This is a genomic window from Pseudomonas sp. PVC-3-1 (assembly GCF_057444315.1).
In genome coordinates, this window is sequence record NZ_CM172023.1 from 899,302 (window position 1) to 1,127,113 (window position 227,812).

Genomic DNA, 227,812 nt, shown 5'->3' on the forward strand with positions numbered 1-227,812 from the left:
CGCTTCTACCAGAGCCGCCGGCGCGATGCATTGCAGGAACTCACCGGCGGCAAGCTCGACCTGCTGATCGACATCGACCAACCGCTTTCCCGGCAAGCGGGCATCCGCAAGATTCCGCTACTCGGCGATCACTTCGTGTTTGCCCACGGCGCTGCTCTCGCGCAGCCGCCGCGCACCCTGGAGGAGTACCTGAAGGTGCCGCAGATCCAGGTATCCCAGCGCCGCGACGGCCTGGGGCCAGTGGACCTTGAGCTGGGCCTGCGCGGGCAGCGCCGACACATCGCGCTGACCCTGCAGAGCGCGCTGGCGGCGCGTCTGATCGCCGATCAGCGCCCCTACGGCCTGACCCTGCCCAGCCGCGTCGCGACGCAGCTGGGCCTATGCCAGAGCCCGCTGCCCATCGAGCAGCCGATCGCCATCGAGCTGTGCCTGTACGTGGAGAATCGCTACCGCTTCGAGCAGGCCATGGAGCGGGCGATTCGCCAGGTGCAGGTCGCGTTCGCCGGCCTGCCGAAACCGTCGCAACGGTCGGGTGCGCAGCGCTAGCCAATAACATCTGCCGTTTCCGTTCCGGCACGCGCAAACCCTGGATAATGTCCCATGGGTTTGCAGCCTTTGAGCAGGGAATTCCATGAGACGACCGCCCACCGCCAGCCTTTGCCCGGAACTCGATGCAATCCTGCGCGCGGAGCTGCGCGCTGGAAACCAGTTGGGCGAGGGGCCTGTGCTTACCGACTGGCCACAGCCCGGCTCGATCTACGCCGCCCTGCGCGACAGCCTGAAAACCCGCAAGCCCGGCACCACCGGCCCGGTGCGCCATTCGATCTGCCGCGATCCGCACTATGGCTGGAATGACGAGTGCTACTGCGAGCTGCATGGCGATCTGTTGGTCGCCAGTAGCACCCAACATCCCCAGGGAGCGTAGGAGCGGACTCCGTCCGCGATGGCCTGGTGCCGCGTGGTTCGCGAGCAAGCTCGCTCCTACAAGGAGCGCGCGGGGGCCTGGAGGAGCGAGGAGCACGCAAAAGCCCTGGACGTGGGAGCAGGCTGCGCTCGCGATGGCCCTGTGCCGCGCGGTTCGCGAGCAAGCTCGCTCCTACAAAGAGCGCGCGGGGGCCTGGAGGAGCGAGAAGCACGCAAATAAAGCACTGGGCGGAGGAGCAGACTGCATTCGCGGTGGCCCTATGCCGTGTGGTTCGCGAGCAAGCTCGCTCCTACAAGGAGCGTGCGGGGACCTGCAGGAGCGAGGAGCACGCTAAAGCCCTGGACGTGGGAGCAGGCTGCGCTCGCGATGGCCTGGTGCCGCGCGGTTCGCGAGCACGCTCGCTCCTACAAGGAGCGCGCGGGGGCCTGTAGGAGCGAGCTTGCTCGCGAAGCATCCCCGCTCCTGAATCGCCATCGCGCACTGCTAGGCTTTCGCCCCACGTGGCAGCCGCCGATCGGCCGCGTAGATCGCTTCCACCATCGCCTGGGCCGCCGGTGAAAGTCCGTAGCCGGCGCGGCTGACGATGCCGTAGTGCAGGCGTAATTCAGGACGATCCTGCGGGACGTCGGTGATCTGCAACAGAGCGATTTCGCCGCGCTGCACCGGGTCGTGCAAAGCCTCCACCGCGGCCAGGCCGACGGCGTCGGAGCGCGCGACGATGTGCAGGATGGCGGCGAACTGCGCGCACTCCACGTTCATGTGGAAATCCCGCTCGCCGATCACCTCGGCCAGCACCTTGCGCAGCGGCGGCGGGATGCGTGTGCCGACGCGCGGGTAGTCGAGCAGCTCGCCCAGTTTCAGCGTCGGGCGCAGGGCCAGTGGGTGACCGACACGGCAGAAGAAGCGGCCCGGGCGCAGGTCCATCCAACGCACCTGATAGTCCGGATTGCCGGCGAACTCGCGGGCGTCGCCGACGAAGAATTCCACCTGCTCTTCCTTGAGCAGTTGGGCCATCTGCAGCCAGTCTCCCATGAGGAAACCGACGTTTATGGCCGGGTGCGCGCGGATGAAATCCGCCATCGCCTCGGGCACCAGCAACTGGGCGGGGTAGGGGCCGCAGCCGAAGCGCAGCTCGCCGGCATTCAGGCCGTTGTACTGCTCCAGTTCATTGCGCAGCGAGCGCGTTCCGGCGAGCAGGCGGCGGGCGTGCTGAAGCACCAGTTGGCCCTGGCCGGTGAGGCGGAATTCACGGCTCTGGCGATCCACCAGCTCGCAGTCCAGGTCGCGCTCCAGAGTCTGGATGCTGCGGCTCAGCGCCGACTGGCTGAGGCCAATGGCGTCGGCGGCGCGCTGGAAGTTCTGGAAATCGGCGAGGGCGGCCAGGTGGCGGAGCTGTCTCAATTCCATCATGCATCCTGCGCATCAAAGTGTTGAGTCGAATGAATTTGATGGATAGCAGAGGGAGCTGATGTAGTAAACCGGTCGCCGCTCCGGTCCATCGCCATGTCCGTCCTGCTGTTCGCTTCCAGTGCCTTTGCCAGCACCATCCTGCTGCACGCCACCCGCCTTGGGCTGAGTGCCGGCGAGTTGCGGGCGCGCGCCGGGATCGCCGAGGCGTTGCTGGCGGACCACCGCGCCCGCGTTCCAGTCGAGCAGATGGAATCGCTCTGGCGCGAATGCGAGCGCGCCAGCGGCAACCCGCAGTTCGGTTGCGAGCTCGTCAACGGCATGGCCACTCACTGCCTGCAAGGGCTGAACATCCTGCTGGACTCGGCGCCCACCCTGGGCGCCAGCCTCGCGGCCTTCTGCGAGCACGTGCCGTCGGTGACCAATTGCGTGGAGGTAAGCCTGACGCAAGACGGCGATGCCACCCGGCTAACGCTCACGCCGGTGAGCCAGCAGCTGCATCACTTCGGGCTCGATGCGGCGGAGCTGACGCTGATCCGCAACATCGCCCGCCGCGTGGGCCGCTTGCCGCGCGCTACCTTCATCGAAGCCGGCATTGGCCCGCGTCAGCGTTGCGGCGAAGTGCTGACGCAATGGGGCGTGCCGTGGCGCACGAGCCATGCCCCGCACCTGGCGCTACCCACCGCGCTGCTGGATACGCCACTGGCCGGCGCCAACGAGTTCCTCTATCAGAGCCTGCGGCGCCAATGGTGCGGTACGCGGGAAGCCGGCGAGGGCGATGGCCTGAACCTGGCGCGCATCTGGCTGCGCTCCTCCGACCAGCCCATCGAACGCATTGCCGAGCGCATCGGCTATCGGCAGAGCGGCAACTTCATCCGCGCCTTCCGCAAGCGCTTCGGCATCACTCCCAAGCAGTTCCGCCTGGGGCATTCCTGAGGCGGCGAGGCGGCACCGGCGCAGCGCAGGATGATCGGTTTTTGTCTTTCCCGGCTTGCGGCCCAACGGCCCGCGCCCGGCAAGGTGGGCCCGCGGTACTACCCATCCGGAGCCCATAATGACAAGAATCCATCCGGCCCCTGCCCCCATTCCGCTTCTGGGGCGGTGCCAACACTGCAAACCTCTCCTGCTTGTCCTCGCGGTGGGCAGCGCCATCCCGGCGCAGGCCACCACCTTCGAGCTGAACGACGACTGGAGCCTGTCGACCAAGACCACCCTGAGCCTGGGCGCCAGCTGGTCCGCGCAGGACCCGGACCGGCACCTGATGACCCACGCCAACGCGGTGCAGGCGCAGCACATCGAGAACGCCGACGGCAGCAGCGTGAGCGCCGACGACAACCGCCTGAACTTCAAGAAGGGCGACCCCATCTCGCAGATGTTCAAGGGCCTCACCGACTTCAGTCTCGACGGCCAGGGGCAGGGCGCCTTCGTCCGCGTCAAGTACTGGTACGACCACGCCTACGAAACCGGCGACGGCCGCTTCAAGGACTTCGACGACAGCGGCTGGCCGACCCTGGCGCGCTACCACGGCTTCGATACCCTCGATGCCTACGTGTGGAAGGACTTCGACGTCGACGAGCATCCGCTCAACCTCAAGCTCGGCAAGCAGGTGATGTCCTGGGGCGAGGCGATCCTGATCCAGAACGGCATCAACGTGATCAACCCGCTGGACTACAGCGCCTTCAACAAACCCGGGGTGGACATCAAGGAAGGCCAGCTGCCGGTGGAGATGCTCTCCTTCAACCTCGGGCTGACCGACAAGGTCAACCTGGAAGGCTTCTACCAGTACAACTGGCGCCCCAGCGTGCTCGACGGCTGCGGCACCTTCTTCGCCACCAGCGATGTCATCCAGCCCGGCTGTGGCCCGCTGTACCTGAGCCAGGTGCAGACCGACGCGCAGATGCAGGCCAGCGGTCTGTACGCCTCCCACGGCGACGACCAGGATCCGTCCGACCAGGGCCAGTGGGGCGTCGCCCTGCGCACCCTGATCAGCTCGCTGAACGATGCCGAGGCGGCCTTCTACTACGTCAACTACCACGCGCGCCTGCCGTACCTGCAGCTCACCGCGCGGGACGCCAGCAAGCCCGGCAACTTCCCCATCGGCCGCGTGCAGGGCCCGGTATATGCCGCCGCCTTTCCGGAGAACATCCACCTCTACGGCCTGAGCATCAACGGTGCACTGCCAGGCTGGGGTACCTCGCTGGCGGCGGAGCTGAGCTACCGACCGAACATGCCTGTGGCCTACAACGGCCCCGACATGAACGTCGCGATGATCACCGGGCCATCCGGCAGTTCGGCCATCGAGGGGATTCCGGCCAGCGCCACCACCACCGGCCAGACCCTGGACGGCTGGGAGCGCAAGCCGGTGTGGCAGATGACCGCTTCCGCCACCCAGATCATCGACAACGTACTGGGCGCCACCCGCCTGACGCTGCTCGGCGAGGCCGGCGTGGTGCACGTGGGTGATGTCGGCGATGAGCCCCTGGGGCGCAACGCAGCCTTTGGCCGCAGCGCGCCGCTCAACGGCACGACGTGCAACACCGTCGCCAGCGGCGTGACCAACCGCTACTGCACCGACGATGGATTCACCACGCCCTGGTCCTGGGGCTACCGCCTGCGCGCCGGCCTGGAATACAGCGACGTGCTGCCAGGGGTGAACATGCTGCCCAGCCTGAACTTCCGCCACGACGTCGAAGGCTACTCCTACGATCCGGGCGGGCCGTTCCAGGAAGGGCAGATGGCCGCCGGCCTGTCGCTGGCCTTCAACTACCTCAACGATTACAGCCTGGAGTTCGGTTACAACACCTTCTTCGGCACCAACAAATACAGCACGCTCGACGACCGCGACTTCTACAGCGTCAGCGCCAAGGTCGACTTCTGAGGAACCTGCCGATGCAACTCATGCCAATCACTGCCCTGGCGCTCGCCATGGGCCTGGCCTTCAACGCCCACGCCAACACGGCCGCCGACCTGGGCGGCAAGCTGACCCCGACCGGTGCGGAAAAAGCCGGCAACGCCGACGGCAGCATCCCCGCCTGGGACGGCGGCCTGAAACCCGACGCCGGGCAGGTCGACGCCAAGGGTGGCTACGCCGATCCCTACGCCAGCGAGAAGCCCCTGTTCACCATCACTCCGGCCAACGCCGGGCAGTACAGCCAGTGGCTCAGCCCCGGCGAGCAGGCGATGTTCAAGCGCTATCCGGCGACTTACAGGATCAACGTCTACCCCAGCCATCGCAGCGCCCGGCTACCCGACGAGATCAACGCCGAAACCCGCCGTAACGCCGAGCAGAGCAAGCTCGCCGACGGCGGCAACGGTGTACTGAACTACCACCGCGGCGTGCCCTTCCCGCTGCCCAGGGAAGGCGTCGAAGCGCTGTGGAATCACATCACCCGCTACCGCGGCGGCAGCCTCTCGCGCACTTTCAGCTCGGCCAACGTGAAGGAGAACGGCGTCTTCGCCCTGGTCCGCTCGCAGACCGAGATGAACTACGCCGAAACCATCGACGACCTGCCGCAGGACGCCAACCTGCTCTACCTGTTCAAGACCCGCGTGCTGGAACCGGCACGGCTATCCGGCGAGGCGGTGCTGTCCCACGAGCCCATGGACCAGATGGCCGAACCGCGCGCCGCCTGGCAGTACATCCCCGGCCAGCGCCGCGTACGCCGTGCCCCGCTGATCGCCTATGACAACAGCGCGCGCTACAGCGACGGCATGATCACCGCCGACAGCCTCGACGGCTTCAACGGCGCGCCGGACCGCTACGACTGGAAGCTGACGGGCAAGCAGGAACTGTTCGTACCGTACAACAGCTTCCGCCTGTACGACCGCTCGGTGAAATACGCCGATATCCTCAAGACCGGCCACCTCAACCCGGACCTGGCGCGCTTCGAGAAGCACCGCGTGTGGGTTGTCGAAGCCACCCTCAAGGCCGGCGCGCGCCACGTCTACAGCAAGCGCCGCTACTACCTCGACGAGGACAGCTGGAGCATCGTCCTCGGCGAGTTCTACGACAGCCGCGGCGAGCTGTGGCGCAACTACCAGTCCCACGCCATGCCGTACTACGACAAGCAGTTCACCTACGAAGCCCTGGCCGCGGCCTACGACCTCATCAGCGGGCGCTACTTCGTCAACGGCCTGATGAACGAGGAAAACAGCGACCTGAAAACCGGCCAGCACGCGAAGATGAGTGACTACACGCCATCGGAGCTGCGGCGCTGGGCGAAGTAGGGCTTCCGCTCCCTTGTCCCGGCTGGGCGTAGCCGGGGCGGTTGCGCCCTCTCCGGAAATCCGGAGAGGGCGTTTTTGTTTTGTGGAAGAGGACTGAGGTGCGGGCAAGCCTGAGCGCAAGAGCCCCCTTGTAGGAGCGAGCCTGCTCGCGAACCACCCAACATCAGAGCCACCGGCAAATCTGTTCGCGAGCAAGCTCGCTCCTACAAAGAGCTGGTCCGTCCTATCGACAAGCAAAAATCAACACCGTATTCTGCACAGCGAAACATCATTCCGTTAAAACAAGTCTAAACGGAGCACAGCATGTCAGAAGCGGTACTGCTCGAACGCCGGGGCGAGATAGCCCTGGTGACGGTCGACAACCCACCGGTGAATGCCCTCGGACAAGCCGTCCGTGCTGGCCTGCTCGCCGCCTTCCAACAGGCGGAGGCCGATCCGCAGGTGCGCGCGGTGGTGCTGGTCTGTGCCGGGCGCACCTTCATGGCCGGCGCCGATATCCGCGAGTTCGGCAAGCCGCCGCAGGCGCCTTCGCTGCCGGAAGTGGTCGAGATCATCGAAGGTTCGACCAAACCCAGCGTTGCCGTGATCCATGGCACCGCGCTGGGTGGCGGGCTGGAAGTCGCGCTGTCCTGCCATTACCGCATCGCCCACCGCGACGCCCAGGTCGGCCTGCCGGAAGTGAAGCTCGGTCTGCTTCCTGGCGCGGGCGGCACCCAGCGTCTGCCGCGCCTGGCCGGCATCGAGAAGGCTTTGGACATGATCGTCAGCGGCGCGCCGATCCGCGCGCCGCAAGCCTTGGAAAACGCCATCCTCGATGAACTGTTCGACGGCGACCTCATCGAAGCCGGCCTCGCCTTCGCCCAGCGCCTGCTGGCAGATGGCAAGGGCCCGCGCCGCACCGGCGAGCGCAATGAACGCGTGCAGCAAGCCGGCGTGGCCGCGCTGATCGCCCACAAGCGCGGCGAGGTGCACAAGCGCCTGCCCGGCCAGTTCGCGCCGCAGCGCTGCATCGACGCCGTGGAAGCCGCCAGCCAATTGCCGCTGCGCGAAGGCCTGGTGCGCGAGCGTGCGCTGTTCCAGCAATGCATGGAGTCGCCGCAACGCGCCGCGCAGATCCACGCCTTCTTCGCCGAGCGCGAGGCAGCCAAGGTCGAAGGCCTGGCGGCCGGCATCCAGCCGCGCGAGGTGCGCAACGCCGCCGTGATTGGTGGCGGCACCATGGGCGTCGGCATCGTCCTGTGCTTCGCCAACGCGGGCATTCCGGTCAAGCTGCTGGAGGTGAACGACGAAGCCCTGCAACGCGGCCTTGACCGCGCCCGCAGCACCTACGCCGCCAGCGTGGCGCGTGGCAGCCTGGGCGCCGAGGAGATGGAGCGGCGCATGGGCCTGATCAGCGGCGTGCTCGATTACGCTGCGCTGGGCGATGCGGACGTGGTGGTCGAAGCGGTGTTCGAAAGCCTGGACGTGAAGCGCCAGGTCTTCGAGCAGCTGGACGTCGCCTGCAAACCCGGCGCGATTCTCGCCAGCAACACATCCTCGCTGGACCTCGACGAAATCGCCGCCTTCACCCAACGCCCGCAGGACGTGGTCGGCCTGCACTTCTTCAGCCCGGCCAACGTCATGCGCCTGCTCGAAGTGGTGCGCGGCAAGGCCACCTCGGACACCGTGCTGGCCAGCGCGATGCAACTGGGCAAGCGCCTGAAGAAGGTCGCGGTAGTGGTCGGCGTGTGCGATGGCTTCGTCGGCAACCGCATGATCTTCCAGTACGGCCGCCAGGCCGAGTTCCTGCTGGAGGAGGGCGCCACACCCGCGCAGGTGGACCGCGCGCTGCGCGCCTTCGGCATGGCCATGGGGCCGCTGGCGGTGCGCGACCTGTCCGGCCTGGACATCAGCCACGCGATCCGCTCGCGCCAGCGGCCGAACCTGAAGCCCGGCCAGACGCTGCCGACCGTGCTCGACCACCTGATCGCCGCCGGCATGCTCGGGCAGAAGAGCGGCACCGGCTTCTACCAGTACGGCGAGGGTGGCCGCGCCCCGCAGGACAACCCGGCGTTGCCGGCCATGCTGGAGCAGGCCGCGGCCGACCGTGGCATCACCCGTGGGCCGGTGAGCGACGAGGAAATCGTCGAGCGCTGCATCTACGCGCTGATCAACGAGGCGGCGAACATCCTCGACGAAGGCATCGCCCAGCGCGCCAGCGACGTCGACGTGATCTTCCTCAACGGCTACGGCTTCCCCGCCTGGCGTGGCGGCCCGCTGTTCCATGCCGACAGCGTCGGCCTTGCCCGCGTGCTCGAACGAATCCGCGAATTCCACCAGCGCCTCGGCGCCTGGTGGCAACCCGCACCACTGCTCGAACGCCTGGTGGCCGAAGGCCGCTGCTTCGCCGATCTGTAGAGGACCTGCCATGGACATCCATTTCACCCCCGACGAACTGGCGTTCCGCGATGAAGTACGCCACTTCCTCGACAGCAAACTGCCCCAGGACATCGCCACCAAGGTGCGCCTGGGCAAACACCTGAACAAGGGCGACCACCAGCGCTGGCAGCGTGTGCTCGCCGAACAGGGCTGGTACGCCACGCACTGGCCCGAGGAGTTTGGCGGCACCGGCTGGAACGCCGTGCAGAAGCACATCTTCGAAGAGGAATGCGCCGCCTTCGGCGCGCCGCGCACCATCCCCTTCGGCGTCAACATGGTCGCCCCGGTGATCATCAGGTTCGGCACGCCCGAGCAGCAGGCGCACTACCTGCCGCGCATCCTCGACGGCACCGACTGGTGGTGCCAGGGCTACTCCGAGCCAGGTGCCGGCTCCGACCTCGCTTCGCTGAAGACCCGCGCGGTGCGCGACGGCGATCACTACGTGGTGAACGGCCAGAAGACCTGGACCACCCTCGGCCAGCACGCCGACTGGATCTTCTGCCTGGTGCGCACCGACCCCGAGGCGCAGCAGCAGCGCGGCATCAGCTTCCTGCTGATCGACATGCAGACGCCGGGCATCACCGTGCGCCCGATCATCACCCTGGACGGCGAGCACGAGGTCAATGAGGTGTTCTTCGACAACGTGCGCGTACCGGTGGAAAACCTGGTGGGCCGCGAGAACGAAGGCTGGACCTGCGCCAAGTACCTGCTCACCTACGAGCGCACCGGCCTGGCCGGCATCGGCGCGTCCAAGGCGGTGCTCGCGCACCTCAAGCGCGTGGCCGGCCGAGAGCTGTGCGAGGGCAAGCCGATGCTCGAAGACCCGCTGTTCCGCGCCCAGGTAGCGGAAGTGGAAATGCAACTGATGGCCATCGAGATGAGCACGCTGCGCATCCTCGCCGCCGCCCGCGAAGGCGGTGTGCCGGGCGCGGAAAGCTCGATCCTGAAGGTGAAGGGCACGGAAATCCGCCAGGCGATCAGCCACCTGCTGCGCAAGGTGCTCGGCCCCTACGCGCTGCCCTTCATCGAAGACGAATTCGAGCTGGGCGCCGAACCGCTGCACGCGGACTACTCGGCGGCGCCAGCCAGCCAGTACTTCAACCTGCGCAAGCTGTCGATCTTTGGCGGCTCCAATGAAATCCAGAAGAACATCGTCTCCAAGATGATTCTCGAGCTGTGAGGGGCTGACCATGGACTTCAAACTGAGCGAAGAGCAGCAGATGCTGCAGGACACCGCGGCGCGCCTGGTGCGCGACGCCTACCCGTTCGACAAGCGCGAAGGCTTCAGCCGCTCCGAGCTGGGCTACAGCGCTGACTTCTGGCGCCAGCTCGGCGAGCTGGGGCTGACTTCGGTGGCGCTACCCGAGGCATACGGCGGCTTCGGCAGTGGTGTCGAGAGCATGCTGGTGCTTACCGAGCTGGGCCGTGGGCTTTGCCTGGAGCCGTACCTGCAATCGGTGGTGCACGCCGGCGGGCTGATCGCCCAGTTGGGCAGCGATGCGCAGAAGGCCCATTGGCTGCCGCGCATCGCCAGCGGCGAAGCGCAGCTCGCGGTCGCGTTCGAAGAACCGCAAAGCCATTACCACCTGCACGACGTGCAGACCCGCGCGGAGCAGGCCGGCGATAGCTGGAAACTGAGCGGCCGCAAGGCGGTGGTTATCGGCGGGCAGAGCGCCACGGCGATACTCGTTTCGGCTCGAGTAGCAGGCACCGCGCGGGACGAGGCGGGCATCGGCCTGTTCCTCATCGATCCACAGCAAGGCGGCGTCAGCCGCCGCGAGTACCCGACGGTGGACGGCCAGCGCGCCTGTGAGCTGTTCCTCGATGGCGCTGTTGGCGAAGCCCTCGGCGTGCCGGGCGAGGCGCTACCGGCACTGCGTTACCAGCAGGGCCGCGCCCTTGCCGCGCAGTGCGCCGAAGCCCTCGGCAGCCTGCAGGAAGCCTGCGCGCTGACCCTGGACTATTTGAAGACGCGCAAGCAGTTCGGCATCCCCATCGGCAAGTTCCAGGTGCTGCAGCACCGCATGGTGGACATGCGCAGCGAGCTGGAACAGGCCACCAGCATGGCGATCCTCGCCGCCTGCGTCGCCGACCAGCCCGACAGCGCCGAGCGCAGCCGCACCCTGGCCGCCGCCAAGTTCATCGTCACCCGTGCGGCACGCTATGTGGCGGAACAGGCGATCCAGCTGCACGGCGGCATCGGCATGACCTGGGAATACGTACTCGCTCACCACGCCAAGCGCCTGGTGATGCTCAGCCACCAGTTAGGTGACGACGACCATCACCTGAAGGTGTACGCGGGGTTGATGGAAGTGGCGTAACGCATACACCTGCCCTTGTAGGAGCGAGCTTGCTCGCGACCCGCCCAGCATTGGCGCTGCCGGCGAGCCTGTTCGCGAGCAAGCTCGCTCCTACAGAAAACACCTCAGCTCAGGCTTTGGTTCTAAAGACTTCCAGAGAAATGTCTGTGCACTCCGAAGCGCCCCTTTCAGGAGGCCTCGTTGAAGCGGAGTTTCAGGGGTTGAGCGACATGGATGTCGCGAGAGCGCTGTCGGGCCAGGGATGGCCCGTCAGCGCGTGCCCCTGAAATTCCGACTCAACGAGGGTATTTTTCGCCCCAAGCGAAAAACCGGATGGAGGGGCAAGACCTTTGCCCACTTTGGGTCTCTCCAAAGTGGGCGCCCGAGGGGGCGAAAAAAAAACTATCAGCGCAAGCCGAGGCGACGCAGAACACCCAAACGAAAAGCATCGCGGAGAAGCTCCGCTCCTACGAAAGCTCGGAAAAAATCAGGCCCCGAGGCTCTCGATATCCCGCGCCAATATCTCCAGCTCATGGGCCAGCGACCCGCGCAGGGTTTCCTCGCTGAGCTGGAACGACGGCGCCCCGCAGGTCAGCGCCATCAGGCCACCATCGGCCAGGCGCAGCGGCACGCCAGCGGCGCGCACGTTACGGTCCCAGTCGCCCAGCGACAGGCAGAAACCGTGCTCGTAATACTCCTCGAAGGAAGCATCCAGCGAGGCACGCATCACGGACCAGTCGCCCTCATGCCGCTCCTGCAGCGCCGACAGCAGGTGCTCGCGCTCCTGCTGCGGGGTCGCGGCGAGGTAGGCGCGGCCGGCGGCGGTGGTTGCCAATGGCAGGCGCACACCGGCGTCCATGCGCAGCGAAGTGGCTTCCGGCGGACGGCAGTTTTCCACGTAGATCATCGACAGCCAGTCCCGGCAGGTCAGGCCGACCGTGGTGTTGGTGCGGCGAGCGAAGGCATCCATGTACGGCTTGGCCAGCTGGCGGACGCGCAGGTTGGAGACGTAGGCGTAACCCAGCGCCAGCACGCCGGAATCCAGCTGGTACTTCTCGTGCTGCTGCGAGTAGCAGAGGTAGCCGAGCTGGGTCAGGGTGTAGGTCATGCGCGACACCGTTGCCTTGGGCAGGCCGGTGATCCGCGAGATTTCCTGGTTGCCGAGCACCACCGAGCCGTGGGTGAAGGCGCGCAGCACATCCAGGCCGCGGGCGAGGGCCTCGACGTACTTGCGGTCCTTGGGGTTGCTGCTGTCTTCGACTTCGTCGCTCATGGGGCCTCGGCGGGATCATTTCTGCGGCGCCACGCGCGGCGCGGGCGAACGATAGCAGATAGCCCCCTCGCCTCGCAGCGGTCCGCGTGCGCTCATTGCACGCAGCTAGCCTATCGCATACCATCGATTTCGACACACTGTTTCGCTGTGCAGAACAACAATTCGAAGCCAGAGCCGATCCAGGCTCGGAAAAGCAACGGAGAAGTCGATGTCCGCTCAACCGACCGGTCACGTAGCCCGCGAGATCGCCCGTCACGGCTACCAGAACCTCCACGACCTGCTGCGCGATGCCTGTCGCGAGTTTCCCGAACGCCTCGCCTTCTCCTGCGGCGACAGTCATCTCACCTTCGCCGAACTCGAGCGCCAAGCCGACGCCTTCGCCCGCTACCTGCGCCACCACGCCGGCCTGAAACCAGGCGAGCGCCTGGCGCTGATGTTGCCCAACTCCCTGCAGTACCCCATCGCCACCTTCGGCGCACTGAAGGCCGGCGTGGTACTGGTGAACACCAACCCGCAGTACACCGCGAGCGAGTTGCGCCACCAGTTGGCCGACTCCGGCGCCATTGCCGTGCTCCTGCTCGACCGCCTGCTGCCGCTGCTGCGTGGCGTGCAGGCGCACAGCGAGGTGCGGCAGGTGCTGCTGACCTCGATCGACGACATCGAACGTCCGCAGTTCGACAGTGACGAAGCCGACTGCACGCGCTTCCAGCAGGCCCTGCGCCTGGGCGCCGACGCGCCACCTGTGGACACCGAGCCGGGGTTGGATCGCCTCGCGCTGCTGCAATACACCGGCGGCACCACGGGCGTTTCCAAGGGCGCGATGCTCAGCCACCGCAGCCTGATCGCCAACGTCGTGCAGACCCTGGAACTGTTCCTGCGCCCCGGCCTGCTGGAGCCGGCCAGCGACGTGCGCATCGCGCCGCTACCGCTCTACCACATCATGGCGTTCTCGACGAACCTGCTGAGCTCGGTGGGCATGGGCCTGCACACGGTATTCATCCGCGATGGGCGCAATCTCGACGAGATCATCGGCGCCATGCGCCGCTATCCCTTCACCCTGATGAGCGGGATCAACACCCTGTTCGTCGGCCTGATGAACCACCCGGATTTCCCCGCCATCGACTTCAGCCACCTGAAGTGGGTGACCTCCGGCGGTGCGCCGCTGAACCGCGAAGTGGGCCGGCGCTGGGAAGCGGCGACCGGTGCGCCGGTGCGCGAAGGCTTCGGCCTGACCGAGGCTTCCCCGGTGGTCTCCACCGGTACCTTGCTCAGCCCGTATCGTGAGGGCTACGTCGGCCAGGCGCTGGTGGACACCGAGCTGCGCACCGTGGACGAGGAGGGCAACGACACCGGCCCCGACCAGCCCGGCGAATTGTGGCTGCGCGGCCCACAGGTCATGCAGGGTTACTGGCAGCGCCCGGAGGAGAGCGCCCAGGTATTGACCGAGGACGGCTGGCTGAAGACCGGCGACATCGCCGAACTGGACGCCGACGGCATGCTCAAGATCGTCGACCGCAAGAAGGACATGATCCTGGTCTCGGGTTTCAACGTGTTCCCCAACGAAGTGGAGGACGCAGTGATGCGCCACCCGGGCGTGCGCGAGTGCGTGGCCATCGGCGTGCCCGACGAGCGCAAGGGCGAGTCGGTGAAGCTGTTCGTCAGCCTCAAGGACGATTCCCTGGCGCCAGCGCAGATCATCGCCCACTGCCGGGAGCACCTCACCGGCTACAAGGTGCCGAGCTTCGTCGAGGTGCTCGACGAGCTGCCCAAGACCAGTGTCGGCAAACTGCTGCGCCGTCAGCTGCGCGATCTGGAGCTGGCGAAAAGGGCCACCGTGTGAGCACAACGTCTATGGTTGATGCAGGTGCGCACGACGAGAGCCGCAGCATGACCGAGTCCTTCCACCGTATCGGCGTCATCGGCGCCGGGGCCATGGGCCGCGGCATCGCCCAGCTGTTCGCCAGTGCCGGCCTGCCGGTGCGGTTGTACGACAGCAACCCGCAGACCGTGGAGCAGGCCCTGGCCTTCAACCGCGAACTGCTGGAGCGTTCGGTGGCCAAGGGCAAGCTCAGCCCTGACGCACTCGGCGCGACGATGCAACGCCTGCTGCCGACCCACAGCCTCGACGAACTGGCCGACTGCGACCTGCTGGTCGAGGCCATCATCGAGGACCTGGGCGCCAAGCAGGCGCTGCTCGCCGAGCTGGAAAAACGCGTGGCGCCGGATGCCGTGCTGGCGAGCAACACCTCATCGCTCTCGGTCACCCGTATCGCCGCGCGCTGCCAGCGCCCGGAACGGGTCGCCGGCTTCCATTTCTTCAACCCGGTGACGCTGATGCGCATCGTCGAGGTGGTGCGCGGCCAGCGCACCAGCGAGTCGGTCGTGCGCCGCCTGAGCCGACTGGCGGAGCAGGCCGGGCATTACCCGGCGGTGTCGCCGGACAGCCCTGGCTTCATCGTCAACCACGCCGGCCGCGCCTTCAGCACCGAAGCGCTGCGCATCCTCGGCGAAGGCATTGCCAGCCCGGCGCAGATCGACCGCATCCTGCGTGACGGCGTGGGCTTTCGCATGGGGCCCTTCGAGCTGCTCGACCTGACCGGCCTGGACGTTTCCCACGCGGTGATGGAGTCGCTCTACCAACAGTTCTACCAGGACCCACGCTACACTCCGTCGCCCCTGGCCGCGCAACGTGTCGCCGGCGGCCTGCTGGGGCGCAAGAGCGGCGAGGGCTTCTACCGCTACCGCGACGGCCAGCCGGTGCGTGAGCCGCAAGAGCAGTACGAAACCGTGCTGCTCAATCGCCCCTATTGGCTCGACAGCCAGGACCCGGAGCTGCGCCACCGCGTGGCGGCAATACTCACCCTGGGCGGCGTGGTGCTGGAGACCGGCGAGGCGCCGTCGTCGCGCGCCATCTGCCTGGTCACTCCGCTGGGCGTGGATGCCAGCACGCGCATCGACGCCCTCGGCCTGCCGCCGGAACGCAGCCTGGCGCTGGAGACCTTCACCGAACTGGACCGCCGCCGCGTGCTGATGCGCCAGCCGGCGCTCGACCCGGCGCTGGAGGCGCAGGCGCGCCAGGCGCTGGGCAGCGACGGCGTGCCGGTGGAAGTGATCAACGACTCGCCCGGCTTTATCAGCCAGCGGGTGGTCGCCGGCATCGTCAACCTGGGCTGCGAGATCGCCCTGCGCGGCATCGCTACGCCAGTGACGCTGGACCGCGCGGTGCAACTGGCACTGGGCTATCCCCTGGGCCCGCTGGCCTTCGGCGAGCACTACGGCGCGGCGCGCATCCTCACCATCCTCCAGGGCCTGCAGGCCTGCTACGGCGAGGCACGCTACCGGCCCAGTCCCTGGCTGCGGCGACGGGTGCAGCTGGATTTGCCGCTGCATAGCCCGGATCGCGCGGAGTAGTGCGCCAGCGGCGATGATCGTTTTCTGTCCGCTGGCGCTAACTGTGAGCGCAGCGCCGTGGAGCACTCTGGCCGGCGACATGCCAACAAGAACAACGAGGAAGACCTCATGCGCCACTGGCTGCCCGCACTCGCCCTGCTTCCCCTGTTCGCCGGCCACGCCTGGGCCGCCGGGCCGACGCCGCAACAGGCCCGCGACCTGGCCGAGCAGGCCTACCTGTTCGCCTTCGCCACCGCCGAGCACGGCAAGACCCTGCAAGCCATCGCCGCCAAGCTGCCGGTGAACTACCTGTACAACAAGACCACGCTGCTCGGCCCGGAAGACCGCACCGTGGTCTCGCCGAACAACGACACGCTCTACTCCTATGCGCTGCTCGATCTGCGCGAACATCCGGTGCTGCTCAGCGTGCCGGCGGTTCCGCAGCGCTACTACAGCTTCCAGCTGATCGACATGCGTACCAACAACCTCGACTACATCGGCACCCGCGCCACCGGGCGCGACGCGGGCAGTTTCCTGATCGCCGGTCCCGACTGGGACGGCAAGACACCCGAGGACTTCAACGGCAAGGTGATCCGTTCGCCCAGCCGCATCGTCTTCCTGCTCGGCCGCACTGCGGTCGATGGAGAAGCCGACCTCGACGCCGCCAAGGCCGTGATGGACGGCTACAAGCTGCGCAGCACCAAGCCCACGCTGCTGCCGCACAAGATCGACGTGCCGCAGTACCTGCCGACCAAGGAAGGCCCAGCGGAAAACGTCTTCATCGACTTCAACGGCCTCTCCGCCTGGCATGCCTGGAGCCCGGAAGAACAGGAGCGCTTGAAGCAGTTCGCGCAGATCGGCGTGGGCACCGGCAATCCCTTCGACGCCACACAGTTGCCGGCGGACATCGCCCAGGCGGTGGAGCAGGGCGCCGAGGCCGGGCGCGAAAAAATCGTCGCCGCCACCGAGCGCTTCGCCGCGCCGGTCAATGGCTGGCAGAACTCGCCGACCAACATCGGCCACTACGGCAACGACGACCTGACGCGCGCGGCGGTCGCCTGGAAGTACATCTATGCCAACGACCCCGCCGAAGCGATGTACCCGCTCACCCGTGTCGACGCCGCCGGACAGGCGCTCGACGGCAGTCGTGCCTATCGTCTGCACTTCGCTGCGGGCCAGTTGCCGCCGGTGGATGCCTTCTGGTCCGTCACGCTCTACGACGGCAAGACCCAGATGCTCGCGGCGAACCCGCTCAACCGCTACGCCATCAATAGCGCCAGCGACCTGAAGAAAGACGCCGATGGCGGCCTGACCCTGACCATCCAGCATGCCCGGCCGGCCAGCACCGACAACTGGCTGCCGGCACCGCCGGGGCCGTTCAACCTGATCCTGCGCATGTACCTGCCGCAGGCAAAGGCGCTCAAGGGCGAATACCAGCCGCCGGCCGTCCAGCCCATCGCCAGCAACGCGATCACCAGCAAGGAGTAGCCATGAACCCGATCCTGACCCGCCGCCGTCTCATCGGCGCCAGCGGTGCGCTCGGCTTCGGCCTGACGCTTCCCGACTGGCTGCTCGCGGCCTCTTCCCAGACGAGTGATCCGGCCATGCCCGAGACATCCACTGACCAGGAAACCGTCCGCCAGGCGTGGCTCTATGCCTACCCGATGCTGATGCACTACCAGACGATGCAGAAGCAGGCGCTCGATGTGAAATCGCCGGAGTATGTCGGCGGCTTCGGCGTGTTCCGCCACTACAGCGAACTGTTCACGCCGAAGAACCGCGACATCGTCACGCCCAACAACGACACGCCCTACTCCTGGGCCTGGCTCGACCTGCGCGCCGAGCCCTGGGTGCTCAGCGTGCCTGCTGTGCCCGAGGACCGTTACTACGTGCACCAACTGGTGGACCAATACACGTTCAACTTCGGCTACGTCGGCGTGCTCAGCACCGGCCGCGAGGCCGGCGACTTCCTGATTGCCGGGCCGGACTGGCAAGGCAGTACACCCGCGGGCATCCGCCAGGTGCTACGCAGCGAAACGCAGATCGCCATGATCCTGGGCCGCACCGGCCTGCGCGATGCCAACGACCTGCCCGCCGTGCGCGAGTTGCAACAGCAGTACCGTCTGCGCCCGCTGCACGAGTTCGCCGGCCGTCCGGCGCCGGTCGGCGCGCCAGCGGTGAATTGGCTGCCCTGGGAATATCCCCGAGACCTCGGCCCGGCCTTCATCGCGCACCTGAACCAGATCCTCGCCTTCTGCCCGGTGGACCCGAGCGAAATCGAGCTGCGCGAGCGTTTTGCCCGGCTCGGCATCGGCGCGGGGCTGCGGTTCGACCCGGCCGCACTGTCGCCCGAACAGCGCCAGGCGCTGGGCGCCGGCATCCAGCAGGGCGTAGCGGAACTGAAGGCGAAAGGCGCCACGCTACGCTCATCCGCCGGCCTGTTCGGAACCCGCGCGGCGATGCACAACAACTACCTGGCCCGCGCCGCGGCGGCGGCCAGCGGCATCTACGGCAACAGTGTGGAGGAGGCGATCTATTTCGGCACGCGCAGCGACAGCAGCCAGCAACCGCTGGTGGGCGGCCAGCGCTATCGCCTGCGCTTCGCACCGGGCGCGTTGCCGCCGGCGAAGGAGTTCTGGTCGATCACGCTCTACGATCTGCCGGACCGCCAGTTGGTGGACAACCCGATCCAGCGCTACTGCCTGAGCAGCCGCGACCACCTCGTGCGCGACGCAGACGGCGGAGTAACGCTGTACATCCAGGCGGATTCACCCGGCAAGGCGCAGGAAGCCAACTGGCTGCCGTCGACGCAGCGGGGGCCGTTCAACGTCATCCTGCGTATCTACGGGCCAGAGCAGGAAGTGGTGGGCGGGGTGTGGAAGATGCCGGGAGTGGAGCGGGCGTAAGGCGCGCCGCCGCCGTCAGGTATCGGTTCGCGAGCAAGCTCGCTCCTACACGTCATGGCCTTGCGCGAACCGGTTCCCCGAAAACATTACTGGAAGCTGACGAACTCCCCGGCTTTCAGCTTCTCCAACGCCGCCTTGCGCTCCGCTGGCGGCAACGCCCCAAGCTTTTCCACTCGCGCGAAGAACGCCGGCCAGTTCCCGCCCACCTGCCTGAACAACGCCGCAAAGGCAGGCACCCACTGGTCGTAGAGGCCAAAGGGCAACAGCTTGGCGTTGTTCATCGGCCCGTTGACCCAGGCGTCGAACGGCGCCTTGCCGCCCCAGTCATGATCGCGCATCTGCGCGTAGTCGCGGCGCAAGCGCTCGAACTCGGCGGCCTTGCCGGCACGCTTTTGCGCGTCGCTGCGCGGGCTGGCATACAGCGCCTGCAAGCGCTCGCGGGTATCGAGCACCAGTTGGGTGAAGCGCTTGCGTTGCTCGGCCAGCAGCGGCGATTCATCCGGCAGGTTGCGCGCAGCGCGCCAGCGGCGGCCGCCTTCTTCCTCGACGAAGGAGGCGTAGGACTCGTTGAAGGCGGTGTCACCGGGCAAATAGAACTTCTGGTGCGCCAGCTCGTGGAAGATCGTCTCGGCCAGGCGCTGGTCGCCCCAGCGCAGCATGCTGCTGAGGATCGGGTCGTCGAACCAGCCAAGGGTCGAATAGGCCTCCACGCCGCCAATATAGACATCCAGCCCCTGCTCCTTCAGGCGCTTCGCCTCGGCCTGCGCGCCCTTGTCACCGTAGTAGCCGCGATAAGCCACGCAGCCGGCGATGGGGAAGCAGTGGGTCAGCGGCTGCAGCGACAGCTCGGGCGTAGCGAACACGTTCCACACCACGTTGGGCCGATGGATGTCGGCGTAGAGGCGGTAGCTCTGGTTGTCCGGCAGACCCAGCTCGGCGCTGGCAAAGGCGCGCGCCTCCTGGGACAGTTCCAGGCGCTGGCGCAGCGCAGGGTCGCGGGTCGGGTCGGCGACCACTTCAGCCACCGGCTCGCGGGCGGCAAGCAGGCGCAACTGGCCGTCCGCCAACTGGCCGTAATAACCCACGGTGGAACAACCGCTCAGCGCCCAGATGGCCAGGCAGGGAACCCAGCGGCACAGGCGGCGGTCGAGTGTCGGGATAAGAAGGCGGAAGGGCATGCGCGGAACATAGCACAGCGCCTGGTCCGCTCGCTGCCGCCCCCCTTGACCCAGGAGCCACCCCCGATGCGCGCCCTTCTCATACCTGCCGGCCTGCTCGCCCTGAGCGGCTGTTCGATGCTGATGCCCCAGCCGGACCCGAACCGCGCCTGGGTCGATCTGGATACCAATAGCCAGAGCGACCTGGCGGCCATGGAAGTGGACAACAAGGAATGGTCCAGCACCCGCTACTTCGAGGTCGACCCGGGCTCCCACGAACTGCGCGTGCGCTTCCAGTTCCAGGTAGAACCTGTGGATATCGGCCCGGTGGACGAGGCGCTGTGGCGCGACTGCGAAATGACGGTGCAATACAAGGAATTCAGCGCCGGCCAGCGCTACCGCCTGGAGACCGGCAGCATCGGCTTCCGCCCCTGGGCCAAGCTCTACGACGCCCAGGGCGGCGAGATCGCTCGCGGTCGCGAACGGGGCTGCGCCAAGGCCTGAGCGGGGTATGCTGTGGGATGAGCCCATCCCACGGTGAACCAACATGCCTCCGCGCTACCTGCCTGGCCCGCTTTCCCTGAGCCTCGCCCTGCTCGCCGGCTGCGCCAGCCCGCTGCCCGCCCACGACCCGCAGATGGCCTGGGTCGACCTCTACACCACGCCGGGCAAGACCCTGATGGCCGAGCGCCTGGACGGCAAGTCGGTGACCGACGGCCGCTTCTACCAGGTGACGCCGGGGCGCCACGACCTGGTGGTGCGCTTCCAGTACGAAGTCTCCAGCGGCGGCGGCATGGGCCAGATGACCGACCCCTCGGAGCTGACCTGCCGGGTCAAGGTAACCTACGACGACTTCGCCGCCGGCCAGCGCTACCGCCTGGAGCTGCGCCCGCAATTACGCAGCGCCCTGGCACTGCTGACGGACGCCAACGGCACTCTGGTGGCGAAGACGGATTTCCAGGGCGCGGTGCGCTGTGGGCCGTTCTAGCTGGAACGCATCGGCGGCAATTGCACGGTCGTAGGAGCGGACTCCGTCCGCGATGATGTCCGCACGCGCCGGATGTCGATCGCGGACGGAGTCCGCTCCTACAAGATCAACGGCCCCTCTCCCAAACCCTCTCCCGCAAGCGGGAGAGGGGACTGTTCAGTGCAGGTTGAAGCCTCGGCGTCAGCCGGTACTTCCGGCGCACGGGGTCCACGCCGGATCCAGCTGAAGCACAAGCTGCGGGGATTGAGCATTCGTAGGAGCGGACTCCGTCCGCGATGATGTCTGCACGCGCCGGATGTCGATCGCGGACGGAGTCCGCTCCTACAAGATCAATGCCCCCTCTCCCTGACCCTCTCCCGCAAGCGGGAGAGGGGACTGTTCAGTGCAGGTTGAAGCCTCGGCGTCAGCCGGTACGTCCGGCGCACGGAGTCCATGCCGGATCGGCTGAAGCACAAGCTGCGGGGATTGAGCATTCGTAGGAGCGGACTCCGTCCGCGATGATGCCCGCACACGCCGGATGTCGATCGCGGACGGAGTCCGCTCCTACGCAGTAATCAAGCCCGGCGCGGGGAGGGAAACTCAGCTGTCGTTCTTCTGGTAGATGATTCGCCGCTTGCCGTTGTCGCAGGTGCCGACCACCATGTTCGGGTCCTTCACCTCGGCCTTGTCCACGATTTCCAGGGTGTAGGAGGTCACCCCGGCGGCCTGGATCTTGGTTTCGATCTCGGCCTTGAGCTCTTCGCACGGCTTCACCGCCGCCCAGCTCGCGCCGCTCGCCAGCAGCAGCGCCACGCCGGTCGCCACGGCCCACTTCTTCGTCGTCATCACATTCCCTCGTCAAAGCCCCACGGTGGGGCACCCTATCCTAACGGTGGACCTCCATCGCCGGACAGAGTGCCGCGCGGGCTCATTCGAGGCTGGCGTCGAGGGTGATGCGTGCGTTGAGCACCCGCGAGACCGGGCAGCCAGCCTTGGCCTTGTCGGCGATGGCCTGGAAGGTCTGCGCGTCGGTGCCCGGCACCTTGGCCTTCAACGTCAGGTGCACGGCGGTGATGGCGAAGCCGTCGGTGAGTTTCTCAAGGCTGACTTCAGCCTGGGTGTCGATGCTGTCAGCAGTAAGGCCAGCCTCGCCAAGCATCATCGACAGAGCCATGGAGAAGCAGCCCGCGTGGGCCGCGCCGATCAGTTCTTCCGGGTTGGTGCCCGGCGCGCCTTCGAAACGGGTGTTGAAGCCGTAGGGTTGCGACTTGAGCGCGCCGCTTTCGGTGGAGATCGTGCCCTTGCCGTCCTTCAGGCCACCCTGCCAGTGGGCCGATGCCGATTTCTTCATGTCGCGTCCTCCGCGTGGATTGCAGTCAGGACGTTCGAGGCGGCGACGCGCGCAGGGTTCAGCTTTTCGCACTGTCCTTTGTAGGAGCGAGCTTGCTCGCGAACCTGCACGGCACGGTGCCATCCCGTTCGCGAGCAAGCTCGCTCCTACACAACGTCGGTGCATGAAAAAGGCCGGGCCCCTCGCGGAGCCCGGCCTCGATTCACGTCCAGGGGCTTACTTGGAATAAACGATTTCCTTGGTGCCGCCTTCGCAGGTGCCGACGACTTGCTTGCCGCCCGCGCTGCCTTTGTCGACGACCTCCAGGTTGAATGAGGCGACGCCCTTGGCCTTGATCTTCGCCTCGATTTCCGACTTCAGCTCTTCGCACGGCTTGCCGGCGGCAAAGACGTTGCCAGCCAGGGCGAAGACCCCCACAGCGATCATGAACTTCTTCATCGGTAACGCTCCCTCGTCCTACACAGAAAAGGCCCGAACGGGCCGGAAAACCGGGCTACCCCGGTACGCACATCCACGCGCCCGGCCAGCATGGCCCAGACGCGTGACAAAAAAGCCGCGTGACATCAAATGTTCGAGCGCTTCGATCTAGCTATTGGCGATGCGGAAACCGACCTTGATGGTCACCTGGTAGTGCCCCACCGCGCCGTTCTCGATGTGCCCGCGGGTATCCACCACCTCGAACCACTCCAGGAAATCGATGCTCTTCGCCGCTTCCGCCAGGGCGTTGTTGATCGCGTCCTCGATACTGGTGCGCGAGGAGCCGACCAGCTCGATCTTCTTGTAGGTGTGGTGATTGGACATGACGGCTCTCCTCATTCGCGGGGCCGCGCAGGCAGATTGCCAGCGCCTCAATGGACAGTAGTAGAGGGGTGGACCCAGGGCAAACGCACGGGTTCAGACTTTAGGCCGGACCGTTGAACTCGACCTGCAGCCACTGCGCCAGGCGCTCGGCGCGCGGATCGGCGCGGCGCTCGGGGACCCACAGTGCCAGCCGTGCGGTGGTTTCGACGAAACCCCAGGGCGCGGCAAGGCGGCCGGCGGCGAGGTCGTCGGCCACCAGCTGCTGCGGGGCGATGGCCACGCCGAGTCCGGCCACGGCGGCTTCCAGCAGGTAATAGAGGTGCTCGAAGCCCTGGCCCAACTTCAGCCGCGATGAGTCAAGCGCGTGGCGCGCCGCCCACTCCGGCCACGCCTGCGGGCGCGAGACGGTGTGCAGCAGGGGTTCGCCCAGCAGCGCTTCGGCCGGAGCCGCGCGCAACTGCTCGAAGCGCGGCGAGCGCGGACTGAGCACCGGGCCGATGCTTTCCACCGCCAGCTCAAGCACCCGCATGTCCGCCGGCCACGGCGGTGCGGCGAAACACAAGGTGGCGTCGAGGCCGCCACGACGCGGATCGAGGTCGCCGTCACTGGCGGAAAGCTGCAGGCGCAGGTCCGGAAGGTCGCGATTCAGGCGATCAAGACGCGGAATGAACCAGCGCGCCAGCAGGCTGCCCGGGCAGCCGAGGACAAAGGGCGCATCGCCCCCGGCCTGGCGCCGCAGCTCGGCGCAGACACTGCGCAGGCGCTCGAAGGAATCACTGGACACCTCGCTCAGGCGAACCCCGGCATCGGTGAGTTTTACGCCGCGCCCTTCCTTGACGAACAGCGCAACGCCCAGCTCTTCCTCCAACAGGCGGACCTGCCGGCTGATCGCCCCGTGGGTGACACTCAGCTCATCTGCCGCTGCGCTCACGCCGCGCAGGCGGGCAGCGGCTTCGAAGGCGCGCAGGGCATTGAGGGGCGGAAGGTCGCGGCTCATGGCATTCAACCTGTGAGTTTTTCTGACATGTCATGGCGATCTTATCGCTTTTCCCCGTCATCACACAGCCGTATCCTGAGCAACATTCGTAGGAGCCGCGCCGCCATGGCCCGCTCCTGCATGACCAGAGCCCCTCTCCCTAACCCTCTCCCGCAAGCGGGAGAGGGGATTGTTCGGTGCAGGTTGAAACCTCGGTATCAGCCGGCACATACGGCTCCCTCTCCCTTCGGAGCGGGGCGCGTAGCCAGGACTGGGGAGAGGGGGAGCCCAGGCACACTGTCTCGGAAAGAGACACGATCCAGGAGTGATCCCATGTCCACACTGCGCACCGGTCCAGACGCCAAGGGCCTGTTCGGCAGCTTCGGCGGCCAGTACGTCGCCGAGACCCTGATGCCGCTGATCCACGACCTGGCCCGCGAGTACGAGAAGGCCAAGGACGATCCGGAATTCCTCAAGGAACTCGCCTACTTCCAGCGCGACTACGTCGGCCGCCCGAGCCCGCTGTACTTCGCCGAGCGCCTGACCGAGCACTGCGGCGGCGCGAAGATCTACCTCAAGCGCGAAGAGCTGAACCACACCGGCGCGCACAAGATCAACAACTGCATCGGCCAGATCCTCCTGGCCAAGCGCATGGGCAAGCAACGCATCATCGCCGAGACCGGCGCCGGCATGCATGGCGTGGCTACCGCCACCGTGGCCGCGCGATTCGGCCTGCAGTGCGTGATCTACATGGGCACCACCGACATCGATCGCCAGCAGGCCAACGTGTTCCGCATGAAGCTGCTGGGCGCCGAGGTGATCCCGGTTACCGCCGGCACCGGCACCCTCAAGGACGCGATGAACGAAGCCCTGCGCGACTGGGTGACCAACGTCGACAGCACCTTCTACCTGATCGGCACCGTGGCCGGCCCGCACCCGTACCCGGCAATGGTCCGCGACTTCCAGGCGGTGATCGGCAAGGAAACCCGCGAGCAACTGGCCGAGAAGGAAGGGCGTCTGCCCGATTCGCTGGTCGCCTGCATCGGCGGCGGCTCCAACGCCATGGGCCTGTTCCACCCGTTCCTCGACGACACCAGCGTCAAGATCATCGGCGTCGAAGCTGCCGGCCACGGCATCGAGACCGGCAAGCACGCGGCCAGCCTGAACGGCGGCGTGCCGGGCGTGCTGCACGGCAACCGTACCTTCCTGCTGCAGGATGAAGACGGCCAGATCATCGACGCGCACTCCATCTCCGCTGGCCTGGACTACCCCGGCATCGGTCCGGAACACGCGTGGCTGCATGACATCGGCCGCGTCGAGTACACCTCGATCACCGACCACGAAGCCCTCGACGCCTTCCACCAGTGCTGCCGCCTGGAGGGCATCATCCCCGCGCTGGAGTCCTCCCACGCGCTGGCCGAGGTCTTCAAGCGCGCGCCGAACCTGCCCAAGGACCACATCATGGTGGTGAACCTGTCCGGTCGTGGCGACAAGGACATGCAGACCGTCATGCACCACATGCAACAGGAGCCGCAAGCATGAGCCGCCTGCAGACCCGCTTCGCCGAACTCAAGGAACAGAACCGCGCCGCCCTGGTGACTTTCATCACCGCTGGCGATCCGGGCTACTCGACCTCGCTGGACATCCTCAAGGGCCTGCCCGAAGCTGGCGCCGACGTGATCGAGCTGGGCATGCCCTTCACCGATCCGATGGCCGACGGCCCGGCGATCCAGCTGGCCAACATCCGCGCCCTGGGCAACGGCCAGAACCTGGCCAAGACGCTGAAGATGGTCCGCGAATTCCGCGCCGGCAACACCACTACTCCGCTGGTGCTGATGGGTTACTTCAACCCGATCCACTACTACGGTGTGGACAAGTTCATCGCCGACGCGAAAGAAGCCGGCGTCGACGGCCTGATCGTCGTGGACCTGCCGCCGGAGCACAACGAAGACCTCTGCCACCCGGCCCAGGCCGCGGGCATCGACTTCATCCGCCTGACCACTCCGACCACCGACGACAAGCGCCTGCCCACCGTGCTCGAGGGCAGCTCCGGCTTCGTCTATTACGTCTCGGTGGCCGGCGTGACCGGCGCGGGCGCCGCCACCCTGGAGCACGTCGAGGAAGCCGTGGCACGCCTGCGTCGCCACACCGACCTGCCGGTGTCCATCGGCTTCGGCATCCGCACCGCCGAACACGCCGCAAGCATCGCCCGCCTGGCCGATGGCGTGGTGGTGGGCTCGGCGCTGATCGACAAGATCGCCGAAGCCACCAGCTCCGCCGATGCGGTGCAGGGCGTGCTTGGCCTGTGCCGCCAACTGGCCGAAGGCGTGCGTAACGCTCGCTGATAGCGGCGACGCCGGATCGCTTTTCTGTAGGAGCGAGCTTGCTCGCGAACCGGCCCAGCATCGGAGCTACCGGCAATAACTGTTCGCGAGCACGCTCGCTCCTACAGGAAGCATGAAAAAGCCCGGCAGATGCCGGGCTTTTTTCGTTTCTGGCGAGGCTTATTCCACGCTCTCTTCCTGCGGCTCCTCTTCGCCACCGGCAGCCGCGCCGCCCAGGCCGAGACCCTGCGCCGAGCCCATGGCGAAGGCCATGAATTCCGGCACGCTCATGTCCTTGCCGTTGAACTTCACCTGGTCGTTGGCGTAGGCCAGCGAGCTGCTCAGCGCATTGCCGTCCAGAACGGCCCACTGCGAGTTCAGCGCCATGCCGCTGAACAGGTCGGTCATGGCATCGGACTGCTGCTTGAGCGCCACTGGATCGACGCTGCCGGCAGCCTCGCCACCCAGCGAGCCCTGCAGGGCAACGATGTCACCGATCACCGCCTTGTCCACCTTCAGGTCGGCCTTGAGCGCGGCCAGGATGCTGCGAGCCATCTCGTCAGGCGTTGCTGCGGCGGCATTGGGCTTGCGCAGGTCGACCGACAGCGAAGCCTTGGCCACGCCGTGGCTGGTCTGCAGGGACAGCTCGTCCAGCGACAGCACCGGCGAGCCTTCCAGCAGCGCCAGGCCGAGGCGTTTGAGTTCCTCTTCCTGCGCCGGGGTCAGCTCGGTGCTTTCCAGGCTGTCCAGCGCCATCTTGTTGTAGGACTCCTTGAAGGTCTTGAGCACGCCTTCGTCGAGGTTGCGCAGGCTCAGGTCCAGCTTCACGCCGCCGATTTCCTGGCCCTGCACCACGACCTTGCCGACGCGGTAGGAGACGCTCTGGTCCAGGCCCTTGCCGCCCTGCTTGAGGGTTTCCTCGACCACGGCGTCGCGCAGCTCAACTTCAGGAGCGCCCGGCGACTTGATGTTCAGGCTCTTGATAGTGGCGGAGCTGGGGCCCAGGGCGAAGCCGTTGGCGTTTTCCTTCTTGTCGCCTTGCATGCCCAGGTCACGCAGTTGTACGCGCGCCGGTTGGCCGGTGTTCTCGTCGGTGAAGTCCAGGTCCACTTCGGCGAGGTTGCCGACAGCGCTCACGTCCTTCTTGTCGCCGGACACGTTGAACGTGATCTTGGCCGGGGACAGGCGCAGCTTGTCGCTGTCCTTGGCGAATTCCAGGGCGGCGGTCTCGACGGCCCCTTCCTGTTTCTGGTCGTAGTGGATGGTCAGCTCGCCGAACAGCGGCGCCTTGCCGCCGGAGGCGGTGAACAAGGGGGCGGTGAGTTCGTTCTGCTCCAGGGCGAAATGGCTTTGCGCCATGACCGGCGCCAGCTTGCCGGCCGCCAGGCGCGAGGCCGGGAAGGGGCCGTGCTCGAGGCGATCCGTGAAGACCAGGGTCTGCGGCTGCTCGCCATCCTTTCCAGTGAAGGTCAGGTTGTAGCGCGCGGAGCTGGAGAACAGGCCGCGCTGGATGTCCACGAGCGTCAGGTAGGCGCCCAGGCCGGGGGCTTCCTGCTTGAACAGTTCGTTGGCTTCGGTGATGCCGCGGTTCACTTCCTGCTCGACGCGGGTACCGGTGTACCAGGCGCCGGCAATGGCGGCGCCCGCGATGACAACGGGAATGGCGATGGCCAGGGCGGTCTTCTTCATGCTGAGTCCTTTCAAGTGCGGCCGTACGGGGGACATCCTGTCGACCGTGATTTTGGGGGTGGCGGCGGGATGCTAGCAGGCGCACTGCCATCACTCCAGCGTCGTCAGCGACCGACTTCACAGCGCCAGCATTGACCCGCCGGGCATGGCTGGCAGGATAGAGCGCTCCCCCTGTCCGAGAAGCCTCTGCCATGGCCCTGCTGCACAGCCTCCATCATGTCGCCCTGATCTGCTCGGACTACCCGCGCTCCAAACACTTCTATACCCAGGTGCTGGGCCTGAAGGTGGTCGCCGAGACCTACCGTACCGCCCGCGACTCCTGGAAGCTCGACCTGGAACTGGGCGATGCGCGGCTGGAGCTGTTCTCTTTCCCCGGCGCGCCAGCGCGGCCTTCCTACCCGGAGGCGCAGGGGCTGCGCCACCTCGCGTTCGCCGTGGATGACCTGGCAAGCGCCGTGACCCACCTGGAAAGCCACGGCGTTGCCTGCGAGCCGATCCGCGAGGACGAGCTGACCGGCAAACGCTTCACCTTCTTCGCCGATCCGGATGATTTGCCGCTGGAGCTTTACGAGCGTTGATGCCCACCGACTAGCCAGCGCCCTGTAGGAGCGAGCTTGCTCGCGAACCCGCCCAGCATCGGAGCTGCCGGCAAAATCGTTCGCGAGCAAGCTCGCTCCTACCAATTCAGGCCGGCACCGCCTCGCTGCCCAAAGCCCCTCGCAGGCTCGCCAGGTCGCGCAGCGGCGGCGCGCCGAACAGGCGGCTGTACTCGCGGCTGAACTGCGACGGGCTCTCGTAGCCGACGCGATGCCCGGCCACCGCCACCTCCAGCCCTTCCGACAGCATCAGGCGACGGGCTTCCTGCAGGCGCAGTTGCTTCTGGTATTGCAGCGGGCTCAGCGCGGTCACTTCCTTGAAGCGATGGTGCAGGGTGGACACGCTGAGGTTCACCTCGCGGGCCAGATCCTCGATACGCAGCGACTTGTCGTAGTTGCGGTTGAGCCACTCGATGGCACGGGTAACGCGGTGGGTCTGGCTGTCGGTCATCGCCAGGTCGTGCAACAGGTGTCCCTGCGGGCCGCGCAGCAGGCGGTAGAGGATTTCGCGGACGAACAACGGCGCCAGCATCTCGATGTCGCGCGGGGTGTCCAGCAGGCGCATCAATCGCAGCAGGGCGTCGAGTACGGTGCAATCCAGGCGCTGCAGGTAGATGCCACGGCTGGCCGGGCGCGGCGCAGTGCCGGCCAGGCCGGCCTCGGCGATCAGCCGGGTCAGCTCGCCGGGGTCGATGTCCAGGCGGATGGACAGGTAGGGCTTGTCCGGCGAGGCCTCGATCACCTGGCCGGAGACCGGCAGCGTCACCGACACCACCAGCAGGTTGAGTTCGTCGTAGCGATAGACCTCGCTACCCAGGCGCACTTCCTTGCAACCCTGGGCGATCACGCACAGGGCCGGACGGTACAGCGTCGGCATGCGGCCTTCGTTGGGGCAGTCACCGCGGGCGACCAGCAGGGAATCAATGGCAGTTTCGAAGAGACCTTCACCCTGGCAGTGGCGCTGGATGATGTCGGCCAGCTCCTGGCGGCCGGCGGCGATGGGATCAAAGGCGGGAACGGACTGGGACATGCACAGGACCTCCAGTGGCGGCGCACGCAGCTTACGCCCACGGCGCATGCGCGCGTGTGACAGTAAGGCAGCCGCTGGAGGATCAGGCAAGCAATCGGCAGGAATGGACAAGTCATCCCGCCATCGGGTCGCGCACCGTGGCGGTGCAGAGGCCGGAAACACCCGGTTTCAGACGGCGGCGAATGTCACGCAGGATCAGGCAAGAAGACGGCAGCATCCGGATAACGCCCGGCCCTGGCGTGGCCGTAATCTTCCTGTCAGTCGTCCGAGGAGCCACCTCGGACCTCTTCCTGTAGCGCGGAGGACAGGACATGCACTGGCAAACACCCATCGAACACGAACTGCAGATTCATCCCCGGCTGGGGCACGAAGCGGAACTGGGGGCCTTGATCGACAACCTCATCGACGGCGCCCGCCGTGCGCCGGGATGCCTGCGTTGCCAACTGGTGGCCCGGGACAGCGACCAGCCATGGCTGCTGCAGGGCAGCTGGAAAGACGAGGAGGCGCTGCTGGACTACTTCGCCACGCCCTCCTTGCAGCTACTCGGCGAAGTGCTCTTGTGCCACTGCCGAAGCCTCAGCGGCGGCATAGTGGAAACCCTCGATCAGGCCACCGGAAAGGTGGCCTGAGTCTTTTCAGGTAGAGCGCTTTCAGACACTCAATATTCCAGGCTCCAGCCCAGCGTGAAGGTACGGCCTCGACCCTGGTAGTCGTAGAGATAGGCCGGCCCGTAGGTCGGCGAATAGAACAGCGCGGCACGCTGGCCCCAGACGGTGCTGTACTGCTTGTCCAGCAGGTTCTGGATACCGGCGCTGAAGGTACCGAAGCCGGTCTTCTGCTCGCCCATCAGGTCAAACGTGGTGTAGCCGTCGATCTCATGGTCCGCATCGTCCTTCAGGTTGAACGCGTGCTGGGCCTGCAGGCGCGCACTGCGCTCGCCATCACCCCAGCCGACGAAGGTGGTGGACTTGGACAGCGACGCGTAGCGCGCATCGCGCTTGATCCAGTCGCCATCGGCATCTTCTTCTTCCGAGCGCACCAGGTGCAGCGTGGTGCCGCCCTGCCAGCCGTTGTCGAAGTAGCGGGTGACCGCGCCCTCGAAGCCGAAATCGCGGCTCTTCTGGTCTTCCACGTCGATGGTCAGGGTCGCCATGTCGGTGGTGATGATCTTGTCCGACCAGATGTAATACACCGCCGCCTGCGCCTGCCACTGCATGTCGCTGTAGCGCCAGCCGGTCTCGACCTGGCGGCTCTTGATGCCGGCCAGCGGGTTGTCGTCCACCGACAGCCCTGCCTTGCCGTAGTACTTGGCCGGGTCGGGCAGGTCGAAGCCTTCGCTGTAGTTGGTCCACAGCTGATGGCCGTTCTTGAAGTCGTAGATCGCCCCGAGGTTGAACAGGTTGACCTGGTAGTCGTTGCTGCCGCCGGGCACGCCTTTGAAGTCGTCCACCTCGACGTCCATCTTCTGGTGGCGTGCGCCACCGGAAATGGTCAGGTTGTCGGTGGCCTTCCAGTCCAGCTGGCCGTAGAAGGACAGGCCATCGACGATGTAGCTCGGGTAGCGCGGCGCGCTGCTGGCGGTTTCCAGGTCCAGGCCGCCACTCTCGGAGGACAGGCGCTGGTCGAAGACCTTCTGCTCGGCGTTGAAGCGCTCGTGGTCGAAGTCCACGCCATAGGTGAGCTTGAATGCATCCCACTGCTTGCTGAACAGGCCCTTCAGGCCGCTGACCTCGAAGTTCTGCTGCGAGCCGGCGAAGTACACGCCCTTGGAGCCGGTCGGCTTGCCGGTGTTGTAGTAGGGGAAGGGGTAGAAGTTGTCGTCTTCCTTGCGGTAGTACGCCTGCAGGTAGAAGTCCTGCTCCAGCAGGTTGCTGTGGTGGTAGTTGGCATTGAGCAGCACACGACGCGAGCGCGGCTCGAGATCGGTGTCCAGGCCGCTGCGGATTTCCGCATCTTCCAGGTTCGACGGGGCCTGGTACTTCAGGTTGGGAAAGTAGATGCCGGTACTGCCGTCGTTGCCCGAGTCGTAATACTGCGCCAGCAGGTCGAGGCTCTGCTCGTCGGTGAACTGCGCGGTGAGGTTGCCCATGACGTCGACGGTGCGGTTGTACTGCAGGTCGGTCTGGGTGTTGTCGATGAAGATCTGGTTGCCGCCGCCGTCGTAGAAGGCTTCGTTCTTCTCTGCCGAGACGCCCAGGCGGCCCACGACACGGTCGTTGCCGCCGCTGATGGACTGCGCGGCGCGGGTCGACAGGTCATCGCTGTTATTGAAGCCGCTGGTGGCGCCCAGCTGCGTCTCGAAGCGCGCATCACCGGCCGCGCCCTTCTTGGTGATGATGTTGATGATGCCGCCGGTGGCGCCGCCACCGTAGATGGCGCTGGCGCCGGAGAGCACTTCGATGCGCTCGACGTTGAACGGCGAGATGCTGTCGAACTGGCGCGACAGGCCACGCGAGCTGTTCTGGCTGACACCGTCGATCATCACCAGCACGTTGCGCCCGCGCATGTTCTGGCCGTAGTTGGTGCGGCCCTCGGGCGCCAGATCAAGACCGGGAACCAGCTTTCCCACGGCCTCCTTCAGGCTCACGCCGGTGTCCAATTGCTCGCGCAGCTGAGTCTGATCGACTACCCAGACGGTACCGGGAATCGAGCTGATGTCGGTGGGCGTGCGCGCCGCCACGCTGATCTGCATTGGTGCCAGGCTCAGGGCGGCGGAATCGTCCTTCTCGCGCTTGAGCAGCACGGTGCGCTCGTCGGTGAAGCGCCAGCTCACGCCACTGCCGGAGAGCAGCTGATTGAGCGCCTCTTCGGTGGTGTAGGTGCCGTCCAGCCCTTCGCTCTGCAGGCCCTGGATGTCCTCGGAGTTGAATAGCAGGTGCAGCCCGGCCTGGTCGGCGAACTGGGTCAACGCGCTGTCCAGGCTGCGCGGGGCGATATGCAGCTCGACGGCGGCAGCGTTCGCGGCGTGGACGACGGGCGCGGCGGCGCCGAGCATGGAAGCGAGCAGAATCGCGCGGTGCAGCGGGGACGGACGGTAATGCATGCGGGTGAAATCCGTTCTTGTGTGGACAGGGTCGCGTATTGAGAATTTTTCGCGTTCCTGCCTACGACGAAACGGTCATGCAAACCTTGCAGTGCTGAATGGAAAATATTTTCATTTTCTTGGCACAGAACGAGACTTCACCTGTAGGAGCGAGCTTGCTCGCGAACAGATTTCCCGGCGGGTCTTCGGTCGGGCGGTTCGCGAGCAAGCTCGCTCCTACGAAAAGCGCGACGTCAGGTTTTTGGGGCGGGGCGGATCAGCACCAGCCAGGGCATATGGGTGACCTTCACCGGCTGCAAACGCTCCAGAGTCTTGAGCAAGGCATCCGGGTCCTTGAGGTCGAACACGCCGCTGACCTTGTGCTGGCGCAGCGCGCTGTCGGTCAGCACGATGCGGCCGGGCACGTAGCGCTCCAGTTCATCGAGCACTTCGCCCAGCGGGCGCTGGTTGAAGATCAGCTTGCCGCGCTGCCAGGCACTGGCGCTGGACAGGTCCAGGGGCTGCACTGGCTCCGGCACGGCGGCCTCGCGGTAACTCAGTCGCTCGCCGGCGGACAGCCGCACCGGCGCGCTTCCGGCACTGTTCACCTGCACCACGCCTTCGGTTACATCCACGCGCACCTGTGGCCCACGGCTGTCCACATCGAAGCGCGTGCCCACGGCGCGCACTTCGCCGCCCTTGGCTTCGACTATGAAGGGCCGCGACGCGTCCTTCGCCACTTCGAACAAGGCTTCGCCGCTGTGCAAACGCAGGCGCCGCTGCTGCGGGCTGAAGTCCACGGACAACGCGCTGCCGCTGTTCAGCCACACGCGGCTGCCGTCGGCCAGCTCCAGCATCCGCCGCTCGCCGGTGCGCGTCGCGTAATCGGAGTACAGCCCGGCCAGCGGTTCGGGCAGCGCGATGGTGACGGCGAGCGCCGCGACACAGGCCGTCGCGGCCAGCGCCAGCCAGCGACGCGGACGCCGGGCGCGACGGCGGTACTCCTCGGCAGTGCGGGTTTCCGGCAGCGCGCCCCACAACATCTCGGCCTCACGGGCGGCGCGCTCGTGTTCCGGGCTCTGCCCGCGCCAGCGCAGGAACTCCATGCGTTCGGCGGCCCCGGCGCTTCCCGACTGCAGGTGCACCAGGCGCTCGATGGCTTCATCGCCCAGCAGGTTCTGTTCGACGCCGCTCATGGCGCGTCCCCCTGGCGCTGCGCCCAGTCACGGCAATGGCGCATGGCCTGGACGATGTACTTGCCCACCATGCTCTCCGACACTCCCAGACGCTGGGCGATCTGCGCATGGGTGAGGCCGTCGAGGCGGTTCATCAGCAGCGCTTCGCGGGCCTTCGACGGCAACTGGTCGAGCGCGGCGTCCAGATGTTCCAGCGCCTCATGGGCGAGCAGACGATGCTCCAGCCCGGAGGCGGGGTCGCTCAGGTCGCTGGCGGCGGCTTCATCGACATGCAACTCGGCCAGCCGGCCCTCGCGGCGAAGATTGTCGATGGCGATATTGCCGGCGACGCGGAACAGGTAGGCACGCGGGTCCTGCACCTCGGCTTCGGCAGGATGGTCGGCCAGACGCAGCCAGGTGTCCTGGGCGACGTCGGCAGCGCGCTGGTTGTCTCCCAGCCTGCGGGCGAGGAAGCGCATCAGGTCCGCGTAATGCGCCTGGAAGCTCTGCAGCAGGGAGGAGGAAGCGAAGCGCCGCATGATGGCCGAAATACCCCGAAAAACCGGCCAACGTCTGTCAGACCGATGCGAAGGGACGGCAGCATACACCGAATCGAGAATTATTATCGAATGCAAAAGCGTGTCAGCTCGTGAACTGCGAAAGGTCCAGCGGGCGCACTTCGCCCATCCACATGGCGTAGTCGCGGTGGTCGCGCAGATCGTTGCCGGTGTTGGGGTGGACGAAGATCACCAGGCCATCGCGGTTCAGCGCCAGCCACGGCACCAGGGTGGCGAAGGTGGCGTTGTCGAAGGCCAGTTGGCAACTCCAGTCCGGGTGCGGGCCGACCGGTCGTTCGTGGACACGGCCCATCCTTGCGCCGAAGCGGCGTGCCGCCTCTTCGCACAGCGCACGGGCGCGCTCGATATTGCCAGCGTCGAAATAGACGTGGGCGTGGAAGTCCTGAATCTCGGTCATCGGTCCTGCTCCAGTTCAGCCTGCAGCCAATCGACGAAACGCTGCACCAGGCGCATGCGCCGTTTGCGTTCGGGCAGCACGGCGTAATAGCCGAAACGCGATTGCAACGCTCCGGCAATGGGCCGGCACAGTAACCCCTGCTCCAGCAATTCGTCGACCAGGTGCCGCCAACCGATGGCCACACCCTGCCCGGCGATGGCCGCCTGGATCAGCAGGGTGTAGTTGTCGAAACGCAGCCCGGCCGGGCCCGGCGCCGAGTCGATGCCCAGCTGGCGATAGACGCCGGCCCAGTCGAACCAGCGGCTGGAGGCTTCGGGCTTCAGGTGCAACGTCGGCAACGTCGTAAGCGCCTGGGGCGACAGTGGCAGCTCGCGGCCTTCCAGCAGCCGCGGACTGCACACCGGGAAGACTTCCTCGCTGAACAGGCGCAACGCCTCGCCATGCTTGAAGCGCCCATCACCGAAGGCGATGGCGACGTCGATATCGCTACGCAAGGAGATCGGACTACGGTCGCTGCTGATCAGCCCGACATCCAGCTCCGGATGGGCCTGCCGGAAGCGCGGCAGGCGCGGCATCAGCCAGTAGGCGGCAAAGGCGAAGTCGGTGGCGACCTGCAGCACCTCGTGGGGATGCTTGGCGGTGATGGCGGCGATACCGGCGTCGATGCTCTCCAACCCGGCCTGAACGTGCTGCTGTAGCACCTGTCCGCTTTCGGTGAGGGCGATGCCGCGGTGGATACGGTCGAACAGACGCACGGCGAGGAGTTTCTCCAGGCGCTTGATCTGCTGGCTGACCGCCGGCTGGGTGGTGCCCAGCTCGCCGGCGGCGGCGGTGAAGCTGAGCAGCCGGGCGGCGGACTCGAACACGCGCAGCAGTTCCAGCGGCACGCTCATGGCTTTCTTTCACATAAGCAGGCGTTATCCGAAGCATGCCGCACCATGCGCTTTACCCTCTATCCATCAACCAACAGACTCATACCGCACAGAATCCCATAACAGCGCCAACAGGATAAGCCCAACGCCATGAAGCGCCAGCGCCCGAACATCCTCTTCATCATGGCCGACCAGATGGCCGCGCCGCTCCTGCCCTTCTACGACACCCAGTCGCCGATCAAGCTGCCCAACCTCTCGCGCCTCGCCGGTGAAGGCGTGGTGTTCGACTCGGCCTACTGCAACAGCCCGCTCTGCGCGCCCTCGCGCTTCACTCTGGTAAGCGGCCAGTTACCGACCAGGATCGGCGCCTGGGACAACGCCGCGGAGTTTGCCGCCGACATTCCCACCTATGCGCACTACCTGCGGCGCCTGGGCTACCGCACCGCGCTCTCGGGCAAGATGCACTTCTGCGGCCCGGACCAGTTGCACGGCTACGAGGAACGCCTGACCAGCGACATCTACCCCGCCGACTACGGCTGGGCGGTGAACTGGGACGAGCCGGACGTGCGCCCGAGCTGGTACCACAATATGTCCTCGGTGCTGCAGGCCGGCCCGTGCGTGCGCACCAACCAGCTCGATTTCGACGAGGAAGTGGTGTTCAAGGCGCGCCAGTACCTCTACGACCATGTGCGTGAACACCCCGAGCAGCCGTTCTGCCTCACCGTGTCCATGACCCACCCGCACGACCCCTACACCATCGGGCGCGAATACTGGGACCTGTACCGCGACGAGGACGTCCCGCTGCCCTCGGTGCAGATCGCCCAGGGTAAGCAGGACCCGCATTCCCAGCGGCTACTGAAGGTGATCGACCTGTGGGGCCAGGAAATGCCCGAAGAGAAAGTCCGCGCCGCGCGCCGCGCCTACTTCGGCGCCTGCAGCTATGTCGACGCGCAGATCGGCGCGCTGCTGCGCACCCTGGAAGATTGCGGCCTGAGTGAAGACACGCTGATCGTGTTCTCCGGCGACCACGGCGACATGCTCGGCGAGCGCGGCCTCTGGTACAAGATGCACTGGTTCGAGATGGCCGCCCGCGTACCGCTGCTGGTGCACGCGCCCAAGCGTTTCGCCCCGCATCGGGTCAGCCAGTCGGTATCCACCGTGGACCTGCTGCCAACCCTCGTCGAGCTGGCCGGCGGGCAGCTCGAACCTGGCATCGATCTCGACGGCCGCTCGCTGCTGCCACACCTGCAAGGCGCAGGCGGCCATGACGAGGTGATCGGCGAATACACCGCCGAAGGCACCGTCAGCCCGCTGATGATGATCCGTCGCGGTGACTTCAAGTTCATCTACTCGGAACAGGACCCATGCCTGCTGTTCGACGTGAAGAACGACCCGCGCGAACTGGAAAACCTCATGGACTCGCCCGCCCACGCCACCCTGGTACGCGACCTGCTGGGTGAGGCACGCGCCCGCTGGGATATCTCCGCCATCACGCAACGGGTGCTGGCGAGCCAGCGTCGCCGCCGGCTGGTGGCCGACGCGCTGACCCACGGCACGCTGAAAAGCTGGGACCACCAGCCCATGGTCGACGCCAGCCAGCAGTACATGCGCAACCACATCGACCTCGACGATCTGGAGCGCCGCGCCCGCTATCCGCAACCGAAATAACAACCACAACAAGCCGAAGGGGAAGGGAGCATGACCAAGCTATTCACCGTACGACACGCATCGACGTTGTTGCTGGCCGGCGCACTCGCGCTGGGCGGTCCGCTGGCCTGGGCCGAAGATGAAGCCTGCAGTACGGTGAAGCTGGCCGATCCGGGCTGGACCGACATCGCCGTCACCAACGGCATCGCCGCCTTCCTGCTCGAAGGCCTGGGCTACCAGGTGAAGATCGACACTCTGTCGGTGCCCATCACCTACGGCGGTTTGCGCGACGGCCAGGTGGACGCCTTCCTCGGCAACTGGATGCCGGCGCAGCAGGGTTTCCATGACCAGTTCATCGCCAGCAAGCAGGTCACCCAACTGGCAAAAAACCTCGAAGGCACCGAGTTCACCCTGGCCGTGCCGACCTACGTGTGGAATGCCGGAGTAAAAACCTTCGCCGACCTGGACCAGCACGCCGACCAGTTCAACAAGAAAATCTACGGCATCGGCTCCGGCGCACCGGCCAACCAGTCGATCCAGAAGATGATCAGCGGCGACGAATTCGGCCTGGGCGACTGGAAGCTGGTGGAATCCAGCGAACAGGCGATGCTCGCCGAGGTGGGCCGCGCGGTGAAGCGCGAGCGCTGGGTGGTATTCCTCGGCTGGACGCCGCACCCGATGAACGTGAAGGTCGACATGAAGTACCTCACCGGCGGCGAGAAGTACTTCGGCAGCACCGGCAACGTGTTCACCGTCACCCGCAACGGCTACACCGAGCAGTGCCCGAACAGCGGGAAGCTGCTGGCCAACCTGTCCTTCGACCTGAAGATGGAGAACGCCATAATGGCCGAGGTGCTGGAAAAAAACGTGAAGAACGCCGACGCGGTGAAGGCCTGGATCAAGGCCAACCCGCAGAGCCTCGACACCTGGCTGCAAGGCGTGAAGACCCGCGATGGCGGCGACGCCCTGGCGGCCGTGAAGGGCAAGCTGTAGGCCGTCGATGGAGCGCCTGATCCGCCTGCTGCCCTTCCTCGCCTGGCTGCCCCGGGTCAGCGGGCGCGATGTGCGTCGTGACCTGGGCGTGGGCCTATCCGGCGCGGTGCTCGCCCTGCCGCAGTCCATGGCCTACGCGCTGATCGCCGGACTTCCGGCGGAGTACGGGCTCTACGCGGCGATGCTGCCGGTGCTGATCGCCTGCCTGTGGGGTTCGTCGAAGCATATGGTTGGCGGGCCCACTGCGGCGATCTCGGTGGTGCTGTTCACCGCCATCGCACCACTGGCCGCGCCGGGCAGCACGCAGTTCATCCAGTATGCGCTGCTGCTGACCTTCCTCGCCGGGCTGTTCCAGTGGCTGCTGGGCCTGTTGCGCTTCGGCGTGCTGGTGAATTTCGTCTCGCACTCGGTGCTGCTCGGTTTCACCTGCGGCGCTGCGCTGGTAATCGTGATCGGCCAGTTGCCTTACCTGCTCGGCATCAGTGCTGCGGGGCAGGGCACGGCGCTGACCAGCGCCGCCGCACTCTGGTGGAAGCTGCCGCAGTTCCATGGGCCTTCGCTGCTGGTGGGATGGGTCAGCCTGGCGCTGAGCCTCGTGGTGAAGTGCCTGTGGCGACGCGGGCCGGCATTGCTGGTCGGCCTGTTCGGCGCCAGCGCGCTGGTCTGGGCGATGCCGACGACCTTTGCCGAGGTCGCCAGGGTGACCGCCTTCCGTAGCGCACTGCCGCCGCTCAGCCCGTTGTCGTTCGATCTGTCCGCCATCGCCCAGTTGCTCCCTGCCGCCGTCGCCTGCGGCATGCTCGGGCTGGTCACCAGCCTGTCGATTGCCCGCGCGCTGGCCGCGCGCTCGCACCAGGCGCTGGATGCCAATCAGGAAGCGCGTGCGCAAGGGTTGTCCAACCTGATCGGACCGTGGCTGTCCGGCACGCTGTCCGCCGGCTCCTTCACCCGTTCCGGGCTGAACCAGGAAGCGGGCGCGCGCACGCCGCTGGCCGGGGTCTTCTCCGCACTGTGGGTTGCGCTGCTGGCCGTGGCCGGCGCCGGCCTGATCACGCACATCCCGCTGCCAGCCATGGCCGCCGGCATCCTGCTGATCTGCTGGAACCTGATTGATCGGCCTGCCCTGCGCGCACTGTGGAAAGGCAGCCGCGCGGAATCCCTGGTGATGCTGCTGACCCTCGCCGCGACCTTGCTGCTGCCGCTGCAGAACGCCGTCTACGCCGGCGTGCTGGCCTCGCTGTTCTTCTACCTCAAACGCACCTCGCAGCCACGCGTACAGCAGTGGGAGAGGGGGGACGAAGAGGTGCTGCGCATCGAAGGCTCGATCTTCTTCGGCGCCTGCGATTACCTGCAGAAACGGATGCAGCACAGCCGCAGCGAACGCCTGGTGCTGGATGCCCACCACGTGAACTTCATCGACTTTGCCGGCGCGCAGATGCTGCAGCAGGAAGCCCGCCGCCTCGCGAGCGAAGGCCGCAGCCTGGTCCTGCGCAACGCCCGGCCACGGGTGCGCGCGGAGCTGGAAAAGCAGATGGGGAAGGGTGGGGTGTTGCAGGTCGAGGAATAGAGCCGGGCTTCATCTGTAGGAGCGAGCTTGCTCGCGAACAAATTCTCCGGCGACTCAGATGCTGGGGCGTGGTTCGCGAGCAAGCTCGCTCCTACATAAGCCCCACCGCACCATCAATCGTGTCAGCGGATTTACGCGATCAACCCTTCAGCTGACGGCGCAACTCATCGAGGACCGGCGCCGAATTCGGCCGTACGCCGCGCCACAGCAGGAAGGCTTCCGCCGCCTGCTCCACCAGCATTCCCAGCCCGTCGATGCAGCGCGCCGCGCCGTGTTCGGCGGCCCAGCGGTTGAAGGCAGTCACGTCCTTGCCGTACATCATGTCGTAGCAGACGGTGTGGCCCGGCTTGATCAGCGCCGGGTCGATGGGCGGCAGCTCGCCGGCCAGGGAAGCCGAGGTGCCGTTGACGATCAGGTCGAAGGGCTCGTCCTTCAAGTCGAAACCGCCGCCGCGCACGCCGCCCAGATCCTTGAACTCTTCCGCGAGTTGCTCGGCCTTTTCCGCCGTACGGTTGGCAATCACGATGCAAGCCGGCTGCTCGGCGAGGAAGGGTTCGAGAATGCCGCGCACGGCGCCGCCGGCCCCCAGCACGAGAATGCGCGCACCATGCAGGGCGACGCCGTGGTTCACCGTCAGGTCGCGGGTCAGCCCGGCGCCATCGGTGTTGTCGCCCAGCAGTCCACCGCCTTCGAGCTTCTTCAACGTATTCACCGCGCCGGCCCGCCGCGCACGCTCGCTCAGCTCGGTGGCCAGGCGGTAGGCGTCTTCCTTGAACGGCACGGTGACGTTGCCGCCCAGGCCCTGTTCGAAGAACTCACGGGCGTTCCCGGCGAAGTCGTCCAGCGGCGCCAGCCGCGCGTCATAGCTCAGCGCCTGGCCGGTCTGCTCGGCGAACAGGCGGTGGATCTGCGGCGATTTGCTGTGGCCGATGGGGTTGCCGAAGACGCAGTAGCGGTCCATGGGAAGTCCTGGGGCGTGACAATCGAAAGGCCGAGAGAGTGCCGGTTTTTCCACTTCGGTGCCAGACGGTGTTCGCGAGCAAGCTCGCTCCTATAAGAGCAGCTTCGGGGCTACTTGTAGGAGCGAGCTTGCTCGCGAACCGCCCGAAAAGCGAAGGTCAGGCCTGGCCCAACCAGTCGCGATCGGTGAGGAAGTACTCGGTCAGGCGCGCTTCCTCGCTGCCCGGCTCCGGCTTCCAGTCGTACCCCCAGCGCACCTGCGGCGGCAGCGACATGAGGATCGACTCGGTGCGCCCGCCCGACTGCAGGCCGAACAGGGTGCCACGGTCATAGACCAGGTTGAACTCGACGTAGCGGCCGCGGCGGAAGGCCTGGAACTCGCGCTGCTGCTCGGTATAGGGGGTGTCCTTGCGCTTGCGCACGATGGGCAGGTAGGCGTCGATGTAGGCATCGCCGATGGCGCGCAGGAAGGCGAAGCTGGTGTCGAAGTCCCACTGGTTCAGGTCGTCGAAGAACAGGCCGCCCACACCGCGCGGTTCGTTGCGGTGCTTGATGTGGAAGTAGCGGTCACACCATTCCTTGTAGCGCGGGTAGACATCCTCGCCGAAGGGCGCGCAGGCGTCGCGGGCGACCTGGTGCCAGAGCACGCAGTCTTCTTCATGGGCGTAGTAGGGCGTCAGGTCGAAGCCACCGCCGAACCACCACACAGCCTCTTCACCTTCCTTCTCGGCGATGAAGAAGCGCACGTTGGCGTGGGAAGTCGGCACGTGCGGGTTGGTGGGGTGGATCACCAGCGACACGCCCAGCGCCTGGAAGCCGCGCCCGGCCAGTTCCGGGCGGTGCGCGCTGGCACTCGGCGGCAAACCGGCACCGAAAACGTGGGAGAAGTTCACGCCGCCCTTCTCGATCAGCGCGCCGTCGCCGATCACCCGCGTCCGACCACCGCCGCCTGCCGGCCGCTGCCAGGCATCCTCGATGAAGCGGGCGCTGCCGTCCTCGGCTTCGAGTGCGGCGCAGATGCGGTCTTGCAGGTCGAGCAGGTAGGCCTTCACGGCCTCGATGCGATCGGTCACGAGAATCACCTTGGAGCGGGAAAGCCACGCGTGGCGCGGGCCGGAGCGAAATTTGGGGGCGAAAACGGGCGCAAGCATACCATCGCCGCGGGCAAAGCTGGTCTTGACGCCCGTCATGCGGGCGGCTTGGATGAAAGTCTTTTCCCCGGCGAGGCAGCGCCTCGCGCCATCAGGAGAGCGACATGGCCAAGCGTGTTCAATTCGCCAAGACCGGCGGCCCGGAAGTCCTCGAAATCGTCGACTACACCCCGGCCGAACCCGGCCCGAATGAGGTGCGGGTTCGCAACCGGGCCATCGGCCTCAACTTCATCGACACCTACTACCGCAGCGGCCTGTATCCCGCGCCGAGCATGCCGTCCGGAGTCGGCACCGAGGGTGCCGGCGAGGTGGAGGCGGTGGGCAGCGCGGTAACCAGCGTGAAAGTCGGCGACCGCGTCGGCTACGCCACCGGCCCGCTCGGCGCGTATTGCGAGCAGCACACGCTGCCGGCCGCCAGCGTGGTGAAGCTGCCCGATGCGATCACCTTCGAGCAGGCCGCCGCCGTCATGCTCAAGGGCCTGACCGTGCAGTACCTGCTGCGCCAGACCTACAACGTGCAGCCGGGCCAGACCATCCTCTGGCACGCGGCCGCCGGTGGGGTCGGGCTGATCGCCTGCCAGTGGGCGAAGGCCATCGGCGCGCACCTGATCGGCACCGTGAGTTCAGCCGCCAAAGCCGAGCTGGCTAAAGCCCACGGCGCCTGGGCAACCATCGACTACAGCCACGAGAACGTGGTGGAGCGCGTACTGGCGCTGACCGACGGCAAGAAGTGCCCGGTGGTCTACGACTCGGTGGGCAAGGACACCTGGCTGACCTCGCTGGACTGCACCGCGCAGCGCGGTCTGGTGGTGAGCTTCGGCAATGCCTCCGGCCCGGTGGACGGGGTGAACCTGGGCATCCTCTCGCAGAAGGGCTCGCTCTACGTCACCCGCCCGACGCTGTTCGGTTACGCCAGCACGCCGGAACGCCTGCAGGCCATGGCCGACGACCTGTTCGGCATGATCACCAGCGGCAAGGTGAAGGTGGAGATCAACCAGCGCTTCGCCCTGGCCGACGCTGCCAAGGCGCAGACCGAGCTGGCAGCGCGGCGCACCACCGGCTCGACGATTCTGCTGCCCTGATCACGGCAAAAGAGCGTTCGCGAGCAAGCTCGCTCCCACAGGGAGCTTCCGCTCTTGTAGGAGCGAGCTTGCTCGCGAACCCAATGACGCCCTGTTATCCGCCTTACGACGGGCGAACGGTCTCTCCGGTCCGCAGGTCGCGAATCAGGCTCGGGTTACGGCGCCCGCCCAGGACACCGCCGAGCACGCCATCCAGCTCGCCACGGAAGTACTGCTCGACGCGCAGGCGGCTACGCGCGGCCGGGCGGCCGGCGGGGTTGGCGGACGTGGAAATCAGCGGGCCGGTAAAACGGCACAGCTCACGCACCAGCGGATGATCGGTGACGCGCAGGGCGACGGTATCGTGCTCGCCGGTCACCCACTCGGGCAGGCGACCCTGGTGCGGCACCAGCCAGGTGTTCGGACCGGGCCAACTGGCGGCAAGCTTGTCCTTCCAGGCTTCGGGCAGGTCGTCGAGAAGGAAGTCGAACTGGCGGATGTCGCCAGCCACCACGATCATGCCCTTCTCCACCGGGCGCGCCTTGATCGCCAGCAGGCGGTACACGGCATCGGCGCTCCATGGGTCGCAGCCCAGGCCCCAGACGGCTTCGGTCGGGTAAGCGATCACACCGCCATCGCGCACGACCTGGGCCATGCGCTGGGTACGCCAGTTACTGTACATCGGGAATTCCTCGGATCTGCGATGCGCCGCAGTTTACGTGCTCAAGGGGCGCGATGCACCCAGACGCCGGCCTCGCAGGCCACCCGCCCGTCCAGCTCCAGTTCGGTCAACTCCACCAGCACCTGCGGCAGCTCCAGGCCGCTGCGCAACGCCAGCTGCTCGCTGCTCTGCGGGGCCGCGCGGAGCAGGTCGACCAGGGGGTGGGGCGGCATCTCAGGCGCGAGTGCCACCACCGGCGCACACTGCGTCCATCCCCGCAGACCTTCGAGGATATGCTCGACCGTCTCCACCAGCGTTGCGCCCTGGCGGATCAGCTCGTGGCAACCGCGCGCGCCGGGGTGATGGATCGAACCGGGAATCGCATAGACCTCGCGGCCCTGTTCGGCAGCCAGGCGCGCCGTGATCAGCGACCCACTGGACGGGCTGGCCTCCACCACCAGGGTGCCCAGGGCCAGGCCACTGATGATCCGGTTGCGCCGGGGGAAGTTCGACGCCTGCGGCGCACAGTTCAGCGGCAGCTCGGAAATCACCGCGCCGCCGCTCTCGACGATGCGTTGCGCCAGCCCGAGGTGACGACGCGGGTAGAGATGTTCCAGGCCCGTGCCCAGCACGGCGACGGTGCCCCCGCCGCTCTCCAGCGCTCCCTCATGGGCCGCGCCGTCGATGCCCAGGGCCAGCCCACTGGTGATTACGAAGCCGCCGCCAGCCAGGCTGCGGGCGAATGCCCGCGCGGTGTCCAGCCCTGGCTTGCTGGCCCGGCGACTGCCGACCATCGCCAACTGCGGTCGCTCCAGCAGGCTCGGCTCGCCGGCCAGGAACAGCATCGGTGGAGCATCACTGAGCTCCGCCAGCAGCGCGGGATAACCCGGCGCGTCCCACATGACCAGATGATGCTCGGGCGCCTCCAGCCAGCGCAGTGCCTCGGCAGCCTGTTCACGAATGCCGGCATCGCGGCGCGGCTGCGCACAGGCAGCCGGCAGACCCAGGGAGCGCCACGCCGCAGCCGGCGCGCTCAAGGCGGCGGATGCCGAACCGAAGGCTTCGAGCAGACGGCGAAAGCGGCGAGGGCCCAACTCGGGCAGCGCGTGCAGGCGCAGCCGCGCTTCGAGCTCGGCCGGGGAGAGGGTCGGGTCAACGGACATGGCGCAATCCTTGGCGTGGGGAAGACTGCCGGACTATGCCGCGCCGCGCAGCGCCCCCGCTGTCGGACCCTTCCGGATCGCGCCCACAAAAAACCCCGCCGAAGCGGGGTTTTCTTCAAGTCACTCGCGCATCAGGGATTCAGGACGCGGTCGTTGACTTCCAGCGAGCGGGTAGCGGTCAGCACCAGGCCGTAGCTCAGGCGGTTGTAGGTGCGGAAGATCATCACCAGGCCCGAGCGTTCGTCCGGGATCTTCACCATTTCTTCGGTGACGCGGTCACGCACGGTTTCACCCAGCTTGTAGATCGCCAGCACGTTGCCTTCGGCCAGGCCGTCGCGGGTACCCTTGTCGATGGTCACCACGTCGTACTTGCCGATCTGCGTCACGCCGCGCGGTACGTCGATGATGGTGCCCTTGATCGGGGTGCTCGGTTCGCTGGGCATGAAGGTCGAGGTGATCGCGCGCTCCTCGGTGGGGAACAGACGGTCGCCCGGACGGACTTCCTGGGTCGAGCGGGTCACGTTCAGGGTGGCGACATCGCCTTCCTTCGCCGTGACGTTGGCGCCACCGATATCCATGGCGTCGATGCCCAGGAGCTCGTTGGTTTCCGGATCGGTGTAGACTTTGGCCTGGCGGAAAATGCCGTAGCTGCCTTCTTCGGACAGCGAGTTGCCACGGGCATAGGCGCGATCACCGGCGCCACTGATCACACTCTCCTGATCACCAGCGACCACGTAAGGGGCGTTGGAGAACTCGGCATCGCTATCGACGATGCGGTTGGAAAGCAGGAAGGCATTGATCTTGTCCAGCGGGATGGTCGGGATCGCCTCGGCGATCGGGGTGCTGCGCACCCGCGGCGACAGCTTGATGGTCCCGCGCGACTCGCCGCGGTTGAGCATCAGGCGCGGCTGGCCATCGATGTACGTAAGACTCAGCACGTCACCCGGGTAGATCAGGTGCGGGTTTTGAATCTGCGGATTCACCTGCCAGATTTCCGGCCACTTCCACGGCTTGCTGAGGAACTTGCCGGAGATGTCCCAGAGGGTGTCGCCCTTCACTACGGTATAGCGATCCGGATGGCCTTCCTTGAGCTGCACGGCAGCCTGCGCCACCCCGCCTGCGGCGAGCAGCAGCAGGGCGAGTAGTGTTTTCCTCATGCGGTGAATCCCTTTATTATGTGTACACATGAAACGCCTGGAAGCCGCCCCTACCGCGCTTTCCAGCCGTTTTTCGATGCTGCTCAGCATATTAGCAGCCGATTTTGACTTTATTCCACAAGTGCATCACAAACGTATATGGCCATTCTGAACATTCTCGAATTCCCCGATCCGCGCCTGCGGACCATCGCCAAGCCGGTCACGGTCTTCGATGACGCCCTGCGCACACTGATCGACGACATGTTCGAGACCATGTACGAGGCGCCGGGCATCGGTCTTGCGGCGACGCAGATCAACGTGCACAAGCGCGTCGTGGTGATGGACCTGTCCGAGGACAAGTCCGAACCCCGGGTCTACATCAACCCGGAGTTCGAATACCTCACCGAGGAAATGGACCAGTACCAGGAAGGCTGCCTGTCCGTGCCTGGCTTCTACGAAAATGTAGACCGTCCGCAGAAAGTGCGGATCAAGGCCCAGGACCGCGATGGCAACCCGTTCGAGGAAGTCGCCGAGGGTCTGCTCGCCGTGTGCATCCAGCACGAGTGCGATCACTTGAACGGCAAGCTGTTCGTCGACTACCTGTCCAACCTCAAGCGCGACCGCATCCGCAAGAAGCTGGAAAAGCAGCACCGTCAACAGGCGTGACCCATCCCCAGAGGCTTGCCCCGGCAAGCCCCCGCTCAGCTCTTTCATAGAGAGCTTTTTTGTGAGTTCGATATGAGCAAGAGACTGCGCATCGTCTTCGCCGGCACGCCGGAATTCGCCGCCGAGCACCTCAAGGCCCTGCTGGATACGCCGCACGAAATTGTCGCCGTCTACACCCAGCCGGACCGCCCGGCCGGCCGCGGCCAGAAGCTGATGCCCAGCCCGGTCAAGCAGCTCGCCGTAGAGAATGGCTTGCCAGTGCTGCAACCGCCGACCCTGCGCGATCCCGGCGCCCAGGCCGAACTGGCCGCGCTCAAGCCGGACCTGATGGTGGTGGTGGCCTATGGGCTGATCCTGCCGCAAGTGGTGCTGGATATCCCGCGGCTGGGCTGCATCAACAGCCACGCCTCGCTGCTGCCGCGCTGGCGCGGCGCCGCGCCGATCCAGCGCGCGGTGGAAGCGGGCGATGCCGAAAGCGGTGTCACCGTGATGCAGATGGAAGCCGGCCTGGACACCGGGCCGATGCTGCTCAAGGTCAGCACGCCGATTTCCGCCGAGGACACTGGCGGCAGCCTGCATGACCGTCTGGCCGAGCTCGGCCCGAAAGCCGTGGTCGAGGCCATTGCCGGTCTCGCCGCCGGCACGCTCGAGGGCGAAGTGCAGGACGATGCCCTGGCCACCTACGCGCACAAGTTGAACAAGGAAGAGGCACGCATCGACTGGTCGCGCCCGGCCGACGAACTGGAGCGCCGCATCCGCGCCTTCACGCCCTGGCCGGTCTGCCACACCACTCTCGGCGAGGCAGCCCTGAAGGTTCTCGGTGCCAAGCCGGCACAAGGCAAGGGCGAGCCCGGCAGGATCCTCGACGCCCGCCGTGACGGCCTGCTGGTTGCTTGCGGTGAAGGCGCACTGCTGCTGACCCGCCTGCAACTGCCCGGCGGCAAGCCACTGGCCTTCGCCGACCTGTTCAATAGCCGCCGCGAGCAATTTGCCGCCGGACAGGTGCTGGGCCAATGAGCACCAATCCCCGTCTGGCGGCCGCTCGCGCCCTCGCCGCCGTGCTCGCCGGCCGCGCTTCGCTGGGCAGCTCGCTGCCGACCCAGCTGGAGAACGTCGAGCCGCGCGACCGCGGCCTGGTGCAGGAGCTGGCCTTCGGCGCCGCGCGCTGGCAGCCGCGCCTGTCCACCCTCGCCGCACGCCTGCTGCAGAAGCCGTTCAAGGCCGGTGACCGCGATGTCGAGGCCCTGCTGCTGGTCGGCCTGTACCAGCTGCTCTACACCCGCATTCCTCCCCACGCGGCCATCGGCGAGACCGTCGGCTGCGCGGACAAGCTGAAGAAGCCCTGGGCCAAGGGTCTGCTCAACGCCGTGCTGCGCCGCGCCCAGCGCGAGAGCGAAACCTTGCTCGCCGAGGTCGACAAGGACCCGGCAGCACGCCTGGCACATCCGCGCTGGCTGCAGAAAGCCCTGAAGAAGTCCTGGCCGGAACAGTTCGAAGCGATCTGTGCCGCCAACAACGCCCATCCGCCGATGACCCTGCGGGTGAACCGCCGTCACGGCAGCCGCGATGCCTATCTGGAGGAGCTGAACCGCGTCGGCTTCGAATCGACCGCCTGCGAATTCAGCCGCGACGGCATCAATCTCGTGCAGCCGTGCGACGTGCGCGAGCTGCCCGGCTTCGCCGAAGGCCGCGTCAGCGTGCAGGACGAGGCCGCGCAACTGGCCGCCGACCTGCTGGAACTGGCACCGAACCAGCGCGTACTGGACGCCTGCTGCGCCCCCGGCGGCAAGACCTGCCACCTGATGGAAGCCGAACCTGCACTGGCCGGCGTGGTCGCCGTGGACCTGGAGGAAAGCCGCCTGGTGCGCGTTCGCGAGAACCTCGCGCGCCTGCAGCTCGACGCCCAGTTGTTCGCCGCCGACGCCCGCGACACGGCCAAATGGTGGGACGGCAAGCCATTCCAGCGCATCCTGCTGGATGCCCCGTGCTCCGCCACTGGGGTGATCCGCCGCCATCCGGACATCAAGCTGACCCGCACCGCCGAAGACATCGAGGCGCTGGCGCAGCTGCAGGGCGAACTGCTCGACGCACTGTGGGCGACCCTCGAAGTCGGCGGCGTGATGGTCTACGCGACCTGTTCGGTCATGCCGCAGGAAAACAGCGAGCAGATCGCCGCGTTCCTCGGTCGCACCCCCGGCGCCCGCGAGCTGGACCTGCCCGGCCCCTGGGGCATCAAGCAGCCGCACGGTCGCCAGTTGTTCCCCCAGGAGAAGGGGCACGACGGCTTCTACTATGCCAAGCTGATCAAGATTTCGGCCAAGTAACAGGCGCCGACTCCCAACGGATCGAAACGGAAAGCACCCCGCTCCATGAAGATCATCATCCTCGGTGCCGGCCAGGTCGGCGGCACTCTGGCCGAGCATCTGGCCAGCGAAGCCAACGACATCACCGTGGTCGACACCGACGGCGAACGCCTGCGCGACCTCAACGACCGCCTGGACATCCGAACCGTTCACGGCAAGGCCTCGTTCCCCACTGTGTTGCGCCAGGCCGGCGCCGACGACGCCGACATGCTGGTGGCGGTGACCAACAGCGACGAGGTGAACATGGTGGCCTGCCAGGTCGCCTACACCCTGTTCAACACTCCGACGCGCATCGCCCGCGTGCGCGAGGCGGCGTACCTGACCCGTGCCGGTCTGTTCGACAACGAAGCCATTCCGGTCGACGTGCTGATCAGCCCCGAGCAGGTGGTGACCAACTACATCAAGCGCCTGGTGGAGTATCCCGGTGCCCTGCAGGTGATCGACTTCGCCGAGGGCAAGGCGCAGCTGGTGGGCATCCGTGCCTACTACGGCGGCCCGCTGGTGGGCCAGGAGCTGCGCCAGCTGCGCGAGCACATGCCCAACGCCGATACCCGCGTGGCGGCCATCTACCGCCGCAACCGGCCGATCATCCCTCAGGGCGACACGGTGATCGAAGCGGACGACGAGGTGTTCTTCATCGCCGCCAAGGCCCACATCCGCGCGGTGATGGGCGAGATGCGCCGGCTGGAGGACAGCTACAAACGCATCATCATCGCCGGCGGCGGCAACATCGGCGAGCGCCTGGCTGAGGCCATCGAGAACCGCTACCAGGTGAAGATCATCGAGATGAACCCGGCACGCTGCCGGCACCTCTCGGACAACCTCGACAGCGCCATCGTACTGCAAGGCAGCGCCTCCGACCGCGACCTGCTGCTGGAGGAGAACATCGGCGAAACCGACCTGTTCCTGGCCCTGACCAACGACGACGAGGCCAACATCATGTCCTCGCTGCTCGCCAAACGCCTGGGCGCGCGCAAGGTGATGACGCTGATCAACAACCCCGCCTACGTCGACCTGGTGCAGGGCGGCGAGATCGACATCGCCATCAGCCCGCAGCTGGCGACCATCGGTACGCTGCTGACCCACGTCCGGCGTGGCGACATCGAGAGCGTTCACTCCCTGCGCCGCGGCGCCGCCGAGGCCATCGAGGTGGTCGCCCATGGCGACGCCAAGTCGAGCAAGGTGATCGGCCGCAAGATCAACGAAGTCCAGCTGCCGCCGGGCACCACCATCGGCGCGGTGATCCGCGACGACGACGTGCTGATCGCCCACGGCGAGACGCAGATCGAGTCCGGCGACCACGTGATCCTCTTCGTGGTCGACAAGAAACGCATCCGTGACGTCGAGCGACTGTTCCAGGCGGGTCTGACCTTCTTCTGATTGACCTCAGGGCCGCCGCTTGGCGGCCCTGATAGCTGATTCCGAGGCAGATTCAGACAGGTCCTACTGCGCCAACCAGCCGCCCCTGGCACCCTGCGCGACCTGTTCCAGCCGGCCTTCCTTCGGTCATGCGCTACTCCTCCATCGGTCGAATCCTCGGCGTGCTGCTGATGCTGTTCAGCGCCACGCACCTGCCACCCCTGCTCGTGGACCTTCATTACGCCGAGCGCTCCTGGCAGCCCTTCGCGCTGTCGTTCCTGGTCACGCTGCTGACCGGCTTCGCCATCTGGTGGCCGTGCCGCCAGCACAAGCAGGATCTGCGCATCCGCGACGGCTACCTGGTGACGGCGCTGTTCTGGATCGTGCTGGGCTCTTTCGGCGCGCTGCCCTTTGCCCTGTCGGACGCGCCGCACATGGGCGTGGTCGATTCGCTGTTCGAGTCCTTCTCCGGCCTCAGCACTACTGGCGCCACCGTGCTTACCGGGCTCGATGCGCTGCCCCACGCGATCCTCTACTACCGTCAGCAACTGCAGTGGCTGGGCGGCATGGGCATCGTGGTGCTGGCAGTGGCGGTGATGCCGATGCTGGGCATCGGCGGCATGCAGCTGTATCGCGCAGAAATGCCCGGCCCGCTGAAGGATCACAAGCTCTCGCCGCGGATTGCCGATACCGCCAAGACGCTCTGGTTCCTCTACTGCGGCCTGACCGCCGCCTGCGCGCTGGCGCACTGGGCGGCGGGGATGAATGCCTTCGACGCCATCGGCCACAGCTTCTCCACCATCGCCATCGGCGGCTTTTCCACCCACGACGCCAGCATCGGCTACTTCGACAGCCCGTTGATCGAGCTGATCTGCATGACCTTCCTGGTGATTTCCGGGATCAACTTCAGCCTGCACTTCCTTGCCTGGCGCCAGCGCAAGATCAGCCACTACCTGAAGGACCCGGAATGCCGGGCATACCTGGGCATTCTGCTGATGCTGTTCCTGATCACCGCGACCACGCTGATCCTCAAGCACCACTATGAGTCACCATTGCAAGCCATCCGCTACGCGGCGTTCATGGTGATCTCGGTGGCGACCACCACCGGCTTCGGCCTCGCCGACTTCAGCACCTGGCCAACCCTGCTGCCTTACCTGCTGCTCTACAGCACCTTCATCGGCGCCTGCGCCGGCTCCACCGGCGGCGGCATGAAGGTGATGCGCATGCTGCTGGTGTACCGCCAGGGCATGCGCGAATTCCTGCGGCTGTTGCACCCCAATGGAGTATTCCTGGTGAAGCTCGGACGGCGCACCGTCTCCGACCGCGTGGTGGAATCGGTATGGGCGTTCTTCTCGATCTACCTGCTGACCTTCGTGACCCTGATGCTGGTGCTGCTGGCGCTGGGGGTGGACCAGCTCACCGCCTTCTCCACGCTCGCCTCCTGCCTGAACAACCTGGGCCCGGCACTGGGCGATGCTGCCGCGCACTACGGCAACCTGCCGGCCAGCGCCAAGCTGGTGCTGAGCCTGGCGATGGTGCTCGGGCGGCTGGAAGTGTTCTCCCTGCTGATCCTGCTGACGCCCGCCTTCTGGCGCACTTGAAGCGGCCGTCTTGAGGCAGAATGGCGGCCTGCTGATGGAGGCTCGCCATGATCGATTCGCTGGAAAAGATGCTCGCCAAGGGCGTGGACAACTCGCTGCTGCGCTTCGGCCTGGGCAACGGCTATCTCGATGCCGGGGAGGCTGCCAAAGCCGCCGAACACCTGCGCCGCTGCGTGGAACAGGATCCCAAGTACTCCGCCGCCTGGAAGCTGCTGGGCAAGGCACTGCAGGCCGAAGGTGACCTCGAAGGCGCCCGCACCGCCTGGACCGACGGCCTGGCCGCCGCGCAGGCCCACGGCGACAAGCAGGCGGAGAAGGAAATGACGGTGTTCCTGCGCAAGCTGGACAAGACCAAGGGCGCCTAAGCGCCCTTGGTCATCTTGAGACAGAAGCCACCGGATGGGTAGGAGCGGACTCCGTCCGCGATGTGCCACCGGCCAGTTCGGAGCGGTCGGGAAACGATCGCGGACAGAGTCCGCTCCTACGCCAACCGTTACAGAATCTGCGCGGCCACCGCATCAACCGCATCCTTGGCGATGCCGACGATCTCGTCCGCCTCGGCGCGGGTCAGCACCAGCGGCGGGGCGAAGCCGAGAATGTCGCCATGGGGCATGGCGCGGGCGATCATGCCGCGCTCCAGGCAGGCCGCCGAGACCTTCGGGCCGACTTTCAGCGCCGGGTCGAACGGCGTGCGCGCCTCGCGATCGGCCATGAACTCCAGCGCCGCCAGCATGCCGTCGCCACGCACTTCGCCCACCAGCGAATGGCCCTCGAAAGTCTGGCGCAGCTGCTGGTTGAGGTAGCCGCCGACCTCCGCCGCATTGGCGGTGATGTTCTCCCGTTCGAGGATGTTCAGGTTGGCCAGCGCCGCTGCCGCGCAGATCGGGTGGCCGGAGTAGGTCCAGCCATGGCCCATGGCGCCTTCGCGGGTCGACGCGCTGTCGATCACGTCCCACACCTTTTCGCCGACGATCACCGCCGAGAGCGGCGCGTAGGCGCTGGTCAGGCCCTTGGCCGTGGTGATCAGATCCGGACGCATGCCATAGCGCTGGCAGCCCATCTTGTCGCCGACGCGGCCGAAGGCGCAGACCACTTCGTCGGCGATCAGCAGCACGTCGTACTTCGCCAGCACCGCCTGGATCGCCTCCCAGTAGCCCTTGGGCGGAACGATGATGCCTCCGGTGCCCATCACCGGCTCGCCGATGAAGGCGGCCACGCTGTCCGGACCTTCGGCGAGGATCAGGTTTTCCAGTTCTTGTGCGCAGTGGCGCACGAAGGTCGCCTCGTCCATGCCGGCCGGCGCCTTGTAGAAGTGTGGGCAGAGGGTGTGCTTCACACCTTCCACCGGCAGGTCGAAGTGCTGGTGGAAGCTCGCCAGCCCCGTGAGGCTGCCGGTGACGATCCCCGAGCCGTGGTAGCCGCGCTGGCGGGAGATGATCTTTTTCTTCTGCGGCCGGCCCAGCACGTTGTTGTAGTAGCGCACCAGCTTGACCTGGGTTTCATTGGCGTCGGAGCCGGAGAGGCCGTAGTAGACCTTCTTCATGCCGGCCGGCGCCCAGTCACGGATGATCCGCGCGGACAGCTCGACGATCGCCTCGGAAGAGTGCCCCACATAGGTGTGGTAGTAGGCCAGCTGCGTGGCCTGTGCATGGATCGCGTCGGCGACTTCGGTGCGGCCGTAGCCGATGTTCACGCAATACAGGCCGGCGAAGGCATCGAGCAGTTCGCGGCCCTGATGGTCGCGGATGCGCACCCCTGAAGCACCGGTGATGATCCGCCCCGGCAGCGCGCCGCTGGCGTGATCGTGGGCGTGGGTCGAAGGGTGCATGAAGTGCGCGCGGTCGTCTTCGAAAAGCTTGGCGTAGTCGGTCATGGCAGTGTTCTCCCGGTCAGATGGCGCCGTGGTGCAGGGCGAAGTATTTGGTTTCGACGAAGGGCTCGAAGCCTTCGCTGCCGCCTTCACGGCCCAGGCCAGAGGCCTTCATGCCGCCGAAGGGAATGGGGTGGCCGGTGAACTTGGCGCCGTTGACCGCCACCATGGCGAACTCCAGGCGCCGCATCAGCGGCCAGATGTGATCCAGGCGTTGCCCACAAAGGTAGGCGGCCAGGCCGTACTCGGTGTCGTTGGCCTGCCGGACGGCTTCGTCCAGATCGTCATACGCGCTGACGCCGGCAATCGGCGCGAAGTTTTCCTCGCGCCAGATGCGCATCTGCGGGGTGACGTCGGCCAGCACGGTCGGCTGATGGAACCAGCCGCCCAGCGCATGGGGTTCGCCGCCGGCGAGCAGCCGGGCGCCCTGGTCGATGGCGTCCTGTACACGCTCGCAGGTGATATCGAAGGCGCCCTGGTGCATCAGCGGGCCGATCTGGCTGCGCGAGTCGCTGGCCGGGCCGACGCGCAGTTCACGCACGGCGCGGGCAAAGCGCTGCAGGAAAGGTTCATAGAGTTCGCGGGCGACCAGGATGCGGTTGGCCGCGCAGCAGTCCTGCCCGGAGGTCTGGAACTTGGCGTCGATGGCGAACTTCACCGCCTGTTCCAGATCGGCGTCGGGCAGCACGATGAAGGGCGCGTTGCCGCCCAGCTCGAGGGCGACTTTTTTTACGTCCTGAGCAGCCGCTTGCAGAACGAGCTTCCCCACGCGGGTCGAGCCGGTGAAGCTCACGGCGCGCACGCGGCTATCGCCCACCAGGGTTTCCATGGCCATCTGCGGCTCGCCCAGTACCACGTTGAACACGCCGGCGGGGAAGCCGGCTTCTTCGGCCAGTTGCGCGAGGGCGAAGGCGGAGTAGGGCGTTTCGTGGGCCGGCTTGACCACCACGCTGCAGCCGGCAGCAAGGGCGGCGGCGGCCTTGCGGGTGATCATTGCCGAGGGGAAGTTCCACGGCGTGAGCAGCGCGGCGACACCCACCGGCTCGACCACCGTGCCCAGGTGCGCGTTGGGGATGTGGCTGGGGATGTTGCGGCCGTTCAGGCGGCGCGCTTCCTCGGCGAACCAGGGGATGAAGCTGGCAGCGTAGTCGATCTCGCCAAGGGCTTCGGCCAGCGGTTTGCCCTGCTCCAGGCTGAGAATCTGCGCCAGGTCATCGCGGTGCTGGCGGATCAGCTCGGCCCAGCGGCGCAGCAGCGCGCCACGGTCATCCAGGCTGCGTGCACGCCAGGCGGGAAAGGCGGCGGCGGCGGCATCGACAGCGCCGACGATCTGCTCGCGATCGAGCAGGGGCACATGGCCGATGGCTTCGCGGGTGGCGGGGTTGTCGACGGCGATACTGGCGCCGCTGGCGCTGTGCAGCCAATGGCCGTTCACGTAGCAGAGCGACTTGAACAGCAGGGGATGGACGTAAGACATGGCGGCGGCTCCTTGGCGGATGGCATGGGAACCATCCTAGGGGCCGCGGGCGCGCGGCTTTTTCCTAAGCGGGGGATGGCGGCGGCAAATCTTTTTGCAGTTCTGCCGCCGCTGTTGGGCTTTTTCGGGTGGGCTCAGATGGCCGCGGGTTGGCGCCGCAGATTGCGGGTAATGGCGCTGAGCAGCATGCCGTAGAGCGGCACGAAGAGCATCAGCATGACCGCCAGCTTCACGCCGTAGTCGACCCAGGCGATCTCCACCCAGTGCTCAGCCATGAAGGGGTTGTCGCTGTGCCAGAAGGCGATGGAGAAGAAGGTGAAGGTGTCCAGCAGGTTGCCGAACAGGGTCGAAACCACCGGGGCGATCCACCACTGGCGCATGCGGCGCAGGCGGTCGAAGACCTGGATGTCGAGAATCTGGCCGAACACATAGGCCAGGAAGCTGGCCAGGGATATCCGTGCGACGAACGTGTTGAATTCGCCCAGGGAAGCGAGGCCTCTGAAGGCACCTTCCTGGAAAATCACCGAGATCACGTAGGAAGCCAGCAGTGCCGGGATCATCACCCGTGCGATGACCAGCCGCGCCGGGCGCTTGCCGAGCAGGCGGACGGTGAGGTCGGTAGCCAGGAAGATGAACGGGAAGCTGAACGCGCCCCAGGTGGTGTGCCAGCCAAACAGGGTCATGGGCAGCTGCACCAGGTAGTTGCTGGCGATGATGATCAGGATGTGGAACGCGACCAGGCCGGCGAGTGCGCCGCGCCGAGCCGCCGGAAGGGATGCCGACATGCTTGGGCCTTTTTCGTCGATGGGGTGAGGGAACCCATGCCCGGCACCATGCCGAGCGGCGCGCATTGTATACGATCCGGACCCGGAAGTCAGGTTTTATTGCGCAATTTTTGTGCAGCTGCGAGGGCATGCGGATTCGTAGGAGCGGACTTCGTCCGCGATCGATTTCCCACCACTCCGAGCAACCCGGTTGCACATCGCGGACAGAGTCCGCTCCTACGCAGAGCCTGACTCCAGCGCCTCGGCGGGAATTGCCGCATCCAGCGTCTTGATCACCTTGGTGACGATGTAGGTGAAATACCGCTCGATCCCTACATCCTCCAGCAGCAACTGGTCGATGAAGCGCTGGTAGTGGTCGATGTCGCGCGCCTGGATCATCGCGATGTAGTCCACTCCGCCGCCGGTGGCGTAGCAGAAACCGACCTCCGGCGACTGCTGCAGGCGCTGCTCGAAGCGTTTCATGTCCTGCGCGGTGTGCCGCGCCAGGGTGATTTCCACCAGCACCTGCTGCTGTTTGAACAGCGCCGACCAATCGATCTGCGCGCGGTAGCCCTTGATCAGCCCGGCTTCCTCCAGCTTGCGCACGCGCTCCCAGGCCGGGCTGACCGAGAGGTTGATCGCCTCGGCCAGGCTCGACTTGGTGATGCGCCCATCGCCGGCGAGGATGCGCAGGATTTTCAGGTCGTAGCGGTCGAGCTTGATCATGACGGGCTCCCGTTCAGTTCAGTACCTCGGCGACCACGGCGAGGGTATCGCCGCTCTGCACCAGGCCGGGGAAATGCCGCGCAGCGAGGATGCCGCTGCGCTTGGCGCGGTATTCCACCGGAGCTGCGCCGGTGCGCAGCATGTCGTGCACCCGCGCCAGCACCTCGCCACGCTCAACCCTGTCACCCAGGTCGCGGCACATTTCCAGCAGACCGCCATGTTCGCTGGCGACGAAGCAGTCACCATCGGGCATGTCGAGCATCACCGACTTCGCCGGCTCGATTTCACCGCGCAGGATGCCGGCCTGCACCAGCAGGTTGCGCACGCCACGCCGGGCAATGGCCACGGTGCGCGCCGTGCTGCTGCCTCCGCCGCCCAGTTCGGTGGTGACGAACAGCTTGCCCTGCTCCTCGGCGGCGCTGTCGTACATGCCCACCGCGTCCAGCTCCAGCATGCGCATGGCGTAGGGCGCGGCGAAGGCGCGCATCAGCGCCTCGCTGGCTTCCTGCTGGGCCTTGTCCGGCAGCAGGTGGCAGGCGGCGAAGGGCAGGAAGTCGAGGGTGCGTCCGCCGGAATGGATATCCAGCACCACGTCCGCCAGCGGCAACAGGGTGCGCTGAAAGTAGTCGGCAATCTTCTGCGTCACCGTGCCATCGGGGCGGCCGGGGAAGCTGCGGTTGAGGTTGCCGGCATCGATGGGCGACGTGCGTTTGCCGGCGTGGAACGCCGGGGTGTTCATGAACGGCACGATGATCACCCGGCCGCGCACGTCCTCGGCGCGCAGCTCCTGGGCCAGGCGGCTGAGCGCCACCGGGCCTTCGTACTCGTCGCCATGGTTGCCGCCAGTGAGCAGCGCGGTGGGGCCGTCGCCGTTCCTCACCACGCAGATCGGGATCATCACCGCGCCCCAGGCCGAGTCGTCCCGCGAGTAGGGCAGCTTGAGGTGCCCGTGCTGCACGCCGTCGCGTTGGAAATCGACGCTGGCGCTGATCGGGTTTTCACGCAGATGTCTGTCGGAGGCCTGTGTCATCGCCTCACTCCTTCACGAAGAGCTGGCGCGGGTAGTCGCAGAAAGTCTCTACGCCGCGCTCGGTGATAAGGATGCTTTCGGTGATCTCCAGGCCCCAGTCGTCCATCCACAGTCCGGGCATGAAGTGGAAGGTCATTCCCGGCTGCAGCACGCTGTTGTCGCTAGGGCGCAGGCTCATGGTGCGTTCGCCCCAATCCGGCGGGTAGCTGATGCCGATGGGGTAGCCGCAGCGGCTGTCCTTGTGGATGCCGAACTTCTCCAGCACCCCGAAGAAGGCACGGGCGATATCGCCAGTGGTATTGCCCGGCTTCGCCGCGTCGAGGCCGGCAGCGATGCCTTCGACCACGGCTTTCTCCGCGTCGAGGAAATGCTGTGGCGGCTTGCCGAGAAAGACGGTGCGCGACAGCGGACAGTGGTAGCGCTTGTAGCAGCCGGCGATCTCGAAGAAGGTGCCGGCGCCGCGCTCGAAGGGCGTGTCGTCCCAGGTCAGGTGCGGCGCGCTGGCGTCGGCGCCGGTGGGCAGCAGCGGGACGATCGCCGGGTAGTCGCCGCCGAGGCCGTCGGCACCGAGGATGCCGGTGCTGTAGATCTCGGCGACCAGCTCGTTCTTGCGCATGCCCGGTTCGATGCGCTCGACGATGTGCGCGTGCATCTTCTCGACGATGCGCGCGGCGACGCGCATGTATTCGATCTCGCGCGGCGATTTGACCGCGCGCTGCCAGTTCACCAGCGCGGTGGCGTCGATGAATTTGGCGTTCGGCAGGTTCGCCTGCAGCGAACGGAAGGCGGCGGCGCTGAAGTAGTAATTGTCCATTTCCACGCCGATGGTCTTGCTTGCCCAGCCGCGCGCGGCGATGACCTCGCGGGACAGGTAGTCCATCGGGTGGCGCTCGGTGGACTGCACATAATGGTCCGGGTAGCCGACGATATTGTCCGCCTGCATGAACACGGTGCGCCGCGCGCCATTGGCGTCCTGGCCACGGCCGAACCAGACCGGCTCGCCGTCCAGCGCCAGCAGCACGCACTGGTGCACGTAGAAGGACCAGCCGTCGTAGCCGGTCAGCCAGGCCATGTTCGACGGATCGGTAACCAGCAGCAGTTCGATGCCGCGCTGGTGCATGCTGGCGCGGACCTTGGCGATCCGCTGGGCGTATTCCTCCCGGCTGAAGGGGAGGTTGACGACGATTTCGGACATGTGGAAATCCTCTTTCGGTTTTTGTTTTTTGTAGGAGCGAGGGGGACGCCTAGTTCTTGCTCGCGAACCCGCCCAGCGCAGGCGCTGCCGGAAATCTGTTCGCGAGCAAGCTCGCTCCTACAGGTGTTTCCCGGCTCTTCCCGCGAAGCGGGACGAATTTTTCAGCTGCTGAAGCGGAACCCCTTGCCCATCCGCTGCGCCCGCTGGAAGGCCAGGCCGGCGATGGCGGTGTCCTGCGCGCCGGTGCCGGTGAGATCGCAGAGGGTGATGTCCTCGGCGCGCTCGCGGCCCTGGCGCAGCCCGGCGATGACCTGGCCCAGTTCGGCGAAATCGGCATCGAGGCTGACGTTGCCGGCCGCCACCGCGTGGTGCAGTTCGCCCAGCACCAGGGTCTGGCTGAGGCGGTCGGCGACGTAGTGGTCGACGGCGGCCAGCGCTTGGGCGGCGATCTCGTTCTTGTGCTCGGCGTCCGAGCCCATGGCGGTGATATGCAGGCCGGGGCGCAGGTGTTTTTTCTGGATCAGCGGTTCGCGGCTGGGCGTGGTGGTGATGACGATGTCGGCGCCTTCCAGCGCTTCATCGACGCTGGCGCAAGGCGTGACCGCAATGCCCAGGCTGCCGCTCAGCTCTTGCGCGCATTGCCGCGCCTTGGCGATGTCCCGCGCCCAGACGCTGGCGCCTTCGACGGGGCGCACCAGGCACAGCGCCTTGAGTTGCAAACGCGCCTGTTCGCCGGCGCCGATCAACGCGACCTGGCGCGAATCCTCGCGGGCCAGCCACTTGGCGGCCACCGCACCAGCGCAGGCGGTGCGCACGGCGGTGAGGTAACCGTTGTCCAGCAGCAGCGCATCGAGCAGTCCGGTTTTCGAGGAGAGCAGCATCATCATGCCGTTGAGGCTGGGCAGGCCGAGCTTGGGGTTGTCGAAGAAGCCGGGGCTGACCTTGATGGCGAAGCGCGGCAGGCCGGGCAGGTAGGCGGTCTTCACGTCCACCTCACCGTTGTGCTCAGGCACGTCCAGGCGAAGGATCGGCGGCATCGCCACCGGCGCGGTGGCCAGCAGGCGGAAGGCCTGTTCGACGGCGTCGAGGCTCTCCCGGTCTATCGCCACGCAGGCGCGCAGGTCAGCTTCGCTGAGCAGGGTGACATCAGCCATGGGCGATTTCCTCAAGGACTTGTTGGTGTTGTTCGATGGCGATGTTGCGGCCGCTGACCACCACGACTACCGGGCCGACGGGAGCGATCAGGCCGTCCAGCAGCGCGGCGATGCCAACGGCGCCGGCGCCCTCCACCACCTGCCGTTCCTCGCGGTAGGCATGGCGGATGCCGGCGGCGATGGAGTGCTCGTCGAGCAGATGCAGTTGGTCGCAGTAGTCGCGGGCCAGGGCGAAGGTGTAGCGGTTATCCAGGCCGATGCCGCCGCCGAGGGAATCGGCCAGGGTCGGCAGTTCTTCCACTTCCACCGGGCGGCCGGCAGCGAGGCTGGCGGCCATGGCGGCGCCGCGCTGCATGCTGATGCCGTGCAGGCGGATGCTCGGGTCGACGTGCTTGAGTGCCAGCGCCACGCCGCTGAACAGGCCGCCGCCGGAGAGCGGGACCAGGACCTGGCGGACGTCCGGCAGCTGTTCGAGGATTTCCAGGCCGAGGGTGCCCTGGCCGGCGATGATCTGCGGGTGATCGAAGGGCGGTAGCAGCGCGGCACCCTGCTCGCGCGCAATGCGTTCAGCTTCCGCCTGGGCGTCGTCCTGGCTGTGGCCGACGATGCGCACTTCGGCGCCCAGTTCGCGGATCGCCTGGACCTTGTTCGCCGGCACCCGTTGCGACAGGCAGATGGTGGCGTGCACGCCGAGCATGCGCGCGGCATGGGCCAGTGCTCGACCATGGTTGCCGGTGGAAGCGGCGACGACGCCTTTGGCTTTTTGCTCATCGCTGAGTTGGGCGATCGCATTGCTGGCGCCGCGCAGCTTGAAACTGCCGGTGATCTGCTGCGATTCGAGCTTCAGGTACACCGGCGCGCCGAGCAGGCGCGACAGGCTGGGCGAATGCTCCAGCGGCGTCTGTCGTACCAGGCCCTGGATGCGCTGGCGTGCGCGGTACAGCTCGACGAAAGGAATCGGCTCCATCTCGGCCTCCGGGGAATGCAGTGGGGCCGAGTGTAGGGGTGGGAAATTGTCGCGATGAATGTACTAGGACGATGTAGTCGTCAGCGGTGATTTCCGCATGTCGGGGCGCAAGAGCCGAGAGCTTTCGTAGGGCGGGGAAAGGGTTGAGGTCCGCGCGGAATGTTTCAGGTAGGAGCGAGCTTGCTCGCGAACCCGCCCAACGTCAGAGCCGACCGGGAGTCCGCTTCGCGAGCAAGCTCGCTCCTACAAAAAAGCCACCTGTTCAGCGTTAGAAATCGTGGATCTTCGGGTACTGCCCGAACAGCTCGCGCATGTCCTCCAGCGCCGAGCCCAGGCGCTCGTCGCTGCATTCCGCGCCCATGCACAGACGCACCGCGCGAGGCCTGGGCGTGCCGCGCACCATGAAGGGATCGGGCGGTGTCACGGCGATATGCCGATGGCGCAGCTCGCGCACCAGGCTGTCGAGCTCCCAGTGTTCCGGAATGCCAATCCACGCGCTCAATGAATGCGGATCACAGCCACGCAGGTACTCGCCCAGATGCTCGCGCACCAACCCCTGGCGCTTCTCCAGCACCTGGCGCTGCAGGCCGATCAGCACCTGGGCGTTGCCGTTGCGAATCCACCGCGAGGCAACTTCCGCCAGCAGCGGCGTGGCCATCCAGCTGTTCACCCGCAGGATGCTCTCGGTGCGCAGCGCTAGCCGGCGCGGCATCGCCAGGTAACCAATGCGCAAGCCGGTCAGCACGCTCTTGGTGAAGCTGGTGCAGTAGAACGACAGGTCCGGCAGGTAGTGGCTCAGCGGCGGCGGGCGGCGCTCGCCGAGCAGCGGGCCGTAGACGTCGTCTTCGATCACGTGCACGCCGTAGCGCTGGGCGATGGCGGCGATCTCGCGGCGGCGCGCGTCGGGCATCAGGCAGGAGGTCGGGTTGTTCAGGTTGGGCGTACAGACCAGCGCGGTGATGCGCTCGTTCGCGCAGAGGTCTTCGAAGTGCTCGGGGTCGATGCCCTGCTTGTCGATCTCCACGCCCTTGAGGGTAAAGCCGAGCACCTGGGAATTGCCGATCACGCCGTGGTCGGTGAGCTGTTCGCAGAGCACCACGTCGTCCGGCCCGGCCAGCGAGGCAAGGGCGAGGAAGATGCCGTGGGCCGCGCCGTTGGTGATCAACACGTCATCGCGCTCGCGCTGCAGGCCGAGCTGCGCCAGCCACTGCACACCGGCGTCACGGTGCGTGTCGAAGCCGGCGACCGGGCGACAGGCACGCATCCACGGCTGGTCGGTTTCCTGCGCCAGCGCGCGGCAGGTGTCCTGCCACAGGCGGTCATGCTCGCGGGTGCGGACGATGCTGGCGATGGAAAAATCCACCAGTGCGCGTTCGGGGTGATCGACCATGTAGTGGGCCATGCCCTCGGTCATCCGCCGTGAGACGAAACTGCCGCGCCCCACCTCGCAACGCACCAGGCCCTGGCGCTCCAGCTCCTTGTAGGCGTTGGTCACGGTCTGCACGCTGATGCCCAGGCCATCGGCGACGTGGCGCTGCGGCGGCAGGCGCTGGCCGTCGCTCAGGCGGCCCTGCTCGATGTCGCCGGCAATGGCCTGCACCAATGTCTTGTACTTGGATTCGCCGACCCTCAGGTCGGCCAGCGCACGACGCCAGGCTTCCATCTTCAGACTCCGTCTGGTCAGGGGTGCAGAGTGACCGACCAGCACACCGGCGGCAATTGTCCTAGTGCAATGTTGATAAAGAAGTGGCTTGCGTATGCTCGGGCACAAGACATCGAGTGCTACACCGGGCCGCATTGTCAGGCCCGCGCAGAAAAAACCGCCGGATGCGTTCGTCGCGACGGTGGCTTTTTCCCGCCGCGGGGCTGTCGATCGGTAAGAGCCGCAAGGCGCCCGGCCTTAGTCTGGCGTCGAGCTGATCGCCCGTCCCGGCGAGAGCGCCGAGAGAACTTCGGAAGGCCCCCCAGGGCCCGACCTACAAGAACAACAGTCGTACGACATTGCTACCTGCCATCCAGCGCCGCGCGCCAACCGCGTTCGGCAAGAGAAGATCAGGAGATCCGAAGATGAGTACCGCCCCTGTTTTCCTGCGCCGCCTGAGCCTCGCCTGTACCCTCATCGCCTGCGCCGTCGCCAGCGCCGGCAGCTATGCCGAAACCACCCTGGAACGCATCAAGAGTAGCGGCACCGTGCGCATCGGCTACGCCAACGAAGCGCCGTTCGCCTTTACCGAAACCTCCGGCAAGGTCACCGGTGAATCCCCGGAAATCGCCACGCAGATCTTCACCAAGATGGGCGTGAAAAAGATCGAGCCGGTGCTCACCGAATGGGGCGCGCTGATCCCCGGTCTGCGCGCCGGGCGCTTCGATGTGATTGCCGCCGGCATGTACATCACCCCGCCGCGTTGCCAGCAGGTGATCTTTACCGACCCGCACTACCAGATTCCCGACAGCTTGCTGGTGAAGAAGGGCAACCCGAAGAACCTGCACAGCTACGCCGACGTGAAGAACAACCCGGAGGTGAAGCTGGCGATCATGTCCGGCACCGCCGAGATGGGCTACGCCCGCGCCGAAGGTGTGGCGGAAGAGCAGATCGTCCAGGTGCCCGACACCACCGCGCAGCTGCAGGCCGTACGCGCCGGCCGCGCCGACGCCAGCGTCGGCACCGCGCTGACCATGAAGGGCCTGGCCGCCAAGGGCGGTGACTCGGTGGAAGCCATCGCCGACTTCAAGGATGACCCTTCGCATATCGGCTACGGCGCCCTGGCCTTCCGCCCGGAAGACAAAGACCTGCGCGACGCGGTGAACCAGCAGCTCAAGGGCTGGCTGGGCGGCGCCGAGCACCTGGCAACGGTGAAACCGTTCGGCTTCGACAAGTCCAACGTCACCGACAAGACCGCCGCCGAGCTCTGCAAACAGTGACCGGCACGGGCGCGCGCCTGCCCTAGGCCGCGCTCGGTGGGCCGCTCCGTGGAATCTGTCGTTACGGGATGCGCATCATGGGTGAATTGCTTCCACTGCTGCTGGAGGGCGCATGGGTCACTGTCCAGGTGACTGTCTTCGGCTCCCTGCTGGCGGTCGCCGCCGCCATTCTCGCCGCGCTTGGCCGGCTCGCACCGTGGCCGGCGGTGCGCTGGCTGGCGATCGGCTACATCGAGCTGTTCCGCGGCACTTCGCTGCTGGTGCAGCTGTTCTGGTTGTACTTCGTACTGCCGCTGCCGCCGTTCAACCTGGAGATGAGCGCCTACAGCGTGGCGATCATCGGCCTGGGCCTGCACATCGGCGCCTACGGCGCGGAAGTGATGCGCGGCGCCATCGGATCGGTACCCAAGGGGCAATACGAGGCGGCGCTGGCGCTGAACATGACGCCGCTGACGCGCTTCCGCCGGATCATCCTGCCGCAGGCGCTGCTCTGCGCGATTCCACCGGGCACCAACCTGCTGATCGAGTTGCTGAAGAACACCTCGCTGGTGTCGCTGATCACCCTGTCGGACCTGACCTTCCGCGCGCGCCAGTTGGACCAGGCGACCTTCGAGACCATGAAAATCTTCGCCCTCACCCTGGTGCTGTATTTCGTCATGGCCCAGGTCATCGTCTTCCTCATGCGGCGCCTGGAGCGCTGGCTGGGGCACGGCCGCATCCACGGAGGCCTGTGATGAAACTCTTCGACTGGGATTTCGCCTGGCAGATTCTGCCGCAACTGCTGCACGCCTCGCTGCGCACCATTGCCATCACCCTGGTGGGCTTCGCCCTGGCGGTGGTGTTCGGCCTGCTCTTCGCCATCGCCCGGCGCAGCCGGCACGCGTGGCTGTCATGGCCGGCGGCCTGGCTGATCGAATTCATCCGCAGCACGCCGCTGCTGATCCAGGTGTATTTCCTGTTCTACGTGCTGCCGCTCTACGGGCTGAGCATGACCGCGCTGGTGGCCGGCACCCTGGGCATCGCCCTGCACTATGCCTGCTACACCGCCGAGGTCTACCGCGCCGGCCTGGAGGCGGTGCCGCGCGGGCAGTGGGAGGCGGTTACCGCACTGAACTTCTCGCCCTTCAAGGCCTACCGCGAGGTGATCCTGCCCCAGGCCATCCGCCCGGTGCTGCCAGCACTGGGCAACTACCTGATCGCCATGTTCAAGGACACCCCGGTGCTCTCGGCGATCACGGTGGTGGAAATCATGCAGCAGGCGAAGAACATCGGCTCCGACAGCTTCCGCTACCTGGAACCGATCACCCTGGTCGGGGTGTTCTTCCTGCTCATCTCCATCAGCCTGGCCAGCGTCGTGCGCCAGGTGGAAAAACGCACGGCGCTGCCATGACTGATTCTTCCGGAGGAAAACCGATGACTGTTCACTCCCTGCAAGCTGCTGGGCCGATGTCCCCTCGCGTGGCCACCCAGGATGCGCCCGCCGCGCGCGCCGAGACCGCCCAACCCATGGTCAGCTTCCGCAACGTGTGCAAGAGCTACGGCAGTTTCAGCGTGCTCAAGGACCTCAATCTGGAAGTGGGCGCCAACGAGAAGGTCGCCATCATCGGCCCCAGCGGCTCGGGCAAGTCCACCCTGCTCCGCGCGCTGATGACCCTGGAGACCATCGACAGCGGCCTGATCGAAGTCGATGGCGAACCGCTGACCCACCTCAAGCGCAACGATTCGCTGGTGCGCGCGCCGGAAAGCCACGTGCGCAAGGTGCGCAGCAAGATCGGCATGGTGTTCCAGTGCTTCAACCTGTTCCCGCACATGAGCGCGCTGCGCAATGTGATGGAGGCGCCGGTGCAGGTGCTCGGCATGCGCCGCAATGAAGCCCGCGAACGCGCGGTGGAACTGCTGGAAATGGTCGGCCTGGGCAACAAGCTCGACCACTATCCCTCACAGCTCTCCGGCGGCCAGCAGCAACGCGTGGCCATCGCCCGCGCACTGGCGATGCGGCCCAAGGTGATGCTGTTCGACGAGGTGACCTCGGCGCTCGACCCGGAGCTGTGCGGCGAGGTGCTCAACGTGGTGCGCAAGCTCGGCGCCGAGCACAACCTGACCATGCTCATGGTCACCCACCAGATGGGCTTCGCCCGCGAATTCGCCGATCGGGTGTGCTTCTTCCACCAGGGCAATATCCTCGAACAGGGCAGCCCGCAACAGTTCTTCGGCAACCCGAAGCATGAACGGACAAGGGCTTTCCTGAGTGCGGTGAACGAGGCGAATTGATGGATTCGGAGGCTTTTCCTCACCTGTAGGAGCGAGCTTGCTCGCGAACCCGGCCCCCGCAGCGGGATGTGTTCGCGAGCAAGCTCGCTCCTACAGAATGCAGTTCGCAGTGCAGCAAAGCTCAGGCGTTACCGACGAAGCGGAATCCCGCGCCCTCGGCGTCGGTGCGCATCACTTCCATCTCCAGGATCGGTGCATCGAAGGGCATGTCCTGCACCTGGCCGGTAACCCGAGTGCCGGCAGGCAATGCGGCGAGCACTTCGTGACGAACGTAGACGCCGCCGTCGGAGAGATCACGGGTATGGCCGAACACGTCGCCGAAGTCGGGATGGCTGATCCTGATCCGGCACTTCATCGGGGTACGCGGGTATTGCCGTTGGTTCGACATGAATGGCATCCGTCCTGAATGTCAGCGCACTAATGGGCCTCAAACCCATCGGTCAGGTCAAGCCAGCAGTTGCGCGAGCAGCCAGAGATTGGCGGCGCTGATGACGCAGAACAAGGTCCAGGCCAGTACGCGGGTGAACAGGCTGTTGACGAACTCGCCCATCAGCGCGCGATCGCTGGTAAAGCGGATCAGCGGCCAGAGCGCGAAGGGCAGTTGCAGGCTGAGCACCACCTGGCTGAGCACCAGCAGCTTGCCGATTGCCTTGTCACCCAGCATCACCACGCCGATCAGCGCCGGGATCAACGCCAGCGCGCGGGTGATCAGCCGGCGCTGCCAGCAGGGAATCTTCATCTGCAGGAAGCCTTCCATGATCACCTGCCCGGCGATGGTACCGGTGAAGGTCGAACTCTGCCCGGAGGCGAGCAGCGCAACACCAAACAGGATCGCCGCCAGGCCAGTGCCCACCAGCGGTTCGAGCAGGCGGTAGGCGTCCTGGATTTCGGTGACGCCGGTATGGCCGGTCTCGTGGAAGGCCGCGGCGGCGAGGATCAGGATAGCGGCGTTGATCAGCAGCGCGAGGCTCAGCGAGACCACGGTGTCGATGCGCGTCAGGCGGATCGCAGCGGCCTTGCCGTTGCTGCCGCTGACCTGCCGTGTCTGCACGATGGAAGAGTGCAGGTAGAGGTTGTGCGGCATCACCGTGGCGCCGAGGATGCCGATCGCCAGGTACAGCGGCTCGCGCTGGGTGACCGCGTCCCAGCTGGGCAGGAAGCCGGCGGCGACGTCGGGCCAGTAGGGTTTGATGAGGATCAGCTCGACCAGGTAGCAGCCGCTGATGGTGATGATCAGGCCGAGCATGATCGCTTCCAGGTGGCGGAAGCGCTGGCCCTTCAGGCCAAGCACGATGAGCGTGTCGAAGGCGGTGAGGATCACGCCGGTGACCAGGTCGACGCCCAGCAACAGGTGGAAGGCGAGGGCGCAGCCGAGCACTTCGGCGAGGTCCGTGGCGACGATCGAGAGTTCTGCCAGCAGCCATTGCAGGCGCGCACCGCCCAGCCTGTAGCGGCTGCGCGAAAGCTGCGCCAGGTCCTGCCCGGTGACGATGCCCAGGCGCATTGCCAGGCACTGCAGGACCATGCCCGCGAGGCTGGAGAGCAACACCACGAACAGCAACTGGTAGCCGAAGCCCGAGCCGGCTTCGATGGCGGTGGCCCAGTTGCCCGGGTCCATGTAGCCGATGGAGACCAGCAGGCCGGGGCCGGCGAACTGCAGGATGCGCTTCCACAAGGGCGCGCTGGCCGCGACCTGGATGCTGCCTTTGACTTCCGAGGGACAGAACGGCGCGGTGGCGGTGGTCGGCAGGCCGAGCATGGGAGTTATTCCTGGCTTATGAGCAGACGACGCTGATGTATGGAAACAAAGCTGTTTCGGGAGCCGCCGGCATAAGCGCTGCCTCGGCCGGTTCGCGAGCAAGCTCGCTCCTACGAAGAGCACGTCGGCGCGGGCCTGCAGGAGCGGGCTTGCTCGCGAACCGCATCAGGCCGGCAACACCGTCACGGATGGATTCAGTACCAGCGAGCCTCGCCTTCCGGCCGCTTCTTGAAGCGCTTCATGGTCCACATGTACTGGCTGGGATAGGCACGCACGTACTTGGCCAGCTCGCGGCTGAGTGCGGCGACCGACACTTCCATGTCCTTGTCGTACATGTCCGCCGGCGCGGCTTCCAGGATCACCTTGTAGCCGCTGCCATCGGGCAGGCGCACGGCATGGAAGAACACGCCACGGGCCTTGCCGCGTGACAACAGCGAGGGTACGAACTTGCTGGTCAGCGCGGTGGTGCCCAGGTACGGTACGAACAGGCCCGCGCCCAGGTCCGGCTCCGGGTCGCAGGGAATGCCGACGCAACCGCCATTCTTCACTTCCTTGATCACGCTCTTGATGCCTTCGGGCGTCGACGGCGCGACACGGTTGCCCAGCTGCACGCGCTGCTTCTTCAACAGATCGTCCACCGCCTTGAGCTTCGGCGGGCGGTAGAAAATGATCGGCTTGGCGTAGGAGCAGTAGAAGTGGTTGAGCACTTCCCAGTTGCCCAGGTGGCTGGTGATGCCGACCAGGCCGTCGCCGGAGGCCAGCGCTTCTTCCAGCACCTCCATGCCTTCGACTTCACGGATGTACTGCAGCGACTTCTGCGGTGACCACATCCAGGCGCAGGCGCTTTCGGTCAGCGTGCGGCCGATGTCCATCAGGCTCTGGCCGACGAGTTTCTCCAGCTCGGCTGCGGACAGCTCGGGAAAGCAATGCGACAGGTTGATCCGCACGATCTCGCGGGAGCGGTTGGGCAGCTTCCACATCAGCCAGCCAATGCCCGCGCCCAATGCGCCCACCGCGCGCCACGGCAGCATGGCGAACAACCGCAGGAAGCCCACCACCAGTGCGCCCTTGAATTTCTCCACGGAAAACTCCTTCAAGCAGATGGCGGCCATTGTAGCCGCTCGCGCCGGCATTTCGGGCGCCATCGAGGCTCCACACAATCTCCACCCAGCGAGCACATTGCGCCCACGGCGCGCGCGCAACCTGCGGCCATTCGATCCACAGGCCCGGAGGCCCGCGATGCGTACCCCAACCTTCCTTGCACGGCTGTGCTGCCTGCTGCTGGCAACAAGCGCCAGCCTGGCGGCGCTGGCTGCCGACGACCGTCCTGCCAGCGATAGCAGCGCCAGTCCCTACTTCTTCGTCGAGAACGCCGATGCATCCGTCGACGCCTTGCCGCTCAAGGCGACTCGCGTAGATGCCCGCGTGCTGGGCAATATCGCCGAAGTCACGGTGACCCAGGAATACCGCAACCAGGGCAAGACACCGCTGGAGGCGCGTTACGTCTTCCCCGCCTCGACCCGCGCCGCCGTCCATGGAATGAGCGTGCGCCTGGGCGAGCGGGTGATCCAGGCGCAGATCCGCGAGAAGCAGAAGGCCCAGGCCGAGTACCAGCAGGCCAGGAGCGCAGGCAAGACCGCCGCGTTGCTGGAGCAGGAGCGCGAGAACGTGTTCCAGATGAACGTCGCCAACATCCTGCCCGGCGACGTGGTGCAGGTGGAGTTGCGCTACAGCGAACTGCTGGTGCCCACCGACGGGCGCTACCAATTCGTCTTCCCCAGCGTGGTCGGCCCGCGCTACAACGGCAAAGGCACTTCCGGTACCGGCAACCAGCCCTGGATTTCGACGCCCTACCTGCAACAGGGCCAAGCCTCAGACACGCAATTCGCCCTGCAAGTGGAGTTACTGGCGCCGGTGCAGATCGGCGAGATCGCGTCGCCCTCGCACCCTGTCGACATCCAGCGCCACGGCCAGCGCGCCAGCATCCATCTCGCGACCGACGAGACCGCCGGCAACAACCGCGACTTCATCCTCGACTACCGTCTGGGCGGCGACCAGGTGCAAAGCGGCCTGCTGCTGTCGCGCGGCGCACAGGAGAACTTCTTCCTCGCCATGGTCGCGCCGCCGCGCGCGCCGGATGCCAGGCTCATCGTGCCGCGCGACTATGTGTTCATCGTCGACGTGTCCGGCTCCATGAATGGCTTCCCACTGGACACCACCAAGGCATTGCTGCGCGACCTGATCGGCCGCCTGCGCCCAAGCGACACCTTCAACCTGCTGCTGTTCTCCGGCGACAACCGCAAGCTCGCCGACACTTCCCTGGCGGCCACGCCGGCCAACATCCGCCGCGCCACCGACATGCTCGACGGCGAGCAGGGCGCAGGCGGTACCGAGCTGATGCCAGCCCTGCGCGACGCGCTGGCGATGCCCACCGACCCGGAGCGTTCGCGCAGTTTCGTGGTGATCACCGACGGCTTCGTCACCGTGGAAAGCAGCGCCTACCAACTGGTGCGCGAGAACCTGAACAAGGCCAACCTGTTTGCCTTCGGCATCGGCACCTCGGTGAACCGCAGCCTTATCGAAGGCCTGGCGCGGGCAGGGCAGGGCGAGCCCTTCATCGTCACTGACAGGACATCGGCCGGCCAGCAGGCCGAGCGCCTGCGGCGCATGATCGACAGCCCGCTGCTGCAAGGTATTCACGCGAGCTTCGAAGGGCTGGAGGTCTACGATGTCGAGCCCCGGCAACTGCCCGACCTCTTCGCCAACCGTCCGCTGGTGCTGTTCGGCAAATGGAAAGGCGAGCCACGCGGCGAACTGCGCCTCGACGCCCACGCTGCCGATGGCCCATTCCAGGTACGGCTGCCGATCAGCGCCGACAACTTCACTGACAATGGCGGTGCGCTCGCCCACCTGTGGGCACGCCAACGCCTCGCCTCCCTGATGGACCAGGAGGCGTTGGACGGTGGCTTCGAGTTCAGCTCGCAGATCCTTGATCTCGGCCTGAAGTACCAGCTGCTGACGCCTTACACCTCGTTCATCGCCGTCGACCAGCAGGTGCGCAATCCCGATCCGCAGGCGAGCAGGACAGTCAATCAACCACTGCCGCTGCCCCAGGGCGTGAGCAACAGCGCTGTCGGCAGCAACGTGCCCGGCACACCGGAGCCAGGCGTGTGGACCATGTTGCTGCTGGCCGCGCTGGGCGGCTGGTGGTGGCGGAGGAAGGCTGCATGATCCGTCGTCTGCCCGGCTGGAGCTGGCTGCTGTTCGCCGCGCTGGCGGCCTGGCCGAGCTGGCTGTGGGCGGCGCGGCGGCTCGGTGATGGCTCGGATGATCCGCTGGGGATCATCGCGCTGGCGGCGCTCGGGCTGCTGCTCTGGCGCGACCGCCTCAGCCTGCTCACGCAACCGCGACTGCGCTGGCTGGGTGGTGCAGCGGTGCTGCTGATCGTCGGCGCGCTTTCCCAATCGATCCTGCCGCCACTGCTGCGCGGGCTGCTCTCGGTGCTGGCGCTGCTGCTGGTGATACACAGTCTGCGCGCCCCCGGCCAACCCTGGCTGGCCGGGCTGGGGTTGGGCGTACTGTCGCTGCCGTTGCTGTCTTCGCTGCAGTTCTTCGTCGGCTACCCGCTGCGGGTGATCACCGCCGAGGTCAGCGCCTGGCTGCTGCGCCTCGGCCCCTGGACGGTGGAGCGGCAGGGCAGTGCGCTGCTGATCGATGGCCAGTCGGTGATGGTCGATGCACCCTGCTCGGGTATCCAGATGGCCTGGGTCGGCTACTTCACTGCCTGCTTGCTGGCGGCCTGGCAGCGGCTGCCGGACCGTCTCTTGCTGCGCCGCTTGCCGCTGGTGGGCATGCTGGTGCTGGGCGGCAATATCCTGCGCAACACCCTGCTGGTCTGGGGCGAAAGCGGGGCGAGCGGGCTTCCCGGCTGGGCGCACGAAGGTGTTGGCTTGCTGGTGTTCGCGGCGGTGTGCGGGATGATTCTGCGGGTGATCGGGCGGGGTTCGTTCGAGGTGCCGGCGCTGGGCCAATCGGCGTGCCTGCCGGCATCCGCAAGCATCCAGGGAATCGTGCTGAGCGCCTTGCTGCTGGCGATGATCTGGCCGCTGCTAGGGTCGCCGAGCGCTTCCGCGCGGGTGAGCGCACCTCACGAATGGCCCACGCAGTTCGAAGGTCGTCTGTTGCGGCCGCTGGCGCTGTCAGCGGTGGAGCAACGCTTCGCCGTAGACTTTCCCGGCCAGCTCGGCCGTTTCACCGATGGCCAGCGCAGCATCGTGCTGCGCCAGGTGTTGCAGCCGACACGCAAGCTGCATCCGGCCGAAGACTGCTTCCGCGCCATCGGCTATCGCATCGAGCAGACACAACTGCGCAAGCGCGTGGCAGCCGAGGGTTTGCAGCGTTGCTTCATCGTCACACGCGGCGGCGTGAAGCTGCAGGTCTGCGATTACATCGAGGACGCCAACGGACAGTCCTTCTCCGATACCTCGGCCTGGTACTGGTCAGCGCTCGCCGGTCGCTCCAGAGGGCCGTGGCTGGCCGTCACCCTGGCCAGGGCATTGCCCTAGGCGCGAGTCAGCTCAGCGTAACGGTCGCAGTCGACGGTGTGGTCCATCACCATGCCGGTGGCCTGCATGAAGGCGTAACAGATGGTCGGGCCGACGAAGTTGAAACCGGCCTTGCGCAGCGCCTTGCTCATGGCCTCCGCCTCCGGCGTCACCGCCGGCACCTGGCCGCGTTCGCTGAAGTGGTTGACCTTGGGCTGGCCGCCGACGAAGGACCAGAGGAATTTCACCGGGTCCTCCAGCTTCAGCCAGGCCTGGGCGTTCTGCCGCGCCGCCTTGAGCTTGGCAAAGTTGCGGATGATGCCCGGGTCCTGCATGCGCTCCTCGATCTCTTCGTCGGTCATGCGTGCCAGGCGCTCGGGGTCGAAGCCGAACAGCACCTCGCGGTAGCGTTCGCGCTTCTTCAGCACGGTAATCCACGACAAGCCCGCCTGGGCGCCTTCGAGGATGATCATCTCGAACAGTGCACGGGGATCGCGCTGGGGCACGCCCCATTCGGCATCGTGGTAGGCGATGTACAGCGGGTCGTCGTTACACCAGAAGCAGCGGGGCATGGCGGTCGTCCTGACAGGGAAAGTCCGACTATAGACAATCCACTGTATGAAAATACAGTCATCGGTGGATTTTCCTGTCGATTCGTGAACTTCCGCCGGGCGCCTGGAAAGCGCTGTGAGGCCCAAGCCGTAAGCGCCTTGGGGTATACTGCCGGGTTTTAGTCGCATATCCAGCACAGGTGAAATTCGTGAGCCAGACTACGCCCGCCGTGCCCACCTTCCAGGACCTGATCCTCGCCCTGCAAAAATACTGGGCCGATCAGGGCTGTGTGGTGCTGCAGCCCTACGACATGGAAGTAGGCGCCGGCACCTTCCACACCGCCACCTTCCTCCGCGCCGTGGGCCCGGAAACCTGGAACGCGGCGTACGTGCAACCCAGCCGCCGCCCTACTGACGGCCGCTACGGCGAGAACCCCAACCGCCTGCAGCACTACTACCAGTTCCAGGTGGTCCTCAAGCCCAACCCGGAAAACTTCCAGGAGCTGTACCTGGGCTCGCTGCAAGCCATCGGCATCGACCCGCTGGTGCACGACATCCGTTTCGTCGAGGACAACTGGGAATCGCCGACCCTCGGCGCCTGGGGCCTGGGCTGGGAAATCTGGCTGAACGGCATGGAAGTCACCCAGTTCACCTACTTCCAGCAAGTGGGCGGCATCGAGTGCTACCCGGTCACCGGTGAGATCACCTACGGCCTGGAACGCCTGGCCATGTACATCCAGGGCGTCGACTCGGTGTACGACCTGGTCTGGGCCGACGGCCCGTTCGGCAAGGTCACCTACGGCGATGTGTTCCACCAGAACGAAGTGGAACAGTCGACCTACAACTTCGAGCACGCCAACGTCGAGAAGCTGTTCGAGCTGTTCGACTTCTACGAAAGCGAAGCCAACCGCCTGATCGAGCTGCAGCTGCCGCTGCCGACCTACGAGATGGTCCTCAAGGCCTCGCACACCTTCAACCTGCTGGACGCCCGCCGCGCCATCTCGGTAACCGAGCGTCAGCGCTACATCCTGCGCGTGCGCACCCTGGCCCGCGCCGTGGCGCAGAGCTACCTGCAGGCCCGCGCCCGCCTCGGCTTCCCGATGGCCACCCCCGCATTGCGTGACGAAGTACTGGCCAAGCTGAAGGAGGCCGAATAATGAGCGCGAAGGATTTCCTCGTCGAACTGGGCACCGAAGAGCTGCCACCCAAGGCACTGAAAAGCCTCGGTGAGGCCTTCCTGGCCGGCATCGAGAAAGGCCTGAAGGCCGCCGGCCTGACCTACGCCGCTGCGCGCTGCTACGCCGCGCCGCGTCGCCTGGCCGTGCAGATCGACCAACTCGCCGTGCAGCAGCCCGACCGTACTGTGAACCTCGACGGCCCGCCGCTGCAGGCTGCCTTCGACGCCAGCGGCAACCCGACCCAGGCCGCCCTGGGCTTCGCCAAGAAGTGTGGCGTTGACCTGGAACAGATCGACAAGAGTGGCCCGAAGCTGAAATTCAGCCAGACCATCGCCGGCCAGCCGGCCGTTGGCCTGCTGCCGGGCATCGTCGAGACCTCGCTGAATGAGCTGCCGATTCCCAAGCGCATGCGTTGGGCTGCTCGCCGCGAAGAGTTCGTGCGACCGACCCAGTGGCTGGTGATGCTGTTCGGCGATGACGTTGTCGACTGCGAAATCCTCACCAAGAAAGCCGGCCGTGAATCCCGCGGCCACCGCTTCCACAATCCGGCCAACGTGCGCATCTCTGCACCGGCCAACTACCTGGAAGACCTGCGCAGCGCCCACGTGCTGGCCGACTTCGCCGAGCGCCGCGAGATCATCGCCAAGCGCGTCGCCGAACTGGCCGCCGAGCAGAAGGGTAGCGCGATCGTCCCCGCCGACCTGCTGGACGAAGTAACCGCGCTGGTCGAATGGCCGGTGCCGCTGGTGTGCTCCTTCGAGGAGCGTTTCCTCGCCGTGCCGCAGGAAGCCCTGATCACCACCATGCAGGACAACCAGAAGTACTTCTGCCTGCTGGACGCCAACGGCAAGCTGCTGCCGCGCTTCATCACCGTGGCCAACGTCGAGAGCAAGGCACCGGAGCAAATCATTTCCGGCAACGAGAAGGTCGTGCGCCCACGCCTGACCGACGCCGAGTTCTTCTTCAAGCAGGACCAGAAGCAGCCGCTGGAGGCCTTCAACGACCGCCTGAAGAACGTGGTGTTCCAGGCCCAGCTCGGCACCGTGTACGAGAAGGCCGAGCGTGTCTCCAAGCTGGCCGCCTACATTGCCGAGCGCATTGGCGGTGACGCGAGCAACGCCGCCCGCGCCGGCATCCTGTCCAAGTGCGACCTGGCCACCGAAATGGTCGGCGAGTTCCCGGAAATGCAGGGCATCGCCGGTTACTACTACGCCACCGCCGGTGGCGAGGCCAAGGACGTCGCCCTGGCTCTGAACGAACAGTACATGCCGCGTGGAGCCGGCGCCGAACTGCCAGGCACCCTGACCGGTGCCGCGGTGGCCGTGGCCGACAAGCTCGACACACTGGCCGGCATCTTCGGTATCGGCATGCTCCCCACCGGCAGCAAGGACCCGTACGCCCTGCGCCGTGCCGCCCTGGGCGTGCTGCGCATCCTCATCGAGAAGCAACTGGACCTGGACCTCGCCGACGCCATTGGCGTGGCCGTAGCCCAGTACGGCGACAAGGTGAAGGCCGAAAACCTGTCCGAACAGGTGCAAGACTTCGTCTTCGACCGCCTGCGTGCTCGCTACGAGGATGAGGGCGTGGACGTCGCCGTGTATCAGGCCGTGCGCGCGCTCAAGCCGACCGCTCCGCTGGACTTCGACCAGCGCGTACAAGCGGTGCAGGCCTTCCGTCAGTTGCCTGAAGCAGCCGCCCTGGCCGCCGCCAACAAGCGCGTGTCGAACATCCTGGCCAAAGCCGAAGGCGAGGTACCTGCCGCCGTCAACGCCGGTCTGTTCGCCGAGACCGCCGAGAAGGCCCTTGGCAGCGCCGTGGCGAACGCCGAGGCGGAAGTAGCCCCGCTGGCCGCGGCTCGCGATTATCGCGCCGCCCTGGCCCAGCTGGCGGCCCTGCGCACGCCGGTCGACGCCTTCTTCGAGGAAGTGCTGGTCAACGCGGACGACAGCGCCGTGAAGGCCAATCGGTACGCGTTGCTGGCCAAGCTGCGCGGGCTGTTCCTCGGCGTCGCCGATATCTCGCTGCTGGGCTGATGCCCACCTGAAAGCCGGGAGTTCGCAACGGTTCGCCGTCATGAACTCCCGGCTTTTTCATTTCCGACTCATGAAGCCCTGACATATCCCAGCATGAAGCTACTGATCCTCGACCGCGACGGCGTCATCAACCAGGACTCTGACGCCTACATCAAATCCCTCGACGAGTGGATTCCGATCCCCAGCGCGATCGCAGCTATTGCCCGCCTGAGCAAGGCCGGCTGGACCGTTGCGGTGGCCACCAACCAGTCAGGCATCGCCCGGGGCTACTACGACCTGGCCACCCTGGAAAGCATGCACCAGCGCCTGCGCGAACTGGTGGCGGAGCAGGGCGGTGAACTCGGGCTGGTCGTGTACTGCCCGCATGGTCCCGACGAGGGCTGCGACTGCCGCAAGCCGAAACCCGGTATGCTGCTGCAGATCGCCCAGCACTATGGCGCGCAATTGCGTGGCACCTGGTTCGTTGGTGACAGCCGGGGTGACCTGGACGCCGCGCTGGCCGTCGATTGTCAGCCCGTGTTGGTAAAAACCGGCAAAGGCGAGCGAACCCTGACCAAACCGTTGCCCGAAGGCACGCTGGTATTCGACGATCTGGCGGCAGTTGCCGACCAACTTCTTTCCTGAGGACCCATCCCCCATGTCGATAGTGCAGGCCATCAGAACCGTACTCTTCTACCTGCTGCTGTCGTCCAGCGCCTTCGTCTGGGGCACCCTCAGCCTGCTGATCGCGCCATTCCTGCCGTACCGCGCGCGCTACCGTTTCATTGCCCAGGCCTGGTGCAAATTCGCCGTCTGGCTCGCTAGCTGGATGGTCGGTGTGCGCTACGAACTCAAGGGCGTGGAGAACATCCCCGACCAGCCCTGCGTGATCCTCGCCAAACACCAGAGCACCTGGGAGACCTTCTTCCTCACCGGTTACTTCGAGCCGCTGGCTCTGGTACTCAAACGCGAACTGCTGTTCGTGCCCTTTTTCGGCTGGGCCATGGCGCTGCTTAAACCCATCGCCATCAATCGCGAGCAGCCCAAGGTGGCCCTCAAGCAGATCGCCAAGCAGGGCGATGAGTGTCTCAAGAAGGGCGCCTGGGTCCTGATCTTCCCCGAAGGCACCCGCGTGCCCACCGGGCAGATCGGAAAGTTCTCCCGCGGTGGCGCCTCCCTGGCCGTCAACGCCAGCCTGCCGGTGCTGCCGATTGCCCACAACGCCGGACACTGCTGGCCGAAGAACGGCTGGGCGAAATATCCCGGCACCATCCAGGTAGTAATCGGCCCGGCGATGTACGCAGAAGGAGAGGGCGCACGCGCCATCACCGAGCTCAACCAGCGTGCCGAGAACTGGGTCGTGCAGACCCTGCGCGACATGGGCGAGCTGCCTCCGGAAGCTACACCTCAAGCAGTCGCCGAAGCCTCCTGAGCATTTCTGCGAAGCAAAAGAAAAGGGCCCCGAAGGGCCCTTTCTTTTTGCCTGCAGGTCAGACGTCCAGGTTGGACACTGCCAGGGCGTTGCTTTCGATGAAGTCGCGGCGCGGCTCCACGGCATCGCCCATCAGGGTATTGAACAGCTGGTCGGCCGCGATGGCATCCTCGATGGTTACCTTGAGCATGCGACGCACGTTCGGGTCCATGGTGGTTTCCCACAGCTGATCCGGGTTCATCTCGCCCAGACCTTTGTATCGCTGGATGCTGTGGCGCTTGGTGCCTTCGGTCATCAGCCAGTCGAGAGCTTCCTTGAAGCTGCTGACGCTCTTCTTGCGTTCACCCTTCTGCACGTACGCGCCATCTTCCAGCAGGCTGTTCAGCTTGCTGCCCAGTTCGGTTACCGCGCGGTAATCGTTGCTGGCGAAGAAGTCGCGGTTGAAGGTAACGTAGTTCGACAGGCCGTGGGCAACCATCTCGACTTCCGGCAGCCACAGGTGACGCTCGCGGTCTTCGCGCAGGCTGACCTTGTAGGTCAGGCCGGACTTCTCCACCGCCTTCAGGCGCGCCTGGAACTGCTCGATCCAGGCCTGCATGGTGGCCTGGTCACCCAGCTTGTCGGCCTCGATGCGCGGCAGGTAGATGAAGTGCTCGGTCAGGTCCTGCGGGTACAGACGGGACAGGCGGGAGAGGGTGCGCATGACACCACGATATTCGTTAACCAGCTTCTCCAGCGCTTCTCCGGACAGACCCGGGGCGCTTTCGTTGACGTGCACGCTGGCTTCCTCAAGGGCCGACTGGGTCATGTATTCCTCCATGGCCACGTCGTCCTTGATGTACTGCTCCTGCTTGCCGCGCTTCACCTTGTACAGCGGCGGCTGAGCGATATAGATGTAGCCACGCTCGACCAACTCCGGCAGTTGACGGAAGAAGAAGGTCAGCAACAGGGTACGGATGTGCGAACCGTCGACGTCAGCATCGGTCATGATGATGATGTTGTGGTAGCGCAGCTTGTCGATGTTGTACTCCTCGCGACCGATACCGCAGCCCAGCGCGGTGATCAGCGTGCCGACCTCCTGGGAGGACAGCATCTTGTCGAAGCGAGCTTTCTCGACGTTGAGGATCTTGCCCTTGAGCGGCAGGATCGCCTGGGTCTTGCGGTTACGGCCCTGCTTCGCAGAACCGCCCGCGGAGTCACCTTCCACGATGTACAGTTCGGAGAGGGCGGGGTCCTTCTCCTGGCAGTCGGCGAGCTTGCCCGGCAGACCGGCGATGTCCAGCGCGCCCTTGCGGCGAGTCATCTCACGGGCCTTGCGCGCGGCTTCACGGGCGCGGGCAGCGTCGATCATCTTGCCGACCACGGCCTTGGCTTCGTTCGGGTTCTCCAGCAGGAAGTCGGCGAAGTACTTGCCCATCTCCTGTTCCACGGCAGTCTTCACCTCCGAGGAAACCAGCTTGTCCTTGGTCTGCGAGCTGAACTTAGGATCCGGCACCTTCACCGAAATGATTGCAGTCAGACCTTCACGGGCGTCGTCACCCGTGGTGGCGATCTTGAATTTCTTCGCCAGGCCTTCCTGCTCGATGTAGTTGTTCAGATGACGGGTAAGGGCGGAGCGGAAGCCCGCCAGGTGGGTACCGCCGTCACGCTGGGGAATGTTGTTGGTAAAGCAGAGGATGTTCTCGTTGAAGCTGTCGTTCCACTGCAGAGCGACTTCCACGCCGACGCCGTCTTCTTCGCGCTGGCAGTTGAAGTGGAAGACCTGGTTCACCGCGGTCTTGTTGGTGTTCAGGTACTCGACGAAAGCGCGCAGGCCACCCTCGTACTTGAACAGCTCTTCCTTGCCAGCACGCTCGTCACGCAGGACGATGCCGACGCCGGAGTTGAGGAAGGACAGCTCGCGAATCCGCTTGGCCAGGATGTCCCAGCTGAAGTGGATATTGTGGAAGGTTTCCGGGGAGGGCTTGAAGTGAACTTCGGTACCCGACCCATCTGTATCGCCCACCGGGCGCAGCGGGAATTGCGGAACGCCGTGGTGATAAACCTGTTCCCAGACCTTGCCTTCACGGCGAATGGTCAGGCGCAGCTCGTGGGAGAGGGCGTTCACAACCGAGACACCCACGCCGTGCAGGCCGCCGGATACCTTGTAGCTGTTGTCGTCGAACTTACCGCCGGCGTGAAGGACGGTCATGATGACCTCGGCCGCGGAGACCCCTTCTTCCTTGTGGATATCCACCGGAATGCCGCGACCGTTGTCGCGCACGGTGATGGATTCATCGGTGTGAATGGTGATGCTGATCTCGCTGCAGTAGCCCGCCAGCGCTTCGTCGATCGAGTTGTCCACGACCTCGAAGACCATGTGGTGCAGGCCAGTGCCGTCGTCGGTGTCACCGATGTACATGCCTGGACGCTTACGTACGGCATCCAGCCCCTTCAGTACCTTGATACTGGAAGAGTCGTAGGTGTTCTCGCTCATTCTTCACTCCCGATGGTAGTGTCCTGAGAGACGCGCCCATGTTCCACGTGGAACATCGACACCGGCGTTTCCATTTGCCAGCCGTCTTTCAATAAGTGCGGGTCGACGCAGGTGATGAATACCTGGCAACCCAGATCTTCGAGAAGCCGGCACAATGACAACCGATGCTTCTCATCCAATTCGGAGGGGAGGTCATCCACCAGGTAGACGCATTGCCCGCGCTTGGCCTGGTTGATCAAATGCCCCTGGGCAATCCGCAAAGCGCAGACCACCAATTTCTGTTGGCCACGAGATAGGATCTCCGCGGCATTGTGCCCCCCCAGGCGAATTCTCAAATCCGCTCTTTGCGGCCCGGCCTGGGTATGCCCCATCTGCTGATCGCGCAGCAGGCTGGAAGACAGCACTTCACTCAGCTCGCGTTCCTTATCCCATCCCCGGTAATAGCTGAGCGTCAGATCATCGATCTGGATCAGCTCGGCCAGGGTACGCTCGAACTGGGGTTTGAGTGCCTGGATATAGGACCGTCGATAGGCGTCGATTTCATCGCTCGCCGAGCATAATTCGCGGTCCCACGCGGCCTGCGAAGCACCGTCCAGTTTACCATGTCGGAGCCACGAGTTCCGCTGCCGCAGGGCCTTCTGCAGTCTTTGCCAGGCGATCATGAAGCGTTGTTCCACGTGGAACACACCCCAATCGAGGAACTGCCGGCGAATCTTCGGAGCGCCCTCCAGCAAGCGGAAGCTATCCGGGTTGATCAGTTGCAGCGGCAGGGTCTCCGCTAGCTGGGCAGCGCTGCGCGCATTCTGGCCATCGATGCGAATCTGAAACTCCCCCTGGCGATCTCGCGAAACCCCCAGGCTGCTATCAAAGCCATTGCCCAGGCGCACCTGTCCAAACACCGTGCAAGCCGGTTCTTCGTACTGGATGACAGGTTGCAGACGCATGCTGCGGAATGAGCGGGCGAGCCCGAGCAGGTGGATGGCTTCCAGCACGCTGGTTTTGCCGCTGCCGTTTTCGCCGTAGAGGATGTTGATGCGGGGGGAGGGGGAGAAGGTCACCGGGTGCAGGTTACGCACCGCGGTGACCGAAAGGCGGGTAAGGGACATCGATACGCGTCAGAGGCGCATCGGCATGACGACGTAGGCAGAATCGTCGTTGTCCGCTTCCTGCAGGAGTGCACTGCTGTTGGAGTCGGAGAGGATCATGCGCATCTGCTCCGTCCCCATTACACCCAGGACGTCCAGCAGGTAGCTCACGTTGAAGCCGATTTCCAGGCTGCCACCGTTGTAGTCGACCTGCACTTCTTCCTCCGCCTCTTCCTGTTCCGGGTTATTCGCCTGGATTTTCAGGAGGCCATTGGAGAGCTGCAGACGGATACCACGGTACTTCTCGTTGGAAAGAATCGCGGTACGGCTGAACGCTTCGCGCAGAACCTGGCGATCACCGAGCACCAGCTTGTCACCGCCCTTGGGCAGTACGCGCTCGTAGTCGGGGAACTTGCCGTCCACCAGTTTGGAAGTGAAGGTGAACTCACCGGTGGTCGCACGAATGTGATGCTGGCCAAGCACGATGGACACTTCGCCGTCCTGCTCGGTGAGCAGGCGAGCCAGTTCAAGAATGCCTTTGCGCGGCACGATCACTTGATGGCGATCCTGAGCTTCCGGGACGCCGTTGCTCAGCGAGCACATGGCGAGACGGTGACCGTCGGTGGCCACAGCACGCAGGGTGCCGCCGCCAACTTCCAGCAGCATGCCGTTCAGGTAATAACGCACATCCTGCTGCGCCATGGCGAAGCTGGTGCGATCGATCAGGCGACGCAGCTTGCTCTGCACCAGGCTGAAAGTCAGCGAGCCCGGGCCTTCTTCCACGGTGGGGAAGTCATTGGCGGGCAGGGTGGAGAGGGTGAAGCGGCTGCGGCCGGCTTTTACCAGAAGCTTCTGCTCATCAACGCGGATATCGATCACGGCATCGCTGGGCAGGCTCTTGCAGATATCCATCAGCTTTCGCGCCGGCACGGTGATTTCACCCGGCTCGGCAGCATCTTCCAGCGTGACACGACCCACCAGTTCGACTTCGAGGTCGGTACCGGTCAGCGACAGTTGCTGACCTTCGACGACCAGCAGGACGTTGGAAAGAACCGGCAGCGTCTGGCGGCGCTCAACAACGCCAGCGACCAGTTGCAGGGGTTTCAACAGAGCTTCGCGTTGAATAGTGAAATGCATGGTCTAGTCCCTTGCCTCGTGAGGCTGCGTCAAGTGGTCAGAGTACGCAGCAGGTTCTTGTAGTCCTCGCGGATATCCGCGTCGGATTCCTTGAGTTGAGCGATCTTACGACAGGCGTGCAGCACCGTGGTGTGATCCCGACCGCCGAAGGCCACGCCGATCTCCGGCAGGCTGTGGTTGGTCAGTTCCTTGGAGAGTGCCATGGCAACCTGACGCGGACGTGCCACCGAGCGCGAACGGCGCTTGGACAGCAGGTCGGCGATCTTGATCTTGTAGTACTCGGCGACGGTGCGCTGGATATTGTCGATGCTGACCAGCTTGTCCTGCAGGGCCAGCAGGTCCTTCAGCGACTCGCGGATCAACTCGATGGTGATCGGCCGGCCCATGAAGTGGGAGTGGGCAATCACACGCTTGAGCGCACCTTCCAGCTCGCGCACGTTGGAGCGAATGCGCTGGGCGATGAAGAACGCAGCGTCGTGCGGCAGTTCGACCTTGGCCTGCTCGGCCTTCTTCATCAGGATCGCCACACGGGTTTCCAGCTCCGGCGGCTCCACGGCCACCGTGAGACCCCAGCCGAAGCGTGACTTCAGGCGCTCTTCCAGGCCTTCGATTTCCTTCGGGTAGCGGTCGCTGGTCAGGATGACCTGCTGGCCGCCTTCAAGAAGGGCGTTGAAGGTGTGGAAGAACTCTTCCTGGGAACGCTCCTTGCGGGCAAAGAACTGGATATCGTCGATCAACAGCGCGTCCACCGAACGGTAGAAGCGCTTGAACTCGTTAATGGCATTGAGCTGCAGCGCTTTCACCATGTCCGCGACGAAGCGCTCCGAATGCAGGTACACGACCTTGGCATTGGGGTTCTTCTTCAGCAGATGGTTACCCACAGCGTGCATCAAGTGGGTTTTCCCCAGGCCGACGCCGCCATAAAGGAAGAGCGGGTTGTAGCCGTGCTTGAGGTTGTCCGCTACCTGCCAGGCCGCTGCGCGGGCCAACTGGTTGGATTTACCTTCGACGAAGTTCTCGAAGGTGAAGGTGCGGTTGAGGTAGCTGGTGTGCTTGAGCGCACCTTCTACCTGCACGTTGCGCTCCGTACGCACCGCAGCAGCCGGCATGGCGGCGGCCAGCGGGTCGATACCCGGGCTGGATTCGTCAAGATCAGCGATGGCCTGCACCGGCGCAGCCTGGATCAGCTGCGGTTCGGCGACGGACATCGCCACCGGCGCCGGAGCAACGGCAACAGGGGCCACTACTGGTTGCGCGACTGGCTGGACGCTGACCTGCGGCGTAGGTACCAGGGCAGGGCGCGGCGTACGGCTGCGGCGGCTACCGATCAGCAGCGAGATCGCCGGGATCTGCCCATTACCGCGCTCGCTCAGCAGCTCGAGCAAGCGCCCCATGTACTTTTCATTGACCCAGTCGAGTACGAAACGGTTGGGTGCGTAGACGCGCAGCTCTTCACCCTCGGCCTCGACCTGCAAAGGTCGAATCCAGGTGTTGAATTGCTGGGACGGCAGCTCGTCGCGCAGAAGCTCCACGCACTGCTGCCAAAGTTCCACGGACACGGATATCCCCCAAAGAAGTCGCAAAGCGAAACAGGCGGCTATTGTATCCGCGCCCGGCCAACTTATCCACAGTTAAGCGAGCCGGGATACAAGCAAAATCAAGGTGTTAATGATTTTACCGGCGGTCGGCTAATAGCGCCTTGAGCCTTGTGGATAACAGCTTGATGGGGCAGGGGAAGACTCTGGTGATCGTTCTGTGGAAAAAATCCCTGTGGAAAAACCCGCATTCCATACCCAGCTTTCCAACCGGCCCCACACAAGCAGCCCACGACTTCCCGACAGGCTTATCATTCCACCCAGGCCGCTTATTCAAAGGCGCTTGCAGACTTATGCACAGGCAAAGGCCTGCATAAACATAATCATCGTTTCAATCTTTAAAAAAGAGATTTCCTCCCTTTCTATAGATTTTGTATCCGGGTCTGGTTGGAAATTGACCTGACCGCCTGATTTCACTAGAATCGCCGGTCTCTTTAAACGGGGTCACTGCGACCTCATGTCGTCAAACCCAGGTACCGAATCATGAAACGTACTTTCCAACCCAGCACCCTCAAGCGCGCTCGCGTGCACGGCTTCCGCGCTCGCATGGCCACCAAAAACGGTCGTCAGGTTCTGTCGCGTCGTCGCGCCAAGGGCCGTAAGCGTCTGACCGTCTGATTTGTCTGACACAGGTGGTGAGTCGAGATTTCAGCCGGGATAAGCGTCTTCTGACAGCCCGGCAATTCACTGCAGTCTTCGACTCCCCCACCTCCAAGGTTCCCGGCAAGCACATCCTGCTGCTGGCGCGCGAAAACGGTCTCGATCATCCCCGCCTGGGCCTGGTGATCGGTAAGAAGAACGTCAAGCTCGCCGTCGAGCGCAACCGCCTCAAACGCCTTCTCCGTGAATCCTTCCGCCATAACCAGCAGAAGCTGGCTGGCCTGGATATCGTGGTGATCGCGCGCAAGGGCCTCGGCGATCTGGAGAATGAAGAGCTGCACCAGCAGTTCGGCAAACTCTGGAAGCGTCTATTGCGCAACCGGCCCAGCCCGGAACCTTCGACAGAATCTCCGGGAGTGGCCGACAGTTCCCATGCGTAGACTGGCGCTGTTACTGATCCAGTTTTACCGCTACGCCATCAGTCCCATGATGGGCAGGCACTGTCGTTTCTACCCCAGCTGTTCCTGCTACGCGCAGGAGGCCATTGAAACCCATGGCTTCCTGCGTGGTGGCTGGCTGGCCGCTCGTCGCCTCGGCCGCTGCCACCCCTGGCATCCCGGTGGCTACGATCCGGTACCGCCAGATCCTTCCAAGCCCGCCCCTTCCTCGACGGCCGAGTAACCATGGACATCAAACGTTCAATCCTATTCGTCGCCCTGGCAATCGTGTCCTATGCGCTGGTTCTCCAGTGGAACAAGGACTACGGCCAGCCCGAACTGCCGGCACAGACCGCGACCTTCAATCAGACTGAAGGCCTGCCAGACACTTCCGTGCCTGCCGGCAACGCGGCCAATGCCGACGTACCCACCACGCAGAACGCCCAGGCCAGCCTGCCCAACGAGCAGAAGCCGGCGGCAGTCAGCGAACAGCTGATCCGCGTGAAGACCGATGTCCTGGACCTGACCATCGACCCGCGCGGCGGCGACGTGATCAGGCTCGGCCTGACCCAGTACCCGCTGCGCCAGGACCGCCCGGACGTGCCGTTCCCGCTGTTCGAGCGTGACAACCAGCGCACCTACCTGGCCCAGAGTGGCCTGACCGGAGCCAACGGTCCGGATGCCGCTGCCGGTGGTCGTCCGCTCTACGCCTCGGCTAAACCCGTCTACGAACTGGCCGACGGCCAGGACCAGATGGTCGTCGACCTGACTTATGCACAGGACGGCGTCAGCTACATCAAGCGCTTCACCTTCCACCGCGGCCTGAAAAACGACTGCACCGAGAAGGAAAAAGCGCAGAAGAAGCTGGAGTGCATCAATCCCAATGCCTATCAGGTCGGCGTGAGCTACCTGATCGACAACCAGAGCGACAAACCGTGGAACGCCTCGCTGTTCGCCCAGCTCAAGCGTGACGCCAGCGTCGACCCGTCCTCCACCACCGCTACCGGCGTATCGACCTACCTCGGCGCTGCGGTCTGGACCCCTGAAAAGCCCTACGTGAAAGTGTCCATGAAGGACATGGACAAGGAGCAGTTCAAGGAAACCGTCCAGGGTGGTTGGGTAGCCTGGCTGCAGCACTACTTCGTCACCGCCTGGGTTCCCGCCAAGGGCGATACCCACAGCGTGATGACCCGCAAGGACGCCCAGGGCAATTACATCGTCGGCTACACCGGTCCCAACCTGACCGTCGCTCCCGGCGCCAAGGGCGAAACCAGCATGACCCTGTATGCCGGCCCGAAACTGCAGGCATACCTGAAGGAACTGTCCCCGGGTCTGGAACTGACCGTCGACTACGGCCCGCTGTGGTTCATCGCCCAACCGATCTTCTGGCTGCTGCAACATATCCACAACCTGGTGGGTAACTGGGGCTGGTCGATCATCTTCCTGACCATTGTCATCAAACTGGCTTTCTTCCCGCTGTCCGCCGCCAGCTACCGCTCCATGGCCCGCATGCGCGCCGTGTCGCCGAAACTGGCTGCACTGAAGGAACAGCATGGCGACGATCGCCAGAAGATGTCCCAGGCGATGATGGAGCTGTACAAGAAAGAGAAGATCAATCCGCTGGGCGGCTGCCTGCCGATCCTGGTGCAGATGCCGGTCTTCCTCTCCCTGTACTGGGTTCTGCTGGAAAGCGTCGAGATGCGCCAGGCTCCGTGGCTGGGCTGGATCGTCGACCTGTCGGTGAAGGATCCGTTCTTCATCCTGCCGATCATCATGGGCGCCACCATGCTGGTTCAGCAGATGCTCAACCCGACACCGCCGGACCCCATGCAGGCCAAGGTGATGAAGCTGATGCCGATCATCTTCACCTTCTTCTTCCTGTGGTTCCCAGCCGGTCTGGTTCTGTACTGGGTTGTGAACAACTGCCTGTCCATCGCACAGCAGTGGTACATTACCCGTCGGATCGAGGCTGCCGCGAAGAAGGCTTCTGCCTGATATCGCAGCCTGACACCGATCGACAAGACGCCCCCTCGTGGGGCGTTTTGCTATGTGGATAACTTGCCTGCCCGCGAGCCACGACAACAACCGCGAGACCGCCGACATGAATGCAGCCCGTGAAACCATCGCCGCCGTCGCCACTGCCCAGGGCCGTGGTGGAGTGGGCATCGTCCGCGTCTCCGGCCCCCGTGCGCGGGCCATGGCCATCACCCTGAGCGGTCGCGAGCCACAACCGCGCTACGCCCACTATGGGCCGTTCCACGCCGATGACGGCGATGTCATCGACGAAGGCCTGCTGCTCTACTTCCCGGGCCCGAACTCCTTCACCGGCGAAGACGTACTCGAACTGCAAGGGCACGGCGGCCCAGTGGTGATGGACATGCTCCTGCAGCGCTGTCTGGAACTGGGCGCACGCCAGGCCCGCCCCGGCGAGTTCAGCGAACGCGCCTTCCTCAACGACAAGCTCGACCTGGCCCAGGCCGAAGCCATCGCCGACCTTATCGAGGCCAGCTCCGCGCAAGCTGCACGCAATGCCGTGCGCTCCCTGCAAGGCGAGTTCTCCCGCCGCGTGCACAGCCTTACCGACCAACTGATCGGCCTGCGCATGTACGTCGAGGCCGCCATCGACTTCCCGGAAGAAGAAATCGACTTCCTCGCCGATGGCCATGTCCTCTCGCAACTGGATGCAGTACGCGCCGAACTGGCTTCGGTACTGCGCGAAGCCGGCCAGGGTGCACTGCTGCGCGACGGCATGACCGTGGTTATTGCCGGGCGTCCCAACGCCGGAAAATCCAGCCTGCTGAACGCCCTCGCCGGGCGTGAAGCCGCCATCGTCACTGACATTGCCGGCACCACACGCGACGTGCTGCGCGAACATATCCACATCGACGGCATGCCACTGCACATCATCGATACCGCCGGCCTGCGCAGTACCGACGACCATGTGGAAAAGATCGGCGTAGAGCGCGCGCTGAAGGCCATCAACGAGGCCGACCGGGTTCTCCTGGTGGTCGACTCCACCGCACCGGAAGCCAACGACCCCTTTGCACTGTGGCCGGAGTTCCTCGACAGCCGACCAGACCCGACGCATGTGACCCTGATCCGCAACAAGGCGGATTTATCCACAGAACACATCGGGCTCGAAGAAAGCGCCGACGGCCACGTCACCATCACCCTGTCCGCCCGCTCGGGCCATGGCTTGGACCTCCTACGCGAGCACTTGAAGGCCTGCATGGGCTTCGAACAGACCGCGGAGAGCAGCTTCAGCGCTCGCCGGCGCCACCTTGAAGCTCTGCGACAGGCGGGAGACAGCCTTGAGCACGGCCGCGCACAGCTCACCCTGAGCGGCGCAGGCGAACTGCTGGCCGAAGACCTGCGTCAGGCTCAGCAAGCCCTGGGCGAGATTACCGGCGCCTTCACGCCGGACGACCTGCTGGGACGTATCTTCTCAAGCTTCTGCATTGGCAAGTAATCCACAACTCCGCTTTCCCTGCCGATGACGGGTCTACTCGTCATCGCGTCTTCTGCTGTCCGGCATTTCTCTCCCCTGAAGACCTATCCACAACCAGAAACTCTTCAGGAGGCCCGTCATACGTGGCCTTCAGAGCAGAAATTGCGAACTCCACAGGGCTCCCTGAGCCTTGTGGAAAAGTCGCGTACAGCTGCGTTAACAAACCCTGCATCATCCAGTGGATAAATGCGCCTGTTGATAACAACCCCATTAATCCACAGGCTGAACACGGGGGATCCCCTGCCACCGTACAGAATCGACACAGGGTTGTTAGGCGCTGAAACGTAAGCCATATCTGGCCTACAAGTGGTTATCCACAGAAAACTGCTTCACCATACATAAACACAAGCTCTAAAAAGATTTAAAGAAGTTCCTCTCTTTTATTTTCTATAGAGGCGAACAGTATCCGTTGGCTATTTTTTGTTCAGGTGCCTTCAATCGAAAGCCCTTACCCCCTATACTGTCCGGCTCTCTTCTTTCTCCTTGATCAACAGGCACGAGGTGCGTGGTGGATTTCCCTTCCCGTTTTGACGTGATCGTGATCGGCGGCGGCCATGCCGGCACAGAGGCCGCACTAGCGGCTGCACGCATGGGCGTGAAGACGCTGCTGCTCACCCACAATGTGGAAACCCTTGGCCAGATGAGCTGCAACCCCGCCATCGGTGGGATCGGCAAAAGCCATCTGGTAAAGGAAATCGATGCGCTGGGTGGTGCCATGGCACTGGCCACCGATAAAGGCGGCATCCAGTTCCGCGTGTTGAACAGCCGCAAAGGCCCGGCAGTCCGTGCGACTCGCGCCCAGGCAGACCGTGTTCTCTACAAGGCCGCCGTGCGCGAGATCCTGGAGAACCAGTCGAACCTGTGGATATTCCAGCAGGCCTGTGATGACCTGATCGTCGAACAGGATCAGGTGCGCGGCGTAGTGACCCAGATGGGTCTGAAATTCCATGCCGATAACGTCGTTCTCACTGCCGGCACTTTCCTCGGCGGACTTATCCACATCGGCCTGGAGAACTACTCCGGTGGCCGTGCCGGTGATCCGCCCTCGATCGCCCTGGCCCGACGCCTGCGCGAGCTGCCGCTGCGTGTCGGTCGCCTGAAGACCGGCACCCCGCCGCGCATCGACGGCCGCAGTGTCGATTTCAGCGTAATGACCGAGCAGCCCGGCGATACGCCGATCCCGGTGATGTCCTTCCTGGGCAACAAGGAAATGCACCCGCGCCAGGTCAGCTGCTGGATCACCCATACCAACGCGCGTACCCATGAGATCATCGCGTCCAACCTCGATCGCTCGCCCATGTACTCTGGCGTGATCGAAGGCGTCGGGCCGCGCTACTGCCCGTCGATCGAAGATAAGATCCATCGCTTCGCCGACAAGGACAGCCATCAGGTCTTCCTCGAACCGGAAGGTCTGACGACACATGAGCTGTACCCGAACGGTATTTCCACGTCGCTGCCCTTCGATGTGCAACTGGATATCGTCCGCTCGATCCGCGGCATGGAGAACGCGCACATCGTTCGCCCGGGCTACGCCATCGAGTACGACTACTTCGACCCGCGCGATCTGAAGTACAGCCTGGAGACCAAGGTGATCGGCGGCCTTTTCTTCGCTGGCCAGATCAACGGCACCACCGGTTACGAAGAAGCCGGCGCTCAGGGCCTGCTCGCCGGCGCCAACGCCGCACTGCGTTCGCAAGGTCGTGAAAGCTGGTGCCCGCGTCGCGACGAGGCCTACATCGGCGTGCTGGTCGACGACCTGATTACTCTCGGCACCCAGGAGCCGTACCGCATGTTCACCTCGCGTGCCGAATACCGGTTGATCCTGCGCGAGGACAACGCGGACCTGCGCCTGACCGAGAAAGGCCGCGAACTGGGTCTGATCGACGACGAGCGCTGGGCGGCCTTCGAAGCCAAGCGTGAAGGCATCGAACGCGAGGAGCAGCGGCTGAAGAGCACCTGGGTCCGCCCCAATACACCGCAGGGCGACGCCATCGCCGAGCGCTTCGGCACTCCGCTGGCCCACGAATACAATCTGCTGAACCTGCTGGCCCGTCCGGAAATCGACTACGTCAGCCTGGCCGAAGTGACTGGCGTAAGCGCGGATGACCCGCAAGTCGCCGAACAGGTGGAGATCCGCACCAAGTACGCGGGTTACATCGATCGCCAACAGGAAGAGATCGCTCGCTTGCGCGCCAGCGAAGACACTCGTCTGCCTGTGGATATCGACTACCAGTCCATTTCCGGGCTCTCCAAGGAGATCCAGCTCAAGCTGGGTAACGCCCGACCGGAAACCCTCGGTCAGGCCGGGCGCATCCCGGGCGTCACCCCGGCGGCCATCTCCCTGTTGCTGATCCACCTGAAGAAGCGTTCCTCCGGTCGTCAGCTGGAGCAGAGCGCCTGATGTCCCTGGTCACCGCCCGCCACGCCGAAGAACTCGCGCGTGGCATCCAGACGCTTGGCCTGGATATCGACGCCGCTACCCAACAGCGACTGCTGGATTACCTGGCCCTGCTGGCCAAGTGGAACAAGGCCTACAACCTCACCGCCGTGCGCGATGTGGATGAAATGGTCTCCCGCCACCTGCTCGACAGCCTGAGTATCGTCCCATCGTTCGAAGCCGCCGGCGGCGAACGCTGGCTGGACGTCGGCAGCGGCGGCGGCATGCCCGGCATTCCGCTGGCCATCCTGTTCCCCGGCAAGTTCCTGACTCTGTTGGATAGCAACGGCAAGAAGACCCGCTTCCTCACCCAGGTGAAGCTGGAGCTCAAGCTCGACAACCTGCAGGTTATCCACAGCCGGGTCGAAGCCTTCCAGCCCGAGCAGCCGTTCAACGGCATCGTCTCCCGGGCGTTCAGTAGTCTCGAAGACTTCACCAACTGGACGCGCCACCTGGGGGACACCCAGACCAACTGGCTGGCCATGAAAGGCGTGCACCCCAGCGACGAGCTCGCGGCACTCCCGGAAGATTTCCGGGTCGAAGCCGAACGTGCTCTGGCGGTGCCGGGTTGCCAAGGCCAGCGCCATCTGCTGATACTGCGCCGCACTGCATGACGGGGAGTGGGGAAAACCATGGCTAAGGTATTCGCGATCGCCAACCAGAAGGGCGGCGTCGGCAAGACCACGACCTGTATCAACCTCGCGGCATCGCTGGTCGCCACCAAGCGCCGCGTGCTGCTGATCGATCTTGATCCACAGGGCAATGCCACCACCGGCAGCGGTGTGGATAAGTTGTCCCTGGACCATTCCATCTACGACGTGCTCACCGGCGAATGCGACCTGGCCCAGGCCATGCAGTTCTCCGAGCACGGCGGCTACCAGCTGCTACCCGCCAACCGCGACCTCACCGCGGCGGAAGTGGTGCTGCTGGAAATGGACATGAAGGAACATCGCCTGCGCCACGCGCTGGCGCCGATCCGCGAGAACTACGACTTCATCCTCATCGACTGCCCGCCGTCGCTGTCGATGCTGACGGTCAACGCCCTGTCCGCTTCGGACGGCGTGATCATCCCGATGCAGTGCGAGTACTACGCACTGGAGGGTTTGACCGACCTGATGAACAGCATCCAGCGCATCGCCGAGCGACTGAACCCGGCGCTGAAGATCGAAGGCCTGCTGCGCACCATGTACGACCCGCGCATCAGCCTGACCAACGACGTCAGCGCGCAGTTGCAGGAACACTTCGGCGACAAGCTCTACACCACCGTGATCCCGCGCAACGTGCGGCTGGCCGAGGCACCCAGCTTCGGCATGCCGGCGCTGGTCTACGACAAGCAATCCCGCGGTGCCCTCGCCTACCTGGCGCTGGCCGGCGAGCTGGTGCGCCGTCAGCGCGCCGCCCGCACCACCGCCCCCGCCTAAGAGATTAAGGAACCCGCATGGCCGCCAAGAAACGAGGTCTCGGACGCGGGCTGGACGCCCTGCTCAGTGGCTCCAGCGCCGCTACGCTGCAGGAAGAAGCCGTTCAGGTGGACAGCAAGGAGCTGCAACACCTGCCGCTGGACCTGATCCAGCGTGGCAAGTACCAGCCCCGTCGCGACATGGACCCGCAGGCCCTGGAAGAACTCGCCCAGTCGATCAAGGTCCAGGGCGTGATGCAGCCGATCGTGGTTCGCCCGATCGACAAGGGTCGCTACGAGATCATCGCCGGTGAACGCCGCTGGCGCGCCAGCCAGCAGGCCGGCCTGGACAAGATCCCGGCCATGGTCCGCGAAGTGCCGGACGAAGCCGCCATCGCCATGGCGCTGATCGAGAACATCCAGCGCGAGGACCTCAACCCCATCGAGGAAGCTGCCGCGCTGCAGCGCCTGCAGCAGGAATTCCAGCTGACCCAGCAACAGGTCGCCGACTCCGTCGGCAAATCCCGCGTGACCGTGGCCAACCTGCTGCGCCTGATCGCCCTGCCGGAAGAGATCAAGACCCTGCTCTCCCACGGAGATCTTGAAATGGGCCACGCCCGCGCCCTGCTCGGATTGCCCGAGAATCGTCAGGTCGAAGGTGCGCGACATGTTGTCGCACGAGGCTTCACCGTGCGTCAGACCGAAGCACTAGTGCGCCAGTGGCTGAACACCTCCGAGGAACCTGTCAAAGCGGTCAGGACCGACCCGGACATCAGCCGCCTGGAACAGCGCCTGGCCGAGCGCCTGGGCGCTCCGGTGCAGATTCGCCATGGGCAGAAGGGCAAAGGGCAGTTGGTGATCCGCTACAACTCCCTCGATGAGCTCCAGGGCGTTCTCGCGCACATACGTTGATACGAACGTAGCATGTAGGGGTCGTCGGAAATCACTACCTGACGGTTGAATGGGTATGCGGCGCCCCCTATACTCTGCGCGCAATTTTGTCGGCACAAAGTATGCCAAGTTGTTGATTTGTGAAGCCGACGCCAGAGGACTGTGAGCTCAGATGGAACCCCGCAAGCCCAATCGTTTGCCCTTCCATCGTCAACCGGCGTTCAGCCTGTTGCTCGTCCAACTGGTGGTGCTGCTTATCGGTGCAGCAACCCTGTGGTTTGCACAGGGATCGGTCGCAGGCTATTCCGGATTGCTCGGGGGCCTGATTGCGTGGTTGCCGAATCTGTACTTTGCTCGCAAGGCGTTCCGCTACAGCGGTGCGCGTTCTGCCCAGCTGATAGTCCGGTCCTTTTATGCCGGTGAGGCGGGAAAACTGATTCTGACGGCAGTGCTCTTCGCACTGACGTTCGCAGGTGTGAAGCCGCTGGCGCCCCTGGCGCTGTTCGGCCTCTACCTGCTGACCCTCGCGGTCAGCTGGTTTGCACCCCTGCTGATGCGAAACACATTTACAAGACCTTAGAGCGATTGAGGCAAACATGGCAGCAGAAAGCGCTTCGGGTTACATCCAGCACCACTTGCAGAACCTGACTCTGGGTCGTCTGCCGGATGGTTCCTGGGGGTTCGCCCACACCGCCGAACAAGCCAAGGAAATGGGCTTCTGGGCATTCCACGTTGATACCCTGGGCTGGTCCGTATTCCTCGGCCTGGTGTTCATCCTTATCTTCCGCATGGCAGCCAAGAAGGCCACCAGCGGTCAACCTGGCGGCCTGCAGAACTTCGTCGAAGTTCTCGTGGAGTTCGTCGACGGCAGCGTGAAGGACACCTTCCACGGCCGTAACCCGCTCATCGCACCGCTGGCGCTGACCGTGTTCGTCTGGATTTTCCTGATGAACCTGATCGACCTGGTGCCCGTGGACTTCCTGCCGCTCGCGGCCCAGGCGGTGACCGGCAACGAGCACCTGTTCTTCCGCGCCGTAGCCACCACCGATCCGAACGCCACCTTCGGCATGTCGATCGCGGTCTTCGCGCTGATCATCTTCTACAGCATCAAGGTCAAGGGCATCGGCGGCTTCCTCGGCGAACTGACCCTGCACCCGTTCCACAGCAGCAACATGGTGGTTCAGATCATCCTGATCCCCGTGAACTTCCTGCTGGAGTTTGTGACCCTGATCGCCAAGCCGGTATCCCTGGCACTGCGTCTGTTCGGCAACATGTACGCCGGCGAGCTGATCTTCATCCTGATCGCCGTGATGTTCGGTTCCGGCATCCTCTGGCTGGGCGGCATGGGCGTCGTGCTGAACTGGGCGTGGGCCGTGTTCCACATCCTGATCATCACCCTGCAGGCCTTCATCTTCATGATGCTGACCATCGTCTATCTGTCGATGGCTCACGAAGACAGCCACTGATCCAAAGATTCTATGCGCCCATTCCCCTGCGGGAGTGGGCGTAAGAAGAGCTTCACCACCTTAACTTGCTTCAACCTTTAACCAACACGACAAAAAAGTCGGGAGGAAAAATGGAAACTGTAGTTGGACTCACTGCTATCGCCGTTGCTCTGCTGATCGGTCTGGGCGCTCTGGGTACCGCCATCGGCTTCGGCCTGCTGGGCGGCAAGTTCCTGGAAGGCGCTGCTCGTCAGCCGGAAATGGTTCCGATGCTGCAGGTCAAAATGTTCATCGTCGCCGGCCTGCTCGACGCCGTGACCATGATCGGCGTTGGTATCGCTCTGTTCTTCACCTTCGCTAACCCGTTCATTGCTCAGGTTGCCCAGTAATTTCCGCAACGCGGAAATCTGTGACTGAACAACGAACGAGCGAGGTATTGGCGTGAACATTAATGCAACTCTGATCGGCCAGGCCATCGCGTTCGCCATCTTCGTCCTGTTCTGCATGAAGTTCGTATGGCCTCCGGTCATCGCGGCTCTGCACGAGCGTCAGAAGAAGATTGCCGACGGCCTGGACGCTGCCAACCGCGCGGCTCGTGACCTGGAACTGGCCCACGAGAAAGCGGGTCAGCAACTGCGCGAAGCCAAGGCTCAGGCAGCCGAAATCATCGAGCAGGCGAAGAAGAGCGCTAACCAGATCGTTGACGAAGCCCGTGATCAGGCCCGTGCCGAAGGTGATCGCATGATCGCCCAGGCCAAAGCCCAGATCGAACAGGAACTCAACAGCGTCAAAGACGCCCTGCGTGCCCAAGTGGGTGCCCTGGCTGTCTCCGGCGCCGAGAAGATCCTGGGAGCTTCGATCGATGCCAATGCGCAAAAGCAGCTGGTTGATCAACTGGCCGCCGAGATCTAAGCAGAGGGCGATATGGCAGAACTGACCACATTGGCTCGTCCATACGCGAAGGCGGCTTTCGAGTACGCCCAGGCTCATCAGCAATTGGCCGATTGGTCTGCTGCTCTGGGTGTGCTGGCTGCAGTGTCGCAGGACGACACCGTGCGCCAGCTGCTCAAGGAGCCCCAGCTGACCGCAGCCGCCAAGGCTGACGCGCTGATCGACGTGTGTGGCGACAAGCTCAATGCTCCGGCCCAGAACTTCGTCCGGACTGTGGCTGAAAACAAGCGGCTCGACCTGCTGCCGACCATCTTCGTGATGTTCGAGCAACTCAAGGCCGAGCAGGAAAAATTGGTCGAGGTCGAGGTCACCAGTGCCTTCGCCTTGGACCAGCAACAGCAGGACAAACTCGCCAAGGCTCTCAGCGCCCGGCTCAGTCGCGAAGTGCGACTTCATGCGTCGGAAGACGCGAGCCTGATCGGCGGCGTGGTAATTCGCGCCGGTGACTTGGTAATCGATGGCTCGGTGCGCGGCAAAATCGCGAAACTGGCCGAAGCGTTGAAATCTTGAGTTTGAAGGGGCAGCGGCATGCAGCAACTCAATCCTTCCGAAATTAGTGAAATCATCAAGGGGCGCATCGAGAAACTCGACGTCGCCTCGCAAGCGCGCAACGAAGGCACCATCGTCAGTGTTTCCGATGGCATCGTGCGCATCTTCGGTCTGGCCGACGTCATGTACGGCGAGATGATCGAATTCCCGGGCGGCGTCTACGGTATGGCGCTGAACCTGGAGCAAGACTCCGTTGGTGCTGTGGTACTGGGTGAATACCAGGACCTCAAAGAAGGCATGAATGCCAAGTGCACCGGCCGCATCCTGGAAGTACCGGTTGGTCCGGAACTGCTGGGTCGCGTTGTCGACGCCCTGGGTAACCCGATCGATGGCAAAGGCCCGATCGATGCCAAACTGACCGACGCCGTCGAGAAAGTGGCACCGGGCGTGATCTGGCGTAAGTCGGTAGACCAGCCGGTTCAGACCGGTTACAAGTCGGTCGACGCCATGATCCCGGTTGGCCGTGGCCAGCGCGAGCTGATCATCGGTGACCGTCAGATCGGTAAAACCGCTCTGGCCATCGACGCCATCATCAACCAGAAGAACAGCGGCATCCGTTGCGTCTACGTAGCCATTGGTCAGAAGCAATCGACCATCGCCAACGTCGTTCGCAAGCTGGAAGAAAACGGCGCCCTGGCCAACACCATCGTGGTCGTTGCCAGTGCTTCGGAATCCGCAGCTCTGCAATACCTGGCTCCGTACTCCGGTTGCACCATGGGCGAATTCTTCCGCGACCGCGGTGAAGATGCCCTGATCGTGTACGATGACCTGTCCAAGCAGGCCGTAGCCTACCGCCAGATCTCCCTGCTGCTGCGCCGTCCGCCGGGCCGCGAAGCTTACCCGGGCGACGTGTTCTATCTCCACAGCCGTCTGCTGGAGCGCGCTTCCCGCGTTTCCGAAGAGTACGTAGAGAAGTTCACCAACGGCGAAGTGAAAGGCAAGACCGGTTCTCTGACCGCCCTGCCGATCATCGAAACCCAGGCTGGCGACGTTTCCGCATTCGTTCCGACCAACGTGATTTCCATCACCGACGGTCAGATCTTCCTGGAATCGGCCATGTTCAACTCGGGTATCCGTCCGGCCGTCAACGCCGGTATCTCGGTATCCCGTGTAGGTGGCGCGGCCCAGACCAAGATCATCAAGAAGCTGTCCGGCGGTATCCGTACCGCGCTGGCCCAGTACCGTGAACTGGCGGCCTTCGCCCAGTTCGCTTCGGACCTGGACGACGCGACCCGCAAGCAGCTGGAACATGGTCAGCGCGTTACCGAGCTGATGAAGCAGAAGCAATACGCGCCGATGTCCATCGCCGAGATGTCGCTGTCCCTGTATGCCGCCGAGCGTGGCTTCCTGCAGGACGTCGAGATCGCCAAGGTGGGCGCCTTCGAACAAGCGCTGATCGCCTACTTCCAACGTGAGAACGCCGCTCTGCTGGCGAAGATCAACGAGAAGGGTGACTTCAACGACGAAATCGACGCAGGCATCAAGGCCGGCATCGAGAAGTTCAAGGCCACCCAAACCTGGTAAGCCGCAGCGGGGGTCGTTAACGGCCCCCGCCTGCTAAACCGATAGGTGTGAAATGGCAGGCGCAAAAGAGATTCGCAGCAAGATTGCGAGCATCAAAAGCACGCAAAAAATCACCAATGCCATGGAAAAGGTGGCGGTGAGCAAGATGCGCAAGGCACAAATGCGCATGGCGGCCGGCCGTCCCTACGCGGAGCGCATTCGCCAGGTGATCGGCCATCTGGCCAACGCCAACCCGGAATACCGTCACCCGTTCATGGTCGAGCGTGAAGTCAAGCGCGTCGGCTACATCGTGGTGAGCTCCGACCGTGGCCTGGCTGGCGGCCTGAACATCAACCTGTTCAAGGCTCTCGTCAAGGACATGAGCGGGCAGCGCGATCGTGGCGCGGAGATTGACCTCTGCGTGATCGGCTCCAAGGGTGCATCCTTCTTCAAGAGCTATGGCGGCAACGTAGTTGCAGCTATCAGCCACCTGGGCGAAGAGCCGTCGATCAATGATCTGATCGGCAGCGTCAAGGTCATGCTGGATGCCTACCTGGAAGGTCGTATCGATCGCCTGTACGTGGTTTCCAACAAGTTCGTCAACACCATGACCCAGAAGCCGACCGTGGAACAGCTGATTCCGCTGGTGGCCGAGGACAATGCCGAGCTGAAGCACCACTGGGACTACCTCTACGAACCCGACGCCAAGGCCCTCCTCGACGGCCTGCTGGTGCGCTACGTGGAATCCCAGGTGTACCAGGCCGTGGTTGAGAACAACGCCTGTGAGCAGGCGGCCCGGATGATTGCAATGAAGAACGCTACCGACAACGCCGGTGATCTGATCAGTGGTCTGCAACTGATCTACAACAAGGCACGTCAGGCGGCGATCACCCAGGAAATCTCGGAAATCGTCGGCGGCGCTGCCGCGGTGTAAGAACAGGTTCAAAATTCAGAGGAACCAGACATGAGTAGCGGACGTATCGTTCAAATCATCGGCGCCGTGATCGACGTGGAATTCCCGCGCGATGCCGTGCCGAGCATCTACGAGGCCCTGAAAGTTCAGGGCGTCGAAACCACCCTGGAAGTTCAGCAGCAGCTGGGCGACGGCGTGGTTCGTTCCATTGCGATGGGTTCCACCGAAGGCCTCAAGCGTGGCCTGAACGTGGAAAGCACCGGCGCAGCCATCTCCGTCCCGGTCGGCACCAAGACCCTGGGCCGTATCATGGACGTGCTGGGCAACCCGATCGACGAAGCCGGCCCCATCGGCGAAGAAGAGCGTTGGGGTATCCACCGCGACGCTCCGTCCTACGCTGACCAGGCAGGCGGCAACGACCTGCTCGAAACCGGCATCAAGGTTATCGACCTGGTTTGCCCGTTCGCCAAGGGCGGTAAAGTCGGTCTGTTCGGTGGCGCCGGTGTAGGCAAGACCGTAAACATGATGGAACTGATCCGTAACATCGCCATGGAGCACAGCGGTTACTCTGTGTTCGCTGGTGTGGGTGAGCGTACTCGTGAGGGTAACGACTTCTACCACGAGATGAAGGATTCCGGCGTACTGGACAAGGTAGCCCTGGTATACGGCCAGATGAACGAGCCGCCGGGCAACCGTCTGCGCGTTGCACTGACCGGCCTGACCATGGCCGAGAAGTTCCGTGACGAAGGCCGTGACGTACTGCTGTTCATCGACAACATCTACCGTTACACCCTCGCCGGTACCGAAGTATCCGCACTGCTGGGCCGTATGCCGTCCGCAGTAGGTTACCAGCCGACCCTGGCCGAAGAGATGGGCGTTCTGCAAGAGCGCATCACCTCCACCAAGAAAGGCTCGATCACCTCGATCCAGGCCGTCTACGTTCCCGCGGACGACCTGACCGACCCGAGCCCGGCGACCACCTTCGCCCACTTGGACGCCACCGTCGTACTGTCCCGTGACATCGCCTCGCTGGGTATCTACCCGGCAGTTGATCCGCTGGACTCGACTTCCCGTCAGCTGGACCCGCTGGTCATCGGCCAGGATCACTACGACACCGCTCGTGGCGTGCAGTACGTTCTGCAGCGCTACAAGGAGCTGAAGGACATCATCGCGATCCTCGGCATGGACGAACTGTCCGAGTCCGACAAGCTGCTGGTGGCCCGTGCTCGTAAGATCCAGCGCTTCCTGTCCCAGCCGTTCTTCGTGGCTGAAGTATTCACCGGCTCGCCGGGCAAATACGTCTCCCTGAAGGACACCATCGCTGGCTTCAAAGGCATCCTCAACGGCGACTACGATCACCTGCCCGAGCAGGCGTTCTACATGGTCGGCGGCATCGAAGAAGCCATCGAGAAAGCGAAGAAGCTGTAATCCGTGCGCCCGGCAACGGGCGCTTACGTGAGGCAAGGGTATGGCTATTACTGTCCACTGCGACATCGTCAGCGCCGAAGCGGAGATTTTCTCCGGTCTGGTTGAGCTGGTCGTAGCGCACGGCTCGCTGGGCGATCTGGGTATCGCTCCGGGCCACGCGCCGCTGATCACCGAGCTCAAGCCGGGTCCGATCCGCCTGGTGAAGCAGGGTGGCGAGCAGGAGGTGTACTACATCTCCGGCGGCTTCCTCGAAGTACAGCCGAACATGGTCAAGGTTCTCGCCGACACCGTGATTCGTGCAGGTGACCTCGACGAAGCGGCTGCCCAGACCGCACTGAAGGAAGCTGAGAAGGCTCTGCAAGGTAAAGGTGCAGAGTTCGACTACAGCTCCGCCGCAGCCCGCCTGGCCGAAGCCGCAGCGCAACTGCGCACGGTCCAGCAGGTTCGCAAGAAGTTCGGCGGCTAAGCCGCGAAGTCCTTCGGGACTTCAGCGTCAAATAGGAAAAGGGTAGCCTTGGCTACCCTTTTTCTTTTTCCACTCGCGGGTAATCCCGCTCACCAGGACGGTCTCCCACCCATGTCTCTCGAAATCGTCATTCTTGCCGCCGGCCAAGGCACCCGCATGCGCTCGGCCCTGCCGAAAGTCCTGCACCCGGTTGCTGGCAAACCGATGCTTGCCCATGTGATCGACACTGCCCGTGGCCTTGGCCCCTCGCGCATCCACGTGGTGATTGGCCATGGTGCCGACCTGGTGCGCGAGCGCCTGCAGGCGGATGACCTGAATTTCGTGATCCAGGAACAGCAGCTGGGCACCGGCCACGCCGTGGCGCAGGCCGCCCCGTTCCTGAGTGCAGACAGCGTGCTGATCCTCTACGGCGATGTGCCGCTGATCGAGCAGCCGACCCTGGAGCGCCTGATGGCCCAGGCCACGGCAGAGCAACTGGCGCTGCTGACCGTGGAACTGGACGATCCCACTGGCTATGGCCGCATCATCCGTGGCAGCAATGGCGAGGTTCAGGCCATCGTCGAGCAGAAGGATGCTACCGCCGAGCAGCGCGCCATCCGCGAAGGCAACACCGGCATCCTCGCCGCGCCACGCGAGCGCCTGCTGGGCTGGCTGTCGCGTCTGTCCAATTCCAACGCCCAGGGCGAGTATTACCTCACCGACGTGATTGCCATGGCAGTCGGCGACGGCCTGCGCGTGGCCACCGCCCAACCCCAGGTGGCGATGGAGACCCAGGGCGCCAACGATCGCCTGCAGCTCTCCGAGCTGGAGCGCTTCTTCCAGCTGCGTGTGGCACGTCGCCTGATGGCCCAGGGCGTGACCCTGATCGATCCGGCTCGCTTTGACGTGCGTGGCGAAGTCAGTGTCGGTCGCGATGTGAGCATCGACATCAACGTCATCCTCGAAGGCCAGGTAGAGATCGAGGACGACGTACAGATCGGCCCGAACTGCTACATCAAGGACAGTACCCTGCGTCGCGGCGCCATCATCAAGGCCAACTCGCACCTGGAAGGCGCCCACGTCGGCCCCGACAGTGATGTCGGCCCATTCGCCCGCCTGCGTCCGGGTAGCGTGCTGGAGCGCAAGGTGCATGTGGGTAACTTTGTCGAGCTGAAGAATGCGCACCTGCAGGACGGTGTGAAGGTCGGCCACCTGACTTACCTGGGCGACAGTGAAGTCGGTGCGCGCACCAACATCGGCGCCGGCACTATCACCTGCAACTACGATGGCGCGAACAAGTGGCGCACCACCATCGGTGAAGATGTCTTCATCGGTTCCAACAACTCGCTGGTGGCTCCTGTGGATATCGGTGCCGGCGCCACGACTGGCGCGGGCTCCACCATCACCGCCGAGGTTCCTGCCGGCACTCTCGGCGTCGGTCGTGCCAAGCAGCGGGTGATCGAAGGCTGGAAGCGCCCGGAAAAGATCAAGAAATCCTGATTCACAGGCCGCTGCCCTGTGGGTAATTTTTTATCCACAGGGTGGGGCGCCTCTTCTGTTATTCACAGGCCACCGCCACGTGGCTCGTTCCTGCTGGAGTTTTCCCGGTCATGCTTGGCGTCGCCATCCTGATCTTTCTGATCACCGACCCGTTCGGCAACATCGCGGTGTTCCTCGCCGCCCTCAAGTCCGTCCCCGCTGAACGTCGTCTGAAGGTCGCGCTGCGCGAGCTGCTGTTCGCACTGGGCCTGCTGCTGTTGTTCCTCACCTTGGGCGAGCACATCCTCACCGGGCTTGGCTTATCCAAGGAAGCCACCGGTATTGCCGGCGGCATCATTCTCTTCGTGGTGGCGATGCGCCTGATATTCCCCACGCCCCAGGGCGTGCTGGGCGATATGCCGGACAATGAGCCACTGTTCGTGCCGCTGGCCACGCCAGCGGTGGCAGGGCCTTCCGCCTTGGCGATGCTGATCACCCTGCGCAGCACCTACACTGGTCCCTTATGGGAGCTTTACCTGGCGGTGATCCTGGCCTGGGCGGCGACGGCCTTCATCCTGATGCAGGCGGCGTTCCTCCAGCGCTTCCTCGGCCCGCGCGGGCTGATGGCCGTGGAACGCCTGGCCGGCATGCTGCTGATCATGCTCAGCGTGAACATGCTCCTGCAGAACGTGCGCAGCTTCCTGCACATCGCCGCCTGATGCCGTCTCCTTGAGAACTGCCATGACCTTGCGTGTCCTGACCTTCGCGCTCCTCACCACCCTGCTCGCCGGCTGCGCCGACAAGGGGTTGCAGATCAATCGCGAGCATGTGTCGAAGAACCAGGACAGCCGCATCCAGTACGTCATCGTCCACTACACCTCGGCCGACCTGCCGCGCTCGCTGGCGCTGCTGACCCATGGCGAGGTGAGCGCGCACTATCTGATCGGCGACAACCCGGCGACCATCTACCAACTGGTGGACGAGAACCGCCGAGCCTGGCATGCCGGCGCCAGCGAATGGCAAGGCAGGACGTGGTTGAACTCCACTTCCATCGGCATCGAACTGGTGAACCCCGGCTACCGCGACACGCCCAGTGGCAAGATCTGGTATCCCTACCCGGATGCGCAGATCGACGCACTGATCGCGCTGCTGCGAGACATCACCCAGCGCCAGGGCATCACCCCGGAACACATCCTCGGCCATAGCGACATCGCCCCCCAGCGCAAAGTCGATCCGGGCCCTCTGTTCCCCTGGAAGAAGCTCGCCGAAGCCGGCCTGATCCCCTGGCCGAAGCCGGGCGAGCTGGCACGTCGTCTAGCCGAGCTGAACGGCGAGCTGCCGGCTCCGGTCTGGTTCCAGCAGCAGCTGGCACGCCACGGTTATGCGGTGCCGCTCGATGGGGTGATGAATGAGGAAACCCGCAACGTGATCGCGGCGTTCCAGATGCGCTTCCGCCCGGAGCGCTTCGACGGCGAGCCGGACCTGGAAACCGCCGCGTTGCTGCTGGCGGTTCCGACCTCCTAAACCGGCAGCAGCAGGTAGAAGCGCGAGCCTTTACCTTGCTGCGAACGCAGGGCGATGCGGCCGCCATGCAGCTGCACGATTTCCCGGCACAGCGCCAGGCCGAGCCCGACGCCGCCTTTCTTGCGGCCTACCTGCACGAAGGGTTCGAAGATCCGTCCTTGCTGGCTCAATGGAATCCCGTCGCCGCTGTCTTCCACGGCAATCGCTACGCGTTCTTCCTGGCAACGCGCTTGCAGGCGAATGGTGCCGCCTTCCGGGGTATGGCGCAGCGCGTTGCCGACCAGGTTATCCAGCACGCGCTCGATCTGCATACGGTCGATGTTGATCGGCGGCAGACCCTCGGCGACTTCCAGGTCCAGCTCGATGCGCTTCTGTGCGGCGGGATCGGCAAAGCGTTGGTGCGCCTGTCGCAGTAGTTCGCCCACATCGCACAACTGCAGCTCCAGTTTCTGGGTGCCGCTCTGGTAGCGAGAGAAATTCAGTAGATCGTTGATCAGCCTTACCAGTCGGTGCATCTCCTCATCCACAGTGCGGACCAGGTCGCGCTCGCGGGATTCCTCGGGGAATTTCAGCCGTTCGGCCAGCAGGCCGAAGGCCATGTGCATGCCGGTCATGGGTGTGCGTAGCTCGTGGGAGGCGCGCAGGACGAAGTCATTGCGCACACGCTCGAAGGCGCGCTGTTCGGTGACGTCGCGCACTACCATCACCGCGCCAATATTGCGCCCATCATCATGGCTGACCGGCGATATACCCCAGGTCAGCAGCCGGCTTTCGCCGCCCACTTCCACCACCAGGTCCTGTGGGGTTTCATCCAGCAGGTTGCCGCTCAGCACCCGTTGCACCGCCTGGGTCAGCGCCGGATTGCTGAGCAGACCGCCCAACTCCTGCCCCTGGGGATCGCTGTGGGAAAACAGCTGTCGAGTGGCGACGGGGTTGGCGTGTTCGATGCGACCGTGGCGGTCGAGGATCACCAGCCCGTCGTCGATGCTGTCGAGCACTGCCAGCAGACGCTTGCGGCCAGAGCCAAGCGCCTCGGTATTGCTGGCGCGATACAGGCGCAGGGCCTCCGCCATCAGGCCGAAGCGACGGCTCAGCGAAGACATCTCGGCGACACCGGAAACCGGCAGAGTGACGTCGAATTCGCCCTGGCCGATTTTGTCCGCGGCCTTTGCCAGTATCTCGATGGGCGCGCCGAAGCGGCGGGCGATGCTGTGGGCCGTGATGAAACCGACGACCAGGATGGCTATGCCGATCAATCCGAGCAGGCCGCTGACCAGTAAGGTGCGGTCGCGGGCCGAGCGCTCGTCGGCGCTGATGTTCTGCATCGCCCCCTGGTGTAGCGCCAGCAGTCGGTTGCGCAGGACGTCGAGGGTGCGGCTGAGGTCGCTGTCCTCCAGCAGTTCCGGGCGCCCCGGGCCGGGCGTGTCAGTTGCCTCGACGAATAGGCGGTGGGCATCGGCGATTTCGGCCATGGCCTGGCGTTCGCCACTGGTGCGCGCCATGGCCCGCCCCTGCTCCAGCGCCTGGGCAAAGTGCGTCCTGGCCCGTTCCAGTGACTCGGGGCTAGGCCGGGCGCTGAGAACCTGCACCAACTCGTCTCCCAGTGCCTGGCGCAGGCGCTGGCTGACCTCGATGGCGTCGAAGTTTCGCTGGATCAGCTGGGCCTGCTCACGGCCGGTCAGCACCACGCTGAACAGGCCCAGGAGCAGCCCCAGCAGGGCCACCGTGATGAGTGCGGAAATGCTGAGGAACAGCCTCGTCCGCAGCGTCATCGGGATTGGCAGGTTCACAGGCTGTACTGCTTGCGCTTGCGATAGAGCGTCGAAGCGTCGATCCCCAGGGTCTTGGCCGCCTGGTCAAGAGTCGTGCTGGAGGCCATGACGGCGGCGATATGGGCTTTCTCCAGTTCTTCCAGGCTCATCGCCTCGCCAATGCGTGGCGCGGAGCTGGTGGTCTGTCCGCCGATTGCCAGCTGTTCTACGCCAATCAGTTCAAGATTGCAGATGATGCTCGCTCGTTCGATCACGTTGCGCAGCTCGCGGACGTTGCCAGGCCAGCTGTAGCGTCGCAGCAACGCACGGGCCTCCTCGGTAAAACCGCGCGCCGGTCGGCCGTAGTCCTTCACGAATCGGGCGAGGAAGCGTTCGGCCAGGCCGATGATGTCCTCAGCGCGTTCGCGCAACGGTGGCAGATTCAACACGATGACGTTCAGCCGGTAGAGCAGGTCCTCGCGGAAAGTGCCTTGGGCAACCATGCCAGCAAGGTCGCGGTTGGTGGCGGCGAGGATGCGCACGTCGGCGTTGCGGGTTACCGGGTCGCCAATGCGCTCGTACTCCTTGTCCTGGATGAAACGCAGCAATTTTGGTTGAAGTATGAGGGGAAAATCGCCGATCTCGTCGAGGAACAGCGTGCCACCATCGGCCTGGCTGATACGTCCGAGGGTGTTCTCGGTGGCGCCGGTGAAGGCGCCACGGCTGTGGCCGAACAGCTCGCTTTCCATCAGTTCGGCAGACAGCGATGGGCAGTTGATGGTGACGCAGGATTTCTTCGCCCTCTTGCTCCAGCCATGGATTGCCCGCGCCAGCTCTCCCTTACCCGAGCCGGACTCGCCGAGGATGAGGATGTTGGCGTCAGTCGCAGCCACCTGGCGGGCCGTCTCCAGCACGGCGGCCATGGCCGGGCTGTGGGATTCCAGTACATCGCCTTGCTTACGCATCTCGCCTTCCAGCGCCTCGATGCGTGCGGTGAGCTGGCGCACTTCCAATTGCTTGGCAGCGGCCAGGCGCAACTGGTCGGGGCTGCAGGGTTTCACCAGGTAGTCGGCGGCACCGGCCTGCATGGCATCCACGGCGGTGTCGACTGCCGAATGCGCGGTGACTATCACCACGCGCATCCACGGCGCCTGTACGCGCATCTGCGCCAGCACGTCCAGGCCGTTGTCATCGCCCAGGCGCAGGTCGAGGAAGCACAGGTCGAACACCTGGCGCTGCAGCAGGTTCTCAGCCTGTTGAGCACTGCTGGCGGTGGCCACGCTGTAGCCCTCGTCCTCCAGGCAATAGCGGAACGAGCGCAGGATGGCGGACTCGTCATCGACCAGCAGGATCCGGCCTTGCTGTTCAGGCGTTGCGTCCATTCAGCGATTTCCTCGTTGTGTGATTCGTTGTTGTAAAGGGTGCGATTTTTCTTAGTCCAGGGTTTTTCGTGCAAGTTGCAAGAATCTTTCTGGTACTTCGGGCAGGGTGCACAGTCTGGGGTTATCTACAGACATCCCAACACATTGAATTACAAGAATTTTATCCACAAAAACGCACTGGCACGGCGCTTGCGAATCCTATTTCGCACCATCGTTTGACGGAGACCGCCATGCCCAATCCGAAGATCCTTGCCTTCGCCCTGAGTTCTGCTCTGCTTGCTCTGCAGCCAATGGCCAGCCATGCCGCCGAGGCCGGGCTGAGCGCACAACTGGCTGAAGCGCGCCAGGAGGGTTCGATCTGGACGGCCATCAACCTCAATCGCGAACTCAAGCCATACGCGATCAAGGTGGATGTGGAAAACGGCCGCGCGCAGCTGACCGGCGCGGTGGCCAGCGAAGAACAGAAGGCGCTGGCCGGGCAGATCGCCGGCAGTGTCGAAGGTATCAGTGCTGTGGATAACCAGTTGGGCGTGGATGCGTCGTTGGCTGACGGGCAAAAGCCTGGCACCGCGAAGGACGAAGGCGTGGTCCAGCGCTGGGACGACGCCACGCTGGCGGCCAAGGTGAAGTCCAAGCTGTTGCTGGAAAAGCGCGGCGAAGGCCTGGACATCAAGGTTAGCAGCAAGTCCGGTGCCGTCACTCTCGAGGGCAGCGTGATCAGCGAGGAAGCCAGCCAGCAGGCTGCGCACCTCGCAGCGCAGACCGAAGGTGTCAGCGCTGTGGATAACCGCCTGAAGGTCGACCCCGACGCCGCCTCCACCCAGACATTCGAGAAGTCCGTCGGCGATGCCCAGGCCGCCGTCAGCGACGCCTGGATCACCAGCCAGATCAAGGCAGGCATTCTCTCCGCCCATGCGCTGCAGGGGCTCTCCATCGGCGTGTCCACTCGTGACGGCGTGGTGACCCTCAGTGGCCAGGTGCCCAGCGCCGACGAGCGCCAGCAATTGATTGATTCCGCTCGCAAGACCCGTGGTGTGCGTGAGGTGGACGCCGCCGCGCTGAAGGTGGCCGGCCAGGCTGCCTGACTCTTCCACCCATTCTTCCCAGGAGAACTGTCATGACCCGCACGACTAGTCAGCTCAATGAACTCATCGAGATCACCCGCGACGGCCAGCGTTTCTACCAGCACGCCATCCAGGAAGTGAAGGATGCCCGGCTGCAGCGGCTGTTTCAGTCCATGGCGCAGGCCAAGACCGACGTGATTAACGCCCTGGCCGGCAAGGTCGCGGCCAACCATGAGGACCCCGCCACCGGCGGCACTTTGCTGGGCAAGCTGCGCCAGGTGTATGCCGATACGCGCGCCACCCTGGCCAGCGACGAAAGCGCCACCTACGTCGCCCAGCTGGAGGAGACCGAGGACCGCATTCTCCACGCCTTCGAGGACGCGCTGCAGAACGGCACACCGGAAACCCAGGCGCTGCTGCGCGCTGAGCTGCCGAAGGTGCGCGCCTGTCACGACCAGATGAGCGAGCTGAAACATTCGCTGAAGTGACCCAGTTCACACGGGCGCAGGGAGGCGTCCGTTAGCCGGGATTGCAAAACGCACGACGCATCCCGGCCCATCGTGCAGGATGCGGTGAAAAGGGACCTGAGTTCTTTATTTAAGTTATTGATTTAAAAAGGAAAAAATTGATCTCAAAGACTGGCATGCGGCGTGCAATTCCCACTGCAAGACAGTCAACAAAACCACCCGCGGCGACGAGAGCCCGGAGGCCCGAGGAAAGGCCTCAAGGTGCAACAGACAGAGCGACGACGGGCAGGAGAAACGGGATGAACAGCGGAACCAACAGCCAAGTGCAAGTTGCGCGTATTGATGTGTGGAGCCGGATCTTCTTTGCCGGCGCGCTCCTGCTGCTGCTGATCAACCAGGTGCAGCTGCAGATGCAGGTCTCCCATGTCCAGGCTGCCGGCGCTCCGGTCGCTTACGTCCCTAGCTCCTCCAGCGCGCCCGGCCTGTACCGCGAAGCTTCGCGTTATCCACAGGCTGCTCCGGCCCGCAACCCGGCTGAGGCTCTGCAGGCTCCCCAGGCGCAAACCCAGGCTCAGGTCCAGCCGATGGCCCGCACTCAGGGCGGCTGGGTGTTCTGATGGACATTCATTGAATCGCCGGTAGGCCGCTGGTCTGCCCGCCAGGTCCGCAGTGCCCGGAAGCGCCCGGGCGGAAACCCCTTCCGGAGGCTGCCATGTGGCTCCGGAGCAGGTACCCGAAGTGGTACCGATTCGACAACGAGAAGAGGAGAGACCCCATGCTTAGCTGGGCACTGACATTCCTGATCATCGCCATCATCGCCGCGGTCCTGGGCTTCGGTGGTATCGCCGGCGCCGCTACCAGTATCGCCAAGATCCTGTTCGTGATTTTCCTGGTGCTGTTCATCGTGTCGTTCTTCATGGGGCGTCGTCGAGGGTGATGTCCATGGAACAGGCTGAAGTCGAGCAAGGAGCGAACCGATGAGCTTTACCCGCAACCTCCTGCTGTCCCTTCTGCTCGCCGGCGCCGGGGCGAATGCCCTGGCCGCCGAGGCGGACAAGGACGCGCAGTACCGTCTCAATGAGCTGATCGCCAGCGACCAGCAGTACCGCGAAACCTGGCAATCGGTGGTCAAGGATGAAAGCCGCCTGCCGGACTGGGTGATGAACCTAAGCGGTACCGCGACGCCGATGCAGGCGGTCGATGAGCAGGGAGACAAATACCTGGTCGGGCAGTTGTGCGAGCAGCACAACTGCGCTGCCCAACGGCTCTACGTGGCCTTCACCTGGGACAAGGACAAGGCCTACGCGCTGTACGTGAAGGTTCCGGAGAACCTTCCGGCGGACAAGTCGCCGAGCAAGCACGCGAGTTTCCGCTGGCTCGGCGAGCCGGACGATTCGATGAAACGGATCCTCGACGACCAGCTCAAGAGTGATCCGAACTGGTACTGACCGTACCAGCAGACAGGTTCAGAGATTCGCGTACCCAGAAGGCGTACGCAGGGCCAGGGGGCCGGGATGTTCGGGATGCGCCATGTCCGGAACGACCCAGGGGTACAGGGGGTACCTCCGCTGAGGCGGGCCGGGTCAGGCAAGGCCTTCGGAACCGGCGTGGGAAATCCGCGCCGGCTCCGGAGCGCCACATTTCTTTATAGGGTCAGGGCTTGCGAGATCAGGGCTTGAAGTTGGCCGCGTCCCGCGCCCAGCCATCGAGCACCGGTTTCAGATCCGTCAGGGTGAGGTGAGTGCTGGTGTTCTCCAGCGTGTTGCCCGCGCCCTTGCGCACCACCTTGGCGACCGGTTTGCTGGTCGCACCATCCAGCGCCTCGAACTCCACATAGACCTCGGTGTCCTGGTCACGGGTGCCGATGGCCGTGGTCGTTGCCGCCACCACAAGAGCAATCGGGATTACTTCGTAGGCCTTCAGCCCCTCGGTGGAGATGTTCACCCCGGTGATCGCGGTGCGCAGCACCAGGGTGTCGCGATCAGCCTGCTGGACGATGCGGTAGCGGCTGCCCAGTTGCAGCTCGACCTGCTTCTTCAGGTAGTCGGGGATTTCGTTGAGGGTCGTCTGGTCGATGTTCTCATTCGGCTTGGGCGGCGGGTAATAGACCGGGCGTTCCACCAGCACCGAGCTGTAGTTCGTAAGCTTCAGGTTCGGGTCTACCCAGCGCAGCACCGGCTGGCCACTGGGGGAGGTGGCGGGCTTGAGTTGCGAGTAGTCGCCGAGAAAGCCCGAGTACTGCGAGGCGTCCGGTTTCTGGCTGGAGCAGCCGGCCAGTGCCAGGGCGCCGGCGAAGAGCAGAGTGGGTACTACGTAGCGTCGCGTCATAGAGCTTCCTTATTCAGAGTGTCACCGCGTTGTGCTTTCACCACATTGAACAACCCGTTGCCAACCCGGCTGTCGCGGCGGCCGCAGGGTATCCGCACGCTCGCTCGAAGCCGGTCGAACTTCACTGATGTCAGTCAATTCAGAGTGTTGTGGAAACGCCTTACAATCACTCGCCGATTCCCGTCAGTCGATTTACCCCAATCCACCCGGGAAGCGGCCACCGCAACAATGAAGAGCGGAATCCGGCGACTTATCCACAAGAGCGCCCGCATTCCTGCCAGCCCTGCAGCCGTTGGGCCATTTCCCCGCCCTCCGGCCATCCGTGACGGTCTCCCGACGGCGACCGTACATCCGGTAACAACAAGCCGCGACCCGAGCGTCCGAAGCTTGCTGACCGATCAATCCGGGCCATTGATGGCCGATTTGCACCAAGCCTAGACGGCTTTGAAGAGTGCTGCGTGGCAGGCTTTGAGGAGCCTGTGTCATGCAGAAAAGCAAGGGTCTTACGACCTGGAACCAAGGTTTCAGATGCCTTTTCCTATGCCGATTGTGCATGGGGTAGGCATTTCCGGCATTAGACGGAGAAGGGGAGGGTCGGAATCATGCGCCCCTTTTTTCGCAGGCATCGGCATCCCGGTGATCCGGCGAACCCCGACTTCCACAAGAATCAAGGGTGACTCACTATGGGCAAAGCCAAGCTCAGCCTCGCCTGGCAGATCCTCATCGGCCTGGTACTCGGAATTGCACTGGGCGCCGCGCTCAACCATTTCAGCGCGGAAAAGGCCTGGTGGATCAGCAATATCCTCCAGCCGGCGGGCGACATCTTCATCCGCCTGATCAAGATGATCGTCGTACCGATCGTGATTTCATCGCTCATCGTCGGTATTGCCGGCATGGGTGATGCGAAGAAGCTCGGACGAATCGGTCTGAAGACCATCATCTACTTCGAAATCATCACCACGGTCGCCATCGTGGTCGGCCTGCTGCTGGCGAACATCTTCCAGCCCGGCGCCGGCATCGACATGAGCACCCTGGGCACTGTGGATATCTCCCAGTACGCGCAGACCGCCAAGGAAGTCGAACACCACCACGCGTTCATCGAGACCATCCTCAACCTGATCCCGTCGAACATCTTCGCGGCCATGGCCCGTGGCGAGATGCTGCCGATCATCTTCTTCTCGGTGATGTTCGGCCTGGGCCTGTCCTCGCTGCCGGCGCCGACCCGCGAGCCGCTGGTGAAGATGTTCCAGGGTGTGGCCGAGGCCATGTTCCGCGTCACCCACATGATCATGCGCTACGCCCCCATCGGCGTGTTCGCGCTGATCGCGGTGACGGTCGCCAACTTCGGCTTCGCCTCGCTGCTGCCACTGGCCAAGCTGGTTGTGCTGGTGTACTTCGCCATCGCCTTCTTCGCCTTCATGGTGCTGGGCCTGGCTGCGCGCCTGTTCGGCTTCTCCATCATCAAGCTGATGCGCATCTTCAAGGACGAGCTGGTCCTGGCGTATTCCACTGCCAGCTCCGAGACAGTGCTGCCGCGCATCATCGAGAAGATGGAAGCCTACGGTGCGCCGAAGGCCGTGAGCAGCTTCGTGGTACCCACCGGCTACTCGTTCAACCTTGATGGCTCGACCCTGTACCAGAGCATCGCGGCGATCTTCATCGCCCAGCTCTATGGCATCGACCTGTCCATCGGCCAGCAACTGATGCTGGTGCTGACCCTGATGGTCACCTCCAAGGGTATCGCCGGTGTGCCGGGCGTTTCCTTCGTGGTGCTGCTGGCGACCCTGGGCAGCGTGGGCATTCCGCTGGAAGGCCTGGCCTTCATCGCCGGTGTCGACCGCATCATGGACATGGCGCGCACCGCGCTGAACGTGATCGGCAACGCCCTTGCGGTCCTGGTGATCTCCAAGTGGGAAGGTGTGTACGACGCGCAGAAGGGCGCCCGCTACTGGCAGGCTATGCAGAATGGCCGCGTCGAAGCTTTCCTCGAAGGCGAGAGTGCGGACGGCAAGGAAAGCCCCGCCGCTCACTGACCCGCAAAGGTTATCCACAAGGCCCCGCTTAGTCCGGGGCCTTGTCGTTTCTGGCGCCGGGGGCGCCCGTGCCGCTATCATCGCGGCCATTCCAAGGGGGACATCGCATGCTCAACGGCCTGTGGCTGGGCTTTTTCATCGTCGCGGCGGTCACCGCGCTTTCCCGCTGGCTGCTGGGGGGCGAGGCCACCGTGTTCGCCGCCATGGTGGAAAGCCTGTTCGCCATGGCCAAGCTGTCGGTGGAGGTCATGGTGCTGCTGTTCGGCACCCTGACCCTGTGGCTGGGCTTCCTGCGCATCGCTGAAAAGGCCGGCCTGGTGGAGAAGCTCGCCGTATTGCTCGGACCGCTGTTCCGCCGCCTGATGCCGGAAGTGCCCGCCGGCCATCCCGCCATCGGCCTGATCACCCTCAACTTCGCCGCTAACGGCCTGGGTCTGGACAACGCCGCCACGCCCATCGGCCTGAAGGCCATGAAGGCGCTGCAGGAGCTCAATCCCAGTAGCACCACCGCAAGCAACGCGCAGATCCTCTTCCTGGTGCTCAACGCCTCGTCGCTGACCCTGTTGCCGGTGACCATTTTCATGTACCGCGCCCAGCAGGGCGCGGTAGACCCGACCCTGGTGTTCCTGCCGATCCTGCTGGCGACCAGCGCATCGACTCTGGTCGGCCTGCTCAGCGTGGCGGTGATGCAGCGCCTGCGCCTGTGGGACCCGGTGGTGCTGGCCTACCTGATTCCCGGAGCGCTGGCGCTGGGTGCTTTCATGGCACTGCTGGCGGGGCTGTCCGCCACCGCGCTGGCGCAGCTGTCCTCGCTGCTGGGCAATCTCACGCTGTTCGGCATCATCATGCTGTTCCTTGTCGTCGGCTGGCTGAAGAAGGTGCCGGTGTACGAAACCTTCGTCGAAGGCGCTAAAGAAGGCTTCGACGTCGCCAAGAGCCTGCTGCCTTACCTGGTGGCAATGCTCTGCGCGGTGGGCGTACTGCGTGCCTCCGGTGCGCTGGAGATGGCGCTGGATGGCATCCGCTGGGTGGTCGAAGGCGTGGGCTGGGACACCCGCTTCGTCGACGCGCTGCCCACCGCGCTGGTCAAGCCGTTCTCCGGCAGTGCCGCGCGCGCGATGCTGCTGGAAACCATGCAATCCCACGGCGTGGACAGCTTCCCGGCCCTGGTGGCTGCCACGGTGCAGGGCAGTACCGAGACCACCTTCTACGTGCTTGCCGTGTACTTCGGCGCCGTCGGCATCCAGCGCGCCCGCCATGCCGTGGGCTGCGCGCTGCTGGCGGACCTGTCCGGCGTGCTGGCGTCCATCGGCGTCTGCTACTGGTTCTTCGCCTGAAGAGCGCGAGTGGTCTTGCGCGCCGACTGCGCCTGGAACAGCAGCCATTCGCGCTGGATCACGCTGTAGGGCACGAACACGCTCAGGCGTGACATGCCGGCCAACTCGGGTCGGTCCACCGGTGGGGTGAAGCCCGCCTGGTAGCCGATGTTGATCCCCAGCACGCTGCCGTCGCCGGCGATCAGCGGCCCGCCGGACATCCCCTTGGCAATCGCTGCATCGTGCACGGCGTAGCGCTCACCGTTGGCGGAGCCGTTATCGACGAAGGGCACGGGCCAGACCTTGCCACGGGCGCTCATGGGAATCAGCAGCGAGCTGCTGCCCAGTGCCGTGACGGCTTCGCCCGCGCGGAACTGACGCCATTGCGGCAAGGCGCCGTCGGCCTTGTGGGCAATGAACAGCAAGTCACAGCCGGTACTGCAGCGGTAGGCCTGGTGACGCAGAAAGGGTGTGTGGGCGGCAGTCACGGCGTAGTCGGCATTCCATTGCACCGCCGAGGCGACGATGAAGCCGGGAATCGGCGGGCCGGAGAGGACGGTGAAGTAGCGGTCCGTCAGATCGTCGTCAGTCTCCGGTGAGACCCAGCCGTTGCAGCCGGCCAGGAAAGGCACTAGCAGAATTCCCCATAGATTTTTCATACGAAAGCTCTCCCTTATTTGTGGGAAAAGCTAACTATTAACTATGGAAAATTCCTATATAAATATAAGATTCTTACTTGCGCCATTTATTTAATAAGTATCGTCATTAATGAAGGTTTCCTACAAATTAATCTGTAGGAAGTTAATTTATAGAGGAGTCAACGAGTTTCAACGATCAGTACCAGGGATCATCTGGAATGAGAATTTAATCGCAGAAGATGGTTTTCCGATGAGCGGTCTCGAAGCTTTCGCCAAGCTTTCAATTCCAGTAAATATGGGCCCTTGAGCCATTTTCTGATTGTCGAGCCGAGGCTTTTACACATAGGGTTACAAATAAGTCGCCCATCCAGAGCCTGCCTGCCACGGATGGGGATCATCGATTTCCCGCCGGGAAGTCCCCCGTGTATCAGCCCTGAGCGATGTTCTTATGGCCTCGAACAACTCCAAAGCCAAAGCCGTCTTCCGTGTGGTGAGTGGCAACTTCCTCGAGATGTATGACTTCATGGTGTATGGCTTCTATGCCACCGCCATTGCCAAGACCTTCTTCCCCGGCGACGACCCCTTCGCCTCCCTGATGCTGTCGCTGGCGACCTTTGGTGCCGGCTTCCTGATGCGCCCGTTGGGGGCCATCTTCCTCGGTGCCTATATCGATCGTCACGGCCGCCGCCAGGGACTGATCATCACCCTCGGCCTGATGGCCATGGGCACGCTTCTGATTGCCTTCGTGCCCGGTTACGCCACGCTGGGCGTCGCGGCACCCTTGCTGGTGCTCTTCGGCCGCCTGCTGCAGGGCTTCTCCGCCGGCGTGGAGCTGGGCGGTGTGTCGGTCTACCTCGCGGAGATTGCGACCCCCGGAAAGCGCGGCTTCTTCGTCAGCTGGCAGTCGGCGAGCCAACAGGTCGCGGTGGTCTTCGCCGGGCTGCTGGGCGTAATCCTCAACCACTGGCTTAGCCCGCAGGACATGGGCGAGTGGGGTTGGCGCGTGCCCTTCTTCGTCGGCTGCCTGATCGTCCCGGCGCTGTTCATCATCCGCCGCTCGCTGGAGGAAACTCCCGAGTTCCAGCAGCGCAAGCATCGTCCGACCCTAAGCCAGGTGCTGCGCTCCATCGGTCAGAACTTCGGCCTGGTGCTGGCCGGCACCGCCATGGTGGTGATGACCACCGTGTCCTTCTACCTGATCACCGCCTACACCCCCACCTTCGGCAAGAACGAACTGCACCTGTCGGACTTCGACAGCCTGCTGGTGACCATGTGCGTGGGCCTCTCCAACTTCATCTGGCTGCCGCTGATGGGCGCCGTATCTGACCGCATCGGGCGTAAGCCGCTGCTGCTGGCCGCCACCGTGCTGGCGCTGGTCACGGCCTATCCGATGCTGTCCTGGCTGGTGGCCGAGCCGAGCTTTGCCCGCCTGCTGGAAGTGGAGTTGTGGCTGTCGTTCCTCTATGGCAGCTATAACGGCGCCATGGTCGTTGCACTCACCGAAGTCATGCCGGCGGACGTACGCACCACCGGTTTCTCCCTGGCCTACAGCCTGGCGACCGCGACCTTCGGTGGCTTTACCCCCGCGGTCTGTACCTGGCTTATCCACACCCTGGACAACAAGGCAGCCCCGGGCATCTGGCTCAGCGGCGCGGCGGCCCTCGGCCTGCTCGCCACCCTGGTGCTGTTCCGCAAGGGCGCCCGTGTTCGTGCCGGCGCTCTGGCCGCCAGCGCCTGAGACCGGCTGCGACGTTCTGCCCCAGCACGGTTCCGGGCGGCATTGACTTGGGTCAGGCCTGCCCGGCACCGGCAGGAGAAGGATAGGGTCAACCCAATCCCTCTTCGCCAGCGGAGAACGCGTCATGATCACCCACACCACAGCCGAGCTCGCAGCCCTCGGGGCTGTCGGCGCAGATCACTGGATAGAAACCCTCGACGACGGCAGCCACGTGCTGATCCGCCCGTTGCGCGCGGAAGACCGTGAGCGCGAGCGCCTGTTCCTCGAGCGCCTGTCCCCCATGACCCGCAAGTTCCGCTTCCACGGCGAAGTGAAGATCGACGACCAATTGCTCGATCGCCTGATGGACGTGGACTACCAGACCACCATGGCCTTCATTGCCCTGACCCATGTGGACGGGGAGCTGCGCGAAGTCGGCATCAGCCGTTACGCGGCTGTGGATAACCAGCAGTGCGAATGTGCGGTGACCGTCGCCGACGACTTCAAGCAGCTGGGCCTGGGTCTCGCGCTGATGCGCCACCTGATCGACGTGGCCAAGCGCAACGGCTTCCACCAGATGTATTCGATCGACTCCTCCATGGACCGCGACATGCGAGACATGGCGCGCGAACTGGGCTTCCGCGCCCAGGTCGACCCGGACGACTCCTGCCAGGTCATCCGTCGCCTTGCGCTCTGAAGCCTGAAGCTGCTCCGGCGGGGATTCAGTCCCGCCGGCGCCACAGCGCCAGCCCCAGTAGTACCGCCAGCATCAAGGCGCCCAGTGCCGCCAGCGGATAGACCATGTCGTCATCCAGCAGTGGTTTCTCGATGCGCAGATAACCCTCGTCCTTGAACAGCTGCTTCGCCACCTCGTCGGCGTGGGCCAGGCTGACCTTCGCCAGGCGTTTGTCCTCGTCGGGGAATTTGCCGTCGTCAAAGTCCCCCAGCGCGCCCCAGTAGTAGTCCGCCAGCGTTGAGTTGCCCGGTGTGCTCCAGGCCAGCTGTGCACGCGTCACCCGCTGGATGCGGGCGAAGCGCTGTGGGTCGAGGCCGTCGTGGCGGATGTTGTCCACCAGTTCGCGCAGCGCCTTCTGCGTCGCGCCTTGCTCGTCACGTTCCACATCCGCATTGAGGCTGATGAAGCCCTGGTTGGCCCAGGCGGCGCGCTCGCTCCAGGGCCCGTAGGACAGTTCGCGGCGCACGCGCAGCTCGGTATAGAGCGCATCGTTCAGGTACGCCTGCAACAGGTCCAGGGTGGCGCCGTCGGCGTCCGCCGGCTCCGGGAAGATCCAATGCAGCACCGCGCTTTCGCCGAACAACCCGGTGGTCAGGTTGCGCTGGCGCTCGGCGGTGCTCTTCATCTGCGGCAGGTCGCGGCGCTCCGGTGTGTCGTGGTCGACCAGTGCGCCGTAGGTGCGGCCCAGGTAGACCGGCAGGCGAGGGTCGAGGTCGCCGACGATGATCAGGGTCATGTTGCTGGGGACGTACCAGTCCTTGCGCAGCTGCTCCAACTGGGCCTGGGTAAGGTTATCCACAGGCGCGCGTTCAGCACAGGCCAGGCCAAGCTCCACGGCCAGTTGTTCCTGCCCGGCGCGGCTGACGTTCTGGTGGTCCAGCCAGCGCTGCAGGTGCGAATAGTGGCCGCCGTCCTCGCGCACCAGCACCTGTTTAGCGGAGTCGATCTTGCGCTGGTCGAGCTGAGTGCGAGTGATGATTTCCAGCAGCAGATCCAGCACCTGGCGCTGGGTGGCGGCAGGGGACTCGACAACGAAGGCGGTGTCGCCCTCGCTGGTGTAGGCGTTCCACTGGCCGCCCAGGGCCTGCATGCGCGCCTCGAGATCCGCCTCGTCACCGCCGTCCAGGCCGCTGAAGAACAGATGTTCCATCAGGTGCGGAAGCTGCCGGTCGCGGCAACTGAAATCGCTGAAGCCGACACCGACGATCAGGCGGATCGACACATGGCCCTTCTCGCGGGTGGGCTTGAACAGCACGCCCATGCCGTTCTCCAACTGATAGGCCTCGACCGTCTGTCGCTGGTCCGCATGGGACCAGGTGCTCAGCAGCAGGGACAACAGGGGGACGAACAACCAACGCATGAGCGGTGTGCCTGAACGCAAAGCCCAGAGGATAGCGGAATGACCGGCGCGAACCCACCGTGTTCAACCTTTGTCGGGTGGCATCTTCGGTCATGGCCTCTGGCCTGCAAGGTCACTGCCGCTGCCGGACCACGACACTACGCTCAGATCATCTACCCTCACTGATGGACCCGTTGTTCGTTCCACCCGGAGCGATCTGGAGGCTACATGCGTGTCCTGATTACCGGCGCCGCAGGATTTCTCGGTCAGAGCCTGCTCAATGAGCTTGCCGTCCAGCATCTGGACTGGACACTCATTGCCGCCGATACGCAGCGGATCAAGTCCCAGGGCCTGCGACCGAACATCGAGCCGGTAACCCTCGACCTCAGTGTGGCCGCCCACACGCGGGCCTGCGTGGAACACTGGAAACCCGATGCAATCGTGCACCTGGCCGCCGTGGTCAACCCGCCGCGGGAGATGACTGCGCAAAAACGGCATGTCATCGAGGTCGGCGGTACCCGTGCACTGATCGAGGCGGCGCGCGATACCGGGGTACAGCAACTGATCGTCACCAGCTCCGGCGCCGCTTATGGCTTTCACCGCGACAACGCCGAGTGGATCGATGAATCGCATCCGCTGCGCGGCCATCCGCACCTGCTGCATGCCCGCTGCAAGCAGGAGATCGAGCAGTTGCTGGCCAACGCGCGGGAACGTTATCCACAGCTCAAGCAATTGATCCTGCGTCCCGGCACCATTCTCGGGCGGCGTGTGCATAACCCGCTGGCCGAACTCTTCGCCCGGCCCACCCTGGTGGGAGTGCTGGGGCACCGCAGCCGCTTCGTGTTCATCTGGGACCAGGATGTAGTGAACGTGATTCGCCAGGGGCTGGAGCGCGGCAGCGAGGGCATCTACAACCTCGCCGGTGATGGAGCCCTGTCCTTGCGCGAGATCGCCGCCCTGCTCAACAAACCCTACCGGCCCATGCCGGCAAGCCTGATGCGCGTAAGCCTGGGGCTGCTCAAGCCGCTCGGCCTGTCGCGTTTCGGACCCGAGCAGGTGGACTACCTGCGCTACCGGCCGGTGCTGGACAACCGCCGGCTGAAGGAGGAGTTCGGCTACGAACCGCGCTATTCCAGCCGCGAGGCTTTCCTCGCCTATTTGGCCGCGCGCGGGCCGAACGGCTGACGTCCAGTTTGTGGAAAACCTGTAGACAAGTCTGTTGAAAAGCTTGTGAGGCGCCTTCTGCGGCTGGTGCCTTGATGTGTCCGCTAGCTTCCCGCCTGACGCCTCCGTTGGCGGTACTCGCCCGGCGTCAGCCCTGTCCAGTGGCGGAAGGCGCGGAAGAATACGCTGGGCTCGGAATAGCCGAGCAGGGCGGCAATATCCGTGGCCGGCAGGTTGCCTTCACCCAGGTAGCGTTCCGCCAGTTGTCGGCGCGTATCGGCCAGCAACTGTTGATAACTGCTGCCTTCTTCCGCCAGCCGGCGTTGCAGCGTGCGTTCACTCAGGCCCAGCTCGCTGGCTACTGCGGCGCGGCCAGGTTCGCCGCGGGTCAGTTGTTCGCCGAGCATGGCCACCACGCGGCCGCTGATGCTGGCGCTGGGCAGACGGGCGAGCAGGCCCTCGGCGTGCTGGCGCAGCAGGTCGCGTAGTGGCGGGTTGGCCTGCGGCAGCGGCGCGTCGATGAGCGCGCGAGGTAGGCCCAGGGCGTAGTCCATTGCGTCGAATTGCAGAGGGCAATCGAAGGCCTTTTCGTAGTCCGCGAGGTTCGCCGGCTGGCTGTGCATGAAGCGGCAACCGGCCAGTTGCAGGCCAGCAAGCAGTGCGCGCAGCTGCCGCGCCCAGAACGCCAGCAGTGCCAGCGCACGGGCGCGGGTGGCCGGTGGTTCCGGGTGCAGCGGGCGGTAACTCACCCAGATGATCTCGGCTTGCGCCTCGATGGCCACCTGGCCACCTTCGCCCACCAGGCGTTGATAGCGCATCGCCGATTCGAGGGCATCACCCATCGTGGTGCTCGACTGCAGCAGATAGCCCAGCGCGCTGAAGGACGCCGGCGACAGCGCCCGCCCCATGGCCAGGCCAGGCTCGTCTTGCTTCAGGTCGGACTGGATCGCTGCCCACATGCGCTCCTGCAACGCGAAGTCGATGCGCGCGTCCGGGTCGCTGAGCTGGGATTCCTGAATGCCGCTGGCGGCGAGCAGCGCGTCGCGGTTCAGACCGAGACGCACAGCCGCCAGCAGGATGGCCTGGGTCAGGCTGGCGCTGACCGAGGGAGGACGTTGAGATTGAGTGCATGCTTCCATGGCGGCGGATTCTGCCCGAACCCTGGGCGTCGTGATATCAGGACTTTGTAGGGGCTGGCGAAGGTTCCGACGGAACCATCGCTCAGGCCCCCTGGCCATCAACCCGTCGCGCTGGAGCCGGGGGAGGCCGGCCGCTGGGGATCCTGTACGGCCTCGACTTCGCGCTCGACGAAGTCTTCGTCTTCCACAGGCTCCCCGATTACCGAACCGCTGGCGTCCGGGTTGTCCAGAACAGCATAGGCGATGGCGCAGAACAGCGAGTTCAAGCGCTTCATGTCGCTGATCAGGTCCAGGTGCAGTGAGCTGGTCTCGATGCTCTGTACCACCTGCTGGCGCAGGCGATCGACGTGGGAATGGGCGAAGCGCCGCTCTTGCAGGCGGAAGCGCTGCTTGGCGCGGCGCAGGCGCTTGGCGCCTTCCTGGTCGCCATTGAGGAACACCGACAGCGAGAGGCGCAGGTTGGCCACCAGTTGTCCGTGGAGCACGGTGATCTCTTCAAGGCCGTTGTCGGAGAAGGAGCGGCTGCGCGAGGTCTTCTTGTCCTGCACGGCGCCGAGCATGTGTTCGATGATGTCGCCGGCCTGCTCGAGGTTGATCGCCAGCTCGATGATCTCCGCCCAGCGGCGGCTGTCGGCTTCGCTCAGGTCCTCGCGGGGCATGCGCGCCAGGTACAGCTTGATGGCGGTGTAGAGGGCATCGACATCGTCGTCCTGCTTGCGGATCTCCTTGCCCAGCAGCGGATCGCCGCTGTGGATAACCTGCATCAGGTTGTTCAGCATCTGCTCGACGATATCGCCCATGCGCAGGGTTTCGCGCACGGCGTTGACCAGCGCCAGGCTGGGCGTATCCAGCGCTGCCGGGTCGAGGTGGCGCGGGCGCACGATGTCTTCGGGCGAATGGCGGTCGGGCATGATGCGCGTGCAGAACGCCGCCATCTGCCCGGTCAGCGGCAGGCAAGCGAGACAGCGGGTAGTGTTGTAGAGCACGTGGAAGGCAATCACCAGTTCGGCGGTGCTGAACTGCCAGTGGTCGATCCAGTCGGCCAGCGGTCCCACCAGTGGTAGCACCAGGGCGCAGCCGGCCACCTTGAACAACAGGCTGCCCAACGCCACGCGGCGGCCGGCGGCGTTCTGCGAGGAAGCGCTGATCATCGCCAGAATACCGCTGCCCAGGTTGGCGCCGATCACCAGGCACAGCGCCACCTTCAGCGAGATCACCTTGGACGCCGCCAGCGTCGCGGTGAGCAGCACGGCGGCGAGGCTGGAATAGGAAATCATCGCGAACAGCGCGCCGGTCAGGGCGTCCAGCATCACGTCGCCAGTCAGGCTGGAGAACAGCACCTTCACGCCCTTGGCCTGGGTCATCGGCTCTGCCGCCGCAACGATCAGCTGCAGCGCCAGGATGATCAGCCCCAGGCCGATGAACACCCGCCCGAGTTGGCCCAGGCGCGACTTCTGCCGGCTGAGGAAGAACACCACCCCGAAGAAGATCAGCAGCGGCGACAGCCATGACAGGTCCAGGGTCAGCACCCGCGCCATCAGTGCCGTGCCGACGTCCGCGCCGAGCATGATCGCCAGCGCCGGCGCCAGGGCCATCAGCCCGGTGGCGACGAAGGAAGTTGCCAGCAGCGCCGTGGCGTTGCTGCTCTGCACCAAGGCAGTGACGCCGATACCGGCGGCGAAGGCCAGCGGGCGTTTTTCCACGCTGCGGCTGAGGATTTTTCGCAGGTTGCTGCCGTAGACCCTGAGGATGCCGGTGCGGACGATATGTGTGCCCCACACCAACAGGGCGACGGCAGAGAGCAGATCGAGCAGTTTGAGCATGTCGGGCCCCCTCGCATTCAAGCGGGCCCGCAAGCGGTGCGTCCGTCTACGGACCCTGTAACGACCTCGCCCGCGGCTCCGTACAGACAGCGCGGAGGGCCGAGAAGGACACGGCAACACTCAGGCGATTGTCACAAGACTGTCATGGTAGACCCTCGTTCTTCCTTGAGGGTTCGCCAAATCGCTGATTTGCCGAGAATCCTGTCTGTCAGTAAAGCCGATCAAAAGCAGATGCGAGCGCCTTTGCATCGGTTAATTCGCACGGAATGGCGGGCGGTAATGTCTAGACTGCCGTCCATTTGCTGAAAGAAACTCACCCAAGGCCGAGGAGTAGTCCCATGCGTTGGTCGTTCCCCCTCGTGATCGCACTGGCCGTGGCCGGTTGCGGTGACAAGTCCGCCCTGCCGTTCACCGCCGGCACCGGACCGCAACCACAACTGCCGGAACCCCAGAGCAGCCTGCTGCCTACCGTTAACATCGCCAATGCCACCGGCTGGCCCGCCGAGCAGATGCCGCGTGCGGCCGAAGGCCTGGAAGTGCAGCGCTTCGCCGACAAGCTCGAACACCCGCGCTGGCTCTACGTGCTGCCCAATGGCGACGTGCTGGTGGCGGAAAGCTCGGCGCCGCCCAAGGAAGAGTCCGGTGGACTGAAGGACTGGGTTGCCGGCAAGGTCATGGCCAAGGCTGGGGCATCGGTGCCCAGCGCCAACCGCATCACCCTGCTGCGCGATGCCGACGGCGACGGCGTGCCGGAGCAGCGCAGCGTGCTGCTCGAAGGCTTGTTCTCGCCCTTCGGCATGGCCCTTGTGGATAACTGGCTGTACGTCGCCAATGCCGACGCGGTGGTGCGTTTCCCCTACAAGACCGGTGAGACGACGATCAGCGCCAAGGCCGAGAAGGTCGTCGACCTGCCGGGCGGACCGATCAACCATCACTGGACCAAGAACATCCTCGCCAGCCCGGATGGCCGCTACCTCTACGCCACCGTGGGCTCCAACAGCAATGTCGGTGAGAACGGCCTGGACGCCGAGAAGAATCGCGCGGCGATCCTGCAGATCGACCTGTCCACTCGCAACGTGCGGGTGTTCGCCTCCGGCCTGCGCAACCCCAATGGCCTCGACTGGGAACCCAACAGCGGCGCCCTGTGGACGGCGGTGAACGAGCGTGACGAACTGGGCAACGACCTGGTGCCCGACTACATGACCTCGGTGAAGGACGGCGGCTTCTACGGCTGGCCCTGGAGTTACTTCGGCCAGCATGTGGATAAGCGCGTCGAGCCGCCGCGTCCGGACATGGTGGAGAAGGCTCTGGTGCCGGACTATGCCCTCGGCGCGCACACCGCCTCCCTCGGCCTTGCCTTCTATCAGGGCAGCCTGCTGCCGGAGCGCTATCGTGGCGGGGTGTTCATCGGCCAGCATGGCTCGTGGAACCGTCAACCACGCAGCGGCTACCAGGTGGTATTCATCCCCTTTGGCAGTGGCAAGCCCAACGGCCAGCCGGTGACGGTGCTGGACGGCTTCGTCAACGACAAGGACGAGGCCATGGGGCGGCCGGTGGGCGTCGCTGTGGACAAGTTCGGCGGCCTGTTGGTGGCCGACGATGTGGGGAACACGGTGTGGCGGCTGCGCCCGGCTACCCTGAAGTGAACCGATAAGGAGAGAGCATGGCGATTGCCCGGCGTATTGCCCTGATGACCCTGCTGCTGGCGCTGGGCGCCTGCAGCAGCCTGTTCGGCACACGCGACCCCTTGCGCATCGATCTGGTCGGCCTGGAACCGGCGAGCGGCCAGGGCATGGAAGCGCGTTTCACGGTCAAGCTGCGGGTGCAGAACCCCAATGACCAGGCCATCGACTACAACGGTATCGCCCTGGATTTGTCGGTGAACGGCCAGCCGTTGGCCAGCGGCGTGAGCGATGCCAGCGGGCAAGTGCCGCGCTTCGGAGAAGCGGTGATCAGTGTGCCGGTGAGCATCTCGGCGTTCTCTGCCTTTCGCCAGGCCTGGGGCCTGTCGGGCGGGCCGCCGCGCCAAGGCATGCCCTACGAGATCAACGGCAAGCTGGCCGGCGGTCTGTTCGGTACGGTGCGCTTCAACGACAAGGGCGTGCTGAATTGGCCTGAGCCGGTGGCACGTCCAAGCAATCCGCTGTGAATAAAAAGCCGGGCTGTGGATAGCCCGGCTTTTTGTTTCTTCACAGTGTGCCTGTGGATAGCTCTTGCAGACTATTGGCCCGGAATGTCCTTGCGCAGTTTTACCGGGTCCACGTCCTTCTTCCCGCGCGCGGTGCGCATGCGGATGTTCAGGGCTTCCACCGCCAGCGAGAAGGCCATGGCGAAGTAGACGTAGCCCTTGGGCACGTGGACTTCAAAGGCTTCGGCGATCAGCACAGTGCCGACCACGATGAGGAAGGACAGTGCCAGCATCTTCAGCGACGGGTGCTTGTCGATGAAGTCGCTGATGGCGCCGGCGCACAGCATCATCACCAGCACCGCGACGATGATCGCCGCAACCATCACCGGCACGTTGGAGACCATGCCCACGGCGGTGATCACCGAGTCCAGCGAGAACACGATGTCGATGATGGCGATCTGGATGATGGTGCCGAGGAAGCCGCCCATCACGCTCTTGGGTTCGTCCTCGGTTTCGTCTTCGCCTTCCAGGCCGTGGAAGATCTCGCTGCTGCTTTTCCACAGGAGGAACAGCCCGCCGAAGAACAGGATCAGGTCGCGCCCGGAGATGCCCTGGCCGAACACGTGGAACAGGTCCGCGGTGAGGCGCATCACCCAGGTGATCGAGAGCAGCAGCAGGATGCGCGTGACCATCGCCAGCGCCAGCCCGAAGAAGCGCGTGCGCGGCTGCATGTGCTTGGGCATGCGGCCGACCAGGATGGAAATCATGATGATGTTGTCGATGCCCAGGACGATCTCCAGGGCAGTCAGGGTGAAGAACGCAATCCAGATTTCAGGGCTGGTGAGCCATTCCATTTAATCGGTACTCGAAGTCAGTCGTTAAGCCATTCATTGATTGAACAGGGGGAACAGGCCCAGCAGCAGGGCTGCGGCCAGGATCGCCAGGCACACCAGCACGGCCCACTTGAGGGTGAAGCGCTGGTGGTCGCCGAAGTCCACCTTGGCCAGGCCCACCAACAGGTAGGTGGACGGCACCAGTGGGCTGAGCAGGTGCACCGGCTGGCCGACGATGGAGGCGCGGGCCATTTCCACGGGGCTGATGCCGTACTGCGCGGCGGCCTGCGAGAGTACCGGGAGCACGCCATAGTAGAAAGCGTCATTCGACATGAAGAAGGTGAACGGCATGCTCACCAGTGCCGTGATGGTCGCCAGGTACGGCCCGAGTGCCGGCGGGATCACCGCCAGCAGGCTCTTGGACATGGCTTCGACCATGCCCGTTCCGGAAAGAATCCCGGTGAACACGCCAGCGGCGAAGATCAGCGAGACCACCGCGAGAACGTTCTCGGCATGGGCGCCAATGCGCTTCTTTTGCTCCAGGATGCAGGGATAGTTCACGATCATCGCGATACCGAAAGCGATCATGAAGAGAACTGGCATGGGCAACAGGCCGGCGATCAGGGTCCCCATCAGAACCACCGTGAGCACCGCGTTGAACCACAGCAGGTGCGGTCGACGTGCCTCGGGATACTGCGACACGCTCACTTCCGCCATGGCCTCGTGGTCGGTGGGCAGGTGCAGCTCGCCCAGGCGGGCGCGCTCGCGTTTGCCGTAGACCCAGGCCAGGCCGAAGATCGCCGCGATGCCGGCGAGCATGGCCGGGATCATTGGCACGAAGATGTCTGCCGGGTCCACGTGCAGCGCGCTGGCCGCACGGGCGGTGGGGCCGCCCCAGGGTGTCATGTTCAGTACGCCGCTGGAGAGCATGATCAGGCAGGCCATCAGCAGCGGGCTCATGCCCAGCCGGCTGTAGAGTGGCAGCACGGCGGCGACGCAGATCATGTAGGTGGTCGAGCCGTCGCCATCCAGCGAGACGATCATCGCCAGCGCGGCGGTGCCCATCGACACCTTCAGAGGGTCGCCCTTGACCAGCCTGAGGATGCGCCGCACCGCGGGGTCGAACAGCCCGGAGTCGATCATGATGGCGAAGTAGAGGATGGCGAACATCAGCATCACGCCGGTCGGCGCCAGGGTGCGGATGCCGTCCAGCATCATCGGCCCCAGGCCCTTGGCGAATCCGCCGAGCAGGGCGAAGGCGATCGGGACCAGGATCAGCGCGATCAGCGCCGAGAGCCGCTTGGTCATGATCAGGAACATGAAGGTCGCCACCATGGCGAAGGCGAGGAAAGTCAGCATGGGGATAACTCCGGGTCGGCGCGAAGGATTAGCAGCGGCTGTGGATAAGTACGCGCGGAGCGGACGGAGTCGGGGCGGATAGGGACAGGAAGCGGGGCATGGGCGATCACCGATTGTTGTTTTTGTACGCTGCGCGAACGCAGGTCCGGCCGGGAGGACCGAGGCGGCGATGCTAGGGGGTCAAGCTTTCAGCAGGCTTTCGCAGTCGATGACCGCTGATCGGTGCGTCTTTGTAGGAGCGGTAGGAGCGAGCTGGCTCGCGAATAACGAACATCTCCTGTGAATAAGTGACCAGCGTGCTGCAAGTTCGCGAGCAAGCTCGCTCCTACAGGTTCAATCCAGTCGCGGTGGACGGCATCAGGAGCCCAGCGCCTGGATCGCCCCCATCACCACCAGCAGGCTGGCGCCGGCGAGCAAGGTCTGCAGGGTGATGATCCCGGCCATCAGCCCGCTCTCGCCGCCCAACTGGCGGGTCAGCACATAGGCAGTCGGGGCTGTGGGTAGCGCGAAGAACATCACCAGCAGGGCACTTTCCAGCGGCGGCAGCGCCAGCAGGCGGGCGATGGCGAAGGCCAGCAGCGGCATGGCCAGCAGGCGGATCGCGCAGTTCCAGCCCAGCGCCGAGACTTCTGCGCGCAGTTCCTGCGGCTGCAGGGCGGCGCCCACGCAGAGCAGGCCCAGCGGCAGGCTGGCTACCGCCAGCAGGTTGAACAGCCGGTCAGTGCCGCCGGGCATTCCAATGCCCGTCACGTTGAGCAGGGCGCCAGCGACGCAGGCGAGGATCAGCGGGTTCTTCACGATGGGCAGCAGCAGGGAACGCAGGCTGATGCCGCGTTCGGCGGTCAGCGCCCAGACCGACATCACGTTCACCGTCGGTACCATCAGCGCCAGCATCAGCGCGGCCAGGGTCAGTCCCGGCTTGCCGTAAAGGCTGCCGACAGCGGCGAGGCCCAGGTAGGTGTTGAAGCGCAGCACGCCCTGGGCAATAGCGCCGAAACGCGCGGCGTTCCAGCCGCGCAGGCGCTTGACGATCAGCAGGGCGACCCAGGCGACGCCCAGGCCCAGCATGACTGCCAACGCCTGACGGGCGAGGCCGGGATCGTTCAGCGGTGCGCTGGCCAGGCTGCTGGCCAGCAGCGCGGGGAACAGGATGAAGTAGTTGAGCCGCTCCGCAGCGGGCCAGAAGGCGTCGCCGGGAAAGCCTTTGCGGCGCAGCACGAAGCCGCCGACGATCAGCGCGAACAACGGCCAGAGGGCCTGGAACAGAGCGGTCACGGTAACCCCAAGAGGGTGGTGGAGGCAGGCATCTTGCCGAGGGCGCGCGGGGAAGGGCAAGGCGTGTGGATAAGCTTTCACGCTGCCTGAAGCGGTTTTCCACAGACGCAGCCGCTGTGGAAAACCTTGTCCACAGAGTCAGCGACGGAAACCGCCTCCGCCGAAGTGGCCACCGCCGAAATGCCCGCCACCGAAGCCGCCGCCGCCCCATTGGCGCTGGGTCTGGCCGAAGCGTTGCTGGCCGACCTGGCGCGACTGGTACTGCTGGTCCAACTGGCTGCGGACGTTGGCCTGGTTCTGTTGAACCGGCTGCCATCCGTTGCTGGTGTGCTGCTGCCAGCCGCTGTCGGTGTGCTGATAGACGTTGCCGTCGTGGCCGGCATACACGTCGCCGTTCTTCCAGGCCACCGCATTGCCGGTGCGGCGGTTGTAGCTGACGCCCTGGTTCTGCTTGTCGTAGCTGCCGCGGCCATCGTCCACGTCGCCGGAGACGCCTCGCTCGGCGATGGTGGTGCGACCGGTCTGGGCGTTGTGCTGGATACCCTGCTGGCCAGCCTTGAAGTCACCGCTGTCGGCGTCGTAGGCGACACCGCCGCGGCCTGCGCCGGACATGCCGGTGGACGCGTTGGAGTAAGCCCCGCGCCGCCCGGCCGCGCCCTCGTCGGTGTAGGGATTGAAGGCCGAACCCTGGGCGCCCTGGAAGTGCGTACCGGTGCGCGGGTTGTAGCCCACCGCCGAGCTGCCCTGCCACTGGGTACCGGTCCAGCCGTTGTAGCCGTAGGCGTGGGTCACAGTGCCCTGGCCCCAGCGGCCGTAGAAGTTCGCCTGGTTCACGTTGGCGTAGCTCCAGCCGCCGTGCGGATAGGGGCCCCAGTACGGGCCCCAGTAGGGCTCCGCAGACCCCCAGTAGGCGCCCGCCGCGTAACCGAAGGCGAAGCCGGTCAGAGCGCCCACGGCAAAGCCCGCGCCGTAGCCGTAGGTGGGTGGATAGCCGTAGTAGACGGTCTGGCTGACGTAGGCCGGGTAGGTGTAGCCGGTGCCATAGACCACCGTGCCGTCGCTGTTCACCACCACGCCCAGGTAGCCGGGCGTGTAGCCCACCACTACCGTCTGCGGATTGACCGAGTAGATGTGCACATAGGTCACGTAGTACACCGGCGAGCTGGGCGGGATGCCGTAGATCTCCGCCGGCACCTCGGTCGCCACCTGCCACGGGCCGGTGGGGCTGGGGGCGACGAACCAGACGCCGTTGGTGACGGCGAAGAACTGGTTGGGCGCGACCTCGATCACCGGCGTCGGTGTGTTCACCGCGTACTGCAGGTTGGTGCCGCTGATGGGCTGGAAGCTGGGCGCGCCGTCGTAGCTGACCTTCATGGTTGCCTTGCTGCGCGAGACCGAGGCGGTTTGCGGGATGCTCGCCGCGATGGCTGCTTCCTTGGCCTGAGGAGTGCCGGGCACCGAGACCAGCACGTTGGCCTTCGGGTCCTTGGGCGAGATCCTGGCGAAATCGGCGGGCAGGTCCTTGCCCTCGACGAACTGCCATGGTCCCTTCTCGCCGGGGCCACTGAACCAGCGTCCGGAGAGCAGCACGTACCAGGTGTTGTGGGTTGGATCGACGAACACCGCGTGGTCGGCATTCTGCATCGTCAGCAGGCTGACGCCGTCCACCGGCTGCATCTGTGCGGTGCCGTCGCTGACGATCAGCTCGGTGGGGCGGGTCGCTACCAGGATCGCAGGCGCCTTGCCCGGCACTTTGCCGTCCTTGGGCAGCAACGCGTCCACCGGACCGGCTTTCTCCGCCACCTGCTGCGCGTTGAGCAGCGCCTTGGGTGGCTGGCTCAGCACCAGCCAGCTGCCATCCAGCGCCTGGGCCGTGTACCAGTTGCCGGCGGCATTGAGGTAGTGGTTGCCCTGTGCGTCGCGCAGGATCAACACGCGGCTGTTGAGCACGCGCTGGAAGTCGCTGCCCGGCAGGGCCTGCCAGTTCGGCTGGCCGTCGATCATCACCAGCACGGTCGGCGTCGCGGCGAAGACGATCTGCGGCGCGTCGTTCTTCACGTCCACATGGCGCAGCTGATCGAGTTGCTGGTTCACCGCGTAGCTGGCCTGCAGCTCATCGAGGGAGACAGTCAGGCCGTCCTTGGGCAAACGCGCCACCAGCGCGTCGCGCACATTGCCGGCGCTGTCCGGGGCAGTGGGCACTTCCACCTTGTCGATGCGCAGGTCGGTGAGTTGCACCAGCCCCGTGGCCTTGTCGATGGCGGCAGCGGCGGAGAACTGCGCCACGCCGTAGGTCGGTGCGCCGTTGGCGGGCCCGATGGCGATGGCCGCGCGGCCACTCATGCGGGTTCCGTCCCAGCCCTCGATCTGCGGCTGGAAGATCTGCACGTGCTGTTCGCCCAGGGCGAAATCCCGCGGCCATTTCAGCTCGGTGACGGCCGGGGCCTGGGGATCGGCGGCGAAGGAAAGAGCAGGGTGCAGCGATAGCCCGATGGCGAACGCCAGGGCCGACAGAACGGGACGTAAAGCCATGCTGGAAACCTTCCTTGAGGAGAGCTGCGTTCAACCTTAGTGCAGCGCGGAACAACCCGCGCGGCCCCGAGCTCTCCCCTGCGCCATGCTGGTGCAGTTTTGCCCGCAAGGCAGCTTTTTCTTATGGCGCAACGACATATTTAATAATTTTCCGAGCCTCCCGCTTCGGCCACCATCGGCCTGTCAGACATGTCGCGAGACAAAGCCTTCAGACGCAGAGCCAAAGAGCTCGATGCCGCCCATGTCCCGGTTTTACCGGCCTCCTGGCCACTGCCGCAGTAAATCAACAACAAAAGCCAAACGGCTGTGGGAGTGCTTCATGATCAAGTCCTTGCTCGTGCGTTCCATCGCGTGTTCCGCCCTGGCTCTCGCCGCCGTTTCCGGCGCGCAGGCCGGCACCCTGTCCATCGGCCACACCACCTGGGTCGGTTACGGCACCCTGTACCTCGCCCGCGACCTGGGCTACTTCAAGGAACAGGGCCTGGACCTGCAGTTGACCACCATCGAGGAAGCCTCGATGTACATGGCGGCCCAGGCTTCCGGCCAGCTCTCCGGCTCGGCCTCCACCATCGACGAAATCCTCAAGTACCGGCCCAAGTTCTGCTTCAAGGCCGTGGCCGCGCTGGACGACAGCCATGGCGGCGACGGCGTGCTGGTGGGCAAGGACGTCACCTCGCTGGCCCAGCTCAAGGGCCAGGAAGTGGCGGTCAACGAAGGCTCCGTCTCGCAGTTCTGGCTGGCCTACCTGCTCAAGCACGCCGGCATGAGCATGAGCGACATCAAGGTGCAGAACATGACCGCCGATGATGCCGCCAGCGCCTTCATCGCCGGCCGCGTACCCGCCGCCGTGACCTGGGAGCCGCATCTCTCGCTGGTCCGCGAGAAGCAGCAGGGCAAGGTGCTGGTGGACAGCTCCACCACCCCCGGCGTGATCGTCGACGTAGTCGCCCTCAACTGCGACGTCATCGAGAAGCAGCCCGAGGACGTGAAGGCCCTGGTGAAAGGCCTGTACAAGGCCGTGCAGTACACCAAGGAGCACCCGGACGAGGCCTACGCCATCATGGCCAAGGGCGTCGGCGGCTACCTCTCCGATCCCAAGGCCCTGGCCGATGCCGCCAAGGGCGTGCGCTTCTACGACAAGGCGATGAGCGAGCAGCTCATTGGCACCCCCGGCAAGCCCGGCGACATCAAGGGCCTGATCCGACTCGCCAACGAGACCTGGAGCGGCCTGCAGGGCAAGCGCCTGGAAGTCAGCTACGACGACCTGGTCGACCCGCGTTTCGTCTCCGAGTAACCGTCTCACTCTTGTCCCCGCGGGCGGCCTGGCGCCGCTCGCCTGGAGGAATCCGCGATGCCTCGTCGTTCGCAATCCTGGCTCAGCCGTTGCCTGACGCCCAAGGTCGACCTGCCGTTGAAGCTGGTCTGGTCCGCCGGCACCCTGTGCTGGCTGCTCGTGTTCGGCCTGTGGGCCGGGCTTTCCTACGGCGGCGTGGTGCCGGCGATGTTCCTGCCGACCCCGGACGCGGTGCTCGCGGCCGGCGTGCGCCTGGCCAGTGATGGCACCCTCGCCACCCACGTGATGGCCAGCGTCAAGGTGGTGATGATCGGCTTCATCATCTCCTCGCTGGTGGCCGTGCCGCTGGGCCTGCTGATGGGCAGCTTCCGCATCGTCCAGGCCTTCCTCGAACCGCTGGTGAACTTCATCCGTTACCTGCCGGTGACCTCCTTCGTGCCGCTGTTCATCCTGTGGATCGGCATCGGCCTGGAACAGCGCGTCACCGTGATCATCTTCGGCGTGTTCTTCCAGCAACTGGTGATGATCGCCGACGTCTCCCGCGGCGTCGCCAAGGACCTGGTCAACGCCTCCTACACCCTGGGCTGCAACCGTCGCGACGTGGTCCTCCACGTACTCGGCCCGGCCTCGCTGCCCGGCGTGCTCGACACCCTGCGCGTGACCATGGGCTGGGCCTGGACCTACCTGGTGGTCGCCGAACTGGTCGCTGCTTCCAGCGGCCTGGGCTACATCAGCCTCAAGGCCATGCGCGGCTTCCAGGTCGACGTGATCTTCCTGGCCATCGCCATCATCGGCCTGCTGGGCCTGATTACCGACCAACTGTTCCGATTCATTCGACTGAAGGTGGCGTCATGGGCGCAGTAGCGATCAAGCAGGAAGAACAATCCGTGACCGGTCAGCAACCTGCCAGCCCGGCCCGCCTGCGGGTGGAGAACGTCAGCCTGCGCTACCGCACGCCGGACGGCGGCACTTTCAGCGCGCTGGAGAACGTCTCCTTCGAAGTACCGGACCAGCAGTTCGCGGTCATTGTCGGCCCGTCCGGCTGCGGCAAGTCGAGCCTGCTCTACCTCACTGCCGGCCTCTCCGAGCCCACCGAGGGCGACATCTACGTCGGCGGGCAACTGGTGGACGGCCCCGGCGCCGACCGCGGCATGGTGTTCCAGAGCTACACCCTGTTCCCCTGGCTCACCGTGCGCCAGAACGTCGAATTCGGCCTCAAGCGTCGCGGCATGCCGGCGGCCGAGCGCCGCGAGATCGTCGACTACTACCTCGACGAAGTCGGCCTGCGCCGCTTCGAGAACAACTACCCCAAGCAGCTTTCCGGCGGAATGATGCAGCGCGTGGCGATCGCCCGCGCGCTGGCCAACGACCCGCAGATCCTGCTGATGGACGAGCCCTTCGGTGCCCTCGACAGTCAGACCCGCATGCAGATGCAGCAACTGCTGCTGCGCGTGTGGGACCACAGCAAGAAGACTGTGGTGTTCGTCACCCACGACATCGACGAGGCCATCCTGCTGGGCGACCGCGTCTACGTCATGGGCGCGCGCCCAGGGCGCATCAAACGCATCCTCGACGTGCCCATCGAGCGCCCGCGCTCGCTGGACATGGTCATGGACCGCCAGTTCATCGAGATGAAGCGCGAGATCCTCGGGCTGCTGCACGACGATCTGGAAGAGGCGCATTGAAAGCCCGTCGCCGCTATCCCTCACCCCAGCCCTCTCCCAAGGGGAGAGGGAGCTGTTGCGGTGCTCGCGATGAGCACCGTGCATGCCGGCTGACTTGGATTGCCCCCTCTCCCTCCGGGAGAGGGTTGGGGTGAGGGCGCTCCACCATTCACGCAACACTTCAAAGGGAGCCCCCATGTCCTCCTCCAACGATTCCACCTACGACTACCTCATCGTCGGCGCCGGTTCCGCCGGCTGCGTCCTGGCCAACCGCCTGAGCGCCGACCCGTCGGTGCGCGTCTGCCTGCTGGAAGCCGGCGGCAGTGATGCCAGCCCGCGCGTGCAGACGCCTGCCGGAACCATCACCCTGTACAAGAGCAAGATCTTCAGCTGGAACTTCTACTCCGCACCGCAGAAGCGTCTGAACAACCGCGAGCTGCATTGCCCGCGCGGCAAGGCCCTGGGCGGATCCAGCTCGATGAACAGCATGATCTACATCCGCGGCCACGCCTCCGACTACGACCGCTGGGAAGCCGAAGGCTGCCCCGGCTGGGGCTGGAAGGACGTGCTGCCGTTCTTCAGGAAATCCGAACGCAACCTGCTCGGCCAGGACCCGGCGCTGCACGGCACCCTGGGCGAATTGGTGGTGGACAAGCCGCGTGACCCCAACCCGTTGTCGCACCTGTTCATCAAGGCTGCCGAACACCTGGGCCTGCGCCGCAACGATGACTTCAACGGCCGCGAGTTCGAAGGGGTCGGCATCTACAACGTGACCCAGAAGGACGCCAAGCGCCTGAGCAGCTACCGCGCCTTCGTCGCGCCGCTGCAGCGGCCGAACCTCACCGTACTGACCGACCGTCAGGTCGGCCGCCTGCTGCTCGAAGGCGAGCGCGTCACCGGCCTCGAACTGCGCAGCGGCGAACGCCTGCTGGCGCGCCGCGAGGTGATTCTGTCGGCCGGTTCCCTCGGCTCGCCGCAGATCCTGCTGGCTTCCGGCATCGGGCCGGGTGAAGAGTTGAAAGCCGCCGGCATCGCGGTCAAACACGACCTGCCGGGCGTGGGCAAGAACCTCCAGGATCACCTCGACGGCCTGGTCACCGTGCGCTCGCCGAGCCCGTTGAGCCTGGGCTTCTCCCTCGGCTCGCTGCCGCAGATCCTGCTCTCGCCGTTCAAGTACCTGCTGGCGAAGAAGGGCTGGCTGACCACCAACTACGTCGAGGCCGGTGGCTTCGCCCGTACGCCGCTGGCCGATTCGCTGGCTGACGTGCAGTTCCACTTCGTGCCCGGCTATCGCAGCCACCGTGGCCGCCTGTTCGAGTGGGGTCATGGCTACGCCGTGCATACCTGTGTGCTGCGCCCCAAGAGCATCGGCGAGCTGCGCGTGAAGCCCGGCGGCGATATCGAGATCGACTACAACTTCCTCGCCAACGAGGAAGACGGCCGCGTGCTGGTGGAAGGTGTGAAGCTGGCGCGCAAGATCCTCGCCCAGCCGGAGTTCGACAGTATCCGTGGTGCCGAAATGCTACCCGGCCCGCAGGTGCAGACCGACGAGCAACTGCTCGAACACCTGCGCGAATACGCCGCCACCGTGTTCCACCCGGTGGGCACCTGCAAGATGGGTGAGGACGCGATGGCCGTGGTCGACCTGCGCCTGCGGGTGCATGGCTTGAAGGGCCTGCGCGTGGTGGATGCGTCGATCATGCCGACGCTGATCAGCGGCAACACCAACGCACCCTGCATCATGCTCGGCGAGCGCGCGGCGGCGATGATCCTGGAAGACAGCCGCATCGCTTCCACTGTCCCCGCCCAGGCCGTTCCGGCCTGAGCGGCTTCATGTAGGAGCGAGCTTGCTCACGAACAGTTTGAGCCGGCGACTCCATGAGCCGGGCTGGTTCGCGAGCAAGCTCGCTCCTACAGGGCTGGCTCTGGGATTTCCAGTCGCGCAGGAGCGGACGCCCGGCGCGGTGCGGACCTGTCGCGGACAGTCCACTCCTGCAACAGCCAATCCGATGCTGTGGATAACCCTCTACAGCCCAAGGTCACTCAGCGACGGATGATCGTCCGGCCTGCGGCCCTGCGGCCAGTGGAACAGGCGCTCGTCCTCGCTGATCGGCAGGTCGTTGATGCTGGCGTGGCGTTCGAACATCAGGCCGTTCTCGTCGAACGCCCAGTTCTCGTTGCCGTAGGAGCGGAACCAGTTGCCCGAGTCGTCGTACCATTCGTAGGCGAAGCGCACGGCGATGCGGTTATCGGTGAACGCCCAGAGCTCCTTGATCAGCCGGTACTGCTGTTCGCGCACCCATTTGGCGGTGAGGAACTGGACGATCTGCTCGCGGCCCTGGACAAAGGTCGCGCGGTTGCGCCAGCGGCTGTCCGGCGTATAGGCCAGCGACACGCGGTGCGGGTCGCGGCTGTTCCAGCCGTCCTCGGCGAGGCGGACTTTCTGGATGGCGGTTTCGCGGGTGAACGGTGGGAGAGGGGGACGGGCTTCGCTCATGGTGGCCTCCTGATTTTAGTGGGTGAGGAACCTGGTGCTCATCCTCCGCCTGGCCTGCGGATGGGTAAATGACGGTAATCCCACAGATATTGCCAATCGCGGCCGATGCTTTTGCTGTTTGTAGGAGCGAGCTTGCTCGCGAACCCACCTAGCTCCAACGCTGCCGGTTGATTCCGTTCGCGAGCAAGCTCGCTCCTACAGGGTGTGCTGGGTGACGGGCTTGGCCACGACTTTGCGCAACCCCACCCGATCCTGGCTCGGGCACACCCCGAACTTCGCCCGATAGCTGCGCGACAGGTACGAGGGGGTCTCGAAGCCGCAGGCCACGCCGATCTCCAGCACGCTCATGTCGGTCTGCCGTAGCAGCTGGCGGGCCTTGTCCAGGCGCAGGCCGAGGTAGAAGTTCGATGGCGTGTCGTTCAGGTGCAGGCGGAACAGGCGCTCCAGCTGGCGCCGGGTCACCTGGATGCGCTCGGCCAGCTCCAGCGTGGTCAGCGGCGGCTCGGTGTGGCGCTCCATCTCGCCGATCACCTGCACCAGCTTGCGGTTGTTCACCCCATAGCGGCTGGCGACCTGCAGGCGCTGGTGATCCTGCCGGTTGCGGATACGCCCGACCACGAACTGCTCCGACACCTGCACCGCAAGCTCCGGCCCATGGGCCTGGGCGATCAGGTCGAGCATCAGGTCGATGGACGCAGTGCCGCCAGCGGAAGTGATGCGCGGCCCATCGATCTCGAACAGCTCCTGGGTCGCCTGCACCTGTGGATAAGTTTCCCGGAAGGCGTCCAGCGCCTCCCAGTGCACCGTGCAGCGTTGGCGCTGCAACAGGCCGGCCTCGGCCAGCACGAAGCTGCCGGTATCGATGCCACCCAAGGTCACGCCCTCGCGGTCCTGGCGCTTGAGCCAGTGCAGCAGCGCCGGGGTGCACGCACGCAACGGTTCGAAGCCGGCCACCACCAGCAGCGTGTCGCCCTCGCGCAGGGCCTCCAGGCCGCTGTCGGCGTTCATCGACATGCCGTTGCTGGCCAGCACCGGCCCTCCATCCAGGCTCATCAGGTGCCAGCGGTACAACTCGCCGCGAAAACGGTTGGCTACCCGCAGCGGCTCCACGGCGGAGACGAACCCCATCACGGAAAAGCCGGGCAACAGCAGGAACCAGAAGTCTTGGGACATGGCGGGTACCGTGCGATCGAGGGCAGCTGGGTGGCAGCCTGCCCATGCTTATGAACCAAGGACGTCGCCCTGGCAATCGGGGAGGTCGCTGCTGTGCAAGAGCTGGTCGCCGCTGTGCGATTCACCGGCGCGTCGCCTGCGTAATTTGTTCTCCAGCCCCCGTGAGGGCCGCATGACCTACAACAACGAAAACCAACGCCGCAAAGGCCTTGAGGGAGAAGTCATGAAGCTATCGATCCGAGCGCTCGGCTGTGCCGCGCTCCTGCTCGCCGCCAGCACCAGCTGGGCCGCCGAGCCCGCCCAGTGCCAGAACGTGCGCATGGGCAGCGTGAACTGGACCGACGTAGTAGCCAGCAGCGCCGTGGCCGAGGCCGTGCTCGATGGCCTGGGCTACAAGGTCAAGCAGACCAGCGCCTCGCAGCAGATCATCCTCGCCGGCATGGCCGACAAGCAGCTCGACGTCTTCCTCGGCTACTGGCAGCCAACCATGCAACCGGTGGCCAAGCCCTACCTCGACAAGCAGCAGATCGACGTCATCACCCCGCCGACCCTGCCTGACGCGCAATCCACCTACGCTGTGCCGACCTACGTCTACGACGGCGGTCTGAAGACCTTCGCCGACATCGCCAAGTTCAAGGACAAGCTGGGCAACAAGATCTACCTGATCGAGCCCGGCAGCGGTTCCAACCGCATCACCGCGAAGATGATCGCCGACGACAAGTTCGGCCTGAAGGGCTTCCAGATCGTCGAGTCCAGCGAGGCCGGCATGCTCACCGCGGTCAAGCGCGCCATCAAGCGCAAGCAGTGGGTGGTGTTCTTCGGCTGGAAGCCGCACCCGATGAACCTGCAGATCGACATGAAGTACCTCACCGGCAGCGACGACGTGTTCGGCCCCAACGAAGGCTCCGCCACCGTTTCCATCATGACCGCCGGCGGCTACCAGGCGCAGTGCGGCAACGTCGCCAAGCTGCTGCACAACCTCAAGTTCAGCAGCGAGCAGGTCAGCCAGGTGATGGTGCCGATCCTCGACCGCAGCCAGCCAGTTGACGCCGCCAAGGCCTGGCTGAAGCAGAACCCCGAGCCGCTCAAGGCCTGGCTTGACGGCGTGACCACCTTCGATGGCAAGGATGGCCTCGCCGCCGTCCAGGCCTCGCTGAAGTAACCCACTACCAGCAACTCCCTGCGCGTCGCCTGGCGCGCGGTGGGTTCGTTCGACCCGAAGAAGGACTGCCACCGTGAATTACGAAGTCATTGTCACCTGCGCGGTGACCGGCGCCGGCGACACCGTCGGCAAGCACCCGGCGATTCCCGTCACCCCCAAGGAAATCGCCGCCGCCGCCATCGAGGCCGCCAAGGCCGGCGCTACCGTCGCCCACTGCCACGTCCGCGACCCGCAGACCGGCAAGCCCAGCCGCGATGTGAAGCTCTACCGCGAAGTGGTCGAACGCATCCGCGAGAGCGACACCGACGTCATCATCAACCTCACCGCCGGCATGGGCGGCGACCTGCAGATCGGCCAGGGCGAACAGCCGCTCGAGTTCGGCGCCGGCACCGACCTGGTCGGCCCGCTGGAGCGTTTGAAGCACGTCGAGGAACTGCTGCCGGAAATCTGCACCCTGGACTGCGGCACCCTGAACTTCGGCGACGGCGACTTCATCTACGTCTCCACTCCGGCCCAGCTGCGTGCGGGCGCCAAGCGCATCACCGAGCTGGGTGTGAAGGCCGAGCTGGAAATCTTCGACACCGGGCACCTCTGGTTCGCCAGGCAGATGCTCAAGGAAGGTCTGCTGGAAGACCCGCTCATCCAGATCTGCCTGGGGATTCCGTGGGGCGCCCCGGCCGACACCACCACCATGAAGGCCATGGCCGACAACATCCCCGACGGCCTGACCTGGGCCGGCTTCGGCATCGGCCGCGCGCAGATGCCCATGGTCGCCCAGGCCATGCTGTTGGGCGGCAACGTGCGGGTCGGCCTGGAAGACAACATCTGGCTTGACCGTGGCGTGCATGCCACGAACGGCCAACTGGTCGAACGCGCTATCGAGATCATCGAGCGCCTGGGCGGCCGCGCCCTGACCCCGGCCGAGGGGCGCAGGAAGATGAACCTCAAACCCCGTACCTGACTGCGACGCTTTCGTAGGAGCGAGCTTGCTCGCGAACCTGCCCAGCTCTGTCGTCGCCGGCTGGCGTTGTTCGCGAGCAAGGGCTAGGCGCCCCCCTCGTTCCTACAGGTAATCCTCATTCTTGTTGGAGCCATTCATGTCCTTCATCACCGACATCAAAACCTTCGCCGCCCTTGGCAGCGGCGTCATCGGCAGTGGCTGGGTCGCCCGTGCCCTGGCCCACGGCCTCGACGTCATCGCCTGGGACCCAGCCCCCGGTGCCGAAGCCGCGCTGCGCGCGCGCATCGCCAATGCCTGGCCGGCGTTGGAAAAAGCCGGCCTCGCCCCTGGCGCCTCGCAGGGACGCTTGCGCTTCGTCGCCACCATCGAAGAGTGCGTGCGCGACGCCGACTTCATCCAGGAAAGCGCCCCCGAGCGCCTCGACCTGAAGTGCGAACTGCACGCCAAGATCAGCGCCGCCGCCAAGCCCAACGCCTTGATCGGCTCCAGCACTTCGGGCCTGCTGCCCAGCGAGTTCTACGCCGACGCCACGCACCCCGAGCGCTGCGTGGTTGGCCACCCGTTCAACCCGGTGTACCTGCTGCCGCTGGTGGAAGTAGTGGGCGGTGCGAAGACCGCGCCGGAAGCCGTGCAGGCCGCGATCAAGGTCTACCAATCCCTCGGCATGCGGCCGCTGCATGTGCGCAAGGAAGTCCCCGGCTTCATCGCCGACCGCCTGCTCGAAGCCCTCTGGCGCGAGGCCCTGCACCTGGTCAACGACGGCGTCGCCAGCACCGGCGAGATCGACGACGCCATCCGCTTCGGCGCCGGCCTGCGCTGGTCGTTCATGGGCACCTTCCTCACCTACACCCTGGCCGGCGGCAACGCCGGGATGCGCCACTTCATGGCCCAGTTCGGCCCCGCGCTGCAATTGCCCTGGACCTACCTGCCGGCCCCGGAGCTGACCGACACCCTGATCGACCGCGTGGTGGAAGGCACCAGCGAGCAGCAAGGCTCGCGCAGCATCGCCGAGCTGGAACGCTACCGCGACGACTGCCTGCTGGCGGTGCTCGGCGCCATCAAGGACACCAAGTCCAAGCACGGCTTCGCCTTCGCCGACTAACCTCACGGTTCACCACCTGCTCCGAACCGCCCCCTCTCCCCCTGGGAGAGGGTTGGGGTGAGGGCATCACGGACGCGAAACCATGCACGCCCTGAAAACCTACGAAACCCCCATCCTCGCCGAGTGGACCGACTACAACGGCCACCTGCGCGATGCCTTCTACCTGCTGCTGTTCAGCTACGCCACCGACGCCCTGATGGACCACCTGGGCCTCGACGCGGAGCATCGCGCCGCGACCCACGATTCCCTGTTCACCCTCGAAGTGCATCTCAACTACCTGCACGAGGTGAAGGAGGGCGAGAAGGTCGAAGTGCGTACCCAGCTGATCGCTCACGACCGCAAGCGCCTGCACGTTTTCCACAGCCTGCACCGCGCCAGCGAAGACCTTGCCCTGGCCGCCAGCGAGCAGATGCTGCTGCACGTGAACCTCGAAGGTGGCGCGCGCTCGGCGCCCTTCGAAGGTGTGGTGCTCGAGCGCGTGCTGGCGCTGGCCGAGGCCCATCGCCCATTGCCGCGTCCGGACTACGTCGGCCGCGTCATCGGCCTGCCGGGCTGAGCGCGCATGAGCCGGCGCTACCCGCTGTCGGATGCCATGCAGGCCTTTGTCGCCGAGACCGAGAGCCATGCCGTGGCCGATCCGTCCCTCGCCGCCCAGCGAGAAGGCTACGAGCGAATGGCCGCCGCCTTTGCTCCGCCAGTGCCGCCCGGCCTGTTGGTGCGGGACGTTCAGCCGGACGGCCTGGTCGAGCTGCGTCTTTATCGGCCTGACGGAGCGCCACCGGCGGATGGCTGGCCCACCGTGTTCTACATCCATGGCGGCGGTTGGGTACTGGGCAACGCCCACACCCACGACATGATCTGCATTCCCCTGGCCGCGGAACTGGGCGCGCTGGTGGTCGCCCTCAGCTACCGGCTGGCGCCGGAGCACCCTTATCCCGCCGCCCTCGACGATTGCCTCGGTACCTGGCGGCGCATCCAGCAGGACGGCCTCGGCGAGGCTGTGGATAAACGCCGCATCGCCGTGGCCGGTGACAGTGGCGGCGCCAACCTCGCCGCTGCGCTTTGCCAGGCGCTGCGTGGCAGCGGTGAGCCACTGCCCGTTGCCCAGATGCTGATCTACCCCGCCCTGGGCAACCTCGATACGCCCTCGCGCACCACCTGCTCCGACGCCCCGCTGATGACCAGCGCTGCGGTGGACGAATACCTCGCCGCCTACCTCTCGTGTCCCGCCGACTGGCGCGACCCGCTGGCGCTACCGCTGCTGGCCGAAGACTTCTCCGGGCTGCCGCCGGCCTTCATCGCGGTCGCCCAGTTCGACCCGCTGCGCGATGACGGCGCGCTGTACCGTGACCGCCTGCGAGAAGCCGGCGTGGCCGTGGATTACTTCCCCGGAGCCGGCCTCGTCCATGGCTGCCTGCGCGCCCGTCGCGTGGCGGAAGTGGATGCCCTGCGCGGCGCCCTGATCGCAGCCCTGCGCCGCAGCCTGAGCTGACACGGAGAAGCGCATGGAAATGACGCGGGAAGGTCCCACCATTGCCGACTGGCGCACTTATCCACAGACCGCTGCGCTGACCTCGCTGCGCCGGCAAGCCAACCGTCTCGACCCGGGCAGCGGCGAACGGCACCTGCAGGGCTGCTACATCGATCGCGACGAACTGCTCTCGCGCATCCTGGTGTTGCAGCGCGAGGGCTGAGTGCGCAGAACCTCCCGCGTAGGAGCGAGCTTGCTCGCGAACCTCCCAGCTCGAAAATCACCGGATATCCTGTTCGCGAGCAAGCTCGCTCCTACAAAAAGCCGGACAAAAAAATCCCCTGCGGCGCCCGACGCGCGGCAGGGGACAAATCGAGCCGATGCGGGCTCTTTCGTGTGCGAGGCCCGCAGCTGGCGCCGGTGCCGGCTGCGGGGTATGTAAGCCAGTCTGCGCGTCGCGCCGCCGCCTCGGTTAGCCGAAAACGACCTGCGCGTGCCCGCCGCGGACATTCCGTCGGACAGGTGCTTGCCGCGCTTCGCCGGGCTTACCAGAATCGATGCAGACCCCTGCCGCTCCCAAGGAGACCCGCGATGATGCACGCCGACCTGATCGACCAGGACGATTTCCGCGAACGCCTGCAAGCGCTGGGTTTCGCCGTGCCGCCGGACGTCACCGCCGAACAGGCCTGCGAATACGCCGTGCGTGGCCTGACGCCCGAGCGCTCGCTGGCGCTGCGCCGCCTGGTGGAAGAAATGCTCGCCGGCAATGCCACCCTGCTGCCGGCGGTACGCGAAGCGATCTCGCGGCAGTTGCTGCCGGCGCTGGTACCCAAGGCCTTGTGAGCGCTGCTGGCGCACCACGACCGGGGCTGCCGTCATCGCAGGTCGACGGCTACCTCCAGTGGTAGCAGCGGGAAGCTGTCGTCTTTGGGATCGCCCAGCAGGGCCAGGTAGCGTCGGCCCTGCTCTTCCACCGTGACCTTTCGCCCCGCCTCCAGCGGTAGTGTCGGGCAAAGCACGCGCAACTCGTTCGTTTCGGGCAACAGCAGGGCAGGGCGCGGCGCACTTTCCTGCAGCTTGCTGCGCAGGCTGAGGCGGCAGGGGCGCGGCTGCAAGGATAGCCAGGCACCGTGCACTTCGTAGCGGTCGCCACCGAGCAAGCGAAGGCTTTCCACCTGCGCCAGTTGCCAGGAGCCCGCGGGGGACAAGCCGATGCCGAGCAGTTCGCCGACAGCGGGTGGTGGTGAGTCTTCCCAGTACCCGCTGATATGGCGTTCGTTGGAGCGAGGCTGTGATAGCGGAAGAGTGGGTGGAAGACTGGGCTTCATTGTGGAACGGCTGAATTCGATGGCGGGCGAGTGCGCGACCATTTCGTCCAGCCCGCCACGGCCGCCGGAATGCTGGGCCCAGACGTCGTTTACCTGTTGCTGGCGCTCGAAGTGGCGGGCGTCGAGACGCGTGTCGTCGGCGGCGCCCAGGTGCGCGAGCAGCGCAGGGAGTCCTCGGCAGACCTGCCAGGGCTCGGCGTGTGTCTCCGTTACGCTCCAGCAGGCGAGCAGGTGGGCATTCAGGTCGAAGGCGGCGTCGCCTGTACTGGCGGCGGTGAAGCGCTTGAGCATGTCCAGCAGTTCATCGAGCACCAGGGCGAGCCCGTGCTCGCGGCTGACAGCGCCGGGATCAAGGAAGGGGCAGTCGTCCTTTTGTTCGAGTCGCCAGTGGCTGCCAGGCCGTTCCGGTTGGATGTGTACGATGGCGGCAAATACCTGGGCGGATTCGATCAGCGCAGGCAGGCATTGCGCGGGAACCTCCAGCGGCCGGGAGCCGGCGACGATCAGGCAGTGCAGGTAGCCACCGGCGATGGTCTGGCTCTGTGGTTCGAAGGCTTCGCCGTCGTCAATGGGCAAGTGCTGGACTTCGAGCTTCAGGGCGCGTCCGTAGACTTGGTGCAGCAGGCTCCATAGTCCTGGCGGCTCGGGGTGGTGGTTCTGCAGGTAGTTGCAGTGGATTTCCTGCAGGCTGCGCACCATGCGCTGCATCAGCAGGGCGGCGGTCTTGCGCTCCGCTCGGCGGGTGCGCAGCAGGTGCCAGTAGCCGCTGAGCAGTCGTCGGTGCAGCGCGAGGATGAGCTTTCCCGCCTTGTCCGCCCGAGCCTGTTCGAGGGCGCCTGCATGCTCGCCGAAAAGCTCGGAAAGATGACGGCTGACGTCGAAGATCTGTGGGCGCAGGCGTTCGAGCTCGCGCAACAACTGGATGCCGGTCAGCGTCGAGTGGTCCAGTTCGATGGCTGTGCGGTACAGCTCCCGCGTTCGCTGCGCCAGGTAGTCGAGGGCGTTGTCCATATGTCCCATGGCTCCGAAGCTCGTCGGATTTGGCCGACGCTTCGGAGACTGCGGGATTCAGGGCGATTTGCGATTCAGACGATTCTGAATGATGGGGTGCCATGCGTCACAGGCATGAAAAAGGGAGGCTAAGTGCCTCCCTCTTTCGTGTCGCGGCATGCCGGACTCAGAGCACCCGCACGCTGGCGAAGGTGGATTCGCCCTGGGCCTGGCTGAGCGCGGAGATGGCCGAGGAGTTGGGCATGAGGGCGAGGTCCTGCGGGATGGGCATGACCATGACCGGCTGGCCGATCGGCTGGCCCTGGCGCTCGTCGCGCGGCGGGATGCCGAAGTATTCGCGGTAGCATTTGGAGAAGTGCGGGGTGGAGACGAAACCGCAGACCGAGGCGACTTCGATGATCGACATGGAGGTCTGCTTGAGCAGCTGGCGCGCGCGGATCAGGCGCAGCTTCAGGTAGTAGCGCGACGGCGAGCAGTGCAGGTACTTCTGGAACAGGCGCTCGAGCTGGCGGCGCGAGACGTTGACGTAGACCGCCAGTTCGTCGAGGTCGATGGGCTCCTCGAGGTTGGCCTCCATCAGGGCGACGATTTCCTGCAGCTTGGGCTGGTTGGTGCCGAGCATGTGCTTGAGTGGTACGCGCTGGTGGTCCTGCTCGTTGCGGATGCGCTCGTAGATGAACATCTCGGAGATCGCCGCCGACAGCTCGCGGCCGTGCTCGCGGCCGATCAGGTGCAGCATCATGTCCATCGGCGCGGTGCCGCCGGAGGAGGTGAAGCGGTTGCGGTCGATGGAGAACAGGCGAGTGCTCATGGCCACGCGGGGGAAGGCTTCCTGCATGGCGGCCAGGCATTCCCAGTGCACCGAGCAGTCGTAGCCGTCGAGCAGGCCGGCTCGGGCCAGGGCCCAGCTGCCGGTGCACACGGCGCCGAGCTTGCGACCCAGGCGTGCCTGGGCCTGGAGGAAGGTGGTGTGCTCGCGGGTGACGCTGCGCTGGATGCCGACGCCACCGACCACGATCAGCGTGTCCATCTGCGGGGCGCTGTCACAGGCCGCGTCAGGGGTGATCTGCAGGCCGTCGCTGGCCCAGACCTGGCGGCCGTCGAGGCTCAGGGTGTGCCAGCGGTAGAGTTCGCGTCCGGATAGCTGGTTGGCCATGCGCAGCGGTTCCACCGCGGAGGCCAGGGAGATCAGGGTGAAGTTGTCCAGCAGCAGGAAGCCGATGGACTGCGGAGCTCGGTTTTGCGGGGGAACTCCGGGGTTGAACGCGTTCATTCAGTCACCTCACGCTAGTCACAGTCGCCTCGCTGGAGGCGTTTCTTATGCTTGTTCTTCTGTTGGGAAATTCGCCCCAGGGTCGCCCGGGACTATTCCTCTGATTGCTCTCTTCCTAATAGCAAGGCAAATGCCGTGCCTAGGTTGAATGGGCGTTCAATTAAAAAAGAAAACGGCATGGGAATGCCGTTTTTGCAGGCCCGGAATGCGACCCCTCGAAGGTCGCAAATACGCATGGATCGTGGGCTGGGGTTTTTGGTAGCACTCACCGGTCACGCGACCGGCGGTGCTGTGCCCGGAACGGTAACGCCCATTGCAATGTCGGGACGGGCGTACTGCTTGCGCCATCCGAGGGCGCGCTGGCTCTGGCGTGGTCGATTGAGGGTCAGCACTCGATGATGCTGACGGCCAATCCGCCGCGCGAGGTTTCCTTGTACTTGTCGTGCATGTCCGCGCCGGTGTTGCGCATGGTGCGGATTACCTGATCGAGACTGATGAAGTGCTGGCCGTCGCCACGCAGGGCCATCTGCGCGGCGTTGATGGCCTTCACTGCGGCGATGGCGTTGCGCTCGATGCAGGGCACCTGGACGAGGCCGCCGACCGGGTCGCAGGTCAGCCCAAGGTTGTGCTCCAGGCCGATCTCGGCGGCATTCTCCACCTGTTCGGGGGAGGCGCCGAGCACTTCGGCGAGGCCCGCCGCGGCCATGGCGCAGGCGGAACCGACTTCGCCCTGGCAGCCGACTTCGGCGCCGGAGATGGACGCGTTCTTCTTGCACAGGATGCCGACGGCGGCGGCGGCCAGGAGGTAGTTGGTGACGTCGTCGTCGCTGGCGTCGGGGTTGAAGCGCATGTAGTAGTGCAGCACCGCCGGGATGATGCCGGCCGCGCCGTTGGTGGGCGCGGTGACCATGCGGCCGCCGGCGGCGTTTTCCTCGTTCACGGCCAGTGCGAAGAGGTTGACCCATTCCATCGCCGAGAGGGTCGAGCCGATGACGTTGGGCTTGCCGATTTCCTGCAGGTTGCGGTGCAGGCGCGCGGCGCGGCGCTGCACGTTTAGGCCGCCGGGGAGGATGCCTTCGTGGCGCAGGCCGTTGTCGACGCAGTCGCGCATGGCCTGCCAGATGACTTTCAGACCTTCGCGGATGTCGGTTTCGCTGCGCCACATGCGCTCGTTGGCCATCATCAGCTCGGACACGCGCAGGTTGTGGCGGCGGCAGAGCATGAGCAGTTCGGCGGCGCTTGCGAAGTCGTAGGGCAGCACGGTGTTGTCGGTGTCGAGGCTGCCGGAGGCGGCCTGTTCCTCGTCGACCACGAAGCCGCCGCCGATGGAGTAGTAGGTATCGCTGTGCAGCACGTGGTCGCCTTCGATGGCGGTCAGGCGCATGGCGTTGGGATGGTAGGGCAGGTTCTCTTCGAGCAGGCGCATGTCGCGGACCCAGTCGAAGGGGATCGCCCGGCTGCCGGCCAGCAGCAGTTCGCCGCTGCTGCGCAGCTGCGCCATGCGCGGTTCGATCTGGCTCGGGTCGATGCGGTCCGGCCATTCGCCCATCAGGCCCATGATCACGGCGCGGTCGGTGCCGTGGCCGACGCCAGTAGCGGACAGCGAGCCGTACAGGCGCACTTCCACGCGGCTGGTGCGTTCGAGCATCTGCCGCTCGCGCAGGGCGCCAACGAATAGCGCGGCGGCGCGCATGGGGCCGACCGTGTGCGAACTGGAAGGGCCGATACCGATCTTGAACAGGTCGAACACACTGATTGCCATGCCGGACTCCGGGCGAGCTGCACGTCCATGGGGAGGGGGATAGGCACGTCCCTGTGCCCGCGATGCCCGGCCATCATCGACCCAAGTCCGGCACTGGCTGCGTCCATCGGCGACGCGGCCGTATCCAATAACGCCGCTCGCGACTCCCGTTGGGGCAGGGCGCGGGAGCGCCTGTTCCGGGGCCGACGAAAGCTTGCCTCTTTACGACGCGAGCGCCGCGAACCACGACCGGTCGATAGGCGCGCACCACTGCGCTGTTCCATGATCCGCCACCGACGAACGGCAGCGTTCGCCCGTATCCACCCCCATTCTCCGCAGTCAGAGGCTGGTCTCATGAAGAGTCTTGTGTCGTCGCTGTTGGCGTTATCCGTGGTACTACCGGGCGCTGCGCGCGCCGCCGAACCCGAATCCTGCGCCGTGGTGCGCTTTGCCGATGTCGGCTGGACCGACATCACCGTGACCACCGCGGTGACCCGCCTGGTGCTCAGCCACCAGGGCTATCGCACGCAGGTAGTGCGGCTGTCCGTGCCGGACACCTACAAGGCGATGGCGGAGAAGAAGATCGACGTGTTCCTCGGCAACTGGATGCCGAGCATGGCGGGCGACATCAAGCCTTTCGCCGACAAGGGCCAGGTGGAAACCGTCGGCGCCAACCTCGAAGGCGCCAAGTACACCCTGGCGGTGCCGCGCTACGCCTATGAGGCTGGCCTGAAGACTTTTGCCGATATCGCAAAATTCAAGGAGCAGCTGGGCGGGCGCCTCTACGGCATCGAGCCGGGCAACGACGGCAACCAGCTGATCCAGAAGATGATCAAGGAGAAGGCTTTCGGCCTGGGCGACTTCAAACTGGTGGAGTCCAGCGAGGCGGACATGCTGGCCTACGTCAAGCGAGCCGGGGCCTTGAAGCAACCCATCGTGTTCCTGGGCTGGGAACCGCACCCGATGAATACCCGAATCCAAATGAACTATCTGGAGGGAGGGGATTCCTACTTCGGTCCCAACTATGGCGGTGCGACGGTCTTCACCAACGTCAGAGCAGGCTATCTTCAGGAGTGCCCCAATGTCGCGCGGCTGCTGAAGAACCTGAAATTCGACCTGGCGATGGAGAACCAGTTGATGGATGCGGTGCTCAACGAGCGACGCAATCCCCGCCAGGCCGCGAAGAGTTGGCTGAAGGCCAACCCGCAGGTGCTCGATGGCTGGCTGCAGGGTGTCGCTCCGAGTACAGCGGGCGCGGCGCCAGGGGGCCAGAAAACCGCCGCCATGGAATGATCCGGGCCTCTGGAAGTCGCTGGAACCGGGCCTTTCCACTGGATGCGACATGGCTGGTGCTGAATACGACTTCGCCTGCACTGGATGCGACCCACCCGGTAGGCGACGAAATTTTCCTGTTCCATGATCGTTTACGAAATGACAACAAAAGGACCTGCGCCCCGAGGTCCCACTCATAATTCAGACCGCCGCGCCCCACTGTGGGCAGCGCCGGCGCCCCACCCCGCAGAGGAGTACGCTCATGAAAGGTTGCAAGTCTTTGCTGCTGGCTGCTGTGTCCGTTTGCGCACCGCTGGCGGTTCAGGCCGCTGAACCTGAGTCGTGCGGCACGGTTCGCTTCTCCGACGTCGGCTGGACCGACATCACCGTGACCACCGCTACTACCCGTCAGGTGCTCGAGTCGCTTGGCTACACCACCAAGGTGACCATGTTGTCCGTGCCGGTGACCTACAAGTCGCTGGCGAACAAGGATCTCGACGTCTTCCTCGGCAACTGGATGCCGAGCATGGCCAACGACATCAAGCCCTACGCCGACAACGGTTCGGTGGAAACGGTGAAAGCCAACCTCGAGGGCGCCAAGTACACCCTGGCTGTCACCCAGGCCGCATACGACGGCGGGCTGAAGTCCTTCGCGGACATCAGCAAGTTCGCCGACAAGCTGGGCAACAAGATCTACGGCATCGAGCCGGGCAACGATGGCAACCGCCTGGTCCAGGGCATGCTCGACAAGAACCAGTTCGACCTGGGCAAGTTCAAGCTGGTGGAGTCCAGCGAAGCCGGCATGCTCTCGCAGGTCGGCCGCGCCGACCGCCGCAACCAGTGGATCGTGTTCCTGGGCTGGGAACCGCATCCGATGAACACCCGCTTCAAGATGAAGTACCTCGAAGGCGGCGATGACGTGTTCGGCCCCAACTACGGCGGCGCGACCATCTACACCAACGTGCGCAAGGGTTACACCCAGGAGTGTCCGAACGTCGGCAAGTTGCTGAGCAACCAGACCTTCACCCTGGACATGGAAAACAAACTCATGGACGCCGTGCTTAACGGGGGCAAGAAGCCCGAAGAGGCGGCCAAAGCCTGGTTGAAGGACCATCCGGAACTGCTCGACGCCTGGCTCGCCGGCGTGACCACCCGTGACGGCAAACCGGCCTTGGCGGCAGCCAAGGTGGCATTCGCGAAGTAATTGCCGAAGTAATTGCCGTTGGCCGATTCCTCAAGCTTCTGATGGGCCCGCATTATGTTTCTGACTGACCACAAGCTACCGCTGGGCGAGCATATCGCCGCCTTCGTCGACTGGCTCACGCAACATGGCGCGTCGGTGTTCGACAAGATTTCCGACACCCTCGAGTTCCTCATCCACGGCGTCACCAACAGCCTGCTCTGGTTCAACCCGCTGGCACTGATCGCGCTGATGGTCTTCCTGGTGTTCTACATCCAGCGCAGCTGGGGCCTTGCGGCATTCGCCCTGGCCTCGCTGCTGCTGATCCTCAACCTGGGGTACTGGCAGGAAACCATGGAGACCCTGGCGCAGGTGATCTTCGCCACCGTGGTGTGTATCGCCATCGGGGTGCCGCTGGGCATCCTGGCGGCGCACAAGCCCTGGTTCTACACCGCGCTCAGGCCGCTATTGGACCTGATGCAGACGGTACCCACGTTCGTCTACCTGATTCCCACCCTGACCCTGTTCGGCCTGGGCGTGGTTCCGGGTCTGATCTCCACGGTGATCTTCGCCATCGCCGCGCCCATCCGCCTCACCTGCCTGGGCATCCAGGACGTGCCGGCGGAGCTGATGGACGCCGGCAAGGCCTTCGGCTGCTCGCGCTGGCAACTGCTGACGCGCATCGAGCTGCCGCACGCCATGCCGAGCATCGCCGCGGGGGTCACCCAATGCATCATGTTGTCGCTGTCGATGGTGGTTATCGCCGCGCTGGTGGGTGCTGATGGCCTCGGCAAGCCGGTGGTCAACGCACTCAACACCGCGGACATTTCCCTCGGCTTCGAGGCCGGTCTGGCCATCGTCCTGCTCGCCATCCTGCTCGACCGGGTGTGCAAGCAACGTTCGCTGCGGGGGAGGTAAGTACTATGTCGGCGATTCGATTCGAACATGTGGATGTGATTTTCGGCACCCACACCAAGGAAGCGCTCAAGCTGCTGGACCAGGGCCTGGGCCGCGAGGAAATCCTCAAGCGCACCGGCCAGGTGCTGGGTGTCGAGGATGCCTGCCTGGACGTCGACCGCGGCGAAATCTGCGTGATGATGGGCCTGTCGGGCTCGGGCAAGTCCAGCCTGCTGCGCTGCATCAACGGCCTCAACCGGGTCAGCCGTGGCAAGCTGCTGATCGAGCACGAAGGCCAGCAGGTGGACATCGCCAACTGCTCGCCGGCGACGCTCAAGACCATGCGCACCAAGCGCATCGCCATGGTGTTCCAGAAGTTCGCGCTGATGCCCTGGCTGACCGTGGCCGAGAACATCGGCTTCGGCCTGGAGATGCAGGGCCGCCCGGCCAACGAGCGGAAGAAGGTGATCGACGAGAAGCTCGAACTGGTCGGCCTGTCGCAATGGCGCGACAAGCGCCCGGATTCGCTCTCCGGCGGCATGCAGCAGCGCGTCGGCCTGGCCCGCGCACTGGCGATGGATGGCGACATCCTGCTGATGGACGAACCCTTCTCCGCGCTGGACCCGCTGATCCGCCAGCAGTTGCAGGATGAGCTGCTGGTACTGCAACGCCAGTTGCACAAGACCATCGTCTTCGTCAGCCACGACCTGGACGAGGCGCTGAAGATCGGAACGCGCATCGCGATCATGAAGGACGGCCGCATCATCCAGCACGGCAAGCCCGAGGAAATCGTGCTCAGCCCGGCGGACGACTACGTGCGTACTTTCGTCGCCCACACCAACCCGCTCAATGTGCTCTGTGGCTCCAGCCTGATGCGTGGCCTGGACCAGTGCCGCCGCCAGGCCGACGAGGTGTGCTTCGACCAGGGCCGCGACTGCTGGCTTGGCCTGACCGAATCGAACCAGATCAAGACCGCGCGCCAGGGCAGCAACATCATCGACCTGCAGCAATGGCGCCCGGGCGACCCGGTGGAGAAGCTCAAGCACGAGCCGACCCTGGTGGACGTCAACATCCGCATGCGCGACGCGCTGCAGATTCGCTACCAGACTGGCCACAAGCTGGTGCTGCAGGAGCAGAGCCGGGTAGTCGGCGTGCTCGGCGACAGCGAGCTGTACCACGCGCTGCTGGGCAAGAACCTGGGCTGACTGTTTCGGCTGAATGAAAAACGCCGGCTCCCTGCGAGGGGAGCCTGCGTTTTTGTGAGCGCGGTGTGGCTGTTTTTGTAGGAGCGAGCTTGCTCGCGAACGGATTACCCGGCGGCACTGGCGCTGGGCAGTTCGCGAGCAAGCTCGCTCCTACACGTTGTGCCCGGTGCCACGGCGGGAAGCTCCAGCGCCGATGTTGCAATCAAACGTAGGAGCGGGCTCCGTCCGCGATCGCCCAAAGCGGGCACCGACCGCGGACAGGGCATCAATGCTTCAGGTCAGCCAACCCCTTGAGCAGCGCCTCGTGGAAGCGCTTCGGATCCTGGATCTGCGGCGCGTGGCCCATGTCGTCGAACTCCACCAGGGTGGCGTTGGGGATGGCCTTGGCGGTCGCTTTGCCCAGCTCGGCGTAGTTGCCCAGCTTGGCTTTCAGCTCGGCCGGGGCGATGTCCTTGCCGATGGCGGTGTTGTCCTTGGTGCCGATCAGCAGCAGGGTCGGCATCTTCAGCTGGCCGAACTCGTAGACCACCGGCTGGGTGAAGATCATGTCGTAGAGCAGTGCCGAGTTCCACGCCACGCGCTCGTGGCCGGCGCCGTTGAACAGCCCGGCGAGCATGTTCACCCACTTGTCGTACTCGGGCTTCCACTGGCCGGCGTAGTAGGTCGCCTGCTCGTACTGGCGGATGCTCTCGGCGCTGGTCTTCAGCTCGCGCTCATACCACTGGTCCGGGGTGCGGTAGGGCACGCCCAGGGCCTTCCAGTCTTCCAGGCCGATGGGGTTGACCATGGCCAGCTGCTCGACCTGTTGCGGGTACATCAGCGCGTAGCGGGCGGCGAGCATGCCGCCGGTGGAGTGGCCCAGCAGGGTGATCTTGCCGATCTTCAGGTGGTCCAGCAGCGCGTGGGTATTGGTCGCCAACTGCTGGAAGCTGTACTGGTAGCGCTCGGGCTTGGTGGATTTGCAGAAGCCGATCTGGTCCGGCGCGACCACGCGATAGCCGGCGTCGCTCAGGGCGGCAATGGTGGTTTCCCAGGTGCCGGCACAGAAGTTCTTGCCGTGCAGCAGCACCACGGTGCGGCCGTTGGGCTGCTTCTTGGGCTTCACGTCGATGTAGGCCATGTGCATGTGATGGCCCTGGGACGCGAAGCTGTAGTGACCGACCGGGTAGGAGTAATTGAAGCGCTCCAGTTCCGGGCCGTAGGTGGGTTTGGATTCGGCGGCGTGCAGCGGCAGGGCGGCGGCCAACAGCAAGGCGGATAGCCAGCGTCGGGACATCGGGGAGCTCTCCTGGTGATTGGGCACGGGTCAGACTGCGGCAAACGCCATAGGTTGGCAGATTTCCGGGCGTGTTGCCGCATCGGCGCTACGCCTTTTTGTAGGAGCGAGCTTGCTCGCGAATGCATCACGTCGTGCCTGCCCGGTTCGCGAGCAAGCTCGCTCCTACAAGTCCGGGTCAAGCGGCTGGGACGCTCCCGGTCAGCCAGTCGATGAACAGTGAGAACAGCTCCGCCTGGGAGTTGATTTCCAACTTGGTGTAGAGGTGCTTGCGGTGCATGCGCACGGTTTCCGGCGAGATATCCAGCACCCGCGCGCTGGATTTCACCGAGTGTCCGCGCAGCAGCAGGTGGGCGATCTCGCGTTCGCGCTCGGTGAGCCGGTCGGCGCCGAAGTTCATGAAGGCCGCGCGGATATGCCGGTTAAGCGGCGCCTGATCGTCCGGCGCGCTGACACTCACGCCGCGCCCGGCCAGCAGCAGGTCCAGCCCACCGTTGCGCTCGAACTGGCGGATCAGCTCGCGTACCAGCGGCAGGACGGTGGCCAGCAGGTCCAGTTGGGTTTCGCTGAAGCGCGCGCCACTCTTGCCCTGGTAAAGGCACAGGGAGACCTTGCGCGCTTCGCCCAGGTCGATGATGAAGTGGCAGTCCTCGGTGCAGCCGAACTTGAGGTAGTAGGTCTTGTAGTACTCGCTGGCGAAGAAGTCGTCCGGCGCGATGTCGGCCAGCGGGTAGAAGCCTTCGGTGAGGCCGTCTTCCATGGCCAGGCAGAAGGGGTCGAGCAGGTAGCCGCGGGCATAGTAGCGGTCGATCAGCGCCTCGTGGTGCTCCGGATCGATGCCGCGCTGATACAGCGGTTGCGGCGGCTGGCCGCGTTGCTCCAGGCCAAGCATCACCGACTCCACCGGCACCAGGCAGGACAGGGCGTCGGCCAGGCGCTCGACGAAGACGACTTCGCCGACGCTGGCCAAAGCGCGCGCCAGCCCCGCATGCCAGGCATGCAGGGCCGGTGCGTCGGACGTTTCGCTCAGTGCCTGTGATTCGCTCATGTCCGGCAGCATAAAGGGCCGCCGGGGTGTAGGCAAAATCCGAGGATCGATCATCAATGCCCCGCGTAATCACCGCTGCGCTGGAGGTCTTCGGCAGCCTCCAGGATCGACTCGCGCAGGGTGTCGACGATCTCGTCGACCTGCTCGCGGGTGATGGTCAGCGGCGGTGACATCACGTTCAGGTGCACGATCGGCCGCACCAGCAGGCCCTTGGCCTGGGCGCGCAGGTGGATTTTCTCGCCGATGTTCAGCTCCTCGGGGAAGAGCACCTTGCTGCGCTTGTCGGCGACGAACTCGACGCAGGCCATCAGCTTCTGGCAACGCACGCTGCCTACCAGCGGCAGGTCGGCCAGTTCCTGCAGACGCTGCTCCAGGTAGCCGCCGACGTCCTTCACATGCTCCAGCAGGTTTTCGCGCTCGATGATCTCGATGTTCTTCAGCGCCGAGACACAGCTCACCGGGTGCCCGCTGTAGGTGAAGCCGTGGGCAAAGCAGCGGCCCTTGTCGGCCTCGCCGATCACCTTCCAGATGCGGTCGGAGAAGATGCACGCGCCCAGCGGCAAGTAGCCGGAGGTCAGGCCCTTGGCGGTGGTGATGATGTCCGGCTGCATGCCGAACACGTCTTCGGAGGCGAAGAAGGCGCCGAGGCGGCCAAAGGAGGTCACCACCTCGTCGGCGACGTAGAGCACGTCGTACTTCTGGCACACCTGCCACATGCGCTGGTGATAGCCCTTGGGCGGAATGATCACGCCACCCGAGCCCATGATCGGCTCGGCGAAGAAGGCGGCGACCTTGTCCTCGCCCAGTTCGAGAATCTTGTCCTCGAACTCCTTCACCAGGAATTCGAGGAAGTCCCCTTCTGTCATCCCTTCCGGCGCGCGGTAGGGATTGGGGCAGGAAATGTGGTGGATGACATCCTTGAGGAAGTCGAACTCGGCCGGGTGGTCGGCGACCTTGCCACCCAGGGACATGGTGAGGAAGGTCGAGCCGTGGTACGCGTTGATGCGGCTGATGATGTGCTTCTTCTCATGCTTGCCGCGGCAGTTCTGGTAGTACTGGATCAGGCGGTAGGCGGTGTCCACGGCGGTGGAGCCGCCGGTGGTGAGGAACACGTGGTCGAGGTCGCCCGGCGCGAGCTGCGCGAGCTTCTCGCAGAGCTGGATGGCGGTGACGTTGGCCATGTCGCAGAAGGGGTTGGAGTAGGCCAGCTGGCGCACCTGCTCGGCGATGGCGTCGGCCATTTCCGCGCGGCCCAGGCCGATGTTCGTACACCACATGCCGCCCACGGCATCCAGGTAGCGATTGCCCTTGGTGTCGTAGATGTAGGCGCCCTCGCCGGCGGCGATGTTCAGTGCACCGTTGACCCGGTGGTCGTCGAACACGTGGTAGCCGTGCATGTAGTGGGCTTTGTCGGCGGCGACCAGCTGCTCGTCGTTGAACTGGGCGAAGTAGGCTGGGGTGGTGGTGGTCATTGTCTGTACCTCGGACTTTCGTTGTTCGGTTGGGCGTTCTGCCCTCTCCCTAACCCTGGCTGCGAGCCCCGCTCCGAAGGGAGAGGGGACTGTTCGGAGTGCATGGGGACTCCGAACCTCCTTGTGGATCGTGTTCCTCGTTACTTTCAGGATGCCGCCATGATTTCCGGCGACTCCGCTTGGCCCCCTCTCCCTTCAGGGAGAGGGCTGCGGAGAGGGGGCTTTGGTCTTGCGCTATCAGGTCCCGGTCTTCACCGCGTTCCAGGTACGGGTGATCAGGCGGGTGGCCTTGGGGGTCTGCACTTTCTGGGTGAACAGCCGGGCGCGGGTCTCGGCGTCCGGGTAGATCGCCGGGTCATTGCGCACTTCGGCGGCCAGCAGCGGGGTGGCGGCAGCGTTGCTGGAGGCGTAGCGGATGTAGTCGGCGACGCCGGCGGCGACCTTGGGCTGCAGCATGTACTCGATGAACTTGTGGGCGTTTGCCACGTGCGGCGCGTCGGCCGGGATGTAGAAATCGTCGAACCAGATCAGCGAGCCTTCCTTGGGCACGAAGTAGCCCAGCTTGACCTTGGCGCCGGCCTCGTCGGCACGGGCCTGGGCGGTGGCGTAGTCGCCGGACCAGGTCATCGCCATGCACTGGTCGCCGTTGGCCAGGCCGTTGAGGTAGCTGGTGGAGTCGAACTTGCGGATGTACGGGCGGATCGATTGCAGCAGGTCCTGGGCGGCTTTCAGGTCCTCGGGCAGCGCGCTGTTGGGGTCACGCTTGAGGTAGGCCAGGGCCAGCGGGATCACGTCGGTAGGGGAGTCGATGATGGTCACCCCGCAATCGGCGAATTTCGACACGATCTTCGGATCGAACAGCATCGCCAGCGAGCCGATCGGTGCGTCGGGCATGCGTTGCTTGATCTTGTCGATGTTGTAGGTGATGCCGTTGCTGCCCCAGGTGTAGGGCGCCGAGTACTTCACGCCCGGATCGTAGTGGTCCAGGTGCTTGAGCACGTCCGCATCGAGGTTGTTCCAGCTGGGTAGCCTGGACTTGTCCAGCGGCTGGAACACGCCGGCTTTCAGCAGCGGCGGCACCAGGGCGGCGTTGAGCACCACCAGGTCGTAGCCCGAGCGGCCGGGCAGCAATTTGCCCTGCACGGTCTCGTAGGAATCGAAGGTGTCGTAGACCACCTTGATCCCGGTTTCCTTCTCGAAGTCGGCGATGGTGTGATCGCCGATATAGTCGGTCCAGTTGTACAGCCGAAGCGTTTTCGCGCCTTCGGCTTCCTCCCCGTGACCCAGTGCCGGCAAGGTCGCCAGCGCCGCGCTGAGTACTGCTGCGAGCATTTTCTGCATGTCAGTCCCACCTTTGATTTTGTTATGGATTGGATAAATCGCGGATGAAGCCACTCTCGACCAGGGCCGGTTCCCCGGCCATTCCCCGAACGGGTAGGTAAGGGTCTGTTGTCGTTTCGACGCGAGCCGCGTTGCCGCGGAAAATCACGCCAGGCTAGACGCGGGATGCCGGCAATGGTCATTCCCTTGCCTAGTCCCGCAACGACGCATGGCGTGATTTTCCGCGCAACCCGAAGGGACGAATGACGGCTTGCACCGGGCTGCGCAAATGCACTTCGTCGCGGCCGTGGCGAAACGTCAACAGACCTTGGCGCTGGCGTCCTGTCGAACAATCGTTCAGATTGGCCACCTGACACTTTAGGAGCCAGGCATGAACGAGGAAGTCCGCTTTACCCGACTGGAGCCGGAGCAGCGCAAGGCGCTGCTGATCGAGGCCACACTCGCGTGCCTGAAACGCCATGGCTTCCAGGGAGCGTCCATACGCAAGATCTGCGCCGAGGCGGGTGTTTCGGTGGGGCTGATCAACCACCACTATTCAGGCAAGGATGAACTGGTCGCCGAGGCCTACCTGACCGTCACCGGTCGTGTCATGCAGCTGCTTCGCGAGGCCATCGCCGAAGCCGCGCCCGATGCCCGCGCGCGCCTGTCGGCGTTCTTCCGTGCGTCGTTCTCCGCCGAGCTGCTCGATCCGCAGCTGCTGGATGCCTGGCTGGCGTTCTGGGGCGCGGTGAAGACGGCCGAGGAAATCAACAAGGCCCACGACCATTCCTACGGTGAGTACCGCACCTTGCTGGCGCAGGCACTGAATGATCTGGCGAAGGAGCAGGACTGGTCGGATTTCGACGCCGATCTCGCCGCGATTGCCCTGAGTGCCCTGCTTGACGGCTTGTGGCTGGAGTCGGGCCTGAACCCCAATACCTTTACCCCGGAGCAGGGTGTGCAAATATGCGAGGCCTGGGTGGATGGCCTTCAATACGGTGGCCGGCAGCGTTTCAGTCGGGCGTCGGGAGCCTGTTGATCGATTGTTCAGCGATCGGTAACCTGCCGCCATCTGCAGGACAGTTCCTACAGCTCTACCTCCACGCATAACAAGAATGGCCCCGTCACGAGCGGCGGCTTCAGCAGGGTATTGCGATGACTTCCCGTGTACTGATCGTCGACGACGATCCGGTGATTCGCGAGCTCCTCCAGGCCTACCTCGGCGAGGAAGGCTATGACGTGCTTTGCGCCGGCACCGCCGAACAGGCCGAGGCAAGCCTGGCCGAAGCCGAACAGGCCGAGCAGCCCATTGATCTGGTGATGCTCGATATCCGTCTGCCCGGCAAGGACGGCCTGACCCTGACCCGCGAGCTGCGCGTGCGTTCGGAGGTCGGCATCATCCTGATCACCGGGCGCAACGATGACATCGACCGTATCGTCGGTCTGGAATGCGGCGCCGACGACTACGTGATCAAGCCGCTCAATCCCCGCGAGCTGGTGTCCCGCGCGAAAAACCTGATCCGCCGCGTGCGCCATGCGCGCCAACCCGTTGCCGCATCCGCACGGCAAAACCACAAGCGTTTCGCCCACTGGACCCTGGACCCGGACCGTCGCCGCCTGATCGACCGCGATGGCAGCGAAACCCCGCTGACCCACGGCGAGTTCCAGCTACTCTGCGTGTTCCTGCGCAACACCGGTCACACCCTGAGCCGCGATCAACTGATGGACCAGATCCGCAACCGCGAATGGCTGCCCAATGATCGCTCCATCGACGTGCTGGTCGGCCGCCTGCGCCGCAAGCTGCGCGACGACCCGGCCGAGCCCGAGCTGATCATCACCATCCACGGCGCCGGCTACCTGTTCACCGCCACGCCTGTCGATGCCTGAGTTATCACAGTGATTTCCGGGGGCGCAGGCCAGTCCCCCCTCCCTTCAGGGAGAGGGTTAGGGAGAGGGAAAACCCTGCTCCGATTTCTCCTGCATCTTCTGGCGCTGCTCTTCTGCACGCTCTCCCAAGCCGCCCAACCCATCCGCTACTGCGACTACCCCGTCTACCCGCCCATCTCCTGGAGCGACGGCCACGAAGTGCGGGGTCTAGCGCCGCAGACCGTACGCAGCGTTCTCGGCGAACTGGGCTACGAGGTGAAGACCGTGGTACTGGGCAACTGGAAGCGCTGCCTGCTGGATGCCGCCGAAGGTCGGGTCGACGTGGTGCTCGCCTACCAGACCCCGCAGCGCGACGATGGCCTGCTGTTCTCCCGCGTGCCGGTGCTGCGCGAGGAGGTGGCGATCTTCTACAACCGTCGCAAACCGGTGCGTTTTGACCAGCTGGGCGACCTTGCGCAGTACCGTGGCGGCTTGCTGTTCGGCGAGAGCTACGGGCCGGAGTTCGACCGTTTCCTCGCCGAACACGGCAACGTCGAATGGGTCTCCGACAGCCGCCAGAACTTCGGCAAGCTGATCCGCCAGCGCATCGACTTCATCGCCCACGAGCGGCGCACCGGCACCCTGTTCGTCGAGCAACTGGCCGGCGGCCAGGACATCGCCGCACTGCCTCGTCCGCTCACTGTGGATTACCTGCGCATCGCCGTCTCCCGCCATTCGCCGCTGGCCGCGCGGATGGACGAAATCGACGCGCTGCTGAAGAAACGCGTGGACGACGGCAGCGTGGCCCGCTGGCTGGAACAGAGCGAGCACGACTACCGCGCCCTGCTCGCCGGCGACGGGGTGCCGCGGTGAGGCTGCCCGGTGGCCTGGCGCGGCGTCTGCTGCTGCGGGTGCTGTTGTTCAGCCTGTGCTTCACGGTTCTGGCCAGTGCGGTGCAGCTGTACTTCGAGTACCGCCGCGAGATGCGCGACATCGATGCGCGCCTGGAGCTGATCCGCGTCGGCTATCTCGCCAGCTTCGAGCGCAGCCTGTGGGACCTCAACCAGGAGCAGCTGAACGTACAACTGCACGGCCTGGCCGACTTCCCTGACATCGCCCAGGTGCGCCTGCGCAGCGCCGACTTCAACCTGGTGCAGGACGCCGACGACAAGCGCGGGCCGTTCCGTGTCGAGCACTACGCCCTGGCCTTCCAGCCGCCGGACGGCGAGCGCCGCGACCTGGGCGAGCTGGAAATCAGCATCGACCTTGGCGCCGTCTACCTGCGCCTGCTCCACGGCGGGCTTGCCAGCCTGCTGTGGATGGGCGTGTTCCTCTGCGGCCTGGCGGTGGCGCTGAGCTGGTTGTTCCACAGTCTCGTGACTCGCCATCTGCGCGCCATGGCCGACTTCGTTCGCGGACTCACCGGCGGTGACCTGGGCACCGAGCTGGCGCTGGCCAAGAAACGCTCAGGCGAAGAAGACGAGATCGACACCGTCGCCGACGCTCTCGATGGTTTGCGCCGGGCCCTGCGTGCCGAACTGCGCCGGCGCGAGGCCGACCGCGCGGCCTTGCAGAGCAAGCGCGACGAACTGCAGCGACGGGTCGAACGGCGCACCGCCAGCCTGCGCCGCGCCAAGGAGGAAGCCGAGGCCGCCAACCGCGCCAAGAGCCGCTTCCTCGCCACCATGAGCCACGAGATCCGCACGCCGCTCAACGGCATCCTCGGCATGGCCGAGCTGCTGCGCGCAGCGCCTTTGGGCGAGCAGGATCGGCGCCGCCTGCAGGCGCTGTCCACCGCCGGCGAAGGGCTGCTGGCGATCCTCAACGAGGTGCTGCATTTCGCCAAGCTGGAAGACGGCGCGAGCCAGCCGGAGCCGGTGGATTTCTCCCTGCGCCGCCTGCTGGACGACGTGGTGACCCTGCTGGAGCCGCGCGCCGAGGACAACGGCACCTGCCTGCGCCTGCGCGTCGAACCCGAGGTGCAGGACGGTTGCCGGGGCGCCGAGCAGTTCCTCCGTCAGGTGCTGAGCAACCTGCTGGCCAACGCAGTGAAGTTCACCGAAGAGGGCGAGGTGCTGCTGGAGGTTGCCGTGCTGGAGAGCAGCGATGCCGGGCAGAACTTGCGCTTCAGCGTGACTGACGACGGCATTGGTATCTCCGTCGAGCAGCAGGAGAAGATCTTCCAGCGCTTCACCCAGGCCAGCGATGAAGTGGCGCGGCGCTACGGCGGCACCGGGCTGGGGCTGGCGATCAGCAAGCGGCTGGTGCAGGCCATGGGCGGCGAGATCGGCGTGGAGAGCCTGGAGGGCGAGGGCAGCACCTTCTGGTTCGAAATCGTGCTGGCGCCGGGTGTGGTGCCGCGCTCCGGCGTGGCCGTCGAACAGGCGCCATCGCAGGAAGTGCTGGTGGTCGAAGACGTCGCCCTCAACCGCGAGGTCGCCCAGGCGTTGCTGGAGCGCGATGGCCACCGCGTGCAGCTCGCCGACGACGCCGAACCCGCGCTGGCGCTGACTGCCGTGCGGCGCTTCGACCTGATTCTGCTGGACATGCATCTGCCGGGGATGACCGGCCTCGACCTGTGCCGGGCAATTCGCGCGCAAGCCGGCGGGCTCAACGCGACCACGCCGATCCACGCCTTCACCGCCAGCGTGCAGCCGGGCATGGTCCGCCGCTATTTCGAGGCTGGCATGCAGGGCGTGCTGGGCAAACCGCTGCGCCTGGATGACCTGCGCCGCGCGCTGTCCGGCGTGGCCTGGGAACTGCTGCCAGACGCTGTGGATAACGGCCCGCTGGACCGCCAGGTACTGGATACCCATCGCCGCCTGCTCGGCGAGCACAAGCTCAGGGAGTTGCTGGCGAGCCTGTGGAAGTTGCTCGACGAGCAGTGGCCGCTGCTGCTGGATGCGCTGCGCCAGGAGGATGCCGTGGAGGTGGCCAGCCTGGCGCACCGGCTGGCGGGAAGCTGTCGGTCGATGGGGTTGCGCGGGTTGGGGGATGGCCTGGGCGAGCTGGAGCAGGCGGCGTTGGCGGGGGCTTTGCTCATGGATTGGGCGGAGCGTCTCGAGCAGGAGTGGGCGCTTGCCGCTGAATGTCTGAAGAGCGCTCAGAGGTAAGTTCGGCATGGCACCGATGCCATCGTGGGGCGCCTGACCTGTAGGAGCGAGCTTGCTCGCGAACCCGCCCAACGCCGTTATGGCCGGTTGAATCCGTTCGCGAGCAAGCTCGCTCCTACGAAAATCAAAAACGCCGAAACCCGCGCGTAGCAAGCCCCGCACAAAATCCTTACATCTTTCTACAACTTCGATCCTGGCGAACAACCCCGCCTTACATCGCCTTCCAATAATCCGGTGGCATCCGTGCCCGAGCCACGGCCTCTGATTGATTGGAGATAACAATAATGATCCAACGTAGAGTTCCGCTCAGCCGCGCCCGCCGTTTCCCGGAGGTGCGCCATGTCTGAGCCGCAAGAGAAGATCCAGCTCACCCGCGCGCTCAAGAGCCGCCACATCTTCATGCTGTCGCTGGGCGGCGTCATCGGCACCGGCCTGTTCATGGGCTCGGGCGTCACCATCAGTTCCGGCGGCCCGATGGGCGCCATCCTCGCGTATCTGGTCGCCGGCCTGCTGATGTACCTGGTGATGGTCTGCCTGGGCGAGCTGTCGGTGCAGATGCCCGTCTCCGGTTCCTTCCAGGCCCACGCCACGCGCTTCATCGGCCCGGCCACCGGCTTCATGATCGGCTGGGTCTACTGGATGAGCTGGGCCTCCACCGTCGGCCTGGAGTTCACCGCGGCCGGCATGCTGATGACCCGCTGGTTCCCCGAAGTGCCGATCTGGCTCTGGTCGGGCTTCTTCGTGGTCGTGCTGTTCTCCCTCAACGCCCTGGCCACCCGCGCCTTCGGCGAGGCCGAGTACTGGTTCTCCGGAATCAAGGTCGCGGCCATCCTCTGCTTCATCGTGGTCGGCCTGCTGGTGATCTTCGGCGCCATTCCGCTGAACAGCGGCGCCGCCGCGCCGGGGCTGTCCAATCTGGTCAGTGATGGCCTGTTCCCCAACGGCCTGTCCGCCGTGTTCGCCGTGATGATGACGGTGGTCTACGCCTTCCAGGGCTGCGAGATCATGGGCGTTGCCGCCGGCGAAACCGACCAGCCGGAGAAGAGCATCCCGCGCGCCGTGCGCAACGTGGTGTTCCGCGTACTGATCTTCTATGTGCTGGCGATTGCCGTGCTCTCCTGCATCGTGCCGTGGAAGCAGGCCGGGTTGATGGAAAGCCCGTTCGTGCAGGTGTTCGACATGGTCGGCATCCCTTATGCCGCCGACATCATGAACTTCGTGATCCTCACCGCGATTCTCTCGGTGGGTAACTCCGGCCTGTACGCCTCTACGCGTATCCTCTGGGCCATGTCCAAGACCGGCATGGCGCCGCGCAAGCTGTCCAAGCTCAGCGCCCGCGGCGTGCCGCTCTACGCGTTGCTGATCAGCCTGGCTTTCGCCCTGCTCTCGCTGCTGACCAGCGTGGTCGCCGCCGACACCCTGTTCATGGTGCTGATGGCGGTGAGCGGGATGGCCGGCACCGTCACCTGGATCGTCATCGCCTACGCCCAGTACCGCTTCCGCCGCGAACACATGGCCAAGGGCGGCACCGTGGCCGACCTGAAGTACGCCGCGCCCTTGTTCCCGCTGGTCCCGCTGGCGTGCATCGCGATCTGCTGCTCGCTGTTCGTGTTCCTCGCGATGGACCCGACCCAGCGCCCGTCGCTGTACTGGGGCTTCGGCTTCATGGGCGCATGCTACCTGGCCTACTACCTGCTCAAGCGCAAGCGTGGACAGGTGCTGAGCGACGAGGCGGTGCCGAGTATCGGCTGAGCCTGACTGCACCGGAAAAGCCCCGCATCGCGGGGCTTTTTCTTTGGCTCTTTGTAGGAGCGAGCTTGCTCGCGAACTGCACCGGAAAGCCCCCCACCGCGGGGCTTTTTCTTTGGCCCTTTGTAGGAGCGAGCTTGCTCGCGAACCCGCCCAACACCGGAGCCGCCGGGGACCTATCGCGGACGGAGTCCGCTCCTACGCCAGGGTCAGCATTTGTGTAGGAGCGGACTCCGTCCGCGAAGGCCCGCAGGGCCGTTTGTTCGAAGTTGTAACAAGGTCTCGGGGGAAACCCTCGGCAAACCCCTCAACCCCCGCGTCGCGCGGCCTTCCCGCCGTTCGGCAGGGCGTTACAAGCCACCCATTCGGGTGGATTGCCGGCTTGCTGAACACTTGTTTAGTATTGACCCAACGCTTCATCCGCCTCAGCAAACGACTACAAGAACGAGGGCAGCATGACTCAGCCATCCCCGCTCAGCCGGGTCCAGGACGGTATCGCCTGGATCACCCTGAACCGCCCCGAGCAGCGCAACGCGCTCGACGTCCCCACGCTCAAGAACCTGCTTGCCCTGCTCGACGCCTACGAGGCCGATGCGGCCGTTCGCGTCATTGTGCTGACCGGCGAAGGCCGCAGCTTCTGTGCCGGCGCCGACCTCGCCGAATGGGCCGAGGCCGAAGCCCGTGGCGAGCTGGAAACCTACGGCTGGACCGAAACCGCCCACGCCCTGATGCGCCGCCTGCACAGCCTGGACAAACCCACCATCGCCGCCGTCAACGGCACCGCCGTCGGCGCGGGGATGGACCTGACCCTGTGCTGCGACTTCCGCATCGCCGGCGCCTCCGCGCGCTTCAAGGCTGGCTACACCGGCATGGCCTACTGCCCGGACGCCGGCGCCAGCTGGCACCTGCCGCGTCTGATCGGCAGCGAAGCGGCCAAGCGCCTGCTGTTCCTCGACGAACTGTGGAATGCCGAACGCGCGCTGAATGCCGGCCTGGTCGGTGAAGTGGTCGCCGACGATCAACTGCAGGCCCAGGTCGGCGAATTCGCCGCGCGCCTGGCCGCCGGCCCCACCTACGCCTTTGGCCACACCAAGCGCCTGATCCGCGAAGGCGCCAGCCGCACCCTGGCCCAGCAGCTGGAAGCCGAACAGGCCGCCGGCCTGCTCTGTGGCCGCAGTGAAGATGCCGCCGAGGCGCTGCGCGCCGTGGCCGAGAAACGCTCCCCCCAATTCAAAGGCCGCTGACGGCTGCAGGTGATGTGATGGATTTCCAACTGACCCAAGAACAGGAAATGCTCGTCGAGGCGGTCAAGGCTTTCGTCGAGAAAGAACTGCTGCCCTATGAAGAGGAAGTAGACCGCGCCGACGCGGTGTCCCCGGAGCTGGCTGCGAAGATTCGCGGCAAGGCCCTGGCGGCTGGCTTCTATGCCTTCAACATGCCCGAGGAAGTCGGCGGCGGCGGCCTGGACTACCTGTCCCAGGCGCTGGTCGAGCGCGAACTGTCCAAGGTCTCCTGGGCGCTGCACGTGTTCGTCGCGCGCCCCTCGAAGATCCTCATGGCCTGCAAGGGCGAGCAGATCCAGAACTACCTGCTGCCGGTGGTTCAGGGCGAGAAGATCGACTGCTTCGCCCTCACCGAGCCGGGCGCCGGCTCCGACGCCAACTCGATCAAGACCCGCGCCGTGCGTGACGGCGAGGACTTCGTGATCAACGGTTCCAAGCACTTCATCAGCCACGCCGGCCACGCCGACTTCGCCATCGTCTTCGCGGTGACCGACACCTTCGAGCGCAACGGCAAGAAACGCAACGCCGTGACCGCCTTCCTGGTGGACAAGGGCACCGCCGGCATGACCGTGCGCCGTGGCCCGAAATGCGTGAGCAACAAGGGCTACCACACCTACGAAATCTTCTTCGACGACTGCCGCGTGCCGGCCTCCCAGGTTCTGGGCGAAGTCGACAAGGGCTGGGAAGTGGCCAACGCCTGGCTCACCGCCGGCCGCGTGATGGTTGCCGCCAACTGCGTCGGCCAGGCCCAGCGCGCGCTGGACCTGGCGCTGCAATGGTCGGCCGACCGCAAGCAGTTCGGCCAGGCCATCGGCAGCTACCAGGGCATCTCCTTCAAGCTCGCCGACATGGCCACGCAGATTCGCGCCGCCGAGCTGATGACCCTGCACACCGCCTGGAAGATGGACCGCGGGACCATGACCGACGGCGAAGCCGGCATGGCCAAGCTGTTCGCCAGCGAAGTGCTGGGCAAGGTCGCCGACGAGACCGTGCAGATCTTCGGCGGTATGGGCCTGATGGACGAAGGCCCGGTGGAGCGCATCTGGCGCAACGCGCGCATCGAGCGCATCTGGGAAGGTACCTCGGAAATCCAGCGCCACATCATTTCCCGCGAACTGCTGCGGCCGTTGCTGCGCTGATTTGCGGTGCCTTTCGGGGGTGACGGGCGGGTGCTGAAAGCCCCTCCCCAGCCCTGGCTGCGCGCCTCGCTCCGAAGGGGGAGGGGCAAGTGCGATTCGGCGCGTGGTTAGACACCGTGCGCTAAAGGATGACCCCGGAAACCCCCCTCTCCCTTCAGGGAGAGGGGCTGGGGGAGAGGGCCCAGGCCCCGAACCGAGACTCGACATGAAAAGAGAAAACCTCCAGCGTCTGTTGGCCCCCCGTCACGTCGCCTTCATTGGCGGCCGCAGCATGGCGCGCGCGCTCAAGCGTTGCGCCGAGGGCGGATTCCCCGGTGCGATGTGGCTGGTCAACCCGCAATACGACGAACTCGAAGGCGTGCCCTGCGTACGCAGCGTCGCCGAACTGCCTGAAGGCCCGGACGCGGTGTTCGTGGCCACCAACCGTGACCTGACTGTGCAAGCTGTCGCCGAGCTGGCCGCCAAGGATGCCGGCGGCGCCATCTGCTACGCCTCCGGCTTCGCCGAAACCGGTGCCGAAGGCGAAGCGCTGCAGCGCCGCCTGCTCGAATCCGCCGGCGACATGGCCCTGCTCGGCCCCAACTGCTACGGGCTGCTCGACTACCTGCACGGCTCCGCGCTGTGGCCGGTGGCCCACGGCGGGCACATGGTCGAGAAGGGCGTGGCCGTGCTGACCCAGAGCGGCAACTTCGCCTACAACCTGTCCATGAGCGACCGCTCGCTGCCCATCGCCTACATGGCTTCGGTGGGCAACCAGGCCCAGCTGGGCGTGGCCGAACTGATGGACGTGCTGCTCGACGAGCCGCGCGTCACCGCCATCGGCCTGCACCTGGAGGGCCTGAAGAACGTTCCCGGTTTCGCCCGTGCTGCCTTCAAGGCGTTGCAGAAAGGCATCCCGGTAATCGCGCTGAAGACCGGCGTGTCCGAGATCGGCGCCGAGCTCGCACTCAGCCACACCAGCTCCCTGGCGGGCTCCGACGCGCTGTACGACGCGCTGTTCGATCGCCTCGGGGTGATCCGCGTCAGCGGCCCGGTCAGCTTCATCGAAACCCTCAAGGCAGCCGCCTGCGGCAACCTGCCGGCCGGCCCCAGCCTCGCCGCGCTGGCCTGCTCCGGCGGTGACGCCGGGCTGATCGCCGACTACGCCGAACGCAACGGACTGAACCTGCCCAAGCTGGTCGACGCGCAGCGCGCCGAGCTGGCCCAGGTGCTGCCGGACTACGCCAACATCGCCAACCCGCTGGACTTCACCACCGCCATCTGGGGTGACGGCCCGGCATTGGAGCGCATGCTCGACAGCGCCCTGCTGACCGACGCCGATGCTGCGCTGCTGGTACTGGACTACCCCGGTGAAGAGACCGGTGAGCGCCCGCAGTGCGACCTGCTGCTGGAACTGTACTGCGCCGCGCTGGAGCGCCACGGCAAGGTGGGCTTCATCGCCTCCGCGCTGCCGGAACTGCTGCCCAGGCACGCCCGCGAACTGCTGCACTCCCACGGCGTCGCCGCATTGCAAGGCGTGGAAGACGGGCTCGCCGCCTGGGGCCGCATCGCCCACTACCGTCAGCGCCGCGAAGCGCTGCTGGCTCGTGGCGAAGCCGCGCTGGTACCGCTCTGCCCGCAGGCGCTGGAAGGCGAAGGCCGGCTGCTGGACGAGTGGCAGTCCAAGCAGGCGCTGAAACCCTTCGGCCTGCCGCTGCCGCGCGCCGCGCTGAGCACCCCGGCACAGGCCCGCGAAGCAGCCGCCGATGTCGGTTTCCCGTTGGCGTTGAAGGTGGTCAGTGCGCAGTTGCCGCACAAGACCGAAGCCGGCGGCGTGGCGCTCAACCTGCGCAACGAGGCGGCGCTGGAAGCTGCGCTGTTCGACATGCGCGAGAACATTGCCCGTCACGCACCCGGCGTGCCATTCGACCAGGTGCTGCTGGAACGCATGGCCAACCCGCCGCTGGCCGAGCTGATCGTCGGCATCAAGCGCGAGAACGGCTTCGGCCTGGCGCTGGTGCTGGGCGCCGGCGGCATCCTCGTCGAGCTGCTCAAGGACAGCCGCAGCCTGCTGCTACCGACCACCGACGCGGCGATCCGCGACGCCTTGCTCAGCCTGCGTAGCGCGCCGTTGCTCAGCGGTTTCCGGGGCCGCGCAGCGGTGAACCTGGAGGCGCTGGTGGAAGCCATCCGCGCGGTGGCCGACTACGCCTGCGAGCACGTCGACACCTTGCTGGAACTGGACGTGAACCCGCTGCTGGCGGACGTCGAGGGCGCCGTGGCGGTGGATGCGCTGATCCGTACCGCTGAATGAACACTCCGCACCCTGTAGGAGCGAGCTTGCTCGCGAACGAACCCCGCTGCGGGGCGGTTCGCGAGCAAGCTCGCTCCTACAAGGCCACGCATTAGCCTTGGGGAGACACCTCATGCAACAGAACAACAACCTCACCGGCGGCCAGGCCCTGGTACGCCTGCTGGCCAACTATGGCGTCGACACCGTGTTCGGCATTCCCGGTGTGCACACCCTGGAGTTGTACCGCGGCCTGCCCGGCAGCGGCATCCGTCATGTGCTGACCCGCCACGAGCAGGGCGCCGGCTTCATGGCCGACGGCTATGCGCGCGTCAGCGGCAAGCCGGGCGTGGCCTTCATCATCACCGGGCCGGGGGTGACCAACGCCGCCACTGCCATCGGCCAGGCCTATGCCGACTCGATCCCGATGCTGGTGATCTCCAGCGTCAACCACACCGCCAGCCTGGGCAAGGGCTGGGGCTGCCTGCACGAGACCCAGGACCAGCGTGCGATGACCGCGCCGATCACCGCGTTCTCCGCCGTCGCCTTGAGCGCCGAAGACCTGCCCGAACTGATCGCCCGCGCCTACGCCGTGTTCGACAGCGAGCGCCCGCGCCCGGTGCACATCTCCGTGCCGCTGGATGTGCTTGCCAACCCGGTTGCCCGTGACTGGACCAACGAAGTCGTGCGCCGCGCCGGCCGCGGCCAGCCCAGCGCCGAGGCGCTCCAGCAGGCTGTGGATAAACTCAAGGCGGCCCAGCGCCCGATGATCATCGCCGGCGGCGGCGCGCTGCATGCCGCCGATGCCCTGGCTGCGCTGAGCGAGCGCCTGGCCGCGCCGCTGTTCACCAGCGTCGCCGGCAAGGGCCTGCTGGCGCCGGAAGCGCCGCTGTCCGCTGGCGCCACCCTGTGCACCCAGGCCGGCTGGGACATGATCGCCGAGGCCGATGTGGTCCTGGCCATCGGCACCGAAATGGCCGACACCGACTTCTGGCGCGACCGCCTGCCGATCAGCGGCGAGGTGATCCGCGTCGATGTCGATTCGCGCAAGTTCAACGACTTCTACCCGAGCGCCGTGGCGCTGCTGGGCGATTCCAGGGCCACCGCCGAGGCGCTGCTCGCCGCGCTGCCCAGTGCGACCCGCGACGCGGCGAAAGCGCAGTCGCGCATCGACGAACTGCGCGCGCAGATCGACGCCGGCCACGCGCCGCTGCAACGCATCCACCAGTCGATCCTGCAGCGCATCGCCAAGGTCCTGCCGGACAACGCCTTCATCGCCAGCGACATGACCCAACTGGCCTACACCGCCAACTACCTCTACCCGAGCAAGGCTCCGCGCGGCTGGCTGCACCCCACCGGCTACGGCACCCTCGGCTACGGCGTGCCGGCCGGCATCGGCGCCAAGTTCGGTGCGCCGGAGCGCCCCGGCCTGGTGCTGGTCGGCGACGGCGGCTTCCTCTACACCGCGCAGGAACTGGCCACCGCCACCGAAGAGCTGGACAGCCCGCTGGTGGTGCTGCTGTGGAACAACGATGCGCTGGGGCAGATCCGCGACGACATGATCGGCCTGGACATCGAGCCCATTGGCGTCCTGCCGCGCAACCCGGACTTCGCCCTGCTCGGCCGCGCCTACGGCTGCGAGATGCGCCAGCCGCAGAGCCTGGACGAACTGGAGCGCGACCTGCGCGAAGGCTTCGCCCATCCGGGCGTGACCCTGATCGAGCTGAAACACGCCTGCGCCCAGTAGGCCCGTTGCACCCGCCGCAGTCCCTGGACGGCGGCACCTGGAAGGAAGCAAAGCATGCGCTACTCCAACTTCACCCAACGCATCGCCGGCGACGGCGCCGCCGCCTGGGACATCCACTACCGCGCCCTGGCGCGCATGGAGCAGGGCGACGACATCCTGCTGCTGTCGGTGGGCGACCCGGACTTCGATACTCCGGTGCCCATCGTGCAGTCGGCCATCGACAGCCTGCTGGCCGGCAACACTCACTACGCCGACGTGCGCGGCAAGCGCTCGCTGCGCGAAGCCATCGCTCGTCGCCACACCCAGCGCAGCGGCCAGGCCGTCACCGGCGATGACGTGGTGGTGCTGGCCGGCGCCCAGTGCGCGCTGTATGCCGTGGCGCAGTGCGTGCTCAATCCGGGCGACGAAGTGATAGTCGCCGAGCCGATGTACGTCACCTACGAAGCGGTTTTCGGTGCCTGCGGCGCCAAGGTCATCCCGGTGTCGGTGCGTTCCGAGCACGGCTTCCGCGTGCAGGCCGAGGACGTTGCCGCGCTGATCACCCCGCGCACCCGCGCGCTGGCGATCAACAGCCCGCACAACCCCTCCGGCGCGAGCCTGCCGCGCGCCACCTGGGAAAAGCTCGCCGAGCTGTGCGTAAAAAATGACCTGTGGATGATCTCCGACGAGGTCTACAGCGAGCTGCTGTTCGACGGCGAACACATCAGCCCCGCCAGCCTGCCGGGCATGGCCGAGCGCACTGCGACCCTCAACAGCCTGTCGAAATCCCACGCCATGACGGGCTGGCGCGTGGGCTGGGTAGTTGGCCCGCGCGAGCTCTGCGCACACCTGGAAAACCTCGCCCTGTGCATGCTCTATGGCTCGCCGGACTTCATCCAGGACGCCGCCTGCACCGCGCTGGAAGCCCAGCTGCCGGAGTTGGACGCCATGCGCGAAGCCTACCGCCAGCGCCGCGACCTGGTGATCGATTGCCTGGCCGATTGCGTCGGCGTGCGCGCCCTGCGCCCGGACGGTGGCATGTTCGTGATGGTGGATATCCGCGCCACCGGCCTTTCCGCCCAGGACTTCGCCGATGTACTGCTGGACCGCCACGGCGTTTCCGTACTGGCCGGCGAAGCCTTCGGCCCCAGCGCCGCCGGGCACATCCGCTTGGGCCTGGTGCTCGGCGCCGAACCGCTGCGCGAAGCCTGCCGCCGCATCGCCCTGTGCGCCGCCGAACTGCTGAGAGTCCGTTCGGAAGCTGGCGAGCTAGCGCCACGCAAGGCGAAAGCGGCGGAGGCCGCGGAATTTACGTGCTGTAAATGAGCATGCCGAAGCCGCTTTCAACGCTGCGTGGCCGACGCGCAGCCGATCCCGAACAGACTCTCGAGGAAAAACGCTATGCGTGACCGTACACAGCTCTACATCGACGGCGCCTGGGTGGCGCCGCAAGGGCAGGGCATGGCCGAGGTGCAGAACCCGGCCACCGAGGAATGCGTGGGTCGCGTGCCGCTGGGCGGCGAAGGCGACGTGAACCGCGCGGTGGACGCTGCGCGTCGCGCCTTCCCGGCCTGGTCGCAGACCCCGTCACACGTGCGCGCCGGCTATATCCGCGCCCTCGCCGAACAGCTGAAGAACCGCGCCGACGAGATGGCCGCGCTGATCACCGCCGAGCTGGGCATGCCCGTGCAGTGGTGCCGCATGGTGCAGGTCGACGGGCCGATCGAGGGCCTGGAAAGCTACGCCGCCATGGCCGCGCACATGGACGAAGTGCGCGAGGTCGGCAACTCGCTGATCGTGAAAGAGGCGGTGGGCGTCTGCGCCTTCATCAACCCCTGGAACTACCCGCTGCACCAGCTCATCGGCAAGCTCGCCCCGGCGCTCGCCGCGGGTTGCACCGTGGTGGTCAAGCCCAGCCAGGACACCCCGCTGCACGCCTTCCTGCTCGCCGACATGGTCCACGCCATCGGCCTGCCTGCCGGCGTGTTCAACCTGGTCAGCGGCCCCGGCTCCAAGGTCGGCGAAGCCCTGGCACGGCATCCGGACGTGGATATGGTCTCGTTCACCGGCTCCACCGGTGCGGGCGTCAAGGTCTCCGAAGCGGCGGCGCCGACGGTCAAGCGTGTGTGCCTGGAGCTGGGTGGCAAGTCGCCGTTCCTGATCACTGCCGACGCCGATCTGGCCACCGCCGTGCGCCACGGCGTGCAGGACGTGATGATCAACTCCGGGCAGACCTGCACCGCGCTCACGCGCATGCTGCTGCCGGCCCATCGCTATGCCGAAGCCGTGGAAATCGCCCGCGCCGAAACCCTCGCGCTGAAGATGGGCGACCCGCTGGACGCGGACAGCTTCCTCGGCCCGATGTGCTCGGGCGGCCAGCGCCGCACGGTGCTCGACTACCTCCGCGTCGGCCAGGAAGAGGGCGCGCAGCTGGTCTGCGGCGGCGCCGAACGGCCTGCGCATCTGGAGCGCGGCCACTACGTGCAGCCGACCATCTTCGCTGGGGTGAACAACCAGATGCGCATCGCCCGCGAAGAAATCTTCGGCCCGGTGCTGTGCCTGATCCCCTACGCCGACGAGGCCGAAGCCATCACCATCGCCAATGACTCGCCGTTCGGCCTGTCCAGCGCCGTCTGGGCGGGCGACCGCGAAGATGGCCTGCGCCTCGCCCGGCAGATGCGCGCCGGCCAATGCTTCGTCAACGGCGGTGCCTTCAACTACCGTGCGCCTTTCGGCGGCTACAAGCAGTCCGGCAACGGCCGCGAATGGGGCGAGCAGGGCTTGCACGAGTTCGTCGAGCTCAAGGCTATCCAACTCTGAGTGGCTGAAGAGCCCCTCTCCCCAACCCTCTCCCTGAAGGGAGAGGGGGCCGTCCGGAGTTTTCGAATGGATGGGAGTTGGCCGGTGACCGGGGAAACGTTCGCCCCGCCGCCTAGTTGCAGCTCCCTTCGAGGGGCACGAGCGCTTCGGTGCTACCGGCGAGGGCTCGCGCTGAAGAATGAACACGAACACTCCCTCTCCCTTCAGGGAGAGGGCTGGGGAGAGGGTGCCGAGCCAGCGCACCGATCCCACAGGTACCGACTTTCTGGCCAGGAATCCACATGAACGTACTGATCGTCCACGCCCACAACGAACCGCAATCCTTCAGCACCGCGCTCTACCAGCTCGCCGAGGAAACCCTGCGCGGCCAGGGCCATGAAGTGCAGGTCTCCGACCTCTACGCGATGAACTGGAACCCGGTGGCCAGCGCCGCCGACTTCGGTTCGCGCGCCAACCCCGAATACCTCGTCTACGCCCTGGAACAGCGCGAAGGCGCCAAGGCCAAGACCATCGCCGCCGACATCCAGGCCGAGCTGGACAAGCTGCTCTGGGCGGACCTGGTGATCTTCAACTTCCCGATCTACTGGTTCTCCGCGCCGGCCATCCTCAAGGGCTGGTTCGACCGTGTGCTGGTCTCGGGCATCTGCTACGGCGGCAAGCGTTTCTATGACCAGGGCGGCCTTGCCGGCAAGAAGGCACTGGTCACCGTGACCCTCGGCGGCCGCGACCACATGTTCGGCGACGACGCCATCCACGGTCCGCTGGAAGACATGCTGCGGCCGATCCTGCGCGGCACCCTGGCCTACACCGGCATGAGCGTGCTGCCGCCCTTCGTGGCCTGGCACGTGCCCTACATCAGCAACGACGCGCGCCAGGACTTCCTGCGCCAGTATCAGGAGCGTCTGCAGCACCTGGAGAACGACCAGCCGCTGGAGTTCGTGCGCCTGGACCAGTTCGACGAGCGCCTCTATCCGCTGCCGCGCTGACCGCGTTTGCTCTTCGTAGGAGCGAGCTTGCTCGCGAACAGGGATAAATGACGGCGCCAGAGCCAAGCGGTTCGCGAGCAAGCTCGCTCCTACAAGTTCTGTCTTCTGCCCGGTGTAAAGGCTTGCGCCTGCCAATCAGCTGGCCAGAAACGAAAAAGGGCGGCCATCCGAAAATGGTCGCCCCTGGAGAAAAAGTCAGTCGCTGCAGCGGATATGCGCGGGGGAGAGGGCCGTCGATTGGTGTATCGGCGGCCGTACGATGAGCCTGGTATGCCCAACGTTGCTGCAGCGACTTGTCCGGCACTATACGTGGTAACAATCGGCAAAAAACGACCCTATACTGCGATTCAGTTTTGCGGCGCGGACAACAATAGTTGTCGTTTCCTATACGCGCCTACGACAAGATCAACAGGTAGGGGGAAGCATGGACGTACTTCACGCGATGCGGGCATTTGTCCGGGTGGTGGATGCCGGCAGTTTCACCGCTGCTGCCAACGCCCTGGGGTTATCCACCGCCCAGGTTTCCCGTGTGGTCTCCGATCTTGAAGCCCAGCTTGAAGCGCGCCTGCTGCACCGCACTACAAGACGCCTGGCGCTGACCGAAACCGGCGAGCGCTACCTGCTGCGCTGCCGGGAAATCCTCGCCGATGTCGACGAAGCCCAGGCCGAAGCCAGCGGCGCGCACCTCAAGCCGCGCGGTCGCCTGCGCGTGCACTCGCTCACCGGCCTCGGCCAGCAGCACCTGATTCCGCTGATCTCGCGCTACTGCGAATCCTTCCCCGAGGTCTACATCGAGCTGACCCTGGCGCAGCGCCAGCCGGACATCCTCGAGGAAGGCCAGGACGTGGTGATCACTCGCGACCGCGAGCTGCCCGATTCCGAATTCGTCGCCCAGACCCTGGGCACCATCTACAGCGTGCTCTGCGCCAGCCCCGAGTACCTCAAGCGGCGCGGCACCCCGACCAGCGTCGCCGACCTGCACCAGCACCAGTGCCTGCGCCTGCAGGACCCGACCTTCCCCGAAGGCTGGGCCTTCGAGGAGGGCAACGAGGAAAGCGTGATCCGCCCGCGCGACACCTTCATGGTCAACGTCGCCGAGGCGCTGACCGGCGCCGCCGCCGCTGGCATGGGCATCTGCCTGCTGCCCAGCTACGTTGCCGCGCCCGCGTTGCGCCGGCGTTCGCTGGTGCGCGTGCTGCCCCGGCACAGCCTGCATGTGCGGCAGATCTATGCGCTGTACCCGTCGCGGCGCTTTCTCGATGCGAAGATCCGCACCTGGGTCGAGTTCCTCAAGGCGGAACTGCCCCGCGTATTCGAAGAAGACGAAGCAGCGCTCAACGATCCCGTCAACTGGGCATAAGGCAAAGGGCTAGCGTGGCTGATCGTCGCAGGCGCTCTATATCGCTGTTCTCGGACGATCGCCGCGGATTGTTGCTTTTTAGGCAATGCTTTGTTGGTTAGCTAGCTATTTTTCTACCCACTGTTGCGCCGTAACCTTTCTCCAGACCCGACCAATCGGGTGTTCAGAAAGGATCACCGTCATGTCCCGTTCGCTTTATGTTGCTGCCCTGCTGTCCGTCTGCTCGCTGTCCTTCACTCAGCTGAGCTTCGCCGAAGAATCGCGTCTGATGGCCGACAAGATGGTCAAGGCCAACGAAGCAGTGATTGCCCAGCAGCAGGCCCAGTCCGCCGAGCAGACTGCCAAGGCCGCTGCCAGCAGCAACGCCGATTCCTGATCGGCCGCTTCCCCCGGGAAGTCCGGAGCGTGAGCCGGGCTTCTCAACACCTTGCGCCGCATACGATATGCGGCGTTTTTTTTGCCCGCGGATTGGGTGGTTGCCAGAGGACTGTTACAGATGCTGTAACAGTCTTTCCCTGTCCGTGATCTGTATTCCTGTCTGATCGGTCAATATACTTGACCCAACAGCGCGACTTTCGAGCAGCGCCGTTACCGGCCTCACCGCCGGCAAGCTTCCCGACGCCGATTCTTGATTGCTCCAGATCGACGTCCGTCTCAAGGCCGCTGTTTTCAGCGGCCTTTTTTTATGCCCGTGGAAAAGCGCTGGCGGGCTGGTAGGCTGGGCGCCTTCCGTGCCACAGGCCGGATTCGACAAGGATGCCGAGATGACCACTGACAATCCCTTTGCGACACCCCAGGCACCGCTCACCGCACCGGTAGCCGCCACGGCGTCGGTCGGCCGCGAGCCCCTGCAGTTCGTCGCCGCCATGATAGTGGCGGCGGCAGTGGTGTTCTTCGGCAGCAATGCCGTGCAGTGGATCTTCGATCTGGGCAGTTTCCGCGAGCGCCTGCCGCAGTACCTGCCAACCATGCTGGCGAACTGGTTGGCTGGGTTGGTTTTCTATGCCGCGGCGGTCCTGCTGCTGGTACATCACCAGCGCGAGCGCCACGGGATCGCGCGCTTCAAACCACTGGCTGGGCTGCTGGTGGGTTTCGGCGTCGCCTATCTGATCGCCACCATGGTTGTCAGCACTGCCGTGTCCTACCTGAGCGTGTTCTTCTACCAGTGGGCGTTCGAGCAAGAGTCCCGGGCCCTCTGGATAGCCCTGTATGCCCAGGCCAATTCATTGGTCAATCTGATGCTGGGCTGCCTGCTGCCGCTCTGGCTGGTGTTGCATCTGGCGCGATCAAGATCCGAGCCGACGGCGTCAGGCCGGGCCGTCCCACTGCCGTCCTGGCAGGTGGCGCTGGCGGTGGCGCTGTGCTTCACCGCGCTGATCTACAAGTTGTTCGCTGCGCTGAGTTACGGAGTGCTCTATCTCTACAGCGGTGCGGACGGCTGGCAGTCAGTGTTCTTGCTGACGAGTTGCGTTCTACCATTCGCTATCGTCATGGCGGCCGTCCAGAGGCGCTTGCCCGCCCAGGTCTCGCGCTTCGCCGCCGGCCGCGTGCTGGCCTGTTCGTTGGTACTGCTGGCGATGTGGTTGGTCGCTATTGTCCTGGTATCGGTTCTGATCGCCTTCGCCGCCTACAGCTCGCTGAACTCCAGCAGCCTGCCGCTCTACCTGCTGCCGCCGGCGATCCTGCTGCTGGCGCTGCTCTGGCCGCTGGCACGCTGGTGCACCGGCTGGTTCTTCGCCGAGCAGTTGGCTCAGTCCTCGCCCAGGTAATCCCCGCGGCTCAGCCCATGGCGCTGCATCTTCTCGTTGAGGGTGCGGCGTGGCAGGCCGAGCAGCTCCATCACCGCCTTGATGTCGCCCTTGCACTGGCCCAGCGCCTGGCGGATGCACTCGGCCTCGTAGGCTTCCATGCGTTCGAACAGGCCGTTGCCGGCGGGCTCGATCGGCAGCTCGGCGCGGTCCAGGCCGAGCACGTGGCGCTCGGCGGCGTTGGCCAGTTCGCGCACGTTGCCCGGCCAGTCGTGGGCGAGCAGGCGCGCCAGTTCGCTGGCTGATAGCGGCGCGGCCTCGCGGCCGAACTTCTCGCTGGCCAGCAGCGCGTAGTGCTCGAACAGCAGCGGGATGTCCTCGCGGCGCTCGCGCAGCGGCGGCAGGCGCAGTTCGGCGACATTCAGGCGATAGACGAGGTCCTCGCGGAAGCGCCCGGCGCGGGCCTCTTCGAGCAGGTCCGGCTTGGTGGCGGCGATCACCCGCAGGTCGACCTTGATGCTCTGGTTCGAGCCCAGCCGCTCCAGTTGCTGTTCCTGCAGCACGCGCAGCAGCTTCACCTGCTGGGCCAGCGGCATGCTCTCGATCTCGTCGAGGAACAGGCTGCCGCCGTTGGAATGCTCCAGCTTGCCGATGCGCTTGCCCTGGGCGCCGGTAAAGGCGCCGCTTTCGTGGCCGAACAGTTCGGTCTCGAACAGCTGCTCGGGGATCGCCGCGCAGTTCAGCGCAACGAAGGGTTTGCCGGCGCGCGGGCCGAAGTCGTGCAGGCAGCGCGCGACCAGCTCCTTGCCGCTGCCGGTGTCGCCGCGAATCAACACGTTCACCGGCGTGCCGGCCAGCGCCATGATCTGCCGGCGCAAGGTTTCCATCGGCCGTGAAACCCCGAGCAGGCGCGATTCGATCTGGTCCTTGAGCGCCGCCTGTTCGCGCAGCTGGCGGTTCTCCTGCACCAGCCGGCGTTTCTCCAGGGCGCGACGCAGGCTGTCGAGCAGGCGTTCGGGGGTGAAGGGTTTCTCGATGAAGTCGTAGGCGCCCTGGCGCATCGCCTGGACTGCCATGGGCACGTCGCCGTGGCCGGTGACCATGATCACTGGCAGGTCGCGGTCGATCTGCTGCAGGCGTTCGAGCAGGGCCAGGCCGTCGGTGCCGGGCATGCGCACATCGCTGATGACCACGCCGGGCAGCTCGCGGGAGACACTTTTCAGGCACTCGTCGGCACTGCTGCACAGGCGCACGTCGAAGCCGGAAAGTTGCAGCCACTGCTGCACGGCGTCGCGGATGGCGGCTTCGTCGTCGACGAAGAGGATGGTCTCGCTCATGGTCTTCTTTCTTCGCTGGCGGCTGGCAGGCTCAGGCGGAACACCGCGCCGCCAGTGGGCTGGTTGGCGGCGCCGAGGCGCCCGCCGAGTTCGTGGACGATGCCATAGGATACCGCCAGCCCCAGGCCCAGTCCTTCGCCCACCGGCTTGGTGGTGAAGAAGGGGTCGAAGACGCTGGCCAAATGGGCTTCGTCGATGCCGGGGCCGTTGTCGGCCACTTCCAGGCACCACTGATCGTTTTCGCGGCGCAGGGTGAGCTCGATGCGTGGCTGGTCGCTGCGGGCCACCGCGTCCAGGGCGTTGCGGATCAGGTTGACCAGCACCTGCTCCAGGCGGATCGCATCGCCCAGCACCCAGGCGGGCAGGTCCAGATCCTGATGGATATCCACGCCCTCGCCGCGGATGCGCACGGCAAGCAGTTGCAGTGCCTGCTCGATCACGTGGCCCAGTTCGATGCGCTCGCGCAGGCCGCCGGGCGTCTTGCGGGCGAAGGTCTTCAGGTGGCCGGTGAGCGCGGCCATGCGTTCGAGCAGCTCATCGACACGTACCAGCGCGGCGCGGGCGTCGTCCTGGCGGCCGGCGTCGAGCAGCAGGCGCACGCTGGCCAGCTGCATGCGCTGGGCGGTGAGCGGCTGATTTATCTCATGGGCCAATGCGGCGGACATCTGCCCCAGCGCGGCCAGCTTGGCGGCCTGTACCAGACCGTCCTGGGCGGTGCGCAGGGCGGCGGTGCGTTGCTCGACCAGACGTTCCAGCTCTTCCTGGTTGCGTTGGCGCAGGCGGGCAAGGCGGCGCCGCTGTTGCAGCCAGAGCACGAGGAACACCAGTGCCAGCCAGACACCGGCGGCGGCCAGCCGCGCGCTGGTGACGTCGGCCTGCACGCCGTGGGGATTGCGCAGCAGGTGCAGGGTCCACTCGTCTTCCGGCAGGCCGACCGATTGCCAGAGGTAGTCGCCGCTGATGTCCTGGCCGTCGACGCGAACCATGCGCGCGTGTTCGCCGAGGGTTTCCAGCGTTCGGTGCGGCAGCGCGCTGAGCGGCTGCTTGTGGTACTGCCGGGTGTCGGCCATCTCGGCGCGGGCCACGGCGTCCAGCGGCATCAGTTCGCGGTAGCGCCAGCGCGGGTGGTTGGCGAGGAACACCACGCCCTTGCTGTCGCTCACCAGCACCACGTCCGGGGTCTGGCTCCACTGGCGCTCCAGGTCGGGAAACTCCAGCTTGACCACGATGGCGCCGAGGAAGCGGCCGTCATCGTCGCGCAGGGCGTTGGACAGGAAGTAGCCGGGTATCCCGCTGGTCACGCCGACCGCGTAGAAACGCCCGGCGCCCTGGGCAATGGTCTGGCGGAAATAGGGGCGGAAGCCGTAGTTGTGGCCGACGTAGCTGACCGGCAGGTTCCAGTTGCTGGCGGCCACGGCGAGGCCGGTGTGGTCCAGCAGCTCCAGGGTCGAGGAACGTGCGGCGCCGTTGATCTCCTGCAGCTTGAGATTGAGCCGGTGCTGCAGCTCGCCGGTCACCGGGCCGCGCATGGCTGCGCGCAGCTCCGGGTCCAATGCCAGTACGGCGGGGATGCTGCGGAAGCGCTCGATCAGGGTGTGCAGGGAGTTGGCGTAGAGGCCGAGCTGTTCGTGGGCGGCTTCTGCCTCGGCCAGCAGCGCGCGGTGCCGCGCCTTCTCGCCGGCCCAGAATACCGACAGCACCAGCCCGGCCAGCAGGAGCAGGCAGATCAGCAGCAGGCGAAGAGGGCGGGCAGGCGACATGTTCGACGGTGTTCGACCAACGGTCGGCGACAATAGCATGACCACGCGCTGGTCCGGCGCCCCGCTGCCTCGCTAAACTGCCGCATCCCGATGGAGAGCTTCGATGCAGTTGTCGTCCTGGACCCACGAAGGGTCCGCCGGTTTCACCCTGCGCGGCTGGCGCAGCGAGCCCAGTGGCAAGCCGTTGCTGCACTTCCTGCATGGCAACGGCTTCTGCGGCCGCGCCTACGAGCCGATGCTGAAAGTCCTCGCTCAGGATTTCGACCTCTGGCTGTGCGACGTGCAGGGCCATGGAGACAGTGACCACGGCGGACGCTTTCACGGCTGGAACCGCAATGCGGAGATGGCGGTGGAAGCCTTCCAGGCCGGCAACAAGGTATTCGGTGATGTGCCGCATTACGCCGCCGGGCACAGCTTTGGTGGTGTGTTGACGAGTCTTGTCCTTGGTCGCCACCCCGAGCTGTTCCGCCGCGCTGTGTTGCTTGACCCGGTGCTCTTCACCCCGGCGATGGTCGGCGTGATGGCGCTCTCCGAAGTGCTCGGCCTGCACAAGCGCCGCACCATGGTGCAGAAGGCGCGCTCGCGGCGCAGCCAGTGGCCGGATCGCGAGGCGGCCTATGCCGGCCTGCATGGCCGGGGCATCTTCAGGGGCTGGACCGACGAGGCCCTCTGGGCCTACGTGGAGAACGCGATGAAGCGCACCGAGGCCGGCGTCGAGCTGAAATGTCGACCCAGCCGCGAGGCGGAAATCTTCAGCTCCTTCCCCAAGCGGCTGTGGCCGACGCTGAACAAGGTGGTCACGCCGACCCAGGTGCTGTTCGGCGAGCGCACCTATCCCTTCGTGCCCAAGTCCGTGGCGCGCTGGTGTGCATCGAACACGGTGGTGAGTGGCCAGTGTGTCGACGGCGGGCACTGCTTCATGCAGGAGTTTCCTGAGGAGAGCGCCGAGCGAGTCTCGCGCTTCCTGCTGGGCCACGAGTGAACGACCCCGCCCGCGAGTCCGTCTGGCTGGCGCTGTCCGAGCTGTGGCTGGATACCGAGCCTACCGATGCGGACCTCAGTTACATCGCGCGGACCCTGGCCGAAAGTGACTATTGCGTCGCGGAACTCGAGGCGATTTACCGCCGCGAGGTCGTCCCGGCGGTGTACCCCAATGCCTTGTCGGTGGCGGGTGAGTGGACAGGCTTCGATGCGGACTGGTTGTTCGGCAAGTGCCGGCAGAATCACCGGCGAGCGAACCATCTGCTGTTTCGCTGGCGCTGCTGGCTGTTGAGCCGGACAGTGGGGCGCTTGATGAATGAGCACTGGCAACAAGTGCTGAGCCGGGTGTCCGAATTCAGGGAGTTGATGAAGGACGACGCACGCTGAGAGGTACTTAGCTCTAGTCGCCGACCTTCTTGCCCTGGTGCGCGCGGCGCCATTCGTCCAGGCGCACGACTTCCGCCTTGGCGCGTGGCGGCGCTGGGGTGTCGTCGAACACGGCGTCGACGATTTCCTCATCGACCGGTGCGGCGGCAGGGTGGAAGGTGGCGACCGGCGAGACCGGCATGCGCGGTTCGGGCTCCATGCGGAAGGGCGCCAACTCGACGCGGCCCAGGTGCTGGCCGAACATGGCGATGGTGCCGGCGTAGCGTTCCTGCCCGGTGGCGGTGAACTCGAAGGCGTATTCGCGGGCCAGGCGCAGGTTGCCGCGGCCGTCGCGCTGGAAGCGGAAGCGCTGCAGGGCCATGGCATCATCCAGCAGTTCCACGCCCTCGCGCGCGCAGTGCTGCTTGGCCAGCGCCAGCGCACGTTCGCGGATGCCATGGGCGCGCCACCACCAGGCGGCGCCCGCGACAACCAGCATGAAAATGAAAAGATTGCCCAGGTCCACTTCGGCTTCCTCGGAATCGGCGCACCAGCTTACTCACTCCGCCGTCGGGCGGCGAGAGGCGGATGTTCACAGCGTGTGAATTGCGCCCCATACTGCCCCATTCTGTAGCAGGACACCGTTATGCCGCGCACCCCCCACGTTCTCGCCATCCAGTCCCACGTCGTCTTCGGTCACGCCGGCAACAGCGCTGCCGAGTTCCCCATGCGACGCGTCGGGGTGAACGTCTGGCCGCTGAACACCGTGCAGTTCTCCAACCATACCCAGTATGGCCACTGGACGGGCCAGGTGCTGCCGCCGGAGCAGATTCCCGCGCTGGTGGATGGCATCGCCGCCATCGGCGAGCTGGGCAACTGCGACGCGGTGCTGTCGGGTTACCTGGGCAGCGCGGCGCAGGGCCGCTCGATCCTCGAAGTGGTGCGCCGCATCCGCGAGGTGAACCCGCGCGCCGTCTATCTGTGCGACCCGGTGATGGGCCATCCGGAGAAGGGCTGCATCGTCGCCCCGGAGGTCAGCGAGTTCCTGCTCCACGAGGCTGCTGCCGTTGCCGACTACCTGTGCCCGAATCAGCTGGAGCTGGACAGTTTCTGTGATCGCCAGCCGACTTCCCTGGAAGACTGCGCGGCGATGGCCCGGGGCCTCCTCGTGCGCGGCCCGAAGGCGATCCTGGTGAAGCACCTGAACTACCCCGGCAAGCCGGCGGATGCCTTCGAGATGCTGCTGGTGACGCTGGACGAAACCTGGCACCTGCGCCGCCCGCTGCTGGCCTTCCCGCGCCAGCCGGTGGGTGTGGGCGACCTGACTTCCGGGCTGTTCCTCGCCCGCCTGCTGCTGGGCGATGACCTGCGCAGCGCCTTCGAGTTCTGCGCTGCGGCCGTGCATGAAGTGCTGCTGGAAACCCAGGCTTGCGGCAGCTACGAGCTGGAACTGGTGCGCGCCCAGGACCGCATCGCCCACCCGCGGGTGAAGTTCGAGGCGTTGAAGTTGGGGTGAGCTGAACGGGTTCTTGGGGGGGAATCCTGCGCTGGGCGTGCCCCTCACCCTAACCCTCTCCCAGGGGAGAGGGGACTGTCATGGGCGGGTGGGTATGTCGCAGCTCGCCGGCTGACTCTGAGATATCCACAGCACACCGACCGGCTCCCTCTCCCTATGGGAGAGGGCTGGGGTGAGGGCAAGCCCTTGCGCCGGAGCCTGATCTGTAGGAGCGAGGGGGACGCTATCGTTATTGCTCGCGAACCGCCCAGCGCCAGAGCCGCCGGGTGATCTGTTCGCGAGCAAGCTCGCTCCTACGAAGAACGGTTCAGAGCATGTACTTGCCCAGCAGCAACCCGCCCACCACCATCGCCGTAAGCAGGCCGAACGCCAGCCCCAGGCGCTTCTCGATGGCTTCGCGCAGTGCCGGGCCGGCCCAGAACAGCAGGGCGCAGGTGGCGGCGAAGCGCAGGGTACGCGCCACCACGCTGAGAGCGATGAACAGCACCAGGTCGAGCTGGGTCACCCCGCTGGTCAGGGTGATCAGCTTGTAGGGCAGCGGGGTGAAGCCGCCGCCCAGCAGCACCATCAGCCAGCCAAGCTCGTTGTAGCGCTCGGCAACCTCGGCGAAGTTTTCCTGCAGGCCGTAGAAGGCCAGGATCGCCTGGCCCACCGTCTCGAACAGCAGCAGGCCGATGAAGTAGCCGGCGATGCCGCCCAGCACCGAACTGACGATGCAGATCGCCGCATAGCGCCAGGCCTTGGCGCGGTTGGCCAGGACCATTGGCACCAGCAGCGCGTCTGGTGGGATGGGGAAGAACGAACTCTCGGCGAAGGTCACCCCGCCCAGCGCCAGCTCTGCCCGCGGATGGCCCGCCAGGCGCATGGTCCAGTCGTAGAGCCGGCGCAGCATGATGTCAGGCCGACTGCGGCAGGTGGTCGTCGCCCGGTGCCGCTGTGGCGTCCTTGCGTTCGACTCGCTCGACCATGCCGCGAGCGATTTCGCGCTCACCCATGATCACCAGGTTGGCACCGTTCTGCTCCAGGTAGTCCACCTCGGCGTCGAAGTGGGCGCGGGCGATGATGTCCAGGTTCGGGTTGATCGCCCGCGCGTGGCTGGAAATCGTCCCGGCCTCGAAGCCATTGGGAATTGCGATCAGCAGCCAGCGCGCCGAGGTGATGTTGGCCTGGTTCAGGACGTCGGGATTGGCGGCGTTGCCGACCACCACGCAGAGGCCGTGCTCGCGCAGCTCGGCGGCTTTCTCGCGCTTGTCCTCGATCACCACGACCGGCACCTTGTCCTTGCGCAGACGCTCGCTCACCAGCGCCCCGACGCGGCCATGGCCGATGAGGATGGCATGGTTGTGCTCGAGCACCGGCGGCGGCAGGTCCTGGGGTTCCACCTGGACCACGCCCGGATCGCTCTCGGCCTTCAGCTCCTGGCGCGCCTGCAGGCGGTCGATGGCGATGAACAGCAGCGGGTTGACCAGGATCGACAGGATCGCGCCGGCCAGCACCAGGTCGCGGCCCGCTTCGGGCAGCAGGTTCAGGGTCACGCCCAGGCCGACCAGGATGAAGGAGAACTCGCCGATCTGCGCCAGGCTCGCGGCAATGGTCAGCGCGGTGCTGTTGGGGTGGCCGAACATCCGCACGATGACGTAGGCCGCCACCGACTTGCCGAAGACGATCACCAGGAAGGTGGCCAGCACCGGCAGCGGCTCGTGGATCAGGATCGCCGGGTTGAACAGCATGCCGACGGAGACGAAGAACAGCACGGCGAAGGCGTCGCGCAGCGGCAGCGAGTTTTCCGCCGCCTCGTGACTCAGCTCGGACTCGTTGAGGATCATCCCGGCGAAGAACGCGCCGAGGGCGAAGGACACACCGAAGATCACCGCCGAACCGTAGGCGATGCCCAGGGCGATAGCCAGCACGGCCAGGGTGAACAGCTCGCGCGAGCCGGTCTTGGCCACGCGCTCCAGCACCCAGGGCACGAAGCGGCGGCCGCCCAGGATCATCACCGCGACGAAGGCGGCGACCTTGCCCAGAGTCAGCAGGATCGGCATCAGCAGGCCGCCGTCGCCACCGTCGGAGGTACCGCCCAGGGAGCCGGCCAGCGCCGGCAGCAGGACCAGGGTGAGGACCATCGCCAGGTCTTCGACGATCAGCCAGCCAATGGCGATGCGGCCGCGCTTGGTGTCGATCAGCTGTCGCTGCTCCAGCGCACGCAACAGCACCACGGTACTGGCTACCGACAGGGCGAGGCCGAAGACCAGGCCGCCGCCGAAGTTCCAGCCCATCATCCAGGCCAGGCCCAGGCCGAGCAGGGTGGCGACGCCGATCTGCACCACTGCGCCGGGGATGGCGATGGCTTTGACCGACAGCAGGTCCTTGAGCGAGAAGTGCAGGCCGACGCCGAACATCAGCAGGATTACGCCCAGTTCGGCGATCTCCACGGACAGCGCCTGGTCGGCGACGTAACCGGGGGTAAAGGGGCCGGCCAGCACGCCGGCGAGCAGGTAGCCCACCAGCGGCGAAATGCGAAGGCGGTTGGCCAGGGCGCCGAGGACGAAGGCCAGCACGAAGCCGACGGCGAGAGTAGTCAGTAGCGGGGTGTGATGCATGGTCTGGGCTCCGGGCACTCAGGGAGCGACCGGACTGCGCATCAGCACCGGGTCGCTCGACGGTGGGTCACGGGGGCAAACCCGCGTGTGAAAAGTTTAGGCGTAGTAATCAATTCCTACCTTGCTTTCACGCAAGGGTAACCTGTTGACGCATTAGGAAATTTCCACGACACGCCCGATTTCTTTTCAGGAAATGTCGTGAACGTCGCTTATTCGTCGCGAAGCTCCTGATAGCGCTGTTCCAGCTCCTGACGAATTTGCCGACGCTGCTGGGCTTGGGCGAAGCGACGCTTCTCGTCCTTGGTCTGCGGGACCAGTTGCGGCACCTCGATCGTCTTGCGGTCGTCATCCAGCGCCACCATGGTGAAGAAGCAGCTGTTGGTGTGGCGCACGGATTTCTCGCGGATGTTCTCGGTGACCACTTTCACGCCGATCTCCATCGAGGTACGGCCGGTGTAGTTCACCGAAGCGAGGAAGGTGACGAGTTCGCCGACGTGGATCGGCTGGCGGAAGATCACCTGGTCCACCGACAGGGTCACCACGTAGTAGCCGGCGTAGCGGCTGGCGCAGGCGTAGGCGACTTCGTCGAGGTACTTGAGCAGGGTGCCTCCGTGGACATTGCCGGAGAAGTTGGCCATGTCGGGAGTCATCAGGACGGTCATGCTGAGCTGGTGGTTGCCAGGTTCCATGGAATTCTCTTCGGAATTGTCTTGGGAAAAGGAAAGGGCCTTACTCTGGACAACCGGAGCGGGGCTGACGACACAGTTTTTTCTATATCCCTGATTGGCCAACAGCGCCAGTGGACCCTTCGCCAACGGTGCATCTGCCGTTCGCGCAACGCCCCGCAACGAAAACGGGCGACCCCTGGGCCGCCCGTTTGCTCGATCGTTGGCTCAGCGCCCGGCGGAGAGGCCGAAGTCGATGGCCAGGTCCGCGCCGGTGATGGCCTCGGATTCCGGCTTGCACAGGTACCAGACCAGTTCGGCGACTTCCTCAGGGCGGATGAAGCGTGATGCCTTGCCCTGTGGATAATCCTTCAGCAGGGCGCGCTTGTAGCTGTCCGGATTGCCCTGGCCGTAGCGCTCGGCCTGGTAGTCGAGCATTGGCGTGGCGATGTCGGCGGGGGAAATGGCGTTGACCCGCACGCCGGACTCGGCCAGCTCCAGCGCCAGGGTGCGGGTAAGCATGGTCAGCGCCGCCTTGCTCGCGCAGTACGCCGCGGAGCCGCGATAGGCCTGGCGGCCGGAGTCGCTGGAGATGTTGACGATGCAGCCGTGGTTTTCCTTGAGGTACGGCGTTGCCGCCTGGCACATGTAGAACGCGGCCTTGAGGTTGACCCCCATGACCAGGTCGAAGTCGTCCTCGTTGAAGTCTTCCACCGGGCCTTCGCGCCAGACACCGGCGGCGTTCACCAGAGCGTCGAGGCGGCCGGTGCGGGCGAGGATGTCGGACATCAGGCTGTGGCAGTTGTCGGCGCGTCGCAGGTCGCCGACGGCGGTGGCGTCCAGCGGGACCTGGGCGTTGAGCGCATGCAGGCCGGCTTTGTCCACGTCGGTCGCGGCGATGCGCCAGTGGCTTTGGGCGAAACGTTTGGCGATGGCTTTTCCGAGGCCACCGGCAGCGCCGGTGATCAGTACGACAGGAGTGCTCATTGTCTACGGGTTCTCCCTGCCTGAGAGAGGACGGCGGCCGGCAGGCAGACCGGCGGGGCCGCGTTGACCACGAAGCGCGTCTGCGCCCCGTGCAATTACAGACCAAGAAAAGACCAGATTCTTCAGTCTGACAGGGTAAATTTTTCGTAAGTCTCTTGCGTGTCGGCGGGTGAGCCGATCGGTGGCTCCGCGGGTTGCTGCCCCTGTAGGAACGAGGGGGACGCCCAGTTCTTGCTCGCGAACACGCTCCGGCGCGGAGGCGTTCGCGAGCAAGCTCGCTCCTACAAGAGCCGTTTTGCTTCCGCCGATTCGGTCATCCAATCACGCGTGGTGCAGGTACCAGCGCCAATCCTGCTCGCCCACCTCGCCCATGAACTGGCGGAACTCTTCCCACTTGATCGCCAGGAACACCTTGAGGAATTCCTCGCCCAGCGCCTCGCGGGCCCAGGTCGAAGCCTCCAGTGCGCGCAGGGCAGTGAGCCAGTCGGTAGGGAGGAACTCGGTGGCCTGTTCGTAGCCGTTGCCGACGATGGGCGCGCCCGGGTCGATCTGTTCGCGGATGCCTTCGTGGATGGCCGCGAGGATCGCCGCCGCCGCGAGATACGGGTTGGCATCAGCGCCGCAGATGCGGTGCTCGATGTGCCGGCTCTTGGCCGGGCCACCGGGCACGCGGAACGACACGGTGCGGTTGTTCACGCCCCAGCTCTTGGCCAGCGGTGCGTAGCTGTTGGCCTGGAAGCGGCGGAAGGAGTTGGCGTTGGGGCAGAAGATCGCCAGGGAGTCCAGCAGGCGCGCCATCATGCCGCCGATGGAGTGGCGCAGCAGTTCGGTGCCGTGAATGTCTTCGCTGGCATACAGGTTGTTGCCCTGCTCGTCGGCCAGGCTGACGTGCAGGTGCATGCCGGAGCCGGCGCGGTCGCCGAACGGCTTGGCCATGAAGCAGGCCTGCAGCCCGTGCTTGTTCGCCACGCCCTTCACCAGACGTTTGTAGCGCACGCCTTCGTCGATGGCCTGCATGACGTCGAAGCGGTGCTCCAGGGTCAGCTCTACCTGGCCCGGCGCGTATTCGGAGATCGCCGTGCGCACGGGCAGGCCCTGCACTTCGCAGGCGGCGTAGAGATCGTCGAGGAACGGCTGCAGCTGCTCCAGTTCATAGACGCCATAGACCTGCGGCGCCTCCGGACGGATGCCGTTCATTTGCAGCGCCGGTTGCGGGCGACCGTTGGCGTCGCGCTGCTTGTCCAGCAGATAGAACTCCAGCTCCACCGCCATCACCGGGTGGAAGCCGTCGGCCTTCAGCCGCTCGACCACGCGGGACAGTGCCTGGCGCGGGTCGGCGGGCGTGGCGGGCAGGCCCTGGGTCGGGTGCATGCTCACCTGCAACTGGCCGGTGGGGCTGGTGCGCCAGGGTTGCAGGGTCAGGCTGCCGGGCAGCGGGTAAGTCCAGCAGTCGGCATCGGCCACTTCCCAGACCAGCCCGGTGCCTTCGACATCCTCGCCCTGCACGGTCAGCGCGAGGATCGAGCTGGGCAGCGGGCGGCCGTTGTCGTAGATCGCCAGCAGCTCGTCGCGGTGCAGCAGCTTGCCGCGCGGGATGCCGTTGGAGTCGATGATGAACAGTTCGATGCTGCGCACGTCCGGATGGGCGGCGAGGAAGGCTTCGGCTTCCTGTCGATCGGCGAATTGCATGGTGGTCCTCGGTGGCGCGGTGCGCCGAATTGTCTCTTCGTAGGAGCGAGCTTGCTCGCGAACGCTCTTTTGTAAATCCGCTGCGGGGCGGGTTCGCGAGCAAGCTCGCTCCTACAGGGGGAGTTTCGATCAGGCCTCGCGCGCGCCGGGGATGGCCAGCAGCTCGGTGATGCCGGTGTCGAGGGTCTCGATCAGGCGATCCACGTCTTCGGCGGTGGTGTCCGGGCAGCACAGGGTCATGTTGTGGAACGGCGTGATCAGGATGCCGCGGTTGATCAGGTACAGGTGCAGCGCCATCTGCAGCTCGTCATGGAAGGCCGCTTCGGCTTCGGCGCCGGTGCGCGGGGAGACGGGGCAGAACTGGAACTCGCTGCGCGCGCCCAGCTCGGTCACCGACCACTTCAGGTCGTGCTTGGCGATCAGGCGGCGGAAGCCGTCGGCCAGGCGCTTGGCCAGCGGCAGCATGTGGTCGTAGGCCGCCTGGGTCATTACCTGTTCCAGGTTGGCGCGCATGCAGTGCATGGCCAGGGCGTTGGCCGAGAGCGTGGTGCCCATGCCGCTGTGGCCGTGGCCATGGCTGTCTTCCTGGGCGCTCTTGCGCGAAGCGGCCATGCGTTCGGCCATCTCCGCGCTGCAGCCGAAGATGCCGCAGGGCACGCCGCCGGCAATCGGCTTGCCGACCACGAAGAAGTCCGGGTCGAGGTGCCACAGCTTCGTGCACCCACCGATGTTGGTGGAGATGGTGTGGGTTTCATCGATGATCAGCAGCGAACCGTACTTGCGCGTCAGCTCGCGGCACTTCTGCATGAAGCCCGGATCGGGCAGGACCATGCCGATGTTGGTCATCGCCGGCTCGCAGAGCAGCGCGCAGACGTCGCCCTGGGCCAGCGCGGCTTCCAGCGCCTCGACGTCGTTGAACGGGATGGAGCGGCTGTGCTGGGTCAAGTCGTAGGCCTGGCCGACCAGGCCGGAGCGGTGCACGGTTTCGCCGTCGCGGTAGCGCACCATTACGTCGTCCACGGTGCCGTGGTAGCAGCCGTCGAACACCAGCAGGGTCTTGCGCTGGGTCACTGCGCGGGCCCAGCGCAGGACGTAGCGGTTGGAGTCGGTGGCGGTGGCGGTCACCTGCCAGTAGGGCAGGCCGAAGCGCGCGGCCAGCAGTTCGCCGCAGACCACGGCATCTTCCCCGGGGAGCATGCTGGTCAGGCCGCGGGCGCCTTGTTCGGCGAGGGCGCGGGCGATCGGCGCCGGCGAGTGGCCGAACATGCTGCCGGTGTCGCCCAGGCAGAAGTCCACGTAGTCATGGCCGTCGACGTCGTAGAAGCGGGCGCCCTGGGCGCGTTCGACGAACAGCGGGCAGGGCGTGGACCAGTCGGCCATCCAGTGCATCGGCACACCGGCGTACAGCGACTTGTGCGCACGCTCGGCAAGGGCGACGGACTTGGGATTCTGTTCCAGGAAGCGCTGGCGCTCGCGGGCGGTGAAGAGATCCACGGCCTGTTGGGCGATTCCGCTGGCGGTCATGTTGCACACCTCGTTTGTTATTTCGCACATCTTCCATTTGTGATCACAAAAATGTCAATACACCGGTGCGACTGCCTGATAATCTGCCCTGTAACGAATTCTGTGATCACAGATAAAGAAGATGCCTATGAAAGATGTCACGAATGAGTCCGCCTGGGCCGGTCAGGTTGCCCTGGTCAGTGGCGCAGGCAGCGAATCCGGCATCGGTTTCGCCAGCGCCCGCCGGCTGGCGCGCCGTGGCGTGAAACTGCTGCTCACTGCCAGCAGCGAGCGCGTCCTGCTGCGGGCAGGGGAACTGTGCGCCGAAGGCTTCGAGGCTCGCGCGCTGCCCGCCGACCTGACCAACGAGAACGACGTTCGTCAACTGGCCGACTGGGCCCAGGCGCAATGGGGAAGGGTAGACGTGCTGGTGAACAACGCCGGCATGGCCATGCAGGGCAGCCCGGAGCCCTTCGCTGAACTGGCGGCGATGGACCTGGCGACCTGGAACCTGTCGCTGGCGCGCAACCTGACCAGCGCCTTCCTGCTCACCCGCGCGTTGCTGCCGGGGATGCTGGAGCGCGGCTACGGGCGCATCGTCAACGTCAGCTCCACGACCGGCGTTCGTGCCAGCAATCCCGGTGAGTCGGCGTACAGCGCGGCGAAGGCCGGAATGCTCGGCATGAGCATGGGCCTGGCGCTGGAGGTGGCGCGCCGCGGGGTGACGGTGAACAGCGTGGCACCGGGCTGGATTGCCACCGGCTCCAGCAGCGAGGAAGAAATCCAGGCCGGACGGCGCACGCCGCTCGGCCGTTCCGGGCGACCGGAAGAGGTGGCGGCCGCCATCGCCTTCCTGGCCTCGCCCGAAGCCAGCTACATCACCGGCGAAGTGCTGGTGGTGGATGGCGGCAACTGTCTGATCGAGAACAAGGGATAAGCAAGATGAAGCACGACTGCAGCCTGACCTTCGCCCAACTGCCGGCGCCGCCGGCCGGCCGGGAGTAATTCGCGATGGCCGACAACCTTCAGGAACAGCTGTACCAGAACCTGCGCCAGGCCCTGCTGAGCGGGCGCTTCCAGCCCGGCGAGCGGCTCAAAATCCGCGACCTGGCCGATGAATGGGGCACCAGCCCGATGCCGGTTCGCGCCGCTCTGCAACGGCTGGTGGCCGAGGGCGCGCTGGAAGGCGAGCCGCAGCGCTCGCTACGGGTGCCGGTGATGACCCGCGAACGCTACCTGCAGATTTTGCAGGTGCGGCAATCCCTGGAGGGACTGGCGGTCGAAGACGCGGCCCGGCACCTGAAATCCAGCGACATGGCAGTGCTGCGCGACTGCACCGAGCGTATGGAGGTCGCCCTCAACGCCCGCGACGTCCAGGGCTACCTGGAAGCCAACAGCCTGTTCCACCTGACGCTCTACCGCGCCTGCGGCAACCCCACGCTGCTGCGCATGATCGAGGCGCTTTGGCTGCAGGTCGGCCCGTTCTTCAACCGGTTGTTCACCGAGGCCGACCTGTCGCTGCGCCTGAACGACTTCCACGAAGACACCCTGCTGGCGCTGGAGCGTGGCGATGGCGCAGGCGCGCGCAAAGCCATCGAACAGGACCTGGGCTACTGCGGCCAGTACCTGCTCAATCTGCTTGAGCTGGAAAGCGGGGGAAGGCTCGGGGCGCGCTAGGGCGCCCTTCAGGGGGTCTTGATGAAGCGGACGTTGTCCTTCTTGATCAGGATCGTCTCGCCGTTGAGCTGTTCGAATTCGTAGTAGTCATTGTATTTGTCGTAGTCGGAGTGATCCTTCACCAGGATTTCGCTGCCGTCCTGCAGCGTCACCACGGCCTTGTCGGCGCATCCGGCGAGGCCGAGCAGCAACAGGCAGGTGAACAAGGCTTTCAACTTCATAGTTTCTCCACGGGGCATCGTACCCGCCCGGGCAGCGAGGGCTGGAGGTACGCTGGGTTGCCTGTGTGACCATGGAAGTTTCAGGAAATTCCGATACCGGGCTTCAAGTATCCAGCCATACGTCGCGTGCCCAGGTCCAGACGGAGTCCCAGGTTTCCTCGGTGAGCTCGCCGTCGGCCCAGAGGATCACCTCGCCGTCCTCGGCGACCGCGTAGTAGTCGTCACCATCGGCGCAGAGCGGGATCAGCTCGCGTGGCAGGCCGTTGGCCCAGGCCACGGCCGCGACTTCCGGCAAGTAGGTGTGGGACTGTGGATCGGTCGCCGTGACGGGTTCCAGGCGGCCGTAAACGACGTCGCTGACCAGCAGGAGGAATTCGCGGAATTCCGACGGAATGCCGATCAGCAGAGCCTCTTCGATTTCCACCAGCAGTTCTTCATCGGGCAGTTCCAGCGGTACCGGAACCGGCTCGTTGGCTTCACGAAGCTTTTCGATCACATCTTCCACAGGCGGGGCCTCTCTACGTTCGCTAATGGCGCGCTTTATACAGTAGTAGCCGGCCCTTCGCGCAAGACCACTGCATGGGCATTGTCCGGACGAGCGGCGCTCTGGCCTCAGGTATCCCGGAAGCGCCCTCACCCCTGGGCCTCGCCCAAGGGGAGAGGGCCGGGGTGAGGGTAAGCCCGGCGCAGGAGTGTTTCGCGGGAAACGAAAAAGCCCGGCATTCGCCGGGCTTCTTCTTCACGTGCAGGATCAGTTCTGGCGGATGCCAGCGACCAGCCAGGGCTGGTTGTCACCCTGGGCACGCTCCATGCGCCAGCTTTCGCTGAAGGGCTCGCCCTGGTCGAAGCGCGAGGACTTCGACACGCCGCTGAAGGTCAGGGTGGCGATGGTCTTCTCGGCCTGGTCGTCCACGCCCTCGAGTTGCACATCGAGGTTGTCGATGTAGGTCGACTGGTAGGCGTCGCCCAGATCAGCGCGCTCCTGCTTGAGGAACTGCAGCATCTGCGGGGTGACGAACTCGGCGATCTTGTCCATCTCGTTGGCGTCCCAGTGTTGCTGCAGGGACATGAAGTGCTCGCGGGCAGCGCCGATGAAGCGGGTTTCATCGAACCAGCTCGGGGCGTTGATCACCGGACGGCTGTCCATCACCGGACGCGACGCACCGCCGAAGATCGATGGCGGGGCGGCGGGCATTTCACGCTGCATCGGCGCATGTCCACCGGCCATGGCGGGCTGCTGGCCCTGCTGCTGGCGGCGACGGGAGGCGATGAAGCGGAAGGCGATGAACGCGATCAGGGCGATGATCAGGATGTCGAGGAACTGCATGCCCTGGAAGCCGTCACCCATGAACATCGAGGCGAGCAGGCCACCGGCGGCGAGGCCGGCCAGCGGGCCGAGCCAGCGCGAAGCGCCGCTCTTGGCGGCAGCGCCAGCAGCGCCTGCGGCGGCACCGGTCGCGGCGGGGCCGGCGGCAGTCGGGGAATTCGGAGCGGCGTTAGGTTGCGCCTGGCGGGTCTGGTGGCTCGGCGCAGAGCCCATGCTCTTGCCGCCACCGAAACGTTTGGCGGCGTTGACGTCGAGGCTGAGCGTCACGGCGACACAGAAGGCCATGGCAAGGCTGAGAAAGCGCTTCATCGTTGTCATTCTCTTGGTTGGTATACGACGCACGTCATGTTGCAGGCCGGGGCCGGTGAGAGCCAGCCGGATTTTGTTTCGTGCTGTTGCCCTGTGTGGGCTCGCCCCCTGATATGGGGGCGAATGAATCCCTTTCCAAATCAGTCTGTTACTGATTCTTTCAGAGCCGCCTGTCGGAACGCTCGGATGGTAGGCTTCGCTGAGCGAGGCCGTCAGCCGCGCGATCCCCTGACCCCACGCCGCGAGGACCGCCGACCATGCATGCCATCGACTTCATCCAGGACCTCGCGGTGATCATGCTGATCGCCGGCTTCGTCACCATCCTCTGCCATCGCTTCAAGCAGCCGGTGGTGCTGGGCTACATCATCGCCGGGGTGATCATCGGCCCGCACACCCCGCCCTTCGCGCTGGTGCACGACGAGGAGACGATCAAGACCCTCGCCGAGCTGGGAGTGATCTTCCTGATGTTCTGCCTGGGGCTGGAGTTTTCCCTGCGCAAGCTGTTCCAGGTCGGCGCCACGGCGTTCATCGCCGCGTTCCTGGAAATCACCCTGATGATCTGGGCCGGCTTCGAGATCGGCCGCCTGTTCGACTGGAGCACCATGGACTCGCTGTTCCTCGGCGCGATCCTGGCGATGTCCTCCACCACCATCATCATCAAGGTCCTGGGCGACCTGAAGATGAAGAACGAGCGCTTCGCCCAGCTGATCTTCGGCGTTCTGATCATCGAGGACATCCTTGGCATCGGCATCATCGCGCTGTTCTCCGGCATTGCCGTGAGCGGCACGGTGGAGGCCGACCAGGTGTTCTCCACGGTCGGCAAGCTCAGCCTGTTCATGGTCGTCGCGCTGGTCGTCGGCATCCTGCTGGTGCCGCGTCTGCTGGCCTACGTGGCGAAATTCGAAAGCAACGAGATGCTGCTGGTGACGGTGCTGGGCCTGTGCTTCGGCTTCTGCCTGCTGGTGGTGAAGCTGGAATACAGCATGATCCTGGGTGCCTTCCTGATCGGCGCGATCATGGCCGAGTCGCGCCAGCTGATTCAGATCGAACGGCTGATGGAGCCGGTGCGCGACATGTTCAGCGCGATCTTCTTCGTCGCCATCGGCCTGACCATCGACCCCAAGGTACTGGTGGACTACGCCGCGCCGATCCTGGTGATCACCCTGGTGGTGGTTGCCGGCAAGCTGGTGTCCTGCGGTGCCGGCGCCTTTATTGCCGGCAACGACGGGCGTACGTCGATGCGCGTGGGCATGGGCCTTTCGCAGATCGGCGAGTTCTCCTTCATCATCGCCGCGCTGGGCATGAGCCTGGGGGTGACCAGCGACTTCCTTTACCCGGTGGTGGTCGGCGTGTCGGCCATCACCACCCTGCTGACGCCCTACCTGATCCGCTCGGCCGACCCGCTGGCGCTGTACCTGGGGCGCAGCCTGCCTTCGCCCATGGTGCGGGTATTCAGCCTGTACGGTGAATGGCTGCGCAGCATCAAGCCGCGCGGCGACAAGGCGATCCTCGCCGGGATGATCCGGCGCATCCTGCTGCAGGTCGGGGTCAACCTGACCCTGGTGATCGGCATCTTCTTCGGCCTGGCGTTCTTCGCCGGGCAGATCGGCCAGTGGCTGGCGCAGTTCGTCGAGCCCGAGGCGCTGCACAAGGCGTTGATCTGGGGCGCGGCGCTGATGCTGTCGCTGCCGTTCCTGATTGCCGCCTACCGCAAGCTCAAGGCGCTGGCGATGCTGCTGGCGGAGATGGGCGTGAAGGCGGAGAGCGCCGGGCGCCACACGGCCCGTGTGCGCCGGGTGATTTCCGAGCTGATCCCGCTGCTGTCGCTGGGCGGCATGATGCTGCTGCTGGCGGCGCTCAGTTCGAGCATCCTGCCGCCGGGCGAGCTACTGGTGGTGGTGGCGTTGATCGCCGCGCTGGTGATCGCCGTGTTCTGGCGCTGGTTCATCCGCGTGCATTCGCGAATGCAGGTGGCGCTGATCGAGACCTTCGAGCAGAACGGCGGTGGGCATCACTGAGGTTTGACTGTAGGAGCGAGCTTGCTCGCGAACTGACTCCGTTGCGGGGTTGGTTCGCGAGCAAGCTCGCTCCTACCAAAGGGCGTAGGGCGTATAACGCTCCGCGTTATACGCCGTTTGGCCTTGGTCTCAGCATGCTCCGGGTCTGAACTGGAACCGCCATTCTGGCGCGGTGCATCGGCGTACAACCGCGAACGGTTGTACGCCCTACGGTTCAGATCGCTTCGAGCTTCGCGTAACCCATCATCAGCCACTTGCTGCCCTCGCTGTCGAAGTTCACCTGCACCCGTGCCTGGGCGCCGGAGCCTTCGAAGTTGAGGATCACGCCGTCGCCGAACAGTGGGTGGCGCACGGACTGGCCGAGGCTGAACGGTGTGTCCGGCACGCTGGCGCCGCTGAACAGGTTGCCGCTGCGCTGGTTGCCCGACAGCGGACGGCTCACCGAGTTGGACAGGCGCACTTCCTGGATCAGGCTCGGCGGGATTTCCCGGACGAAGCGCGAGACCTTGTTGTAGGTTTCGCTGCCATACAGGCGGCGCGTTTCCGCGTAGGTCATGACCAGACGGTGCATGGCTCGGGTGATGCCCACGTAGGCCAGGCGGCGCTCCTCCTCCAGACGGCCGGGTTCTTCCAGGCTCATCTTGTGCGGGAACAGCCCTTCCTCCACGCCGGCGAGGAACACCAGCGGGAACTCCAGGCCCTTGGCGCTGTGCAGCGTCATCAACTGCACGCTGTCCTCGAAGGCGTCGGCCTGGGTGTCGCCGGACTCCAGCGCGGTATGGTCGAGGAAGGCCACCAGCGGCGGGGTATCCTCGTCGTCCGGGGTCTCGAAGGCGCGGGCGGCGCTGACCAGTTCCTCCAGGTTTTCCACCCGGGCCTGGCCTTTCTCGCCCTTTTCTTCCTTGTGGTAGGTAATCAGGCCGGACTGCTCGATGACGATCTGGGTCATCTGGTGCAGCGGCATGCCTTCGACCTTCACCGCGAGCAGGTCGACGGTTTCCAGGAAACCGTTGAGCGCACTGGCGGCGCGGCCGGCCACGGCCTTGGCGGCAATCACGTCGTTGATCGCGCGCCACATGGAGGTGCCGTTGTGGCGCGCGGCATTGCGGATCGCCTCCACGGTCTTCTCGCCGATGCCGCGCGGCGGCACGTTGATCACCCGTTCCAGCGCAGCGTCGTCGTCGCGCAGGCGGATCAGGCGCAGGTAAGCCAGGGCGTTCTTGATCTCGGCGCGCTCGAAGAAGCGCTGGCCGCCATAGATGCGGTAGGGAATCTTCTCGCGCAGCAGCGCCTCTTCCAGTACGCGGGACTGGGCGTTGGAGCGGTAGAGGATGGCGATTTCGCTGCGCTTCAGACCGTCCTTGCGCAGCGCATCCTCGATGGTCTCGACGATGTAGCGCGCCTCGTCGTGCTCGTTGAAGCCCGAATACAGGGTGATCGGGTCGCCGTCGACGCCGTCGGTCCACAGTTCCTTGCCCAGGCGCCCGCTGTTGTTGGCGATCAGCGCGTTGGCGGCCTTGAGGATGGTGCCGGTGGAGCGGTAGTTCTGCTCCAGGCGGATGTCCTCGGTGCCGGCGAAGTCATCGCCGAACTGCTGGATGTTCTCGATCTTCGCGCCGCGCCAGCCGTAGATCGACTGGTCGTCGTCGCCCACCACCATCAGGCTCTCGCCGCCTTTGCCGAGCAAGCGCAGCCAGGCGTACTGCACGGCGTTGGTGTCCTGGAACTCGTCCACCAGGATGTGACGGAAGCGCCGCTGATAGTGCTCCAGCAGGCTCGGGCGGTCGCGCCAGAGGTCCAGCGAGCGCAGCAGCAGCTCGGCGAAGTCGACGACGCCGGCACGGGCGCAGGCCTCTTCGTAGGCCTGGTAGACGCTGACCATGGTTGCCAGGTACAGGTCGCCGCCGGTCTGGATGTTCTGCGGGCGGTTGCCCTCGTCCTTCTGGCCGTTGATGAACCATTGCGCCTGGCGTGGCGGCCAGCGCTGCTCGTCGAGGCCCAGCTCGCGCACCACGCGCTTGACCAGGCGCAGCTGGTCGTCGCTGTCGAGGATCTGGAAGTTCTCCGGCAACCCGGCTTCCTGCCAGTGCGCGCGCAGCAGGCGGTGCGCCAGGCCGTGGAAGGTGCCGACCCACATGCCGGCCGGGTTGATCCCCAGCAACTGCTCGATCCGCGCGCGCATCTCGGCGGCGGCCTTGTTGGTGAAGGTCACGGCCAGGATGCTGTGCGGCGAGGCGTTCTCGACCTGGATCAGCCAGGCGATACGGTGCACCAGCACGCGGGTCTTGCCGGACCCGGCGCCAGCGAGCACGCGCTGGCGCCCCAGCGGCGCGGCCACGGCCTGGCGCTGCGGGTCATTGAGGGAGTTGAGCAGGTAGGAGATGTCATCGTTCATGGGGCGGCATTCTACCGACGGGCGGTTTTCCCCGGCAAACCCGCCCGCCGTCCGGCGTCTTCCCGACGAAAGTTGGGAGGGCGCGGAGCCAATTGCCATCATCCTGCTTGGGTGGGGCTACCTCCTCGGGTATGCTCCGCCGACGCCTAGGCCAGAACCTACAAGAAAAACGCCTATGACCGCTTATGTAGAGCCTTCGGCGATCCCGGTGAGCCATGCCGAGATCCGCCAGCAGTACGCTCACGAAATTGCCGTCGAACGCACGCGCCTGCTTTATCAGGGCTCGCGGGTGCCGACTCTGCTCATGCTGCTCAACGGCCTGGCCTGCGCCGGGTTGCTGTGGGAATACGTAAAGCCGGGGCTGCTCGCCGGCTGGCTGGTTTCGCTGGTGCTGCTGGCCGTGCTGCGGCTGATCCAGGTATCCGCCTTCAATGCCGCGTCCGCCGAGCGCCAGGCCAGCCCGCACTGGCAGCGCACCTTCCTGTTCGGCGCTGGCGCCTCGGGGCTGACCCTCGCCTTTGCCGCCATCGCCCTGGTGCCACCGGATGCCTTCCTCCAGCAATCCCTGGTATTCGGCCTGATCGCCGCGGCCATCCTGTCCGCCAGCGTTGCCTACGCGGTCAGCCTGCCGGCCTTCCTCACCTTCGCCTTGCCCTGCCTGTTTCCGTCCATTGCCTATTTATTGATCAGCGATAACCCGCTGCAGCAGGGCTGGGGCGTGCTCGGGGTGATCCTGCTGGCGGCACTGCTGGTGGTGGCCTGGCAGATTCACCGGGTGGTGCATGTCGGCCTGCTGCGGCGCTTCCAGGCCCAGGCGCTGGTGGCGCACCTGGAGCGCGCCAAGGCACAGACCGAGGCGCTGAACCAGGACCTGGAGCGCGAAGTCGAGCAGCGCCGCCGCGCCGAGCGCGAACTCTGCCGCGCCCGCGACGCCCTGCAGGAGCGGGTGGAGGCGGGCAGCGCCAAGCTCAGCCATACCGAAGCACGCCTGGCCCTGGCGCTGGAGGCCAGCGAGCTGGGCCTGTGGGACTGGAACCTGCTGACCGACGAAGTGCACCACTCGCACCTGGAGGAGATCTTCGGCATCACCCAGGAGTCGGTGAAGAGCGTGCGCAATGACCTGCGCCCGCGCCTGCACCCGGATGACGTGCCACTGCTGCGCCGCGCGCTGGTCGAGCACCTCAAGGGCCGCACCGACGGCTACCGCATCGAATACCGCGTGCGCCACGCCTCCGGCCACTGGGTCTGGGTGGAAGACCGCGGCCGGGTGATGGAGCGTGACGGCCGCGGCCAGGTCACGCGGATGGTCGGCACCCGTGCCGACATTTCCACCCGCAAGCAGCGCGAGGAAGAACAACGGCTGGCGGCCACGGTGTTCGAGGCCGCCAGCGAAGGCATCATCATCCTCGACCCGGATTACCGGCTGATCGCCCTCAACGAGGCATTCACCCGCCTTACCGGCTATCGCCGCGAAGAGGTACTGGGGCACAACGTCGCGCGTCTGATGGGCTCCTCCGAAGCCCTGCGCCGCTACCAGTCGATCCGTGCCGAGCTGGAGCGTCAGGGCACCTGGCAGGGTGAGCTGATCGAGACGCGCAAGAACGGCGAGCTGTACCCGCAGTGGCTGCAGCTCAACGTGGTGCGCGACAGCCGCGGGCAGGTCGCCCATGTGGTCGGTTTCTTCGCCGACCTGACCGCCCGCCGCGACGCTGAGGAGCGCCTGCGCTACCTGTCGCACTACGACGAACTCACCGGGCTGGCCAACCGAACGCTGTTCAAGGAGCGCCTGCACGAGGCCAGCCAGCGCGCGCGCCAGGAGGGTCGCACGGCGGCGCTGCTGCTGATCGACCTGGACCGCTTCAAGCTGCTCAATGACAGCCTTGGGCATGAGGTCGCCGACCAGCTGTTGCGGCAGATGTCGCGACGCATGACCCAGACGGTGCCGGAAGCCGACACCATTGCCCGGTTGTCCGGCGACGAATTCGCCGTGTTGATCGATTCCTACGCCAGCCTCGCGGCGCTGGCGCGGCTGTCCAGCCGCCTGCTGGCCAAGCTGCGCACGCCGATGACTGTGGGCGGCCACGAACTGGTGGTCAGCGCCTCGGTGGGTATCAGCCTGCTGCCGGATAACGCCTGGGAAATCTCCGCGCTGATGAGCCAGGCGAACATGGCCATGCAGCACGCCAAACACCTGGGCGGTAATACCTTCCAGTTCTTCACCGACAACCTGCAGGCCTGCACCCTGGAGCGCCTGCAACTGGAAACCCGCCTGCGCAAGGCCATCGACGAAGGCCAGCTGGACGTGCACTACCAGCCCAAGCTGAACCTCGCCAACGAGCGCCTGGACAGCGCTGAAGCGCTGGTGCGCTGGCGCCACCCGGAGATGGGCATGGTCCCGCCCGGCGATTTCATCGGCCTCGCCGAGGAAACCGGGCTGATCGGCGCCATCGGCGAGTTCGTCCTGCGCCGCGCCTGCCAGCAGGCCCGCGCGTGGCAGAAGCATGGGCGCGAGCTGCGGGTGTCGGTGAACCTCTCGGTGCACCAGCTGCGCACCGGCAACCTGGTCGACCTGGTGCGCACCGTGCTGGACGATACCGGCCTGCCATCGCACCTGCTGGAGCTCGAGCTCACCGAAAGCCAGCTGCTGGACAACGTCGAGAGTGTCACCACGACCTTCCGCCAGTTGCGCGAGATGGGCGTGAAGCTGGCGATCGACGACTTCGGCACCGGCTATTCCTCGCTCAGCTACCTCAAGCGCTTCCCGGTGGACTACGTGAAGATCGACCAGACCTTCATCCGCGACCTGTCCGAACGCGGCGAGGACGCGGCGATCACCCGCGCGATCATCGCCATGGCGCACAGCCTGGAACTGAAAGTGGTGGCGGAGGGCGTCGAGCACGCCGAGCAGCTGCGCTTCCTGCGCGCCCACGGTTGCGACGAGATACAGGGCTACCTGATCAGCCAGCCGGTGCCGGCGGATGCCTGCCTGGCGCTGCTGGAGAGAAGCGACCGGCTCTGAGCGTGCCGGCCGCGAGCGGTGGACTGCTGGTGCGGCGTTACTTGAGGGTGACGATCCATTCGGCGAGTGTCTTGGCCTCGTCCGGGCTGACGGCGTTCGCCGGCATCGGGATCGGCCCCCAGACACCCTTGCTGCCGGTCTTGATGCTGTTGCTGATGTGCGCAACGCCATCGGCGCCGTACTTCGCGGCGACTTCCTTGAAGGCCGGGCCGACCACCGTCTTGTTGACGGCGTGACAGGCCACGCAGGCCTTGGCCTTGAACAGCTCCTCGCCGGTGCTGGCCATCGCGGTGGTCTGCACCAGCAAGCCGCCGAACAGCAGGACAACCAGGGCTTTGTTCATGAACGTCTCTCCTCAGGCTTGGCGCCTCGGGGCGCCGATCGTTTTCGCCGGCTTCCCGCCCGGCTTCTGCGGCGATTCTAGGAGTGGCCCGAGTGGTGCTGGCTTGATGGCAATCAAGAACTGCTCTCGTCGCGCTTGAGAGAGGGGACCTGGCTGATTAGCTTGCCTACCGAAACTTCCTACAGAGATATCCTCGCCATGAACGCCCCCGCCCAGAACATCGAGCCGCTCTTCTACCAGGCGACCGGCAACGAGGTGGCGCTGTTCACCCACGCCTCCGCCCAGGGCATGCCGGTGCTGATCAAGGGGCCGACCGGTTGCGGCAAGACCCGCTTCGTCCAGCACATGGCGCAGCGCCTGAACCTGCCGCTGTATACCGTGGCCTGCCATGACGACCTGTCGGCGGCGGACCTGGTCGGCCGCCACCTGATCGGCAGCGACGGCACCTGGTGGCAGGACGGCCCACTGACCCGTGCGGTGCGCGAAGGCGGCATCTGCTACCTGGACGAAGTGGTGGAGGCGCGCCAGGACACCGTGGTCGTGCTGCACCCGCTGGCGGACGATCGCCGCGAATTGTTCATCGAACGCACCGGGGAATCCCTGGTGGCGCCACCGGGCTTCATGCTGGTGGTGTCCTACAACCCCGGCTATCAGAACCTACTGAAGGGCATGAAGCCCAGTACGCGCCAGCGCTTCGTCGCCCTGCGTTTCGACTACCCGACGCCGGACGCCGAGGCTGCGATCATCATCCGCGAGGCCAATGTGGCGCCGGAGCTGGCGCAACGCCTGACGCAACTGGGCGTGGCCCTGCGCCGACTGGGCCGGCAGGAGCTGGAAGAGGTCTGCTCGACACGCCTGCTGGTGCTTACCGCGCGGCTGCTCAATGCCGGCGTGGCACCCCGCGATGCCTGCCGCGCCGGGCTCGCCGAGCCGCTGTCGGACGACGAGGCCACGGTCGCGGCGCTGATGGACCTGGTCGATGTCCACTTCGCCTGAGGCAATGCTCAGTACCCGGCGCCTGCCGGGTGACCTGGCGATGTGGTTGTTCATCCTCGCCGAGCTAACGGTCTTCGCCATCCTCATCATCGTCTTCGCCGTGACCCAGCATCTGGACATCGAAGGCTTCCGTGCCGGGCGTGCGCAACTGGACCTGTCCACCGCCCTGGCGCTGACCCTGACCCTGCTCACCGCCGGATTCTGCGCGGCGCTGGCGGTGGAGCAGGTGCGCCACGGCCGGCAGCGCCATGCGGCCGCCCTGCTGGGCGTGGCGGTGCTGCTGGGGTTGGCCCACGTCGCGCTGAAATCCAGCGAGTACCACCATCTCGCCGTACGCGGGCTGGACCTGGAACACAGCACCTTCTTCACCCTGTTCTGGCTGATCACCGGTTTCCACTTCCTGCACGTGCTGCTGGGACTGGTGATCCTCGGCTGGATGACCCTGCGCTGCCTGCGCGGCGCCTACCGCAGCGACGCCCTGGGTGGGCTGGAGTCCGGCGCACTCTACTGGCACATGGTCGACCTGGTCTGGGTGGTGATCTTCCCGCTGGTCTACGTGCTGGCGCCCGGTTCATGAAGACGCTGCTGTTCGCCTGGCTGGCGTTGCTGCCGATGTCGATGGCGGCGGTGTGGCTGGGCCACCACGCGCCCGACGTGCTGCTGCCGGTAACGGTGATCCTGCTGCTGGGCCTGGGCAAGGCCTGGATCATCGTGCTGCGCTTCATGGAGCTGAACCGAGGCCCACGCCTGTGGCAATCGCTGCTGCTCGGCTGGCCACTGGTGGTCACCGGCCTGATTCTGGCCCTGCACGCAACCCACTGATTTAAATACGGAAAAATACCTGACTAGAAGCATTGGTCTTTCTTGATTGCCATCAAGCGAGACGTCCTAGGACGCTTCCTACAATGGCGCCGACCGTGACCTAGGAGGGCCCCATGTCAGAGACATTTACCAAAGGGATGGCGAGGAACATCTACCTGGGAGGAGGCGTTTTCTTCTTCCTGGTGTTCCTCGCGCTGACCTATCACACCGAAACCACCTTCCCCCAGCGCACCAACCAGAGTGAGCTCACCGAGTCGGTGGTGCGCGGCAAGCTGGTGTGGGAACAGAACAACTGCGTGGGGTGCCACTCGATCCTCGGTGAAGGCGCCTATTTCGCGCCGGAGCTGGGCAATGTCGCCATCCGCCGTGGCGGTGATGCGGCCTTCGGCAGCTTCCTCGCGGCCTGGATGAAGATGCAGCCGCTGGGCGTGCCCGGTCGCCGGCAGATGCCGCAGTTCCACCTGAGCGACCAGGAGGTCACCGACCTCGCGGCGTTCCTGCTGTGGACATCGAAGATCGACACCAACAAATGGCCGCCGAACAAGGAGGGTTGAGCATGAACCCGGGCAATCCCTATCTGAAATTCGCCTCGCAGTCGGTGGCCAAGCCGTACTTCGTGTTCGCCCTGATGCTCTTCGTCGGGCAGATCGTCTTCGGGCTGATCATGGGCGTGCAGTACGTCATCGGTGACTTCCTGTTCCCGGCGATCCCCTTCAACGTGGCGCGGATGGTGCACACCAACCTGCTGATCGTCTGGCTGCTGTTCGCCTTCATGGGCGCGGCGTACTACCTGATCCCCGAAGAGGCCGATCGCGAGCTGTACAGCCCGAAACTGGCCATCGTGCTGTTCTGGGTATTCGCTATCGCCGGCGTGCTCACCATCCTCGGCTACCTGCTGGTGCCCTATGCTGGCCTGGCGAAGCTGACCCACAACGAGCTGCTGCCGACCATGGGCCGGGAGTTCCTCGAACAGCCGACCATCACCAAGATGGGCATCGTGGTGGTGGCGCTGGGCTTCCTCTTCAACATCGGCATGACCATGCTCAAGGGCCGCAAGACCGCCGTCAGCGTGGTAATGATGACCGGTCTGGTGGGCCTGGCGGTGTTCTTCCTGTTCTCCTTCTACAACCCGGAAAACCTGTCGCGCGACAAGTACTACTGGTGGTGGGTCGTGCACCTGTGGGTGGAAGGCGTGTGGGAACTGATCATGGGCGCGATGCTGGCCTTCGTGCTGATCAAGATCACCGGCGTCGACCGCGAGGTCGTGGAGAAATGGCTCTACGTGATCATCGCCATGGCCCTGATCACCGGCATCATCGGCACCGGCCACCACTTCTTCTGGATCGGCGCACCGGGCGTGTGGCTGTGGCTGGGTTCGATCTTCTCCGCGCTGGAGCCGCTGCCGTTCTTCGCCATGGTGCTGTTCGCCTTCAATATGGTGAACCGTCGCCGCCGCGAACACCCGAACAAGGCCGCCGCGCTGTGGGCTCTGGGCACCACCGTGACCGCCTTCCTAGGCGCTGGCGTGTGGGGCTTCCTGCACACCCTGGCTCCGGTGAACTACTACACCCACGGCTCGCAGCTCACCGCCGCCCACGGTCACCTGGCCTTCTACGGTGCCTACGCGATGATCGTCATGACCATGATCAGTTACGCCATGCCGCGCCTGCGGGGCATCGGCGAAGCGCCTGACGCCCGCGCGCAGAGCCTGGAGATCTGGGGCTTCTGGTTGATGACCATCTCCATGCTGCTGATCACCCTGATGCTCACCGCTGCCGGCATCGTCCAGGTCTGGCTGCAACGCATGCCCGCCGATGGCGCCGCCATGCCGTTCATGGCCACGGTCGACCAGCTGAAGATCTTCTTCTGGCTGCGCCTGTACTCCGGTGTCGGCTTCTTCATCGGGCTGATCTGCTACTTGCTCAGCTTCCGCCAGCGCGGTCGCGTGGCCGTTGCCTCCGGCGCGGCTCAGGTGAGCTGAGCGATACCGTCCAGCCGGGCCCGTCCGCTTTGCGGCGGGCCTTTTTTTCATGATGGGAGTTATCGGGAGGCAGGCATCTTCCAGCCGCTCGGATAGCTCCCTCTCCCTTTAGGGAGAGGGCGGGGGAGAGGGGACTGGTTCGGCGTGGCGTTTGGCGCCGTGCCGCCCTGTACCTGCTTTCCCCCTGGAGGCTCCATGACCATCCACCTCGAAATCGAAGAAGGCTTCGGCCGCGCCTGGCACCGTTTCATCACCCGTCGCGCCAGCCCGGAGTTCGAAGAGGCGGCGGTGACCCTGGATGACATGCGCCGCAGCCTGCTGTTGTTGTTCCGCGGCACCGGCGGCGAAGCCGGGGTCGGCGTGGAGGCGGCCAGCGCCCGCGAACTGCTGGTGCGCCGCAGCCTGCTGCAACAAGTGGCCGGTACCTGCCAGCAATTGCCGGTGGCCTGGTTCGACGCCGATTCCCTGCGCCTGCCCGCGCAGCTGGCGGTGTTCCCCGACGCCGGGCTGAACCGCGAACTGTACCGCTGGCTGGCGCTGCTCGCCGCCCACAGTCAGCCGATGCGCCACTGGGCGCGCGACAACCAGGCCTGGACCCGTGCCGTGCTGGAGCGCTATCCGTTGCTGCGCCCGCGCTACCGTCGGCTGGTGGAAGCGTTGCTCAGTCTGCGTCCTGATGCGGGTGACCTGCCGCCCGCCGAAGCGGAGCTGGAACTGGCACTGCAACGTGCGCTGCGCGATCCGGGCAGCGTCGAGCGCCTGCCGCGCAGTGAAAAGGCTCCCTGGCCGGTGCCGCTGTGGCTTTACCCGCCGCAACGCCTGGCCGCGCCGCAACATACCGACCTGATCGACGGCGACGAGCAGGGTCGTTCCGCCCACAGCGAAGCCAAGGGCCTGGCACGCAAGCGCGCCGAGCGGGTCGAGCAGGATCCCGGCCGGGGCGGCCTGCTGTTGTTCCGATTGGAAAACCTGTTCAGCTGGTCCGAGCACATCGAACTGGATCGCGCCGGCGATGACAGCGAGGACCTGGATGCGGCCAAGGTCGCCGATGACCTCGATCACCTGAGTATGTCCCGGCAACGGCAGAAGAAGGGCGGCGGGCTGAAGCTCGACCTCGACCTGCCGGCCGCCGACTTCGACGACGTGCCGCTGGGCGAGGGGGTTCGCCTGCCGGAATGGGACTACCGCCGCCAGCAACTGATCGACGACCATGTCTGCCTGCAACCGATGCTGCCCCGCGACGCCGTGCCGGCACCGCTCCCGGATTCCCTGGCACCTATCGCGCGGCGCCTGCGTCGGCAGTTCGAGAGTCTGCGCCAACAGCCGCAATGGTTGCGCCGGCAACCCCAGGGCGCAGAACTGGACCTGGAAGCCTGGCTGGATTTCAGCGTCGAACGGCGCCTTGGCGCGTGCAGCGAGCCGGGGTTGTTCCTCGAACGCCGGCAGACCCGTCGCGATCTCGCGTGCCTGCTGCTGGCGGACCTGTCGATGTCAACCGACGCGCACATCGACAACGACCACCGGGTGATCGACCTGATCAGCGACAGCCTGCTGCTGTTCGGCGAGGCGCTGCAGGCGGTGGGTGACCGCTTCGCGCTGTACGGGTTCTCCTCGCTGCGTCGCCAGCAGGTGCGCCTGACCAAGCTGAAAACCTTCGATGAGCGCCACAACGATGTCGTACGCGGGCGTATCCGCGCGCTGCGCCCTGGTTACTACACGCGCATGGGCGCGGCCATCCGCCGGGCCACTCAATTGCTGCTGGAGCGCAAGGAGCGCCAGCGCGTGCTGCTGATCCTCACCGACGGCAAACCCAATGATCTGGATTTGTACGAGGGGCGCTACGGCGTCGAGGACACCCGCCAGGCGGTGCTGGAAGCCCGTCGCGCAGGGCTGGTGCCGTTCTGCATCACCATTGACCGCGAGGCGGCGGACTACCTGCCGCACCTGTTTGGCAGCCAGGGCTATCTGTTGATCAACGATCCGGCGCAACTGCCGGTGCAATTGCCGCAGCTCTACCGGCAGCTCACCCGTCGCCAAGGCTGACAGAGCTGTCTGTAGGAGCGAGCTTGCTCGCGAACCAAATCCCGCGGCGGGGCCTGTTCGCGAGCAAGCTCGCTCCTACAAGGGACAGTCCGGTTTGGGGCTCAGCGCGGCAGCCAGAGCATCATGACGAGGCAGAACAGCGCGAGGAACGCGCAGTACCACGCGAATCTCCGCTGGCGGCGCTGGCGCGCTGCGGTTTGGTCCACCGGCAGGGGCATCCCGCACTGCGGGCAATCCGCAGTGTCCTCGGGACTCTCGTGCCGGCAGTACAGGCACTGGCGCATGGCTTACTCGAACTGTTCCAGTCGCGCGACGTCGAGTACCTGCACGGTGCGGCCGTTGAGGTCGATGATGTTCTCGTCGATCAGCCGCCGCAGCACGCGGGAGAAAGTCTCCGGTTGGATCGACAGGTGCCCGGCCACCAGTTGCTTGGCCATCGGCAGCTCGAAGCGGCCACTTTCGCCACCCTGGCGGTTGAGCTGGGTGATCAGGTAGCGCACCACGCGGTGGGTGGAGTTCTTCAGCGACAGCGTCTCGATCTCGTTGATCCGCCGGTGCAGGCGCACGCACAGGGTGGCGAGAAGGGAGAAGGGCAACTGCGGATTGCTGTGCAGCAATTCCATGTAGGTGCGGTTGGAGAAGCGGTAGACCTGCGTGGGCTCCAGCGCCTGTGCCGAAGCCACGTAGTCGGAAGTGTCCATCAGCATCATGGCTTCGGCGAAGGTCTGCCGGCTGCCGACGACCTCCAGCACCTTTTCCTGCCCCTCCGGTGTCAGGCGGTAGATTTTCACCGCTCCGGAGATCACGAAGTAGAAGGAGTGGGCCGGTTCGCCCTGGAGGAACAGCTTGTCGCCTTTCTCCAGGTTGAGCAGCGCGCTGGTGGCGAGCAACTGTTCCAGCTGCTCTTCGTTGAGCACGTTGAACAGGTGGTGGCCGCACAGAATCTGGTGGTGGACGCGATGCGCGAGCATGGCGGAGCGCTCCTGGGCGGGGACAATCCCGCCAGTATGTGCGATGCCGCCGGGCAGTGTGGTGAGACAAGCTGTCACTGGTCGCCCTCCAGGCTCCCGGTCCGGCGCTCAGGCCGGGTGGTTGGCGCCCAGGAACAGCAGGTTGTTCTCCAGATGGATGTGCTGCATCAGGTCGCGGCGCAGCTCTTCCAGGCCGCTGTAGAGGCGGCGCCAGCTGTTGCAGCCGTCCGCCGGTACGGTGAGGTCATCGGTCAGGTCGGCCAGTACGGCGAGGGACTGCGAGTGTTCGTCGTGCTCATGGCGCATCACGCCGATCGGGCCCTGCACGTGGGTCAGCGGGATGCCCTGGCGCAGCCAGGGGAACAGCACGCTTTCTTCCTTGCACATGTGCCACTCGAGTTCCTCCTGGATCTTCTTCAGGTGCGCGGTCAGGCCGGCGGGGCATTGCGGATGCGCGGCATGGGTCTTCTCGACGCGCTCGGCCAGCGGGATCAGCGCTGGCAGCTGCTCGCGGTGAACCTTGTGGTAGCGCTCGAGGATGTGGTCGATCAGTTGGTCGTTGCTGCTCAGGCGCCAGTCGGTCTGGTCATTTGCAGGCGGCAGCGCCTGCAGCTCGGCGGCGATGCGCTGGGCGTCGAGGCCCTGTTCGCTGGCGGCTTCGCCCAGGCTGCGCTGGCCGGCGCAGCAGAAGTCGAGCTTGTAGTCGTGGAACAGGGCGGAGCTGCCCGGCAGGCTGAAGGCCAGGTCGCTCAGGGTGCGTTCGGTGAGGTTGTCGGTCATGGCGGGCCTCGGGTGGAGTGGGGCACGGCGGCCGCGGTCGTCGTGGCAGTCAATCTTGGGGCGGTGGCGGTCAGTCTAGGGAAGCACGGGCGCCCGGCTCCTTGATTGCAGTCAAGCGTCCAGGGCGGCCATTTCCCGCTCGTCGCCGCCGGCGACCCGCATCAGTTGCTGCGGGTCGCATACCAGCAGCTTCTGCCGGCCACCGATGACCAGGCCGCGGTCCTCCCAGGCACTGAGGATGCGCGAGACGGTGTGCAGCGTGGTGCCGGTCATCTCGGCGATGTCCTGGCGGGTGACCGGGAAATCGATGCGGATGCCGTCGGCCTCCGGTCGGCCGGACTGCTGCACCAGGCGCAGCACGGTGTGGGCGACACGCCGTTCGACCTCTTCGGTGGCCAGTTCGCAGAAGCGCACATGGGCTTCCTGCAGGCGCTCGCCGATGGCCTGAACGGTGTTCAGGGCGAAGCCGGGGTGGCGGGCGAGCAGGGGTTCCCACTGGCTGGTGGGCCAGGCTAGGACCAGGCTGTCCTGGCCTGCAGTGGCGGTCGCGGGATAGTCGCGCCGGCCAAGGGCGCGGACGAAACCGAACAGATCGCCGGGGTTGACCACGCGCACCAGCACGCGCTGGCCGTCTCCGGTGAGCTGGGTGGCTTTCAGCCGGCCGTGCACCAGCAGGTAGAAGCGGGTCGCCGGCGCACCCTGCTCGAACACGGCTACGCCGCTGTTCACGCGCAGAATGCTGGCCTGGCGGAGGATGTCGTCCTGCTCGTCGCGGCTGCTATTGGCAAAGGGCGGCAAGCTGCCCAGCCAGGCGCGATTGAGGGAGATATTGGCGGTCACGGCAATGATTCCCTAAGTCCTGCCGCAGCATAGCGGTTAAGCGCGATGGCAGAACTTGAGGGGAATCAAGGGATGTCCCGGACCAGGCGGAAGCCCAGGTTGTCCGGTGGTTGCCCGGCGCTGCAACCGCCGCTGCGGGCATCGCGGACGAAATCGTTGATCGCCGCGCGGTGACGCCCTTCGGCGATGCGGATCGAGCAGTACTCGGCGCGGTGGGTCTGGGCGCCCTGGGCGTCGAGGTTGACTCGCTGGTGGCAGCTCTGGGTCCATTCCCAGACGTTGCCGCCCAGGTCGGCCACGCCGTACTCGTTCAGTCCGTGGTTGCCTCGCGTCTGGGGGAGCGCCGAAGCACTGGTGCGGGTTTCCGCTTCCAGGCGGTAGCGCGCCAGCCAACGCCGGGCGGGGTTGCTGCCGTCGTCGTCGTCGATGCGCAGGGCGTCGTCGGCCCAGCGCGAACCGGCGAAGAAGGCCCATTCGCGATCGGTCGGCAGGCGCCAGGGCTGGCCGGTGCGTTTGGACAGCCAGTCGGCGTAGAGCTGCGCATCCAGCAGGCTGGCGCCGGTGAGCGGCAGGTCGTCGCGGGGAGCGTTGTTGTCGAGCGCCAGGCAATCGCCTTCGACCACGCAGCGGGCGTATTCGCCCTGGCTGACCTGGAATTTCATGACTTCGAAGCGCGGAGACAGATGCTCACGCCGTGACGGCGCATCCACTGGCCGCTTCTCCAGCCAGTAGTCGCCCGCCGGGCGGAAGTCGAAATCGCGGGGCTCGAGTTTCACGGTTTGCGGCGCGAGTTCCGGTGCATATTGCGGACGCAGCAGGAGGAAGGCCCCGCCCAGCAGCAGGGCGACGGGTACGCCGATCAGGATGGTCTTGCGCATGGTTTGCCCCGGTCGCCGGCATCGATTCCTGGGAAAGGGCCGGCCCGGATGGGCCGGCCGTGGGGGCTTACTTGATTGCAGTCGGTGGCTGGATCTGGCTCATCAGATCGTTGTTCCACTGGCCTTCGACCTGGATGTGCGCTGCAGCGCCCAGCAGTACAGCCTCGATGAGGTTGTGGTTGAGATAGGTGTACAGACCCGGCTGGCGGAAGGTATACAGCGCGGCTCCGGCCGCGCCGCCCGGGATGAACCAGGTTTCCAGGTCCTCTTCCGGCGGGTTGCGGAACTTGCCGGTGGCCCAGACGTGGTCGCCGTGCCCGCCGATCAGGTGCGGTCGGGTATCGCGGTTGGCCTGGGAATGGACGATCAGCAGGGTCTCGCCGACGTTGGCCTTGAGCGCGTTCTTGCCGGTAAGGGCGCCGACCTTGCCGTTGAACACGATGTGACTGGGAATCAGCCCCTTCATGACCTGCTGCATGTCGTTGTAGCTTTCCATGGGCGTGCCGTAGCGCTTGAAGTTGCCATCCTTGTCGCGCGGGACGTAGTAGTCCTGCTCGCCGATGTAGACCACCTTGTCGTACTTCAGCGCCTTGCCGTCGCGGTCCTTCAGGCCATCGCGCGGCAGCACCATGATCGCGCCGTTCATGCCCGAGACCACGTGCCACGGGATCATCGCGCCGCCCGGTGCGCAGTGGTAGACGAACACCCCGGGGCGGGTCGCGCGAAAACGCAGCTTCACTTCCTCGCCGGGCTGGATGATGGTCAGCGCGCCACCACCCAGAGCCCCGGTGGAGGCGTGGAAGTCGATGTTGTGGGTCAGGGTGTTGGTCGCCGGGTTGACCAGGGTGAGCTCCAGGTAGTCGTCCTGGTGCACCACCATCATCGGCCCGGGTACCGAGCCGTTGAAGGTCATGGCGTGGATTTCGGTGCCATCGTCGTCGATGACCAGCTTCTTCTCCTCGATCACCATGCGGAACTGCACGACCTTGGGCTTGCCCTTGGCGCGCTGTTCGTGGGCATGGACCAGGGGAGGAGCCACCAGCTCGACCTGGACGTGCTCCAGCTTCGAGAGGTCCACGGCGGGACCCATGTTCTTCGGCGCGGCTTCCCCGTCGGCCATGGCCTTGCCGCTGCCGAGCATGGTGCCGGTCACGCCCAGGACCACGGCGCCGGCCAGAAGGGTGCGGCGGGAAAGCGAAATCTCTTCCTGATCAAGCATGGGTAACTCTCCGTAATCGACGAACTGTCGTTGGCTACAGAAATACCCGGTCGACAGATTCCTTCTTTGAGCCGGAACAAAGAAGGAATCTGCTGGACAACGTGTCGCAGGTTCTTCTGTGCGGTAGATCGTGTTTACAGTCTTGTCCCCATGCGGGCGGGCAAGACCCGGCGCGGCGAGGTAAGATTCGTTCTGTTCTGAATTCCGGCCCGGCGTGCGGGCTCCAACGGACAAGGATCATTCATGCGTCTGTACGGACTGACCCTGCTGGCCCTGATCACCGGCTCCCTCGGCGTGCAGGAAGCGCGCGCGAGCAGCGACGACTCCTGTTATCCGAGCTGGAACCTCAAGCGCGACACGCTGGACGTGTGCAATAGCCTGCCGTTCCTGAGCCCGGGCAACGACAGCCGGGTCAACCTGCAGTTGCTGCTGGCCGACGCCGGCCAGGCGAGCATTCCCAATCGCGCGCTGACCGATGACGAGCAGCAGTTGGGCTACGGCCAGGTGCCGTTCCCGCTGGCGCGCTGGCTGGAAGGCTCCGCGCCCGGAGATGCGAGCGACAGCGCCACCAGCACCGCACCGTTGGCCGACCTCGCCGCGCGCATTGGCCTGCCGGCGGATGCCGTGCAGTCGTCCGCCGACAGCTTCGCCAGCGGCGAAGGCAGCCGGTGCCGCAGCAACAATGCGGGCACCGCCCAGGATTTCCTCAGCCAGCTGCTGCTGGTCGATAGCCTGTCCACCGGCGAGCGCCAGGGCTTAGCCCGCGCACGCCTGACCCTGCTGGGTGCCTGCCAGTGGGACGAAACCCAGCTCAGCGTGCTGCTGCCGGGTGACCTGCAGAGCGCACCGGCCAAGGCTTACCGCAACTACCTCAAGGGCGCCGCGGACTTCTACAGCGGCCGCTTCGGCGACGCGCTGAAATCCTTCCGCGCCCTGCAGGACAGCGACCAGCCCTGGCTGAAGGAAACCTCGCGCTACATGGTTGCTCGCGCCCTGCTCAACCAGGCGCAGCAGAATGCCTTCGACGAGATGGGCTATCCGGACCTGCGCAAGGTCGACAAGAAAATCCTCGCCCAGGCCGAAACCGCCCTGGGCGACTACCTCAAGGCTTATCCACAGGGCCGGTACGGCGCTTCGGCCAAGGGCCTGATGCGCCGCGTCTACTGGCTGATGAGCGATGAAAGCCGACTGGCCGGCGAGTACGCCGAACTGTTCGCCCGCAAGGATGCCGACGATCTCGCCCAGTTGGTGCAGGAAGTCGACAACAAGCTGCTGGTTACCGCGCACCCGGCCGACGTGAGCGACGCGCGCCTGTTGGCGGTGCTCGACCTGATGCAGATGCGCCACCATGAACCCAACGAACCCCGTGCCCTCGACGCCGCAGGACTGGCGGCGCAGAAGGACCTGTTCGCGAAGTACCCCGGCCTGCACGACTACCTGACGGCGGCCTACCAGCTGTACGTCGAGGAAAAGCCCGCCGAGGCACTGAAATCCCTGCCCGAGGAATTGCCGGCCAAGCTCGATTACCTTGCCTTCAGCCAGCAGACCCTGCGTGGCTTCGCCCTGGAAGCCGGTAACGACTGGATTGCCGCCGAGAAGCTCTGGCTGCGTCTGCTGCCCTTGGCGGCACAGCCGCTACAGCGCGAGCAGCTGGAACTGGCGCTGGCCTTCAACTACGAGCGCAGCGACCGCCTGGTGAAGGTCTTCGCCGAAGGCTCGCCGGTGCACACGCCGATCATCCGCGAGATTCTCCTGCGCCACGTCGCCGGCCCCGACCTGCTGCGCCAGCAGGCGAAATCCACCAGTGTGTCGGTGGAGGAACGCGATACCGCACTGTTCGCGCTGCTCTACAAGGACCTGCTGCACGGCCAGTACCAGGCCTACATCGATGACCTCGCGCTGCTGCCCACCGACGGCAGCGGCAAGCCGCTGGGCGCCAGCATCGGCTACCTCTACGGCAGCATGCCGCTGTCGCTGTTCCAGTGGCCGGGCGGCAAGAACGACACCGGCTACGAATGCCCGGCCATCGTCGACGTCGCCCGCGACCTGCTGCAGAACCCGCAGCCGCCCAGGGCGCTGAACTGCCTGGGCGAATTCATCCTGCGCAACGGCCTGGACGGCTTCCCGCTGGACACCCAGCCCAGTGAGCGCGAGCTGGGCGGCGGCGAATCGTTGTTCCCCGGCACGCCCTACTCGCGCATGGACGGCTACCTCAAGGTGATCGCCGACAAGCAGGCCGTGGAAGAGGACCGCGCCTACGCGCTGTTCCGCGCCATCAACTGCTTCGCGCCCAGCGGCTACAACGGTTGCGGCAGCCAGGATATCGCTCCGGCGCAGCGCAAGCAGTGGTTCCGTGCCCTCAAGGGCCAGTACTCCGCCACGCCCTGGGCGAAGTCCCTGAAGTACTACTGGTAAGCCCCGTGCGGCGTGTCCTCGCCTTGGCGCTGGCGTTGCTTGCGGGCAACGCCCCGGCGGCCGGTGTGGACGCCGCGGACCATGACGCTTTCTGGCTCTGGAGCGGTGTCGCCGCGCAACCGGTGCTGGTCCAGGCGCGCACCCTCTACGTGCTGCAAGGGCAGGTGAGCGCGCCGCGCTATGGCGACGGCCGCGCCCGCATGATCGCCCAGGGCATTGCCATCCCGCGCCTGAAGCAGGGCGAGGTGTGGGTGGTCTACCGCGCCCACACTCTGCGCTGGAACGAGGACATCTACCGCACCCTGCTGTCCCAGCTGCGCCGCTGGCGCGCCGCCGGCAATCCGGTGGTCGGCGTGCAGATCGACTTCGATGCGCGCACGCGCTACCTGCATGAGTACGTCGACTTCCTCCAGGACCTGCGCAAGCGCCTGCCCGCGGGCTGCAAGCTGAGCATCACCGGGCTGATGGACTGGGGCAGCAACGCCGCGCCGGAGACCATCAACCGCCTGGCCGGTGTCGTGGACGAAGTGGTGGTGCAGACTTATCAGGGGCGCCAGACCATTCCCAACTACCAGGCCTATCTGCCGCGCGTGGCGCGGTTGCAGCTGCCGTTCCGCATCGGGCTGGCGCAGTACGGGGAGTGGCAGGCGCCGGACTACCTGGCGAAGAGCCGGTGGTTCAGGGGGTATGTGGTGTTCCTGCAGAACCCGTGAGGCAACGGCGTAGGGCGTATAACGTTCGACGTTATACGCCGTTTGACCCTGGTCTCCGACCGCGCGAATTCCAATCTGAAAACCTGTGACAGGGCGCTTCGAGCTCGACCGATGCGTCTGCTGATGATCAGGGGGCATCGGCGTACAACCGCGAACGGTTGTACGCCCTACGCCTGGGCATCAGCTCCCGCCGCACCCACACTTGCCGCAATCGTTCCCGCAACCGCCGGCCGCGGCCGGTTCCCGTGCATCGCGGGTAGTGCTGCCGTTCAGGTTGCGCATCAGCAGGGCGTATTGCAGGTCCAACTCCTCGGGCACCGGGAGATAGACCACATGTCCATCGCCGGGCGCGACGCCGATGGATTCGCCGCGGTTGTTCTCCAGTGCGTGCAAGCGGAAGGTGCGGTTGCCCGTCGGGGTCATCAGCTCGACGCTGTCGCCGACCTCGAAGCGGTTCTTCACTCGCACCTCGGCCAAACCGTGGCGGCGCTCGCCGGTGAACTCACCGACGAACTGCTGGCGCTCCGACAGCGAGTGGCCGCGCTGGTAGTTCTGGTACTCGTCGTGCACGTGGCGACGCAGGAAGCCTTCGGTGTAGCCGCGGTGGGCGAGGGATTCGAGGGTATCCATCAGGCCGAGATCGAAGGCGCGCCCGGCGACGGCGTCGTCGATGGCCTTGCGGTAGGCCTGGGCGGTGCGCGCGACGTAGTAGTGGGACTTGGTACGCCCCTCGATCTTCAGCGAATGCACGCCCATCTGCGCCAAACGTTGCACGTGCTGGATGGCGCGCAGGTCCTTGGAATTCATGATGTAGGTGCCGTGCTCGTCCTCGAAGGCCTCCATCAGCTCGCCGGGGCGGTTGCCTTCCTCGAGCAGGACGATTTCCTTCGTCGGCGCACCGATGCCCAGGGTCGGCTCGACGTTGCGCACCGCGTGGCCCAGCTCGTCTTCGTGGGCGGCGTGGGTCTGGTATTCCCAGCGGCAGGCGTTGGTGCAGGTGCCCTGGTTGGGGTCGCGGCGGTTGATGTAGCCCGACAGCAGGCAGCGCCCGGAGTAGGCCATGCACAGCGCGCCGTGGACGAAGACCTCCAGCTCCATGCCCGGTACACGCTCACGGATTTCGCCGATTTCCTCCAGCGACAGCTCGCGGGACAGGATCACCCGCTTGAGCCCTTGCTGGCGCCAGAACTCCACGCTGGCCCAGTTCACCGCGTTGGCCTGCACGGAGAGATGGACATCGACCTCGGGGAAATGCTGGCGAACCAGCATGATCAGGCCGGGGTCGGACATGATCAGCGCATCCGGGCCGAGCGCGATCACCGACTCCACGTCCTGCAGGAAAGTCTTCAGCTTGGCGTTGTGCGGGGCAATGTTGACCACCACGTAGAGGCGCTTGCCCTGGGCGTGGGCCTCGTTGATGCCGGTGGCGAGGTTGGCGTGGTCGAATTCGTTGTTGCGCACTCGCAGGCTGTAGCGCGGCTGGCCGGCGTAGACGGCATCGGCGCCATAGGCGAAGGCGTGGCGCAGGCTCTTCAGCGAGCCGGCGGGGCAGAGCAGTTCGGGGGAAATCGGAGTGTGGGACATGACGGCGCAGCGGGAAGTGGGAAAAAGGCCGCCACTCTAGGAAATCCGCGGGCTGTGCGTGCTGAGCGAGGTCAACGCCAGGGCGCTTTTCGTAGGAGCGAGCTTGCTCGCGAACCGCCCAGCGCCGGAGCTGCCGGTAGGTTTTGTGCGCGAGCAAGCTCGCTCCTACAACTCAGTCATGAAGCCGCAACGCATCACTCCAGCCAGCGTCGTCCCTGTAGTTCCAGCAGCGTCTGCGCCTGCTCCGGCCCATTGCTGCCGGCCGCGTAGGGGCGCGGGCTCAGGTAGTGCTCGTGCCAGCCCTTGATGATCGGGTCGACCCAGTTCCACGCCGCTTCCACCTCGTCGCGGCGCATGAACAGCGTCGAGTCGCCCTCGATCACGTCCAGCAGCAGACGTTCGTAGGCGTCCCAGCGGCGCTTGTTGATGCTGAAAGCCTGGGCGAGGTTGAGGTCCAGCTCAACCGGCTCCAACTGCATGCCTTTGCCGGGGGCCTTGGCCATCAACTGCACGCTGATGCGTTCCTCGGGCTGCAGCCTTATCCACAGGCGATTGGCGGCTCCGCTACCGCTACCGATCAGACTGTTGGGTACCGGCTTGAACTGGATGACGATTTCAGAGCACTTCTTCGCCATGCGCTTGCCGGTGCGCAGGTAGAACGGCACGCCAGCCCAACGCCAATTGTCGATCTCTGCCTGAACGGCGACGAAGGTCTCGGTATCGCTGTCGTTGTCGACATTTTTCTCGAACCAGTACGCCGGCACTTCCTGCCCGCCGATGTGCCCGGCGGCGTATTGGCCGCGCACGGTCTTGTCCTGCACGTCCTGGCCGGAAATCGGCTTGAGCGCCTGGAGAATCTTCACCTTCTCGTTGCGCACCGCCTCGGCATCGAAGCGCACCGGCGCCTCCATGGTCACCAGGCAGAGCAACTGCAGCAGGTGGTTCTGCACCATGTCGCGCATGGCCCCGGCATGGTCGTAGTAGCTGCCGCGATTCTCCACGCCCAGGGTTTCGCTGACGGTGATCTGCATGTGGTCGATGTGCCCGTTGCGCCACACCGGCTCGAACAGGGTGTTGGCGAAGCGCAGCGCCATCAGGTTCTGCACGGTCTCCTTGCCCAGATAGTGATCGATGCGGAACACGTGGGATTCATCGAACACTTCGCCGATGGCCTGGTTGATCGCCACCGCCGACTCCAGTGAATGGCCCAGCGGTTTCTCCAGCACGATGCGCGCCAGCGGTCCGGCGAGGCCGGCGATCTTCAGGTTCTGCGCAATGGGCGCGAACAGGCTCGGCGCGGTGGCGAGATAGTGCACCAGTACGCGGCCTTCACTGCGTTTCAGGGCTTTGGCCACGCGACCGAAATCGGCGCTCTGGGAGGCGTCCATCGCCACATATTCCAGGCGCTGGGCGAAGCTGCGCCAGGCCTCGGCGGAAAAATCGCTGCGCGCCACCTGGGCGCGGCAGTTGCGTTCGGCCAGGGCGAGGTAGGAGGCATTGTCACGTTGACTGCGGGCGAGAGCGAAGATCCGCGTATCGGCCGGCAGGCGATTCTCCCGGTGCAGGTGGTAGAGCGCCGGCAGCAGCTTGTGCAGCGCCAGGTCACCGCTGCCGCCGAATACCAGGATGTCGCAGGAGCTGGGAAGACTAGGGCTGGCGGGCGTAATCAAGGACTTATTCCCTGGGCTTGGCGGGTAGTTTTGTAGTATAACTACAACAAGACTACATAAATTTCAGACAACTATCACCGAGCCTATCCCTGTGAACCTTTTGCAGCACATTGCCCAGTCGCGTCATCTGCTCCGCAAGTCGGAGCTCAAGGTTGCCGATCACGTGATGCAGGACCCTGCATCGGTCATGCACAGTTCCATGGCGGACCTGGCCCACAGCGTGGGAGTCAGTGAGCCGACCATCGTGCGTTTCTGCCGCGCCATTGGCTGCACCGGCTTCCAGGACCTCAAGCTCAAGCTGGCACAGAGCCTGGCCGCTGGCGCCAGCTTCGGTCAGTTCTCGATCAACGAGAGCGACTCGGTGGCGGACTTCAGCCTGAAGATCTTCGACACCACCCTGCATTCGCTGATGGAAGTGCGCGAGCACCTCGACACCCACGCCCTGGAGCGCGCCATCGCGGCCATCGCCCATGCGCAGCGCGTGGAGTTCTACGGCTTCGGCGCCTCCGGCGCGGTAGCGGCGGATGCCCAGCACAAGTTCTTCCGCCTGCTGCTGTCGGCGGCGGCCTACTCCGACCCGCACATGCAGGCCATGTCGGCGGTGACCCTGAAGCCTTCGGACGTGGCGATCTGCATCTCCCAGTCCGGTCGCTCCAAGGACCTGCTGGTGACCGCCAACCTGGTGCGCGAAGCCGGCGCCACGCTGATCACCCTGTGCCCCAGCCAGACCCCGCTGGCGGACCTGGCCACGGTGAACCTGGCGGTGGATGTGCACGAAGACACCGACATCTACACCCCGCTGACCTCGCGTATCGCCCACCTGGTGGTGATCGACGTGCTGGCCATGGGCGTGGCCATGGCCCGTGGCCCGGACCTGGTGAATCACCTCAAGAGCGTAAAGCGCAGTCTGCGCAGCCTGCGCCTGTCGCCGAAGGTGGTGAAGAACCACGAGGAGCGCCCGGAAGAGGCGTCCTGACGCAACACCTGTAGGAGCGAGCTTGCTCGCGAACGGATTCAACCGGCGACTCGGTGGCTGGGCGGTTCGCGAGCAAGCTCGCTCCTACAAAGTTCATCCAGCCGACCGCTCGTCGGCGTCACCGGTGCTTCACCACCGCGTCGTCAAACGGTCATCCGTCGTCAGCATGCTGGCGTCTCCAGCCCTTAGGCCTTGGGAGATGCGAGATGCCCCGCCATATCGACGACACCCAGCTCCAAGTGGACAGCAAGACCCGCCGCAAGCTCGAAGACCAGCGACGCATGCAGTTCCGTCGCGCCATCGAGGACCGCATGGAGGCCCAGCGCCTCGCCCTCGAAACCTCCGATTACCCCGATCTGATCGCCGCCGCCTACCTCACTTCGGCGAAGGCGGGCCGGCGAAGCGTTCGGCAAGCTGGCTGATCAGCGCCCGCTCTTCACGGATGAAGGCGACGAACGCCTGGGCGACAGGGCTCAGGCGTTTGCCGCGGGCGTGCACCAGACACCAGCTACGGTAGAGCGGCAGCTCTTCCACCGGCAGCTCATGCAGCAGCCCGGACTGCAGTTCGCGACTCACCGCATGGCGCGGTAGCAGCGCCAATCCCAGCCCAGCCAGTACGCCTTCCCGCGATCCCTCCAGCGAGGCGAATTCCAGCGTCTGCGGGAAGTGCGCGCGCTTCTGCTGGAAGTGTTCCTCGCAGGCCTTGCGCGTGCCCGAGCCGGGCTCGCGGACCAGCAACGGATAGGGTTCCAGATCCTTCAGCGAGAGCTTGGCGGCGTTGCACAGTGGGTGGTCCGGCGGCGCCACGGCGACGATCGGGTTGTTCAGGAAGGGCAGGAATTCCAGCGCCATGTCCTGCGGCACCAGGGACATGATCACCAGGTCGTCGCGGTTGTCCGACAGGCGCTTGATCACCTGGGCGCGGTTGACCACCGTGAGGTTCAGGCTGACGTCCGGGTGCTGTGCATGGAACGCGGCGAACAGGTGCGGGGTGATGTACTTGGCGCTGGACTCCACCGCCAGCCGCAGCTGGCCCTGCAGCGAGCCCTTGAGGTCGGAGAGGTTCATGTCCAGCACTTCCAGGCGCTGGAAGATGTCGTTGGTGGCACGCAGCAGCGCGTCGGCGGCATCGGTCTGGTAGAGCTTCTTGCCGATGTACTCGAACAGTGGCTGGCCGACCAGTTCTTCCAACTGGCGAATCTGCAGGCTGACCGCGGGCTGGGTCAGGGCCATTTCCTCCGCAGCGCGGCTATAGGAACGGCTTTCGCACACTGCGCGGAAAACCTGCAGCTGGCGAAGGGTCATACGCATCAATGACTTACGCATAGAAGCCTGCTCGATGGCGACATTTTCCAGCGACTATAAAGCATTCTTTATGGCTACCCCAATAATTATTGATTTTGGTTAATCCTCCTTCCCGCGCTAGGGTAAAAACACGCCGGAACCCGCTCCGGCCCAGCAGTATCCACAAGAGAATCCAGCTGCCGTGACCGGGGCTGCCGATGGGTTTTTATGCCAGGGTCCACAAAGCCCGGGCCGAGGGAAAGCCGCAGTGATCAAGAAAATCCTGATCGCCAACCGTGGGGAGATCGCTGTCCGGATCGTGCGCGCCTGCGCCGAGATGGGCATCCGTTCGGTGGCCGTCTATTCCGATGCCGACCGTCACGCCCTGCACGTCAAGCGCGCCGACGAAGCCCACAGCCTGGGCGCTGATCCGCTGGCGGGCTACCTCAACCCCCGCGCCCTGGTGAACCTGGCGGTGGAAACCGGTTGCGACGCCCTACACCCGGGCTACGGCTTCCTCTCCGAGAATGCCGAACTGGCCGATATCTGCGCCGAGCGCGGGATCAAGTTCATCGGCCCGTCCGCGGAAGTCATCCGCCGCATGGGTGACAAGACCGAAGCGCGTCGCAGCATGATCGCCGCCGGCGTGCCCTGCACCCCCGGCACCGAAGGCAACGTCGCCGACCTGGCCGAAGCCATTTCCGAAGCCGAGCGCATCGGTTACCCGGTGATGCTCAAGGCCACCTCCGGCGGTGGTGGCCGCGGCATCCGTCGCTGCAACAGCCGCGAAGAGCTGGAGCAGAACTTCCCCCGCGTCATCTCAGAAGCCACCAAGGCCTTCGGCAGCGCGGAAGTCTTCCTCGAGAAGTGCATCGTCAACCCGAAGCACATCGAAGCCCAGGTGCTGGCCGACTCCTTCGGCAACACCGTGCACCTGTTCGAGCGCGACTGCTCGATCCAGCGCCGTAACCAGAAGCTCATCGAGATCGCCCCCAGCCCGCAGCTGACCCCCGAGCAGCGCGCCTACATCGGCGACCTGTCGGTGCGTGCGGCCAAGGCCGTGGGCTACGAGAACGCTGGCACCGTGGAGTTCCTGCTCGCCGATGGCGAGGTGTACTTCATGGAGATGAACACCCGCGTGCAGGTGGAACACACCATCACCGAGGAAATCACCGGCATCGACATCGTCCGCGAGCAGATCCGCGTGGCCTCCGGCCTGCCGCTCTCGGTCAAGCAGGAAGACATCATCCACCGTGGCTTCGCGCTGCAGTTCCGGATCAACGCCGAAGATCCGAAGAACAACTTCCTGCCGTCCTTCGGCAAGATCACCCGCTACTACGCGCCCGGCGGTCCTGGCGTGCGCACCGATACGGCGATCTACACCGGCTACACCATCCCGCCGTACTACGACTCGATGTGCCTGAAGCTGGTGGTCTGGGCGCTGACCTGGGAAGAGGCTCTGGACCGCGGCCTGCGTGCGCTGGACGACATGCGCGTGCAGGGCGTGAAGACCACCGCCGCCTACTACCAGGAAATCCTCAAGAACCCGGAATTCCGTAACGGCCAGTTCAACACCAGCTTCGTCGAAAGCCACCCGGAACTGACCCAGTACTCCATCAAGCGCACCCCGTCGCACCTGGCCATCGCCATCGCTACCGCCATTGCCGCCCACGCTGGCCTGTGAGGAATTCGCACATGACCGTTTCCAAGAAAGTCACCGTCACCGATACCATCCTGCGCGACGCCCACCAGTCGCTGCTGGCGACCCGGATGCGCACCGAAGACATGCTTCCCATCTGCGACAAGCTCGACAAGGTCGGCTACTGGTCGCTGGAAGTCTGGGGCGGCGCCACCTTCGACGCCTGCGTGCGCTTCCTCAAGGAAGACCCGTGGGAGCGCCTGCGCAAGCTCAAGGCCGCGCTGCCCAACACCCGCCTGCAGATGCTCCTGCGCGGGCAGAACCTGCTGGGCTACCGCCACTACAGCGATGACGTGGTCCGTGCCTTCGTCGCCAAGGCGGCGGTCAACGGCATCGACGTGTTCCGCATCTTCGACGCGATGAACGACGTGCGTAACCTGCGCGTTTCCATCGAGGCGGTGAAGGCTGCCGGCAAGCACGCCCAGGGCACCATTGCCTACACCACCAGCCCGGTGCACACCATCGATGCCTTCGTTGCCCAGGGCAAGGCCATGGCCGACATGGGCGTGGACTCCATCGCCATCAAGGACATGGCTGGCCTGCTGACGCCCTACGCCACCGGCCAACTGGTTAAGGCGCTGAAGGATGCGCTGCCGCTGGACGTGGTAGTGCACTCCCACGACACCGCCGGCGTGGCCAGCATGTGCCAGCTGAAGGCTGTGGAAAACGGTGCCGACCGCATCGACACCGCCATCTCCAGCATGGCCTGGGGCACCAGCCACCCGGGCACCGAGTCGATGGTCGCCGCGCTGCGCGATACCCCGTTCGACACCGGCCTGGACCTGGAGCTGATCCAGGAAATCGGCATGTACTTCCACGCCGTGCGCAAGAAGTACCACCAGTTCGAGAGCGAGTTCACCGGCGTGGATACCCGCGTGCAGGTCAACCAGGTACCGGGCGGGATGATTTCCAACCTGGCCAACCAGCTCAAGGAACAGGGTGCGCTGAACCGCATGCCCGAAGTGCTCGCGGAGATCCCGCGCGTGCGCGAAGACCTCGGCTTCCCGCCCCTGGTCACCCCGACCTCGCAGATCGTCGGCACCCAGGCGTTCTTCAACGTGCTGGCCGGTGAGCGCTACAAGACCATCACCAACGAGGTGAAGCTGTATCTGCAGGGCCGCTATGGCAAGGCACCGGGCAAGATCAACGAGCAACTGCGTCGCCAGGCCATCGGCAACGAGGAGGTCATCGATGTCCGCCCGGCCGACCTGATCAAGCCGGAGCTGAACAAGCTGCGCGAGGAAATCGGCAGCCTGGCCAAGTCCGAAGAGGACGTACTGACCTTCGCCATGTTCCCGGACATCGGCCGCAAGTTCCTCGAAGAGCGTGCCGCCGGCACCCTGAAGCCCGAAGAGCTGCTGCCGATCCCCAACGGCAAGGGCGTGGCCGCTGCCGGTGGTGAAGGCGTGCCGACCGAATTCGTGGTCGACGTGCATGGCGAAAGCTACCGCGTGGACATCACCGGCGTCGGCGTGAAGACCGACGGCAAGCGCCACTTCTACCTGTCGGTGGATGGCATGCCCGAAGAGGTGGTGTTCGAGCCGCTCAACGAGTTCATCGGCGGCGGCGGCAACAAGCGCAAGCAGGCCAGCGAGCCGGGCCATGTCAGCACCACCATGCCGGGCAACATCGTCGACGTGCTGGTGAAGGAAGGCGACAGCGTGAAAGCCGGCCAGGCCGTGCTGATCACCGAAGCGATGAAGATGGAGACCGAAGTGCAGGCGGGCATCGCCGGCACCGTGAAGGCCATCCACGTAGCCAAGGGCGACCGGGTCAACCCCGGTGAGATCCTGGTTGAAATTGAAGGCTGACCAAGGACAGACGGGTCTTTAAGGTTCAGTCCCACGGGGGAGCACGATGCTCCCCCTTTTTTTTGCCCGCAGGTTTTTCGTGCTGACGGTGCGTTTGCTTGATCTGCGTCGGAAACTTCCTTCAGAAACTCATTAGCGTCGACGCTGGGAAAACTGACCAGGGTGCGGTGATGGGGAGAGTCGTTCTGTGGTGGGTGCTGCTGTGCGCGAGCACCCAGGCATTGGCGCAGTCATCGGAAATGATGGATCGGCTTGCTGCCCTGGAGAAGGACCCGGCCAAGCGCGAGCAGGCCTATGCGGCGGCCGAGGAGCGCATCCTGCTGTGCAGCAAGTGCCACGGCAAGGACGGCAACAGCAAGCGCGACTACATCCCCAACCTGGCCGGGCAGAATCCGCAGTACCTCATCGATGCCTTCGAGAAATACGTCGACGGCCAGCGCACCGACTTCGTGATGAACCAGGCGGCCAAGCTGCTGACCATTAACGAGCGAGTGAACATCGCCTACTACTTCAGCCAGCAGAAGGTCGTGCCACGCTCGGAAGCGGCGCCGGACAAAGTGCTGGTGGAGCAGGGCGCACAGCGTTTCGCTACCGTCTGTGTTACCTGCCATGGCCAGAAGGCCATGGGACATGACGGCTTTCCGCGTATCGCAGGACAGCCCAGGCCTTACCTGACCCATGCGCTGCAGCGCTACCGGGACAAGGATCCCAGCCGGGCCGGCTCACCCATGCTGGCGGTGGCGGAGCTGCTCAGCGATGACGACATCACCGCGCTGACCGCCTACCTGAGTCAACTGCACACCGCCGACTGACCCAGGCCGAGCGCGCGCGGGGGCGGCGCTTCACTCACAGTGGAAGGTGGCGATCACTTCTGCAAACTGCTCGTTGGCGACGTTGCAGGCGGAAATGAGGCGATCCTTGTCGCCTGCGGCCAGCCACTGCTTGCGCGACTGCTCGACGTTCGCGGCATAGATCCGTGCCAGCGAATCCGTGGACTTGGCGGCGCAAGTCTTGGCGCGTGCGATGTAATCCTCGCACTCCTTCGGAAGTGCAGCATTGACGATCGGCGTTGGCTGCTGGAGCAGGGCCTTCTCTGCTGTGGGCGCCGTTGCAGCGGCAGGCGCAGGGACGGCTGTGGGGGCGGAAGTGTCCTGCTTATCGCAGGCGGTGAGCAGAGCACAGGCGGTGAGGAGCAGGCAGAGTCTTTTCATGGGTTGGCTCGAGCGCGTGATGAACGTGAAACGGGCGTCGTGGAAGCGCCCGGTGAGCTCGGCAGTGTTTTCTCCTTTCGCCAGCACAAATACTCGGAAAGCTCTGAACCGATAGCTGAATTCTCTGTAAGCAATGCGTTCCTGAGGCAGCCTGCGGATACCAGGCTGCCTCAGGACGTGACGTCGATCAGAACGCCATCTGCCATTGGGCGATCAGTGCGTGGTTCTGCGCGTTGCTGCCCATCTGGCCGCTGTAGCCAATGCCGAGGGTGTTGCGTGCCGACACACCGACATCGAAGCCGACGTCCAGCAGCAGGCTGTTGCGGTCCAGCGCGGTGCCCTGGACGCTGAAGGCATTACCGCCAGCGAGGAAGGACTGGCGGGTGTCACTGTCGATATCGCCGAAGGTGTGGCGCCAGCCCAGACCCAGGCGCGGGGTGAAGCTCATGCCGTTGCCCAGGGTATCCAGGCGGGCGATGCGCAGGCCGAGGGTGCTGGCCAGGTTGTCCTGATCCTGGGAGTCGACATGCAGTGCGGCGGCCCCGCCTTTCTCGTCATAGGCGTCGCGCTCGTAACGCTGGTAGTCCAGGCGCGCGTAGGGTTCGGCGCTCAGGCGGCCGCTGCCCATGGCGTAGCCGGTCTCGGCGAAGGCCTGCCAGCTGTCGGCGTCGTAGTCGCCCTTGGGGCGATCGCTGAAGCCGTCGAACTCGACCCGGCGTTTGCTCTCGCCGTCGTGGCTGCTGTAGGCCGCGCCCAGGCGCACCGCCAGCGGGCCGCTCTGGTGTAGCGCGTAGGCGCCCAGGTGCCAGCTGTCGATGTCGCCGGAGACACCGCCGCTGCCGTCCAGGTCGGTGTGCGAGTAACCGCCGAGCACGCCCAGGCGCCAGTCCGGGGTCAGCGCCCAGTCGGCGCCGAGCAGGGTGCCGCCGGTGTTCTGTTGCAGGTCGCCGTTGTTGTCGTGTTCATCGAGCTTGCCGTGGCTGCCGATGCCCTGCACCCACAGGCGGCCAGCGGCGTTCGGGTCGTTGAGGTTGCGCGCTGCGCTGGGCACGCCGGTGGCGGCGAGCATCGGCGCATCGCTGCGCTCGGTGGCCGCCAGCAGGCTGTTGCTGCCCAGTTGCCGCACGGCGTTGAGCATGGCGCTGCCGACCTGCTGGCTGCCGGCGATGGTGGCGGCGGCCAGGCTGGCGTTGCTGGCTCCGGCCAGTTGTTCCAGGGCGGAAGTGGCGTTGTTTGAGTCGCTGGTAATCAGCGCGTTGTACAGCGCGCCGCCGTTCTGGCTCTGCAGGGCGGAGGCGGCGTTGCGGCCGTTGCTGCTGCTGGCGAGGTCGCCGAACTGTACGTCGTTGCGGGTCAGTTGCAGGTCGACGCTGTTGGCGCTGTAGCCCAAGGTCGGGGTGAGGAAGGCGAAGTTGCTCTTCACATCGGCGAACTGGCCGCTGACGCCGCCGGTGGCGCTGATCACCTGCACGCTGCTCTGCCACGGCCAGTTGCCGCTGCCGGCCTGCACGGCGAGGTGCGAGCCATCGATGCTCGCTCTGCCGTCCACCTGCACGGTGGCGTGGGCGCCGCTGGGCTCCACACCGAAGGACAGGGTCGAGCCGCTCTGCAGGCTCAGGTTGCCAGTGACATGGGCCGCGCCGCTTGCCGGCGAGGCGACCAGGGTGCCGGCGACGTTCAGCCCGCCGACGCTGCCGCTTCCCGAGTACGTCGCGCCCTGGTCGATCTGCAGGGTGCCGAGGAGGCTGCCGGTGTTGCTCAGGCTGGCGCCGCTGAAGACTTCGCCGCCTTCGCTGAAATCGTTGGTGCTGGAGAGCGTCCAGTTGCCCTGTTTTACAGCCAGCCATTCGAAGTTGGCGCTGTTGCCGAAGCTGCCGCCAGCGGCATCGTCGAGGGTCACGCTATCGCGGCCGCTGCCGCCGTCCACCAGGCCTTCGAAGCGGCTGCCGGAGAGCAGCACCAGGCTGTCGTTGCCGCCGCCCATTTCCAGGGCAATGCCGTTGCCGCCGTGGA

At 65.3% G+C, this 227,812-nt stretch carries 201 protein-coding genes and 2 pseudogenes (2 of these 203 running past the window's edge); 121 read left to right on the plus strand and 82 right to left on the minus strand.

Going from position 1 to position 227,812, the window contains the following annotated elements; all coding sequences use genetic code 11:
• Window positions 1-546, plus strand: partial view of a LysR family transcriptional regulator gene (locus AC2T4A_RS04350; RefSeq protein ID WP_486742791.1) — the 3' portion only. It extends 378 nt beyond the left edge of the window; only the last 546 of its 924 coding nucleotides appear in the window; the start codon falls outside the window, past its left edge; it ends in the stop codon at window positions 544-546.
• Between the two features lie 85 nt (window positions 547-631).
• A complete protein-coding gene (locus tag AC2T4A_RS04355; protein WP_486742792.1) occupies window positions 632-925 on the plus strand; it encodes a hypothetical protein in 294 nt (97 codons plus the stop codon).
• A 483-nt stretch (window positions 926-1,408) separates the two neighbouring features.
• On the opposite strand, the gene AC2T4A_RS04360 is transcribed toward AC2T4A_RS04355, so the two are convergent.
• Complete coding sequence (locus AC2T4A_RS04360) at window positions 1,409-2,332, minus strand: LysR family transcriptional regulator (RefSeq protein ID WP_478376895.1); 924 nt, start codon at window positions 2,330-2,332, stop codon at window positions 1,409-1,411.
• Window positions 2,333-2,428: 96 nt separating this feature from the next.
• Between AC2T4A_RS04360 and AC2T4A_RS04365 the strand changes: the two genes are divergently transcribed.
• The 6 genes from AC2T4A_RS04365 (at window position 2,429) to AC2T4A_RS04390 (ending at window position 11,298) form a co-directional block, all read left to right on the plus strand.
• Window positions 2,429-3,268 (plus strand): AraC family transcriptional regulator, encoded by an 840-nt coding sequence (locus AC2T4A_RS04365; RefSeq protein WP_486742793.1) that lies wholly within the window; start codon window positions 2,429-2,431, stop codon window positions 3,266-3,268.
• A 118-nt stretch (window positions 3,269-3,386) separates the two neighbouring features.
• Complete coding sequence (locus AC2T4A_RS04370; protein WP_486742794.1) at window positions 3,387-5,210, plus strand: DUF1302 domain-containing protein; 1,824 nt, start codon at window positions 3,387-3,389, stop codon at window positions 5,208-5,210.
• A gap of 11 nt (window positions 5,211-5,221) precedes the next feature.
• Window positions 5,222-6,559, plus strand: a complete 1,338-nt coding sequence (locus AC2T4A_RS04375; RefSeq protein WP_486742795.1) for a DUF1329 domain-containing protein — start codon at window positions 5,222-5,224, stop codon at window positions 6,557-6,559.
• Between the two features lie 303 nt (window positions 6,560-6,862).
• Window positions 6,863-8,956 (plus strand): 3-hydroxyacyl-CoA dehydrogenase NAD-binding domain-containing protein, encoded by a 2,094-nt coding sequence (locus AC2T4A_RS04380; RefSeq protein WP_486742796.1) that lies wholly within the window; start codon window positions 6,863-6,865, stop codon window positions 8,954-8,956.
• 10 nt (window positions 8,957-8,966) lie between these two features.
• Window positions 8,967-10,157 carry an acyl-CoA dehydrogenase family protein gene (locus AC2T4A_RS04385; protein WP_486742797.1) on the plus strand — a complete coding sequence of 397 codons (1,191 nt, stop codon included), beginning with the start codon at window positions 8,967-8,969 and terminating at the stop codon, window positions 10,155-10,157.
• Window positions 10,158-10,167: 10 nt separating this feature from the next.
• Entirely contained in the window at window positions 10,168-11,298 is a 1,131-nt protein-coding gene (locus tag AC2T4A_RS04390) for an acyl-CoA dehydrogenase family protein (protein WP_486742798.1), read from the plus strand.
• A 466-nt stretch (window positions 11,299-11,764) separates the two neighbouring features.
• Here AC2T4A_RS04390 and AC2T4A_RS04395 read toward each other — a convergent pair whose 3' ends face one another.
• The gene (locus AC2T4A_RS04395; protein WP_416744047.1) at window positions 11,765-12,550 is read right to left on the minus strand and encodes an IclR family transcriptional regulator; all 786 of its coding nucleotides are present in this window, start codon (window positions 12,548-12,550) and stop codon (window positions 11,765-11,767) included.
• 208 nt (window positions 12,551-12,758) lie between these two features.
• Between AC2T4A_RS04395 and AC2T4A_RS04400 the strand changes: the two genes are divergently transcribed.
• The 4 genes from AC2T4A_RS04400 (at window position 12,759) to AC2T4A_RS04415 (ending at window position 18,846) form a co-directional block, all read left to right on the plus strand.
• Entirely contained in the window at window positions 12,759-14,390 is a 1,632-nt protein-coding gene (locus tag AC2T4A_RS04400; protein WP_486742799.1) for an AMP-binding protein, read from the plus strand.
• Window positions 14,391-14,437: 47 nt separating this feature from the next.
• Window positions 14,438-15,961, plus strand: a complete 1,524-nt coding sequence (locus AC2T4A_RS04405; protein ID WP_486742800.1) for a 3-hydroxyacyl-CoA dehydrogenase — start codon at window positions 14,438-14,440, stop codon at window positions 15,959-15,961.
• A gap of 108 nt (window positions 15,962-16,069) precedes the next feature.
• Window positions 16,070-17,428: a DUF1254 domain-containing protein gene (locus tag AC2T4A_RS04410; protein WP_486742801.1), complete on the plus strand. Its 1,359-nt coding sequence runs from the start codon at window positions 16,070-16,072 to the stop codon at window positions 17,426-17,428.
• 2 nt (window positions 17,429-17,430) lie between these two features.
• A complete protein-coding gene (locus AC2T4A_RS04415; RefSeq protein ID WP_486742802.1) occupies window positions 17,431-18,846 on the plus strand; it encodes a DUF1254 domain-containing protein in 1,416 nt (471 codons plus the stop codon).
• An 86-nt stretch (window positions 18,847-18,932) separates the two neighbouring features.
• On the opposite strand, the gene AC2T4A_RS04420 is transcribed toward AC2T4A_RS04415, so the two are convergent.
• Complete coding sequence (locus AC2T4A_RS04420; protein ID WP_416744054.1) at window positions 18,933-20,024, minus strand: aminopeptidase; 1,092 nt, start codon at window positions 20,022-20,024, stop codon at window positions 18,933-18,935.
• Window positions 20,025-20,090: 66 nt separating this feature from the next.
• On the opposite strand from AC2T4A_RS04420, the gene AC2T4A_RS04425 reads away from it, so the two are divergent.
• Window positions 20,091-20,507 carry a PA0061/PA0062 family lipoprotein gene (locus AC2T4A_RS04425; protein ID WP_017517676.1) on the plus strand — a complete coding sequence of 139 codons (417 nt, stop codon included), beginning with the start codon at window positions 20,091-20,093 and terminating at the stop codon, window positions 20,505-20,507.
• A 43-nt stretch (window positions 20,508-20,550) separates the two neighbouring features.
• Window positions 20,551-20,991 (plus strand): PA0061/PA0062 family lipoprotein, encoded by a 441-nt coding sequence (locus AC2T4A_RS04430; RefSeq protein ID WP_486742803.1) that lies wholly within the window; start codon window positions 20,551-20,553, stop codon window positions 20,989-20,991.
• Window positions 20,992-21,570: 579 nt separating this feature from the next.
• On the opposite strand, the gene AC2T4A_RS04435 is transcribed toward AC2T4A_RS04430, so the two are convergent.
• The 5 genes from AC2T4A_RS04435 to AC2T4A_RS04455 all read right to left on the minus strand — a co-directional run bounded on the left by AC2T4A_RS04435 (window position 21,571) and on the right by AC2T4A_RS04455 (window position 24,119).
• Window positions 21,571-21,816, minus strand: coding sequence for a DUF1161 domain-containing protein (locus AC2T4A_RS04435; protein ID WP_416744058.1), 246 nt, complete (start codon window positions 21,814-21,816; stop codon window positions 21,571-21,573).
• An 82-nt stretch (window positions 21,817-21,898) separates the two neighbouring features.
• On the minus strand, window positions 21,899-22,321 hold the full coding sequence (locus AC2T4A_RS04440; RefSeq protein WP_416744060.1) for an OsmC family protein: 423 nt from the start codon (window positions 22,319-22,321) through the stop codon (window positions 21,899-21,901).
• A 216-nt stretch (window positions 22,322-22,537) separates the two neighbouring features.
• A complete protein-coding gene (locus AC2T4A_RS04445) occupies window positions 22,538-22,759 on the minus strand; it encodes a DUF1161 domain-containing protein (protein ID WP_416744062.1) in 222 nt (73 codons plus the stop codon).
• A gap of 147 nt (window positions 22,760-22,906) precedes the next feature.
• The gene (locus AC2T4A_RS04450) at window positions 22,907-23,122 is read right to left on the minus strand and encodes a dodecin (RefSeq protein ID WP_017518905.1); all 216 of its coding nucleotides are present in this window, start codon (window positions 23,120-23,122) and stop codon (window positions 22,907-22,909) included.
• 100 nt (window positions 23,123-23,222) lie between these two features.
• The gene (locus AC2T4A_RS04455) at window positions 23,223-24,119 is read right to left on the minus strand and encodes a LysR family transcriptional regulator (RefSeq protein WP_486742804.1); all 897 of its coding nucleotides are present in this window, start codon (window positions 24,117-24,119) and stop codon (window positions 23,223-23,225) included.
• 312 nt (window positions 24,120-24,431) lie between these two features.
• On the opposite strand from AC2T4A_RS04455, the gene trpB reads away from it, so the two are divergent.
• Together trpB and trpA are read left to right on the plus strand one after the other, a co-directional pair.
• Window positions 24,432-25,640 (plus strand): tryptophan synthase subunit beta, encoded by a 1,209-nt coding sequence (gene trpB, locus AC2T4A_RS04460; RefSeq protein WP_054907542.1) that lies wholly within the window; start codon window positions 24,432-24,434, stop codon window positions 25,638-25,640.
• Window positions 25,637-26,443 carry a tryptophan synthase subunit alpha gene (gene trpA / locus AC2T4A_RS04465; RefSeq protein WP_416744066.1) on the plus strand — a complete coding sequence of 269 codons (807 nt, stop codon included), beginning with the start codon at window positions 25,637-25,639 and terminating at the stop codon, window positions 26,441-26,443. Before trpB ends, trpA begins: the two co-directional genes overlap by 4 nt.
• A 159-nt stretch (window positions 26,444-26,602) precedes the next feature.
• Here the strand turns inward: trpA and AC2T4A_RS04470 are convergent, their stop codons facing one another.
• Window positions 26,603-28,111, minus strand: a complete 1,509-nt coding sequence (locus AC2T4A_RS04470) for a YdgA family protein (protein ID WP_416744067.1) — start codon at window positions 28,109-28,111, stop codon at window positions 26,603-26,605.
• Window positions 28,112-28,302: 191 nt separating this feature from the next.
• Between AC2T4A_RS04470 and gloA2 the strand changes: the two genes are divergently transcribed.
• On the plus strand, window positions 28,303-28,689 hold the full coding sequence (gene gloA2 / locus AC2T4A_RS04475; RefSeq protein WP_478376909.1) for an SMU1112c/YaeR family gloxylase I-like metalloprotein: 387 nt from the start codon (window positions 28,303-28,305) through the stop codon (window positions 28,687-28,689).
• A gap of 106 nt (window positions 28,690-28,795) precedes the next feature.
• On the opposite strand, the gene AC2T4A_RS04480 is transcribed toward gloA2, so the two are convergent.
• Entirely contained in the window at window positions 28,796-29,737 is a 942-nt protein-coding gene (locus tag AC2T4A_RS04480) for an AraC family transcriptional regulator (RefSeq protein WP_416744069.1), read from the minus strand.
• A gap of 311 nt (window positions 29,738-30,048) precedes the next feature.
• On the opposite strand from AC2T4A_RS04480, the gene AC2T4A_RS04485 reads away from it, so the two are divergent.
• The gene (locus tag AC2T4A_RS04485; protein ID WP_416744070.1) at window positions 30,049-30,366 is read left to right on the plus strand and encodes a putative quinol monooxygenase; all 318 of its coding nucleotides are present in this window, start codon (window positions 30,049-30,051) and stop codon (window positions 30,364-30,366) included.
• Between the two features lie 29 nt (window positions 30,367-30,395).
• Here AC2T4A_RS04485 and AC2T4A_RS04490 read toward each other — a convergent pair whose 3' ends face one another.
• The 5 genes from AC2T4A_RS04490 to AC2T4A_RS04510 all read right to left on the minus strand — a co-directional run bounded on the left by AC2T4A_RS04490 (window position 30,396) and on the right by AC2T4A_RS04510 (window position 35,802).
• Window positions 30,396-32,780 (minus strand): TonB-dependent receptor, encoded by a 2,385-nt coding sequence (locus AC2T4A_RS04490; RefSeq protein ID WP_486742805.1) that lies wholly within the window; start codon window positions 32,778-32,780, stop codon window positions 30,396-30,398.
• A gap of 233 nt (window positions 32,781-33,013) precedes the next feature.
• A complete protein-coding gene (locus AC2T4A_RS04495; RefSeq protein WP_486742806.1) occupies window positions 33,014-33,955 on the minus strand; it encodes a FecR family protein in 942 nt (313 codons plus the stop codon).
• Window positions 33,952-34,473 (minus strand): sigma-70 family RNA polymerase sigma factor, encoded by a 522-nt coding sequence (locus tag AC2T4A_RS04500; protein ID WP_416744074.1) that lies wholly within the window; start codon window positions 34,471-34,473, stop codon window positions 33,952-33,954. The genes AC2T4A_RS04495 and AC2T4A_RS04500 overlap by 4 nt, the downstream gene beginning before the upstream one ends.
• 103 nt (window positions 34,474-34,576) lie before the next feature.
• Window positions 34,577-34,909, minus strand: a complete 333-nt coding sequence (locus tag AC2T4A_RS04505) for a DOPA 4,5-dioxygenase family protein (protein WP_486742807.1) — start codon at window positions 34,907-34,909, stop codon at window positions 34,577-34,579.
• Window positions 34,906-35,802, minus strand: coding sequence for a choline sulfate utilization transcriptional regulator (locus tag AC2T4A_RS04510; protein ID WP_416744078.1), 897 nt, complete (start codon window positions 35,800-35,802; stop codon window positions 34,906-34,908). Before AC2T4A_RS04510 ends, AC2T4A_RS04505 begins: the two co-directional genes overlap by 4 nt.
• A 129-nt stretch (window positions 35,803-35,931) precedes the next feature.
• Between AC2T4A_RS04510 and betC the strand changes: the two genes are divergently transcribed.
• Genes betC through AC2T4A_RS04525 form a run of 3 tightly spaced genes read left to right on the plus strand, consistent with a single transcriptional unit; the run spans window position 35,932 to window position 39,988 of the window.
• Window positions 35,932-37,449, plus strand: coding sequence for a choline-sulfatase (gene betC / locus AC2T4A_RS04515; protein ID WP_486742808.1), 1,518 nt, complete (start codon window positions 35,932-35,934; stop codon window positions 37,447-37,449).
• A 30-nt stretch (window positions 37,450-37,479) separates the two neighbouring features.
• Complete coding sequence (locus AC2T4A_RS04520; RefSeq protein WP_486742809.1) at window positions 37,480-38,421, plus strand: choline ABC transporter substrate-binding protein; 942 nt, start codon at window positions 37,480-37,482, stop codon at window positions 38,419-38,421.
• A gap of 7 nt (window positions 38,422-38,428) precedes the next feature.
• Window positions 38,429-39,988, plus strand: coding sequence for a SulP family inorganic anion transporter (locus tag AC2T4A_RS04525; protein ID WP_486742810.1), 1,560 nt, complete (start codon window positions 38,429-38,431; stop codon window positions 39,986-39,988).
• A gap of 139 nt (window positions 39,989-40,127) precedes the next feature.
• Here the strand turns inward: AC2T4A_RS04525 and aroE are convergent, their stop codons facing one another.
• Together aroE and hemF are read right to left on the minus strand one after the other, a co-directional pair.
• Window positions 40,128-40,949 carry a shikimate dehydrogenase gene (gene aroE, locus AC2T4A_RS04530; protein WP_486742811.1) on the minus strand — a complete coding sequence of 274 codons (822 nt, stop codon included), beginning with the start codon at window positions 40,947-40,949 and terminating at the stop codon, window positions 40,128-40,130.
• A gap of 157 nt (window positions 40,950-41,106) precedes the next feature.
• Window positions 41,107-42,021, minus strand: coding sequence for an oxygen-dependent coproporphyrinogen oxidase (gene hemF / locus AC2T4A_RS04535; protein ID WP_478376918.1), 915 nt, complete (start codon window positions 42,019-42,021; stop codon window positions 41,107-41,109).
• Window positions 42,022-42,203: 182 nt separating this feature from the next.
• Here hemF and AC2T4A_RS04540 point away from each other — a divergent pair, with 182 nt between their 5' ends.
• On the plus strand, window positions 42,204-43,181 hold the full coding sequence (locus AC2T4A_RS04540; protein ID WP_486742812.1) for an NADPH:quinone reductase: 978 nt from the start codon (window positions 42,204-42,206) through the stop codon (window positions 43,179-43,181).
• 103 nt (window positions 43,182-43,284) lie between these two features.
• On the opposite strand, the gene tsaC is transcribed toward AC2T4A_RS04540, so the two are convergent.
• The 3 genes from tsaC to AC2T4A_RS04555 all read right to left on the minus strand — a co-directional run bounded on the left by tsaC (window position 43,285) and on the right by AC2T4A_RS04555 (window position 46,141).
• Window positions 43,285-43,842: an L-threonylcarbamoyladenylate synthase type 1 TsaC gene (gene tsaC / locus AC2T4A_RS04545; RefSeq protein ID WP_486742813.1), complete on the minus strand. Its 558-nt coding sequence runs from the start codon at window positions 43,840-43,842 to the stop codon at window positions 43,285-43,287.
• 41 nt (window positions 43,843-43,883) lie between these two features.
• Window positions 43,884-44,984, minus strand: a complete 1,101-nt coding sequence (dprA, locus tag AC2T4A_RS04550; protein ID WP_486742814.1) for a DNA-processing protein DprA — start codon at window positions 44,982-44,984, stop codon at window positions 43,884-43,886.
• A gap of 131 nt (window positions 44,985-45,115) precedes the next feature.
• The gene (locus AC2T4A_RS04555; RefSeq protein WP_416744091.1) at window positions 45,116-46,141 is read right to left on the minus strand and encodes a LysM peptidoglycan-binding domain-containing protein; all 1,026 of its coding nucleotides are present in this window, start codon (window positions 46,139-46,141) and stop codon (window positions 45,116-45,118) included.
• Between the two features lie 138 nt (window positions 46,142-46,279).
• Between AC2T4A_RS04555 and def the strand changes: the two genes are divergently transcribed.
• The 6 genes from def to AC2T4A_RS04585 all read left to right on the plus strand — a co-directional run bounded on the left by def (window position 46,280) and on the right by AC2T4A_RS04585 (window position 52,474).
• Window positions 46,280-46,786 (plus strand): peptide deformylase, encoded by a 507-nt coding sequence (gene def, locus AC2T4A_RS04560; RefSeq protein WP_017518883.1) that lies wholly within the window; start codon window positions 46,280-46,282, stop codon window positions 46,784-46,786.
• A gap of 72 nt (window positions 46,787-46,858) precedes the next feature.
• The gene (gene fmt, locus AC2T4A_RS04565; protein WP_486742815.1) at window positions 46,859-47,803 is read left to right on the plus strand and encodes a methionyl-tRNA formyltransferase; all 945 of its coding nucleotides are present in this window, start codon (window positions 46,859-46,861) and stop codon (window positions 47,801-47,803) included.
• Window positions 47,800-49,110 (plus strand): 16S rRNA (cytosine(967)-C(5))-methyltransferase RsmB, encoded by a 1,311-nt coding sequence (rsmB, locus tag AC2T4A_RS04570; RefSeq protein WP_486742816.1) that lies wholly within the window; start codon window positions 47,800-47,802, stop codon window positions 49,108-49,110. Before fmt ends, rsmB begins: the two co-directional genes overlap by 4 nt.
• A 45-nt stretch (window positions 49,111-49,155) precedes the next feature.
• Entirely contained in the window at window positions 49,156-50,529 is a 1,374-nt protein-coding gene (gene trkA, locus AC2T4A_RS04575; RefSeq protein WP_205338353.1) for a Trk system potassium transporter TrkA, read from the plus strand.
• A gap of 128 nt (window positions 50,530-50,657) precedes the next feature.
• A complete protein-coding gene (locus AC2T4A_RS04580; protein ID WP_486742817.1) occupies window positions 50,658-52,109 on the plus strand; it encodes a TrkH family potassium uptake protein in 1,452 nt (483 codons plus the stop codon).
• 47 nt (window positions 52,110-52,156) lie between these two features.
• A complete protein-coding gene (locus AC2T4A_RS04585) occupies window positions 52,157-52,474 on the plus strand; it encodes a tetratricopeptide repeat protein (RefSeq protein ID WP_486742818.1) in 318 nt (105 codons plus the stop codon).
• A 128-nt stretch (window positions 52,475-52,602) separates the two neighbouring features.
• Here the strand turns inward: AC2T4A_RS04585 and AC2T4A_RS04590 are convergent, their stop codons facing one another.
• The 9 genes from AC2T4A_RS04590 to ehuR form a co-directional block, all read right to left on the minus strand.
• Entirely contained in the window at window positions 52,603-53,982 is a 1,380-nt protein-coding gene (locus tag AC2T4A_RS04590; protein ID WP_486742819.1) for an aminotransferase, read from the minus strand.
• A gap of 16 nt (window positions 53,983-53,998) precedes the next feature.
• A complete protein-coding gene (locus AC2T4A_RS04595; RefSeq protein WP_486742820.1) occupies window positions 53,999-55,456 on the minus strand; it encodes an NAD-dependent succinate-semialdehyde dehydrogenase in 1,458 nt (485 codons plus the stop codon).
• Window positions 55,457-55,590: 134 nt separating this feature from the next.
• The gene (locus AC2T4A_RS04600) at window positions 55,591-56,241 is read right to left on the minus strand and encodes a 7-cyano-7-deazaguanine/7-aminomethyl-7-deazaguanine transporter (protein ID WP_416744101.1); all 651 of its coding nucleotides are present in this window, start codon (window positions 56,239-56,241) and stop codon (window positions 55,591-55,593) included.
• Between the two features lie 216 nt (window positions 56,242-56,457).
• Window positions 56,458-56,946, minus strand: coding sequence for an Lrp/AsnC family transcriptional regulator (locus AC2T4A_RS04605; RefSeq protein WP_478376926.1), 489 nt, complete (start codon window positions 56,944-56,946; stop codon window positions 56,458-56,460).
• A gap of 13 nt (window positions 56,947-56,959) precedes the next feature.
• Window positions 56,960-57,976 carry a N(2)-acetyl-L-2,4-diaminobutanoate deacetylase DoeB gene (doeB, locus tag AC2T4A_RS04610; RefSeq protein WP_486742821.1) on the minus strand — a complete coding sequence of 339 codons (1,017 nt, stop codon included), beginning with the start codon at window positions 57,974-57,976 and terminating at the stop codon, window positions 56,960-56,962.
• Between the two features lie 4 nt (window positions 57,977-57,980).
• On the minus strand, window positions 57,981-59,171 hold the full coding sequence (gene doeA, locus AC2T4A_RS04615; protein ID WP_486742822.1) for an ectoine hydrolase DoeA: 1,191 nt from the start codon (window positions 59,169-59,171) through the stop codon (window positions 57,981-57,983).
• A 161-nt stretch (window positions 59,172-59,332) separates the two neighbouring features.
• Window positions 59,333-60,325, minus strand: coding sequence for a cyclodeaminase (locus AC2T4A_RS04620; RefSeq protein WP_416744108.1), 993 nt, complete (start codon window positions 60,323-60,325; stop codon window positions 59,333-59,335).
• Window positions 60,318-61,292, minus strand: coding sequence for a hydroxyectoine utilization dehydratase EutB (gene eutB, locus AC2T4A_RS04625; protein WP_486742823.1), 975 nt, complete (start codon window positions 61,290-61,292; stop codon window positions 60,318-60,320). Before eutB ends, AC2T4A_RS04620 begins: the two co-directional genes overlap by 8 nt.
• A gap of 268 nt (window positions 61,293-61,560) precedes the next feature.
• A complete protein-coding gene (ehuR, locus tag AC2T4A_RS04630; protein WP_486742824.1) occupies window positions 61,561-62,955 on the minus strand; it encodes a MocR-like ectoine utilization transcription factor EhuR in 1,395 nt (464 codons plus the stop codon).
• A gap of 404 nt (window positions 62,956-63,359) precedes the next feature.
• Here ehuR and ehuB point away from each other — a divergent pair, with 404 nt between their 5' ends.
• The 4 genes from ehuB (at window position 63,360) to ehuA (ending at window position 66,485) form a co-directional block, all read left to right on the plus strand.
• The gene (gene ehuB, locus AC2T4A_RS04635) at window positions 63,360-64,214 is read left to right on the plus strand and encodes an ectoine/hydroxyectoine ABC transporter substrate-binding protein EhuB (RefSeq protein WP_416744113.1); all 855 of its coding nucleotides are present in this window, start codon (window positions 63,360-63,362) and stop codon (window positions 64,212-64,214) included.
• Window positions 64,215-64,291: 77 nt separating this feature from the next.
• Window positions 64,292-64,948 (plus strand): ectoine/hydroxyectoine ABC transporter permease subunit EhuC, encoded by a 657-nt coding sequence (gene ehuC, locus AC2T4A_RS04640; RefSeq protein ID WP_478376931.1) that lies wholly within the window; start codon window positions 64,292-64,294, stop codon window positions 64,946-64,948.
• The gene (gene ehuD, locus AC2T4A_RS04645) at window positions 64,948-65,604 is read left to right on the plus strand and encodes an ectoine/hydroxyectoine ABC transporter permease subunit EhuD (protein ID WP_024765019.1); all 657 of its coding nucleotides are present in this window, start codon (window positions 64,948-64,950) and stop codon (window positions 65,602-65,604) included. Before ehuC ends, ehuD begins: the two co-directional genes overlap by 1 nt.
• A 56-nt stretch (window positions 65,605-65,660) precedes the next feature.
• Window positions 65,661-66,485 (plus strand): ectoine/hydroxyectoine ABC transporter ATP-binding protein EhuA, encoded by an 825-nt coding sequence (gene ehuA, locus AC2T4A_RS04650; RefSeq protein WP_416744386.1) that lies wholly within the window; start codon window positions 65,661-65,663, stop codon window positions 66,483-66,485.
• Window positions 66,486-66,606: 121 nt separating this feature from the next.
• Here the strand turns inward: ehuA and AC2T4A_RS04655 are convergent, their stop codons facing one another.
• From AC2T4A_RS04655 to AC2T4A_RS04665, 3 genes are all read right to left on the minus strand, one after another.
• A complete protein-coding gene (locus AC2T4A_RS04655) occupies window positions 66,607-66,873 on the minus strand; it encodes a PilZ domain-containing protein (RefSeq protein WP_416744117.1) in 267 nt (88 codons plus the stop codon).
• A 57-nt stretch (window positions 66,874-66,930) separates the two neighbouring features.
• Window positions 66,931-68,244 (minus strand): Nramp family divalent metal transporter, encoded by a 1,314-nt coding sequence (locus AC2T4A_RS04660; protein WP_486742825.1) that lies wholly within the window; start codon window positions 68,242-68,244, stop codon window positions 66,931-66,933.
• 194 nt (window positions 68,245-68,438) lie between these two features.
• Window positions 68,439-69,326 (minus strand): lysophospholipid acyltransferase, encoded by an 888-nt coding sequence (locus AC2T4A_RS04665; RefSeq protein WP_486742826.1) that lies wholly within the window; start codon window positions 69,324-69,326, stop codon window positions 68,439-68,441.
• A 157-nt stretch (window positions 69,327-69,483) separates the two neighbouring features.
• On the opposite strand from AC2T4A_RS04665, the gene AC2T4A_RS04670 reads away from it, so the two are divergent.
• The gene (locus tag AC2T4A_RS04670) at window positions 69,484-71,475 is read left to right on the plus strand and encodes a VIT and vWA domain-containing protein (protein ID WP_486742827.1); all 1,992 of its coding nucleotides are present in this window, start codon (window positions 69,484-69,486) and stop codon (window positions 71,473-71,475) included.
• Window positions 71,472-72,809, plus strand: coding sequence for an exosortase Q (gene xrtQ / locus AC2T4A_RS04675; protein ID WP_486742828.1), 1,338 nt, complete (start codon window positions 71,472-71,474; stop codon window positions 72,807-72,809). Before AC2T4A_RS04670 ends, xrtQ begins: the two co-directional genes overlap by 4 nt.
• Here the strand turns inward: xrtQ and AC2T4A_RS04680 are convergent.
• On the minus strand, window positions 72,806-73,360 hold the full coding sequence (locus AC2T4A_RS04680) for a DNA-3-methyladenine glycosylase I (protein WP_416744125.1): 555 nt from the start codon (window positions 73,358-73,360) through the stop codon (window positions 72,806-72,808). The genes xrtQ and AC2T4A_RS04680 overlap by 4 nt on opposite strands.
• Before the next feature lie 188 nt (window positions 73,361-73,548).
• On the opposite strand from AC2T4A_RS04680, the gene glyQ reads away from it, so the two are divergent.
• From glyQ to AC2T4A_RS04700, 4 genes are all read left to right on the plus strand, one after another.
• A complete protein-coding gene (gene glyQ / locus AC2T4A_RS04685) occupies window positions 73,549-74,496 on the plus strand; it encodes a glycine--tRNA ligase subunit alpha (RefSeq protein ID WP_081518980.1) in 948 nt (315 codons plus the stop codon).
• Complete coding sequence (glyS, locus tag AC2T4A_RS04690) at window positions 74,496-76,550, plus strand: glycine--tRNA ligase subunit beta (protein WP_486742829.1); 2,055 nt, start codon at window positions 74,496-74,498, stop codon at window positions 76,548-76,550. Before glyQ ends, glyS begins: the two co-directional genes overlap by 1 nt.
• A gap of 93 nt (window positions 76,551-76,643) precedes the next feature.
• Window positions 76,644-77,174 (plus strand): D-glycero-beta-D-manno-heptose 1,7-bisphosphate 7-phosphatase, encoded by a 531-nt coding sequence (gene gmhB, locus AC2T4A_RS04695; RefSeq protein WP_486742830.1) that lies wholly within the window; start codon window positions 76,644-76,646, stop codon window positions 77,172-77,174.
• Window positions 77,175-77,187: 13 nt separating this feature from the next.
• Entirely contained in the window at window positions 77,188-77,961 is a 774-nt protein-coding gene (locus tag AC2T4A_RS04700; protein WP_416744130.1) for a lysophospholipid acyltransferase family protein, read from the plus strand.
• 58 nt (window positions 77,962-78,019) lie between these two features.
• On the opposite strand, the gene gyrB is transcribed toward AC2T4A_RS04700, so the two are convergent.
• The 4 genes and pseudogenes from gyrB to dnaA all read right to left on the minus strand — a co-directional run bounded on the left by gyrB (window position 78,020) and on the right by dnaA (window position 84,218).
• Window positions 78,020-80,437: a DNA topoisomerase (ATP-hydrolyzing) subunit B gene (gyrB, locus tag AC2T4A_RS04705; RefSeq protein ID WP_416744132.1), complete on the minus strand. Its 2,418-nt coding sequence runs from the start codon at window positions 80,435-80,437 to the stop codon at window positions 78,020-78,022.
• 3 nt (window positions 80,438-80,440) lie between these two features.
• Window positions 80,441-81,543: pseudogene (gene recF / locus AC2T4A_RS04710) on the minus strand (DNA replication/repair protein RecF).
• A 9-nt stretch (window positions 81,544-81,552) separates the two neighbouring features.
• A complete protein-coding gene (gene dnaN / locus AC2T4A_RS04715) occupies window positions 81,553-82,659 on the minus strand; it encodes a DNA polymerase III subunit beta (RefSeq protein WP_478376939.1) in 1,107 nt (368 codons plus the stop codon).
• Window positions 82,660-82,688: 29 nt separating this feature from the next.
• Complete coding sequence (dnaA, locus tag AC2T4A_RS04720) at window positions 82,689-84,218, minus strand: chromosomal replication initiator protein DnaA (protein WP_416744136.1); 1,530 nt, start codon at window positions 84,216-84,218, stop codon at window positions 82,689-82,691.
• Window positions 84,219-84,737: 519 nt separating this feature from the next.
• On the opposite strand from dnaA, the gene rpmH reads away from it, so the two are divergent.
• The 21 genes from rpmH to AC2T4A_RS04825 all read left to right on the plus strand — a co-directional run bounded on the left by rpmH (window position 84,738) and on the right by AC2T4A_RS04825 (window position 103,763).
• Window positions 84,738-84,872 carry a 50S ribosomal protein L34 gene (gene rpmH / locus AC2T4A_RS04725; RefSeq protein WP_003100258.1) on the plus strand — a complete coding sequence of 45 codons (135 nt, stop codon included), beginning with the start codon at window positions 84,738-84,740 and terminating at the stop codon, window positions 84,870-84,872.
• A 14-nt stretch (window positions 84,873-84,886) separates the two neighbouring features.
• Window positions 84,887-85,294 (plus strand): ribonuclease P protein component, encoded by a 408-nt coding sequence (gene rnpA, locus AC2T4A_RS04730; RefSeq protein ID WP_026079029.1) that lies wholly within the window; start codon window positions 84,887-84,889, stop codon window positions 85,292-85,294.
• Complete coding sequence (gene yidD / locus AC2T4A_RS04735) at window positions 85,287-85,535, plus strand: membrane protein insertion efficiency factor YidD (protein ID WP_015479779.1); 249 nt, start codon at window positions 85,287-85,289, stop codon at window positions 85,533-85,535. Before rnpA ends, yidD begins: the two co-directional genes overlap by 8 nt.
• A gap of 2 nt (window positions 85,536-85,537) precedes the next feature.
• Window positions 85,538-87,286, plus strand: coding sequence for a membrane protein insertase YidC (yidC, locus tag AC2T4A_RS04740; RefSeq protein ID WP_486742831.1), 1,749 nt, complete (start codon window positions 85,538-85,540; stop codon window positions 87,284-87,286).
• A gap of 106 nt (window positions 87,287-87,392) precedes the next feature.
• Entirely contained in the window at window positions 87,393-88,760 is a 1,368-nt protein-coding gene (gene mnmE / locus AC2T4A_RS04745) for a tRNA uridine-5-carboxymethylaminomethyl(34) synthesis GTPase MnmE (RefSeq protein ID WP_486742832.1), read from the plus strand.
• Between the two features lie 547 nt (window positions 88,761-89,307).
• Window positions 89,308-91,200 (plus strand): tRNA uridine-5-carboxymethylaminomethyl(34) synthesis enzyme MnmG, encoded by a 1,893-nt coding sequence (gene mnmG, locus AC2T4A_RS04750; protein WP_486742833.1) that lies wholly within the window; start codon window positions 89,308-89,310, stop codon window positions 91,198-91,200.
• On the plus strand, window positions 91,200-91,850 hold the full coding sequence (rsmG, locus tag AC2T4A_RS04755) for a 16S rRNA (guanine(527)-N(7))-methyltransferase RsmG (protein WP_486742834.1): 651 nt from the start codon (window positions 91,200-91,202) through the stop codon (window positions 91,848-91,850). Before mnmG ends, rsmG begins: the two co-directional genes overlap by 1 nt.
• Before the next feature lie 18 nt (window positions 91,851-91,868).
• Window positions 91,869-92,657 (plus strand): ParA family protein, encoded by a 789-nt coding sequence (locus tag AC2T4A_RS04760; RefSeq protein ID WP_024765005.1) that lies wholly within the window; start codon window positions 91,869-91,871, stop codon window positions 92,655-92,657.
• Window positions 92,658-92,674: 17 nt separating this feature from the next.
• On the plus strand, window positions 92,675-93,547 hold the full coding sequence (locus tag AC2T4A_RS04765; protein ID WP_486742835.1) for a ParB/RepB/Spo0J family partition protein: 873 nt from the start codon (window positions 92,675-92,677) through the stop codon (window positions 93,545-93,547).
• Between the two features lie 151 nt (window positions 93,548-93,698).
• Window positions 93,699-94,106, plus strand: a complete 408-nt coding sequence (locus AC2T4A_RS04770; protein WP_416744145.1) for a F0F1 ATP synthase subunit I — start codon at window positions 93,699-93,701, stop codon at window positions 94,104-94,106.
• 16 nt (window positions 94,107-94,122) lie between these two features.
• Window positions 94,123-94,992 (plus strand): F0F1 ATP synthase subunit A, encoded by an 870-nt coding sequence (atpB, locus tag AC2T4A_RS04775; RefSeq protein WP_017518843.1) that lies wholly within the window; start codon window positions 94,123-94,125, stop codon window positions 94,990-94,992.
• Window positions 94,993-95,102: 110 nt separating this feature from the next.
• Window positions 95,103-95,360 (plus strand): F0F1 ATP synthase subunit C, encoded by a 258-nt coding sequence (gene atpE / locus AC2T4A_RS04780; protein ID WP_003457994.1) that lies wholly within the window; start codon window positions 95,103-95,105, stop codon window positions 95,358-95,360.
• A gap of 52 nt (window positions 95,361-95,412) precedes the next feature.
• Window positions 95,413-95,883: a F0F1 ATP synthase subunit B gene (locus AC2T4A_RS04785; protein WP_017518842.1), complete on the plus strand. Its 471-nt coding sequence runs from the start codon at window positions 95,413-95,415 to the stop codon at window positions 95,881-95,883.
• Between the two features lie 12 nt (window positions 95,884-95,895).
• Entirely contained in the window at window positions 95,896-96,432 is a 537-nt protein-coding gene (locus AC2T4A_RS04790) for a F0F1 ATP synthase subunit delta (protein WP_024765001.1), read from the plus strand.
• A gap of 18 nt (window positions 96,433-96,450) precedes the next feature.
• Window positions 96,451-97,995 (plus strand): F0F1 ATP synthase subunit alpha, encoded by a 1,545-nt coding sequence (gene atpA / locus AC2T4A_RS04795; protein ID WP_045213785.1) that lies wholly within the window; start codon window positions 96,451-96,453, stop codon window positions 97,993-97,995.
• 52 nt (window positions 97,996-98,047) lie between these two features.
• On the plus strand, window positions 98,048-98,908 hold the full coding sequence (gene atpG, locus AC2T4A_RS04800) for a F0F1 ATP synthase subunit gamma (protein WP_017518839.1): 861 nt from the start codon (window positions 98,048-98,050) through the stop codon (window positions 98,906-98,908).
• A 30-nt stretch (window positions 98,909-98,938) separates the two neighbouring features.
• Window positions 98,939-100,315, plus strand: coding sequence for a F0F1 ATP synthase subunit beta (atpD, locus tag AC2T4A_RS04805; RefSeq protein WP_045213787.1), 1,377 nt, complete (start codon window positions 98,939-98,941; stop codon window positions 100,313-100,315).
• 40 nt (window positions 100,316-100,355) lie between these two features.
• Window positions 100,356-100,781 carry a F0F1 ATP synthase subunit epsilon gene (locus tag AC2T4A_RS04810; protein ID WP_254469679.1) on the plus strand — a complete coding sequence of 142 codons (426 nt, stop codon included), beginning with the start codon at window positions 100,356-100,358 and terminating at the stop codon, window positions 100,779-100,781.
• 111 nt (window positions 100,782-100,892) lie between these two features.
• Window positions 100,893-102,260, plus strand: a complete 1,368-nt coding sequence (glmU, locus tag AC2T4A_RS04815) for a bifunctional UDP-N-acetylglucosamine diphosphorylase/glucosamine-1-phosphate N-acetyltransferase GlmU (protein ID WP_416744146.1) — start codon at window positions 100,893-100,895, stop codon at window positions 102,258-102,260.
• A gap of 110 nt (window positions 102,261-102,370) precedes the next feature.
• Window positions 102,371-102,958 carry a MarC family protein gene (locus AC2T4A_RS04820; protein ID WP_017518835.1) on the plus strand — a complete coding sequence of 196 codons (588 nt, stop codon included), beginning with the start codon at window positions 102,371-102,373 and terminating at the stop codon, window positions 102,956-102,958.
• Between the two features lie 22 nt (window positions 102,959-102,980).
• Window positions 102,981-103,763 carry an N-acetylmuramoyl-L-alanine amidase gene (locus AC2T4A_RS04825; protein WP_416744147.1) on the plus strand — a complete coding sequence of 261 codons (783 nt, stop codon included), beginning with the start codon at window positions 102,981-102,983 and terminating at the stop codon, window positions 103,761-103,763.
• On the opposite strand, the gene AC2T4A_RS04830 is transcribed toward AC2T4A_RS04825, so the two are convergent.
• Both AC2T4A_RS04830 and algB read right to left on the minus strand, forming a co-directional pair.
• The gene (locus AC2T4A_RS04830) at window positions 103,760-105,547 is read right to left on the minus strand and encodes a KinB sensor domain-containing domain (RefSeq protein ID WP_416744388.1); all 1,788 of its coding nucleotides are present in this window, start codon (window positions 105,545-105,547) and stop codon (window positions 103,760-103,762) included. The genes AC2T4A_RS04825 and AC2T4A_RS04830 overlap by 4 nt on opposite strands.
• Before the next feature lie 2 nt (window positions 105,548-105,549).
• Complete coding sequence (gene algB, locus AC2T4A_RS04835) at window positions 105,550-106,896, minus strand: sigma-54-dependent response regulator transcription factor AlgB (RefSeq protein ID WP_416744148.1); 1,347 nt, start codon at window positions 106,894-106,896, stop codon at window positions 105,550-105,552.
• A gap of 230 nt (window positions 106,897-107,126) precedes the next feature.
• Here algB and AC2T4A_RS04840 point away from each other — a divergent pair, with 230 nt between their 5' ends.
• The 5 genes from AC2T4A_RS04840 (at window position 107,127) to AC2T4A_RS04860 (ending at window position 109,875) form a co-directional block, all read left to right on the plus strand.
• The gene (locus tag AC2T4A_RS04840) at window positions 107,127-107,981 is read left to right on the plus strand and encodes a BON domain-containing protein (RefSeq protein WP_478376945.1); all 855 of its coding nucleotides are present in this window, start codon (window positions 107,127-107,129) and stop codon (window positions 107,979-107,981) included.
• 32 nt (window positions 107,982-108,013) lie between these two features.
• Window positions 108,014-108,448: a ferritin-like domain-containing protein gene (locus AC2T4A_RS04845; protein ID WP_416744150.1), complete on the plus strand. Its 435-nt coding sequence runs from the start codon at window positions 108,014-108,016 to the stop codon at window positions 108,446-108,448.
• Between the two features lie 278 nt (window positions 108,449-108,726).
• A complete protein-coding gene (locus tag AC2T4A_RS04850; protein WP_486742836.1) occupies window positions 108,727-109,044 on the plus strand; it encodes a hypothetical protein in 318 nt (105 codons plus the stop codon).
• 158 nt (window positions 109,045-109,202) lie between these two features.
• Window positions 109,203-109,364: a DUF1328 domain-containing protein gene (locus AC2T4A_RS04855; RefSeq protein ID WP_017518828.1), complete on the plus strand. Its 162-nt coding sequence runs from the start codon at window positions 109,203-109,205 to the stop codon at window positions 109,362-109,364.
• 40 nt (window positions 109,365-109,404) lie between these two features.
• A complete protein-coding gene (locus AC2T4A_RS04860) occupies window positions 109,405-109,875 on the plus strand; it encodes an inhibitor of vertebrate lysozyme family protein (RefSeq protein ID WP_486742837.1) in 471 nt (156 codons plus the stop codon).
• Between the two features lie 220 nt (window positions 109,876-110,095).
• On the opposite strand, the gene AC2T4A_RS04865 is transcribed toward AC2T4A_RS04860, so the two are convergent.
• Window positions 110,096-110,755: a DUF3313 domain-containing protein gene (locus AC2T4A_RS04865; protein ID WP_416744154.1), complete on the minus strand. Its 660-nt coding sequence runs from the start codon at window positions 110,753-110,755 to the stop codon at window positions 110,096-110,098.
• Between the two features lie 683 nt (window positions 110,756-111,438).
• Between AC2T4A_RS04865 and gltP the strand changes: the two genes are divergently transcribed.
• Together gltP and AC2T4A_RS04875 are read left to right on the plus strand one after the other, a co-directional pair.
• Complete coding sequence (gene gltP, locus AC2T4A_RS04870) at window positions 111,439-112,788, plus strand: glutamate/aspartate:proton symporter GltP (RefSeq protein ID WP_054907601.1); 1,350 nt, start codon at window positions 111,439-111,441, stop codon at window positions 112,786-112,788.
• Window positions 112,789-112,895: 107 nt separating this feature from the next.
• On the plus strand, window positions 112,896-114,125 hold the full coding sequence (locus tag AC2T4A_RS04875; protein WP_416744156.1) for a nucleoside recognition domain-containing protein: 1,230 nt from the start codon (window positions 112,896-112,898) through the stop codon (window positions 114,123-114,125).
• On the opposite strand, the gene AC2T4A_RS04880 is transcribed toward AC2T4A_RS04875, so the two are convergent.
• Window positions 114,107-114,763, minus strand: coding sequence for a serine protease (locus AC2T4A_RS04880; RefSeq protein ID WP_486742838.1), 657 nt, complete (start codon window positions 114,761-114,763; stop codon window positions 114,107-114,109). The two genes, AC2T4A_RS04875 and AC2T4A_RS04880, sit on opposite strands and share 19 nt — an antisense overlap.
• A gap of 427 nt (window positions 114,764-115,190) precedes the next feature.
• On the opposite strand from AC2T4A_RS04880, the gene tcuC reads away from it, so the two are divergent.
• The gene (gene tcuC, locus AC2T4A_RS04885; protein WP_478376947.1) at window positions 115,191-116,480 is read left to right on the plus strand and encodes an MFS transporter; all 1,290 of its coding nucleotides are present in this window, start codon (window positions 115,191-115,193) and stop codon (window positions 116,478-116,480) included.
• Between the two features lie 124 nt (window positions 116,481-116,604).
• Complete coding sequence (locus tag AC2T4A_RS04890; RefSeq protein WP_416744161.1) at window positions 116,605-117,156, plus strand: GNAT family N-acetyltransferase; 552 nt, start codon at window positions 116,605-116,607, stop codon at window positions 117,154-117,156.
• A gap of 25 nt (window positions 117,157-117,181) precedes the next feature.
• Here the strand turns inward: AC2T4A_RS04890 and AC2T4A_RS04895 are convergent, their stop codons facing one another.
• On the minus strand, window positions 117,182-118,555 hold the full coding sequence (locus AC2T4A_RS04895; protein WP_486742839.1) for a M16 family metallopeptidase: 1,374 nt from the start codon (window positions 118,553-118,555) through the stop codon (window positions 117,182-117,184).
• Between the two features lie 207 nt (window positions 118,556-118,762).
• Between AC2T4A_RS04895 and AC2T4A_RS04900 the strand changes: the two genes are divergently transcribed.
• A complete protein-coding gene (locus AC2T4A_RS04900; RefSeq protein WP_486742840.1) occupies window positions 118,763-119,719 on the plus strand; it encodes an NAD-dependent epimerase/dehydratase family protein in 957 nt (318 codons plus the stop codon).
• An 83-nt stretch (window positions 119,720-119,802) separates the two neighbouring features.
• On the opposite strand, the gene AC2T4A_RS04905 is transcribed toward AC2T4A_RS04900, so the two are convergent.
• Both AC2T4A_RS04905 and AC2T4A_RS04910 read right to left on the minus strand, forming a co-directional pair.
• Window positions 119,803-120,837 carry an AraC family transcriptional regulator gene (locus AC2T4A_RS04905; protein ID WP_416744165.1) on the minus strand — a complete coding sequence of 345 codons (1,035 nt, stop codon included), beginning with the start codon at window positions 120,835-120,837 and terminating at the stop codon, window positions 119,803-119,805.
• A gap of 98 nt (window positions 120,838-120,935) precedes the next feature.
• The gene (locus AC2T4A_RS04910; protein WP_486742841.1) at window positions 120,936-122,660 is read right to left on the minus strand and encodes a Na/Pi cotransporter family protein; all 1,725 of its coding nucleotides are present in this window, start codon (window positions 122,658-122,660) and stop codon (window positions 120,936-120,938) included.
• Between the two features lie 338 nt (window positions 122,661-122,998).
• Here AC2T4A_RS04910 and AC2T4A_RS04915 point away from each other — a divergent pair, with 338 nt between their 5' ends.
• Both AC2T4A_RS04915 and AC2T4A_RS04920 read left to right on the plus strand, forming a co-directional pair.
• Window positions 122,999-124,306 (plus strand): PQQ-dependent sugar dehydrogenase, encoded by a 1,308-nt coding sequence (locus AC2T4A_RS04915; RefSeq protein ID WP_486742842.1) that lies wholly within the window; start codon window positions 122,999-123,001, stop codon window positions 124,304-124,306.
• Window positions 124,307-124,323: 17 nt separating this feature from the next.
• Complete coding sequence (locus AC2T4A_RS04920; RefSeq protein WP_416744169.1) at window positions 124,324-124,809, plus strand: LEA/WHy family protein; 486 nt, start codon at window positions 124,324-124,326, stop codon at window positions 124,807-124,809.
• A gap of 71 nt (window positions 124,810-124,880) precedes the next feature.
• Here AC2T4A_RS04920 and AC2T4A_RS04925 read toward each other — a convergent pair whose 3' ends face one another.
• The 4 genes from AC2T4A_RS04925 to AC2T4A_RS04940 all read right to left on the minus strand — a co-directional run bounded on the left by AC2T4A_RS04925 (window position 124,881) and on the right by AC2T4A_RS04940 (window position 130,787).
• Complete coding sequence (locus AC2T4A_RS04925; protein ID WP_416744171.1) at window positions 124,881-125,642, minus strand: TerC family protein; 762 nt, start codon at window positions 125,640-125,642, stop codon at window positions 124,881-124,883.
• A gap of 33 nt (window positions 125,643-125,675) precedes the next feature.
• Window positions 125,676-126,980 carry a CitMHS family transporter gene (locus tag AC2T4A_RS04930; RefSeq protein ID WP_416744172.1) on the minus strand — a complete coding sequence of 435 codons (1,305 nt, stop codon included), beginning with the start codon at window positions 126,978-126,980 and terminating at the stop codon, window positions 125,676-125,678.
• Between the two features lie 357 nt (window positions 126,981-127,337).
• A complete protein-coding gene (locus AC2T4A_RS04935) occupies window positions 127,338-128,315 on the minus strand; it encodes an AEC family transporter (RefSeq protein WP_416744390.1) in 978 nt (325 codons plus the stop codon).
• A 78-nt stretch (window positions 128,316-128,393) separates the two neighbouring features.
• Window positions 128,394-130,787 (minus strand): carbohydrate-binding family V/XII, encoded by a 2,394-nt coding sequence (locus AC2T4A_RS04940; RefSeq protein ID WP_486742843.1) that lies wholly within the window; start codon window positions 130,785-130,787, stop codon window positions 128,394-128,396.
• 319 nt (window positions 130,788-131,106) lie between these two features.
• Between AC2T4A_RS04940 and AC2T4A_RS04945 the strand changes: the two genes are divergently transcribed.
• The 4 genes from AC2T4A_RS04945 to AC2T4A_RS04960 all read left to right on the plus strand — a co-directional run bounded on the left by AC2T4A_RS04945 (window position 131,107) and on the right by AC2T4A_RS04960 (window position 135,570).
• Window positions 131,107-132,081, plus strand: a complete 975-nt coding sequence (locus tag AC2T4A_RS04945) for an ABC transporter substrate-binding protein (RefSeq protein WP_416744176.1) — start codon at window positions 131,107-131,109, stop codon at window positions 132,079-132,081.
• Between the two features lie 57 nt (window positions 132,082-132,138).
• On the plus strand, window positions 132,139-132,945 hold the full coding sequence (locus AC2T4A_RS04950; RefSeq protein WP_024764976.1) for an ABC transporter permease: 807 nt from the start codon (window positions 132,139-132,141) through the stop codon (window positions 132,943-132,945).
• Window positions 132,933-133,766, plus strand: coding sequence for an ABC transporter ATP-binding protein (locus tag AC2T4A_RS04955; protein ID WP_416744178.1), 834 nt, complete (start codon window positions 132,933-132,935; stop codon window positions 133,764-133,766). Before AC2T4A_RS04950 ends, AC2T4A_RS04955 begins: the two co-directional genes overlap by 13 nt.
• Window positions 133,767-133,941: 175 nt before the next feature.
• Window positions 133,942-135,570, plus strand: a complete 1,629-nt coding sequence (locus tag AC2T4A_RS04960; RefSeq protein WP_486742844.1) for a GMC family oxidoreductase — start codon at window positions 133,942-133,944, stop codon at window positions 135,568-135,570.
• Between the two features lie 201 nt (window positions 135,571-135,771).
• Here the strand turns inward: AC2T4A_RS04960 and AC2T4A_RS04965 are convergent, their stop codons facing one another.
• Window positions 135,772-136,242, minus strand: a complete 471-nt coding sequence (locus tag AC2T4A_RS04965) for a nuclear transport factor 2 family protein (RefSeq protein ID WP_486742845.1) — start codon at window positions 136,240-136,242, stop codon at window positions 135,772-135,774.
• Window positions 136,243-136,437: 195 nt separating this feature from the next.
• Window positions 136,438-137,415, minus strand: coding sequence for a GlxA family transcriptional regulator (locus tag AC2T4A_RS04970; protein WP_486742846.1), 978 nt, complete (start codon window positions 137,413-137,415; stop codon window positions 136,438-136,440).
• Between the two features lie 223 nt (window positions 137,416-137,638).
• Here AC2T4A_RS04970 and AC2T4A_RS04975 point away from each other — a divergent pair, with 223 nt between their 5' ends.
• The 7 genes from AC2T4A_RS04975 to AC2T4A_RS05005 all read left to right on the plus strand — a co-directional run bounded on the left by AC2T4A_RS04975 (window position 137,639) and on the right by AC2T4A_RS05005 (window position 142,954).
• On the plus strand, window positions 137,639-138,577 hold the full coding sequence (locus AC2T4A_RS04975) for a choline ABC transporter substrate-binding protein (RefSeq protein ID WP_416744184.1): 939 nt from the start codon (window positions 137,639-137,641) through the stop codon (window positions 138,575-138,577).
• Window positions 138,578-138,650: 73 nt separating this feature from the next.
• Window positions 138,651-139,538 carry a 3-dehydrocarnitine:acetyl-CoA trimethylamine transferase CdhC gene (gene cdhC / locus AC2T4A_RS04980; RefSeq protein WP_486742847.1) on the plus strand — a complete coding sequence of 296 codons (888 nt, stop codon included), beginning with the start codon at window positions 138,651-138,653 and terminating at the stop codon, window positions 139,536-139,538.
• 136 nt (window positions 139,539-139,674) lie between these two features.
• A complete protein-coding gene (locus AC2T4A_RS04985) occupies window positions 139,675-140,640 on the plus strand; it encodes an L-carnitine dehydrogenase (RefSeq protein WP_486742848.1) in 966 nt (321 codons plus the stop codon).
• 82 nt (window positions 140,641-140,722) lie between these two features.
• Window positions 140,723-141,196 (plus strand): thioesterase family protein, encoded by a 474-nt coding sequence (locus AC2T4A_RS04990; RefSeq protein WP_416744189.1) that lies wholly within the window; start codon window positions 140,723-140,725, stop codon window positions 141,194-141,196.
• A gap of 6 nt (window positions 141,197-141,202) precedes the next feature.
• On the plus strand, window positions 141,203-142,132 hold the full coding sequence (locus tag AC2T4A_RS04995; RefSeq protein ID WP_486742849.1) for an alpha/beta hydrolase: 930 nt from the start codon (window positions 141,203-141,205) through the stop codon (window positions 142,130-142,132).
• A gap of 13 nt (window positions 142,133-142,145) precedes the next feature.
• Window positions 142,146-142,334: a hypothetical protein gene (locus AC2T4A_RS05000; protein WP_486743745.1), complete on the plus strand. Its 189-nt coding sequence runs from the start codon at window positions 142,146-142,148 to the stop codon at window positions 142,332-142,334.
• Between the two features lie 368 nt (window positions 142,335-142,702).
• The gene (locus tag AC2T4A_RS05005; RefSeq protein ID WP_024766693.1) at window positions 142,703-142,954 is read left to right on the plus strand and encodes a hypothetical protein; all 252 of its coding nucleotides are present in this window, start codon (window positions 142,703-142,705) and stop codon (window positions 142,952-142,954) included.
• Window positions 142,955-142,986: 32 nt separating this feature from the next.
• Here AC2T4A_RS05005 and AC2T4A_RS05010 read toward each other — a convergent pair whose 3' ends face one another.
• From AC2T4A_RS05010 to AC2T4A_RS05020, 3 genes are all read right to left on the minus strand, one after another.
• Window positions 142,987-144,459, minus strand: coding sequence for a hypothetical protein (locus tag AC2T4A_RS05010; protein WP_486742850.1), 1,473 nt, complete (start codon window positions 144,457-144,459; stop codon window positions 142,987-142,989).
• A 157-nt stretch (window positions 144,460-144,616) separates the two neighbouring features.
• Window positions 144,617-145,723, minus strand: a complete 1,107-nt coding sequence (gene gbdR, locus AC2T4A_RS05015; RefSeq protein ID WP_024766695.1) for a choline metabolism transcriptional regulator GbdR — start codon at window positions 145,721-145,723, stop codon at window positions 144,617-144,619.
• A gap of 385 nt (window positions 145,724-146,108) precedes the next feature.
• Window positions 146,109-147,485, minus strand: coding sequence for an L-serine ammonia-lyase (locus AC2T4A_RS05020; protein ID WP_416744198.1), 1,377 nt, complete (start codon window positions 147,483-147,485; stop codon window positions 146,109-146,111).
• Between the two features lie 333 nt (window positions 147,486-147,818).
• On the opposite strand from AC2T4A_RS05020, the gene AC2T4A_RS05025 reads away from it, so the two are divergent.
• The 4 genes from AC2T4A_RS05025 (at window position 147,819) to choV (ending at window position 152,018) form a co-directional block, all read left to right on the plus strand.
• Window positions 147,819-148,757 carry a choline ABC transporter substrate-binding protein gene (locus tag AC2T4A_RS05025; protein ID WP_416744199.1) on the plus strand — a complete coding sequence of 313 codons (939 nt, stop codon included), beginning with the start codon at window positions 147,819-147,821 and terminating at the stop codon, window positions 148,755-148,757.
• 241 nt (window positions 148,758-148,998) lie between these two features.
• Entirely contained in the window at window positions 148,999-149,940 is a 942-nt protein-coding gene (locus AC2T4A_RS05030) for a choline ABC transporter substrate-binding protein (RefSeq protein WP_416744201.1), read from the plus strand.
• Between the two features lie 54 nt (window positions 149,941-149,994).
• Window positions 149,995-150,834, plus strand: coding sequence for a choline ABC transporter permease subunit (gene choW / locus AC2T4A_RS05035; protein WP_416744203.1), 840 nt, complete (start codon window positions 149,995-149,997; stop codon window positions 150,832-150,834).
• A 5-nt stretch (window positions 150,835-150,839) separates the two neighbouring features.
• Window positions 150,840-152,018: a choline ABC transporter ATP-binding protein gene (choV, locus tag AC2T4A_RS05040; protein ID WP_416744205.1), complete on the plus strand. Its 1,179-nt coding sequence runs from the start codon at window positions 150,840-150,842 to the stop codon at window positions 152,016-152,018.
• Window positions 152,019-152,283: 265 nt separating this feature from the next.
• On the opposite strand, the gene AC2T4A_RS05045 is transcribed toward choV, so the two are convergent.
• From AC2T4A_RS05045 to AC2T4A_RS05060, 4 genes are all read right to left on the minus strand, one after another.
• Window positions 152,284-153,294, minus strand: a complete 1,011-nt coding sequence (locus AC2T4A_RS05045) for an alpha/beta fold hydrolase (RefSeq protein WP_486742851.1) — start codon at window positions 153,292-153,294, stop codon at window positions 152,284-152,286.
• Window positions 153,295-153,472: 178 nt separating this feature from the next.
• On the minus strand, window positions 153,473-154,342 hold the full coding sequence (locus tag AC2T4A_RS05050) for a helix-turn-helix transcriptional regulator (RefSeq protein WP_486742852.1): 870 nt from the start codon (window positions 154,340-154,342) through the stop codon (window positions 153,473-153,475).
• 53 nt (window positions 154,343-154,395) lie between these two features.
• A complete protein-coding gene (locus AC2T4A_RS05055; RefSeq protein WP_486742853.1) occupies window positions 154,396-155,814 on the minus strand; it encodes an aminotransferase in 1,419 nt (472 codons plus the stop codon).
• Window positions 155,815-156,051: 237 nt separating this feature from the next.
• Window positions 156,052-157,155, minus strand: coding sequence for a polyamine ABC transporter substrate-binding protein (locus AC2T4A_RS05060; protein WP_478376961.1), 1,104 nt, complete (start codon window positions 157,153-157,155; stop codon window positions 156,052-156,054).
• A gap of 370 nt (window positions 157,156-157,525) precedes the next feature.
• On the opposite strand from AC2T4A_RS05060, the gene AC2T4A_RS05065 reads away from it, so the two are divergent.
• The 15 genes and pseudogenes from AC2T4A_RS05065 to AC2T4A_RS05135 all read left to right on the plus strand — a co-directional run bounded on the left by AC2T4A_RS05065 (window position 157,526) and on the right by AC2T4A_RS05135 (window position 177,214).
• Entirely contained in the window at window positions 157,526-158,173 is a 648-nt protein-coding gene (locus AC2T4A_RS05065; protein WP_416744213.1) for a TetR family transcriptional regulator C-terminal domain-containing protein, read from the plus strand.
• Between the two features lie 110 nt (window positions 158,174-158,283).
• On the plus strand, window positions 158,284-159,021 hold the full coding sequence (locus AC2T4A_RS05070) for a response regulator (protein ID WP_416744391.1): 738 nt from the start codon (window positions 158,284-158,286) through the stop codon (window positions 159,019-159,021).
• A 90-nt stretch (window positions 159,022-159,111) separates the two neighbouring features.
• A complete protein-coding gene (locus AC2T4A_RS05075) occupies window positions 159,112-159,873 on the plus strand; it encodes a substrate-binding periplasmic protein (RefSeq protein ID WP_416744393.1) in 762 nt (253 codons plus the stop codon).
• Window positions 159,870-162,113, plus strand: coding sequence for an ATP-binding protein (locus tag AC2T4A_RS05080; protein ID WP_486742854.1), 2,244 nt, complete (start codon window positions 159,870-159,872; stop codon window positions 162,111-162,113). Before AC2T4A_RS05075 ends, AC2T4A_RS05080 begins: the two co-directional genes overlap by 4 nt.
• Before the next feature lie 339 nt (window positions 162,114-162,452).
• The gene (locus AC2T4A_RS05085) at window positions 162,453-163,865 is read left to right on the plus strand and encodes an amino acid permease (RefSeq protein WP_486742855.1); all 1,413 of its coding nucleotides are present in this window, start codon (window positions 162,453-162,455) and stop codon (window positions 163,863-163,865) included.
• Window positions 163,866-164,317: 452 nt separating this feature from the next.
• Window positions 164,318-165,106: an enoyl-CoA hydratase/isomerase family protein gene (locus AC2T4A_RS05090; protein WP_416744217.1), complete on the plus strand. Its 789-nt coding sequence runs from the start codon at window positions 164,318-164,320 to the stop codon at window positions 165,104-165,106.
• A gap of 17 nt (window positions 165,107-165,123) precedes the next feature.
• Window positions 165,124-166,284, plus strand: a complete 1,161-nt coding sequence (locus tag AC2T4A_RS05095; RefSeq protein WP_045213896.1) for an acyl-CoA dehydrogenase family protein — start codon at window positions 165,124-165,126, stop codon at window positions 166,282-166,284.
• A gap of 205 nt (window positions 166,285-166,489) precedes the next feature.
• Window positions 166,490-168,577, plus strand: coding sequence for an acetate--CoA ligase family protein (locus AC2T4A_RS05100; RefSeq protein WP_486742856.1), 2,088 nt, complete (start codon window positions 166,490-166,492; stop codon window positions 168,575-168,577).
• Between the two features lie 112 nt (window positions 168,578-168,689).
• Complete coding sequence (locus AC2T4A_RS05105; protein ID WP_486742857.1) at window positions 168,690-170,300, plus strand: 5-guanidino-2-oxopentanoate decarboxylase; 1,611 nt, start codon at window positions 168,690-168,692, stop codon at window positions 170,298-170,300.
• A gap of 54 nt (window positions 170,301-170,354) precedes the next feature.
• A pseudogene (locus tag AC2T4A_RS05110) lies at window positions 170,355-171,524 on the plus strand (pyridoxal phosphate-dependent aminotransferase); the annotation flags it as partial.
• Between the two features lie 156 nt (window positions 171,525-171,680).
• The gene (locus AC2T4A_RS05115; protein WP_486742858.1) at window positions 171,681-173,099 is read left to right on the plus strand and encodes an aldehyde dehydrogenase family protein; all 1,419 of its coding nucleotides are present in this window, start codon (window positions 171,681-171,683) and stop codon (window positions 173,097-173,099) included.
• Window positions 173,100-173,380: 281 nt separating this feature from the next.
• A complete protein-coding gene (locus tag AC2T4A_RS05120; protein WP_416744222.1) occupies window positions 173,381-174,085 on the plus strand; it encodes an NAD(P)H-dependent oxidoreductase in 705 nt (234 codons plus the stop codon).
• A gap of 424 nt (window positions 174,086-174,509) precedes the next feature.
• Window positions 174,510-175,445, plus strand: a complete 936-nt coding sequence (locus AC2T4A_RS05125; protein ID WP_045213908.1) for a LysR family transcriptional regulator — start codon at window positions 174,510-174,512, stop codon at window positions 175,443-175,445.
• A 181-nt stretch (window positions 175,446-175,626) separates the two neighbouring features.
• Window positions 175,627-175,821: a hypothetical protein gene (locus tag AC2T4A_RS05130; protein WP_416744223.1), complete on the plus strand. Its 195-nt coding sequence runs from the start codon at window positions 175,627-175,629 to the stop codon at window positions 175,819-175,821.
• A gap of 388 nt (window positions 175,822-176,209) precedes the next feature.
• A complete protein-coding gene (locus AC2T4A_RS05135) occupies window positions 176,210-177,214 on the plus strand; it encodes a hypothetical protein (RefSeq protein WP_486742859.1) in 1,005 nt (334 codons plus the stop codon).
• Here AC2T4A_RS05135 and AC2T4A_RS05140 read toward each other — a convergent pair.
• Both AC2T4A_RS05140 and AC2T4A_RS05145 read right to left on the minus strand, forming a co-directional pair.
• Window positions 177,196-178,530 carry a sigma-54-dependent transcriptional regulator gene (locus AC2T4A_RS05140; RefSeq protein ID WP_416744225.1) on the minus strand — a complete coding sequence of 445 codons (1,335 nt, stop codon included), beginning with the start codon at window positions 178,528-178,530 and terminating at the stop codon, window positions 177,196-177,198. The genes AC2T4A_RS05135 and AC2T4A_RS05140 overlap by 19 nt on opposite strands.
• Window positions 178,527-180,290, minus strand: coding sequence for a sensor histidine kinase (locus AC2T4A_RS05145; RefSeq protein WP_486742860.1), 1,764 nt, complete (start codon window positions 180,288-180,290; stop codon window positions 178,527-178,529). The genes AC2T4A_RS05140 and AC2T4A_RS05145 overlap by 4 nt, the downstream gene beginning before the upstream one ends.
• Window positions 180,291-180,393: 103 nt before the next feature.
• Here AC2T4A_RS05145 and AC2T4A_RS05150 point away from each other — a divergent pair, with 103 nt between their 5' ends.
• Together AC2T4A_RS05150 and AC2T4A_RS05155 are read left to right on the plus strand one after the other, a co-directional pair.
• A complete protein-coding gene (locus AC2T4A_RS05150; RefSeq protein WP_486742861.1) occupies window positions 180,394-181,272 on the plus strand; it encodes an alpha/beta fold hydrolase in 879 nt (292 codons plus the stop codon).
• Window positions 181,269-181,658, plus strand: a complete 390-nt coding sequence (locus tag AC2T4A_RS05155; RefSeq protein ID WP_416744229.1) for a DUF7079 family protein — start codon at window positions 181,269-181,271, stop codon at window positions 181,656-181,658. The genes AC2T4A_RS05150 and AC2T4A_RS05155 overlap by 4 nt, the downstream gene beginning before the upstream one ends.
• A 13-nt stretch (window positions 181,659-181,671) precedes the next feature.
• Here the strand turns inward: AC2T4A_RS05155 and AC2T4A_RS05160 are convergent, their stop codons facing one another.
• On the minus strand, window positions 181,672-182,136 hold the full coding sequence (locus tag AC2T4A_RS05160; protein WP_486743649.1) for a DUF3301 domain-containing protein: 465 nt from the start codon (window positions 182,134-182,136) through the stop codon (window positions 181,672-181,674).
• Between the two features lie 147 nt (window positions 182,137-182,283).
• Here AC2T4A_RS05160 and pdxY point away from each other — a divergent pair, with 147 nt between their 5' ends.
• Complete coding sequence (gene pdxY / locus AC2T4A_RS05165; protein WP_486742862.1) at window positions 182,284-183,153, plus strand: pyridoxal kinase PdxY; 870 nt, start codon at window positions 182,284-182,286, stop codon at window positions 183,151-183,153.
• 307 nt (window positions 183,154-183,460) lie between these two features.
• On the opposite strand, the gene AC2T4A_RS05170 is transcribed toward pdxY, so the two are convergent.
• The 6 genes from AC2T4A_RS05170 to AC2T4A_RS05195 form a co-directional block, all read right to left on the minus strand.
• Window positions 183,461-184,045 (minus strand): YqaA family protein, encoded by a 585-nt coding sequence (locus AC2T4A_RS05170; RefSeq protein ID WP_024766834.1) that lies wholly within the window; start codon window positions 184,043-184,045, stop codon window positions 183,461-183,463.
• Between the two features lie 4 nt (window positions 184,046-184,049).
• Entirely contained in the window at window positions 184,050-185,753 is a 1,704-nt protein-coding gene (gene ybaL, locus AC2T4A_RS05175; RefSeq protein ID WP_478376972.1) for a YbaL family putative K(+) efflux transporter, read from the minus strand.
• 209 nt (window positions 185,754-185,962) lie between these two features.
• Entirely contained in the window at window positions 185,963-186,442 is a 480-nt protein-coding gene (locus AC2T4A_RS05180) for an acyl-CoA thioesterase (RefSeq protein WP_045213934.1), read from the minus strand.
• A 204-nt stretch (window positions 186,443-186,646) separates the two neighbouring features.
• Window positions 186,647-187,405, minus strand: coding sequence for an SDR family NAD(P)-dependent oxidoreductase (locus AC2T4A_RS05185; protein WP_416744235.1), 759 nt, complete (start codon window positions 187,403-187,405; stop codon window positions 186,647-186,649).
• Between the two features lie 321 nt (window positions 187,406-187,726).
• Window positions 187,727-189,094 (minus strand): glutamine synthetase family protein, encoded by a 1,368-nt coding sequence (locus AC2T4A_RS05190; RefSeq protein ID WP_486742863.1) that lies wholly within the window; start codon window positions 189,092-189,094, stop codon window positions 187,727-187,729.
• A gap of 129 nt (window positions 189,095-189,223) precedes the next feature.
• Window positions 189,224-190,618: an aspartate aminotransferase family protein gene (locus AC2T4A_RS05195; RefSeq protein WP_486742864.1), complete on the minus strand. Its 1,395-nt coding sequence runs from the start codon at window positions 190,616-190,618 to the stop codon at window positions 189,224-189,226.
• 127 nt (window positions 190,619-190,745) lie between these two features.
• On the opposite strand from AC2T4A_RS05195, the gene AC2T4A_RS05200 reads away from it, so the two are divergent.
• Both AC2T4A_RS05200 and AC2T4A_RS05205 read left to right on the plus strand, forming a co-directional pair.
• Window positions 190,746-191,534 carry an SDR family NAD(P)-dependent oxidoreductase gene (locus AC2T4A_RS05200; protein ID WP_478376973.1) on the plus strand — a complete coding sequence of 263 codons (789 nt, stop codon included), beginning with the start codon at window positions 190,746-190,748 and terminating at the stop codon, window positions 191,532-191,534.
• 74 nt (window positions 191,535-191,608) lie between these two features.
• Complete coding sequence (locus AC2T4A_RS05205) at window positions 191,609-192,274, plus strand: GntR family transcriptional regulator (protein WP_416744242.1); 666 nt, start codon at window positions 191,609-191,611, stop codon at window positions 192,272-192,274.
• 8 nt (window positions 192,275-192,282) lie between these two features.
• On the opposite strand, the gene AC2T4A_RS05210 is transcribed toward AC2T4A_RS05205, so the two are convergent.
• The 3 genes from AC2T4A_RS05210 to AC2T4A_RS05220 form a co-directional block, all read right to left on the minus strand.
• Window positions 192,283-192,495, minus strand: coding sequence for a YgdI/YgdR family lipoprotein (locus AC2T4A_RS05210; RefSeq protein WP_017521498.1), 213 nt, complete (start codon window positions 192,493-192,495; stop codon window positions 192,283-192,285).
• Window positions 192,496-192,598: 103 nt separating this feature from the next.
• Entirely contained in the window at window positions 192,599-193,000 is a 402-nt protein-coding gene (locus AC2T4A_RS05215; RefSeq protein ID WP_024766840.1) for an SMI1/KNR4 family protein, read from the minus strand.
• 246 nt (window positions 193,001-193,246) lie between these two features.
• Window positions 193,247-194,131: a Tim44 domain-containing protein gene (locus AC2T4A_RS05220; RefSeq protein WP_416744244.1), complete on the minus strand. Its 885-nt coding sequence runs from the start codon at window positions 194,129-194,131 to the stop codon at window positions 193,247-193,249.
• Between the two features lie 257 nt (window positions 194,132-194,388).
• On the opposite strand from AC2T4A_RS05220, the gene AC2T4A_RS05225 reads away from it, so the two are divergent.
• Entirely contained in the window at window positions 194,389-196,149 is a 1,761-nt protein-coding gene (locus tag AC2T4A_RS05225; protein WP_478376974.1) for a cation:proton antiporter, read from the plus strand.
• Between the two features lie 214 nt (window positions 196,150-196,363).
• Here the strand turns inward: AC2T4A_RS05225 and uvrD are convergent, their stop codons facing one another.
• Window positions 196,364-198,544 (minus strand): DNA helicase II, encoded by a 2,181-nt coding sequence (uvrD, locus tag AC2T4A_RS05230; RefSeq protein ID WP_486742865.1) that lies wholly within the window; start codon window positions 198,542-198,544, stop codon window positions 196,364-196,366.
• A 175-nt stretch (window positions 198,545-198,719) separates the two neighbouring features.
• Between uvrD and AC2T4A_RS05235 the strand changes: the two genes are divergently transcribed.
• Window positions 198,720-201,563 (plus strand): EAL domain-containing protein, encoded by a 2,844-nt coding sequence (locus AC2T4A_RS05235; RefSeq protein ID WP_416744249.1) that lies wholly within the window; start codon window positions 198,720-198,722, stop codon window positions 201,561-201,563.
• A 37-nt stretch (window positions 201,564-201,600) separates the two neighbouring features.
• On the opposite strand, the gene AC2T4A_RS05240 is transcribed toward AC2T4A_RS05235, so the two are convergent.
• Window positions 201,601-201,906 carry a c-type cytochrome gene (locus AC2T4A_RS05240; RefSeq protein WP_416744251.1) on the minus strand — a complete coding sequence of 102 codons (306 nt, stop codon included), beginning with the start codon at window positions 201,904-201,906 and terminating at the stop codon, window positions 201,601-201,603.
• 198 nt (window positions 201,907-202,104) lie between these two features.
• Here AC2T4A_RS05240 and AC2T4A_RS05245 point away from each other — a divergent pair, with 198 nt between their 5' ends.
• The 6 genes from AC2T4A_RS05245 to AC2T4A_RS05270 all read left to right on the plus strand — a co-directional run bounded on the left by AC2T4A_RS05245 (window position 202,105) and on the right by AC2T4A_RS05270 (window position 207,748).
• Window positions 202,105-202,902 (plus strand): CbbQ/NirQ/NorQ/GpvN family protein, encoded by a 798-nt coding sequence (locus AC2T4A_RS05245; protein ID WP_416744253.1) that lies wholly within the window; start codon window positions 202,105-202,107, stop codon window positions 202,900-202,902.
• A complete protein-coding gene (locus AC2T4A_RS05250; protein WP_486742866.1) occupies window positions 202,886-203,479 on the plus strand; it encodes a cytochrome c oxidase subunit 3 in 594 nt (197 codons plus the stop codon). Before AC2T4A_RS05245 ends, AC2T4A_RS05250 begins: the two co-directional genes overlap by 17 nt.
• Window positions 203,476-203,724, plus strand: a complete 249-nt coding sequence (locus AC2T4A_RS05255; protein ID WP_478376978.1) for a cytochrome C oxidase subunit IV family protein — start codon at window positions 203,476-203,478, stop codon at window positions 203,722-203,724. The genes AC2T4A_RS05250 and AC2T4A_RS05255 overlap by 4 nt, the downstream gene beginning before the upstream one ends.
• 113 nt (window positions 203,725-203,837) lie before the next feature.
• A complete protein-coding gene (locus tag AC2T4A_RS05260) occupies window positions 203,838-204,278 on the plus strand; it encodes a c-type cytochrome (RefSeq protein WP_088420795.1) in 441 nt (146 codons plus the stop codon).
• 2 nt (window positions 204,279-204,280) lie between these two features.
• Entirely contained in the window at window positions 204,281-205,705 is a 1,425-nt protein-coding gene (locus AC2T4A_RS05265; RefSeq protein ID WP_486742867.1) for a cbb3-type cytochrome c oxidase subunit I, read from the plus strand.
• 195 nt (window positions 205,706-205,900) lie between these two features.
• Window positions 205,901-207,748, plus strand: coding sequence for a nitric oxide reductase activation protein NorD (locus AC2T4A_RS05270; protein ID WP_486742868.1), 1,848 nt, complete (start codon window positions 205,901-205,903; stop codon window positions 207,746-207,748).
• 101 nt (window positions 207,749-207,849) lie between these two features.
• On the opposite strand, the gene AC2T4A_RS05275 is transcribed toward AC2T4A_RS05270, so the two are convergent.
• The 6 genes from AC2T4A_RS05275 to nirK form a co-directional block, all read right to left on the minus strand.
• Window positions 207,850-208,032, minus strand: a complete 183-nt coding sequence (locus tag AC2T4A_RS05275; protein ID WP_486742869.1) for a protein DnrP — start codon at window positions 208,030-208,032, stop codon at window positions 207,850-207,852.
• A 3-nt stretch (window positions 208,033-208,035) separates the two neighbouring features.
• Window positions 208,036-208,719: a Crp/Fnr family transcriptional regulator gene (locus AC2T4A_RS05280; protein ID WP_416744264.1), complete on the minus strand. Its 684-nt coding sequence runs from the start codon at window positions 208,717-208,719 to the stop codon at window positions 208,036-208,038.
• Window positions 208,720-208,827: 108 nt separating this feature from the next.
• Window positions 208,828-209,499 (minus strand): iron-sulfur cluster repair protein YtfE, encoded by a 672-nt coding sequence (gene ytfE / locus AC2T4A_RS05285; RefSeq protein ID WP_416744266.1) that lies wholly within the window; start codon window positions 209,497-209,499, stop codon window positions 208,828-208,830.
• A gap of 111 nt (window positions 209,500-209,610) precedes the next feature.
• Window positions 209,611-210,339 (minus strand): Crp/Fnr family transcriptional regulator, encoded by a 729-nt coding sequence (locus AC2T4A_RS05290; RefSeq protein ID WP_486742870.1) that lies wholly within the window; start codon window positions 210,337-210,339, stop codon window positions 209,611-209,613.
• 65 nt (window positions 210,340-210,404) lie between these two features.
• On the minus strand, window positions 210,405-211,217 hold the full coding sequence (locus AC2T4A_RS05295; protein WP_486742871.1) for an SUMF1/EgtB/PvdO family nonheme iron enzyme: 813 nt from the start codon (window positions 211,215-211,217) through the stop codon (window positions 210,405-210,407).
• Between the two features lie 67 nt (window positions 211,218-211,284).
• Window positions 211,285-212,337: a copper-containing nitrite reductase gene (gene nirK, locus AC2T4A_RS05300; protein ID WP_416744395.1), complete on the minus strand. Its 1,053-nt coding sequence runs from the start codon at window positions 212,335-212,337 to the stop codon at window positions 211,285-211,287.
• Between the two features lie 342 nt (window positions 212,338-212,679).
• On the opposite strand from nirK, the gene AC2T4A_RS05305 reads away from it, so the two are divergent.
• Entirely contained in the window at window positions 212,680-214,851 is a 2,172-nt protein-coding gene (locus tag AC2T4A_RS05305; protein ID WP_486742872.1) for a PA5441 family protein, read from the plus strand.
• A 5-nt stretch (window positions 214,852-214,856) separates the two neighbouring features.
• Entirely contained in the window at window positions 214,857-215,564 is a 708-nt protein-coding gene (locus AC2T4A_RS05310) for a DUF3142 domain-containing protein (protein ID WP_486742873.1), read from the plus strand.
• A 180-nt stretch (window positions 215,565-215,744) separates the two neighbouring features.
• Here AC2T4A_RS05310 and trhP read toward each other — a convergent pair whose 3' ends face one another.
• Together trhP and zwf are read right to left on the minus strand one after the other, a co-directional pair.
• Window positions 215,745-217,148: a prephenate-dependent tRNA uridine(34) hydroxylase TrhP gene (trhP, locus tag AC2T4A_RS05315; RefSeq protein ID WP_486742874.1), complete on the minus strand. Its 1,404-nt coding sequence runs from the start codon at window positions 217,146-217,148 to the stop codon at window positions 215,745-215,747.
• 194 nt (window positions 217,149-217,342) lie between these two features.
• Window positions 217,343-218,815, minus strand: coding sequence for a glucose-6-phosphate dehydrogenase (gene zwf, locus AC2T4A_RS05320; RefSeq protein WP_486743650.1), 1,473 nt, complete (start codon window positions 218,813-218,815; stop codon window positions 217,343-217,345).
• 94 nt (window positions 218,816-218,909) lie between these two features.
• Here zwf and hexR point away from each other — a divergent pair, with 94 nt between their 5' ends.
• Together hexR and AC2T4A_RS05330 are read left to right on the plus strand one after the other, a co-directional pair.
• A complete protein-coding gene (gene hexR / locus AC2T4A_RS05325) occupies window positions 218,910-219,794 on the plus strand; it encodes a transcriptional regulator HexR (protein WP_413349461.1) in 885 nt (294 codons plus the stop codon).
• A gap of 206 nt (window positions 219,795-220,000) precedes the next feature.
• Window positions 220,001-220,216 carry a PA3496 family putative envelope integrity protein gene (locus AC2T4A_RS05330; RefSeq protein ID WP_024766117.1) on the plus strand — a complete coding sequence of 72 codons (216 nt, stop codon included), beginning with the start codon at window positions 220,001-220,003 and terminating at the stop codon, window positions 220,214-220,216.
• Here AC2T4A_RS05330 and AC2T4A_RS05335 read toward each other — a convergent pair.
• Window positions 220,170-221,105: a LysR family transcriptional regulator gene (locus tag AC2T4A_RS05335; protein WP_478377025.1), complete on the minus strand. Its 936-nt coding sequence runs from the start codon at window positions 221,103-221,105 to the stop codon at window positions 220,170-220,172. The two genes, AC2T4A_RS05330 and AC2T4A_RS05335, sit on opposite strands and share 47 nt — an antisense overlap.
• Before the next feature lie 241 nt (window positions 221,106-221,346).
• Between AC2T4A_RS05335 and AC2T4A_RS05340 the strand changes: the two genes are divergently transcribed.
• From AC2T4A_RS05340 to AC2T4A_RS05350, 3 genes are all read left to right on the plus strand, one after another.
• A complete protein-coding gene (locus tag AC2T4A_RS05340; RefSeq protein WP_138523249.1) occupies window positions 221,347-222,762 on the plus strand; it encodes an acetyl-CoA carboxylase biotin carboxylase subunit in 1,416 nt (471 codons plus the stop codon).
• An 11-nt stretch (window positions 222,763-222,773) separates the two neighbouring features.
• Complete coding sequence (oadA, locus tag AC2T4A_RS05345; protein WP_416744279.1) at window positions 222,774-224,588, plus strand: sodium-extruding oxaloacetate decarboxylase subunit alpha; 1,815 nt, start codon at window positions 222,774-222,776, stop codon at window positions 224,586-224,588.
• A gap of 170 nt (window positions 224,589-224,758) precedes the next feature.
• A complete protein-coding gene (locus AC2T4A_RS05350; protein WP_486742875.1) occupies window positions 224,759-225,400 on the plus strand; it encodes a c-type cytochrome in 642 nt (213 codons plus the stop codon).
• 30 nt (window positions 225,401-225,430) lie between these two features.
• On the opposite strand, the gene AC2T4A_RS05355 is transcribed toward AC2T4A_RS05350, so the two are convergent.
• Both AC2T4A_RS05355 and AC2T4A_RS05360 read right to left on the minus strand, forming a co-directional pair.
• The gene (locus tag AC2T4A_RS05355) at window positions 225,431-225,886 is read right to left on the minus strand and encodes a hypothetical protein (RefSeq protein WP_486742876.1); all 456 of its coding nucleotides are present in this window, start codon (window positions 225,884-225,886) and stop codon (window positions 225,431-225,433) included.
• Window positions 225,887-225,986: 100 nt separating this feature from the next.
• Window positions 225,987-227,812, minus strand: partial view of an autotransporter family protein gene (locus AC2T4A_RS05360; RefSeq protein WP_486742877.1) — the 3' portion only. It continues 1,162 nt past the right edge of the window; the window shows 1,826 of its 2,988 coding nt (coding positions 1,163-2,988); its start codon lies beyond the right edge, outside the window; its stop codon occupies window positions 225,987-225,989.

Coding starts and splice junctions, on each gene's coding strand:
- AC2T4A_RS04355 (WP_486742792.1), top strand. CDS start 632: ATGAGACGACCGCCCACCGCCAGCCTTTGCCCGGAACTCGATGCAATC.
- AC2T4A_RS04360 (WP_478376895.1), bottom strand. CDS start 2,332: ATGGAATTGAGACAGCTCCGCCACCTGGCCGCCCTCGCCGATTTCCAG.
- AC2T4A_RS04365 (WP_486742793.1), top strand. CDS start 2,429: ATGTCCGTCCTGCTGTTCGCTTCCAGTGCCTTTGCCAGCACCATCCTG.
- AC2T4A_RS04370 (WP_486742794.1), top strand. CDS start 3,387: ATGACAAGAATCCATCCGGCCCCTGCCCCCATTCCGCTTCTGGGGCGG.
- AC2T4A_RS04375 (WP_486742795.1), top strand. CDS start 5,222: ATGCAACTCATGCCAATCACTGCCCTGGCGCTCGCCATGGGCCTGGCC.
- AC2T4A_RS04380 (WP_486742796.1), top strand. CDS start 6,863: ATGTCAGAAGCGGTACTGCTCGAACGCCGGGGCGAGATAGCCCTGGTG.
- AC2T4A_RS04385 (WP_486742797.1), top strand. CDS start 8,967: ATGGACATCCATTTCACCCCCGACGAACTGGCGTTCCGCGATGAAGTA.
- AC2T4A_RS04390 (WP_486742798.1), top strand. CDS start 10,168: ATGGACTTCAAACTGAGCGAAGAGCAGCAGATGCTGCAGGACACCGCG.
- AC2T4A_RS04395 (WP_416744047.1), bottom strand. CDS start 12,550: ATGAGCGACGAAGTCGAAGACAGCAGCAACCCCAAGGACCGCAAGTAC.
- AC2T4A_RS04400 (WP_486742799.1), top strand. CDS start 12,759: ATGTCCGCTCAACCGACCGGTCACGTAGCCCGCGAGATCGCCCGTCAC.
- AC2T4A_RS04405 (WP_486742800.1), top strand. CDS start 14,438: ATGACCGAGTCCTTCCACCGTATCGGCGTCATCGGCGCCGGGGCCATG.
- AC2T4A_RS04410 (WP_486742801.1), top strand. CDS start 16,070: ATGCGCCACTGGCTGCCCGCACTCGCCCTGCTTCCCCTGTTCGCCGGC.
- AC2T4A_RS04415 (WP_486742802.1), top strand. CDS start 17,431: ATGAACCCGATCCTGACCCGCCGCCGTCTCATCGGCGCCAGCGGTGCG.
- AC2T4A_RS04420 (WP_416744054.1), bottom strand. CDS start 20,024: ATGCCCTTCCGCCTTCTTATCCCGACACTCGACCGCCGCCTGTGCCGC.
- AC2T4A_RS04425 (WP_017517676.1), top strand. CDS start 20,091: ATGCGCGCCCTTCTCATACCTGCCGGCCTGCTCGCCCTGAGCGGCTGT.
- AC2T4A_RS04430 (WP_486742803.1), top strand. CDS start 20,551: ATGCCTCCGCGCTACCTGCCTGGCCCGCTTTCCCTGAGCCTCGCCCTG.
- AC2T4A_RS04435 (WP_416744058.1), bottom strand. CDS start 21,816: ATGACGACGAAGAAGTGGGCCGTGGCGACCGGCGTGGCGCTGCTGCTG.
- AC2T4A_RS04440 (WP_416744060.1), bottom strand. CDS start 22,321: ATGAAGAAATCGGCATCGGCCCACTGGCAGGGTGGCCTGAAGGACGGC.
- AC2T4A_RS04445 (WP_416744062.1), bottom strand. CDS start 22,759: ATGAAGAAGTTCATGATCGCTGTGGGGGTCTTCGCCCTGGCTGGCAAC.
- AC2T4A_RS04450 (WP_017518905.1), bottom strand. CDS start 23,122: ATGTCCAATCACCACACCTACAAGAAGATCGAGCTGGTCGGCTCCTCG.
- AC2T4A_RS04455 (WP_486742804.1), bottom strand. CDS start 24,119: ATGAGCCGCGACCTTCCGCCCCTCAATGCCCTGCGCGCCTTCGAAGCC.
- trpB (WP_054907542.1), top strand. CDS start 24,432: ATGTCCACACTGCGCACCGGTCCAGACGCCAAGGGCCTGTTCGGCAGC.
- trpA (WP_416744066.1), top strand. CDS start 25,637: ATGAGCCGCCTGCAGACCCGCTTCGCCGAACTCAAGGAACAGAACCGC.
- AC2T4A_RS04470 (WP_416744067.1), bottom strand. CDS start 28,111: ATGAAGAAGACCGCCCTGGCCATCGCCATTCCCGTTGTCATCGCGGGC.
- gloA2 (WP_478376909.1), top strand. CDS start 28,303: ATGGCCCTGCTGCACAGCCTCCATCATGTCGCCCTGATCTGCTCGGAC.
- AC2T4A_RS04480 (WP_416744069.1), bottom strand. CDS start 29,737: ATGTCCCAGTCCGTTCCCGCCTTTGATCCCATCGCCGCCGGCCGCCAG.
- AC2T4A_RS04485 (WP_416744070.1), top strand. CDS start 30,049: ATGCACTGGCAAACACCCATCGAACACGAACTGCAGATTCATCCCCGG.
- AC2T4A_RS04490 (WP_486742805.1), bottom strand. CDS start 32,780: ATGCATTACCGTCCGTCCCCGCTGCACCGCGCGATTCTGCTCGCTTCC.
- AC2T4A_RS04495 (WP_486742806.1), bottom strand. CDS start 33,955: ATGAGCGGCGTCGAACAGAACCTGCTGGGCGATGAAGCCATCGAGCGC.
- AC2T4A_RS04500 (WP_416744074.1), bottom strand. CDS start 34,473: ATGCGGCGCTTCGCTTCCTCCTCCCTGCTGCAGAGCTTCCAGGCGCAT.
- AC2T4A_RS04505 (WP_486742807.1), bottom strand. CDS start 34,909: ATGACCGAGATTCAGGACTTCCACGCCCACGTCTATTTCGACGCTGGC.
- AC2T4A_RS04510 (WP_416744078.1), bottom strand. CDS start 35,802: ATGAGCGTGCCGCTGGAACTGCTGCGCGTGTTCGAGTCCGCCGCCCGG.
- betC (WP_486742808.1), top strand. CDS start 35,932: ATGAAGCGCCAGCGCCCGAACATCCTCTTCATCATGGCCGACCAGATG.
- AC2T4A_RS04520 (WP_486742809.1), top strand. CDS start 37,480: ATGACCAAGCTATTCACCGTACGACACGCATCGACGTTGTTGCTGGCC.
- AC2T4A_RS04525 (WP_486742810.1), top strand. CDS start 38,429: ATGGAGCGCCTGATCCGCCTGCTGCCCTTCCTCGCCTGGCTGCCCCGG.
- aroE (WP_486742811.1), bottom strand. CDS start 40,949: ATGGACCGCTACTGCGTCTTCGGCAACCCCATCGGCCACAGCAAATCG.
- AC2T4A_RS04540 (WP_486742812.1), top strand. CDS start 42,204: ATGGCCAAGCGTGTTCAATTCGCCAAGACCGGCGGCCCGGAAGTCCTC.
- tsaC (WP_486742813.1), bottom strand. CDS start 43,842: ATGTACAGTAACTGGCGTACCCAGCGCATGGCCCAGGTCGTGCGCGAT.
- dprA (WP_486742814.1), bottom strand. CDS start 44,984: ATGTCCGTTGACCCGACCCTCTCCCCGGCCGAGCTCGAAGCGCGGCTG.
- AC2T4A_RS04555 (WP_416744091.1), bottom strand. CDS start 46,141: ATGAGGAAAACACTACTCGCCCTGCTGCTGCTCGCCGCAGGCGGGGTG.
- def (WP_017518883.1), top strand. CDS start 46,280: ATGGCCATTCTGAACATTCTCGAATTCCCCGATCCGCGCCTGCGGACC.
- fmt (WP_486742815.1), top strand. CDS start 46,859: ATGAGCAAGAGACTGCGCATCGTCTTCGCCGGCACGCCGGAATTCGCC.
- rsmB (WP_486742816.1), top strand. CDS start 47,800: ATGAGCACCAATCCCCGTCTGGCGGCCGCTCGCGCCCTCGCCGCCGTG.
- trkA (WP_205338353.1), top strand. CDS start 49,156: ATGAAGATCATCATCCTCGGTGCCGGCCAGGTCGGCGGCACTCTGGCC.
- AC2T4A_RS04580 (WP_486742817.1), top strand. CDS start 50,658: ATGCGCTACTCCTCCATCGGTCGAATCCTCGGCGTGCTGCTGATGCTG.
- AC2T4A_RS04585 (WP_486742818.1), top strand. CDS start 52,157: ATGATCGATTCGCTGGAAAAGATGCTCGCCAAGGGCGTGGACAACTCG.
- AC2T4A_RS04590 (WP_486742819.1), bottom strand. CDS start 53,982: ATGACCGACTACGCCAAGCTTTTCGAAGACGACCGCGCGCACTTCATG.
- AC2T4A_RS04595 (WP_486742820.1), bottom strand. CDS start 55,456: ATGTCTTACGTCCATCCCCTGCTGTTCAAGTCGCTCTGCTACGTGAAC.
- AC2T4A_RS04600 (WP_416744101.1), bottom strand. CDS start 56,241: ATGTCGGCATCCCTTCCGGCGGCTCGGCGCGGCGCACTCGCCGGCCTG.
- AC2T4A_RS04605 (WP_478376926.1), bottom strand. CDS start 56,946: ATGATCAAGCTCGACCGCTACGACCTGAAAATCCTGCGCATCCTCGCC.
- doeB (WP_486742821.1), bottom strand. CDS start 57,976: ATGACACAGGCCTCCGACAGACATCTGCGTGAAAACCCGATCAGCGCC.
- doeA (WP_486742822.1), bottom strand. CDS start 59,171: ATGTCCGAAATCGTCGTCAACCTCCCCTTCAGCCGGGAGGAATACGCC.
- AC2T4A_RS04620 (WP_416744108.1), bottom strand. CDS start 60,325: ATGGCTGATGTCACCCTGCTCAGCGAAGCTGACCTGCGCGCCTGCGTG.
- eutB (WP_486742823.1), bottom strand. CDS start 61,292: ATGGAGCCGATTCCTTTCGTCGAGCTGTACCGCGCACGCCAGCGCATC.
- ehuR (WP_486742824.1), bottom strand. CDS start 62,955: ATGGAAGCCTGGCGTCGTGCGCTGGCCGACCTGAGGGTCGGCGAATCC.
- ehuB (WP_416744113.1), top strand. CDS start 63,360: ATGAGTACCGCCCCTGTTTTCCTGCGCCGCCTGAGCCTCGCCTGTACC.
- ehuC (WP_478376931.1), top strand. CDS start 64,292: ATGGGTGAATTGCTTCCACTGCTGCTGGAGGGCGCATGGGTCACTGTC.
- ehuD (WP_024765019.1), top strand. CDS start 64,948: ATGAAACTCTTCGACTGGGATTTCGCCTGGCAGATTCTGCCGCAACTG.
- ehuA (WP_416744386.1), top strand. CDS start 65,661: ATGTCCCCTCGCGTGGCCACCCAGGATGCGCCCGCCGCGCGCGCCGAG.
- AC2T4A_RS04655 (WP_416744117.1), bottom strand. CDS start 66,873: ATGTCGAACCAACGGCAATACCCGCGTACCCCGATGAAGTGCCGGATC.
- AC2T4A_RS04660 (WP_486742825.1), bottom strand. CDS start 68,244: ATGCTCGGCCTGCCGACCACCGCCACCGCGCCGTTCTGTCCCTCGGAA.
- AC2T4A_RS04670 (WP_486742827.1), top strand. CDS start 69,484: ATGCGTACCCCAACCTTCCTTGCACGGCTGTGCTGCCTGCTGCTGGCA.
- xrtQ (WP_486742828.1), top strand. CDS start 71,472: ATGATCCGTCGTCTGCCCGGCTGGAGCTGGCTGCTGTTCGCCGCGCTG.
- AC2T4A_RS04680 (WP_416744125.1), bottom strand. CDS start 73,360: ATGCCCCGCTGCTTCTGGTGTAACGACGACCCGCTGTACATCGCCTAC.
- glyS (WP_486742829.1), top strand. CDS start 74,496: ATGAGCGCGAAGGATTTCCTCGTCGAACTGGGCACCGAAGAGCTGCCA.
- gmhB (WP_486742830.1), top strand. CDS start 76,644: ATGAAGCTACTGATCCTCGACCGCGACGGCGTCATCAACCAGGACTCT.
- AC2T4A_RS04700 (WP_416744130.1), top strand. CDS start 77,188: ATGTCGATAGTGCAGGCCATCAGAACCGTACTCTTCTACCTGCTGCTG.
- gyrB (WP_416744132.1), bottom strand. CDS start 80,437: ATGAGCGAGAACACCTACGACTCTTCCAGTATCAAGGTACTGAAGGGG.
- dnaN (WP_478376939.1), bottom strand. CDS start 82,659: ATGCATTTCACTATTCAACGCGAAGCTCTGTTGAAACCCCTGCAACTG.
- rpmH (WP_003100258.1), top strand. CDS start 84,738: ATGAAACGTACTTTCCAACCCAGCACCCTCAAGCGCGCTCGCGTGCAC.
- yidD (WP_015479779.1), top strand. CDS start 85,287: ATGCGTAGACTGGCGCTGTTACTGATCCAGTTTTACCGCTACGCCATC.
- yidC (WP_486742831.1), top strand. CDS start 85,538: ATGGACATCAAACGTTCAATCCTATTCGTCGCCCTGGCAATCGTGTCC.
- mnmE (WP_486742832.1), top strand. CDS start 87,393: ATGAATGCAGCCCGTGAAACCATCGCCGCCGTCGCCACTGCCCAGGGC.
- rsmG (WP_486742834.1), top strand. CDS start 91,200: ATGTCCCTGGTCACCGCCCGCCACGCCGAAGAACTCGCGCGTGGCATC.
- AC2T4A_RS04760 (WP_024765005.1), top strand. CDS start 91,869: ATGGCTAAGGTATTCGCGATCGCCAACCAGAAGGGCGGCGTCGGCAAG.
- AC2T4A_RS04765 (WP_486742835.1), top strand. CDS start 92,675: ATGGCCGCCAAGAAACGAGGTCTCGGACGCGGGCTGGACGCCCTGCTC.
- AC2T4A_RS04770 (WP_416744145.1), top strand. CDS start 93,699: ATGGAACCCCGCAAGCCCAATCGTTTGCCCTTCCATCGTCAACCGGCG.
- atpB (WP_017518843.1), top strand. CDS start 94,123: ATGGCAGCAGAAAGCGCTTCGGGTTACATCCAGCACCACTTGCAGAAC.
- atpE (WP_003457994.1), top strand. CDS start 95,103: ATGGAAACTGTAGTTGGACTCACTGCTATCGCCGTTGCTCTGCTGATC.
- AC2T4A_RS04790 (WP_024765001.1), top strand. CDS start 95,896: ATGGCAGAACTGACCACATTGGCTCGTCCATACGCGAAGGCGGCTTTC.
- atpA (WP_045213785.1), top strand. CDS start 96,451: ATGCAGCAACTCAATCCTTCCGAAATTAGTGAAATCATCAAGGGGCGC.
- atpG (WP_017518839.1), top strand. CDS start 98,048: ATGGCAGGCGCAAAAGAGATTCGCAGCAAGATTGCGAGCATCAAAAGC.
- atpD (WP_045213787.1), top strand. CDS start 98,939: ATGAGTAGCGGACGTATCGTTCAAATCATCGGCGCCGTGATCGACGTG.
- AC2T4A_RS04810 (WP_254469679.1), top strand. CDS start 100,356: ATGGCTATTACTGTCCACTGCGACATCGTCAGCGCCGAAGCGGAGATT.
- glmU (WP_416744146.1), top strand. CDS start 100,893: ATGTCTCTCGAAATCGTCATTCTTGCCGCCGGCCAAGGCACCCGCATG.
- AC2T4A_RS04820 (WP_017518835.1), top strand. CDS start 102,371: ATGCTTGGCGTCGCCATCCTGATCTTTCTGATCACCGACCCGTTCGGC.
- AC2T4A_RS04825 (WP_416744147.1), top strand. CDS start 102,981: ATGACCTTGCGTGTCCTGACCTTCGCGCTCCTCACCACCCTGCTCGCC.
- algB (WP_416744148.1), bottom strand. CDS start 106,896: ATGGACGCAACGCCTGAACAGCAAGGCCGGATCCTGCTGGTCGATGAC.
- AC2T4A_RS04840 (WP_478376945.1), top strand. CDS start 107,127: ATGCCCAATCCGAAGATCCTTGCCTTCGCCCTGAGTTCTGCTCTGCTT.
- AC2T4A_RS04845 (WP_416744150.1), top strand. CDS start 108,014: ATGACCCGCACGACTAGTCAGCTCAATGAACTCATCGAGATCACCCGC.
- AC2T4A_RS04850 (WP_486742836.1), top strand. CDS start 108,727: ATGAACAGCGGAACCAACAGCCAAGTGCAAGTTGCGCGTATTGATGTG.
- AC2T4A_RS04855 (WP_017518828.1), top strand. CDS start 109,203: ATGCTTAGCTGGGCACTGACATTCCTGATCATCGCCATCATCGCCGCG.
- AC2T4A_RS04860 (WP_486742837.1), top strand. CDS start 109,405: ATGAGCTTTACCCGCAACCTCCTGCTGTCCCTTCTGCTCGCCGGCGCC.
- AC2T4A_RS04865 (WP_416744154.1), bottom strand. CDS start 110,755: ATGACGCGACGCTACGTAGTACCCACTCTGCTCTTCGCCGGCGCCCTG.
- gltP (WP_054907601.1), top strand. CDS start 111,439: ATGGGCAAAGCCAAGCTCAGCCTCGCCTGGCAGATCCTCATCGGCCTG.
- AC2T4A_RS04875 (WP_416744156.1), top strand. CDS start 112,896: ATGCTCAACGGCCTGTGGCTGGGCTTTTTCATCGTCGCGGCGGTCACC.
- AC2T4A_RS04880 (WP_486742838.1), bottom strand. CDS start 114,763: ATGAAAAATCTATGGGGAATTCTGCTAGTGCCTTTCCTGGCCGGCTGC.
- tcuC (WP_478376947.1), top strand. CDS start 115,191: ATGGCCTCGAACAACTCCAAAGCCAAAGCCGTCTTCCGTGTGGTGAGT.
- AC2T4A_RS04890 (WP_416744161.1), top strand. CDS start 116,605: ATGATCACCCACACCACAGCCGAGCTCGCAGCCCTCGGGGCTGTCGGC.
- AC2T4A_RS04895 (WP_486742839.1), bottom strand. CDS start 118,555: ATGCGTTGGTTGTTCGTCCCCCTGTTGTCCCTGCTGCTGAGCACCTGG.
- AC2T4A_RS04900 (WP_486742840.1), top strand. CDS start 118,763: ATGCGTGTCCTGATTACCGGCGCCGCAGGATTTCTCGGTCAGAGCCTG.
- AC2T4A_RS04905 (WP_416744165.1), bottom strand. CDS start 120,837: ATGGAAGCATGCACTCAATCTCAACGTCCTCCCTCGGTCAGCGCCAGC.
- AC2T4A_RS04910 (WP_486742841.1), bottom strand. CDS start 122,660: ATGCTCAAACTGCTCGATCTGCTCTCTGCCGTCGCCCTGTTGGTGTGG.
- AC2T4A_RS04915 (WP_486742842.1), top strand. CDS start 122,999: ATGCGTTGGTCGTTCCCCCTCGTGATCGCACTGGCCGTGGCCGGTTGC.
- AC2T4A_RS04920 (WP_416744169.1), top strand. CDS start 124,324: ATGGCGATTGCCCGGCGTATTGCCCTGATGACCCTGCTGCTGGCGCTG.
- AC2T4A_RS04925 (WP_416744171.1), bottom strand. CDS start 125,642: ATGGAATGGCTCACCAGCCCTGAAATCTGGATTGCGTTCTTCACCCTG.
- AC2T4A_RS04930 (WP_416744172.1), bottom strand. CDS start 126,980: ATGCTGACTTTCCTCGCCTTCGCCATGGTGGCGACCTTCATGTTCCTG.
- AC2T4A_RS04940 (WP_486742843.1), bottom strand. CDS start 130,787: ATGGCTTTACGTCCCGTTCTGTCGGCCCTGGCGTTCGCCATCGGGCTA.
- AC2T4A_RS04945 (WP_416744176.1), top strand. CDS start 131,107: ATGATCAAGTCCTTGCTCGTGCGTTCCATCGCGTGTTCCGCCCTGGCT.
- AC2T4A_RS04950 (WP_024764976.1), top strand. CDS start 132,139: ATGCCTCGTCGTTCGCAATCCTGGCTCAGCCGTTGCCTGACGCCCAAG.
- AC2T4A_RS04955 (WP_416744178.1), top strand. CDS start 132,933: ATGGGCGCAGTAGCGATCAAGCAGGAAGAACAATCCGTGACCGGTCAG.
- AC2T4A_RS04960 (WP_486742844.1), top strand. CDS start 133,942: ATGTCCTCCTCCAACGATTCCACCTACGACTACCTCATCGTCGGCGCC.
- AC2T4A_RS04965 (WP_486742845.1), bottom strand. CDS start 136,242: ATGAGCGAAGCCCGTCCCCCTCTCCCACCGTTCACCCGCGAAACCGCC.
- AC2T4A_RS04970 (WP_486742846.1), bottom strand. CDS start 137,415: ATGTCCCAAGACTTCTGGTTCCTGCTGTTGCCCGGCTTTTCCGTGATG.
- AC2T4A_RS04975 (WP_416744184.1), top strand. CDS start 137,639: ATGAAGCTATCGATCCGAGCGCTCGGCTGTGCCGCGCTCCTGCTCGCC.
- AC2T4A_RS04985 (WP_486742848.1), top strand. CDS start 139,675: ATGTCCTTCATCACCGACATCAAAACCTTCGCCGCCCTTGGCAGCGGC.
- AC2T4A_RS04990 (WP_416744189.1), top strand. CDS start 140,723: ATGCACGCCCTGAAAACCTACGAAACCCCCATCCTCGCCGAGTGGACC.
- AC2T4A_RS04995 (WP_486742849.1), top strand. CDS start 141,203: ATGAGCCGGCGCTACCCGCTGTCGGATGCCATGCAGGCCTTTGTCGCC.
- AC2T4A_RS05000 (WP_486743745.1), top strand. CDS start 142,146: ATGGAAATGACGCGGGAAGGTCCCACCATTGCCGACTGGCGCACTTAT.
- AC2T4A_RS05005 (WP_024766693.1), top strand. CDS start 142,703: ATGATGCACGCCGACCTGATCGACCAGGACGATTTCCGCGAACGCCTG.
- AC2T4A_RS05010 (WP_486742850.1), bottom strand. CDS start 144,459: ATGGGACATATGGACAACGCCCTCGACTACCTGGCGCAGCGAACGCGG.
- gbdR (WP_024766695.1), bottom strand. CDS start 145,723: ATGAACGCGTTCAACCCCGGAGTTCCCCCGCAAAACCGAGCTCCGCAG.
- AC2T4A_RS05020 (WP_416744198.1), bottom strand. CDS start 147,485: ATGGCAATCAGTGTGTTCGACCTGTTCAAGATCGGTATCGGCCCTTCC.
- AC2T4A_RS05025 (WP_416744199.1), top strand. CDS start 147,819: ATGAAGAGTCTTGTGTCGTCGCTGTTGGCGTTATCCGTGGTACTACCG.
- AC2T4A_RS05030 (WP_416744201.1), top strand. CDS start 148,999: ATGAAAGGTTGCAAGTCTTTGCTGCTGGCTGCTGTGTCCGTTTGCGCA.
- choW (WP_416744203.1), top strand. CDS start 149,995: ATGTTTCTGACTGACCACAAGCTACCGCTGGGCGAGCATATCGCCGCC.
- choV (WP_416744205.1), top strand. CDS start 150,840: ATGTCGGCGATTCGATTCGAACATGTGGATGTGATTTTCGGCACCCAC.
- AC2T4A_RS05045 (WP_486742851.1), bottom strand. CDS start 153,294: ATGTCCCGACGCTGGCTATCCGCCTTGCTGTTGGCCGCCGCCCTGCCG.
- AC2T4A_RS05050 (WP_486742852.1), bottom strand. CDS start 154,342: ATGAGCGAATCACAGGCACTGAGCGAAACGTCCGACGCACCGGCCCTG.
- AC2T4A_RS05055 (WP_486742853.1), bottom strand. CDS start 155,814: ATGACCACCACCACCCCAGCCTACTTCGCCCAGTTCAACGACGAGCAG.
- AC2T4A_RS05060 (WP_478376961.1), bottom strand. CDS start 157,155: ATGCAGAAAATGCTCGCAGCAGTACTCAGCGCGGCGCTGGCGACCTTG.
- AC2T4A_RS05065 (WP_416744213.1), top strand. CDS start 157,526: ATGAACGAGGAAGTCCGCTTTACCCGACTGGAGCCGGAGCAGCGCAAG.
- AC2T4A_RS05085 (WP_486742855.1), top strand. CDS start 162,453: ATGTCTGAGCCGCAAGAGAAGATCCAGCTCACCCGCGCGCTCAAGAGC.
- AC2T4A_RS05090 (WP_416744217.1), top strand. CDS start 164,318: ATGACTCAGCCATCCCCGCTCAGCCGGGTCCAGGACGGTATCGCCTGG.
- AC2T4A_RS05095 (WP_045213896.1), top strand. CDS start 165,124: ATGGATTTCCAACTGACCCAAGAACAGGAAATGCTCGTCGAGGCGGTC.
- AC2T4A_RS05100 (WP_486742856.1), top strand. CDS start 166,490: ATGAAAAGAGAAAACCTCCAGCGTCTGTTGGCCCCCCGTCACGTCGCC.
- AC2T4A_RS05105 (WP_486742857.1), top strand. CDS start 168,690: ATGCAACAGAACAACAACCTCACCGGCGGCCAGGCCCTGGTACGCCTG.
- AC2T4A_RS05115 (WP_486742858.1), top strand. CDS start 171,681: ATGCGTGACCGTACACAGCTCTACATCGACGGCGCCTGGGTGGCGCCG.
- AC2T4A_RS05120 (WP_416744222.1), top strand. CDS start 173,381: ATGAACGTACTGATCGTCCACGCCCACAACGAACCGCAATCCTTCAGC.
- AC2T4A_RS05125 (WP_045213908.1), top strand. CDS start 174,510: ATGGACGTACTTCACGCGATGCGGGCATTTGTCCGGGTGGTGGATGCC.
- AC2T4A_RS05130 (WP_416744223.1), top strand. CDS start 175,627: ATGTCCCGTTCGCTTTATGTTGCTGCCCTGCTGTCCGTCTGCTCGCTG.
- AC2T4A_RS05135 (WP_486742859.1), top strand. CDS start 176,210: ATGACCACTGACAATCCCTTTGCGACACCCCAGGCACCGCTCACCGCA.
- AC2T4A_RS05140 (WP_416744225.1), bottom strand. CDS start 178,530: ATGAGCGAGACCATCCTCTTCGTCGACGACGAAGCCGCCATCCGCGAC.
- AC2T4A_RS05145 (WP_486742860.1), bottom strand. CDS start 180,290: ATGTCGCCTGCCCGCCCTCTTCGCCTGCTGCTGATCTGCCTGCTCCTG.
- AC2T4A_RS05150 (WP_486742861.1), top strand. CDS start 180,394: ATGCAGTTGTCGTCCTGGACCCACGAAGGGTCCGCCGGTTTCACCCTG.
- AC2T4A_RS05160 (WP_486743649.1), bottom strand. CDS start 182,136: ATGCTGGTTGTCGCGGGCGCCGCCTGGTGGTGGCGCGCCCATGGCATC.
- pdxY (WP_486742862.1), top strand. CDS start 182,284: ATGCCGCGCACCCCCCACGTTCTCGCCATCCAGTCCCACGTCGTCTTC.
- AC2T4A_RS05170 (WP_024766834.1), bottom strand. CDS start 184,045: ATGCTGCGCCGGCTCTACGACTGGACCATGCGCCTGGCGGGCCATCCG.
- ybaL (WP_478376972.1), bottom strand. CDS start 185,753: ATGCATCACACCCCGCTACTGACTACTCTCGCCGTCGGCTTCGTGCTG.
- AC2T4A_RS05180 (WP_045213934.1), bottom strand. CDS start 186,442: ATGGAACCTGGCAACCACCAGCTCAGCATGACCGTCCTGATGACTCCC.
- AC2T4A_RS05185 (WP_416744235.1), bottom strand. CDS start 187,405: ATGAGCACTCCTGTCGTACTGATCACCGGCGCTGCCGGTGGCCTCGGA.
- AC2T4A_RS05190 (WP_486742863.1), bottom strand. CDS start 189,094: ATGCAATTCGCCGATCGACAGGAAGCCGAAGCCTTCCTCGCCGCCCAT.
- AC2T4A_RS05195 (WP_486742864.1), bottom strand. CDS start 190,618: ATGACCGCCAGCGGAATCGCCCAACAGGCCGTGGATCTCTTCACCGCC.
- AC2T4A_RS05200 (WP_478376973.1), top strand. CDS start 190,746: ATGAAAGATGTCACGAATGAGTCCGCCTGGGCCGGTCAGGTTGCCCTG.
- AC2T4A_RS05205 (WP_416744242.1), top strand. CDS start 191,609: ATGGCCGACAACCTTCAGGAACAGCTGTACCAGAACCTGCGCCAGGCC.
- AC2T4A_RS05210 (WP_017521498.1), bottom strand. CDS start 192,495: ATGAAGTTGAAAGCCTTGTTCACCTGCCTGTTGCTGCTCGGCCTCGCC.
- AC2T4A_RS05220 (WP_416744244.1), bottom strand. CDS start 194,131: ATGAAGCGCTTTCTCAGCCTTGCCATGGCCTTCTGTGTCGCCGTGACG.
- AC2T4A_RS05225 (WP_478376974.1), top strand. CDS start 194,389: ATGCATGCCATCGACTTCATCCAGGACCTCGCGGTGATCATGCTGATC.
- uvrD (WP_486742865.1), bottom strand. CDS start 198,544: ATGAACGATGACATCTCCTACCTGCTCAACTCCCTCAATGACCCGCAG.
- AC2T4A_RS05235 (WP_416744249.1), top strand. CDS start 198,720: ATGACCGCTTATGTAGAGCCTTCGGCGATCCCGGTGAGCCATGCCGAG.
- AC2T4A_RS05240 (WP_416744251.1), bottom strand. CDS start 201,906: ATGAACAAAGCCCTGGTTGTCCTGCTGTTCGGCGGCTTGCTGGTGCAG.
- AC2T4A_RS05245 (WP_416744253.1), top strand. CDS start 202,105: ATGAACGCCCCCGCCCAGAACATCGAGCCGCTCTTCTACCAGGCGACC.
- AC2T4A_RS05250 (WP_486742866.1), top strand. CDS start 202,886: ATGTCCACTTCGCCTGAGGCAATGCTCAGTACCCGGCGCCTGCCGGGT.
- AC2T4A_RS05255 (WP_478376978.1), top strand. CDS start 203,476: ATGAAGACGCTGCTGTTCGCCTGGCTGGCGTTGCTGCCGATGTCGATG.
- AC2T4A_RS05260 (WP_088420795.1), top strand. CDS start 203,838: ATGTCAGAGACATTTACCAAAGGGATGGCGAGGAACATCTACCTGGGA.
- AC2T4A_RS05265 (WP_486742867.1), top strand. CDS start 204,281: ATGAACCCGGGCAATCCCTATCTGAAATTCGCCTCGCAGTCGGTGGCC.
- AC2T4A_RS05270 (WP_486742868.1), top strand. CDS start 205,901: ATGACCATCCACCTCGAAATCGAAGAAGGCTTCGGCCGCGCCTGGCAC.
- AC2T4A_RS05275 (WP_486742869.1), bottom strand. CDS start 208,032: ATGCGCCAGTGCCTGTACTGCCGGCACGAGAGTCCCGAGGACACTGCG.
- AC2T4A_RS05280 (WP_416744264.1), bottom strand. CDS start 208,719: ATGCTCGCGCATCGCGTCCACCACCAGATTCTGTGCGGCCACCACCTG.
- ytfE (WP_416744266.1), bottom strand. CDS start 209,499: ATGACCGACAACCTCACCGAACGCACCCTGAGCGACCTGGCCTTCAGC.
- AC2T4A_RS05295 (WP_486742871.1), bottom strand. CDS start 211,217: ATGCGCAAGACCATCCTGATCGGCGTACCCGTCGCCCTGCTGCTGGGC.
- nirK (WP_416744395.1), bottom strand. CDS start 212,337: ATGGCCGACGGGGAAGCCGCGCCGAAGAACATGGGTCCCGCCGTGGAC.
- AC2T4A_RS05305 (WP_486742872.1), top strand. CDS start 212,680: ATGCGTCTGTACGGACTGACCCTGCTGGCCCTGATCACCGGCTCCCTC.
- trhP (WP_486742874.1), bottom strand. CDS start 217,148: ATGTCCCACACTCCGATTTCCCCCGAACTGCTCTGCCCCGCCGGCTCG.
- AC2T4A_RS05330 (WP_024766117.1), top strand. CDS start 220,001: ATGCCCCGCCATATCGACGACACCCAGCTCCAAGTGGACAGCAAGACC.
- AC2T4A_RS05335 (WP_478377025.1), bottom strand. CDS start 221,105: ATGCGTATGACCCTTCGCCAGCTGCAGGTTTTCCGCGCAGTGTGCGAA.
- oadA (WP_416744279.1), top strand. CDS start 222,774: ATGACCGTTTCCAAGAAAGTCACCGTCACCGATACCATCCTGCGCGAC.
- AC2T4A_RS05350 (WP_486742875.1), top strand. CDS start 224,759: ATGGGGAGAGTCGTTCTGTGGTGGGTGCTGCTGTGCGCGAGCACCCAG.